This window comes from Mycolicibacterium frederiksbergense (assembly GCF_012223425.1).
Classification (GTDB): Bacteria; Actinomycetota; Actinomycetes; order Mycobacteriales; family Mycobacteriaceae; genus Mycobacterium; species Mycobacterium frederiksbergense.
Window position 1 is genome coordinate 3,710,252 of sequence record NZ_CP038799.1, and the last position, 228,363, is coordinate 3,938,614.

Below are 228,363 nucleotides of genomic sequence, written 5' to 3' on the forward strand. Positions count from 1 at the left end.
ATCGCCGAGAAGGGCCACCTGCCCGCCGAGGTGCTCGACGCCGCGGCCGTGACCATCCAGAAGCTCTGGGAGGTCTTCATCGGTGAGGACGCCACCCTGGTGGAGGTCAACCCGCTGGTGCGCACGCCCGACGATCAGATCCTGGCCCTGGACGGCAAGGTCACCCTGGACGCGAACGCCGACTTCCGGCAGCCCGGCCACGCCGAGTTCGAGGACAAGGACGCCACCGATCCCCTCGAGCTCAAGGCCAAGGAGAACGACCTCAACTACGTCAAGCTCGACGGCGAGGTGGGCATCATCGGTAACGGTGCCGGTCTGGTCATGTCGACGCTGGACGTCGTCGCCTACGCCGGTGAGCGTCACGGCAACGTGAAGCCCGCCAACTTCCTCGACATCGGCGGCGGCGCCTCGGCCGAGGTGATGGCCAACGGTCTCGACGTCATCCTGGGCGACAGCCAGGTCAAGAGCGTCTTCGTCAACGTGTTCGGCGGCATCACCGCCTGCGACGCGGTCGCCAACGGCATCGTCGGTGCGCTCAAGAAGCTCGGCGACAGTGCGAACAAGCCGCTGGTGGTCCGCCTGGACGGCAACAACGTCGAAGAGGGCCGTCGCATCCTCGACGAGGCCAACCACCCCCTGGTCATCCAGGCCGACACCATGGACGCCGGCGCCGACAAGGCCGCCGAGCTGGCCAACAAGTAAGGGAGCCACCAAAGATGTCTATCTTCCTGAACAAGGATTCCAAGGTCATCGTCCAGGGCATCACCGGCGGTGAAGGCACCAAGCACACCAAGCTGATGCTCAAGGCCGGCACCCAGGTCGTCGGTGGCGTCAATGCGCGCAAGGCCGGCACCACCGTGTCGCATGTCGACAAAGACGGCAACGACATCGAACTGCCGGTATTCGGCAGCGTCGCCGAAGCCATGAAGGAGACCGGCGCCGACGTGTCGATCGCCTTTGTGCCACCGGCCTTCTCGAAGGACGCGATCATCGAGGCCATCGATGCCGAGATCGGTCTGCTGGTCGTCATCACCGAGGGCATCCCGGTGCAGGACAGCGCGTACGCGTGGGCCTACAACGTGGAGAAGGGTGAGAAGACCCGGATCATCGGGCCGAACTGCCCCGGCATCATCACCCCCGGAGAGTCGTTGGTCGGCATCACGCCGAACAACATCACCGGCAAGGGACCGATCGGCTTGGTCTCCAAGTCCGGCACCCTGACCTACCAGATGATGTACGAGCTGCGCGATCTCGGCTTCTCCACCGCCATCGGCATCGGCGGCGACCCGGTCATCGGCACCACCCACATCGACGCCATCGAGGCATTCGAGAAGGATCCCGAGACCAAGCTGATCGTGATGATCGGCGAGATCGGTGGCGACGCCGAAGAGAAGGCCGCGGCCTACATCAAGGCCAATGTCACCAAGCCGGTTGTCGGCTACGTCGCGGGCTTCACCGCTCCCGAGGGCAAGACGATGGGCCACGCCGGCGCCATCGTGTCTGACGGTGCTGGCACCGCGGCCGGTAAGCAGGAGGCCCTGGAGGCCGCGGGCGTGAAGGTCGGCAAGACCCCGTCGGAGACCGCCGCCAAGGCGCGCGAGCTGCTGAAGTCTCTTTAGCTGCGAGCAGTCCCCCGCAAGTGGGAGGTACCCCCACCAAATGGCCCCAAATCCACTCGGATTTGGGGCCATTTGCGTCTTCTCATGAGCTACAGGTGCGTGGCCAGGAACTTCTCCACGGCGTGGTACATGTCGATGTTGTTGTCCGGGTTGAGGAACCCGTGCCCCTCGTCCTCCTTGACCATGTACTCGACCTCGACGCCGCGGGCGCGCAGGGCCGCGACCATGTTGTCGGACTCGGCCTGCACGACGCGAGAGTCGTTGGCGCCCTGCACCACCAACAGCGGGGTGCGGATCTGATCGACCCGGGTGATGGGGGAACGGGCCAGCATATCGGCCTCCTGCGCGGGATCCTTCGGGTCACCGACGTAGAGATTCCAGTTGTTGGCCAGGAACCTGCGGCCGACATCGGGCAGCGTGCGCATGAAGTTGGGCAGGCTGGAGATCCCGACGTAGTCGATGGCCGCGGCGAAGACGTCCGGGGTGAACGTGACACCGACCAGCGTGGCGTATCCGCCATAGGAGCCGCCGAAGATGGCCACCCGGTCCCGGTCGGCGAAGCCCTGCTTGACCGCCCAGTCCACCGCGTCGATCAGATCGTCGTGCATCTTGCCGGCGAATTCGCCGATGGCGGCCTGGGTGAACGCCTTGCCGTATCCGGTCGATCCGCGAAAGTTGACCTGCAGCACCGCATATCCTCGGTTGGCCAGCAGCTGCACGTCGGGCTGGTAACCCCAGCAGTCCCGTGACCACGGGCCACCATGCACCAGCAGCACCAGCGGCAGGTTCTCCGGCGGCCTGCCCACCGGCAGCGTCAGATACGAATGCAGTTCCAGCCCATCGCGTGAGGTGATGGTGACCGGTGTCATCTCGGCCAGCGCCGCGGGATCCAGGTGCGGGTAGGGCCGGAACAACAGTCGGCTCTCGCCGGTCGCATGGTCGTAGAAATAGGTGACATTCGGATCGCGGTCGTGGCTGAAGTTGACCACCCAGCGTTGCCCGCTGTCATCGCACGACATTCCGGCCAGGTCGCCATCGGAGAGTCTGGTGAGTGCGTCCAATACCTCGGCGAACTCGTCGTCGAGAGCGTGGATCACCTGTCGCTCACCGTAGTAGCGGGCGCCGATCAGTTCCCCGGTCCGCTCACTGATGATGAACGGTGACGGCAGCACCAGCTGCGCGCCGAGGTCGAGTGTCGGGTGACTGTGTACCTCGGTCTCCTCGCCGGTGGCCACGTCGACGCGGGCCAGCCGGAGCCGGTCGCTGCCCTGATAGGAGCCCAGCCAGATGCCGGCACCATCGGGAGAGACGGCGATCGGGTGGATGCCCAGGGGGTAGTCCCGACCCTCGTAGACCCTGATCGTCCGCAGTGACCGGGCGGCCGAATCCCATTGCGAGATCTCGACATCGCCCTCGGCGGTCAGGGTGTTGGTGAACAGCTCGCCACCGGGTCCGCCGATCCAGCTGACCACGGTGCCGGGATTCTCGGCGAGCAGGGTGAGCTCACCGGTGGCGATGTCGAGTTCGAAGGCGTCGACCAGTTCGGCATTGCGCGCGTTGTGCTGGACCAGGGCCTTGCCCGGACGTGCCTTGAGCAGTTCGTAGGAGGCGCGCACCCGGGGGAACGGGGTGAGGTCAACGGCCGGGGTGTCCGGCGCATCCGGGTCCACCCGGTACACGTGCCAGTGCTCGTCGCCACCGCTGTCCTGCATGTACAACAACCACCGCGAATCGTGGGTCCAGCTGTAGAAGTACACGCTGCGGGTTTCGTCGGCGGTGACGCAGCGGGGTTCCTCCTTGCCGTCCACGTCCTGCACCCACACGTTGAGGCGGTTCCGCCACGGGGCGAGGTAGGCGATGCGGGTGCCGTCCGGGGAGATGGTGGCCCCGGCCCGCTCGGGCGGGCTGAAGAAGTCCTCGACGGAAATGATCGCGGGCGATTGCGTCGTGTCGGTCACGAGGTCCTTTCTCGATGGAGTGTCACTTAGTGACAACTCCACAGTGTCACTAAGTGACAAGACCGTCAAGTGAGCTGGGTGCCCTCGCGGTACCGGACGATGTGACGGACCAGGCGATCGGTGAGGTCGTACCAGGTCGCGCGCCGGTCACCGGTATCTGATTTGGCGGCGTCGACCCAGCGTGCGGTGGCCAGTCGTCCCAGCGCCGCGGCCGCCGATTGGTTCGAAACACCGACCGCGGCAGCCAGGTCGGTGACCGTACGGGCTCCGGGGCCGCGTGCCAGCTCCACGACCAGGCGCTGCTCGCCGGCGGGGAGCGACCAGAGTTGCTGCTGATAGGCCGGTGACAACCGGTCCAAGAGCATCGCCTTGGCGGGCTCCAGCGCCGACAGTGCGGCGGCATCCGCCGTCTCGGCGAGGGTCTGCCACAACCGTGGCGCACCCCCGGCGAATTCGCGGATCGCCTCCAGCCGGTCCAGCCCTTCCGGGGTCCCGACGTAGTCGGCCAGGGCCGGGTTGCGGGCGAGGATCTGCGCCCCCTCGGCGGCGCTGAGATCGTCGAGTTCCTCGATGATGAAGGAGCCGTACCAGGGGTGGGTGCGGGATGCGACGCCAGGGAACAATGCCGGGGCGGTCCCGAGAATTGATACCGCAGTGCATGTTTCGACCCAGGCGCGCAGGCTGCCCTGACCGGATTCGCCGATCGCGTCGAACACCCGGTCCAGGTTCTCGATGACCAGCAGCACCATCCGGCCGTCGGCGATGTCCAGGATCACCCGTTCCAGCTCGATCACCTCGGTGCGCAGCTCCCCGGCCCGCGGCCGGTAGGGCCGGATTAGCTCGACGAGCAGGTCGCCGTAGTGACCGATCGACAGCGCATCCTCCGGAAGGCGCAGCACCAGCACCTGTTCGGCGGTCACGGCATCGGACAGTGCGCGGTGTACCACCACGGCCACGGTGTGCGTTTTGCCGCTGCCGCGCGGACCGAGCAGCAAGGTGTGCGGCCGGGATCCGTCACGGGCGGCCGAGATGACCCGGTCGGTGAGTCGCTCCAGCAAGGATGCGCGTCCGACGGTTCGGGCGTCCAGTTCGCCGGGGTCCACGGTGCCGGGGGAGAAGAGGATGTTCACCGTCACCTCCGCATGGCCAGCCAGGCGGACCGCACCAATCCCGATGCGAAGCAGTCCTCGTCGCCGATGCGGCGCAGATAGTGGTCCTGCTCCAGGCGTTCGACGAACGACACCAGCTGGTCGCGGTCGCGGATGGTGGAGCCCTCCGAACGCAGGAGCTGTGACACGGCGTCGATGCCGAGCGGTTCGCCCGCGTGGGCGTAGATGTCCAGTAGGCCGGCGATGGCCGTGGCGTCGTCGCCGTAGTAGTTGCGCAGTCGGTCGCGGTAGTGGCGCAGATCCCACGGGTCGTGCGGGTCGATCACCGCGGCCTGCAGCAGTGTCGGGATGTCGTCGGGGCTGACCGGACCGGTGCGCGCGGACGCCGCCACCAGATGCTGGATGTAGTACGGCACGTTCTCGGCGGTGGCCGCGATGGATTGGGCGACCAGGTGCGCATCGGTGCCGGCGACGCGCGCGCCCAGCATCAGGCATTCGGCCAAGTAGGTGGCGTGGTCATGGCGGATGGGGCCGACGGTGACCTTGCGGATGTCGTTGACCGAGCTGAGGGCGTCGCCGGAAACGTGGTGAAAGCCGATCGACCCGGACAGCACGGTGGCCAGCCGCCCGGCGTTGTCCTGGCGGAACCGGCGCAGGAGGTGCAGGAACGCGTCACCGCCGCCGGTCCGCTCCCGCTCCAGGTTGCGGGCCAGCACGGTCACCTCGTCGATGAAGAGCACCAGAGGACCGCCGCGGGCCCGGGCGACCGCGCGCTGCAGCAGATCGTCGAGGGCGGCCTCGGCCTGGGCGCGCTCGAAGCGCACCGGCCCGGTGCCGAAGGCGACCTTCCAACGCTCGACCTCCTGGCGGAGCGCGTTGTCGGTGCGGCCGAGTTCGCCGGCGAGGGCCGCGACGAACTCGGCATAGGTCTGACGCTCGGCGCTGACCGAGACCACGGTCAGCCCGCGCCGGCGCGCCGTGTGGGCGACCAGGCGGGCCAGCGAGGTCTTGCCGTGGCGGCGGTCGCCGACCAGGGCCGCGCCACCGTCGGCCAAGCCGGCCAGGATCTCCTGTTCCTCGCGGACCCGGCCCACCACGTTCTCCGGTGGCACCACGCCGCCCACCACCAGGGACATCGGCCGGACGGTCCAGTTCATCCGATAATCGTACGCCTGGTCTGATGTACGTCAAATATGTTGTACGCCTGACCCTGCGTATTTTTGCTGTCGCGGACTAGTCGGTTAGCCTGACGAACTAACACGTGTCAGGAGGCCTGTAATGGTGGATCCGCGTACGCCGGTGATCGTCGGTGTCGGACAGTTCACCGAGCGCGTCGACGCGCCGGACTACCGCGGGATGTCATCCGTCGACCTGGCCACCGCGGCCGTGCGGGCAGCGCTGGCCGACACCGGCGCCGACGCGACTGCGGTGGCTGCAGCGATCGAGGTCTTCGTCGCACTCCGGCAGTTCGAGATCTGCACGCCGTTCTCCGAGGCGCCGCTGGGGTGCTCGGACAACTACCCGCGATCGGTCGCGGCCCGTATCGGTGCCGATCCGGCTCGCGCGGTGCTCGAACCGCTGGGCGGGCACGGATCGCAGAAGGTCGTCACCGAGTTCTCCGGCGCCATCGCGGCCGGGGACGCCGAGGTGGTCCTGGTGCTCGGGTCCGAGAACGGGTCGACGCTGCGGTATTTCGCCGGCCGCGAGGACAAACCCGACCACTCCGAACAGGTCGGCGGGCAACTCGAGGACCGCGGATACGGGTTCGATCAGTACATGAACGAGTACACCGCCAAGCATGGATTGACCGGTGCTCCCGTGCAATACGGGTTGCTGGACAACGCGCGGCGGGCCCGCCTCGGCGCCACGGTGGACGAATACCGACGCGACATGGCCGAGTTGTTCGCGCCGTTCTCCGAAGTCGCCGCCAGGAACCCGCTGTCTTCGTCTCCGGTGCCACGCTCCGTCGACGAACTGCTCACCGTCACCGCGGAGAACCGGATGATCTGTGATCCCTACCCGCGGTTGATGGTGGCCCGTGACCAGGTGAACCAGGGCGCCGCCGTGCTGATCATGTCGGTGGCCGCGGCCCGCCGGCTGTCGGTGCCCGAAAGCAAATGGGTCTACCTGCACGGCCACGCCGACATGGTGGAGCAGCAGCTGCTCGACCGCGAGGACCTGAGCATGAGCTTGTCCGCGGAAAAGGCTGTGGCAGAGGCGCTCCGGGTAGCCGGTATCAGGTTGGCCGAAGTGTCCACCTTCGACCTGTACAGCTGCTTCCCGTTCCCGGTGTTCTCCGTCTGCGACTCGACCGGGCTGGCGACCGATGATCCGCGCGGTCTCACTCTGACCGGTGGACTGCCCTACTTCGGCGGGCCGGGCAACAGCTACTCCCTGCACGGTATCGCCGAGACGGTGAACGAAATGCGTTCCGAGCCAGGATCTTTCGGACTGGTCGGCGCCAACGGTGGGGTGATGAGCAAGTATTCGGTCGGGGTGTACTCGACGACGCCCGCCGAGTGGGCGGCCGATGACAGCAAGGCGCGGCAGGCCGAGATCGCCGCGCTTCCCACGGTGCCCGTCACCCGCGACGCCGACGGCACCGGCGTCATCGAGACGTACTCGGTGCGCTACGACTGGCCCGAGACCACCGGCGTCATCATCGGCCGGCTCGAGGCCGACGGCTCGCGGTTCATGGCACTGAGTACCGACGAAGCCCTGGTGGCGCTGATGTCCGACGGTGATCCGCTGGGTGCGCGCATCGAGGTGAAGTCCACCGAGGACGGCATCAACCTGGCGACCCTGGCATAGCGCCGACGGCCTCCAGCGTCGACTTGTCGGTGGGTTTCGGGCGGAAAACCACCCACAAGTCGACGTTGAGCGAAAGCCTCAGACCAGCTGGGCGAGCTTGCCCGCCAGCCGCTCCACGTAGGCGGCGACCTCGGCCTCGGGCTTGTCGGGCAACCCGAACAGCACCTCGGTGACACCGAGATCGCGCCAGCGGGCCAGCTTCTCGGGATCCGGCTTGAAGTCCAGTGCCACGATCTGCGGGGCGCCCTCGCGGCCGGCCGCCGCCCAGGTGTCCTGCAGCAGCTTCACCGGCTCGTCGATGTCGAAGTCACGAGGGGTGGTGATCCAGCCGTCCGCCGACTTCGCGATCCACTTGAAGTTCTTCTCGGTGCCCGCCGCGCCGACCAGCACCGGGATGTGTGACTGCACCGGCTTGGGCCACGCCCAGCTCGGGCCGAAGCTCACGAATTCGCCGTCGTAGGAGGCTTCTTCGTCGGTCCACAGCGAGCGCATGGCTTCCAGGTACTCGCGCAGCATGGTGCGGCGACGGCCCGGCGGCACCTTGTGGTCGGCCAATTCGTCGGTGTTCCAGCCGAATCCGACACCCAGGCTGACGCGGCCCCCGGACAGGTGGTCCAGCGTCGCGATCGACTTGGCCAGCGTGATCGGGTCATGCTCGACGGGCAGGGCCACCGCGGTGGACAGCCGGACCCGGCTGGTGACGGCGGCCGCGGTGCCCAGGCTGACCCAGGGATCGAGGGTGCGCATATAGCGGTCATCGGGCAGTGACTCGTCGCCGGTCGTCGGGTGCGCCGCTTCCCGCTTGATCGGGATGTGGGTGTGCTCGGGCACGTAGAAGGTGGTGAAACCGTGGTCATCGGCCAGCTTGGCCGCCGGTGCCGGAGCGATGCCGCGGTCACTGGTGAAAAGTACGAGCCCGTAGTCCATGCCCAGAATTAGAACGTGTTCTAGTCCGCGAGCGCAAGCCGTTCCGCTCAGCCCGATCGTTACTGGTGACTCCCGGGGCGCGCAGGTGCTCCCATGACATCCATGACGACCGAACGCATCGCCGACCAGATCACGTTCGCCTACTGGGTGCCCAACGTCAGCGGTGGCCTGGTGACCAGCGATATCGAGCAGCGCACGGACTGGAATTACGAATACAACAAGAAGCTGGCGCAGACCGCGGAGAACAACGGTTTCGAGTACGCGTTGTCCCAGGTGCGCTACGAGGCCAGCTACGGCGCGGAGTATCAGCACGAGTCGACGAGCTTCAGCCTGGCGCTGCTGCTGGCCACCGAACGGCTCAAGGTGATCGCCGCGGTGCACCCGGGCCTGTGGCAGCCCGCGGTGCTGGCCAAGCTGGGGGCCACCGCTGACCAGCTGTCGGGCGGCCGGTTCGCGGTCAACGTGGTGTCCGGCTGGTTCAAGGACGAGTTCACCCATCTGGGCGAGCCGTGGCTGGAGCACGATGAGCGCTACCGCCGCAGCGCGGAGTTCCTGCAGGTGCTACGCAAGATCTGGACCGAGGACGCGGTGGATTTCCGCGGGGATTTCTACCGGATTCACGATTTCACCCTGAAACCCAAGCCGCTGAACACCGCCGAGCGTCCCAACCCGGAACTGTTCCAGGGCGGCAACTCCACCGCCGCGCGCCGCAACGGCGGCCTGCACTCGGACTGGTACTTCTCCAACGGCAAGGACTTCGCCGGCATCACCGAGCAGGTGGTGGAGGTGCGCGACCACGCCCGCACCGTGGGCCGGGAGGTCAAGGTCGGGCTGAACGGGTTCATCATCGCCCGCGATACCGAGAAGGAAGCCCGTGACACCCTGCGCGAGATCATCGACAAGGCCAACAAGCCGGCCGTCGAGGGCTTCCGTGGGGCCGTGCAGCAGGCCGGCAGTTCGACCGGGGACAAGAAGGGCATGTGGGCGGACTCGTCCTTCGAGGATCTCGTCCAATACAACGACGGATTCCGCACCCAGCTCATCGGCACCCCGGAGCGGATCGCCGAGCGGATCGCGGCGTACCGCAAACGCGGGGTGGACCTCATCCTGGGCGGCTTCCTCCACTTCCAGGAGGAAATCGAGTACTTCGGGCAAAAAGTGTTGCCGCTCGTCCGGGAAATCGAGGCCGCCGATCAGAGCGCTCCGGACGCTCCGGTGCTCGTATCGGCCTGAGCCGCCGCCCAGCGGGGTGCGCTAGCGTGGGTTCGAAATCGCTCACACAGGAGAGTCATGACTTACCCGCCCGGTAACCCCGGATATCCGCCTGCCCAGCAGGGCAACCAGTACGCGCCCACCCAGCAGTACGGCGAGCCCGCAGAGGTAGGCCCCAGCAAGCTGCCTGTCTACCTGACCGCTGCCGTCGCAGTGTTCGGTCTTGCGACCTACGCGTTCAACTTCGGTCCACTGCTGACCATCAGCAACTCGGACTTCCCGCAGTTCGGTAGCGCCAGCGGCAGCACGCCCGGTCTCGGCCTGGCGGTCGCGGCCTCGGTGCTGGCCGCGCTGCTGGCCGGTGTCGGTCTGCTGCCCAAGCAGAAGGCCCGGACCGGTCTGGTGGCCGTTGCGTCCACGCTGTCGTTCCTGCTCGTGCTGGCCGAGGTCATCAACGCCCCGGCCGGGCTGTCCATCGGCTGGGGGCTGTACCTGGTCATCGCCACCACACTGCTGCAGACCGGCGCCGCCGTCGCCGCGCTGCTGTTCGACGCGGGTGTCCTCTCGCCCCCGGCGCCCAAGCCGCGCTACGACCAGCATCAGCCCTACGGCCAGTACGGCGCGCCGTACTACGGTCAGCCGGGTGGCCAGCAGCAGTACGGCGCACCGACGCATCAACCGCAGCAGCAGCGTCCCGGATACCCGTCGCAGTACGGCTACCAGGGAGCCCCGAAAACCGGCGGATTCCAGTCCGCCGCCGGCGCCCCCGGTTCGCACAACGGCCCGCCGACGCCGCCCACCGGGTTCCCGGCCTTCGGGCAGCCGCAACAGCCGCAGGGTTCCTCGGCGCCGACCGCCGCGGTTCCGGCGCAACCGTCCGCGACACCGCAGAGCCAGCCCGAGTCCTCACCGCAGTCCGGCACGCCCTCGTCGTAGTCTGGGCGTCGCGCACCCGGACGTCGGATGCGTCGACGCGCGCGAGGAGCGACCCAGCTAGTGGTGGACAACCGGTCAGTCGGTACCCGACAGGCTCGCGACCTGCTCAGGGTCGCGTTCGGGCCGTCGGTCGTCGCGCTCGGTGTGATCGCGGCGGTGACGCTGATTCAGCTGCTCATCGCCAACAGCGATATGACCGGCGCGTTCGGCGCGATCGCCAGCATGTGGCTGGGCGTGCACCAGGTTCCGGTCTCCATCGGTGGCGCCGAACTCGGTGTCATGCCGCTGCTGCCGGTGCTGCTGATGGTGTGGGGCACCGCACGTACCACCGCGGCCGCGTCCATACGGTCCTCGTGGTTCGTCATCCGCTGGGTGGTGGCCTCGGCCCTGGGCGGGCCGCTGCTCATCGCGGCCCTGTCGCTGGCCGTCATCCACGATGCGGCCTCGGTGATCACCGAATTGCAGACCCCCGAGGCCTCGCGGGCGTTCGCCGGGGTGCTGGTGGTGCACGCCATCGGTGCGCTGATCGGCGTCGCGATGGCCGGGCGGTTGCTCACGCTGCCGGGGGTGCCGCACTGGCTGCCCGAGTCGCTGCGGGCCGCCGCGGCCGGGGTGCTGGCGTTGCTCGGCCTGTCCGGTGTGGTGGCGGCCGGGTCGATCGTCGTGCACTGGGGGACCATGCACGACCTGTTCGGTATCACCGATTCGATGTTCGGCCAGTTCAGCCTGGCGCTGCTCTCGGTGCTCTACATCCCCAACGTGCTGGTCGGGACGGCCGCCGTCGCGGTGGGTTCCAGCGCGCACATCGGGCTGGCCAACTTCAGTTCCTTCACCGTGCTCGGCGGGGACATCCCGGCCGTACCGGTGCTCGCCGCGGTGCCGACACCGCCGCTGGGGCCGATCTGGGTGGCGCTGCTGATCGTGGCCGCGGTCTCGGCGGTCGCGCTGGGCCAGCAGTGCGCCCGCCGTGCGGCACCCTGGCCGATCGCCGCCGCGAAACTTGCGGTGGCCGCCCTGGTGGCCGCGCTGACCATGGCGCTGCTCGGGTACGCCGGTGGCGGCCGGCTCGGTAACTTCGGCGACGTCGGCGTCGACCAGGTCACCTTCGGGCCCGCGGTGTTCCTGTGGTTCGTGTCCATCGGTGGGCTGACGGTCGTCATGGCCGGCGGCCTGGTGCGCAGGCCGAAGAGGGTGAAACCGGTGCCGGCTCCCGCCCCCGAACCGGAACCCGAGGACGTGTTCGAGGACGAGGACACGATCACCGATATCGTCCTGCTGGACTCGCAGGCCGAGTTGCCCGAGCGCGCCGAGTCCCTCGAACTCGGCGCACCGCCGGCGCCCGCCGAGCCGCATGACGACCCGCTGCTCGACCCCGAGGAGCATTTCGTGGTCGACGGCGATCTTCCCGGCACGACCGCTGAAAAGCCCCGCGATCAGGACGACTAGGCTGCTGCGGGTGCAGCAGCGACCACTCCGCGTACCGGCGACCGCGCCGGCCCGGCTGGTGGTCCTGGCGTCGGGTACCGGTTCGCTGCTGTCCTCGCTGCTGGAGGCCGCCGCCGGGGACTACCCGGGGCGCGTGGTGGCCGTCGGCGCCGACCGGGCCTGCCCCGCGCTGGACGTCGCCGCCGAGGCGTCGATCCCGTCATTCCAGGTGCGTCTGCGTGACCATCCGGATCGCGCAGCCTGGGACAGCGCGCTCACCGAGGCCGTCGCGCAGCACGCGCCGGACCTGGTGGTCAGCGCGGGCTTCATGAAAATACTTGGACCACAATTTCTTTCGCACTTCGAAGGCCGGATCGTGAACACCCATCCGGCGCTACTGCCCGCCTTCCCCGGCGCCCACGCGGTACCGGACGCGATCGACTACGGCGTGCGCGTCACCGGGTGCACGGTGCATCTGGTCGACAGCGGGGTGGATACCGGGCCGATCCTGGCGCAGGAAGCCGTGGCGGTGTACGAGGATGACACCGCAGAGACATTGCACGAACGCATCAAGGACGTCGAACGACGACTGCTGGTGGACGTGCTGGCCGCGCTGGCGACGCGCGGTGTGACCTGGACCGGACGAAAGGCGATGTTCGGATGTTGAGGAGAGACAGCGATGAGTGACAAGCGGCCGATCCGGCGTGCGTTGATCAGTGTGTACGACAAGACGGGGTTGGTGGACCTTGCCCGCGGCCTGCATGAGGCGGGCGTCAGCATCGTCTCCACCGGTTCGACCGCGAAAACCATTGCCGGCGCCGGGGTCCCGGTGACGCCGGTGGAGGATGTCACCGGTTTCCCCGAGGTGCTCGACGGCCGCGTGAAGACACTGCACCCCAAGGTGCACGCCGGCGTGCTGGCCGACCTGCGCAAGTCCGAGCACGAGGCGGCACTGACCGACTTGGGCATCGCGCCGTTCGAACTCGTCGTGGTGAACCTGTACCCGTTCAGCGAGACGGTGGCCTCCGGCGCCGGGCCCGACGAGTGCGTCGAGCAGATCGACATCGGTGGCCCGTCCATGGTTCGGGCGGCCGCGAAGAACCATCCCAGCGTCGCCGTGGTCGTCGACCCGCTCGGGTATGACGGTGTGCTGGCCGCGGTGCGTTCCGGCGGATTCACCCTCACGGAGCGGAAGAAGCTGGCCGCGTTGGCTTTCCAGCACACCGCCGAGTACGACGTGGCGGTGGCGGCCTGGATGGTCTCGGTGCTCGCCCCGGAAGAGGGCTCGGAACTGCCGCGCTGGGTCGGGTCGACCTCGCGCCGCACCGCGGTGCTGCGCTACGGCGAGAACCCGCACCAGAAGGCGGCGCTGTACCGCGACGACTCCGGCTGGCCGGGACTGGCGCAGGCCGAGCAGCTGCACGGCAAGGAGATGTCCTACAACAACTACACCGACGCCGACGCCGCCTGGCGCGCCGCGTTCGACCACGAGCAGACCTGCGTGGCGATCATCAAGCACGCCAATCCGTGCGGTATCGCGGTGTCCTCGGTGTCGGTCGCCGATGCGCACGCCAAGGCGCACGCCTGTGACCCGTTGTCGGCCTTCGGCGGAGTGATCGCCACCAACAGCACCGTCAGCGTCGAGATGGCCGAGACGGTGGCCGATATCTTCACCGAGGTGATCATTGCGCCGGCCTATGAGCCCGGCGCGGTGGAGGCGCTGACCAAGAAGAAGAACATCCGCATCCTGGTGGCCGCCGAACCGGAGGGAGCGGCTGTCGATTTCCGGCCGATCAGCGGCGGTCTGCTGGTGCAGGAGCGCGATGCACTCGACGCCGAGGGCGATGATCCGAACAACTGGACGCTGGCGACCGGCGATCCCGCCGACCCGGCGACGCTGGCCGATCTGGTCTTCGCCTGGCGCGCGGGCCGGGCGGTGAAGTCCAATGCCATCGTGATCGCCAAGGACGGCGCCACCGTCGGCGTCGGCATGGGGCAGGTCAACCGGGTGGATGCCGCCCGGCTGGCGGTCGAGCGGGCGGGTGAACGCACCCGGGGCGCCGTGGCGTCCTCCGATGCGTTCTTCCCGTTCCCGGACGGCCTGCAGACGCTGACCGCCGCCGGGGTGACGGCGATCGTGCACCCGGGTGGATCGGTGCGCGACGACGAGGTGACGGCGGCGGCCGCCGAGGCCGGGATCACGCTGTACCTGACCGGGGCACGGCACTTCGCGCACTAGCGCAGACGCCGAGTGGCCAGTTGTCGCACGGGATCTCGCGAAATCTGTGTGATAAGTGGCCATTCGGCGCCCGCTGCGCGTAGGGCCTGACAGGTTCGCGCGATGACAACCTGGGGTCGGTAGCGCAGGATCTCGGCGCTGACGCGAATGATCCGCCACCCCAGCGCGGCCAGATCCGCCAATCGATCGATATCGCGAGCGTGCTGGCCAGGGTCTTTCCAGTGCTGTTCGCCGTCATACTCCACCCCGACATTGAATTCCTCGTAGCCCATGTCGAGGCGGTAGGGATGCACCCTGATCTGGGTGCGGGGCTTCGGTAAACCGGCCTTGATGAGTATCAGTCGAGTCCTGGTCTCCTGCGGGGATTCGGCGCCACCATCCATCAGTTCGACCACGTCGCGAAGCTGGACGAGCCCTCTGACACCGCGATGGCGGGGGATCAGCGTCCCTATCTCTTCGGCGGTCACGCCGGTCTGGTGTGCCAGCGCATCCACTTGGGTGACGGCGCGCAGTAGTCCCTTGCGTCGGCCCAGATCGAACGCCGTTCGCGCGGGTGTCGTCGCGGCGACGCCGGAGGCCATGCAGATTTCATCTGCGCGGAGTTCGTCACGGTGGATGACGATGCCGGGCACAGGCTTGCCGTTGACCCGGAACAGCTCAGCGGGAGTGTCGGCGTCAATCCATCGGGTGCCGAACAGCGCAGAGGCGGATAGGCCGCCCACGACGGCCTTGCGGTCCGACCACAGCCAGGCAGCCTGGGCGCGGACGGTCGCGGTCACTGGCGAGCCAGGCGGCAAAAATACGTTGCGGTGAAGACGCTGATGCTGCTCCAGGGATCGTCTTGTCACTGTGCCTGTACTGAGGGCCTCGGTGCCCAGGAAAGGGGTCATGCGAGGAGAATCGCGCCGGCCTATGACGGGTCAGCGGGCGCGTAGCCGTACCTGCCTCAGGTTGGGGATGGGCAGGCAATTGTGGACAAAGAACCTTCGAGTGGCCATTTATCGCACGGGATCTCGCGAAATCTGTGTGATAAGTGGCCAGTCGGCGACACCGGGGTCAGGCGGTGGCTTCGCGACTCCCGGCGGCCGTCACGTGGTCGACGAAGGACGCGATCTCGGCCACGGCGCGCCGGGCGTCGGGGTTGACGTCGAAGGTCAGCTGGAACATGTGCATCGCCTTGTCCCACACCTGAACCCACACCGGTACACCCGCGGCGGTGAGCTGATCGGCCAGCACGAAGGTGTCGTTGCGCAGCATCTCGTCGGTGCCGATCTGCAGCAGGAACGGGCCGAGGCCTGCCGCGTTGGACTCTGCGGGCATGACCGGCACGGGTCGTGTCCCGTTCACGGTGGCGAACACGTCGTAGATGAACTTCACCGTCATGAACGGGAACAGCACATCCTTGTGATCGCGCAGGGCACGGTATTTGAGGTCCATGTCGGCGGACGTCAACGCCGACAGCAACACCTGCCCGGCGGGCACCGTCAACCCGGCGTCCCGGATGGCCAGCGCGGTGTCGGCGGCGATCAGCCCGCCCGCCGAATCGCCGGCGAGCACGATGCGGCCGGGCTCAAAGCCCAGCGCCAGCGCGTGCCGGTAGGCGTCCAGCCCGTCCTCGACGGCCTCCTCGATGCTGGCCTGCGGTGCCAGTCGGTAGCCGACGTTCAGCACCTGGGCGCCGGTGGCGGCCGACAGCTTCGAGGCGAACCGGCGGTGTGAGTTCAGGCCGAGCGTCACCAGCGCCGATCCGTGGAAATAGATGATGACGCGATCGGAATCCGCCGAGGCGGGGGACACCACCCATTCGCCCGCGCAGTGCGGCAGCCGTTCGGGGGTGACGACGGTGCCCGGCAGCGCCCGGATGAGGCGCAGTGGCCGGTCGATGATGTCGAGGTGCGCACGCTGCAGGCCGGCCGGCCAGATCCGGTTGATGAGCAGCCCGATGCATGTGAGCAATCCCAGGACCGGCCGCAGCGTGAGTGCGGTCAGTACGCCCAGCGCGCGGGACTGCCAGGACGCCGGGCCGAAGCTCACTGTGCTGGGCCGATCACGCCACTCATGCAAGTTCACGGTACCCATGGTACTGGGTAGTTTTCTCATGGCGAAGCCCGTAACGGTCAGGTAAGCAAGCCCACAGTCGACAGCAGTCGTAGCGTGGACGTCGTGACGTCACCTAGTGATCTGCCCCGCACCGTCGGCGAGCTGCGCGCCTCTGGCCATCAGGAGCGCGGCATCAAACAGGAACTCCGGGAGAACCTGCTGGCCCGTCTCGCGGACGGTACCGAGATCTGGACCGGGCTGTTCGGCTTCGAGGACACGGTGCTGCCGCAGGTGGAACGGGCGTTGATCGCCGGCCACGACTTCGTGCTGCTCGGTGAGCGCGGCCAGGGCAAGACCCGGCTGCTGCGATCGCTGATCGGACTCCTCGACGAGTGGACACCGGTGATCGAGGGATCCGAACTGCGTGAGCACCCGTACTCCCCGATCACGCCGGAATCGATCCGGCAGGCGGCGGCCGCCGGGGACGGACTGCCGATCGGATGGATCCACCGCAGTGAGCGCTACACCGAGAAGCTCGCCACCCCGGACACCAGCGTCGCCGACCTGGTCGGTGACATCGACCCCATCAAGGTGGCCGAGGGCCGCAGCCTCGGTGACCCGGAAACCATCGCCTACGGCCTCATCCCGCGCTCGCACCGGGGCATCGTCGCCGTCAACGAGCTGCCCGACCTCGCCGAGCGCATCCAGGTCGCGATGCTCAACGTGATGGAGGAGCGCGATATCCAGGTGCGCGGTTACACGCTGCGGCTGCCGCTCGACGTGCTCGTGGTCGCCAGCGCCAACCCCGAGGACTACACCAACCGCGGCCGCATCATCACCCCGCTCAAGGACCGCTTCGGCGCCGAGATCCGCACCCACTACCCGCTGGAACTCGACGCCGAGGTCGGTGTCATCTCCCAGGAGGCGCACCTTTCCGCCGAGGTCCCCGAATACCTGCTGGCCGTCATCGCCCGGTTCGCCCGTGCCCTGCGCGAATCCACCGCGGTCGATCAGCGCTCGGGTGTCTCGGCGCGCTTCGCCATCGCCGCCGCCGAGACGGTGGCGGCCTCGGCCCGGCACCGCGGCGCCATCCTCGGCGAACAGGACCCGGTGGCCAGGGTGGTCGACCTGGGCACCGTGATCGAGGTGCTGCGCGGCAAGCTCGAGTTCGAGTCCGGCGAGGAGGGCCGCGAGCAGGCGGTGATGGAGCACCTGTTGCGCCGCGCCACCGCGGACACCGCGTCCCGTGCGCTCGGCGGTATCGACGTCGGTCCGCTGGTGGCCGCCGTGGAGGCCGGTTCGCCGGTGACGACCGGGGAGCGGGTATCGGCCAAGGACGTGCTGGCCGCGCTGCCGGAACTGCCGGTGCTCGACGAGATCGCCGAGCGTCTGGGCGCACAGACCGAGGGCCAGCGCGCGGCCGCGGTGGAACTGGTGCTGGAGGGTCTGTATCTGGCCAAGCGCATCGACAAGCAATCCGATGAGGGTGAAACCGTCTATGGCTAAACGCCTTTCCAGGTATTCGCGGTACTCCGGCGGGCCCGATCCGCTGGCGCCCCCGGTCGATCTGCGGGAGGCGCTCGACGCCATCGGTGAGGACGTCATGTCCGGTGCCTCACCGCGCCGGGCGCTGCAGGAGCTGATGCGCCGCGGCACCGAGAACATGCCGGGGGCCGATCGGCTGGCCGCCGAGGTCAACCGCCGACGGCGGGAACTGTTGCAGCGCAACAATCTGGACGGCACCCTGGCCGAGGTCAAGAAGCTGCTCGACGAGGCCGTGCTGGCCGAGCGCAAGGAACTCGCCCGGGCGCTGGACGATGATGCCCGCTTCGGCGAGATGCAGATCGACGCGCTGTCCCCGTCGCCTGCCAAGGCGGTCCAGGAGCTCGCCGAATATGACTGGCGCTCACCGGAAGCCCGGGAAAAGTACGACCAGATCAAGGATCTGCTCGGCAGGGAGATGCTCGACCAGCGGTTCGCCGGTATGAAGGAGGCGCTGCAGAACGCCACCGATGAGGACCGGCAGGCGATCAACAAGATGCTCGACGATCTCAACGACCTGCTGGAGAAGCACGCCAAGGGCGAAGACACCCAAGAGGACTTCGACAGGTTCATGGCCGAGCACGGCCAGCACTTCCCGGAGAACCCGCGCAATGTCGATGAGCTGATGGACTCGCTGGCCAAGCGCTCCGCCGCCGCGCAGCGTTTCCGCAACAGCCTGTCCGAATCCCAGCGTGCCGAACTGGATGCACTGGCGCAGCAGGCCTTCGGATCCCCGTCGCTGATGAATGCGCTGAACCGGCTGGACGGCAACCTGCAGGCCGCCCGGCCCGGTGAGGACTGGTCGGGCTCGGAGGAGTTCAGCGGCGACGACCCGATGGGCATGGGGCAGGGCACCCAGGCGCTGGCCGATATCAGCGAGCTCGAGCAGCTTGCCGAGCAGCTGTCGCAGAGCTACGCCGGCGCGACCATGGAGGACGTCGACCTGGACATGCTGGCCCGCCAGCTCGGTGACGAGGCCGCGGTCAACGCGCGCACGCTGGCCGACCTCGAGCGCGCCCTGACCGAACAGGGCTTCCTGGACCGCGGCTCCGACGGTCAGTTCCGGTTGTCACCCAAGGCGATGCGGCAGCTCGGGCAGACCGCGCTCCGTGATGTGGCGCAACAGCTTTCCGGCCGCCACGGTGAGCGTGAGACGCGTAGGGCCGGTGCGGCAGGCGAGCTGACCGGCGCCACCCGGCCGTGGGCGTTCGGAGACACCGAACCGTGGAACGTCACCCGAACCATCACCAATGCGGTGCTCCGGCAAGCCGGCTCCGGGGTGATCGACGGGCCGGTACGGTTCAGCGTCGAGGATGTCGAGATCTCCGAGACCGAGACCCGAACCCAGTCGGCCGTGGCGCTGCTGGTCGACACCAGCTTCTCCATGGTGATGGAGAACCGGTGGCTGCCGATGAAGCGCACCGCGCTGGCGCTCAACCATCTGGTGAGCACCCGGTTCCGTTCCGACGACCTGGAGATCATCGCGTTCGGCAGGCACGCGCGCACCGTCAGCGCCGCCGAGTTGACCGCGCTGGAGGGCGTGCGCGATCAGGGCACCAATCTGCACCACGCGTTGGCGCTGGCCGCCCGGCATCTGCGTCGGCACCCCAATGCGCAGCCGGTGGTGATGATCGTGACCGACGGCGAGCCGACCGCGCACCTGGAGGATTTCGGCGACGGCGCCGAGGCGTTCTTCTACTACCCACCGCACCCACGCACCATCGCGCTGACGGTGAAGGGATTCGACGAGCTGGCCGCGCTCGGGGCGCAGCTGACGATCTTCCGCCTCGGCAGCGATCCGGGATTGGCCCGGTTCATCGACCAGGTGGCGCGCCGCGTCGGGGGCCGGGTGGTGGTGCCGGATCTGGACGGGCTGGGCGCAGCGGTGGTCGGGGACTATCTACGGGCCCGCCGTCGCTGACTAATTCCACGCGTGCGCGTGAAATGAGAGCAAAGAAAAACGCCTCAGCTGTTCTTGCGCTTCTTACGCTTGATGCCGACGCTGCCCCACAGTGAGAACCCGCGGATGGTGATGCACGGTGCGCCGGGTGTGCCCTGCTCGCCGACGTGATCGAAGGACCCCATCACGCCGTGGCCGCGGACGGCGACGTTGACCTCCGGCGGCAGCAGGATGGTTTGCCCGCCGAAGATCGAGATCGAGTGGATGTCCACCTCGGGCGAGGTGAAATCGGCGTACCGCAGGTCGATCACACCGCCTCCGAACAGGGCGAACGCTGTCAGCCGCTTCGGGACGTTCCAGCGACCGCGCCGCTCGAAGCCGCTCAGGATGGCCAGCAGCAACGTCGACGGTGCGGGCTTGCGGGTGCCCCCACAATTGGCGGTGGTGGCGAAATCCGGCAGATCGGCGGACAGCCGGGCCAGGTCGCCGTGCGTGGTGGCGGCATAGGCCTTGGCCAATCGCTGCTCGTATTCCTCCATCGACAGCCTGCCCTGAGACGCGGCGTCGGTCAGCAACTGAGCTACCTGAATGCGTTCGGCGTCGCCGGCGCGGGTCGAGCCGTTCTGCCACGACGAAGTGCTCATCGCCATTGAGCCTACGACTCACGCCGGTAAACGCAAGCTCGTCGTCGAAACTGGCAAACCCGAGGCGTTCGCTCACGCCCAGTCGGGGCTGCGTTTCTGCAGGAAGGCCAGCATGCCCTCGCGGGCCTCGGCGGAGGTGAACAGCTCGGCGGACTGCGCGGTCAAGGCGTCGGCGTGCGCATCGAACCCGGCGAGGATCGCGGCCGTCGTGAGCGCCTTGGACGCCGCCAGACCCTGCGGGGAGGCCTTGGCGATATCGGCGGACAGGGTGGCGACCGTGCCGGCCACGTCGTCGGTGGCGATGGTGATCAATCCGATGTCGGCGGCCTCCGCCGGGCCGAACTTCTCGCCGGTGAGGAAGTAGCGGCCCGCCGCCCGCGCGGTCAGCTTCGGCAGCAGCGTCAGCGAGATGATCGACGGGGCGACACCGATGCGGGCCTCGGTGAGCGCGAACGTGCTCTGCGGCCCGGCCACCGCGATATCGCACGCGCCGACCAGTCCCATCCCGCCGGCGCGGACGTGACCGTCCACGGCGGCGATCACGGGCACCGGCGCCGCCAAGATCGCCTGCAGCAGCCGGGTCATCTCGCGGGCGCGGTCCACCGCGATGTCTCCAGGGTCCCGACCGGCGGCCTCGCTGAGGTCGGCGCCGGCGCAGAAGGTCCGCCCGGTGTGCCCGAGAACCACCACCCGGGCCCCGGCCGCGACGGCGTCGTCGAAACCGCGGTGCAGTTGTTCGACGAGCGCGGTGGACAGCGCGTTGTGGTTGTGCGGGGAGTCCAGCGTCAGCCGCGCGACCCGGCCCTGGAGCGTGTATTCGACGAGCATCAGTAGGACCGGGGCAGGCCCAGCGAGGTCTGCGCGACGAAATTCAGGATCATCTCCCGGCTCACCGGCGCGATGCGGGCCAGCCGGGAGGCGGTCAGCACCGACGCGATGCCGTACTCCTTGGTCAGCCCGTTGCCGCCCAGCGACTGCACGGCCTGGTCGACGGCGCGCACCGAAGCCTCGCCCGCGGCGTACTTGGCCATGTTCGCGGACTCGGCGGCGCCGAAATCGTCACCGCTGTCATAGAGCGCGGCAGCCTTCTGCATCATCAGCTTGGCCAACTCGATCTCGATGTGGTTCTGCGCCAATGGATGTGAGATGCCTTGATGCGCGCCGATGGGTGTCTTCCAGACCTGCCGGGTCTTGACGTAGTCGGTGGCCTTGCCGATGGCGAAGCGTCCCATGCCGACGGCGCTGGCCGCCCCCATGATGCGCTCGGGGTTCAGCCCGGCGAACAGCTGCGCGATCGCCGCGTCCTCGGAACCGACCAGCGCGTCCGACGGCAGCCGGACGTCGTCGAGGAAGACCTGGAACTGGTACTCGGGGCTGAGGATCTCCATCTCGATCTTCGTCCAGGACAGTCCCGGGGTGTCGGTGGGCACCACGAACAACGCGGGCTTCAGATTGCCGGTCTTGTGATCCTCGGTGCGGCCGACGACGAGCACGGCCTGGGCCTGGTCCACGCCGGAGATGTACACCTTGGCACCCGAAAGGATCCAGTCGCTGCCGTCGCGGCGCGCGGTGGTGGTGATGCGGTGGCTGTTGGAGCCGGCGTCCGGTTCGGTGATGGCGAAGGCCATGGTGATCGAGCCGTCGGCGATCCCCGGGATCCAGCGCTTCTTCTGCTCGTCGGTGCCGAACTTACTGATGATGGTGCCGTTGATGGCGGGGGAGACCACCATCATCAGCAGCGGACAGCCGCCCGCCGACATCTCCTCCATCACCATCGACAACTCGTACATGCCGGCGCCACCGCCGCCGTACTCCTCGGGGAGATTCACTCCGATGAAACCGAGCTTGCCTGCCTCCGACCACAGTTCGTCGGTGTGCGCGCCGGCGCGCGCCTTCTCCAGGTAGTAGTCCTGGCCGTAGTTGGCGGCCATCGCCGAGACGGCCTTGCGCAGCGCCTGCTGTTCCTCGGTCTCGATGAAGCTGGTCACGATTGATCTCCTTCGGGGTTTTCGATCCGGGCCAGGACGGCTCCGACCTCGACCTGTTGTCCGGGCTGCACATTCAGTTCGGCGAGCACGCCGTCGGCCGGGGCGGTGATGGTGTGCTCCATCTTCATGGCCTCCAGCCAGATCAGCGACTGCCCGGAGGTGACGGTGTCTCCCGCTGCGGCACCCACCCGCACCACCGAGCCCGGCATCGGGGCGAGCAGCGAACCGTGCGCCACCGCGGAGTCCGGATCCGGGAAACGCGGAAGGCTGGTCAGCGGGGCAGGCCCGATCGGCGAATCGACGAAGACGTCGTCTCCGTAGCGGGCCACGTCGAACGCCTGTTCGGCGCCGCCCACGGACAGCACCACCCGTGTCGGACTGCTCGACACCACGGTGACAGCCGGGAAGTCGGGTAACTCGACCGCACTGCGGCCGACGCGATACCGGATGAGCTGTTCCTCTCCGGCGGCGTCCCGGAACGCCCGGGTCTGGTAGCCCGAGAAGAGGTTGCGCCACCCGCTGGGAGCGGGGCCGAAAGCAGTTGCGGTGCTGCGGTTGTGTGCGGCATCGGCGAGCGCAGCGGCCAGCGCCGACAGCGCGGCGGTGTCCGGTGGGGCGGCCGATAGGTCGGCCAGTCCGTGGGTGTCGAAGAACGCGGTGTCGGTGTCACCGGCCAGGAACGCCGGGTGCCGCAACACATTGACCAGCAGATGACGGTTGGTCCCCACCCCGTGAATCCGGGCGTGGGCCAACGCATCCGCAAGGGTCGCCGCGGCCCGCTGCCGGGTGGGCGCGAACGAGATCACCTTCGCCAGCATCGGGTCATAGAACACCGACACCTGTGAGCCGTCCACGATGCCCGAATCCAGCCGGACCCCAACCCGTCCGAGCGTGCCGAACTCGGTACGTGCGGCGGGAACGGCGAAATGGTGCACGGCACCGGCCTGCGGCTGCCAGCCGCGGGCCGGGTCCTCGGCGTACAGCCGGGCCTCGATCGAATGCCCTTGCGCCGCGGGGGGTTGCGCGGGCAGTGCGGCCCCGTCGGCCACCTCGATCTGCAATTCGACGAGATCGAGACCGGTGGTTTCCTCGGTGACCGGATGCTCCACCTGCAGCCGGGTGTTCATCTCCAGGAAGAAGAATTCACCGCGGGCGTCGGCCATGAACTCGACGGTGCCCGCGCCGGTGTACCCGATGGCTCCCGCGGCCAGCCGCGCGGCCTCGAAGAGCTTGGCGCGCATCCCCGGCGTGCGTTCCACCAGGGGTGAGGGTGCCTCCTCGATGACTTTCTGGTGCCGGCGCTGAATCGAGCATTCACGCTCGCCGACGGCCCAGACGGTGCCGTGCTGATCGGCCATCACCTGGACCTCGATATGGTGGCCGGCGGCCAGATAGCGTTCGCAGAACACCGTCGGATCGCCGAACGCAGACTGGCTTTCCCGTTGCGCGGCAGCCACTTCGGTGGGCAGCGCCGCGAGGTCGCGAACCACCCGCATACCGCGTCCGCCACCGCCGGCGGACGCCTTGATCAGCACCGGCAGCTGCGCGGCGGTCACCGCGGCGGGATCCAGTTCGGCCAGCACCGGCACGCCGGCGGCGGCCATCATTTTCTTGGCTTCGATCTTGGAGCCCATCGACTGCACCGCCGATACCGGCGGGCCGATCCAGACCAACCCGGCCCGTTGCACGGCCTCGGCGAACTCCGCGTTCTCGGAGAGAAATCCGTATCCCGGATGGATGGCGTCGGCACCGGCCGTGTGCGCCGCGGCGATGAGCTGTCCGGCATCCAGGTAGCCGTTGCGGCCCTCCAGGCGCACCCGGACATCGGCCTCGGCGACGTGCGGGGACGCGGCATCGGGATCGGTGTACACCGCGACGGTACCGATGCCGAGGCGGCGGCATGTGGTGAACACCCGGCGGGCGATCTCGCCACGGTTGGCGACAAGGACTCGTGTGATCATGGCGCTCACATCCTGAAGACGCCGAAGTTCGACGTCCCCTCGATCGGTCCGCTGGCGATGGCGGACAGGCACATTCCCAGCACGGTGCGGGTATCGCGCGGGTCGATGACACCGTCGTCGTAGAGCCGGCCGGACAGGAACATAGGCAGGGATTCCGCCTCGATCTGTGCCTCGACCGCGGCGCGCAACGCGGCGTCGGCGGCCTCGTCGACCTGCTGGCCGCGGGCTTCGGCGGCGGCCCGGCTGACGATCGACAGCACGCCGGCCAGCTGCGTTCCGCCCATCACCGCAGATTTCGAACTGGGCCAAGCGAACAGGAAACGCGGGTCGTAGGCGCGCCCGCACATCCCGTAGTGGCCGGCCCCGTAGGACGCCCCGATGAGCAGGGAGATGTGCGGCACTGCTGAGTTGGAGACGGCGTTGATCATCATGGATCCGTGTTTGATCATGCCGCCCTCCTCGTACGCCTTGCCGACCATGTAGCCGGTGGTGTTGTGCAGGAACAGCAATGGCGTGTTCGCGCGGTTGGCCAGCTGGATGAATTGAGTGGCCTTCTGCGACTCCTCGGAGAACAGCACGCCGCGGGCGTTGGCGAGGATGCCGACCGGATAGCCGTAGAGGGTGGCCCATCCGGTGACCAGCGATGAACCGTAGAGCGGTTTGAACTCGTCGAAGTCCGAGCCGTCCACGATGCGGGCGATCACATCGCGCGGGTCGAACGGGATGCGCAGGTCGGCGCCGACGATACCGAGCAGCTCCTCGGCGTCGTACTCGGGCTCGACGACCGGCGCCGGTGCCGGTCCCTGTTTGCGCCAGTTCAGCCGCGCCACGACGCGCCGTCCGATGCGGATGGCATCGAGCTCGTCGTCGGCCAGGTAGTCGCCCAGACCGGATGTGCGGGCGTGCATCTCGGCGCCGCCGAGGGACTCGTCGTCGGATTCCTCGCCGGTGGCCATCTTGACCAGTGGGGGCCCGGCGAGGAACACCTTGGAGCGTTCCCTGATCATCACCACGTGATCGGACATGCCGGGCACGTAGGCGCCGCCGGCGGTGGAATTGCCGAAGACCAGTGCGATGGTGGGGATCCCGGCGGCCGACAGTCTGGTCAGGTCACGGAACATCTGCCCGCCCGGGATGAAGATCTCCTTCTGTGTGGGCAGGTCCGCGCCGCCGGATTCCACCAGGGAGATCACCGGAAGCCGGTTCTCCATCGCGATCTGGTTGGCGCGCAGGATCTTCTTCAGCGTCCACGGGTTGCTGGTGCCGCCCTTGACGGTGGGATCGTTGGCGACGATCAGGCACTCGACACCCTCGACCGCACCGATACCGGTGACCACACTGGCGCCGACGGTGAAGTCGCTGCCCCAGGCGGCCAGCGGGCTCAGCTCCAGGAACGGGGCATCCGGGTCCAGGAGCAGCTCAACCCGTTCGCGTGCCGTCAGCTTGCCCCGGGCATGGTGGCGGTCGACGTACTTGCTGCCGCCGCCGGCGAGGGCGCGTTCGTGTTCGGTGGCCAGCTCGGCCAGCTTGACCGTCATGGCGTCGGCGGCCTCGCCGTAGGCCGCCGCGCGCGGATCCAGGGTCGATGTCAGTCGGGTCATTGCAGGCCCATCGTCTTGGCCGCCAGCGAGGTGAGGATCTCGGTGGTGCCGCCGCCGATGCCGAGGATGCGCATATCGCGGTATTGCCGCTCCACCTCGGCCTCGGCCATATAGCCCATCCCGCCGAACAATTGGACGGCCGCATTCGCCACCCACTCACCGGCCTCCACGGCGGTGTTCTTGGCGAAGCAGACCTCGGTGATCAGGTTCGTCTCGCCCGCCATCTCGCGCTCCACCAGCCGGTGGGTGTACACCCGTGCCACATCGATGCGCCGCGCCATGTCGGCCAGTGTGTTCTGCACGGCCTGCCGGGAGATCAGCGGACGGCCGAAGGTCTCCCGGTCCCGGCACCACTGCACGGTCAGGTCCAGGCACCGTTGTGCGCTGGCATAGGCCTGCGCGGCCAGGCCCACCCGCTCGGAGACGAAGGCGCCGGCGATCTGCACGAAGCCGGTGTTCTCCGCTCCGACCAGGTTCGCGGCGGGCACCCGGACATCGGTGTACGACAGTTCCGCGGTATCGCTGGAACGCCAGCCCATCTTCTCCAGCTTGCGACTGACCTCGAAGCCCGCAGTGTTCTTGTCCACGACGAGCAGGGACACCCCGGCGGCGCCCGGTCCGCCGGTGCGCACCGCGGTGACCACGTAATCGGCGCGCACACCGGAGGTGATGTAGGTCTTGGCACCGTTGACGATGAAATCGTCGCCGTCGCGGACAGCTTTGGTGGTCAGGTGTCCGACATCGGAGCCGCCGCCGGGTTCGGTGATGGCCAGTGACCCGATGAGGTCACCGCGCAAGGTGGGCCGCACGTAGGTGTCGATGAGGCGCTGATCGCCGGAGGCGATCATGTGCGGCACCGCGATGCCGCAGGTGAACAGCGAGGCGAACGTGCCGCCCGGCACGCCGGCCTGATGCAGTTCTTCGCAGATGATCACCGCGTCCGCGCCGTCACCGCCTCCGCCGCCGACCGATTCCGGGTAGGGCGCACCGAGCAACCCGGCCGCGCCGGCCTTGGCGTGCAGCTCGCGGGGGATCTCGCCGGCGCGTTCCCACTCCTGCGCGTAGGGCAGGATCTCGCGCTCGGCGAACGCCCGCACCGTCTTTCGCAGATCTTCACGTTCGGGGGCGTGCCAGATGCTCTTGCTCATTGCTCGGCTCTCCCTCGCTCCGGTCCTCGCTCGTGCCTCGCTGCGATCCTCACGAGGGTTCGCCTTCGCATCACAACAGCCTTTCCGGGATGTCGACGTATCGGGATCTGAGCCATTCGCCCAGGCCTTTGGCTTGCGGATCGAATCGGGCCTGGTAGGCGACACCCTGTCCGAGGATGTCCTCGATGACGAAGTTGACCGCCCGCAGCCGCGGCAGCAGGTGCCGCGTCACGGGCAGGCCGGCGGTCTCGGGGAGCAGTTCGCGCAGCTTCTCGACGGTCAATGTATTTGCCAGCCAATGCCATTGGGCATCTGCCGTGTTTCCCGTCGCTTCGCTCGCCCCGGTGACATTTCCCGTCGCTTCGCTCGCCCCGGTGTTGTTTCCCGTCGCTTCGCTCGCCCCGGCTCGCACCCAGACCCCGACGTTGGCGGAGCCGCCCTTGTCCCCGCTGCGGGCGCCGGCGATGCGGCCCAGCGGTGCCCGGACGGTGGGGCCCGGTGTGATCGGTTCGGGAAGTTCGGGCGCCTCGGCGGGCTCGACGACCAGCGTCTCGGCCGCCGGGGCGACGGCCACCCGGGTGCCGTCGGCGTGCACGGCGACATGCGGCACCGCGGTGGCATCGACATATCCGGCGGTGAACACCCCGTACACCTGGCCGTCTCCGGGCGGGGCGGTCGAGGTGAAGCCCGGGTAGCTGGCCAACGCCAGTTCCACTGCGGCGGAGGAAAACTGGCGGCCCACGATCTTGGGGTCGGGGTCGCGGACGACGCAGTGCAGCAACGCGCTGGCGGTTTCCTCGGTGTCGGCGTCGGGATGATCGGTGCGGGCCAGCGTCCACTGCAGCTCGGCGGGCCGGGCCTTGAGGTGGCTTTCCAGCTGGGAGCGAAGCAGCGCGGCCTTGGCTTCGATGTCCAGGCCGGTCAGCACGAACGAGGTGGCGTTGCGGAAGCCGCCGATGCTGTTCAGCGAGACCTTCAGCGTCGGGGGCGGGGCCTCGCCGCGCACACCGCTGACCCGGACCCGGTCGGGACCGGCCGCGGAGACCGAGACCGAATCCATGCGCAGCGTCACGTCCGGGTTCGGGTAGCGCGCGCCGGCGATCTCGTAGAGCAGTTGGGCGGTGACGGTGTCGGTGCTGACCAGGCCACCGGTGCCGGGGTGCTTGGTGATGATCGAGGAACCGTCGGCGGCGATCTCGGCGATGGGGAAGCCGGGATGCCCGAGATCGGGGATCTCGGTGAAGAACGAGAAGTTGCCGCCGGTGGCCTGGGTGCCGCATTCGATGATGTGGCCGGCCGCGACCGCGCCGGCGAGGGCGTCGTAGTCCGTGCGGGTCCAGCCGAAGTGGGCGGCGGCCGGACCGACGATCACCGAGGCGTCGGTGACACGGCCGGTGACGACGACATCGGCTCCGGAGTTCAGGCACTCGACGATGCCCCAGGCGCCCAGGTAGGCGTTGGCGGCGAGCGGTGCCGTTCCCCCGAACCCGAGCTCGTCGGCCCGCGCGACGAGGTCATCACCCTCGACATGGGCGACGGCCGCGCGCACTCCGAGTCGATCGGCGAGGTCACGCACCGCGGTGGCCAGCGCGGCCGGATTGAGGCCGCCGGCGTTGGCGACGATCTTCACGCCCTTGTCCAGGGCGAGTCCGAGCGTGTCCTCCAGCTGGCGCAGGAAGGTCTTGGCGTAGCCGAGTTCGGGGCTCTTGGCCCGGTCGCGGGCCAGGATCAGCATGGTCAGTTCGGCCAGGTAGTCGCCGGTGAGGTAGTCGAGCTCACCACCTTCGAGCATCTCGCGCATCGCCGCGATGCGGTCACCGTAGAACCCCGAGCAGTTGCCGATTCGCACTGCTGCAGACTCCACTGAAAGCTCCCATCGCACTCCGACCAACCGGTAGGTAGATTAGTCGGTACCGACGGTACCGCGTCAAGGGGTGGGCCTTGATCCGTCCGCTGTTGCAGTCTTGCGCCACGGACATCGCCTCGAGGCCGAAACCGCGTACGTTCCTCCGCAGTTTGGAGGCATCCGGCGGTGCGGGCTATCCTGTGGTGCAACTTGCCGTCGCTGTTCGCTGCGCGGCGGAAACCCCGCAAGAGGAGATCTCCAACATGGCTGTGCCCAAGCGCCGGATGTCGCGCTCGAACACCCGTAGCCGCCGGTCGCAGTGGAAGACCGAGGCCGTCGGCCTGGTCAACGTCGCTGTGGGCGGCCAACAGCGCAAGGTGCCGCGTCGCCTGCTCAAGGCCGCTCGCCTCGGCCTGGTCGACCTCGACCGCAAGTAACCGCTCCAGCGGCGCGCCTCTCAGGTCGCTCTCAGATGGAGGGATGACACTGTGGCTGTGCGCATTCTTGTCGTTGATGACGATCGCGCGGTGCGCGAATCTCTGCGCCGGTCGCTTTCGTTCAATGGATACTCCGTCGAGCTCGCCCAAGATGGTGTCGAGGCCCTCGAGGCGATCTCCAGTGATCGGCCGGACGCCCTTGTCCTGGACGTGATGATGCCGAGGCTCGACGGCCTCGAAGTGTGTCGGCATCTCCGCAGTACCGGTGATGATCTGCCGATCCTTGTGCTCACCGCGCGGGATTCGGTCTCCGAGCGGGTGGCCGGCCTGGATGCGGGAGCCGATGACTACCTGCCCAAGCCCTTCGCGCTGGAGGAACTGCTGGCCCGGATGCGCGCCCTGCTGCGCCGGCGCACCCTTCCGGAGGAGAACGCCGATTCCCGGGCGTTGACCTTCTCCGATCTGAGCCTGGACCCGGTGACGCGTGAGGTGTCCCGCGGTGAACGGCAGATCAGCCTGACCCGCACCGAGTTCTCGCTGCTGGAAATGCTCATCGCCAACCCCCGGCGGGTACTGACCCGCAGCCGCATCCTGGAGGAAGTCTGGGGATTCGACTTCCCGACCTCGGGCAATGCGCTGGAGGTATACGTCGGTTACCTGCGTCGTAAGACGGAGGCCGAGGGTGAACCGCGGCTCATCCACACCGTGCGCGGGGTGGGTTATGTGCTGCGGGAAACCCCGCCCTGATGCGGCTGTTCAAGAAGCCGGTGTTCCGATCGGACAGCCAACGCCGGTACACCAGAAACGTCAGCGCGGTCTCGCTGCGCTGGCGGGTGATGTTGCTGGCGATGTCGATGGTCGCGATGGTCGTGGTGCTGATGGCGGTCGCCGTGTATGCCGTCGTGTCCCGCTCCGTCTACGACGACATCGACACCCAGCTGCACAGCCGCGCACAACTGCTCATCGAGAGCGGGTCGCTGGCCGCGGACCCCGGCAAGGCCATCGAGGGCACCGCCTACTCCGACGTGAACGCCATGTTGGTCAGCCCCGGACGCTACATCTACACCGCCAATCAGCAGGGCCAGACGTTGCCGCTCGGTGCGCCGGAAAAGGCCGTCGTCCAGGGCGAGCTGCTGATGTCCCTGCGCACCGTCAACAACCAGCGGGTGCTCGCGGTACATCTCGCCGACGGTAACTCCCTGCTGATTTCCAAGAGTCTGGCGCCCACAATCGCCCTGCTGAACAGACTGGGCACCGTGCTGGCCATCGTCGGCGCGTCGGGGATGGCGGTGGCCGCGATAGCCGGCGGGATGGTCGCGCGCGCCGGCCTGCGCCCGGTGGCGCGGTTGACCCAGGCCGCAGAGCGGGTCGCGCGGACCGACGATCTGCGGCCCATCCCGGTCGTCGGCACCGATGAGCTGGCCCGGCTGACCGACGCCTTCAACATGATGCTGCGCGCGCTCGCGGAATCCAGGGAGCGCCAGTCCCGGCTGGTGACCGACGCCGGTCACGAATTGCGGACCCCGCTCACCTCGTTGCGCACCAATGTCGAGCTGCTGATGGCCGCGATGGCGCCCGGCGCACCCCGGCTGCCCGAGGGCGAGATGGTCGAACTGCAGGCCGATGTGATCGCCCAGATCGAGGAATTGTCCACATTGGTGGGCGATCTGGTGGACCTCACCCGCGATGACGCCGGGGTGGTGATCCGGGAGAAGGTCGACCTGTCCGACGTGGTGGATCGCGCGCTGGAGCGAGTTCGTCGCCGCCGCAACGATATCGACTTCGACGTGAACCTGATCGACTGGCAGGTCGACGGCGATGTCGCCGGACTGTCCAGGGCGGTGCTCAACGTGCTCGACAATGCCGCCAAGTGGAGCCCGCCCGACAGCACCGTGCTGGTGCGGCTGTGGCAACGCGACGCACTACACGCCGAACTCGTCATCTCCGATATGGGCCCGGGCATTCCGCCGCAGGAACGTGACCTCGTGTTCGAGCGGTTCTACCGCTCCACATCGGCTCGCGCGATGCCCGGTTCGGGTCTGGGACTGGCGATCGTCAAACAGGTGGTCCTCAAACACGGTGGGACACTTCAGGTTGACGACACCGTGCCAGGAGGCGAGCCGTCGGGCGCCTCGGTGCGCATCGTGCTGCCGGGCCGTCGGGTGCTGCCCGAGAGCGCGGCGGCGACCGCGCCGTTCCAGGCGCCGACCGGGATATCGCCGACACGCGGGGACACATCGATGGACGCCACGTCCGCGGGCGCAGACAATAGGTAGCGTCCAGCGGGGGATGACGTGGGGAAATCTTCAGAAATTGATGGGTTCGGCCATGTCATTCTCTAAGTGGATTCTCAGCCCAGCTCGGCACTGTATGGCTGTCCGATGCGTTGAACAGATAACTGAACCGCTGAAAAGAAAGAGCGCCGAGCGATATGACGAACGACCCGAGGTATACACCGCCTCCGTCCCAGCCCGGCTATTCCACCCAGCGCAATAGCTATCAGCAGGGCTATCAGCAGCAGCCCTATGACTGGCGTTATGCCCAGCAGCCTCAGCAGCCGCGGCCGCAGTACGACCCGTATCGCACCACCGGAACCACCGGAAACGGGCCCCAGAAGCGTTCGCGTGCAGGTGCTTTGGTGGCCGGGGCGGCCGCGATCGCGGTGGTTTCCGCCGCTATCGGTGGCGGGGTGGCCGTGTTGGCTCAGCCCGACCAGCCCTCCACCAGCTTCTCCAGCAGCAGCGGTGCCACGCCGGGCATGCCGGCGGCGAGCGTGCCGGTGGGCTCAGTGGAGCAGGTCGCCGCGAAGGTGGTGCCCAGCGTCGTCAAGCTGGAGACCAACCTGGGCCGCGCCTCCGAAGAGGGGTCGGGCATCATCCTGTCCACCGACGGATTGATCCTCACCAACAACCACGTCGTGGCCACCGAGGGCGCCCCCGGGCGGTCGCAGACGAAGGTGACCTTCGCGGATGGCCGCACCGCGCCGTTCACGGTGGTCGGCACCGATCCCAGCAGCGATATCGCCGTGGTGCGGGCCGAAGGGGTGTCGGATCTGACGCCGATCGCGCTCGGCTCCTCGGGAGACCTGCGGGTCGGCCAGGACGTCGTCGCCATCGGATCGCCGCTCGGACTGGAGGGCACCGTCACCGTCGGCATCGTCAGCGCGCTGAACCGTCCGGTCGCCGCGGGCGGGAACAGCCGCGACCAGAACACAGTGCTGGACGCGATCCAGACCGACGCCGCGATCAACCCCGGCAACTCCGGTGGCGCGCTGGTCAACATGAACGGTGAGTTGGTCGGCGTGAACTCCGCGATCGCCACCCTGGGCGGTGCTTCCGCGGAGTCCCAGAGCGGTTCGATCGGCCTCGGCTTCGCCATCCCGGTGGACCAGGCCAAGCGGATCGCCGACGAACTGGTGCAGGGCGGGACCGCATCGCACGCCTCGCTGGGTGTCCAGGTCGGCAATGACGCATCGGTGGACGGCGCCAAGATCGTCGAGGTCACCGAGGGTGGCGCGGCGGCCGCGGCGGGACTGCCCAGCGGCGTGGTGGTGACCAAGGTCGACGGTCGTGTCATCAACAGCGCCGACGCCCTGGTCGCGGCGGTGCGGTCGAAGGCACCCGGGACGAAGGTGACGCTGACCTTTCAGGGATCCGGCGGACCGGAGACCCTGGACGTGACCTTGGGTAAGGCCCAGCAGTGACCCGCGGACTGGATGTGACCTTGCCTGGGTCCTTGTCGTCGGCCGGATATACGGTGACAGGCATGGAACAACCAGGGGAGTTGGTCGGGCGGGCGCTCGTCGTCGTCGTCGACGACCGGACAGCACACGGCGAAGAGGATCACAGTGGACCGTTGGTCACCGAGCTGCTCGGTGAGAGCGGTTTCCTGGTGGACGGGGTCGTGGTGGTCTCCGCCGACGAGGTGGAGATCCGCAATGCGCTCAACACCGCGGTCATCGGGGGCGTCGATCTGGTGATCTCGGTCGGCGGCACCGGCGTGAGCCCCCGCGACGTGACCCCGGAGGCCACCGTCGAACTGCTCGACCGTGAGTTGTTGGGCATCGCCGAGGCTCTGCGCGCGTCCGGGCTCTCCGCAGGCATCGTGGATGCCGGCGTATCGCGTGGCCTGGCCGGCATCTCGGGCAGCACCCTGGTGGTGAACATCGCCGGCTCCCGCGCCGCGGTGCGGGACGGCATGGCCACCCTCAACCCGTTGGCCGTCCAGGTGATCGGGCAGCTGTCGAGCCTCGATATCTGAGCGGGAAATGGGTGTCCAGATGGTAACCATGCAGGTCTGCGCACCCTTTTCAAGATCGGCAGGTTACGGACAGGTGAACGGCAGTCACGTGGTAAATGTGACGTTGGTCACAAGCGGTGCCTCATCGTGACCCGGCCGACGCGACCGTCGAAGGATGCAGTTAACGCGATCTTCGGCGAGGAAATGCCGAGCACCACTCGCGACGAGCGCGACGGCGACACCCCGGAAGAAAACTACGACCGCGACCGGTGGATCCGGGACAACGTCCCGCCGCACCACGGCTGAGCAGTAATTTCCCTCTGATCGGCTGGAATCTTCCGGATTCCAGCCGATCAGTTCTTTCTGCTCCACGTGCGGGGCAAACTGGCGCGCGCCAAGTTGTCGCGCTGGTCACGACACCGTGAATACGTCTGTATGGCCACCCCAGCAAACCTTTAGGGCCTTTCTGGGCAGGCTCGGCTGATCCGTCTTTCGCGTTGCCGGGTTGATGGCGCACCGTTATGTTCCTCGTGTCAACGATGAGCAAATCGTAAGAACAGCATGTGGAGTTTCTCATTCGCATCACATGGTGGTCTTGCAAGGTGTGAAGTCTCGGTTAGGGCCGGGATCCGCATCGACAAACACGGTTGACAGCACACCAACCGTCGGCAGCTAAGGGAGAACATGAAGGTAATCAGTCGGGTGCTGATCGCGATGATCGCGGCCATTGCGTCGCTGTTCGTGAGCACGGGCACCTCCAACGCGGGTCTGGACAACGAGCTGAGCCTCGTGGATGGCAAGGACCGGACCCTGACCATTCAGCAGTGGGACACCTTCCTCAATGGTGTGTTCCCGCTCGATCGCAACCGCCTCACCCGTGAGTGGTTCCACTCGGGCAAGGCCAAGTACATCGTCTCGGGTCCGGGCGCTGAGGACTTCGAGGGAGTGTTGGAGTTGGGCTACCAGGTCGGCTTCCCGTGGTCGCTGGGCGTTGGTATCAACTTCAGCTACACCACCCCGAACATCGCGCTCGACGCTCAGGACTACGGCTACGTGGGCCCCGGTGGCGTCGACTTCGATTTGATCCCGGGTATCTCGACTCCGCCGCTGTTCCCCGGCGCCTCGATCAGTGCCGACCTCGGCAACGGTCCCGGTATCCAGGAAGTGGCGACCTTCTCCGCCGATGTCGCAGGTGAGGGCGGCGCAATTGCCGTCTCCAACGCTCACGGCACCGTCACCGGTGCTGCCGGTGGCGTGCTGTTGCGCCCGTACGCACGCCTGATCGCCGCAGAGGGTGACAGCGTCACCACCTACGGCGAACCGTGGAACATGAACTGACAGGTGAGCGGAGACGAGAGCGGACGGCCAGTGGATTTCCATGCAGTCGCCTGCACTCGCGCCGTTGTACCGCGGGACGACGAATCTCGTTCTACGCTTATATCAGGAGGGCCCAGGTGGGTCATTCACTTATGACTTCAAGCAGAAAGGAAGTGTCGATGTCGACCGATTTAACTGGGCGAAGCCGGAACTTCAAGACAATGGGTGCACTCGGACTCGGCTCGGCCGCTCTCGCGACTGCGTTAGTCGGATTAGGTAGCGGCACCGCGAGTGCTGATGTGACGGAGACTGCACCCGCGCCGTACGTCACAAGCCGACAAGCGACGATTCTGTCAGAGGGCGCCTTGCGCTATGCCGATTACGGCCAGGCGCGTGGCTTTCTGGATACCAGGTCCGGTGACAGCGGAATTGTTCACGCGACCGGGGAGGTTGGAAGTCAGCCTACCGCCGTGGGCGGCGACCGAGTGGACACCGTGTTGGCGCGACCAGGCACAACGTCCGTTCCGTACAACATCTTCAACAATAGGACTGATGGCGTGGGCCCCGCCGGTCAGACTAGCTGGCCGTTCGTTTTTGGACCTCCGATCGGAAGTTACGGCGGCATGAACTAGGTCAACAGCACAAGCAATGCATCAGCAAACGCCCGGCTGGGATCTCCAGCCGGGCGTTGTGCGTGCGACGTGCCGGCCGGTTCAACCGTCGGGAGTGACTCGATCTGGATACTTGGCCATTGACACTGCGCCTTGTAGTCAGATCATTCAACTCTAACGGGTGTTGGTATAGGCCCCGCGCCTATCCTGATGTGCGATTACAGCGTCTTGCCCATTCCCACCGACGGGCGACCAGGGCGACCAGGCCGTCGACTTCAAGAAAGTCCCCACCCCGTGCGGTGCGCGAAGCCCAGTTAGTTCGTCGAGGATGATCAGATCGACCCGCAGCAGGGATTCGATGATCTTGCCGACGGTGTTGTCGGCAAGGCCGCGGTAGAGGGTTTCCATGAGGTCAGCGGCGGTGAAGTAGCGCACCTTGTGCCCGGCGTGGATCGCGGCGACTCCCAGGCCGATCAGGGTGTCGGATTTGCGGGTGCCGACGGGATTGAGTCGTTGAACTACCAGATGCGCAAGGTCATCAAGAATCGCGGCCAGTTCCCCAACGACGCCTCGGTCGTCAATCTGCTGTGGCTGGCGATCTGCAACATCGAGGACAAACGCGCCGCTGAACGGGCTAAGGAACGCGGCCAGAAACTCCTCCAGGCGAGCTTGATCAACCGGGTAAGCAGCCCTCCTTCACCGGTCAGGGCCACCTCGCCGGTGTCGACCTGAGCTAGCAGCTCATCAACAGCACCCGAGGTCCTAAGCGCCTCGGCCATCTCCACTGTGAACCCCGCCTCAACCAGCGATGAATCCACGTCCTTGCCTGTCGCCACGTCCTGCGATCCTTCCGTAACAGGACTTACACAGACCATTTGACACGCCCGCGGCGAACGCATCGGGATCTCCTACATCCCACCAGGCACGCCGGGGAACAACGGACACATCGGATCTTTCAACAACGAAAGGAGGGCCTGAACCGCAATCATTGGACGAGTCTCCTCGAAGCGAGGGCAGTGATCGAGGACTTCAAAGCCGACCACAACAACGGGTCTGCTGCACGATCAGGTGACAACTGTCACCTGATCGTGCAGCAGACCCGTTGTTGAAGGATGTTGGCCGATGGGCGCTGGCTGGTGCGGCGGGCCAAGTTGTTGTAGCGCTTGGAGCCTTGCTCTGTCGGCCGTTCGACGTACAGGTGGCAAGTTCGGTCAGTTTCGACGAGCCTGGGAGCTTCCTGTGTGGTAAAAAAAGCTGCTTGCTCTGCTTCGGGGGATAACTGGTGTAGTGCGGGCTAGCCCTGCTGACAGCTCGCCTGAGCACATCCCAATTTGGAGCACATATGGCCAACCGCTCTGCCTCGCGTCACGCGAACCGCAAGAAGGGCGGAGGTAAGCACCGGGTTAAGAAGCAGACGCCCGAGGTGGTGACCTGGCTTGGTGCTGGAGCGATCACGCTCGGTGTGGGTGCGGCAATGGCAAGCGGGACGGGTGTTGCCACTGCGGATACGGGCAGCGATTCTTCATCCTCTTCGTCGTCATCCAGCGCGTCGAGTAGTTCGAGTTCGGATTCGGGATCTGGTGGCACGTCTTCTGCTGGTGATGCGGCTTCTCGTCCTTCGGCGCGGTCGGTGGCCGACGCACAAGAGAAGAAGTCGTCGCTCATCACGCGCAAGAGCAGCGGCGAGGACGATGACACGAAATCCTCGGCAGACAGCGATATTCGAGACACGGAGGGGCCCGATGAGAAGCCAGAACCCGCAGTAGAGCTAGCCACGAAGGACGTGCTCGCGGTATCGCCGGCTCAGGTGGCGCCACCTGAGCCGGCGACCGTACAGAGCCCATCATCTAAGCTGCCAGATAACGGCGAGCCTGTCGTCGCGAGCCTGTTGGCACTGCCCGTAGTAGCCACGCGGAATGTTCCAGACACTGAACCGATTTCCATGCTCTCGTCGGTCGAGCCGTCTGAACCCGAGTCGCCTTCTGGGCAGGCGAAGGTTGTCCTCGTCAGCGGTGCGGAAGAGGCAGGCGCGGCTGCGAATAGCGGCTCACCGAGTCTTCAGACTGCCGTCTTGGCCGCCGCTAGTGCCACCAACACTCCAAAGGTCTCGGTCGTTGAGAACTATCTACTCAGCCACCCTGGATCGGCAACTGCAGTATCCGCCGATGGACGCTATGTCTACATCGGCGACAACAATGGGACAGTCTCGGTCGTCGACACGAGGACAAATAGAGTCACGACGCTTAACGTCCCGAATAAGTACGGCGATATTGCAGCGGCCGGAAACTATGTGGTTGTGACGTCTTCTCAGGGAACTGGGGTAGGCACCTTGACGGTTATTGATTCACGAAACAACCAGGTTCGCAACCGATTCACCATTAATCATGCAGGAAATACGCCAGTAGCGGTCGCTCTCAACTCTAGCGGCAGCCGTACCTACATCGTGAGCCATAATGGTTGGGTGACTCACGTAGACACTCGTTCCGGCGCGGTTTTAGGGACTAACCAAGTTGGCGGGTATCTTGGCGACGGTAGCCATGTAGCTGTGAGCAATAACAAGCTGCTCGTTGCACGCGATGACTCGAGTAATGGCTATACATTGTCGATCCTGAACTTGGGCACCGGGAACCTGAAGGAACTTGTTTTTAGTGCTTCCGCCCGTAGCGTCGCAGTAAGTCCTGACGGTTCCCGAGCTTACCTGGCAATTTCTTACGACCAGCAATTCCAGGACTCGGCCCTGATCGTTATTGACCTTACGACCGATACTGTTGTCGATAAGATTGTTGCGCCCACCGCATACGGTTCCTCTATTAGCGACCTGAAGCTCAGCACGGACGGGCAGCGCGCTTACTATCTTGACAACGACTACTACAGCGACGTCAGGGGCGGCAAGTTGGTCGTATTGGACCTAGAAACAGGCCAAAAGGTTGATGAAGTGCGGTTCGATGGATGGCGTTCCGAACTCTCGATTACTAGAGACGGAAAGTACATCTATCTAGCGACATCTGACCAGCGCCTATCAGCAGCCTCGCTCTACGCCATATCTACCACGGTCGGTAATAACTACACAGGACCGCAAGGCGCAATCGAAATCCTCAAGGCCGCGGCGAATGTACTCAGCTTTCTCGATGACATCACAAACGCTTTGGACAGGCTGCCAACCGTCTGGAACCTAGGCGCACTCTTCAGGCTCAATTCACTCGGCCAAGGTATTGACAACATTCTGGGTGGTATTGCTACCGGAAACGTGACTCGAATCCTTGATGGGGTCGTTGACGTATCCGTCGCGCTATTGCCGAAGCCAGCAGCATTCTTGATCGATCTTGCAAAGTCTGCGATCGCAGTGCTGATACCGATGAGCGCAGAGGATCAAGAGGAGTTTCTCAACTTCAGGGCTCAGTGCATGTTTCGAAAGAACAGTGATCAGCTCAGCCCAGCCGAGGCGCGGCGCTTTGTTGAGCGGTATTCGCTCCCAGCTTCTTTGGTCAACGTTCCTCTTGACCATGCTAAGTACAACGTTGGCGGTTGGTTTGGTACTCCGCAGTGCTGACTCCAATGTGAGGTGATTTTTCTTGCGTGGGGCCTGCTGCGTGACCGCAACTGTCACCTGATCGTGCAGCAGACCCAACCTATCCCCATGAGTTCAAACGGGACGCCGTCACGCTCTTGTATTGAGATGCCGATGGTGCGATGAGTGTGTCCGTGGCCATGGGCGTCAGCGGATTAACGCCCTCGGCGTATTGCAAACTGCAGGCGCGCTGATCCGGCTCCGCAGCCCAACCACGGTAGGTGAGCCAACGGGGCGTAGGGGTCCTTGACCACTGGCCCGGTCGCGGGCAGAGAATGAGAATAGGGTGTTGCGCGCCAGCGAGGGCTCGGTTGTCCACTGCACGCGACGTTCGCGCGGTCAGCGGACCAAATACTTCGCCGGGGAGGCGAACTGGTGAGCCGCTTCCGGTTCGTCGTCGACCACCTACACGCCTTCGACGCGAAGTGGCTCTGCGCGGCGGAAGTTTGGCGACCGCAACATCAGGGCTTGGCGTCGGGAGTGACGCGTTCTGACGCAGACGGACCGGGTCGCGTGGCCAGCAGATCGCGGATCTCGGTGAGCAGCACCACCTCGGCTTCGACGGTCTCCTCCTCCTTCTTCCGGAACTTGCTGTACGGCAGCACAATCAGGAAGTACACGACGGCGGCCACCAAGACGAAGTTGATCGTGGCGGTGAGCAGCACGTTGAGGTCGATGGTCTGATCGCCGCCGATGGGGATACGCAGGATGCCGTATTCGGCGTCGCCGCCGGCGCCGATGCGGTCGATCAACGGCTGGATGATGCTGTCGGTGAAGTTGGTGACCAGCGCGGTGAACGCGGTACCGATGACGACCGCGACCGAAAGGTCGATGATGTTGCCGCGTAGCAGGAACTCTTTGAAACCTTTGATCATGCGGGGACCCTTCCAGCAGTTAGGTGGCGCGTGGACACGCAAACACTAACCGAGCAGGTAGCGCGCCGGTATCAGTGAAAGGTGACGGTGATCTGTCGCGTCAATGCGGCACCGGCCACCGCATTGGCGGCGTGACGGGGCAACGCCACCAGCACCACCCGTTGCGCTGAACCCGCGGGCCCCGCAGGTTCGGCGGACACCAGCACCACGACGGCCTCGGTGGCGACGACCTCCGGCGGGGCGTCCGGTCCGATGTCGGTGCTGCCCGCCGCCAGCACGTCGACGACATCGCCGGGCCGGATGAGGTCGACGAGCGCGTCGTCGGCGAGATGTAGTGGCACGATCCGGGCGTCGGGGCCGGCGCTCGCCTCGGTCAGGCGTGTTCCGAGCAACCGCACATCGGTGAGGATCTCACCGCGGCGCGCCGGCCCAGTCAGCGTGGCTCCGAGCGCGACGCCGATATCGCCCGTCGCGCCATCGGGAACAGTTGTGGCCAAACGTGATTCGACGGTGACATCGCCGTCGCGCAGCGGTGTGCCCGGGGTCAGGTCGCGCAGCGCGATGACGACATCGGTCCGTTCGCCGGCCGGATCCGGGCGTAACGCGGCCACCGCGGCGAGCACCACGAGCAGCCCCGCGGCGGTACGGCGGGCGGTCACGGTGCGTGTCCAGTCCGGGCGAAGCGCCCGGCGCAGCCGGGACAGCACCGTCGGATTCAGTGATTCCCCCACCGGGAGAACGCTAGGCCGCCCGGGGAGATGACGGCAGCTTCAGGACGGCGTGCCTGTGGATAACTCGTCAGCTGGAGGCGGCGGCCGGCGTCGAACTGGTCGAACTCGTCGACGAAGAAGACGGTGTGCTCGACGAACTCGACGAGTCCGAAGAGCTGCCGGCCGTCGAGGTCGAGCTGTCGCTGCTCGTGGACGAGCTCGCGGTGCTGCTGGACTTCGAGGAGTCGCGGCTGTCGTTGCGGTAGAAACCGCTGCCCTTGAACACGACGCCCACCTTGCCGAACAGCTTGCGCAGCCGTCCGTTGCATTGGGGGCACACGGTCAGCGCATCGTCGCTGAACGCTTGGACCTCGTCGAACCGATTGTCACACTCGGTACACGCGTAGGAGTAGGTAGGCACGAAATCCTCCGAGACTGTCAAACCTTCTAGCACTCTAGCGGCTCAAGTGCTAGAACCGCTACGTGGGCTAGGTCATTCCCGCCGCCCCACCCGGTCATTCCCGGTCTTTCCCGAGCCGGATCAGGCCCCGGCCAGGGGTGAGGGCATGGGTCATGGGCACGTCGTGCGGTTCGGCTGGGATGGCGTCGAGAACCTCGTCGTCACGCACCACCGCGACCAGCCGCGCGTCGGCCGCGGCCAGCGGTAGCGCCCGGTCGTAGAAGCCTGCGCCGCGACCGAGCCGGTTGCCGTCGTGATCCACCGCCAGTGCGGGCACCAGCAGCACCGTCGCCTCGGCGATGGATTCCGGCGCCAGCCACGGCGGGGGCGGTTCACGCAATCCGAAGGGCGCCGCGACCAGCTCGCCGGCACGGTATTCGGCCCAGTGCATCGGCAGGCCGGTGCGGGCGATCGGCACCAGAATCCGTACCCCGGTGAGCACATCGAGCAGCGGGGCCGCGCCACGGGCCGCGCCGGGCTCGGATCCGACCGGAATGTAGGCGCCCACCGTGCCCGCACCGGCGGTGAGTTCGATTGTTTGCGTTTGCAGGGAACGTGTTTCCGCGGCCCGCTCGGCCTCGGTGAGCGCCCGCCGAGCCGCGAGGATCCTCGCCCTGAGCGCAGGTTTTGTCAGGATTGCCACCTTTGCGCCGACACCCTTCGCCTCAAGCACCATTGGGCATTAGTGTGTCAACGATGGCACAGGCACTTGTACCAATTCCGCGGACAGCTGTGGTCCCCGCGGCAGGTCTGGGAACCAGATTTCTCCCGGCGACCAAGACGGTCCCGAAGGAGCTGCTCCCGGTGGTCGACACTCCGGGCATCGAGCTGGTGGCGGCCGAGGCAGCCGAAGCCGGTGCCGAGCGGCTGATCATCATCACCTCCGAGGGCAAGGACGGCGTCGTCGCGCACTTCGTCGAGGACCTGGTGCTCGAGGGCACGCTGGAGGCACGCGGTAAGCATGTGATGCTCGAAAAGGTGCGTCGCGCACCCGCCCTGATCAAGGTGGAGGCCGTGGTGCAGGCCGAACCGCTCGGTCTGGGCCACGCGGTGGGCTGCGTCGAGGCCAGTCTGCTGCCCGACGAAGACGCCATCGCCGTGCTGCTGCCCGACGATCTGGTCTTGCCGACCGGCGTGTTGGAGACGATGTCGAAGGTCCGTGCCAAGCGCGGCGGAACGGTGCTGTGCGCCATCGAGGTTCCCGGTGACGAGATCAGTGCCTACGGCGTGTTCGACGTCGAGGTGGTGCCCGACGCGGCGAACCCGAATGTGCTCAAGGTCAAGGGCATGGTCGAGAAGCCCAAGGCCGAGGACGCGCCATCGCACTTCGCCGCGGCCGGCCGCTATGTGCTCGACCGTGCGATCTTCGACGCGCTGCGCCGTGTCGACAGAGGTGTCGGCGGCGAGATTCAGCTGACCGATGCCATCGCCCTGCTCATCGAGGAGGGGCATCCGGTGCACGTGGTGGTGCACCGCGGCTCCCGACACGACTTGGGAAATCCCGGCGGCTACCTCAAGGCTGCGGTTGACTTTGCGCTAGAACGCGACGACTACGGACCGGAACTGCGGCGCTGGTTGGTCGAGCGATTGGGCCTGGCTGCGGATTAACGACAGCACGGCGGGTCTTGGACAGGAGAAAGGCATGCGGTGCGGTCGGTTGAGGAGCAGCAGGCTCGAGTAGCGGCGGCTGCGGTGGCTCCCCGGCCGGTGCGGGTGGCCATCGCCGAATCCCAGGGTCTGATGTGCGCCGAAGAGGTGGTCACCGAAAGGCCGTTGCCGGGATTCGACCAGGCGGCGATCGACGGCTACGCGGTGCGCAGCGTCGATGTGCTCTCGGTGGGCGGCACCGATGACGATGGCCTCAACCGCGAGGTGAGCCTGCCGGTGGTCGGCGAGATCGATGCCGGTGCGCGGACACCGAGCCGGTTGCAGCCACGCCAGGCCGCGCGCGTGCAGACGGGTGCGCCGATGCCCACCCTCGCCGACGCCGTCCTGCCCCTGCGCTGGACCGATGGTGGCCAATCCCGGGTGCGGGTGCTGCGCGGCGTGCGCTCCGGTGCGTATGTGCGCCGCACCGGCGACGATGTGCAGCCCGGGGATGTCGCGGTGCGGGCCGGCACGATCATCGGCGCAGCCCAGGTGGGTCTGCTCGCCGCGGTGGGCCGCGACAAGGTGATGGTGCATCCGCGTCCCCGGATGACGGTGCTCTCGGTGGGCGGCGAACTCGTCGACGTGTCCCGGACCCCGGGCAACGGTCAGGTCTACGACGTCAACTCCTATGCGCTGGCCGCAGCGGGCCGGGACGCGGGTGCCGAGGTGAACCGCGTCGGCATCGTCGATACCGACCCCGCGAAGCTCCGCGAAGTCGTCGAGGGGCAGATCAGCCGCTCGGAGGTGTTGGTGATCGCCGGCGCCGTGGGCGGTGCCGCGGCCGAAGCGGTGCGTGCGGTGCTGTCCGAGCTCGGTGAGATGGAAGTGGTGCGGATCGCGATGCACCCCGGGTCGGTGCAGGGTTTCGGGCAGCTGGGTCGCGATGGTGTTCCGGTGTTCCTGCTGCCGGCCAACCCGGTCAGCGCGCTGGTGGTCTTCGAGGTGATGGTGCGTCCGCTCATCCGGATGTCGCTGGGTAAGCGTCAGCCGATGCGCCGGGTGATCCAGGCCCGCACGCTGGCCCCGATCACCTCGGTGGCAGGCCGCAAGGGATTCCTGCGCGGGCAGCTCATGCGCGATCAGGACACCGGCGAGTATCTGGTGCAGGCGCTCGGCGGCGCGCCCGGGGCGTCCTCGCATTTGTTGGCCACCCTGGCCGAGGCGAACTGCCTGGTCGTCGTGCCCAGCGAAGCCGAGCAGGTCCGTACCGGCGAGGTCGTCGACGTCGCCTTCCTGGCGCAACGCGGCTGACGCCGTGAGCGACGCTTGCGGAGCGAACCGACAGCCGGCACGCGGTAGCGGAGCCTGCGAGGCTGCCGCGTGAATCGCTGGCGTACCAGTCCGGCCCATCCCGGATGGCCGGTGCCGGTGGGGCCCATCCGGGTCCCGGCGGGCCTGGTGGGTCTGCGCCCGGTTCGGCTGCGAGACGGCGCCCAGTGGAGCAGATTACGGCTGGCCGACCGTGCGCATCTGGAACCCTGGGAGCCCAGCTCTGAGGTGAGTTGGGAACTGCGCCACGCACTTTCGTCGTGGCCGGCGGTGTGTTCGGGTCTGCGGGGGGAGGCGCGGCGGGGTCGGATGCTGCCGTTCGTCATCGAAGTCGACGGGCAGTTCGCCGGCCAGATCACCATCGGCAATGTGACACACGGCGCGCTGCGCTCGGGATGGATCGGCTACTGGGTCGCCAAGCATCTCACCGGCGCCGGCGTGGCCACCGCGGCGCTGGCGCTGGGGCTCGACCATGCCTTCGGTCCGGTGATGTTGCACCGCGTGGAGGCGACGGTGCGGCCGGAGAATACCGTCAGCCGGGCGGTGCTGGCCAGAGCAGGATTTCGGGAGGAAGGCCTGCTCAAGCGGTATCTCGATGTGGATGGCGCCTGGCGCGACCACCTGCTGGTGGCCATCACCGTCGAGGAGGTCGAAGGCTCGGTGGCCGCGAAGCTGGTGCGCTCGGGCCGGGCGAGCTGGACCTGAATTCGGGCGCGCCGTTTTTTGCATCAGGGTCGTTCGACGGCGTGAATCACGACCCGCACGCAGGAATCGACGGAATTTCCCCAGGCAATTTGTTACCCATGTGACTTATGTGGCTAATGGTGCTTGTGTCCGGCGAATTACAGGTGTGTAATTGACCTCGGCGCGCCGCCTACGGATGCGCTGGTCACGGACCTAGCCTGAAGGGGAAAGGAAAGGCGTCATGCCAAGCATCCCCCAATCTCTGTTGTGGATCTCCCTCGTCGTGCTGTGGCTCTTCGTGCTGGTGCCGATGCTGGTGAGCAAACGCGACAATGTCCGGCGCACAAGCGATGTCGCGCTGGCGACTCGCGTGCTCAATTCCGGGCGCAATGCCCGGCTCCGGCGTCCGCGTGCGTCGGCCGGCCACAACAGCGACCCGCACTGGCAGCCGGTCGACGAGTACGAAGGTGAGTACGCCGACGATCGCGACGACGAACCTGCCGACGAGTCGTCACGCCGGCGTGCCGTGGTGCTGGCCGCCGCCGCAGAAGAGTCGGCCGAATCGCCCTACCTCGATGTCGACATCGTCGACGAGGACTCCGGTGCCCTGCCCATCGGCGAATCGTTCCGTCAGGAACAGACCGGTCCGGTGACCGAAGAGCTGACCCTCGATTTCGACGCCCCGGAGCCCCAGATGGCGCCGCAGCCGGTCGCCGAGACCGCCGACGAGGTGGCCGACGCCGAGCAGTCGATCACCGAGGACGACCTTGCCGAGGATGACGTCACCGAGGACGACCTTGCCACCGACGACGACTACGAGTACGTCGAGGACTCGTCCGGCCTGGAAGCCGAGGCCGACAACGAGCCCGAACTGGCCGAGTCGATGGCCTCCGCGCGGCGCAATCGCTACGAATCCAAAACCGCGCAGGCGGTGAGCGCCCGCAAGTACGCCTTCCGCAAGAAGGTCCTGCTGACGATGGCTGTGCTGCTCGTGCTCTCCGCGGTGCTGGCCGCGGTGCTGTCGCCGGGGCTGTGGTGGGCGGTCGGGACGGTGGCCACGGTTACCGTGCTGTACCTGGGATACCTGCGGCGTCAGACCCGCATCGAGGAGCAGGTGCGCCGCCGGCGCGCGCAGCGGATGATGCGGTCGCGGCTCGGCGTCGAGAACACCGAAGACGGCGACTTCGACGTGGTGCCCGCGCGGCTGCGCCGCCCCGGTGCGGCCGTGCTGGAGATCGACGACGAGGACCCGGCCTTCGAGCATCTGGAGTACGCCCGCTTCGCCCGTGAGTACGACCTGCCGCGGGCGGCGGGGCAGTAGCCGCCGGTTTCGGTTGCCGCAGGTGTTCCTGGTAGCCTGCTATCGGTCAAGGGGCTATAGCGCAGTTGGTAGCGCGTCTCGTTCGCATCGAGAAGGTCAGGGGTTCGATTCCCCTTAGCTCCACAGAGTTTGAGCAGTTCAGGGCGGATGACGGCGTAGATGACAAGAGTCGTCGACGCTCCGGCATGGCCCAGCATCCGCTGCACCGCCCTCACGTTGGCCGACGACCAGCTAGACGACCGAGTCACCGGGGTCGACCGTGTAGGGCGGCCCGAGGAACCGCCGCACCATCTCGTCCTCGGCGTCGGCGTCTTTGAGCGGCCAGTACCACAGTGCCAGGAACGTACGGACCAACCATTGCGCGGCAAGGGGATCGGGCGTGCTGAGCCCGACCATTTCGGTCGCGAAACGGGAGACGATGGGTGAGTCGGTGAGCCACTCCTCTCCGGGAAGCGTGGCCATCGAACGCATGATCTTCGCAAGTGGATCGGCGCGCAGGCGCTGCAAGGCGACCGTCGTGGCGGTGACGACTCGTTCTGGACCTGTCAGCCCGGCGATGGCCTCACGAACCGAGTCCAGGATCCGCTCCGCTTGCAAGCTCAGCACGACGTCGCGGATTGCAGCCTTACCTCCGGTGTGGCGGTAGACGGTCGCCGGTGAACAGTGAACGGCGGCCGCCAGAGAGTCGATGCTGAAAGCGTCGTAGCCGTGCCGCGACATCAATTTCGCAGCCTCGGTGTAGATCCGTTCAGCCGCCTCGTCATGGCGAGCCCGCCCAACCAGCCAGTCGTTGGTCGCCATCGCTCAGTCGATCCAACGCCGCGAAGCCATGAAGAGTTTCTATCATTGTGAGAAAGAAATCGGTCGCCTTCTCATCAAAGGCCCAGGTTGGCTGACTCGCCTGAGAAGCCCGCGGCCGCACTCGTCTCGACGCTGTTTTCACGTTCGCCGAACACCATTGACGGACATCTACGCCCCGTTCACCCTGAGCGCATGACCCTCTTGGCAGACGCGACCGACTTCTTCGGGATGGACGCTCTACAGGACCCCTACCCGCTCTATGACCGGATGCGTGCCGAGTCGGCGGTGCACCCCATCGGTGACTCCGGCTTTTACGCGGTGTGTGGCTGGGATGCCGTCACTGAGGTCGTCAATCGTGCAGACGACTTTTCCTCCAACCTCACCGCAACCATGGTGTATCGGGACGGCATGGTCACCCCGCTCGACATGGGGCCGTTGGGTGGCCCGCAGCACGCGCTGGCCACCGCCGATGACCCGGTGCACGATGCACACCGCAAGATGCTGGTGCCTCACCTGACCGCCAGACGGATACGCGTCATCGAAGACTTCGCCGGAGCAACGGCGATCAAGCTGTGGTCCGACGGGATGGTCGACGGTCGGATCGAATGGATGAGTGCGATGGCCAACCGGCTTCCGATGATGGTCGTCGCCCGCCTGCTCGGACTACCCGAACAGGACGTCGACAAGCTCATCCGGCTGGGCTACGCCACAACGACTCTCCTGGACGGCGTCGTGAGTCCGGCTCAAGTCGAAGCCGCCGGCATGGCTGCAATGGAGCTCGCCGGGTACGTCATGGCTCACTTCGAGAAGGCTGGTGAACACCCCGCCCCCGGATTGATCGGCGACCTCGCCGCGCGGTACGCCTCGGGCGAATTGGAACAGCTTCCCGCGATGTCGATCATGTTGACGCTGTTCAGTGCCGCTGGTGAGTCCACTGCTTCCCTTCTGGGAAGCGCCGCCTGGATCTTGGTGACGCACAGCGACATTCAAGAACAGCTTCGCGCGGACCCCGACCTATTGGGTGCGTTCATCGAAGAGACGCTGCGCTATGAGTCGCCGTTTCGCGGTCACTACCGCCACGTAGTCAGAGACACCACGCTGGCCGGCGTCGATGTGCCCGCCGATTCCCGCCTGCTATTGATGTGGGGCGCCGCCAACCGCGATCCCCAACAGTTCGACAGACCCAACGAGTTCCGGCTCGACCGTAACGGCGCCAAGGGGCACATCACCTTCGGCAAGGGCGCACACTTCTGCGTCGGTGCCGCGCTGGCACGTCTGGAGGCCCAGATCGTCTTGCGCATGCTGCTGGAACAGACGAATTGGATTCACGCCGACGACATCGGCCAATGGCTTCCCAGCATCCTTGTCCGCCGACTCGACCATCTGACACTGGTCGTCACATGACCGAGCAAGCAGAATTGATCGCCTGCTACGAACTGACCCGAGCCAAGGCCAAGTACTGCCGGACACTCGACACACGCGACTGGAACGCCTTGGCGGCATTGATGACCCCAGACATCGAATTCGGCATGAGTGACGGGCAGTCCGAGCCGCACATGACCGTAGGACGCGACGAGACACTGGCGCTGCTGCAATCCCTTGTTGCCGGGGCAAGGACCGCTCACCAGGTTCACACACCCGAGATCGAGCTCAATGACGACGAGGCGTCGGTGATTTGGACGGTGCAGGACCGGGCCGTGTTCGACAACGGCATGTCGGTTACCGGCTACGGGCATTACACCGAGCGTTGGGTACGCCGAGAAGGCGCGTGGAGGCTGGCCTCGCTTCGGCTCAGCCATCTGCTGACAGACGTTCATCAGAACAACAGCGGGAGCGGGTTGCCCGCGCCCAAGTGCTGAGCGAATGCCCAGCAATCCCCGGACGTGGCGGTGAACCTCGGGTAGCTTGCGTTAGATGTCCCTCGAGCTGGCGGCGTTCCTACGCACGACTCTGCCGCTCGATCTGAGCGGCCTGGCGGCGCTCGATGACGGTCGCTACCACTCCATATGGATGCCCGATCACCTCGTGAGCTTCTGGCCGGACTCGATCTGGACACCCGAGTTCACCGACCTGGCGCTGGTGTCACCGTCGCCGCACCGCTACCTGGACGCGCTCACGCTTGCCGGGACCGTCGCGGCGCGCACCACGCACACCCGCCTGGCCACCAGCGTGCTCGACACCGTCCGCCGCCACCCGGTGATGCTGGCCCAGTCGGCACTGACCCTGAGTCACGTATCGGACGGCCGATTCATCCTCGGACTCGGCGCCGGGGAGCGGGAAAACCTGGCGCCCTACGGATTCGACGACCGAGCCAGGGTCAGCCGGTTCGGCGAGGCGCTCCGGCTGATCCGTCTGCTGTGGAACACCGACGGCCCGATCGACTTCGCCGGTGAGTACTTCACGCTGGAGCACGCTCGGCTGGACACCGAGGTGCACCGCACCGGCCTGCCACCGGTCTGGATCGGGGCCAACGGTCCGCGCATGCTGCGAATGGTCGGTCAGTTCGGCGACGGCTGGTGGCCGACGGGCAGCGCCGGACCCGAAACCTATGCCGCCCAGCTGGCCTGCATCCGGGAGGCGGCCGAACAGGCCGGACGCGATCCCCAGGCGATCACGCCGGCGAAGATGGTGGTCTGCCTCATCGGCGAACCCGACGAACTGAACGCGATCCTGCAACGCCCGCTGGTGAAGTCGCTGGTGCTGCAACTGACGGCCGACGCACTGGCCGCCGCCGGGCACCGCCATCCGATGGGGAGCGTTGGCGCGGGATCCAGGACATCGACCCCGCGTGCTGACCCGCGACAGACTGCTCCGGCTCTTCGACGAGGTCGACCCGGCCGCCATCCTGTCTGTCGTTCCGCACGGCACGCCCACGGAGGTCGCCGGGCAGATCGCCGACTTCGGGGAGGCGGGCGCCCGGGTGGTGTCCGTACTCGACTACAGCGGAATGGCCGGGCAGGCCTACGCCGCGGAGTCGGCCCGCAAGGTTCGTGAGGTCGAGGACGCATTGCTCCAGCGCACAGGAAGCACACCATGACACATCTGGACGCGGACGTCCTCATCGCCGACGCTCGGGACACGGCGGGGTTCACCGATTTCGGCGACGACACCCTGCCCGGGCGCGTGGCATCGGTGGTCGACAGACTGAACAGCACCGGCCTCGGTGACGCGGGTGCGCGGGCAGCCGCTTCCACGATCGGCGGACTGCTGACCAGCCGGCTGCAGTTCATCGCCGACCGCGCCCGCCTGCCGCTGGCGGCAGAGCGAATTACCGCCCCGCTCTTCGCCACCGGAGAGCCCAGGTCGGGGACGACGCTGCTGCACGCCCTGCTGGCCGAGGACGAGGATTCGCGCGCGCTGCGATTCTGGGAGGTGATGTATCCCTCCCCGCCGCCCGGCCCGGCTGTCGCCGACGACCCGCGCCGGGCGCAGGCTGACGCCGATTGGCGCGAGATCCTCGACCGGATCCCACCCTGGATCGTCAGCCACCCCTACAACGATCTGCTCGGTGCCGGGCTGCCCGAGTGTGAACGCACGTGGGCCTTCGACTTTCGCGCCATGAACCCCAGCGCCTGGTGGCGGGTTCCGTCGACGATCCAGAACTTCGACCAAGACCATCACGCGCAGTACGCCCTGCACCACATGATGCTGCAGCACATCCAATACACCCGCCCGCCGAAGCGTTGGGTGCTCAAGGGTTTTCACGGCCGACGCCTACGGGCGCTGTTCGACACCTATCCCGACGCCCGCGTCGTCTGGGTGCATCGCGACCCCGTGCAGGTGCTTGCCTCACAGATCGTGGCGTTCGGGCAGATCAACGAGAGCCTTGCCGGGAAGCTGGACTGGAATCAGTACGCCAAGAACACGATCGAGGGTTCGCGGGGCAACTTTCACGCCTACCTCACCGACCCACTCGTCGACGACCCGCGCATCCACCACGTCCGCTACCGCGACTTCGTCACCGACCCGGTCGCCACGATCGGCGGGTTCTACGACTTCGCCGGAGTGCCGTTGTCCGCCACCGCCGAGAAGGCGATGCGCGACTACCTGGTGACCAACCGCGGTGATCGGTACGGCAAGTTCACCTACTCCACCGACGTCCTACCGGTTCCCGTGCAGGACCTGCACCACGAATTCACCGCCTACCGAGAGCGGTTCGGCATCGACATCGAGACAAGGCGCTGATGGCGTTCGGGGACGGCGCGGACGACGAGGCGTTGCGCGCGGCGTGGCACGAGTTCTGCGACCGGCTCAAGGCCGCCGGAGATCTGGCCTTCAAGGCCACCTCACCCGCGGACGCCCTGCAGCGCGCCGACGCCTTCCGCTACCTGACGCAGAACCTGGGGCAGGCCTACGATCTCGCCCTGGAAACCAAGGACACCCGGTATCCGATGATCCACCCGTTCTGCGGGCCCACCCGCAAGCTCGGCGGCGACAATGCCGACTTCGTCTATCTGCAGGCGTGGATCGACGGCGCCTCGACGTACCGGATTGCCGGTAACCGGGGCAGCGCGCGTTTCATCAACTTCACCGTCCAGGGGGCGCGGCCCGAGAAGGACGTGTACTACGGCGCTGATCATCCGAACCTGCACGAGCCCTTCGGCGACACCCCGGAAGCGAACATCACCGGTGACGACCTGGTCACCGAACCCGACGGCAGCTTCGTCCTCTACGTCGGTGGTGCACGCCGAGAACCGAATTGGCTGCCGACCACACCGGGATCACGCAAGCTGTTCATGCGTCAGGGCTTCGACTCCTGGACCGAGCGTTCGGCACAATTCAGCATCGAGCGCACCGACATGGACGAGCCCCGCCCCGTGCCGACACCGCAGGATCTCATCGCGTCGATGCAGTGGGCCGGCGACTTCCTCACCGGAGCCATGACGGACTGGCCGGACCGCGAACTGGAGATCGGTTCGCTATTCGGCGAGCCGGAGCCCAACGTGTTCCCCGGTGCGCGCTTCGCCGGCACGGCGGAGCAACGCGATGCCCGGCGCGGGCGGCTCATCGTCACCATGCCGTGGCGCCTCGGGCCGGACGAGGCGTTGGTCGTCGAGTTTCCCGACGACGGACAGTTCTGGATGCTGACCAACATGGGCTCGTTCTGGAACAGCATGGACTACCTGTACCGCCCGGTGAGCTACACGCCGAGCAGAGCGGCGACCGACTCCGACGGCCGTGTACGAATGGTCATGGCCCACAACGACCCCGGCGTGCACAACTGGATCGACACCCAACACTTCAGTGAGGGTTATCTCACGATGCGGGTGATCGGAAGTCGACAATTGCCCGAGGTCAGCACTTCGGTCGTGCGCCTGGCCGAGCTCGACGCGGTGTTGCCGGCCGGCACCCGGCGTGTCACGCCGCAGGAGCGGGCCGCGCAACTGCACGCACGCTTCGACGCCATCCGCGCCAGATACCGGATCTGACATGGACCCGAGTCTCGAGGCGCTCGCCGCGTCGGCTTTCGACAACGTCTACCACGTGGGCCACCTCGTCCCTGATCTGTCGGCTGCGATGCAATCACTCACCGCGGCACTGCAGATCACGTGGGCGCCACCGTTCGAGATGCGTAGCGGCTTCGTCGGCCCGGACGGCTCCGCGGACGACCAGATCGTGCGCATCGCGTTCTCCATGTCCGGCCCGCCCTACTTGGAGCTGATCGAGGTCGTCGCCGCCGCCGACTCGATCTTCGCCGAACCGAAGCGTGGCGGCATGCACCACGTCGGCTACTACGCACAGCGCTGGCGCGACGATGTCGCGCGGCTGCGGGACGACGGTTGGGAGTTGGAGCGCACGGGTGCCGGCGTGGCATTTCTGCGCGACCCTCGCAGCGGGCTTCGTGTGGAGGTGGTGAGCTTCAAGGGCCGCGACTTCCTGACCCGGATACTCGACGGTGCGATGGCGCGGGAATACCCCCTGACCGAGCGCCCGTGACCGCCGTCGCGCACACCTCGTACGGAGCGCTCCGCGGCGATGTCCGTTCCCCCGTCGTCGTCTTCCGCGGTGTGCCGTACGCGGCCGCGCCGACGCACGAGCGGCGTTGGCGTCCCCCGCAACCCATGCAGGGTTGGACTGGAGTGCGTGCGGCGACCGACTTCGGATCGATTGCCCCGCAGAACATCTCGCCCGAGCGACTGGCCAAGCGTGGCCTCACCATGAGCGAGGACTGTCTCACGCTCAACATCTGGACGCCCGCGGTCGACGACAATCGCCGGCCCGTGCTGGTCTTCCTGCACGGCGGCGGGCAGACCCAGGGGTACGGATCCGCTCCGCTGCTCGACGGTGCGCGACTGGCCAGGCGCGGCGACATCGTGGTGGTGACGATGAACTTCCGGCTCGGCGTGCTGGGAACGCTCTACGCGCCCGATCGGCACGGGGCAGGCTCCACCAACCTGACACTGCGCGACCAGCGTCACGCGCTGCAGTGGGTCCGCGAGGAGATCGCCGCCTTCGGCGGCGACCCCGCCGCCATCACGGTGGCGGGGCAGTCCTCCGGCGCGGTCGCGATCTCCGCCCTGCTGGCCGGCGGATGCGACCTTTTCGACCGCGCGATCCTGCAGAGCGGTGGCTTGGAGCGCGTGCGTTCCACGGCGGCCGCCTCGGCCGTGGCCGAGCAGATCCTCTCGACCGGTGTCCGCACGTGCGACGGAGAACCGGGTGTCGAGGAGATCCTTGCCGCGCAACGCGGCATCGACACCGGATTCGTGCCGCCTCAGGGTCCGTTTCACCCCTGCATCGACGGCGATGTCATCGACGAACATCCGTTGGTGCGCGCGCAGACACGTGATCTGCCGCCCACCCCCATCCTCGCCGGGACGACGCGCGACGAGTGGCGGATCTTCGACGCCGCGCTGGATGACGACATCTTCAGCGAGCAGTACGTCCGGGACCGCGCGCAGGCACTCGCCGGGGCCGACCGGGACGCGGACGCGGTGGTGGCGACATACCGGGCCGTCCAGCCCACGATGCGCGGGGTCGCCGCGGCAATGGTCACCGACTACCACTTCACCGCACCGACCGAGCAGTTCGTCCGTGCACACGCCGAGCGCGGCAACACGGTGTTCCGATACGAACTGCAGTGGTCTTCTCCGCGTGCCGGATTGGGCGCATGCCACGACTCGTGCCTGGCCCTGGTCTTCGGCAACCTGGATGCCGCGCCCGCGCTGGCCGGCAACGACGGGGCGGCACGCCGGATGTCAGAAGCCGTTCAGGACCGTTGGCTGGAGTTTGTCCGGGGCGCAGAACCCTGGGAGCGTTATGACGGCGCCGGCGGGTCCACCATGCTGCTCGGCCCGGAAAGCGCAATCGCCCGGGGCCACCGCGCCGAGCAACTGGCCATCTGGGAGGGACGCTATCCCGCGTACGGATGAGTGCCTTTCATCCGAACCTGACACCGGTGAGTTCCTGCGACACCTCCCACACGCGGGCGGCGTTCTCGCTGTCGCGCAGCGGCTTCCAGAGCTGCTGGGGACCGGGCGGTCCGCCCGCGTTGCCGGGCCACTGGGGTCCGTAGAACACCCCGGGTTCGGTCGACGTCGCCGCCACGAGCGCGGGGAGCTTGGCGGTCTCGGGAGTCCCGGCCAACAGCCCCCGCTTCGAGAGCCACCGGATCATCCGGACCCCGGTGGTGTCCTTGGCGCGGCCGAGTTCGGGGCGCGCCGCGAGCAGGCTGGTCGGGGCGACACCGGGATGCGAGATATTGCTGGTGATGGCCCAGCCCGCGGCGGCGCTGCGGCGGGCGAGTTCCAGCCCGAACAGCCCGAACGCGATCTTGGACTGCCGGTAGGCGCGCATGCCGTCATACCCGCGCTCGCAGTTCAGGTCGTCCCAGTTGATCTTGCCGCTGCGCGCGGCGACGCTCGTCTGGGACGTCACCCGCGCACGTCCTGCTGCCAGCAGCGGCAGCAGGTGCCCGGTGAGCGCGAAGTGGCCCAGGTGATTGGTGCCGAACTGCAATTCGAACCCGTCGGCGGTGCGCTGCAGGTCCGGTGGCGTCATCACCCCGGCGTTGTTGATCAGGAGGTGGATCGGGGCGCCACCGGCGCGCAATTTCTCGCCGAGGGCGGAGATCGATGCCAATGACGAGAGATCCAGTGCCTCCAGCGACAGCTTCGCCTGCGGATACCGGGCGCGGATGGTGGCGACCGCCGCCTCGCCCTTGTCGGTATTGCGCACCGGCATGATGACCTCGGCGCCGGCCCGCGCCAGGCTGGCGGCGATACCGAGCCCTATCCCGTCGCTGGCCCCGGTCACCACCGCGCGTTGTCCGGTCAGGTCGGGGATGGCGATGTCGTACTGTCCGCTTGTCATGCGTTCGACATTGCCCGGCATCCAGGGCCGCATCCACGGTCTGACGATCCGTGGCTGCGCAGTCCGAGGCGGGGAACAATGGCAGCCATGATCGATCGAGCCGGACTGGCGGAATTCCTGGTCCGCCGGCGCAGTGCCCTGCAGCCGGAGGACGTCGGGCTCCCGCGCGGGCAGCGTCGCCGCACGAGTGGGTTGCGCCGTGAAGAGGTCGCCGCGCTGTGCCACATGTCGACGGACTACTACGCGCGCCTGGAACGCGAGCGCGGCCCGCAGCCCTCCGAACAGATGATCGCCTCGATCGCCCAGGGGTTGCATCTGTCCCGCGACGAGCGCGATCACCTGTACCGGTTGGCCGGACATCACCCGCCGGTGCGGGGTTCGGGCACCGACCACATCAGCCCCGGGATGTTGCGGATCTTCGACCGGCTCGCCGATACCCCGGCCGAGATCGTCACCGAACTGGGGGAGACGCTGCGCCAGACCTCACTGGGCGTCGCAATCTTCGGTGACCTGTGCCGATACACCGGGCCGTCACGCAGCATCGGCTACCGCTGGTTCACCGATCCCTCGGCGCGCGACTTGTGCCCGCCGGAGGATCACGAGTTCTATTCGCGGATGTACGTTTCCGGGCTCCGGGGAATATTGACGCTGCGCGGTCCGGAATCCAAGGCGGCTCGGCTCAAGGAACTGCTTTCCGCCGAGAGTGCGGAGTTCCGGGCCGTATGGGAGGACCACGAGGTCGGTATCAGGCCGCGAGAAGTCAAGCGCTACAGCCATCCCGAGGTCGGTCCGCTGGAGCTCAACTGCCAGATCCTGCTGGATCCCGACGAATCGCATACGCTGCTGGTCTTCACCGCGGCCCCCGGTAGCGAAAGCTACGAGAAGCTGCAACTGTTGTCGGTGGTCGGCGCGCCGACGGGGTGAGCGGCGGCGACGGTGTCATGCTGGGTGTCGATGACCGACCGGCCGCTGGACCCGAACACCCGGCTCGCCGCCGAACGGACCCGGCTGGCCATGGAACGCACCCTGATGGCCTGGACCAGGACGGCGACCTCGCTGATCGCGTTCGGGTTCACCATCTTTCAGATCTTCGAGCAGCTCGCCGAGGGTGAGCGCCTGGCCGATCCCTTCGTCAGCCCGCAGCTGGTCGGTACCGTCATGGTCGTCATCGGTGTGGTGGCGCTGATCCTGGCCTGGATACAGCACCGGCAGGAGTCGGCCGCGCTGCGTGCGGAGTTCGGTCCGATGCGCTATTCCATCGCCTCCGTCGTCGCGGCGATGATTGCCGGACTCGGGGTGCTGGCGCTGCTCGCGATCACGCTGCGGCTGTAGCCATCGGGTTAGAGCCGGTACATCTCCCGCGCCATGGCGGCGTCCTCCATGAAGGCCTCCCGCTGGACGGCCCGGTGGCTGCGCTTCTTGCGTGCTTCCTGCGCGGGAACCATGAACGTCGCGCGCAGCGCCGCCTTCATCCGGGCAATCCAGTGCCGAGAATTGATGCGCGGCAATGGTATCGCTGCCGCCGGCGATCCCCTGAGGGGTTGTGCCTGTGTCATGATTCGACGCTACGAAGATCGCGACGACCAGGCATCGTGCCCGGGGGCGATCTTGATCTGCGACCGTGGTAGGAGACGAACCCGACCACGGCATGAGAGCCGGGTCACACCGTCTGTCGGCCGCGGCCGCGACGATCACCTGCCGGTCAGGTGCGCCCGCACATCCTCGTCGAGCTCGACCCCGAAGGACCGTAACATCCACCCCAGCGTCTCGTAGGCGCCGACGGTGAAGATGACGTCCAGGATCTGCTGCGTGCTCAGATGTGCGTTCAGCGTGGCCCAGGTGTCATCACCGATGATGCCGTCGGCGACCAGCTCATCGGCGGTGCGCAGCAGCACGGCGTCGGCCTCCGACCACAGGGACGAGTCCGGGCCCCAGGCGATCTGGGCGACCTCGTCGCGGGAAATGCCCACATCGCCGGCGATCACCACATGCTGAGCCCATTCGTACTCGGATTGTCGCAGCACCGCGGTGCGCAGGATCAGTAGTTCGCGCTGCCGCGGCGTCAGCGAGGTCGCCGACAGCAGATGGCCGTTGAAGGTGAAGAAGGCCTTGGCCAGTTCCGGGTGGTACGCCAAGGCGCCCAGCACGTTGAGACCTTTCGGTCGTCCCTCGGTCGGCAACGGGGGATGACGGCGCACCGGCGGGTTCATGGCCGCCAGCGCCTCGCGCATCTGCGGGGGCCACTCCTTGGGAGCCAGCGGGTCGACACGGGTCATCTCGGAGGGTTCCTCTCGTCGCGCGAGGCCATATCGGTAATGGCGTTCTCACAAGATTGCACGACGATCTCGGAAATGACGAATGTGACGCTTCGCGCCGGAAACGGGCGAGTCGGGCCGACGTCAGCTGGCGGCGGACTCCTGCACGTTCCACAGATTGTTGGCCAACAACCGCTGCAATTTGTCGAGAACCGCGGCGACCTCGGCATCGGTGCCGACGAACCCGGCATAGAAGCCCATCCCGAACATCAACACCAGCAACATTTCCACGAGCGCGGCAGCGTCGGCGTCGGCGGCCAGCTGGCCGTTGTCGGCGGCGTCGCTGACAGCGGTGCTCAAGAACGCGCGGACATCTTCGCGTGGTGCGTATTCGTCGTTCTTGAGCTCGGGGTGCCGGTAGGCCTCCAGCATCGAGGTGACCAGGAACGCCGCCGCTGAGTCGAACTCCCGGTGCGCGGCCAGCATCCCGGTCATGAAGGCCGACAGCTTGCCGGTCAGGGTGGTCTCGGCGGCCGCGGCTCCCACACCGGCCTCGAACAGCGCGGTGTTGGTGCTTGCCAGCACCTGCCCGTACAGATCCTTCTTGTTGGTGAAGTAGTGATTGATCGCCGGACGGGTCAAATTGGCGCGTTCGGCGATCGCCTGGAATGTCGACGCGTCGTAGCCAAGTTCACTGAAAACCTGCCGCGCCGCGTGGATGATCCGTTCACGGGTTTCGGCACCATTGGCTGCTCGTGGACGCCCGCGAGTTCGGCGCAGCGCTTGTGTCATACGCGGAGTTTGCCACAGTTATCTGACTCATGCGTAGAAAACCTGCCGAACTGCTGGTTTGTGGGCTCTTATAGCAAATGCCCGCGCCGGGGTTGTTGCCGACCCCATCCTCGCCGCCGTAGCCTCGTGAGGTGTCCGGAGTGACCGCTGTCCGCGCCGACGAACTGGCCGCCCTGGAGTTCTTCGCCGGTTGCCCCGCGCCGACGCTGCGACCGTTGGCCGCGCAGCTACAACCGCTGGTCGCGGCGCCCGGCCAGGTGCTCATGCGCCAGGGTGAGACGGCCCTGACGTTCCTGCTCATCGGGTCGGGGCAGGCCGAGGTGACGCACGTCGGCAAGGACGGCGCGGTGACGGTGTCGCAGCTGGGGCCCGGTGTCGTCGTCGGCGAGATCGCGCTGCTGCGCGACAAGCCCCGCAACGCCACGGTGGTCGCGACCACCGAGCTGAGCGGCTGGGTCGGCAACCAGGACGCCTTCGCTCAGATGCTGGAACTGCCCGAGGCGATGACCCGCTTGGTGCGGACCGCCCGCCAGCGGCTGGCGGCCCACATCACCCCCATCGAGATCGCCCTGCGTGATCATCTGGTGCTGCATCTGCGCCCCGTGCTGCCCGGTGACAATGTGCGCACCGTGAGCGGGCCGATCGAGTTCTCCTCCGAGACGCTCTACCGCCGGTTCCAGAGCACCCGGGTGCCCACCCCGGCACTGATGGCGTACCTGTTCGAGGTCGACTATGTAGACCACTTCGTCTGGGTGATGACCGCCGGACCGGACGGGCCGGTGGTCGCCGACGCCCGCTTCGTGCGGGAGGGGCACGGGGTGAGCATCGCCGAGGTGGCGTTCATCGTGGCCGACGTCTATCAGGGCCACGGCGTCGGCACCTTCCTGATGGAGGCGCTTGCGGTGGCCGCACATGTCGGCGGTGTCACGCGGTTCACCGCGCGGGTGCTGACGGACAACTACGCCATGCGGGCCATCATGGACCGTGCCGGCGCGCACTGGGTGCGCGATGATCTGAACGTGGTCATCACGGAGGTGGACGTGCCGGCAGCCAAGTCGTTGTCCCTGCGGCCGGAGATGTACGAGGAGATCGCCGAGATGGCACGCCGCACGATGCGATCGGTGAGCTGAATGGGAGTCCGGCGGCCACCGTTGAACAAGGACACCCGGCTGTGCATCTCACTGGCCGCCCGCCCCAGCAACATCGGCACCCGATTTCACAACTATCTGTACGACGAACTCGGCCTCGACTTCATCTACAAGGCCTTCACCACAACCGATATCACCGCCGCCATCGGCGGGGTGCGCGCGCTGGGCATCCGCGGCTGCTCGGTGTCGATGCCGTTCAAATCCGATGTCATGGCTCTGGTCGACGAGATCGAGCCCTCGGCGCGGGCCATCGAGTCGGTCAACACGATCGTCAACGATGACGGCCATTTACGCGCCTCGAACACCGACTACCTTGCCGTGCAAGGCCTGATCGCCCGGCATGCGCTGAATCCGGATGAGGACGTCATCATCCGTGGCAGCGGCGGAATGGCCAACGCCGTGGCGGCGGCCTTCGCCGGGGCCGGCTTCGGCGGGGGCGTCATCGTGGCGCGTAACGCCGAGGCCGGGCGGGCGCTGGCCGACCGCGTGGGCTACCGGTACGCACCGGAGGTCGGGTCGCTGCGTGCGCCGATCCTGGTGAACGTCACCCCGATCGGTATGGCCGGGGCGGCCGAGGAAACTCAGCAGGCCTTCGACGACGACGTGATCGCCGCCGCCGGTGCCGTTTTCGATGTGGTGGCACTCCCGTCGGAGACTCCGCTGATCGTCGCCGCGCGCGCAGCGGGCACCACGGTGATCACCGGCGCGGAGGTCATCGCGCTGCAGGCGGCCGAGCAGTTCGAGCGTTACACCGGCGTCCGGCCGACCGAACAACAGATCGCCGCCGCGTCGGCGATCTCCCGTGCCTAAGGCGTGATGGTCGTTTCCTCGTCGATGGCCGACGTGGCATCCATCAGCGGGCCCATCTGCTCCTCGGTGCCCTCGGCGTTGATCTGCAGCACGAACACGCCGTCATCGGCGGGGATGATCGTCGTCTTCTGGGCGACGAGCAGGTTCTTACCGTCCTTGACGTAGGTGCCACCGACCTGGACGGCGTCGAACCCGCCGAGCTTGCCGGGCTGGCCCTCGGTGGGGCCGTCGAACTGGGGCAGGTTCCTGAGCTCACCCGCGGCGAACTCGAGGACCTTGGCGCCGTCGACGTCGCCGGTCAGCTTCGACATGATCGCGGTGATCGTGGGCGGCGGTGGCGGCATCGACGGGTCGGTGAAGACGATCTGGCTGTAGGCCCATTCTGGGGTGGCTGGCCCGGCGTCGATCCAGCCGGCCGGCGTGGGCAGGTTCACCGTGGGGGCGCCCGTGTCACCCCTTTTTACCGTGGCCTCTGTGATGCCGTTGTCCTGGATGTACTCAGAAATGGTGTAATTCTCGCCTGCCGGCTGGGCAGCGGTGCTGGTCTCGGCGGCTTCGGAAGAGGTGGCGCTGGTGCTCTCCTCGGCGCTGCTGGTGGATTCGGTCTTGGTGTCCGACCCGCAGCCGGCCAAGGCCAGGCCGAGCGCTGCGGCCGCCGCGGCCACGCCACGGGCGGTCGTCTGCTTGTTCATTGCGTCTCCTGTCGTGGGCACCCGAAGGCGATCTCGTGCGGGACGTTACCTGGCGGAGTGACCACGCGCGGGCGAGCGCGTCAATATCGGAGAACGGCCGTATGCGTGTGCCGATGTGGTACCACAGCTTCATGCGTGCCTACGCGATCTGTCTGGGCGCCGTACTCGCCGTCACCGGATGCGAAGCGCCCCCGCCACTCAGGCCCGCGCCGTCATCGGCCGGCCAGGCTTCCGGCGTGGTGAACCCGGCCGCGGTCGCGCGGGTGCGCAGCGAGCTGCCGCCCGGCTATGAGGTCGGCGATCTCGCGGATCATGCTGCGCCGGCGTCGTTCTGGGGGCTGAAACCGAATTGGACCGCCGATCCCGCGTGGTGTGGGGTGCTGGCCGATCCGGGTGCCGGAGCTCCGGTGCGGGGCTGGTCGGCGTCGGGGCCGGGCGGAATCGTCTACGCCCTCGTCGCGGGTCCGGGGGTCTCCGGTGCACCGCCGGACGGCTGCGCGGCCTGGATGCTGACCGGTGGGCGCACGAGCGCCGCCGTGAATGCGGTCGAACCGCCCGTCATCGCCGACACGCCGACGGTCGCCATGAGCACGGTGGCCACCACTGTCGTCGAAGGGGGCACCGAGACGCGCTCACACGCCGATACCGTCAGCGCCTATCTGGACTCGGGTTACGTCGCATCGGTGACGGTGGTGACCGACCCCGGTTCGGCCCTGCCGGTGCTCGGCCCCGATGTCGCCGCGCGATTGCTGACGCAGACGGTCAGCTCCGTCCGCGGCGCAGGCCGGTAGATTGGCGGCGATGTTCTCGCCACGGGTGTTCGCCCTCACCGCCTGCGCGGCCGCCCTCACCGCCTGCACGGCAGCCGAACCCGAGCAGGGCACCGGCATCGCCGGAGTCTTCGAGGTGAAGTCGACGTTCGACTCGCAGTTCCAGGTCACCACGACCGGACCCACCGGTATCGACCCCAAACTGCTCGCCCCCGCGGCGGTGCCGCCCGGGGTGCGGGTGGAGCCGCAGGCATGTGCGAAATTCGCCGCCGGCCTTGCCATCCCGGACGGCGCGCAGGGCAACATGGCCGCCACCACCGCTGAAGGCAAGGGCAACCGCTTCATCGCCATCGCCGTCGAGACATCGGAGCCGGTGCCGTTCAACGAGCCGGGCCCGGACTGCCAGAAGGTCGGCTACGGCGGGCCGGGCGTGCGTGGCCTGGTCGAGGTCGTCGAAACCCCGAAAATCGAGGGTGCGCGCGTCGTGGGCACCCATCGCGTGGTGCAGACGGTGGTGGACGGGAAGCCGCACAGCGGTGAGTTGTTCAACTACGTGGCAAGTTTCGACTCATACCTGGTGATCGTCACGGCCAATCCGCTGGTGGTGCCGAACACCCCCGTCGCTCCGGTGGACACCCAGAAGGCCAGGGACCTGCTCACCGCCGCGGTGGCCGCGGTGCGCGGCTAACGCACATCGCGGGGCCGGAACTGGATGCTGATCCGCGGACCCGTCGGGCGTGCCGTCTTCGGGACCGCGTGCTCCCAGGTCCGCTGGCAGGAACCGCCCATCACCAGCAGATCCCCGTGGCCCTGCGGTAACCGCAGCGAGCGCCCCCCGGTGCGCGGACGCATCGCGAAAGTCCTTCGCGCGCCCAGGCTCACGATCGCCACCATGGTGTCCTCGGTGCTGCTGCGCCCCACGGTGTCGCCATGCCACGCGACGCTGTCGGTGCCGTCGCGGTACAGGCACAGTCCGGCACTGGTGAACGGTTCGCCGAGTTCGCCCGCGTAGATGTCGTTGAGTCGCCTGCGCAAGCGTGCGATCGCCGGGTGCGGAGCGGGGCCGTCGGCGAGATCGTGGAAGCTGACCAGACGGGGCACATCGAGCACCCGTTCGTACATCTGACGGCGCTCGGCACGCCACGGAATGGCCTCCATCAGCTCGTCGAACAGGGACCCGTCACCGTCCAGCCAGCCGTTCAGCCAGCCGGCACGCACGTCGATCCAGGCGCCGGCGCCCAGGTTTCGACGTTCGTCGTGGTCGAAGAGCGACCCTTGAACGGCCAGAGACACGACCCCAGCGTATCGCACATGCGTTCGATATCAGAGGTTGACCGCGCCGGGCCCGTGATCGGCCAGCACGTCTTCGGGGTTGACCAGCTGACAGGCCTTCAGGCTCATGCACCCGCAGCCGATGCACCCGGTCAGATTGTCGCGCAGCCGCTCCAGATGCACGATCCGGTCTTCCAGGTCCTGTCGCCAGCCCGCCGAGAGCCGGGCCCAGTCCTTGCTCGTCGGAATCCGGTCATCGGGCAGGGTGGCCAGCGCCTCGCGGATGCGGGCCAGCGGGATGCCGAGGCGCTGCGACATCCGGATGAACGCGACCCGGCGCAGCGTCTCGCGGGGGTAGCGGCGTTGATTGCCCGAGGTGCGCCGGCAGCTGATCAGGCCTTCGCGCTCGTAGAAATGCAGCGCGGACACCGCCACTCCGCTGCGCAGGGACATCTCACCGGGCGTCAGTTCGTGGATTTCCACGACCTCAACAATAGTTGAGCTCGGCTCGCGGTGCCGCGTTCTGCTACCGCCAGGACGGCAGCCAGATCTGCATATGCCAGGTGGTCTGCGATATCGGCAGCCCGGTCAGAATCGGGTAGAGCCAGGCGAAGTTGGTGATCACCAGCGCCACGTAACAACTCACGGCGATCAGGCCCAGCGTTCTGCGCTCGGCGTTCTGCCGGGGCTGATACAGGATCTCGCCCAGTATCAGCGCTATCAGCATCACCAGGAACGGCGCCATCGTCGTGGCATAGAAGAAATACATCTGCCGGTCGATGTCGAGGAACCAGGGCAGGAAACCGGCCGAATATCCCACCAACACTGCGGCATAACGCCAGTCGCGGCGCACGAACGTCCGCCACACCGCGAACATCAGCACCGGCACCGCGATGAACCACATGGTCGGGGTGCCGACCAGCATCACCGCCTTGACGCAAGATTCCGCACCACAGCCCGGCACGTTCTGCTGATCGATGGCGTAGAGCACCGGCCGCAGCGACATCGGCCACGTCCATGGCTTGGATTCCCACGGATGGTGATTGCCCGCGGCGTTGGTCAGCCCGGAATGGAACTTGTAGACCGAGGACGTGTAGTACCAGAGCGAGCGGATCGCGTCGGGCAGCAGACCGCCCTCGCCGATGGTGCGGCCCACCTCATGCCGGTACACCCCGGTCTCGGAGGCGAACCAGCGCGCATACGACGCCAGGTACACCAACAGCGGGATCACGCCCAGCGCGTACACCGCGGGCACGGTGTCGCGGCGCAGCGTGCCCAGCCACGGTCGGGGCGCCCGGTATTGGCGGCGCGCGGCGACGTCGAAGGCCAGCGTCATCAGGCCGAAGAACGCGATGAAGTACAGCCCCGACCATTTGGTGGCGCAGGCCAGGCCCAGCAGCACGCCGGCGCCGAACCGCCACCAGCGCACCCCGAGCCGCGGGCCCCAGGGGGTGTCGCCGATCCGGCCCTCCAGCAGGGCGACGTGCATCCGCAGCCGCACCTGGTCGCGATCCACGATCAGCGCGCCGAAGGCCGCCACCACGAACACCACCAGGTAGACGTCCAGCAGCGCGGTGCGCGCCGAGACGAAGCTGACACCGTCAGCGATGATCAGCAAGCCGGCGAGCGCACCGACCAGTGTCGAGCGGCTGATCCGCCGCACGATCCGCGCCACCAGGATCACGATGATGACGCCGCACACCGCGCCGGAGAACCGCCAGCCCAGCCCGTTGTAGCCGAAGATCCACTCGCCGACGGCCATCAGCGCCTTGGACAGCGGCGGATGCACCACCAGCCCGTAGCCGGGGTTGTCCTCCAGGCCACCGTTGCCCAGCATCTGCCAGGCCTGCGGCGCGTAATGCTTCTCGTCGAAGATCGGGGTGCCCGCGTCGGTCGGCGACCCGAGGTTCAGGAACCGGGTCAGCGCGGCCAACGCCCCGATGATGGCCGTCATCACCCAGCCCTGCAGCCGGTCGACGGGCCCGAAGTCGGGCACCGGCACAAGCGGGCCCGGGCTGATCACGGGTGCGGCGCGCTCCGGAAGCACGGTGTCGGGAGCGGTCATCACCGACGATCGTAGGCTTTAGCGGTGGAACACGGCCGACTGCTCCTGGGTGCCACCCCGTTGGGCCAGCCCGGGGACGCCTCGGCGCGCCTTGTCGAGGCGCTGGCGTCCGCCGACGTGATCGCCGCCGAGGACACCCGGCGGGCCCGCACGCTGGTCGCCGCGCTCCAGGTGACTCCGGCCGGCCGGATACTGAGCCTGTTCGACCAGAACGAGGCCGCCCGGGTGCCGATGCTGCTCGAGGAGATCGCCGCGGGTGCGACGGTGTTGTTGATCAGTGACGCGGGGATGCCGTTGATCAACGATCCGGGCTACCGGTTGGTGACGGCGTGTGTGGGTGCGGGTCTGACGGTGAGCTGCCTTCCCGGTCCGTCGGCGGTGACGACGGCGTTGGCGGTGTCCGGGCTGGCCGCCGACCGGTTCTGCTTCGAGGGGTTCGCGCCGCGAAAGCAGGGGGCGCGCCGGACCTGGCTGGGGGAGCTCGCCGGCGAGCGGCGCACCTGTGTGTTCTTCGAGTCGCCGCGCCGGCTGGCCGACACGCTGGGCGACGCCGTCGACGTGCTCGGCCCGGATCGGCGGGCCGTGGTGTGCCGGGAGCTGACCAAGACGCACGAGGAGGTCAAACGCGGCACCCTCGGCGAGCTCGCGGACTGGGCCGCAGCCGGGGTCCTCGGGGAGATCACCGTGGTGCTGGCGGGCGCCGTCCCGCAGACCGACCTGCAGATACTGGTCGACGAGGTGGCCGAGCTCGTCGAGGACGGCGTCCGGGTCAAGGACGCGTGCGCGCAGGTGGTCGCGGCGAATCCCGGCTCGACATCGAAGCGGGAGCTCTACGATCTGATCTTGAAGTCACGCGAGTAGCGGCGACGGGGGACCGAGCCCGACGGTGGGCGCCGCCTTGTGCAGGCATTCCTCCCATTCGGCGGCCGGGTCGGAGTCCGCAGTGATCCCGCCGCCGACACCGAGCACCGCGGCACCGGCTGCGTCGAACTCCACTGTCCGGATGGCCACGTTCAATTCGGTGCCCGCGCTGGGTGAGGCCAAACCAACTGTGCCGCAGTAGATCCCGCGCCTCTCGGGCTCCCAGTCCAGGAGCAGTTCGCGGGCCCGGCCCTTCGGGGTTCCGGTCACCGACGCCGGCGGGAAGGTGGCCTCCAGCACCTCGGACATCGGCACATCGACCGGGATCCGGGCCGCGACCGTGGACACCAGATGCCACACGCCCGGGGCCGGCCGCACCCGCAGCAGTTCGGGAACCGTCACCGATCCGGTGATCGCCAGCCGGCTCAGATCGTTGCGCACCAGGTCGACGATCATGATGTTCTCGGCGACATCCTTGACCGACGTGCGCAGCAGCGCAGGCGACTTGTGCAGGGGCAGTGTGCCTTTGATCGGGCTGGAGATGACGGATTCGTCGCGGCGCCGCAGGAACAACTCCGGCGACAATGACGCCACCGCGCCCCAGCTGCCGGCGACGTAGGCGGCCCGCGCCGGGGCGGTGCGAGCGACGGCATCGACGAAGAAATCCAGTGGGTCACCGGTGATCCGGCCATGGAACTGGGTGCAGACACACGCCTGATACACCTCGCCGGCCGCGATCGCCTCCAGACAGGCCGCCACCGCGGTCAGATGCCGATCGCGGTCGGGCGCGGCCCAGTCCATCGCGTATGGCCGCGGCCCCGCTTCGGTGACCCCGGACAGCCATTCGGGACATGGTGCCCCGGTGAGGCTCTCGTACCACCAGCACCCGTCGGCAGCTTGGCGCAGCACCGAGTCGGACCAGCCGCCGGCGGCCACGGGGATGCGCGGCGCCGCAGGCCCGTCGGGGTAGGACAGGTACCCGAACCACCCCCCGCCGACGGCCTGCGAAGCCCCCGGGCTGACCGCGAACACCTCGGTGGCCGGCACCGCATCCAGCGATGGTGCGATGACGGCCTTGGACCCGAACCAGTCCCCGATGAGCGCGGCCGGCGGTGCCAGGCCCAGGCGTGCCGCGGCGTCGGCGACCCAGCGCAGCACGCCGGGCGCGTTGCCCAGGTGGCCGAGTCGGTCGATGCGCACCGACCCAGCCTGTCAGAAGCTAACGGCTGATGGCGCGCGGGATGGTGGCGGTGGTCAGCTTCTCCGGGTTGCGCATCGCATAGAAGTGCGAGATCCGGCCCTCGGTGATCTCGACGGTGATCACACCTTCGAAGCTGTCGCCCAGGTAGAGCTTGAGGGCCGGCGCGTTGTTGTAGGTGGCCAACTCGACGCGACCCTCCTCGCCGGCCATCCGCAGCAGCCCGATCACGAGCCGGGCCACCCGATCGGCGCCGTGCACCGGCCGTCTGGCGGCGCTGACCTTGCCCGCGCTGTCGGCCGTCCACACCACGTCCGGGGCGAGCAGTTCGATCAGGCTGCTCACGTCCCCGGTGGCGGCGGTCGCGAAGAACTGACACGTGATCTGTTCGCTGGTGGCCGGGTCGACGGGCTCGAAACGTTTGCGCCGGGCATGCACATGTTCGCGCGCGCGGTGCGCCATCTGGCGCACCGCGGCCGCGGATTTACCGACCGCTGCGGCGATTTCGTCGTGACCGAAGCCGAACACCTCGCGCAGCACGAACACCGCGCGTTCATCGGGGGTCAGCGATTCCAGCACCACCATCATCGCCATGGACACCGACTCGGCGAGCACCACATCCGCGCCGGCGTCCCGGGTGTCCACCAGCAGTGGTTCGGGCAACCAGGGGCCCACGTAGTCCTCGCGGCGGCGGGCCTGGGCGCGCAACGCGTTGAGAGACTGCCGGGTCACCAGCTGAGCCAGATAGGACTTGGTGTCGCGCACCGTGTCCAGGTCCACCTCCGCCCAGCGCAGGTAACTTTCCTGCAGGACATCATCGGATTCGGTTGCCGAACCGAGGATTTCGTAGGCGATGGTGAACAGCAGCGGCCGCAGCGCGGTGAACCGCTCGGCGTGCTCGCTCATCGGACGGCGGCGGCCTTCGCGTCAGCCACCCGTTGCGCCCGTTTGCCGCCCTTGAGCCAGAAGTACGAGCCCGGCTTGCGGGCCTCCTTGGCCAGGAAGGACACCGTGCCCTTGCAGACCGCCTCCTTGACCGTCGCCGCGACCCGCCCGCCGAGGTACAGCGGCATCACCCGGTCGTCGAGATGGGCGACCTGAATGGTGGCGGCGTCACGGCCCAGGCTGATGCACTGGCCGGTGAAGGCCTGGTTGATCACCGCGGGCTCGGTGCCCGCGATACGGCTCAGCACCGTGTTGGCGGCCTGGGCGCCCAGCGGGATCGCCGCCTGGCAGCTCATCCGCAGTGGCAGGTCCGACGGAGCAGAAGCGTCACCGGCCGCCACGATGTAGGGGTTGTCGACACTGGTCAGCGTTTCGTCGGTCAGTAGCCGTCCGAGGGCGTCGGTGGCCAGCCCGCTGCGGGCCGCCAGATCCGGCACCCCGAACCCCGCCGTCCAGATCGTCACGGCACTGCGCAGTTCGCGCCCGTCGGCCAGCAGCACGGAGCCGGCGCGGACCTCGGTCACCGTGGCCGCAGGCCCCTCGACGACGGTGACGTCGAGGGTGCGCATCACCTTGGCCACCGACGCGCGGCCCTTGGCATGCAGGTACGGGCCGAGCACCCCACCGCACACCAGCGTCACGGCATGCCCTGCTTCGGCGAGCTCGGCGGCCATCTCGATGCCGGTCGGTCCGGCGCCGACCACGGTCACCGGCTCACCGGGACGGATCCCCGCGATGGCGTCGCGCAGCGGCGCCCCGTGCTCGAATTCCGATATCGGATAAGCGAATTCGGTGGCGCCGGGCACGTTCAGCGCGGCGCCGGTGCTGCCGACGGCGTAGATGAGGTAGTCATAGCCGACCGTGTCGCCGGCGACGGTGACGGTGCGGGCGGCAGCGTCGATGCGCTCGGCGGTGCCGACGAGGAGCCGGACATCGGCGCCCAAGATCTCGGCGTAGTCCACCACGGCGTCATCGGAGCCGGTGACCAACTGGTGCAGCCGGATCCGCTCCACGAACTCGGCGCGCGGATTGATCAGGGTGACGGCGACATCGGGGTTGCACCGCAGATGGTTGGCCGCGATGACGCCCGCGTAGCCGCCGCCGATGACGACGACGTTGGTGCGCTGGTTGTTCATGAGGTTCTCCTTTTCTCGGATATGCCCTCAAGACACCGGTGCCTGCCGGAGTGTGACACCGCAGCTGTAATTGTGGCTCAGATCACTAGATCAAGCCCAGGGCCAGCATTGCGTCGGCGACCCTGATGAACCCGGCGATGTTGGCGCCCGCTGCATAATTGCCGGGCTGGCCGTAGGCATCTGCAGTGGTCAGACAGGTGTGGTGGATGCGGCGCATGATCTCGGCCAGCCGCGCCTCGGTGTCCTCGAACGTCCAGGAGTCGCGCGAGGCGTTCTGCTGCATCTCCAGTGCACTGGTTGCCACTCCGCCGGCGTTGACGGCCTTGCCGGGGGCGAAGATCACCCCGGCCGCGCCGAAGTACTTCACCGCCTCCGGGGTGCACGGCATGTTGGCGCCCTCGGCCACGATCCGGCAACCGGAATCGATGAGCGCGTTCGCGTCGGTACCGGACACCTCGTTCTGGGTGGCACACGGCAGCGCGATATCGCAGGGTACGTGCCACACGCTCCGGCCGGCCACGAAATCCGCTGCGCCGCCGCGGGCTGCTGCATAGTCGCTGATCCGGCCGCGGCGTACCACCTTGATCTCCTTGAGGAGGTCGAGGTCGACGCCCTTCTCGTCGACGATGTAGCCGCCGGAGTCCGAGCACGCGACCACGACGCCGCCGAGCGCGTGCACCTTCTCGATGGCGTAGATGGCCACATTGCCCGAGCCCGACACCACGACCCGCTTGCCGTCGAACGAGTCGGAGGTGGTCCGCAGGATCTCGTCGACGAAGAACACCGTCCCGTACCCGGTGGCCTCGGTGCGGACCTGAGAGCCGCCCCAGGTCAATCCCTTGCCGGTGACCACACCGGCCTCCCAGCGGTTGGTGATCCGCTTGTACTGGCCGAACAGGTAACCGATCTCGCGTGATCCGACGCCGATATCGCCGGCCGGGACGTCGGTGTGTTCGCCGATGTGGCGGTAGAGCTCGGTCATGAAGGACTGGCAGAACCGCATGATCTCGTTGTCGGAGCGGCCCTTCGGGTCGAAATCGGAGCCGCCCTTGCCGCCGCCGATGGGCAGGCCGGTCAGCGAGTTCTTGAAGATCTGCTCGAAGCCCAGGAACTTGACGATGCCCAGGTACACCGACGGGTGAAATCGCAACCCGCCCTTGAACGGTCCCAGGGCGGAGTTGAACTCGACCCGGAATCCGCGGTTGATCTGCACGGCGCCGGCATCATCCAGCCACGGCACCCGGAAGATGATCTGCCGTTCGGGCTCGCACAACCGGCGGATCACCGCGTTGTCGGTGTACTCCGGATGCCTGGCGACCACCGGTCCGAGGCTGTCGAGCACCTCGTAGACCGCTTGGTGGAACTCAACTTCACCCGGATTGCGCTGGGCCACTTCGTCATAGATGTCGTGCAGCTTTGCGTGCAGGCCGGTCATCTCACTCCGTTTGTTTCTCGGGGACCTGATACCGGGGAAACACCCCTTCGGGCGCCGGCAGCGCGGTGCCGGGCACCAACCGGGTCCCGATCGCGGTGAAGTCGCGCTGGTCGGCGGGCTGACCGAGCAGATCGAGCAGCTTGGCGGCCGAGGCCGGCATCACCGGCTGGATCAGCAGCGCGGCGATCCGCACGGTTTCCAGCGTCGTATAGAGCACGGTGGCGAAGCGCTGCTCGTCGGTCTTGCGCAGCACCCAGGGCTCCTGAGCCGAGAAATACCGGTTGGCTGCACCGAGCGCCGACCAGATCGCTTCCAGCCCGAGATGCATTGCCGGCTCGTCGAAGTGACCACGCACCCGCGGCAGCAGTGCGTCGGCCAGGGCGAGCAGCGCCGAGTCCTCGGCGGTGAACTCACCCGGTGAGGGCACCGTGCCGTCGAGGTTCTTGGCGACCATTGACAGCGAGCGTTGCGCCAGGTTCCCCAGCTCGTTGGCCAGGTCGGCGTTGATCCGGCCGATGATCGCTTCCTCGCTGTAGCTGCCGTCCTGACCGAACGGCACCTCCCGGAGCAGGAAGTAGCGCACCTGGTCCACGCCGAAGGCGTCCACGAGCGCGATGGGGTCGATGACGTTGCCCACCGACTTGCTCATCTTCTCGCCCTTGACGTTGATGAAGCCGTGCGCAAACACCCTGCGCGGCAGGGCGATACCTGCCGACAGCAGGAACGCCGGCCAGTAGACCGTGTGGAACCGGATGATGTCCTTGCCGATCACGTGCAGATCGGCCGGCCAGTACCGCCCAAACGACTCGGACGCGGTGTCGGGGAAGCCCACGCCGGTCAGATAGTTGGTCAGTGCGTCCACCCACACGTACATGACGTGATCGGGATGATCGGGTACCGGAACGCCCCAGTCGAACGTCGTCCGCGAGATCGACAGGTCGCGCAGCCCGCCGGAGACGAAGCTGACCACCTCATTGCGCCGGACATCGGGCCCGATGAATTCCGGGTGCTCCTCGTAGAGGGCGAGCAGCCGGTCGGCGTACGCGGACAGCTTGAAGAAGTAGGTCTGCTCCTCGGTCCAGGTGACCGGCGTGCCGGTCTCGGTGGCGATGCGGGACCCGTCGGGCAGCAGCTCGGTCTCGTCCTCGGCGAAGAAACGCTCATCGCGGATCGAGTACCAGCCGGCGTAGGTGCCCAGATAGATGTCGCCGGACTCGTTCATCGCACGCCAGATCGCCTTCGACGCCTCGTAATGGTCGGCATCGGAGGTACGGATGAACCTGTCGAAGGAGATGTTCAGCTTCTCCTGCATGCCCTGGAACACATCCGAATTGCGGCGCGCGAGATCGGCGGTGGGCAGGCCTTCGGCGGCTGCGGTCTCGGCCATCTTGAGGCCGTGCACGTCGGTGCCGGTGAGGAATCGGACATCGAAACCGTCGAGGCGCTTGAACCGCGCGATCGCATCGGTGGCCGTCTTCTCGTAGGCGTGCCCGATGTGCGGCGCACCGTTGGGGTAGTCGATGGCCGTCGTGATGTAGTACGTCGGCCGGGACGAAGATTCGCTGCTCATCGGCACTCACTTTATGGTGTTGCAGTGAGTTCCAAACGTTCAGCCAGGGACAAACCGCCCGCCCCGGAGCCGCTGACCCCACTGATCGACGCTCACACCCACCTCGACGCCTGCGGGGCCGAAACCGCCGACGACGTCCACGCGATTCTGGATCGGGCCGAGGCCGTGGGCGTGCGGGCCGTGGTCACCATCGCCGACGACCTGGACGCCGCGCGCTGGGCCGCCCGGGCCGCGGAGTGGGATCCACGCGTCTATGCCGCGGTCGCGCTGCACCCGACCCGGGCCAACGCCCTCGACGATGCCGCGAAGGCGGAACTGGAGACGCTGGCCGACGCGCCGCGGGTGGTGGCAGTGGGGGAGACCGGTATGGACATGTACTGGCCGGGCCGGTTGGAGGGTTGCGCCGATCCCGCGGAGCAGCGTGAGGGCTTCGCCTGGCATATCGAGCTGGCCAAGCGCACCGGCAAGCCACTGATGATCCACAACCGCGATGCCGATGCCGAGGTGCTCGACGTGCTGCGTGCGGAGGGGGCGCCGGAGACGGTGATCTTCCACTGCTTCTCGTCCGATGCCGCGATGGCGCGGATCTGCGCGGCCCACGGGTGGATGGTCAGCCTGTCGGGGACGGTCAGTTTCCGCAACGCCCACGCGCTGCGCGAAGCGGCCACCGTGGTCCCCGCCGAACTGCTGTTGGTGGAGACCGACGCCCCGTTTCTCACCCCGCACCCGTTCCGCGGTGCGCCCAACGAGTCGTACTGCCTGCCGTACACGGTGCGGGCGCTGGCCGATGTGCTCGATCGGCCGGCAGCCGAACTGGCCGAGATCACCGCCGCGAATGCGATGCGCGTTTATGGATTGGTGTGACGCGTTGGATACCGTGGTGAGTTGGCGCGGTTGACCGAACTTCGTTACCGTCCTGTTATCGAATGCGGATGGTCATCGTGGCTGCTCACGTGCCGCACTCATGAGTCGGGAATCGAAATCAGTGAATGTGTTGAACAAGCTCCACGAATCGCGCTCGCCTGCACTTCGTCTGTTGGTGGGCGCACTGCTGCTCACCTTGGTGTTTGCCGGTGGTGTCGCGGTGGCCTCACACAAGACGCTGTCGCTGACCGTCGACGGCACCCAGCTGACCGTGGCCACCATGAAGTCGCGGGTCATCGACGTGGTGGAGGAGAACGGTTACACCGTCGGTGAGCGTGACGATCTCTTCCCGGCCGCCGACGCATCCGTGGCCGACACCGATGCCATCGTGCTGCGCCGCAGCCGGCCCCTGCAGATCTCCATGGACGGCCAGGACAGCACCGAGGTGTGGACCACGGCGGCAACCGTGCAGGAGGCGCTCGCGCAGCTTTCGATGACCGACACCGCGCCCGCCGCCGCGTCGCGCGGCAGTCGTCTTCCGCTGGCCGGAATGTCATTGCCCGTGGTCAGCGCCAAAACCGTGCAACTGAACGACGGTGGCAAACTCAGCACCGTCCGGCTGGCGGCTCCGAACGTCGGCGGGCTGCTGGAGGCGGCCGGTGTGCCGCTGCAGCAGCGCGACACCGTGGTGCCGGCGGCGTCCGCACCGGTCGTCGACGGTATGCGCATCGACGTGACGCGTGTCCGCATCGAGAAGGTGACGGCGCAGGTGCCCTTGCCGCCGCCCAGCAACCGGATCGAGGATCCGACGCTGAATCAAAGTCGCCAGGTCGTCGAGGACCCGGGCGCCCCGGGTCTGCAGGACGTCACGTTTGCTGTCGCCGAGGTCAACGGGGTCGAGACGGGAAGATTGCCAGTAGCCAATGTCGTCCTCAATCCGGCGCGCCAAGCTGTGCTGAGGGTCGGCACCAAACCCGGTACCGAGGTGCCGCCGATATCGAACGGGCACGTCTGGGATGCGCTCGCCGGGTGTGAATCGGGTGGTAACTGGGCTATCAACACCGGCAACGGATATTACGGCGGCGTTCAATTTGACCAAAACACCTGGGAGCGACAGGGTGGTCTGCGCTATGCTCAGCGGGCAGATTTGGCAACGCGCGAAGAACAGATCGCGATTGCTGAAGTGACGAGGGCACGTCAGGGTTGGGGTGCCTGGCCAACATGTAGCGCCAGATTGGGGTCATCGTGACGATCCGACTGCTCGGGCGAACCGAGATACGGCATCTGGCCCGGGAGATCGACTTCCGGCCGAGGAAGGCGTTCGGACAGAACTTTGTCCACGACGCCAACACCGTGCGACGCATCGTGTCCGCGTCCGGTATCCACCGGCAGGACTCGGTGATCGAGGTCGGTCCGGGCCTCGGCTCGCTGCCCCTGGGCCTGCTCGACAGGGGCGCCCGGGTGACCGCGGTCGAGATCGACCCGGTACTGGCCCGTCAGCTACCCAAGACGATCGCCAACCATTCGCACAGCGAAATCGGCCGGCTGACCGTGCTGAACCGCGACATCCTCACGCTCAAGGCCGATGACGTCGACGAGCTGCCCACCGCGCTGGTCGCCAATCTGCCGTACAACATTGCCGTCCCGGCGCTGCTGCACCTGCTGGCCGAGTTCCCGTCCATCAAGACGGTGATGGTCATGGTGCAGGCCGAGGTCGCCGAGCGGCTCGCCGCCGAGCCCGGTGGCAAGGATTACGGCGTACCCAGTGCCAAGGTGCGTTTCTACGGTGAGGTCCGCCGCTACGGCATGGTCTCGCCGACGGTGTTCTGGCCCATCCCGCGGGTCTACTCCGGGCTGGTCCGCATCGACCGCTACGAGTCGTCCCCGTGGCCGACCGACGCCTCGTTCCGCGAGCAGGTCTTCGAGCTCATCGACATCGGTTTCGCGCAGCGCCGCAAGACGTCGCGCAATGCCTTCGCCGAGTGGGCGGGTTCCGGCAACGAGTCCGCCGAACGTCTGCTGGCGGCGAGTATCGACCCGGCTCGCCGCGGCGAGACCCTGGCGATCGCGGATTTCGTGCGGCTGCTGCAACGCTCCGGTGAGATGGCGCCGCCCGCGCCGGCACCGGCCCCCGAGCCGGCGGTCAGCGAATCCGAGCGGGCCACCGACTCGGCTCGCAGCTAGGCCTGGCAAATTTCTTCGCCGCCCGGGTCGCCCCGGGCGGGATCGCCGTCGCCCGGCATCACCCGTTCTCATCGCGCGGAGCGGTGGTCTCGCACGTCGAGTTTGTGATCCTTGACACACTGTGCGGGCAAACACTAGCCTGATCGACAGCGGCGGGATCTGACGAGGGGTATCTCAGCGCTTATCCGCTCGGCGTCCCAGGCGTGGCGGTAGTGTCGTGCGGTGTCTGCATCCGACGGCGATACCGCCACCGAGTGGGTGCCCACCGGTTCGGTCACGGTGCGCGTCCCCGGCAAGGTCAATCTGTATCTGGCGGTCGGGGATCGCCGTGACGACGGCTATCACGAGCTCACCACCGTCTTCCACGCCGTGTCGCTGTTCGACGATGTCACCGTGCGCGACGCCGACGTGTTGTCGCTGAAAATGTCGGGTGAGGGCTCCGAGGCGCTGCCGACCGATGAGCGCAACCTGGCCTGGAAGGCCGCCGAACTGCTGGCCGACCACGTCGGCCGCGCCCCCGATGTCGCGATCTCCATCTCCAAGTCGATCCCGGTCGCCGGCGGGATGGCAGGTGGCAGCGGCAACGCCGCCGCGGTCCTGGTGGCGATGAATCACCTCTGGCAGCTGGGTGTGCCGCGCCGCGATCTGCATGCGCTGGCCGCCAAGCTGGGCAGCGATGTGCCCTTCGCCCTGCACGGCGGTACGGCACTGGGCACCGGCCGCGGTGAGGAACTCGCGACCGTCCTGGCCCGCAGCACCTTCCACTGGGTGCTGGCCTTTGCCGACAAGGGGCTGTCCACACCCGCGGTGTTCGGTGAGATCGACCGGTTGCGCGAGACGCCGGATCGAGGCGGGCCACCGCGGCTCGACGATGCCGAACCGGTGCTGGCCGCGCTGGCCTCCGGAGACCCGCACGAGCTGGCCGCGCTGCTCGGTAACGATCTGCAGCCCGCCGCGCTGAGCCTGCGCTCGGACCTGCGCCGCACCCTGCGCGCCGGTGACGAGGCCGGGGCGCTGGCCGGGATCATCTCCGGATCGGGGCCTACCTGCGCTTTCCTGTGTGCGTCGGAGTCCGCCGCGGTCGACGTCGGGACTTCGCTCTCCGGCGCCGGGGTGTGCCGCACCGTGCGGGTGGCCAGCGGCCCCGTCCACGGTGCCCGGGTGGTGCCCGAAGCCGCGCGGTGAGCCAAACATTCTTGCGTTGTGACACATGTCTCGATCGGTCCGAGAGTTTGGCAGTTACTTAAGGGTTCTTTAAGATGGGCTCTGGTGGAAACCCGCAGGCGGAAACGAATGCGGGTTACCGGCTGGCCATCACCGTTTTGAGACACAACTGCTTCCCAATTGTGCGTGCGCGCCTCTCTCAAAGAGGGTGCTAGCAGGCGGAATATAGGGAAACGCGCAAGGAAACTGGCGCCGAGGTCGCAGCCGACCCGGCCCCAGACACCGAGGAGGTCGTCGTGAGCCGATTCACCGACAAGATGTACCGCAGCGCCCGTGAGAGCGAGCGGGGCATGGTCACCGGCGAACCGTACGAGCCGGTCCGCCACACCTGGGCCGAGGTGCATGAGCGCGCCCGCCGGGTTGCCGGTGGACTCGCCGCGGCCGGTATCGGGCCCGGTGACGCCGTCGGTGTGCTGGCCGGCTTCCCGGTGGAGATCGCGCCGACCGCCCAGGGCGTGTGGATGCGCGGCGGCAGCCTCACCATGCTGCACCAGCCGACCCCGCGGACCGACCTCGTCGTGTGGGCCGAAGACACCATGACCGTCATCGGCATGATCGAGCTCAAGGCCGTCATCGTCTCCGAACCGTTCATCGTGGCGATCCCCGTGCTGGAGGAAAAGGGCATCACGGTGCTCAAGGTGTCCGACCTGCTGGCCGCCGACCCGATCGATCCGGTCGAGACCGGGGAGGACGATCTGGCGCTGATGCAGCTGACGTCCGGCTCCACCGGGTCTCCCAAGGCCGTGCAGATCACGCACCGCAACATCTTCTCCAACGCCGAGGCCATGTTCATCGGCGCCGAATACGACGTCAACACCGACGTCATGGTCAGCTGGCTGCCCTGCTTCCACGACATGGGCATGGTCGGCTTCCTCACCATCCCGATGTACTTCGGCGCCGAACTGGTCAAGGTCACGCCGATGGACTTCCTGCGTGACACCCTGCTGTGGGCCAAGCTCATCGACAAGTACAAGGGCACCATGACCGCGGCCCCGAACTTCGCCTACGCGCTGTTCGCCAAGCGTCTGCGCCGTCAGGCCAAGCCGGGCGAGTTCGATCTGTCCACCCTGCGCTTCGCGCTGTCGGGCGCCGAGCCGGTCGAACCCGCCGATGTCGAGGACCTGATCGACGCGGGCAAGCCGTTCGGGCTGTCGGAGACGGCGATCCTGCCCGCCTACGGCATGGCCGAGACCTGTCTGGCGGTGTCCTTCTCGCCGTGCAACGCCGGCTTGGTGGTCGACGAGGTCGACGCCGACCTGCTGGCCGCGCTGCGCCGCGCGGTGCCGTCGGGCAAGGGCAACACCCGCCGGCTGGCGTCGCTGGGCCCGCTGCTCAACGACCTGGAGGCCCGCATCGTCGACGAGGACGGCGCCGTGCTGCCGACTCGCGGTGTCGGTGTCATCCAGCTGCGTGGCGAATCGGTCACCCCGGGCTACATCACGATGGCAGGCTTCCTGCCGACCCAGGACGAGAACGGCTGGTATGACACCGGCGACCTCGGTTACATCACCGACGAGGGCAATGTCGTCGTGTGTGGTCGCGTCAAGGACGTCATCATCATGGCCGGCCGCAACATCTATCCGACCGATATCGAGCGTGCCGCGGGCCGCGTCGAGGGTGTGCGCCCCGGTTGCGCCGTCGCGGTGCGCCTCGACGCCGGCCATTCGCGCGAAACCTTCGCCGTCGCAGTGGAATCCAATCACTACCAGGATCTGGCCGAGGTCCGCCGCATCGAGCACCAGGTCGCCCACGAAGTGGTGACCGAGGTCGACGTTCGTCCGCGCAACGTGGTCGTGCTCGGGCCGGGCACCATCCCGAAGACCCCGTCGGGCAAGCTGCGCCGGGCCAATTCGGTCGCGCTCGTCACCGGCTAGGCTCCTTTCCGCGAGCGTGCGTGTCCGCGGGCAACACACCGTGGCCCAGTCCGAGTTTGTGCACGCTCGCCACTGTCGGTCTGTCCGTACCCTGGTCTGATGGACCGTGCTACTCATGCGTTGTTCGGCTGGATCGCGGTGCTGGGCGCCGCCATTTCGGTGATCGCCATCCTGACCCTGGACGCGATCCTCGGCGGCGAATCTCATCGACCCGGTCGCACCCTGCGCATGTCCACCATCTCGGCGTACGTCTACACCGGGGGCGGTTGGGCTTTCCTCGTCGGCGTGCTGGCCCTGGCTGTCGGCTCGATCCTGTTGCTGGCCGGGCTGATTCGCGCCGGAGTGGTGGCTCCGATCTCGTTCGGCTCGATCCTCATGTCGCTGTGGGTGATCGGGCTTCTCGGGGTGGCCGTCTTCCCCAAACACAACTGGGAGATCGGGCCCAGCACCAGCGGATCGATCCACCGGGTGGCCACGCTGCTGGCCTTCGTGTCGCTGCCCGCCGCGGTGCTGGCGATCGCCCGCAGGCACCGGCAGGCCCGGCCGGCGGTCTGGCTGGCCTACGGTTCGATCGCCTGGCTGTCGGTGTTGTTCGGCGCCATCGCGGTCAGCATGGTGACCGACCTGCGCTGGTATCGCATCATCCCGCTCGGCATCGTCGAACGCGGGATCGTCGCATTCGAGGTGGGCGCGGTGATCGCGCTGGGGATCTGGCTGATTCGCGGGGAGTTCGCGACGGCAAAGCGGTTGGAATCGGTCTGAGCGGTCCGGCTACCAGGCGTGCACGGTGTTCTGCGCGGCCTCCAGGCCCTGCGCGAGAAGTAGCTCGGTCGCGTCGGCGGCTTGCTCACAGATGATCGGGACCTCCGGGCGTTCGACCGTCGAGAAGTTCTCCAACACATAGGCCGCCGGATCCTTGCGTCCGGGTGGACGCCCCACCCCGATGCGGACCCGCTGAAAGTCCTTGGTGCCCAACGCGGCCGCCACCGAGCGCAACCCGTTGTGGCCGCCCTCGCCGCCACCGAGCTTGAGCCGGATCCGGCCGAAATCGATATCGAGTTCGTCGTGCAACACCACGACATCGGCGGGCGAGACCGAATAGAACTTCGCCAACGGGCCGACCTGGCGTCCCGACTCGTTCATGTAGACCCGAGGTTTGGCGAGCACAACAGCCCGGTTGCCGAGGCGACCTGTGGTCACCTCGGCACCGGACTTCTTGTGCACCTTGAAACCTGAGCCGATGCGCCCGGCCAGCAGGTCGGCGACCATGAAACCGAGGTTGTGCCGGGTCTTGGCGTAGTTCGGCCCGGGATTTCCCAGGCCGACCACCAACAACGGTTCGGCCATGAGTCGCAGTGCTACCCGGAGCTATTCGGCAGCTTCGGCTTCGCCCTCGGCGGCTTCGCCGTCGGCGTCGTCCGCGGCCGGAGCAGCGTCGTCGGCATCGCCGGCGCCATCGCTCTCCAGATCCTCGGCGGTCGGGGCCGCGACGATGTTGACCACCAGGGTCTCGGGATCGACGGTCAGGCTGACGCCCTTGGGCAGCTCGAGCTGGCCGGCGGTGATCTGGGTGCCGACCTTGGCGCCCTCGACCGACACGGTGATCTGCTCGGGGATGGACATTGCCTCGGCCTCGACGGCGATGGTGTTGGCTTCCTGGGCTACCAGCGTGCCGGGCGCCGCTTCGCCTTCGACGAGCACGTTGATGTCCACGTGGACCTTCTCACCGCGCACCACCACGAGCAGGTCGACATGCTGGATGTTGCGGCGCACCGGGTGGATGTCCAGCGCCTTGGTCAGCGCGAGCGCCTCGGTGCCCTCGATGTCGAGGGTCAGGATGGCGTTGGTCCCGGAGTGACGCATCACCGCGGCGAAGTCGCGCGCGTTGAGCTCCAGGTGCTGGGGCTCGGTGCCGTGGCCGTACAGCACGGTGGGGATGTTGCCGTCGCGGCGGGCCTGGCGCGAGGCGCCCTTGCCGGTGCGGGTACGCACGGTCGCGGTCAGCTTGTTGGGGGCCGAGGTCTTGGCCATGTGTCGTTACTCCTGTGCCGGTGTGGTGAAAAGCACGGCCAGGGAGAACAGAGAAGTTCCCGTCGATAACGGTGGTCGGGCCACCCTCGCCGTGATGGGCCTCAGGCTATCCCAGAGCACCCTCAGATCCGAAATTCGGTCCCGGTGAGCTGCGCGGACAGCGCCCACAGCCCCGCAGCGGTCCGGGTATTCCGTGCCAGCGGGCTGCGCGGGCTCAGGCCGGTCGGCCCGCCCATACCGAACCGCGGGCCGATGAAACTGTCCCCGGGGATGTCGGCGGACACCGCGTACAACGTCTGCCGGGCCCCGAAGTCGGCGTCGGTGGCGATCCGGTTCGCGGCCTTCCAGAACTTGTCGCCGGTGACGTTGCCGGTCTGGCCCTGCAGGTTGGTCGCCGAATATCCGGGGTGCGCGGCGATGGCGAGCACCGGCGATCCGGCGGCGGTCAGCTTGCGTTGCAGCTCGCTGGTGAACAGCAGGTTGGCCAGTTTGGACTGCCCGTAGGCCAGCCATGCCGAGTACGGGCGTGAGCGCCAGTTCAGGTCCTTGAGGCTGATCACGCCGAGCAGATGCATCATCGAGGACACCGTGACCACCCGGTCGGTGATCTTGGGCAGCAGCAGGTTGGTCAGCGCGAAATGACCGAGATGGTTGGTGCCGATCTGGCTCTCGAAACCGTCGGCGGTCTGCGCGTACGGCACGGCCATGATGCCGGCGTTGTTGACCAGGACGTCCACCGCCTCGGTCTGATCGGCGAAGGCGCGCACCGAGGCCAGGTCCTGCAGATCGAGTGCGCGGACCGTGACGTCACCGGTCATCGTGGCGGCGGCGTCATCGCCCTTGGCGGTATTGCGGACGGCGAGCACCACCGAGGCCCCGACCCGGGCCAGTTCGCGGGCGGTGATCAGCCCGAGCCCGCTGTTGGCGCCGGTGACGATGACGCGGCGGCCGGCGAACGATGGCAGGTCTGCGGCGGTCCATGAACTCATGGTGGCCAGGGTAACTACTTGGCCGAGACGTTGAACCCGGAGATGATCTGCTCGATCGCCGCGCCCTTGGCCTCGGCGTCGTCGGCGAAGCTGGTGATGGTCAGCTGCACCAGGTATTTCTGCGCCTTGGGTTCCAGCTGGCCCGGGGCGGGTTTGTCGGGCATCTTCCCGGTGGCGAACACGATGCGGTTGTAGGCCTGCATGCGTTGCCCGCCGACGTCATAGGTGCCCTCGATCATCGAGGACGGGAACCCCTTGAAGTCATCGCGAGAACCGTTGAGCTTCTTGAAGTTCTCCGATATCTCCGCGTCGACGTCGGCATGCTTGAGTGCCTCGGCGGTGTCGAAATCGCCGTCGAGGGTGAACACCATCAGCATGGCCGTCGGATAGGTCTCGCCGTCGGCGATCACCCGGGTGCCGGGCGCCAGATTGGTGTTGGTGTAGTCCTGCCAGCCCTTCGGGCGCGGCACCGTCACGGCCAGATCGGTGAGTTTCTCCGGGGCAACCGGTTCCCCCTTGACCCCGACGCTCTCCAGGTACGCCGAGAGCGGGACCGTTTCCTCGGAGGTGGTGGGGGTGGGCCGGCTCGGGGTGGTCGCCAGCAGCGACTGGTAGTCCGGGGTGGCCGCACCGCAGCCGGTCAGCAGCGCCGCCGCTGCCGCCACCACCGCAAGTGCAGCTCTCACAAGATCTCGCGGACCTTGTCGATCGGACGTGCCAGCCGGGTGCCCTTGTCGGTGACGACGAACGGCCGTTCGATCAGGATCGGATGCTGGGCCATGGCATCGAGCAGCTCCTCATCGGAAGCGTCGGCCAAACCCAGCTCACCGTAGAGGGATTCACGTTTGCGGACGGCCGCACGCACGTCGATACCGGCGTCGGCGATCATCGTGGCCAGCTCGGCCCTGGTGGGCGGGGTCTTCAGGTACAGCACGACCTCGGGTTCGATACCGAACTCGCGCAACAGTTCCAGGGTCTTGCGTGAGGTCGAGCACTTCGGGTTGTGCAGGATTCGCGACACGCTAGGCGGATCCGTCGAACAGTCCGGTGACCGAACCGTTGTCGAACACCGCCCGGATGGTGTTGGCCAGCAGCGGCGCGATCGAGAGCACGGTGAGCTGCGGGAACCGCTTCTCCTCGTTGATCGGCAGGGTGTTGGTGACGATGACCTCGCGGGCGCCGCAGTCGGCCAGGCGCTGGGCCGCCGGGTCGGACAGCACGCCGTGCGTCGCGGCGATGATCACGTCCTTCGCCCCGTCCTGGCGCAGCAGGTTGACCGCGCCGGCGATGGTGCCGCCGGTGTCGATCATGTCGTCGGTCAGGATGCAGGTCTTGCCCTTGACCTCGCCGACGACCCGGTTGGACTTGACCTGGTTGGGCACCAGCGGATCACGGGTCTTGTGGATGAAGGCCAGTGGGACACCGCCGAGGGCGTCGGCCCACTTCTCGGCGACGCGCACCCGGCCGGAGTCGGGGGAGACGACGACCTTGTCGGCGTCGGCGTAGTTCTCCGCGATGTAGCCGGTGAGCAGCTTCTGGGCGCGCATGTGGTCCACGGGGCCGTCGAAGAAACCCTGGATCTGGTCGGTGTGCAGGTCGACGGTGATGATGCGGTCGGCGCCGGCGGTCTGGTACAGGTCGGCGACCAGCCGGGCGGAGATGGGCTCACGGCCGCGGTGCTTCTTGTCCTGGCGGGCGTACGGGTAGAACGGCAGGATCGCGGTGATCCGCTTGGCGCTGCCGCGCTTGAGCGCGTCGATCATGAGCAGTTGTTCCATCAGCCACTGGTTCAGCGGTGCGGGATGGCTCTGCAGCACGAAGGCGTCGCAGCCACGCACGGATTCGTCGAACCGGACGAAGATCTCGCCGTTGGCGAAGTCGCGCGCGGTCTGCGCGGTCACCGGGACGTCGAGTTCCTTGGCCACCTGCTCGGCCAGCTCGGGGTGGGCCCGACCCGAGAAGAGCATCAGGTTCTTACGGTTGTCGGTCCAGTCGTGGCTCATTTAGGTGCCTTCGCCAGTCGGGTCGATTACGCGCCAATCGTACGTAGCTTTCCTGGCCGGTCGTGGCCGGGTTACCAGAATGCCAACATCAGGCGTCGGGTTCGGGGGCCCCGGCCTTGCGTGCGGCGTCGGCGGAGGCACTTGCTGGGCGTTTGCGCAGCACCCAGCCCTCGATGGTGCGCTGAGTGTTGTCCGAGACGGCCAGCGCACCGGGCGGAACATCGTCGCGAAGCACGGTGCCCGCCCCGGTGTAGGCGCCGTCCCCGACGGTCACCGGCGCCACGAACATGGTGTCCGAACCGGTCCGGACATGGGAGCCGATCGTGGTGCGTCGCTTGGTCTCACCGTCGTAGTTGACGAAGACGCTGGAGGCGCCGATATTGCTGTGCTCGCCGATGTCGGCGTCCCCGACATAGGTCAGGTGCGGCACCTTGGTGCCGGCGCCGATCGTCGAATTCTTGGTCTCGACGAACGCGCCGAGCTTGCCGTCGGCGCCCAGCTCGGTACCCGGGCGCAGGTAGGTAAACGGTCCGACGGTGGCGCCCGCGCCGATGACCGACAGCTCGCCGTGGGTGCGGACGACCGACGCGCCGTCACCGACCTCCATGGAGCGCAGCGTGCTGTCCGGCCCGATGGTGCAGTCGGTGCCGATCGCGGTGGCGCCGAGCAGCTGGGTGCCTGGATGCACGACGGTGTCGGGCCCGATCTCCACGTCCACGTCGATCCAGGTGGTGGCAGGGTCGACGATCGTCACCCCGGCCCGCTGATGGCGTTCGATGGTGCGGCGGTTCAGTTCGGCGCCCAGCGCGGCGAGCTGGACGCGGTCGTTGACCCCGGAAACCTCGATGGTGTCGGCGACATGCTGGGCGCGCACGGTGTGGCCTTCGGCGCGCAGGATGGCCACCGCATCGGTGATGTACAGCTCACCCTGGGCGTTGTCGGTGCTCAGCCGGGTCAGCGCCGCCCGCAGCGCGGCGGCGTCGAACGCGTACACCCCGGAGTTGATCTCGGCGATGGCGCGCTGGGCGTCATCGGCGTCGGCCTGCTCGACGATGGCTGCCACCGCGCCGTCGGCATCGCGGATGATGCGCCCGTACCCGGTCGGGTCGTCCAGCGTGGTGGTCAGGATGGTCGCCCGGGCACCGGCATGCGCGGCGGTCAGGGTGGCCAGCGTGGCGCCGCCGAGCAACGGCACGTCGGCGGTGGTGACCACCACCGTGCCGGCGAAATCGTCGGGTAGGCCGGCCAGCCCGACGCCGACGGCGTGCCCGGTGCCGAGTTGTTCCTCCTGCACCACGGTGCTGATCCGGCTGTCGGTGTGGGCGGCGACCCGGGCCACCTCGTCGTTCACCTGGTCGCGGCCGTGCCCGACCACGACGACGATGTGGCTGGGCGTCAGTGTGGTGAGTGCATGCAGCACGTGGGCCAGCATGCTGCGCCCGCCCAGGGGGTGCAGCACCTTGGGGGTGGCCGAGCGCATCCGGGTGCCCGCGCCGGCGGCCAGCACGATCACGGCGGTTTCGGGGTGTGTGGTCACGTGGCCCTTCCAATCGCGACTGTGCGGTGCGGCGCGCGACGCGCCGCGGGAGGCGTTCGCCGTCGCACGTTCGCGGCCATTGTGCTCCGTCGCCAGGACTCGAACCTGAACTATCTGAACCAAAATCAGAGGTGCTGCCGATTACACCACGACGGACTGATCAACCCGAGACTCTAGTCGAAACCACTAGGCTTCCTCGTGTGGCCGCACCTGACAAAGAACCTCGTGCGCCTCGCGCCCGGATGACCGGCAGCGAACGTCGTCAACAGCTCATCGAGATCGCCAAGTCGCTGTTCGCCGAACGCGGCTACGACGGCACCTCCGTCGAGGAGATCGCCCAGCGCGCCAATGTGTCGAAACCGGTGGTCTACGAGCATTTCGGCGGCAAGGAAGGCCTCTACGCGGTCGTCGTCGACCGGGAGATGTCGACCCTGTTGGACATGATCACCGCCTCGTTGACCCAGAACCGCTCCCGGGTGCGCGTCGAACTGGTGGCCTTGGCGCTGCTGACCTACGTCGAGGAACGCACCGACGGGTTCCGCATCCTCATCCGGGATTCTCCGGCGGCCATCACCGAGGGCACCTACGCGACGCTGCTCAACGACGCGGTCAACCAGGTGGCCTCCATCCTGGCCGGTGACTTCTCCCGGCGCGGACTGGACCCCGACCTGGCGCCGCTGTACGCCCAGGCGCTGGTCGGATCGGTCTCGATGACCGCGCAGTGGTGGCTCGATGTCCGTGAGCCGCCCAAGGAGGTGGTGGCCGCGCACGTGGTCAACCTGTGCTGGAACGGGCTGACGCACCTGGAGTCGGATCCCAAGCTCGAGGATTAGCGTGCCCCCGGCGCGAGATTCGTCACTGCCGGGCGCCGCCTAGGATGGACTCATCATGACCGCACCGGGGCACACGCATGTCCAAAACTCGATCGCGGGGCTCGTCGACCTGGCGCTCAGCTCGCCCACCTTCACCGATCTGATCGCCCGCGCGCAGACCCGCCCGGACTCGCTGGCGATGGCCGGCCCGGCCAGTGCCCGGCTGTTCGCCGCGGCCGCGCTGGCCCGGACCGGCCCGCTGCTGGTGGTGACCGCCACCGGCCGCGAGGCCGACGACCTGACCGCCGAACTGCAGGCGGTCTTCGGCGACGCCGTCGCGCTGTTTCCGTCCTGGGAGACGCTCCCGCATGAGCGGCTCTCACCCGGTGTGGAGACGGTCGGGGCCCGGATGATGCTGCTGCGCAGGCTCGCGCATCCCGAGGACGAACACCTGGGCCCACCGTTGCGGGTCGTCGTCACCACCACCCGCTCACTGCTGCAGCCGATGGTGGTCGATCTCGGCGACATCGAGCCGGTGACGCTCACGGTCGGTGCCGACTCCGATTTCGATGCCACCATCGCCCGGCTGGTGGAGCTGGCCTACACCCGCGTGGACATGGTGGCCAAGCGTGGCGAGTTCGCGGTCCGCGGCGGCATCCTCGACATCTTCGCGCCGACCGCCGAACATCCGGTGCGCGTGGAGTTCTGGGGTGACGAGGTCTCCGAGATGCGGATGTTCTCGGTCGCCGATCAGCGGTCCATCACCGAGATCGAGATCGATCACCTGATTGCCGTCCCGTGCCGGGAGATCCTGCTCAGCGATGCGGTCAAGGAACGTGCCGGCCAGCTTGTCGACGCCGGCCCGCAGACCGACAACACCGTCGCCGGCGGTGTCGGCGACATGCTGGCCAAGCTCGCCGAGGGCATCCCGGTCGACGGGATGGAGGCGCTGCTGCCGGTGCTGCAACCCGACGCGCTGACCCTGCTCACCAGCCACCTGCCCGAGGGCACGCCGGTGCTGGTGTGCGACCCGGAGAAGGTGCGCTCGCGCGCCGCCGACCTGATCCGCACCGGCCGGGAATTCCTGGAGGCGTCCTGGTCGGTGGCCGCGATCGGCGGGGCGGCCCCCGTCGATATCGAATCCCTCGGTGGGTCCGGTTTCCGGGACCTCGACGAGGTGCGGGCCGCGGCCGGATACTGGTGGACGCTGAGCCAGCTCAACGACGGGTCGGCGGTCGAACTCGATGTCCGGCCCGCTCCGTCGGCGCGTAGTCAGAATGTGGTCGAGGAGATCTTCGCGATGCTGCGCGCGCACGTCGCCACGGGCGGGTTCGCCACCGTGGTGACGCCGGGCACCGGCACCGCACACCGGGTGGTCGAGCAGCTCGGCGAATCCGATACGCCGGCAGCGCTGCTGGAGCCCGGCGCGCAGCCCGCCGCCGGTGTGGTCGGCGTGCTCAAGGGCCCACTGCACGACGGACTGGTGATCCCGGGGGCCAACCTCGTCATCATCACCGAGACCGACCTCACCGGCAACAGAGTCGCCGCCACCGACGGGAAAAGGCTTGCCGCCAAACGACGTAACGTCGTCGACCCGCTGGCGCTGACGGCCGGCGACCTGGTGGTGCACGATCAGCACGGCATCGGCAAGTTCGTCGAGATGACCGAACGGGTGATCGGCGGTGCGCGCCGCGAATACCTGGTTCTCGAGTACGCGTCGTCCAAACGCGGCGGTGGTACCGACAAGCTGTACGTGCCGATGGATTCGCTGGACCAGCTGTCCCGCTACGTCGGCGGTCAGGCACCCACCCTGAGCCGGCTCGGCGGCAGTGACTGGACCAATACGAAAACCAAGGCGCGCAAGGCGGTTCGGGAGATCGCCGGTGAGCTGGTGTCGCTGTACGCCAAGCGCCAGGCGGCCCCCGGCCACGCGTTCGGGCCGGATACCCCGTGGCAGGCCGAGATGGAGGATGCGTTCGGCTTCACCGAGACCATGGACCAGCTGACCGCCATCACCGAGGTCAAGGCCGACATGGAGAAGCCGGTCCCGATGGACCGGGTGATCTGCGGTGACGTCGGTTACGGCAAGACCGAGATCGCGGTCCGCGCGGCGTTCAAGGCCGTGCAGGACGGTAAGCAGGTGGCGGTGCTGGTGCCGACCACGCTGCTGGCCGACCAGCATCTGCAGACGTTCACCGCTCGCACCGCGGGCTTCCCGGTCACCGTGAAAGGCCTGTCCCGCTTCACCGATACGGCCGACTCGAAGGCCACGCTGGACGGTATGGCCGACGGTTCGGTAGACATCGTCATCGGCACGCACCGGCTGCTGCAGACCGCGGTGCGCTGGAAGGATCTCGGCCTGGTGATCGTGGACGAGGAGCAGCGTTTCGGCGTCGAGCACAAGGAACACATCAAGAGCCTGCGCACCCACGTCGACGTCCTGACCATGAGCGCCACCCCGATCCCGCGGACCCTGGAGATGAGCCTGGCCGGCATCCGCGAGATGTCGACCATCCTCACCCCGCCCGAGGAACGATTCCCGGTGCTCACCTACGTCGGTCCGCACGACGACAAGCAGGTCGCCGCGGCACTGCGCCGCGAGTTGCTGCGCGACGGGCAGGCGTTCTACATCCACAACCGGGTCAAGTCGATCGATCAGGCCGCCGCGCGGGTGCAGGCCATGGTGCCGGAGGCGCGCGTGGTGGTGGCGCACGGTCAGATGGCCGAGGAGAACCTGGAGAAGACCGTCGAGGGCTTCTGGAACCGCGACTACGACATCCTGGTCTGCACCACCATCGTCGAGACCGGCCTGGACATCTCCAACGCCAACACCCTGATCGTGGAACGCGCCGATACCTTCGGTCTGTCACAGCTGCACCAGCTGCGTGGCCGGGTCGGCCGCAGCCGCGAGCGGGGGTATGCGTACTTCCTGTATCCGCCGGAGGTGCCGTTGACCGAGACCGCCCACGACCGGCTGGCCACCATCGCGCAGAACAACGAACTCGGCGCCGGCATGGCGGTTGCCATGAAGGACTTGGAGATTCGCGGTGCGGGCAACGTGCTGGGTATCGAACAGTCCGGCCACGTCGCCGGTGTCGGTTTCGACCTGTACGTGCGGCTGGTCGGTGAGGCCGTCGAGGCCTACCGCGCCGCCGTCGACGGGAAGACCGTCAGCACCGTGGAGGAACCCAAGGATGTGCGCATCGACCTCCCCGTCGACGCCCACTTCCCACCGGATTACATCGGCAGCGACCGGCTGCGGCTGGAGGCCTACCGCAGGCTGGCCGCGGCCTCCGATGGCGCCGGGGTGGATCGCGTCATCGAGGAACTCGTCGACCGCTACGGTCCGCTGCCCGAACCGGCGCAGCGGCTGATCGCGGTGGCGCGGCTGCGGCTGTTGTGCCGCGAGTATGGGGTCACCGAGGTGGCCACGATCTCCGATGCCACCATCAAGGTCGCACCGCTGACGCTGCTGGACTCCGGTCAGATGCGGCTCAAGCGGGTCTACCCGGGGTCGGCCTACCGGGCAACGACATCGACGGTGCAGATCCCGATTCCGCGGGCCGGCACCGGGGTGGGCGCGCCGCGTATCCGCGATCTCGAGCTGCTGCAAGCGGTTGCGGGTCTGCTGCTGGCCCTGGACGGTCGGCCGGCGGGCGAGGTCGACATCACCGCCATGGGAGACGGGGCCGCAACTACGCCTGGAGGTGCGCAATGACCATCGTCCTGGTGGACCCGCGCCGGCCCTCGCTGGTCCCGGTGGAAGCCGTCGGCCTGCTCGCCGGTGACGTGCAGTACACCGAGGAGATGCCGATCAAGGTGCCGTGGTCACTGCCCTCGGCGCGGCCGGATTACGACGGTGACCCGGCCCCGGTGCTGCTGTCCTCGGATCCCGAGCATCCCAGTGTGAAGGCCCGGCTGGCGGCGGGCGAACAGCTGATCGCCTCGCCCGCACCACAGGCCGGAGAGCGGCTTGTCGACGCGGTCGCGATCATGGACAAGCTGCGCACCGACGGCCCGTGGGAGAGCGAGCAGACCCACGATTCGCTGCGGCGCTACCTGCTGGAGGAGACCTACGAGCTGTTCGACGCCGTGCGGGGCGGGGACGCCGAGGAACTGCGCGAAGAACTCGGAGATGTGTTGCTGCAGGTGCTCTTTCACGCCCGCATCGCCGAGGACGCGCCGGCTCACCCGTTCGGTATCGACGATGTCGCCGACGCGTTGGTCCGCAAGCTGGGCAACCGCGCCGCCGGGGTGCTCGCCGGTCATGCGGTGTCACTGGAGGAGCAACTCGCCCAGTGGGAGGAACGCAAACGCCACGAGAAGGTGCGCGATTCCTGCATGGACGATGTGCCGACCGGCCAGCCCGCCCTGGCGCTGACGCAGAAGGTACTCGAACGCTGCGCCGGAGCGGGCATCCCCGATGAACTGGTCCCCGATTCGCTGCGCGAGGTGCGGATCGGCGTCGAATCCGATGCCGAGAACACCCTGCGCACCGCCACTCTGGAGTTCATCGACACGGTCCGCCGGGCCGAACAGGCCGTCAAGGCCGCCCGGGGCGGCGACGCCATCGGGGAAACCCCGGCGGAGCAGATCGGCGCCGACGAGTGGCGCGCGCACTGGCCCGCCTGACCCCACTCCGCCGAAACTGTATTCCAGACGACGGGCTCTCGAACTTTGCCGTCTGGAATACAGTTTCGGCGGTCATGAGAGCAGGGTCTGCCCCAACCAGCCGCCCTCGGCCACACCCGGCAGCATCGCGAACGTCGCCGATCCCACCGTGGTGATCCACTGGTTCATCGCATCGGCCTCGGCCAGGCGTTGCTGCACCGGGATGAACTGGCGCGCCGGATCTCTCAGATAGCTCGCGAAGATCAGCCCGCTGTCGGTGGTGATCCCGGCAGGCGGGGGATCGTCGTAGTTGTAGGGCCGCCGCAGGAAGCGCTCGTCGTCGTTGTGGTGACGGGCCAGCGCGATGTGCGAGTTGGGCGGAATGACCGGGATGCCGTTGACCTGCGCGCCCAGATCCGGGACGTCGTCCTCGCGGGTCCCGGTCAGTGGGGCACCGGTGTCCAGGCGCCGCCCGACCGCGAATTCCTTGCTGGCCCGGTCGAGTTCGTCCCAGGTGTCCATCTCGGAGCGGATCCGGCGCAACACCAGGATGGTGCCCCCGGCGAACCAGGGCTGGTCGGCGCCAGCGTCCCAGATGAATCGGTCGAACTCTGCCGCATCCCGCAGATTCGCGGTGCCGTCCACCTGACCCATCAGGTTGCGCATCGTGCGGCCCGACCCGTCGGCGCCGTGCGCATGCCGAAACCCGCTCTGGCGCCAACGTTGCCGCGTCATCGCCCGCACGTTCTTCAGCAGCACCCGGCTGGTGTGTGCGACGACCATCGGGTCGTCCGCGCAAATCTGCAGCAGCACATCGCCGCCGCAGAACGCCGGGTCGAGCCGGTCGGTCCGGAACGCGGGCATCTCGATGACGGTCGGCGGCCGACGGTGCGCCAGTCCGATGCGGTCGAACAACTCCGGCCCCAGCCCCACGCTGACCGTCAGCCGTGCCGGGCGCCCGGCCAACTCCGGTTCGGTATCGGCCAGGGCCGGACGGCCCTGGGTGAGCCGGCCCGCGTCCGTCGACCACAGCTTGAGCACCGCGGCCAGCGTCTCACGCGCGCTGCGTCCGGCGTCCGGTGCGAGATCGAGCGCCACGAACAGCGCATGTGCCTGCGGCGCCGTGGTGATGCCGCCCTGGTGTGAGCCGTGGAACGGCTCGGCGACACCGCCGAAACCGTCGGCGTCCGGTGTGGCCGATTGCGCTGCACCGCACTGCGTCAGCGCGGCCCCGGCGGCCAGCGCGGCGGCGCCCCCGGCCAGGAGGCGCCGCCGGTTCACATCAACCATGGCCGCCGTGCTCAGGCTGGTATTCCTCGTTGGCCCCGGCGAAGTCACGCACCTGCACGGTGACCGGCAGCGTGGAACCGTCCTCGAACTGCACCGTCAGCTCGATATCGGATCCCACCGCCAGCGGTGCGGTGAGATCCATCAGCATCAGGTGGTCACCGCCCGGTACCAGCTCGTGACTGCCGCCGGCCGGCAGAACGATTCCACCTTCCTTGGGGCGCATGGTTTTCGCCCCGGCATCACCGGCGACCTCGTGCACCTCGACGCGGCCGGCCGCCGGTGAGCTGCCGGATACGACGCGCGCCTCGTGATGCCCGTTGTTGACCAGCGTGCCGAACACCGCGGCCATCTCGCCGTCGCCGGCCGACGCCCACTGTTCCTCGAACACCACCTCGGAGGCCATCGCGTGGTCGGTGTGTTCGTCGGTGGTCGACGTGCACCCGGCGGACAGCAGTGCGACGGTCAGCAGGCCGAGCAGAGATTTACGCATCCGTGCGCTCCTTACGTTGTTTGGCCGCACCGAGAACCACATCGATGACCACGAAGGCGGCCAACGAGATTCCCAGCAGCGGCAGGAACCAGCCCACCGCGACGGCGGTCACCACCAGCACGCCGATCGTGACGGGGGACAACCGCCGCAGGCCACCGCGCACCGGCGGACGGCCGAGCGCCCACGCCGACCCGCGGGTCGGGCGACGTTGCCACCACATCCGGTACCCGCCGATGATCACCGCGACCAGCGCGACGGCCACACCGAGCAGCAACAGCTGGTTGAGCAGACCGAACAGCAGGCCCATGTGCCCGCGGATACCCCAGTCGGCCAACATGGCGACCACCGAATAGTCACGCCAGTAATCGATCTGGCTGGTCACGGTGTTCGTCACCGGATCCACCGACGCGGCGTTCGTGGTCAGCCGGTAGGGCTTGTCGATCTCGGCGACGCCGATGCCCTGTCCGGGCTCGGCGGGCAGCGTCACCTCCAGCGGCAGATGCACCCCGGCCCCGGACGCGGCGCGCAGCACCGCCTCGTAGTCGACCACCGACGGTGCGGCATCGGTGACCGGCCCCGTGTGCCCGGCGTGGCCGGCGTGCTCATCGGGCACCACGGCGTTCACCGGCGTCAGGGCGGTGTCCAGGGCCGGACGCTTCCAGTTCATGGCCGCGCGCAGGTCCGACACGTGTTCACCCGCGTACGTCGACCAGGTGATACCGGTCGCGGACAGGAACAACAGCGCCGCGAGCAGCCACACCCCGGTGGCGCCATGCCAGTTCATGGTGCGGGCGCGGCCCGTGCGGCTGCGGTCCAGCCGCAGCACGCGCCCGGGTCGTCCGCGGCGTCGTTCGGCGGCGGTCTTGGTCAGCCACAGCACCACACCGCCGAGGGCAACCACCCACAGCCAGGAGGCGGCGAGCTCGCTGTAGATGCGGCCCGGTTCCCCGAGGTTGAGGTGCCGGTGGAAGCCGTCGAGCCAGGTGCTGACCGGCAGGTAGCCCAGCCAGCTGGCCTCGTCGCCGAGCACCCGCCCGGTATACGGGTCGACGAAGACCGCCCGCTGCAATTCCTCGTCGAGGGTGGGGTCGGCGAAGTACACCCGGGTGGCTTCTTTCGCGTCGGCGGCTGGGCGCATACCGGTCATGGTCAGTGCCGGGAAGGCGTTCTGCGCGGCGGCGGCCTGATCGCCGAGTGGAATCGGCTGGCCGGACTCCGGCACGGTCAGGATGTCGCCGTAGATGACGCGCTCGATGGACGGGGCCATCGCGTACAGGCCGCCGGTGACGGCGGCGATCAGGATGAACGGGGCGATGAGTACACCCGCGTAGAAGTGCAGGCGCACCACGAACGGACGCCAACTGCGTCGCGGTGGTGCCGGGTCGGTGAGGGACGTGGAATCGACGGTGTCGCCGGTTTGGGTCATGACATGCCTTCGGCAGAAGCGATGGGTGGGGACGCAGCGCCCGATACGGCAGGCGTGCGGACGGCCGCGACCGGAAGGCCGCGGCATCGTGACAGCAGCGACCGCTAAGCGGTCGCGACGCCACCCATCGGCGGGGCGCGCATGCCCAGCCCGGTATGCCACAGAAGTGACTGTGCGACAACGTTGTTGGTGCGACGACGGGCGCGCGGAGGGCCCGGGCGCGGGGACACGGTGGCGAACAACCGCAGCCACCGCAGCACCGATGAACAGACGAGGTACAGGTGTTCGACGGCACCGATCGCGATACCGAGGACCACGGCCGCGGCGGTGTGGGCCGCGAGCATCGTCGGGGTCATGCCGAGACCGCCCCCGCCGTGATGCCCACCGGCCAGCGCCAGGGTCAGGTGGCCGAGCAGCTGTGCGGCGCCCAGGGCCGCGATGAGCCCGAACAGCTGGGCGTGGCGGTTGTGCAGCCGGATGCCCGCCGTGGCCGCACCCGAGGTGGCGCACACCAGCAGTGCCGCCACGAGTGCGGCTCCGTGCGGGAACATGCCCGACGCCGCGCCGTGCGCACCGGTGGTGCCGGCCGCCGCGCTGACGCCGACCAGCGCAGCGCGCAGCCAGTGCGCGCGTCTGGCCGGCGTGGTCACCAGCGGGACTCTACTACTACGAGCCCTAGTAGTAGAGCCCTAGTAGCGCCCTAGTAGTCGACGAGCCGGTCGCCGAGGAACCGGTCGTGGCCCGTCACCCCGGGCAGCACGAAGAAGAACCCACCGCCCACGGGCATGATGTATTCCTCCAGCGGTTCGCCGGTGAGCCGCTCCTGCACGGCGAGGAAGCCCCGCTGCAGGCTGCGCTGGTAGGCGACGAACGCCAGCCCCTGATCGAGGCGGCCGGCGCCGTCGAAACCGCGCGAGTAGTTGAAGCCGCGGCGCAGGATGAGGTTCTGCTCGGTCTCCGGGGTGCGCGGGTTGGCCAGCCGGATGTGCGCGTTCAGCTTGATCCGCACACCGTCCGGGTCCGCCGCGAAGTCCGGATCGTCGAACTCACCCGTCATCCCCAGCGGGGCGCCGCTGAGCTTGGACCGCCCGATCAGGGCCTCCTGCTCGACGAGCTGGGTACGGTCCCAGAACTCGACGAAGTTCCGGATGATGCGCACGGCCTGATAGGTCCCGCCGACGGCCCACTCCGGTTCGTCGTCCTCGGGGCCCACCCAGACGTGACGATCCATGACGGCGGCGTCGCTCACGTCCAGATTGGAGGTGCCGTCCTTGAATCCCAACAGGTTTCGCGGGGTGGCGGTCTCTGCGGCCGACGAGACGGCGGCGCTCGACGTGACGGCGGCGCGCCCGGCTCCTATGCCGCGCGCGTAGCCGTCGATCATCCAGCGCAACACCAGATCGCTGCGGGTGCGACGCATCAACTGCCGCAACGCGAACTGCATCGTGTCGTTGTGACCGGACTCGAAGATGATGCAGATGTCGCCGTGCGAGAGCTTGGGGTCGAGCCGGTCATTGGCCAGGAACGGCATGGTGACCAGCTCGCGGGGTTTGCGGTCCGCCAGCCCGAAGCGCTCGTCGAACAGGGATGCCCCGACGCCGACGACAATCGACAGATTGTCGGCGGGCGGCTTCTCGCCGAGGATCCCGGAGTCGACCGGCGGATAGGCGGGATCCCTTGTCTCCGGAGGCTTTCCGGCCATCAGGCCGCGGATCTCATCGGTGATCTCGCGCAGCGTGGACGCCAGCTCCGCGCGATTGCGGGCGTGCACGTTGAACGACGCGATCAACCCCTGTTCGGGGATGGGTAACGCGGTGATCCCGGCCTGGTGCGGGCCTTCGAAATCGATGAACCGTGCCGCGGTGCTGTCTGCGGCGGCCGAGCTGTCCGAGGAACAGCCCGCCAGCGCACCGGCTCCCACCGCGGCGCCGGTGCCCAGGGCGCCCGCGACGAACCCGCGGCGGGAGATCCCGCGACGTGGTGACCGCTGTGTCACTGCAGTTTCAGCACTCCCGAGACCTGCGAGAGGTTCTCCGAAAGCCCGGCCAGTTCGGCCTTCAGGGTGTCGATCACCTGCGGCGTCACGGTCACATCGGGGCAGCGCGCGGACGGGTACGGGTCGTTCTCGGTGCAGAACAGCACCCAGCCGGCACCGCGGCGCAGCGGCCCCAGCGTCTCGAACACCGAGTTGATGCCGGCCTCGATCTTGCCGAGCAGCGCCGGATCGGCCTCCACCAGTGCCGGGCTCAGCTTGCCGACGGCATCGCGGGCGCCCTGCACGTTCGCGTCGAAATCCCACAGGTCGGTCTTGGCGTAGCGGTCCTCTTCACCGGTGATCTTGCCCTCGGAGACCTCCTCGATCAGCTCGGCGGCACCCGTGGACACGTCCACCGGCTTCACCTCGACCGAGGGGAACTGCTCCTTGAGTGCGGCGACGTCGGCGTCGAGCTGATCGGCGAACGGGGCACCGCCATCGGTGGTGTTCTTCTCGAACAGCAGGAATTCGAGGCGGTGCCAGCCGGTGAATTCGGGGTCGTCGACGCCGGAGAAGTCGTCGACACGGGCGTCGATCTTGCCGTCGATCTCCTCGACGAGCCCGGCCAGCGGTTCGATGCGTTCCCACGGCGCGCGCGAGGGGGCGTAGGCGTCCTGGGCGGCCTTCAGGTCGCCGGCCCGTACCGCGTCGGTGAACACCTTGACGGCGGCGACGAGTTCGTCGATCTGGGCGGTGGCGTAGGCCTTGTACTCGGCGGCGGCCTTCTCGGTCAGCGGATTGGGTGCGGCCGCTGCAGAGCTGGTCGCCGACGCGCCCGACGCGGCGCTCGACGTCGTCGCATCCGAGCCGGATTCCGAGCCGTTGCTCGAACATCCGCTGAGAATCAGTGCTGCCGCGACAACCGGTATCTGCCAGGCGAAATGCCGTCCCATCGAACCTCCTCTAGTGAATGTCAGCACAGTACCTGTTCGACCGAGGTTGGATAGGCATACCTCAACAATCGGCGCCGAACCGCGCGTTCAGGGCTGTCCGTCGGTGCCACCGTTACTCTTGATCGGGGGATATCGGCCCCACATTGCCGGTGGTTGAGGGAGAGCCTTGTCCGACGTAGGGAGTGTGTCGCGCCCGGCGCCGACCGTTCCCGCGGCTGTCTCCGGACCGGCACCGGTGCCCGGCGCGGCGAGTCGACGGGCCCGTTGGTGGCGGGTGGCCGCGGTGCTGACCGCCGCGCTGCTGCTGCTGGCCTCCAGTTGCACATTCCAGACCGGTGACCCGATCCCCGAGGGCGTGCCGCCGCCGCGCGGTGCCCCGGTCCCCGAGATCGACACGAATGCCCCCGGGCGGCCCGCCGACCAGCTCAGCGACTGGGCCGCCGAACTGGCGCCCGCGATCGGTATCCCGGCCCGGGCGCTGGAGGCCTACGCCTACGCCGCGCGGGTGGCCCAGGTGGTGAATCCCAAGTGCAACCTGGCCTGGACGACGCTGGCCGGGATCGGGATGGTCGAGAGCCATCACGGCACCTATCAGGGTGCCACCGTCGCCCCGGGCGGGGACGTGCGCCCGCCGATCCGCGGGGTCCAGCTGGACGGCACGCTGGGCAACATGCAGATCCTGGACACCGACAACGGTGTGCTGGACGGGGATCCGCACCTGGACCGGGCCATGGGGCCCATGCAGTTCATCCCGGAGACCTGGCGGTTGTACGGGGTGGACGCCAACAACGACGGTGTCATCAGCCCGGACAACTTCGACGACGCCGCGCTGTCGGCGGCGGGTTATCTGTGCTGGCGTGGCAAGGACCTGTCCACCCCACGTGGCTGGATGGAGGCGCTGCGCGCCTACAACCTGTCCAACCAGTACGCGCGCAGCGTCCGGGACTGGGCCACCGCCTACGCCGACGCTCGTCCCAGCTGAGCACGCCGCGCCGGCCCGCAACCTCTAGGCTCTTATGAGCACAAGACCGAGCAAGAGAACTGTCTTCACCAAGGAGGAGCCCGTGCCCATCATCGAACAGGTCGGAGCCCGCGAGATCCTGGATTCGCGCGGTAACCCGACCGTTGAGGTCGAGGTGGCCCTGATCGACGGAACAGTCGCCCGGGCCGCGGTGCCCTCCGGTGCCTCTACCGGCGAGCACGAGGCTGTCGAGCTGCGTGATGGCGGCACCCGCTACGGGGGCAAGGGCGTGGAGAAGGCCGTGGAGGCGGTGCTCGACGAGATCGCCCCCGCGGTCATCGGGATGTCCGCCGACGACCAGCGGCTCATCGACCAGGCGCTGCTGGATCTGGACGGCACACCGGACAAGTCGCGGCTGGGCGCCAACGCGATCCTGGGCGTGTCGCTCGCGGTGGCCCGTGGCGCGGCGGAGTCGGCCGGCCTGCCGCTGTTCCGCTACCTCGGCGGACCCAACGCCCACATTCTGCCGGTCCCGATGATGAACATCATCAACGGCGGCGCGCACGCCGACACCGGGGTCGACGTCCAGGAATTCATGATCGCCCCCATCGGTGCGGCGACCTTCAAGGAATCCTTGCGCTGGGGCGCAGAGGTCTACCACTCGCTCAAGTCGGTGCTCAAGAAGCAGGGCCTGTCCACCGGTCTCGGCGACGAGGGTGGTTTCGCGCCCGATCTGCCCGGCACCAAGGCCGCGCTCGATCTGATCGGCACCGCCATCGAGGGCGCCGGCTTCAAGGTCGGCAGCGAGATCGCGCTGGCGCTGGACGTGGCGGCCACCGAGTTCCACACCAAGGGCACCGGTTACGCGTTCGAGAAGGAGACCCGCACCGCAGAGCAGATGGCGGAGTTCTACGCCGGCCTGCTGGATTCCTACCCCCTGGTCTCCATCGAGGACCCGCTGGACGAGGACGACTGGGACGGCTGGGTGGCGCTGACCGCCGCGATCGGTGATCGGGTGCAGCTGGTCGGCGACGATCTCTTCGTCACCAACCCCGAGCGCCTCGAAGAGGGCATCGAGAAGGGTGCGGCCAACGCACTGCTGGTGAAGGTCAACCAGATCGGCACGCTGACCGAGACCCTGGATGCGGTGTCGCTGGCGCACAACAGCGGCTACCGCACCATGATGAGCCACCGGTCCGGCGAGACCGAGGACACCACCATCGCCGATCTGGCGGTGGCGGTGGGCAGCGGACAGATCAAGACCGGTGCGCCGGCGCGCAGCGAGCGGGTGGCCAAGTACAACCAGCTGCTGCGCATCGAGGAAGCCCTCGGTGACGCCGCCCGCTACGCCGGTGACCTGGCCTTCCCGCGTTTCGCGCCTGCGAGCCAGTAGAAACGTTCCATGCCCGACGCGAAACGGCCCGATCCGCGCCGCCGCGGCCCTGCCCCCAGGCCGGGCAAGGCGGGCGGGGCGGGCCGTCCGCGTGCGGCGTCGCGGCGTGAACCGCGCGCCATCGAGAGCCGGGAAGGCCGTGAGGCCCGGGAAGCGGCGGCCGAGCCCCTGGAAACCGGCGCGGGATCCCCGGACGCCGGGCCGGACACCGTCGCCGAGGCGATCCGCAAATCGGTCGCCGAATCCGCCGAGCAGCAGTCCGATCAGCGCTTCGGGTCGGCGGCTCGGCGGGCGGCGATCCTGGCCGCGGTGGTGTGTGTGCTCACGCTGACCATCGCCGGCCCGGTGCGCACCTACTTCGCCCAGCGAACCGAGATGAATCAGTTGAAAACCGTTGAAGCGCAGCTCCGTTCGCAGATCGCGGATCTGGAGCAGCAGAAGATCAAGCTCGAAGACCCGGTGTTCATCGCGGCCCAGGCCCGCGAACGGCTGGGTTTTGTGATGCCCGGCGACATCCCCTACCAGGTGCAGCTGCCCCCGGGTGCCACCGCGGCCCCGGTGACCGGCCCGGACGCCCCGGAGGTGGCCTCCGGTGATCCGTGGTACACATCGCTGTGGCACACCATCGCCGATGCCCCGCATGGGGTTTCGCCGATGATCACCCCCGCTCCGGTGCCCGCGGAGCCGACCGACGTCCCTGCCGACCCCCCACCCGCCGGTGGTTGAGCAGGCCGACCTGGACGCCGTCGCGCAGCAACTCGGTCGTGAGCCGCGCGGCGTCCTGGAGATCGCGTACCGGTGTCCCAACGGGGAGCCCGCCGTGGTGAAGACGGCACCGAAACTTCCCGACGGCACACCGTTCCCGACGCTGTACTACCTGACCCACCCGGTGCTGACCGCCGCCGCGAGCCGGTTGGAGTCCTCGGGCCTGATGCGGGAGATGACCGAACGACTGGCGCAGGATCCCGAGCTGGCGGCGGCCTATCTGCGGGCCCACGAATCCTTCCTCGCCGAACGTGATGCCATCGAATCGCTGGGCACCACGTTCACCGGCGGCGGCATGCCCGACCGGGTCAAGTGCCTGCACGTGGTGATGGCGCACGCGTTGGCCAAGGGCCCGGGGGTCAACCCGTTCGGCGACGAGGCGCTCGCCCTGCTGGCCGTCGAACCCGGCATGGCCGGAATCCTGGACCGCGAGGTGTGGACATGACGGTCGGTGCCGTTGACTGCGGCACCAACTCGATCCGGCTGCTCATCGCCGAACCCGGCGAGGACGGGCGGCTGCGCGATGTGCACCGCGAGATGCGCATCGTGCGACTGGGCCAGGGGGTGGACGCCACCGGGGAGTTCGCCCCGGAAGCGTTGGCACGCACCGAGTCCGCGCTGTCCGACTACGCCGACCTGATGCGTGAGCACGGCGTGCGCAAGGTCCGCATGGTGGCGACGTCGGCGGCGCGCGACGCCGGCAACCGCGACGAGTTCTTCGCGATGACCGCGCGGCTGCTGGGTTCGGTATCGCCGGGCGCAGTCGCCGAGGTGATCACCGGGACCGAGGAGGCTGAGCTGTCCTTCCGCGGGGCCGTCGGCGAACTCGACGCCGGCGCAGCGCCTTTCATCGTCGTCGATCTGGGCGGTGGTTCCACCGAACTGGTGCTCGGCGACTCGGAGGTGACAGCGTCCTATTCCGCCGATATCGGCTGTGTGCGGATCAAGGAACGCTGCCTGCATACGGATCCGCCGACGGCAGCCGAGATCGGCGCCGCCCGGGCGGTGGTGCGTGAACGGCTGGCCGAAGCCCTGGCGGTGGTCCCGGTCGAGGGCGCCCACACCTGGGTGGGGGTGGCCGGCACCTTCACCACGCTGGCTGCGCTGGCGCACCGGCTGCCGGTGTACGACCCTGCGGCGATTCACCTGTCGCGGACGGCCTTCGGCGATCTGCTGCCGGTCTGCGCGCAGCTCATCGCGATGTCCGGCGAGCAGCGGCTGGCGCTCGGGCCCATGCACGAGGGCCGGGCCGATGTCATTCCGGGCGGCGCGATCATCGTCGAGGAACTGGCCCGGGTCCTGGCCGAACGGGCCGGCCTGAGCGAACTCGTGGTCAGCGAGCACGACATCCTGGACGGTATTGCGCTGTCCATCGCTTAGCGTGGTAGCGGTGAAACGTGAGGAGGAGCGGCGTTGAGCACATGGAATTCGGGTGGCACACCTCCGCCCGTCGTCCCGCGCCCACCGGCGAAGCGCGGACCGAATATCGGCGTCATCGTCGGGATCACCGCCGCCGTGCTGGCGATCGGTGCCGCAGCGACCTACCTGGTGTTGCGCCCGTCGGCACCGGACGATGCCGCGGTTGAGCAGTCGGCGGCACCGGAAACCTCAGCGGCGCCAACCACTTCGGCAGCTGCCGACGATCCCAACACGCGGCTGATGAAGGCGCTGCCGAAGGGGTACCCGGCCGGCGCGTGCAAGCCGGTGGCTCGGCTGCAAGGGGCGATGTCCACCATCGCGTGCACCGTGAACAGGGATCCGGGCGGCCCGATGTCGGCCACCTACTCGCTGCTGCTGGACACCGCCGCACTCGATGCTGCCATCGAGGACCTGGCGTCGACGTCAACCGTGGTGGACTGCCCGGGGCGAATCCAGTCACCCGGGCCGTGGCGGCACAACGCCTCGCTGCACGAGGTCAGCGGCACCCTTGTCTGCGGTATTCAGAACGACAATCCGATGCTGGCCTGGACCGATATCGATCAGCAGATGATCGCGGTGACCCAGGGCCGTCCGGCCGGGCCGACGCTCGATCACCTGTACAACTGGTGGACCACGCACTCCTGAGCGGGCCGACGAACGCGATCGGGGTGGCACCTGCAGCTTGGTCGGGCTTCGTCGCCGTCTGACCAACATGGCGAGTTTGGTTGCCCCCCGAGCGGGTAGCCGAAGTAAATGCCCGGAAAGCGCTCATCGATATTGCTGGTCGCCGACCCTGGCGCACCGGCCAAGATCGCCGAGCGTCTGTCTGGTTCGCTGCCGGAGATGCTCACTGACCTTGGCGCCGCCGGAGACAGCTGGGACGTGGCTGTGCGACCGCACGCTTTCCCGATCGACGAACATGCCGAGATGGCGGACGTCATCAGCGCGGTGGGTCCGGACGACGAGACAGAAGACATCGTCATCTATCTCACCGATCTGCCGCGGCGACGGGGCAAGACGCCGGTCATAGCCGATATCAGCGTGCGCGACCGATTCGGCGTCATCTGCATCCCCGGTTTGGGTGGTGCGTTCATCGATCGTCGAGTGAGATCGGTGGCGCGCACGGTCGTGGCCGAGGTGTCGCGGCAGTCGGGCCAACGGGAAACGCAGGTGAACGGGCTGGCGCGGATACAGGACGACGGCGTTGTCCGCTATGTCGCAGTCAGCCCTTCCGCGCCTGCGGCTGCTCGCGGGCATCGTGTACGCAAACCGCCCGTGGCGACTGGTTACCGGTATGTCGAAGGTGATGATGGCGGCGTTCGCGACCGGAGCTGTCAGCCTTGCCTATCCGACGATCTGGCAATTGTCGGTCACCATGGGCCCGTGGCGGATGGGCGCGGCAACGGTCTTGGCGAGCGCAGCGATGATCGGTTGGCTCATTGTCGAACACGGCTTGTGGGAACGGCCCTCATCGCCCGACGAGCGGGACCGTGCGGCGTTGTACAACGCGTCGACTGACATCACTTTGACCTTGGGAGTGATTGTCTTCCACATCGCGCTATTTCTCTTGCTGTTGGTGACCGCGTGGTGGACGTTGCCGCCGCAACTGGTGTCTCAGAACATCGGTCAGCCAGTCAGCTTTTCGTCATTGCTGTTGATCTCGTGGTTGGTGGCCGCCATCGCCACGTTGGGCGGCGCGTTGGGTTCGGGGATGGAGGACGACGAAGCCGTGAAGGCGGCGGCCTACGGGGTACGGCAACGTCGGCGATTCGAGGAATCGCACTGATGCGCGTGCGCCAGTAAGCATGGCGCGTCGCCTCGGAGAAAAGTTGAGTTATCCCAGGCCAACTGCTTCGGCCTGTGGCACCCGGTCTGAGACCCGAAGGCGCCCCGGTCCGATGGGACCGGGGCGCCGATTACGTTGTGAAGCAGGGTTTTACGCCGGCGGCGCGATGACCGGGGTGGTGACCGGTGCCGCGCCTGCGGGCAACGGGGTGCCCTGGCTGCCACCGTCGATGCGGGCTTCGTCTCCGGGCAAAGTGCCCTCCACGGCCGCCGGTGCCGGTGCGGCGCCCTCCGCCGGGGAACAGCCTCGGCTGGGGCACGGCCGCAGCCGCCGGGGCTTCCTGCACGCCGGCCGGGGTCAGTCCGGGTTCGCCCTCGGGCAACGGCGTGCCCTGGCTGCCGGCCGGGACCGCAGCGGTCTCCGCGGTGCCTTCGGGCAGCGGGGTGCCCTGGCGGCCGGCTTCGGCCGGGACCGTGGTGGGTGCTGGTGTGGTCGCCTCGGCGTCCGCGGGAGCGGCCGGGGTCTCCGTGGTGGAGGTCTCGGTGCTCGTCGCCTCGGTGGCCGGTGCCTGGTAGGTCCGGGTGCCGCTGGCCGCGGCGCCACCACCGGTGCTTGCGGCGGGCGGCGGGGTGACCCAGACGATCAGGTCGGTGGCGTTGGTGGCGTAGACGACGCTGTCCGGTGCGGAGCCGGTGACGTCGAAGTAGACCTTGCCGGAGGTCTGCTGGCCCTGCGCCAGCGTCGCCGGGTTGACGCCCTGAGCGGTCGCGACGCCGAACAGCGCGCGGTAGGTCTGGCCGTCCCGGGCGCGGGCGTTGAAGTTGGACACGATCGGGATCGCACTGCCCTGGATGGCATGGTCGGTGGCCGTGGCCTCCCAGAGGGTGCCGTGGGGCTGGTAGGGGATCGTGTCGGTGCTGACCTTCAGGCCGGTGACCGTCCAGCCCTGCACGACGTTGCCGTCGACGAGTTCGGCCTGGCTCCCGAGGTGGGTGGTGTTCACGGCGTTGTGGTCGTCGGCAATCGCGTTCGGCGCGCTGAATGCTGTGATCGCCCCTGCGGCGGCAATGGCCGCAGCCGCAAACGCGGCCGCGATGCTGGTGGTCTTCACGGTGTTTCACTCCTGAGTCGTCCGAATATCGGCGTTCCCCCCGATGGGGTGCACACAATCAGCGAAGTTAGCAGGTGAGCAGGGTCGACGGAACCGTCGCCGGGCCGCCGGACGGTACCGGACGCCGCTGTGAAATACCCGGATGAAATCGCGGCAGCCGAGTTCAGCAAATATTGCAGGCGCGATCAGTATCTTTGCTGCGCCGGTCAGCGGCTTCCGCGCCAGCCGAGTGCTAATTCGACGGAATTTGCTCCATACAGCTGTATTGCCGGGGCCGCCGATCCGGAAAGCGGTGCGGCGAAACGCCGGTGTCCTGGCCTATGCGGTGTCGTCGCGGGCGCCGAGGCGCAGATGCTCGATGTGGAAAACCGCTTCGTCCAGCAGCTGCGCGACGTGGTTGTCGAAGAGTCGGTAGACGATGTTGCGGCCCGCGCGATCGCCGGTCACCAGGCCCAGCGCGCGCAGCAGCCGGAGCTGATTGGACACCGCGGATTGCTCCATCCCGACAGCGGACGACAGGTCGGTCACCGTGCACGGGGCCTGGCGCAGCCGGGTGAGGATCAGCAGTCGATTCGGCGAGGCGAGGGCCTGCAGCGTTTCGGCGACCTTGACCGCCGAGGCGGGGTCCAGGGACGTCACCGGAGGGGTGCGTCCGTCCACGCCGTGTCCCATCTTTCAATTGAACCACGGCGTACGGCTTCTCTTTAGACATGTAGAACTTTACATGTTTTGATGTGAACATGGTGACGGACGTTCGGCAGCCGGAAGCGCGCACGACCCGGTCCATCCGCAGTGCGGCGTGGTCCCTGTCCTCGGTGCGGTGGGCGGCCGTGGCGTTGATGTTCTTCGCGCTGGGGTTGGTCGCCCAACTCCTCGGTGCGCCCGAAATCATCTGGTGGGCTTTGTATCTCGTGTGTTACGCCGCGGGAGGGTGGCGGCCCGGACTCGACGGGTTGCGGGAGCTCGCCGTGCGACGCCTCGATGTCGACCTGCTCATGGTGCTGGCCGCGGTCGGCGCCGCTTCGATCGGTCAGGTTTTCGACGGCGCTTTGTTGATCGTCATCTTCGCGACATCGGGTGCCCTGGAGGACGTGGCGACCACCCGCACCGCCGATTCGGTGCGTGCGCTGCTGGACCTGGCGCCCGACCGCGCCACCCTCATCGACGACGGTGGCGAACGCGTGGTGGCGGCAACCGAGTTGCGGGTCGGTGACCGTATCCAGGTGCGGCCGGGCGAGCGCATTCCGGCCGACGCCGCGGTGCTGGCCGGTACATCGGACGTCGACCAGTCCTCGATCACCGGCGAGCCGCTACCGGTCCCGGTCGGTCCCGGCGACGAGATCTTCGCAGGCACCCTGAACGGGGCCGGAGCATTGCAGGCCGGCGTGATCCGCGACCCGGCCGACAGCGTGGTGGCGCGCATCGTCACCCTGGTGGCGGAGGCCTCGGCCACCAAGGCGCGCACCCAGCTGTTCATCGAGAAGCTCGAGCAGCGCTACTCGGTGGTCATGGTGGCCGCGACGCTGGCCCTGTTCGTCGTGCCGCAGCTGTTCGGTGAAGATCTGCGCTCGGCACTGCTGCGGGCGATGACGTTCATGATCGTCGCTTCCCCGTGTGCTCTGGTGCTGGCCACCATGCCGCCGCTGCTGTCGGCCATCGCCACGGCCGGGCGGCACGGGGTGCTGGTCAAATCGGCTGTCGCCATGGAACATCTGGCCACCGTGGACACCGTCGCCTTCGACAAGACGGGGACCCTCACCACGGGCACGCCCCGGGTGGTGACCGCCCCGTCGCGGGACATCCTGCGGTCGGCCGCGGCGGCCGAACGCTACAGCGAACATCCACTCGGGCGGGCGATCGTCGCGCATGCCCGCGACAGCGGGATCGACATCCCGCCGGCGCTCGACTTCCAGGCGGTACCGGGGCGCGGGGTGCGGGCGACGGTGCAGTCGCGCCACGTCGAGGTGGTCAATCCCGGTGCGGTACCGGGTCCGGCGATCCCGGAGGTCGCCGAACTGGAGCGATCCGGTGTGACCGTCGTCGTCGTCATCATCGACGGAGTGCCGGCCGGGGCGATCGGGCTGCGTGACACCGCGCGCCCCGCCGCGGCGGATGCGGTGCGCGCGGTGTCCCGCCTCACCACGCATCCGCCGGTGCTGCTGACCGGGGACAATCCCGGAGCCGCGGCGCATCTGGCGGACGAGGTGGGTATCGGTGCGGTGCGCGCAGAACTGCTGCCGGACCAGAAGGTGGCCGCGGTGCGGGAACTGCCCGGCCGGGTGCTGGTGATCGGCGACGGTGTCAACGACGCCCCGGCGATGGCGGCGGCGCACGCGTCGATCGCGATGGGGCGCTCCGGCGCGGACCTGACCCTGCAGACGGCGGATGCGGTCACCGTCCGCGATGACCTGACCGCCATCCCGGCGGTGCTGGCCCTGGCCCGGCGCGCACGCCGGATGGTGCTGGCCAACCTGGCCATCGCCGGGACCTTCATCGTGGTACTGGTGGTGTGGGACCTGTTCTGGTACTTACCCTTACCGCTGGGCGTCGCCGGCCACGAAGGGTCGACCATCATCGTGGCGCTCAACGGACTGCGGCTGCTGCGCCGCGGGGCCTGGCCTGCCGACTGATGCGACGCGTACCTTGCCAGGCGATGACGTCCCATCCCGACCGCACCGTGGACCGGCGCCGTCTTCGTCGGCGTGGCGTGGGGACGGCCGTGATCACCATGGCGAATGCCGCGACGCTGCGGGGGCAGGGCACCGTGGGCATCGGGGTGGCCAGAGAGTTGGCCGTGCGGCCGGAATTGCTGCTCGCCGATGATGTTCCACTGCACGTGGTGACCGAGGTTGCGCTGTGGGTCGGGCCGCGAGCCCGTGGGATCACCGTGCTTGAGGTGTCGTCCAAGTGTGAGGGGCTGGCCCAGGCCGACCGGGTGGTCGTGCTTGTCGACAGCGAGGAAGCGGTCATCGGTCCGGGGACGGAGCTGAGCCTGGCATTAGGGACACCTCGCGGCCCGAGTCTGTTGAGTTAGCGTGTATCCACATGAGCTTTTCGCAGGCGACCGTCATCGAGGCGATACCGTTGAACCCGCGATTACGCCGGATCGCTCGGCAGGTTGAGGACCCCGAGACCCTCGGCGTCAAACAGGCCGGGGTCTCGGCCGCCCCACCTATTTCCCGGACTCGGGCGGGGAGGGTCGTAACTACTCGGTTCGGTCCTCGGACGGCGCCCGCATCGCGGTCAAGATCGTTCTGCACGCCTGCGGGATCGCTACTGCGTGGGCTGCCGGCGAGAGGACAGCGTGATCGCGCCAGCCTCGACCATGCCCGGACGCCGGGCTTTCGGCCGGTCTGTCGGGCAGCCGCGGTCGCCGTGGCGAACGAGCTCAAGCCCGACTCCTGTCATGGTCGGTGGCCACACCTTGGCGGATGGAAGTCGTTCCGCGCACCCATCTAGCTAGTAGCACTAATAGTTAGTGCTCGATCTGTTTTCCGATCCACGACCTGCCTCTAGGTTTCGCAACAGTGCCCAATGGGGCCCATTGAAACCGAGGAGATACCCGTGCAACCAGCACTTCCGGCCGCAGCCCTGGTCTGCGACTATCGTTCGCGTCGTTCTCAGTCAGCATCCACGCGGGTCAAGGTGATGGTGGCCGGTGTCGCCGTGGCCAGTGCGGGTGCGCTGGCCGTCAATCCCGTAGTGGCCACCCCCACATTGCCCAATTTGTCGGATGTCCGCTCGGCAACGGTTGAACTGACCGCCTTCGACAATCCACTCGAGGTGCTGAACGAGCACGCAGCCAAGACGATCAACCGACTTCTCACCTCGGGCGCCGATGGCGCGACCGCCGCTGGCGCAGTGCTTAGTTCGCTGGCCAACCCTGGCTTCCAGGAGGAGCTCGCCAGCTTCATCCGTACTAATGTCGCGAATCCGCTGTTGATCGTCACCCAACTGCTGCAGGCACCTGGTCAGTACGGCGGACGGATTATCGAAGCACTCAGGGATGCGGGCGCCGGTGGCGGCCTCAACGCGAACCAGCTGCCGGAGCTGCTGAAGACAATTGTCGGCTACGTGGCACAGGGTGAGTTTGTCGAGGCATTCAGCGCGTTCAACAACTGGTTCCTCATCGACGTGCTGTCGCCCGGTCGCACGGCCCTGCTGGATGCGTTGCTGATCCCGGGTGACTTCGCTGAGTCCATTGGGGCAGCTCCACTCGGGCGGGTGCTCGACGCCACGTTCAGCCGAGCCATGCTCGGTGACTTCGCGCGTGCGCTGCTGGGGCCTGCGGTAACGACGACGTTCCAGACTGCGGAGGTTATGGATGGCATCGTTGCCGCGGTGCGCGCCGGCGATCTCCTGAGTTTGGTCAGCCACGTGATCAACGCGCCGATTCGGATCATCAGTGCCTTCGTCAACGGCTACGTCCCAGGCTTCGCCATCGATCCCACCACGCCCAATCCCACTGGTCAGGTTTTCCCGGGTCTGTTCGGCCCGCGTGGCACGTTCGACTTCTTCTTCCGAAACCTGCCCACAGCGATTGCCAACGCGATCAAACCGCCAGCCCCCGTGGTGGTACCTGTCACCGCTGAGTTCGCGCCGACATCGGTTGCCGACGTCAGCTTCGGTGACAGCACGATCACGCTGGCTACCGAGCCCGCCGACGACACCGCCTTTGCCTCTCTGGACACCGCTAGAGAATCCCCGGCCGCGCCTGCGGAGGAAATTGTCGGGGATGTCGCCGGAACCGCACCGGCTCCGGCTGATGACAACGCCGTCGCGGACAACGAGGAGACAGAGACTTCGGACGACAGCACCGATGCGACCGAGACGTCGGACGACAGCACCGATGCGACCGAGACTTCGGACGACAGCACCGATGCGACCGAGACATCGGACGACAGCACCGATGCAGACAGCACCCCGGAGGCGTCGGCCCCGTCCGGTCTGAATGCAGCCAGCAGCAAATCAGGTGCGAAGTCCCCACGTAGTGTGAAGACCAGCCGCAGCGCCGGTTCCGGTAGCGCTCGCTAGCCGGCGCCGAACGTCTAGCAGAGGTCCTTGGGGATCACCTCACCGGTGACCCTCAAGGACCTCCGTTATTCGTCGCGGATGCTGTCACTCAGTGAGGTTGGGCCCGGCGTCGACTGGTTGGCCGGTGGACAGTCGCTTCAGCGATTCCAGCAGGTCGGTCAGAGCAGAAATCTCTGTCAGACTCAGTGTCGTGAGGATCGTTTCGCGTACTTCGGTGACCGCGTCACGTTGGGCCGCGTCACCTTCCTCGGTGATCTCGATCCAGACATTGCGGTGATCCGAGGGGTCGCGCCGCCGCCTGACCAAGCCGAGTTCATGAAGCCTGCGCACAGCTCTGGTCATCGTCGGCAAGGCCACGTGTTCGGCACGGGCCAGGTCGGACATCCGGGCTCGTCGTTGGTCCCGTAAGAAGTAGAGCACCGAGCACTGGGTCATCGTCAGGTTGCCGCCGGCGGTCCGGTCGTACTCCTGGCGACGCAGAGTTGTCATGAGCCGGAACAGATGCCAGTGCAGTTGCTCAGCGAGTTCATCGGTGGAACGGCCGTGCTCGTGCTCGTGCGGCGCGGTCAGCATGCTACATACGCGCTCTGGTCCTGTATCACCGGTTGATGGATCTCTCTGTCGGGTCTCACAAAGAAATCAGTATCCATTTTCCTGGCCGAACCGTAAAGGTGCTTTGCTTAGAGCCTTCTCAGGTACGAAATCGCTGATCCCGTCTCAGGCCCGGAGGGAACGCAGCGTCTCTTTGAGTGCGTCCAGCACCGAGGGATCCTCGATCGTCGACGGCACCGGCTCGTCGCGGCCGTCGGCGATACCGCGCATGGTCTTGCGCAGGATCTTGCCGGATCGAGTCTTCGGCAGGGCGGCAACCACATCCACGAGTTTGAAGCTCGCCACGGCGCCGATGTCGTTGCGTACCGCGTCGATCAGCTCATCGGCCACCCCGTCGGGCGAGAAGCCTGATTTGAGCACCACCAGCCCGCGGGGCACCTGCCCCTTCAGCTCGTCGGCCACCCCGATCACCGCACATTCGGCGACCGCGGGATGGCCGGCCAGCACCGCCTCGATGGAACCGGTGGACATCCGGTGCCCGGCCACGTTGATGACATCATCGGTGCGCCCGACGACGAAGAGGTACCCGTCGTCGTCGATGTGCCCACCGTCCCCGGTCAGGTAGTAACCCTTGAACGCCGTCAGGTACGAGGAGATGTAGCGGTCATCCTCCCCCCACAGCGTGGGCAGCGTGCCCGGGGGCAGCGGCAGCTTGATACAGATCGAACCCTCTTCGCCCGGTGCGCATTCCGAGCCGTCCAGGCGCAGCACCCGGACGTCGTAGCCGGGCATCGGGACCGTGGCCGAGCCCGGTTTCACCGGCAGCTTCTCCACGCCCATCGGGTCCGCGGCAATCGCCCAGCCGGTCTCGGTCTGCCACCAGTGATCGATGATCGGGATGCCGAGCTTCTCCGAGGCCCATTCGTAGGTGCCGGGGTCCAGCCGCTCGCCGGCCTGGAACAGGTACTTCAGGTTCGACAGGTCGTAGTCGGCCAGCAGCGTGGCGTCGGGATCCTCTTTCTTGATGGCCCGGATCGCGGTTGGTGCGGTGAACAGGGCCTTGACGTTGTGCTCGGCGGCGACCCGCCAGAACGCGCCGGCATCCGGGGTACCGACCGGCTTGCCTTCGTAGAGCACGGTCGTCGCACCCAGCATCAGCGGTGCGTACACGATGTAGGAGTGCCCGACCACCCAGCCGACATCTGAAGCGGCCCAGAACACTTCGCCGGGCTCGATGTCGTAGAGGTGGCGCATCGTCCACATCAGCGCCACCGCATGCCCGCCGTTGTCGCGGACGATCCCCTTGGGTTTGCCGGTGGTACCGGAGGTGTAGAGGACATAGAGCGGGTCGGTGGCGGCCACCGGCACCGGCGCGACGGGTTGCACGGCGGCCATCGCCTGCGCCCAGTCCACGTCGCGGCCCTCGACCAGTTCACACGGGTGCTGTTCGCGCTGCAGGATCACGCATTTGGGTGTGGAGTGCTCGGCCAGGCGCAGCGCCGCATCCAGCATCGGCTTGTACTCGACGATGCGGGTCGGCTCGATACCGCAGGACGCCGAGACCACCACGGTCGGCCGGGCGTCGTCGATGCGGGTGGCGAGTTCGTGGCCGGCGAATCCGCCGAACACCACCGAATGCACCGCGCCGAGCCGTGCGCAGGCGAGCATCGCGATGACGGCCTCGGGCACCATCGGCATGTAGATGACGACGCGGTCACCCTTCGTGACGCCGAGCCCCTGCAGGACGCCGGCGAACCGGGCGGTCTGGTCCAGCAGCTCGCGGTAGGTGTAGACGCGCTTGCTCCCGGTGACCGGGGAGTCGTAGATGAGCGCGGCCTGGTCGCCGCGCTCGGCGATATGCCGGTCGAGCGCGTTTTCGCAGGTGTTGAGCTCCCCGTCGGGGAACCACCGGTAGAACGGCGGGTTGCTGTCGTCGAGCACCCGCTGGGGTTCCCTGGTCCAGGTGACGCCCTTGGCGGCGTCGGCCCAGAACGCCGACGGGTCGGTGACACTGGCGTCGAAAAGTTCGCGATAGCCGGACATAGGGCAAACCGTAATCTGCGTCACGTTGCAATGCGGTTGCAACCACCCAGAAGGTTCAGCCGGTGCGGCCGAGGGCGGCCAGCACCCGGGTCTGGCGGTCGGTGGCGTCGCCGGCGTCGGCGCGTGTGCAGATGCCTTCCATGTAGAGCGCCTCACCCCAGCCGGCGATGCTGCGTTCCAGGCTGTCCAGCTCCGGTTCGGTGAAACGGTAGGGCGTCTCGGTGACCGCGGCGAGGTCCCAGCGGTGCGCGATCAGGTCGAACCCGTAGAACTGCAGCAGCGCGTCCCCGATGGTGGTCGGGCCGAAGTGGCCGTCGAAGGTGCGGGCGGGGACCTCGGGATCGGCGAGCAATTCCCGCACCGCGTCGGCGTGTGCGGACCAGGCCGCGCACGGATCGAACAGATCGGGCCGTGCGGGCAGGGGAAGGCCGTGCCCGCTCAGGTAGTCGCGTTCGGTGTCGATCAGGTGGGCGAGCACATCGCGTGCGGTCCAGCCTTCACACGGGCTGGGCCTGTCCCATTCTTCGGCGCGCAGGCTCGCGATCACCGCGGCCATACCCGCGGCCAGTTCGTCATACGTTTCTGCGACACTCGACTCGGTCATGAGCCGACGATAGGCAGCGAGACGGTGGGTGCATTGGACAAACCCGACAACTCCGTCGCGGCCGAGCCCGCCCACCTGCTCGACCCGGCGCACCGGGCCGCCATCCACATGTCACGGCCGGCCGCGAGTCCGGAATTCGCCGGGTTGATCCGGCGGTTCTGGATGCCGGTCTGGCGGGTGCCGACCGGGGAGGTCTACACCCAGCGGGTGCTGCAGTACCCGGTCTGTCTGCTGGTCGTCACCGGGGCCTACGCCCGGTTCTACGGTCCGTCGACGGGCTTGTCCGGCACCCCGCTGAGCGGTGACGGGTGGGCGGCCGGAGTGATGTTCGAGCCGGCGGCCGGGGCCCTGCTCACCGGCGGGGAGGTGGCCCGGTGGACCGATTCCCATGTCGAGTTGGCCGATCTGTTCGGGCCGGTGGGCGAGTCCCTGACCGCGCAGATCCGGGCGGCCATGGCGGGTGATCCCGTTTCGCCGCAGGCCCAGTCGGCCGCGGTCGACCGGTATCACGACTTCCTGCGCCATTATCTGCCGGTCGATGAGCAGGGCCTGCTGGTCAACGAGGTGGTCTCCTATGTGGAGGACAACCCGGAGGTGAACCGCGTCGCCGATGTCTGCGCACATTTCGCCATCGGTGAGCGGTTCCTGCAGCGGCTGACCCGGCACCGGGTGGGCCTGACGCCGAAGTGGCTGGTGCGCCGCCGCCGCATCCAGGACGCGACGTGGCGGCTGCGCACCGGGGTGACGACGATCGCCGCGGTGGCTGCCGACCTCGGCTACGCCGACGAGGCCCATCTGAGCCGCGACTTCCGCCGGGTCACCGGAATGACGCCGGGAGCCTTCGCCGCCCACTATGCCGACTGAATCAGTGCCGCTGGGTGAGCATCGCCACCGCCTGTTCGGCGACCGCGCCGAGCACCCGCCGGTCCCGGGCGGTCAGGGTGCGCCCCGCCATCAACATCCAGAACTCGTGATCGCCGACCTCGATCGCGGTGTCGGCGGCGTCCACGTCGGCGCACGGGTCCTGACCGGCGGAGGCCAACAGCGTGCCCTCGGCCGCCAGGATGCTCACCGCGCGTTGGGCGTACGTCTCCCGGAGCCGGTCGAGCAGCAGGGTCAGGTCGGCGTCGCGTAACGCCGAGTCGGCGAACAGCGCGAGCAACTCGGCCTCCTGCGCGGCGCGGCGCGCCTCGGCCGCGCGGCGGGCGGCCCGGTCCACCAGTGCGGCGACGGCCACCGCGACCAGCAGCAGCACCAGCACGGTGACGACGCTGTCGGAGTCGTAGACCGTGAAGCTGTGCACCGGACTCACCAGGAAGTAGGTGAGCAGCAGCCCCGAGATCACCGCGCTCAGGACGGCCGGACCCAGGCCGCCGAGCAGCGCCACCGCCAGCACGCCGGTGAAGAACAGCGCGCTCTGCCCCCCGATGCCCAGCAGGCCGGCGGGCAGCCAGGTCGTCAACGCACAGATCGACGCCGGAATGACCAGTGCGACAAGCCATGACAGGACCCGCCGCCGCGCCGTCGACTGCCGCGACCACGAGATACCGGTGTGCGCTTCGGGGTGGGTGACCATGTGCACGTCGACATTGCCGGACTGCTGGATGACCTGCGCGCCGATACCTTCGTCGAACATCCGGGCCCACCGCGACCGGCGTGATGTGCCGAGCACCACCTGGGTGGCGTTGTTGCTGCGCGCGAAGTCGAGCAGGGTGGCGGCGACGTCATCGCCGACGACGGTGTGCATCGTCGCGCCGAGACTGGCCGCGAGCTCACGCACGACCTTCTTCTGCTGCGGTGGGATCGCGGTCAGCCCGTCGCCCTGAATGACGTGCAGCACCTTGAGGTCCGCGCCGGACCGCGACGCGATCCGCGAGGCACGCCGCACCAGGGTCTCGGACTCGGGTCCACCGGACACCGCGACCACCACGCGTTCGCGGGCCTCCCAGGTGTCGGTGATGTTCTTGTCGGTGCGGTACTTGGCCAGCGCGGTGTCGACCTGATCGGCCAGCCACAGCAGCGCCAGTTGCCGCAGTGCGGTCAGGTTGCCGGGCCGGAAATAGTCGTCCATCGCTGCCGCGGCCTGTTCGGGTGGGTATACGTTGCCGTGAGCCATCCTGCGCCGCAACGCTTCCGGGGTGATATCGACCAGTTCGATCTGGTCGGCGGCGCGGACGAACTCGTCGGGGACGCGTTCGGCCTGGGCGGTGCCGGTGATGTGGCTGACCACGTCGTTGAGGCTTTCCAGGTGCTGGACGTTGACGGTGGTGATCACCGTGATACCGGCGTTGAGGAAGTCGTCCACGTCCTGCCAGCGATGGGCGTTGCGGCTGCCCGGGGTGTTGGTATGGGCCAGATCGTCGACCAGGACGACCTGGGGACGCCGGGCCAGCACCGCGTCGACGTCGATTTCGGGGGATCGGATGCCCTCGTGCTCGATGTGGGTCGGCGGGATCACCTCGATGCCCGCGAGCTGCTGGGCGGTCTTGCGGCGGCCGTGCGTGTCGATCACGGCGGCGACCACATCGGTGCCGCGCTCCAACCTGCGGTGCGCCTCACCGAGCATCGAATAGGTCTTGCCCACACCGGGAGCCGCACCCAGGTAGATGCGCAGGTCTGCGCGTTTGCGGCCGAGGATGCTCACCTGTCCATCATCCCTCGCGGGGCTACTCCTGGAAGCGGTATCCCATCCCGGCTTCGGTGATCAGATGCTTGGGGTGCGACGGATCGACCTCGAGCTTGCGCCGCAGCTGCGCCAGGTACACCCGCAGGTAGTGGGTCTCCTTGGCGTAGGAGGGGCCCCACACCTCCTTGAGCAGTTCCTCACGGCCCACCAGCTTGCCGCGGTGGCGCACCAGCATCTCCAGCATGCCCCACTCGGTGGGGGTCAGATGCACCTCGACGCCGCTCTTGGTGACCTTCTTGGCGGCCAGATCGACGGTGAACGACGAGGTTTCGATGACGGGCTGATCATCCTCGGTCGTGCTGCTGGCACGCCGCACCGCCGCCCGCAGGCGGGCCAGGAACTCGTCCATGCCGAAGGGTTTGGTGACGTAGTCGTCCGCGCCGGCGTCGAGCGCCTCCACCTTGTCCGAGGAATCGGTGCGCGCCGAGAGCACGATCACCGGCACGGTCAGCCAGCCGCGCAGCCCGGCCAGCACCTCGATACCGGACATATCGGGCAGCCCGAGGTCCAGGATCACCACATCGGGCCGGTGATCGGCGGCCGCGCGCAGCGCCTCGGCGCCGGTGGCCGCCGTGGTCACCTCGTAGCCGCGCACCGACAGGTTGATCCGCAGTGCGCGCAGGATCTGCGGTTCGTCGTCGATCACCAGGACCCTTGTCATTGCGGTGCCGCCAGATCGATCACGACGGTCAGCCCGCCGCCGGGGGTGTCATTGGCCGCGATCGTCCCGCCCATGGCGGCGACGAAGCCGCTGGCCACCGACAGGCCCAGTCCGACCCCGGTGGTGTTGTCCTGATCGCCGAGGCGCTGAAACGGCGCGAACAGCTGCTCCTCGGCGCCGCGCGGGATACCCGGACCCTCGTCGACGATATTGATCAGCACCCGGTCGCCCACCCGTCCCGCATTGACCCGCACCAGGCTGGCCGGTGCGTAGCGCAGCGCATTGTCGATGACGTTGACCAGCACCCGCTCCAACAGTCCGGCGTCGGCCAGCGCCACCGCGTCACCGACGTCGACCTTCACCCTGTCCACCAACTCCGTTGTCCGCCTGCTGATTCCCAGCAACGCCCGCTGGACCGCCTCTTCCAGGTACACCCGGCGCAGCGCCGGTCGCACCACTCCGGCCGCCAACCTCGATGAGTCCAGCAGATTGCCCACCAGCGCGGTCAACTGGTCGACGGATTCCTCGACGGTGGCCAGCAGTTCGGCGGTGTCCTCGGCGGAGAAGCCGACATCCTCACTGCGCAGACTGGACACCGCGGCCTTGGCGGCTGCCAGCGGGGTGCGCAGATCATGGCTGACCGCCGAGAGCAGCGAGCGGCGCAGTTCGTCTGCCCGCGCGATCGCCTCGGCCTGGCCGGCCTCTTCGATCAGTTCGCGCTGCCGCACCAGTCCGGCGGCCTGCCTGGCCACGGCGCCGAGGACCCGGCGGTCGCGGGCGGCCAGCCGGCGCCCCGAAAGGAGCAGCCAGAACTCGTCATCGCCGGCTTCGATGGCGGTGTCGGCGCTGTCGACGGTCACACACGGGTCCGTGCCGGCACACGCGACCACCTCGGCATCCCCGGCGTGTTCGCGCAGCAGGCTTACCGAGCCCTGGGAATACACCTCTCGCACCCGTTCCAGCAGGGCGGCCGGGTCGGCGCCGCGCAGCACCGAACCCGCGAAGTGCGCCAGCAATTCGGCCTCCTGGGAGGCCCGCCGGGCCTCGCGGGCGCGTTTGGCCGCGCCGTCGACCAGGGCCGCCACGGCAACGGCGATCATGCCCAGCACGGCGATGGTGATCGCGCTGTCCGGTTCGGAGATGGTGAAGGTGTACCGCGGCTCGACCAGGAAGTAGTTGAGCAGCAGGCCCGAGAGCACCGCCGACAGCGCCGCCGGCGCCATACCGCCGAGCAGCGCGACGGCGAGCACGCCGATGAAGAACAGCGCGCTCTCGCCGCTGAGGCCGAGGTACGGGTCCAACAGCAGCGCGGTCAGCGCGCACAGCGCGGTCGGCACCAGCACCGCGGCCAGCCACGAAAGTGCCGAGCGTTGCCACGGTTTGGGGGTTCGTCGCGCCGATCCGCGACCCGCCTCGTCGTGGGTGACCATGTGCACATCGATGCTCGACGAGTTCTGCACGACGGTCGCGCCGATACCCTCGTCGAAGATGCGTGCCCACCGGGACCTGCGTGACGTGCCGACCACGAGTTGGGTGGCGTTCATATCGCGGGCGAAGTCGAGCAGTGCGGCCGGCACGTTGTCGCCGACGACGGTGTGCAGCGTCGCGCCGAGACTGGCGGCGAGGTCGCGCACGTTGCCCATCATCGGTGCCGAGACACCGGCCAGCCCATCGCCGCGCACCACGTGCACGATCATCAGTTCCGCACTGGATTTCGAGGCGATCCGCGAGGCGCGGCGCACCAGGGTCTCGGATTCCCGGCCCCCGGTGACCGCGACGACGACCCGCTCGCGGGCCTCCCAGGTCGCGGTGATCTGGTTGTCGGAGCGGTACTTTGCCAACGCGGCGTCGACCTGATCGGCCAGCCACAACAACGCCAGTTCGCGCAGCGCGGTCAGGTTTCCGCGCCGGAAGTAGTTCGACAGGGCGGCGTCGATGCGCTCGGGGGAGTACACGTTGCCGTGGGAGAGTCTGCGCCGCAATGCCTCCGGCGTGATGTCGACCAGTTCGACCTGGTCGGCGGCGCGCACCACCTCATCGGGCACCTTCTCCTGCTGCTCGACTCCGGTGATCTGCGCGACCACGTCGTTGAGGCTCTCCAGGTGCTGGACATTGACGGTGGTGATCACCGTGATGCCCGCGGCCAGCAGCTGCTCGATGTCCTGCCAGCGCTTCGTGTTCGCGCTGCCCGGGGTGTTGGTGTGCGCCAGTTCGTCGACCAGCACGACCTCTGGGCGCCGGGCCAGCACCGCGTCGACGTCGAGTTCGGGGAACCTGGCGCCGCGGTACTCGATGTACCGCGGCGGGACGATCTCGATGCCCTCGAGCAACTCGGCCGTCTTGGCCCGGCCGTGGGTCTCGACGACGGCGGCCACCAGGTCGGTGCCCCGTTCCAGCCGGCGGTGGGCCTCGCCGAGCATGGCGAAGGTTTTGCCGACGCCGGGAGCCGCGCCCAGGTAGATGCGCAGCTCCCCGCGTTTCGGTCGGTCGGTCACCTGCCCATCATCCACCTAGGCCGTCGAGTGCGAGGTTGAGCTGCAACACGTTGACTCGCGGTGCGCCCATGAAGCCCAGCGCGCGGCCGTCGGTGTGCTCGGCGACCAGGGTCTGCACCTGCGCGGGGGTCAGACCGCGGGCCGCCGCGACCCGGTTCACCTGCAGGGCCGCGTACTCCGGCGAGATGTGCGGGTCCAGGCCGCTGCCGCTGGCGGTGACGGCGTCGGCGGGCACCGCCGCGACGGGGACGTCACCGTGGATCGGGACGATCTGGCCGCTCGCGTAGTCGGCGCCGGGTTCGGCGCATTCCACGGCCACCCCTTCGTAGTTGGCGATGAACGGTGCCGCGGGGCAGAGCTCGTTGACGCTGATGACCCGGGTCGGGTCGGCCACGATGCCGCGGACGTCGCGAGTACCCAGCACCGACAGCACGGCACCCACCCCGGAATCCGTGCAGAACGGCCGGGCCCCGCTGACGCCGTCGAGTTCACCGGCGGCCACGCTGCGGCTGCACACATCGGTCAGCAAGCTGGTGCGATCGGCGGTGTCGACGATGTCCTCCGGACCGAGGTTGGATGCGCCGCTGGACATCGGGTCGTAGCCGTCCCCGGCCGCCGACGGCCGGGACTGGAAGTACTGCGGCAGCGGACTCCCGTCGGCGTCGGTGTAGAGCTGCCCGATCAGGCTGCTGCCGACCGGCGCTCCATTGAGCTCGATGAGCGACCCGTCGGCCTTGTCCTTCAGGCCGGGCAGCTGGGCCAGCAGCCAGATGAACACCGGGTAGGCGATGCCGAGGATCAGGGTGAGCACCAGCAGCGCGCGCAGCGCGGCGGTGTGCTGGCGGAGGGTATTGGCGAAGTTCATGTCACATTCCCGGGAAGAGTTGGACGATCAGGTCGATCAGCTTGATGCCGATGAACGGTGCGATGATGCCGCCGAGGCCGTAGATGTAGAGGTTGCGGCTCAACAGTTTCGACGCACTGGCCGGCGTATAGCGCACACCCTTGAGCGACAACGGGATCAACGCGATGATGACCAGCGCGTTGAAGATCACCGCGGACAGGATCGCCGACTGTGGGCTGTGCAGCCGCATCACGTTCAGCAGGTCCAGGCCGGGGAACAGCGCGACGAACAGCGCCGGGATGATGGCGAAGTACTTCGCGATGTCGTTGGCGATCGAGAATGTGGTCAGTGCCCCGCGGGTGATCAGCAGTTGCTTGCCGATCTCGACGATCTCGATCAACTTGGTGGGGTCGGAGTCCAGATCCACCATGTTGCCGGCCTCTTTGGCCGCCGAGGTCCCGGTGTTCATGGCCACTCCGACATCGGCCTGCGCCAACGCGGGTGCGTCGTTGGTGCCGTCGCCGGTCATCGCGACGAGCTTTCCGCCGGCCTGCTCCTTCTTGATCAGGGCCATCTTGTCTTCGGGGGTGGCTTCGGCCAGGAAGTCGTCCACACCGGCCTCGTCCGCGATCGCCTTGGCGGTCATCGGGTTGTCGCCGGTGATCATGACGGTGCGAATACCCATGCGGCGCATCTCGTCGAAGCGTTCCCGCATGCCCTGCTTCACCACATCCTTGAGGTGGATGACGCCCAACACCGACGCGGTGCCATCCCGGACCTCACCGACGGCCAGCGGTGTACCGCCGGCGGAGGAGACGGCCTCGACGATCTCGCCGAGCTCATCGGGCACGGTGCCGCCCTCGGCGCGAATCCACTCGGCCACCGAGCTGGATGCACCCTTGCGCAGCTTGTGTCCGGTGACATCAACACCGGACATCCGTGTGGTAGCGCTGAATTCGACCCAGATCGCGTGGTCGAGCTCGCCCGGTGTGCGGGCGCGTAGCCCGTACTCCTGCTTGGCGAACACCACGATGGAACGGCCCTCGGGGGTTTCGTCGGCCAGGCTGGACAGTTGGGCCGCGTCGGCCAGCGCCTCAGGGGTGACGCCGGACAGCGGCACGAATGCCGATGCCTGCCGGTTGCCCAACGTGATGGTGCCGGTCTTGTCCAGCAGCAGCGTGTTCACGTCGCCGGCGGCCTCGACTGCCCGCCCCGACATGGCCAGCACATTGCGTTGCACCAACCGGTCCATCCCGGCGATGCCGATCGCGGAGAGCAGCGCACCGATGGTGGTCGGGATCAGGCAGACCAACAGGGCGACCATCACGATGCCGGTGATGCCGTCGCCGTTGAGGGACAACGAGTCCGGGACGCCGGGGTTGTTGGCCTTGGAGAAGATGGCCAGCGGCTGCAGCGTGGCGACGGCGAAGACGAAGATGATGCTCAGCGAGGCCAGCAGGATGTTCAGCGCGATCTCGTTGGGGGTCTTCTGCCGGTTCGCGCCCTCGACGAGGCCGATCATCCGGTCGATGAAGCTCTCACCGGGTTTCTGGGTGATCTTCACGACGATGCGGTCGCTGAGCACGGTGGTGCCCCCTGTCACCGCGGACCGGTCGCCGCCGGATTCGCGGACGACGGGCGCGGATTCGCCGGTGATCGCCGACTCATCCACCGAGGCAATGCCCTCGATGACGTCACCGTCGCCGGGAATCGTCTGCCCGGCCTCGACCACCACGACGTCACCCTGCTGGAGCAGGGGCGCGGCCACCTGTTCCTCGGCACCGGAGGCGGTGAGTCGCCGCGCCAGGGTGTCGGTCTTCGCCTTGCGCAGACTGTCGGCCTGCGCCTTGCCACGGCCTTCGGCCACTGCTTCGGCCAGGTTGGCGAAAACAACTGTCAGCCAGAGCCATCCGACGATCAGCCAGGCGAACCATGATGGGTCGGTGATGGCCAGGACGGTGCTCCATACCGCACCGATCTCGACGATGAACATGACCGGGTTGCGCCACAGGGTGCGCGGGTCGAGCTTGCGCAGCGCGTCCGGCAGCGATTTCCACAGCATGCGGGGGTCGAGCAGACCACCCTGCACGGACTTCTTCGTTGCCTTCGGGGCCGGTGTGGCGGCCGGATTGATGGTGGCGGTGGACATCAGTGAATTCCTTCAGCGAGGGGCCCGAGCGCGAGCATGGGCAGGAAGGTCAGAGCGACCAGGATCATCGTGACGCCGACGACCAGCCCGACGAACTGCGGGCGGTGGGTGGGCAGCGTGCCGACCGAATCGGGCGTTCTGGCTTGGGCGGCAAACGATCCGGCCAAGGCCAGCACCAGGATGATGGGCAGGAACCGGCCGAACACCATCGCCAGACCGAGCGCGGTGTTGTACCACTCGGTGTTGACCGACAGGCCCGCGAACGCGGAGCCATTGTTGTTCGAGGCCGACGTGAAGGCGTACAACACCTCCGAGAGCCCGTGCGGCCCGGTGTTCAGCATGCCGTCGCGCTGCCCGGGTGTGGCCATGGCCAGCGCGGTGCCGGTCAGCACCAGCAACGGCGTGATGAGGAAATAGGCTGCGGCGAACTTGATCTCACGTGGGGTGATCTTCTTGCCGAGGTATTCCGGTGTCCGCCCGACCATCAGGCCGGCGATGAAGACGGTGATGATGGCCAGGATCAACATGCCGTAGAGACCGGAGCCGACGCCGCCGGGCGCGATCTCACCGAGTTGCATGTTGAACATCGTGACCATGCCGCCGAGGCTGGTGTACGAGTCGTGGAACGAGTTGACCGCGCCGGTGGAGGTGAGCGTCGTGGATGCGGCGAAGACCGCCGAGTTGGCGACACCGAAGCGCTGTTCCACACCTTCCATCGCGGAGCCGACCGCGGTGGGCACCGTGCCGTGCGCCTGCAGCTGGAAGAACATCAGCAGGCTGACGCTCAGCGTCGCGATGATGCTCATGACCGCGACGATGGAGTACCCCTGCTTCTTGCTGCCGACCATCCGGCCGAAGGTGCGCGGAAGCGCGAACGGGATCAACAGGAGCAACAGGTTTTCGATCCAGTTCGTCCAGGTGGTCGGGTTCTCGAACGGATGCGATGAGTTTGCGTTGTAGAAGCCCCCACCGTTGGTGCCGAGTTCCTTGATGACCTCCTGGCTGGCGACCGGGCCACCGGGGATGGTCTGCTGACCGCCGGCGAGGGTGTTGATCACCCGATCGTGCACGGTGAAGTTCTGGATGACGCCACCGGCGATCAGCACGATGGCACCGATGATCGAGAGCGGCAACAGGATTCGTAGACTTCCGCGCACCAGGTCGACCCAGAAGTTGCCGAGGTTGCTGGTGCTGCGCCGGACCAGACCGCGCACGAAGGTGATGGCGACCGCCATGCCCACCGACGCGGAGACGAAGTTTTGCACGGCCAGACCCGCCATCTGCACCAGATGCCCCTGGGTGGATTCCCCGGAGTAGGCCTGCCAGTTGGTGTTCGTGACGAAGCTGACGGCGGTGTTCCAGGCCAGCGCCGGTGTCATCTCGGTGCCGGGGTCGTTCAGGTGCAGCGGCAGCGAGCCCTGCAGGAGTTGCAGGACGAACAGGAACGTGATGCCGACGGCCGAGAAGGCGAGCACGCTGCGGGCGTAGGCGCCCCAGGTCTGCTCGCCCTTGGGGTCGGCGCCGATCAGGCGGTAGATGCCGCGCTCCACCCGAGAGTGCGTGTCGCTGTTGTAGACCCGATACATGTAGTCGCCGAGCGGTACATGCGTGATCGCCAGCGCGACGATGAGTGCGACGAGGAACAGGATCCCCGCGGTGGTCGTGGACACTAGAACCTCTCGGGGAAGAGCAGGGCGGCGACCAGGAACAGGGCGATGGCGATCGCCAGCACGAGGCCGATGGCGTTGGCGTAGTTCACAGCCGTTCGACCAATCGCTGCACCAGGCCGAGCAAGGCGAAGACCGCCACCGTCAGCGTGAGGTAGATGACGGTGGATAGGGCAGTTGTCACGATGGAATCAGCTCTCCTGCGCTTGTTGACGCAGCCTCCGGAAGTGGGGGCCGCGGATGCCAACGTATGCCCGCGGATGGGGGTGTGACCTGGGCGTTGACGGTTCTTTTACACCTGGCGCGGGCTTCTTTACGGTCTCCATGCGCCGCCCTTGGCTGTGTGGGGTTTGCGTAACCGCACAGGGACTGTGCAGCCGGCGCACGTAGACCGGTGTGATGACAGATATCGACATGCCCGCGACGCCCCGGCGGCATCGCCTGCCGGTGTCGATGCGGGCCATCAGGCGCTTGTTACCGCTGGCCGGGTGCGGGTTGCCCGCGATGGTGCTGACCGATCCGTCGGTCGCGGCCTGGGTGCGGGCGCATGGTGTGACGGTCTACGCCGGTGGCGATGATGAACTCGACCTGGCAGGTCAGTGCGGGGTGCGGCCGGCGCAGCTGGTGCTGCGCTGCGGTGCGACCGACGAACCCATCGTCGGGGCGCTGGATCTCGGCGTGACCCGGTTCGTGGTGTCGTGTGAGCAGCATGTCGACGTGCTCATGGCGTGCGCTCACCACGACACATACGTGCATGTCGACGGCGAATGCCCTGCGGTGCAGGGGAGGGGCTGCCTGGACGTGATCGGTTTGCATTGCGATGTCGAGGCTTCCGGACCACTGGGCTGGGGTGCGGCGGCCGAGGTGCTGCTGGGTCGGATTGCGCAGCTGCGCTGTGGCGGGTCGGCGCTGACCCGGATCAGCCTGACCGGCGGGCCGATGGGCATCTGGATCGACGGGGACAAGGCGGAGCTGAAGGCGATAGCGGCCGCGGTCGACGATGCCATCGACGAGGGTTGTGCGCGGTGGCGGTTACCGCGCCCGTCGGTGACGTTCGCCCCGTCGGTGGAGTGAGCTGGTGTGCTGTCGTTGAATGGCGCAACGGACCGCGAAAAGTGCCAGTGCGGGTGTGCCGAGCAGGGTGAGCACGGCCAGTAGGTCGTTCATCGAACTCCTCCGTGCCACGGGAGGTGCGTTGCGCCGCAGGTGTTGTCACCGTCGAGCAGCTGTCTGATGGTGTTGGTCATGGATCCACGATGCGCCGCGATCGGGCGGGTGGCGTTGTCCGCTACGAAATATTGACGGTTGTTGCCGACTTCCTGACGATGTTCCGCTCTGGGTCATTGGTGGCGGCTTCTTGTCGGACCCCTCTGTGACAATGGGGTCATGTACACGGCCGCAGCTGCTTTCGACGGAAACGCACGAGCTGTGAACCGGCTGAATGTGTCGTTGGGGATTTGTCGGAGCTGTGCGGGCAGCACAATGCGATCGATGCTGGGGCGGTGGGGATTATGAATTCCGAACGGACTCGGGCTTTCGGTGTCATAGGCGTGCGCAACACTGGCAACAGCGCGAGATTTCGAGCCACTGCGGACCGCCAGATATAAGGGCCCAGACTAGATTCGGAGAACTCATGCCCTACATCAAGCCGGAAGATGAACGCGAGTATCAGCGCCTCCATTACGAACGACATAAGGAGTTGTATAAGGCAAGGGCCGTCGCATCTCGCGCGAAACAGCGCATTGAACAGCGCGCGTTGATCAGGCAATATTTGGAGAGTCATCCCTGCGTGGATTGCGGCATTGCAGACATACGAGTCTTGGAATTCGATCACATTGAGCGAGGACCCGAAGTCCGAAGAATTTCCAGATTGATAGGAACCCGCAATAAGTTGCTCGCTGAGCTCGAGAAGTGTGAGGTGAGGTGCGCCAACTGCCATATGATTAGGACAGGCGAGCAGCTTGGTTGGAGGACGAGGACGTAGACTCCACGGTCGAGCCCCAGTAGCCCAACGGCAGAGGCGAAGGACTTAAAATCCTTGAGTTGCGAGTTCGACTCTCGCCTGGGGCACAACTAGGCCGTGTCTGATAAATGCGGTAGCCAAAGTGTGATGGCCCTTAGGACTGCTCCGCCGCGGTAAACGATGGCGAGTTTGTCGTAGCGGGTGGCCAGACCGCGCCATTGCTTGACGACGTTGAAGTTGCGTTCGATGACGTTGCGGCCCTTGTAGTCTTCGGCATCGAAGGCTGGTGGTCGCCCGCCTTGGGTGCCACGACGTTTGCGGTGGCCGATCTGATCGGACGGTTCGGGAATGACTGCGACGATCCCTCGTCGTCGCAGCCGCTGTCGAGTCGCTCGGCTGGAATAGGCCTTGTCGCCACGCAGGCGATCAGGCCGCGTGCGTGGCCGCCCCCGACCGCAGCGCTCGACTTTCAGGTGGGCGAGCAAATGCTCCAGAACCGGTCCGTCGTTGGCTTGGCCAGCGCCCACGAGCACGACCAACGGTCGTCCGTGGCCGTCGACGAGGTGATGGATCTTGCTGGTCAGTCCGCCGCGGGAGCGGCCAATGCCGTGGTCAGGCGGCTCGCTGGCCAGATTTGTGTAATTCGACCCAGCCCCCTGTGTCACGGGTGATGTTCGTGGCATGTTGATGAGCACGGGCGATCGTGGAATCCACCGACACCGACCAATCGATGATCCCGGCTTCGTCGGCGGCAGCCAGCAACCGCGCCAACACCGCATCCCAGGTGCCCTCTGCGCTCATCCTTCGATGCCAGGTCCAGATCGTCTGCCACGGCCCAAACGCCTCGGGAACGTCGCGCCAGGCGATGCCGCACCGGTACCGGTAGATGATCCCCTCGAGCATCTGGCGGGCATCCCGAAAAGGCCTGCCCTTCTTACCTGTCCGAACAGGAAGAAGCTCTTCAATCAACGACCATTGAGCATCGGTGAGCAGCTGGAACCGTGACATGGCCTAAGTCTCAGCCGAAACACCCGAAACATTTGTCAGACACGCCCTAGTAGCCGCGAGGCGGCTCCGTGGTCGGGCTATGGCGAGACCCGTCACGGGTAGTCCGAAGGTCGGCCACGGATGGCATAGGGTCCGTGCATGCAAAACGCGAATGATTCTGTGAGTCGCGGTTTTGCACGTGTCAGCACTGCGCTATCGACGACGCAGCCCTGTCGGGACGGTCGGTGCCCGGTATTCAGTCGTGGCTAAGCACATTGCTCGCACTCTGCCCACAGTTACAGACAAATCCTGTCAACTCTGGTGAAGTGTTTTCGTAGGAAATCCCGGTGATCAATAGTCAATCTGGACCGCCAAGCGTCGGTTCGAGTCTCACTGGGGGCACCTAGTGGTCTGTCTGTGAATTAATCTGGTAGTTTGTAGTATGCCTGTTATGACAGCTGTCGCGTTGCCGGTCAGTGATGCGCAGCGTGCGGAGTTGGAGCGGATGGCGGCCTCGACGTCGTTGCCGCATCGGCAAGTGGTGCAGGCGCAGGCGCTGCTGTGGGCTGCTGACGGGGTGGCTAACGAGCAGATCGCGCGGCGCAGCGGTGTGGACTCGGACACGGTGCGGCGCTGGCGTTCCAGGTTCGCCCAGGAGGGGATCGAGGGGGTGGGCCGGATCGCCAAAGGGCGTGGACGTAAGTCGAGTCTGCCGGCGGGCACGGTCGAAGAAGTATTGAGGCTGACCCATCAGGGGCGACCTGCCGACGGCTCGACGCATTGGAGTACCCGCACGTTGGCTGCCCGGGTCGGGATCGGCAAGGACTCGGTGGCCAAGATCTGGGCCGATCACAAGCTCAAGCCGTGGAAGGTCGAAACCTTCAAGGTCAGCAACGATCCGCGGTTTGAGGAGAAGCTGGTCGATGTCGTTGGGCTGTACATGAATCCACCCGCGCGGGCGGTGGTGTTCAGCTTCGATGAGAAAACCCAGTGCCAGGCGTTGGACCGTACTCAACCATCGTTACCGATGAAGGCCGGCCGCGCCGGAACCATGACCCATGACTACAAGCGCAACGGCACCATCGACTTGTTCGCCGCGATGAACGTCGCTACCGGCGAGGTCCTGACCGACCTGCGCAAAGGCCACACCGGTGCGGACGTGTTGCGGTTCTTCAAGCAGATCGACGCCAGCGTCGCGCGTGGACTCTCTGTACACGTCGTTCTGGATAACCTGTCAGCGCATTCCACGCCTGAGATCGCGAAGTGGTTGGCGCACAAGGATCGTCGCCGCTGGCACATGCATCCCACCCCGACCTCGAGCTCGTGGCTGAACCTGATCGAGCGATGGTTCAAAGAACTCACCGACAAACGTTTGCGCCGCGGAACCTTCACCAGCGTCGCCGAACTCTCCGAAGCCATCATCGCCTGGGCCACCCATTGGAACGCCGATCCCAAACCCTTCATCTGGAAAGCCCCCGCCGAGGACATCATCACCAAAGTCCGACGCGGCAGAGCCTCTCTCCACCAGGTCAATACGCAGACGGACCACTAGGCCTTGTGCGCGACGGACGCATCAATGTATCGATGCTCAGACCGTACTCGGCAGCTCGGGCCAACCGACCGTCAGGCCGAGGTCGCATGCTCCTGGTCGTCGTGCGCGGCAGCCAGCACCCACCGAATGCCGCCAACCAACACCCGCCCGGACATCCTCACCACCGTCGCTTCGAGCGGTGGAAAGTACGGCAGCCGCAGCGGCTTTCGCGCCCATTCCGGCAGCATCGCCACGGAGGTGGCGGCCAGCGCACCATAGGGAGCGCGGGCCGGCAACGGCAAGGGCGGCGTCAACAACAAGAAGCGGGCGGCGTCGCGCGCCGCGGCCGTACTGCGCAGCTCCGGCCTGTACGCCTCGATGCGCTCCCGGAGCTCGCGCTCCGTGCGCGGCGGGTTCTGCACGCCGAGCGCTTCGGCGACGCGCGCGGTGTCGGCGACGTACCCGTCGCGACCGGACTGGTCCAGCGGTCGGGCCCCGTAGAGCTGATGTGCCATCAGGAAGCTGTCGATCTCGGCGATGTGCACCCATTCGAGTAGGTGCGGATTCGACGCGTCGTACGGTGTGCCGTCGGGCGCCACCCCGTTGACGCGGCGGTGGATGCCCCGGACCTTGTCGACGGCGCGCTGCGCGTCGGCCGCTGGACCGAACGTTGTCACCGCGAGGAATGTGCTGGTGCGCTGGAGGCGCCCCCACGGGTCGCCCCGGTAGTCGGAGTGCTCGGCGACGCCGGCCATCGCCAGCGGATGTAGCGACTGCAACAGCAGTGCGCGTAACCCACCCACGAACATCGATGCGTCGCCGTGTACGCGGCGGATCGGCCGGTCCTCGGCGAACCAACGCGGTCCCGGCGTCCCGTGGATACGGGCCCGGTTGTTCGGTCCCTCGGGTCCGGCGACCAACCCGAACAGCGCCCGACCCAGGCCGTTCCTGATCGCACCGAGTTCCCGTGCCAACACCATGACTACGACGTTACGTGCCGGCGGGACGGATCTGCCGACCGCGACGCCACGTCGTCTTGTCCGACCGGAGCACGACTACCTCAACCGGGTGGGGTGGTCGACTGGGCGGCTGTCAGCGGTAGCGCACCGCACTGTCGAGCGCCCCACCGGCCTCCTGGTCCTGTTGGTCATAGACGTCGGCCGCCGCGCGCAGCGCATCTCCCAGTGCAGTCAGGTCAGTGCGCAGCCGTTCGGCCTGTGCTTCGAGCACGTCGATGAACGTCCCGAAGCCCGGCGTACCCTTCTCCTTCCAGCCCGCGCCCTGGGTGGACACGCTGTCGGCCACCGCCGCCCGACTGGAGGAGGCCTCGCCGGCGACCACGGACATCTGGTCGGCCGAGAGCCGGACCTCGGCGGTCACCACGCTCACGTCACCCTGGGTCATGGCGCGCTCTCCCCGGCAGGCAGGCGGCAGGCAATGGTCCCGGTGATCAGCGACGCCTCAAGCGACCCGAACCTCAGCTCGCGCCCGTCATCGCTGGTGATCGACACATCGTGGGCCCCCGACGAGTTCTGCATGGCGGAGCCGTTGGTGAGCCCGGCGGCAGCGGCCAGCCGTTCCACCGCAGGCAGCACCAGGTTCCATTCATCGTCGGTGAACGAATGCGACGAGGTGAGCTTCGCGAAGTACAGGGTCACCCCCCGAACTCCGTTCCGCTCGCACCCATCGCGAGTCTCGGTGTGCCGCCAGGTCCACGGTGCGCTGGCAGGCACCAGCCGTGCGACCTCGGCGTGCACCTGCTCGATGAGCGCGAGCATGTCGGCGCGGGTGGCGTCGATGTCCGGCAGTGTCGAGATGTCCATCTTCGGGATGTCCTCGTTGATGATCGGGGAGTCGTACTGGGCTTCGGATCCGGTGCCGGCACCGCCGCTGTCGCAACCGGCCAGGACGAGCGTTCCGGTGGCGAGCACGCCCACCAGGAAACGGCCGGCGAAACGTGCTGTGTTCATCGCACCAACCTCTCATCGCCGTTCTTCAACGGTACGTCGGCCAGATCTCCGGCAATGATGGCCAGGTTGTACCCGGTGGTCCTGAGTGCGCCGTTGTCCGACCGTGGATAGTCGGAGTGCGTCTCGGCGCCGGTCCGCGAGATGTTGTCGGTGGGGCTCACGGCCGCGTTCGAGGACAGCTGTTCGAGAGGCAGCGTTGTCGGGTTTGGCCCGAACTGGCCGAGGTCCCCTGCCGAAGGCAGCTCGAAAGGTCCCAGTCTCGGGTCCCCGGAGATCCAGTCACCGGGCGCTGTCATCACGTAAGCGTGGCCGTCGGCGAGGTTCAAATCCACCTCGTCGCCGATCGGCCGCATCACTTCGATGGGCACACCGTGCGTTCCGAAACGGGTCATTGCCTCGTCGGTGTGGCCCAGTCCCGGCGAACCGTAGAACGCCGCGTCGTCAACGACACCCGTCGCGCCGAGTTCATGCAGCGCCTGGGCGGTGGTCAAGGACCCGTAGGAGTGGCCGAATGCCGACAGGTGGACATCGGAACCGTGTTCATTGGTGGCGTTGATGCCCCGATAGAAGTCGGCGAGATCCGGCGCGGCCTCATTGGCGCGGCTCTCGAAACCTGCCTCCACGACGGAGATGTCCTTACCCGGAGGCTCGTAGCCGAGCCACGCGATCGTCGACACCTGCTGATCGCCACGATCGGCCAGGATGAGTTGGTTGAGGGTCTCGTCACGCAGGGCACTTGCCTCACTGACCATGCCGGGCAGACTGGTCGCCCTCGTATCGACCCCCGGCGCGGTCACGCTGACGTGTTCGGCGGTGTCGGGGTTGCCGACCGCGATCGCCGCGCGGGTCTCGCGGCCGTCCGGATACTCCAGCAGCATCAGGTACTTGTTCGGGTCGTAGTCCTTGTCGGCGTTGCCTTCCAGCGACATCGCCCCCTTGAGCGCCCGCGCCTCGTCCAGCCGGGAATGCCGATCCGCCACCATCCGGTCGTACTCGCCGCGCTTGGCCGCGGATCCGGGACCACCCGCTCCGGCGCCGGCGTATTCGGCGAAGGTGGGGATGTCGTCGACGGCGCGTTGCGCGTCGGCGAGTTCGCGGTCGAGCTGAGCTTTGTTGACCTCACTGCGGACCGGGGTGGGGACACCGTCGCGGTCACCGATCCAGTCTGGATGCTCGGCCTTGACCATGTCCTGCTCCTGCGCCGACAAGGCGTCCCACCACGCCGTGACGTCCTGCGGTGTGACACCCTCGCCCTCCGGCGGATACGGGGCCGACAGCCCCGATTGCTCGCGGCCCATCTCCTGGGCCGCGGGCACGTCGGTCGCGCCGCGCGCGGTGATGTCACCGTTCTCGACGTGCCCGAAGACCTCGGCGCAGTCGGCATCGATGTCCTCGGCCTGATGAATCAGGGCTTTGGCCCGGGATTCGAGGTTGTCGGCGATCGGCCGCAGCTCATCGCGCATATCCGGGGGCGCGTTGATGGTGACGTCGCCGTTGTCGGACAGGGTCAGATAGCCGCCCTGGGCGGACACATCGGCGCGCACCGATTCCAGCTCGGTCTGCAGCTTCGCGACGGCCCCAGCGGTCTCCGAGGCCAGCTGCTGCACCGCGCCGATGACCGCGGCGTCGTCGAGCACCTTGCCGGTGGTCTCGTGGATCTTGCCGCGCGCGGCATCCGCGGCGGGGGAGTCCCAACCCGGCAATCGCGAGATCAACTCCAGGTCCGACGCGACCCCCTCGATCGTGGTGAGCTCACCACCGAGTTCGTGAGCGATCGACTGCAACGCACCGACATTCCACGTGTCGATATCGCTGAGCAGCATCGGGCCGACCTGTCCTCCTTCCGATCACCACGCTATCGTCCGGAGGGGTGTGCTCAGCACACTGATTTCGCACGCTGCCGGCGCAGGAACACGAACCCGACGAGCGCGAGAGCCGACGTCATGTCCATGGGTGCGAGGGTGTATCCGAGGTCCTGCATGATGGCGCGTTCCACATCGCTCAAGGTGCGCACCCCGGGTCCGGCCGGCACCTGTGGGTTCATCAACTGTCGGTCCGAACCGGTGAACACCGTGCCATCCAGATGCGATATCGAACTGCCCGCGACCCACGACGACGGTGCGTACAGCGGAACCAGCGTGCCGTAGGCATCCACGGCACCGGCGCCGCCGAAGTACACCCCACCGCCGGCGCCCGTCAGTGCGGCCACCAGGGTCGGGTCGAAACGGAAGTCGGCACCGATCAGATCGGCGCCGCCGGAGTTCTGCAGGAAGCCGTCGTAGAGCGTCCATGCGCGTTGCGTCGCTGTCGTGGACGGCTGCACGTAGGACATGAACCCGAACGAATGCAGGAGCTCGTGCATCGCGACGGTGGTGAAGTCATATTGCAGGCCGGATACGAAGTCACCAAAAGCCCAGGGGTAGGAGAAGTTCCAATTGATCTCGCCGTCGGGCGCCACTCCGTTGGCATCGACGCCGGTGAGCAGCTTGTGCTGCACCACGGTGGGGAAGAAACCGGCTCCGGACCCGATGAGTGGGCTGTCCACCGACGCCAACGTGTTCGTGCCCGACGAGTTCTCTCCGGTGATGTCGTAGGTGACGACCACCGGTGTCGACACGATGAACTGGCCCATCAGGTTGGTGGCGGCCCGCTGCAAGGCACTGCGCGCTTCGGGACTCCAGTACTGCGACCCGGTGGTGTAGTTGAAGACAAAAGTGACCGCGCTCTGGTTGACCAGCAATGCGGCCCGGGTGCTGGCGCTGCGGAACGGGTCGAGCAGGTTGATGTGCGTGCCGAGGTCGGTCGCGGAGACCGTGAAGTTGTCGACGCCGGTGAACCCGGAATTCGGTGTGTAGGTGAATGTTCCGTCGTCCTCGATGACAACGGTTCCCGAGACGGGTCCGGTGACGATCGCAAAGCGGATCCGGTCACCCTCGAGGTCCACCGCACCCAGCGTTCCGACGATCGGAAGGTCGCCCTCCGCGGTGATCTGGGTGGGGCTGAGCCACGGCGCCTGGTTGAACAGCGTGCGGCGGGTGCCGCTGAGCGAACCGTAGAGCCAGCTCTTGAACGGATCGGCCACCGGCAGTATCGAGATCAGGGTTCGGCCGGTGCCCATCAGCGCCGATATCTGGCTGGCCACCAACTGTCGCCCGAAGCTGGGGCGGTCGAGTGAGACGACCGCCGACTGTGCCGGGGTCAGTATTTCGACATCGCTGGCGGGCGTTTCGGCTTCGGCCGATGCGGCGGTGACCACGGGGGCGGCCGGCGCTTCCGGCGGTTCGACGGCCGGATCGCTTGCCGCAGTGGCGAATTTCTGCGCGACGCCGTCCGCCTCGGACCGGTCAGCCGATCTGGCCGAGGACCGCGCCGATGCCGGCGCAGCCGATGTGGCAGATGCGCGCGACACGATTTCCGACGTGGGGTCGGCGTCCTCGGCTGCTGAGACCGAGTCCTCGTCATCGTCGGGGTCTGCGGCTTCCGCCGTCTCGGTATCGCGGTCCTGCTCTTCGTCCTTCTCCGCGTCGCGACCACTGTCCACCGGGTTCGGCCGGGTGGTGGCTGCCCGGCCGTCGTCCGCGGCATCGCCGTCCGGGCCCGGGGGGCGGGCCCCGGTGGTGGCACCGCTGCGATCTGTACTGGATTCGTTGGCGCCGCCGGCGCTATCGGAACTGGACGAGACACCATCGTCGGCGCCGGCCACCGCCATCTCGGGACCGGCCAGCGACAGCCCCCACAGTGTCGCGGTCAGCCCTGCCGAGGCGGCACCCACCGCCAGCCAGTGCCGCACCGGAAGGCTCTCCGATCGGCGACGAGCCCGTCGTTGGTGCCGCCCTGCACGGATCCGCTGTGTCGCCGCCACGATATGTCCCCCTCGTCAATATAGGCGGACCATATCGCTTCTCGGGCGTTCACTCACGAGTTTTGCGACGGCAATGGGCAGGCGCTCGGCCTACCGTGCGGCGATTCCGGTTACCAGCGCGTCGATCAGGCCGTCGACGTGATCCAGCGTTCCGCCGACCGGTGCGGTGTATGACAACAGCCGGTACAGATAAGCGCCGATGATGGCGTCGGCCACCGCCTCGATGTTGACGCCGTCTCGTACCTGCCGGCTTGCCACACCCTGGCGCAATCGTCGGACAACGGCATCGTGCTGGGGTTCGGTGAGCTGGCGGTACAGCGCTTCGCCATCGCCCGGGTTGTCGGCGGCCGCCGCCGCCAACGCCCGTAGCAGCGCGGCATTCTCCGGCGCGACGACGAACTTCGCTATCAGCCGCACGAGGCTGCTCAGGTCGGTGGCGATGTCTCCGGTATCGGGAATCTCCAGCGCGCGAGTGTCGCCGTACGCGTCCATGACGGATTCGGCAACGAGCGGAGCCTTCGAGCGCCAACGCCGGTACACCGTCTGTTTGCCCACGCCGGCACGCTCGGCCACCCGATCCATGGTGACGTCCGCATAGCCGCTCTCGACCAGCAGTGCGCGGGTGGCGTCGAGTATCGACTGATGCGCCTCCTGGCTGCGTGGGCGGCCTCGGCGTGATTCGGACATGGGAAGAGCTTAGGTCCGCGTGGTATGAATAACGAGACAAATCGTCTCGTTAAAGATGGAGAAGGCCGTGTCGGTAGAAGTTTTGGTCGTCATCGGCGTCGGTGGGATGGGGCGTGCCATCGCCCGCCGGATCGGACCGGGCAAAACCGTCATCCTCGCGGATCACCACGCCGAGACCCTGCAGGCGGCTACCGAGGTGCTCGCCTCCGAAGGGCATCAGGTTGTCGCACGTCAGGTGGACTTGGCATCTGCCGAGTCCGTCGCCGGACTCGCGCGGCACGCCGCGGAGTGGGGCGCCGTCACCCACATTGCGCACACGGCCGGGCTCTCGCCATCGCAAGCGCCGGCGGAAGCGATTCTCGCTGTCGATCTGCTCGGGGTGGCCCTGGTGCTCGAAGAGTTCGCGAAGGTCGTCGCACCCGGTGGGGCCGGAGTGATCGTTGCCAGCATGGCGGGGCACATGCTCCCGCCCCTGGCTGTCGAACAGGAACATGCGATGGCGCACGCGCCTGCTCGGGACCTGCTGCGACTACCCTTCGTGAGTCCGGATGAGCTGTCCGACCCTGGATTGGCCTATGGAATTGCCAAGCAGGCCAACCACATTCGCGTCCGCGCAGCGAGCAGGTCCTGGGGCGCGCGCGGCGCTCGTATCAACGCCATCAGCCCGGGGGTCATCTCCACTCCGATGGGCCAGGCCGAACTGGCCTCACCGCTCGGCGACGGCATGCGGGCCATGGTCGATGCCTCACCGGCAGGTCGGTTGGGAACGCCCGATGACATCGCAGCGGCTGCCGCGTTTCTGCTCGGTCCCGAGGCCGCTTTCATCACCGGCACCGATCTACTCGTCGACGGCGGTGTAACTGGGGCCATGCGTCATGGCTGAGCGCCGAGGCCGCGTCCGTGCGAATCGTCAAGGAACGACGAGCGATGGGCCTCACCGACTGCGCGCGCTCTCCCGGCGATTCGCCTTCTTGATGGCCGACACCAGTTCGTCCTTGTTCATTTTCGAACGGCGCGGAATGTCGAGCCTGCGGGCCACGTCGGCGAGGTGCTTTTTGGTCGCGTTCGCGTTCACGCCCTCGGCGGTCTTCCCCTTGGCGTTCGGGCCCCCACTGCGGGCTCGCTCATCCGAGGCACCCTTCTTGTCCTTCTTCTCCCAGCGGTCGCCGATCTTCTCGTACTTGCGCTTCAGCGCCGAATAGGCGACCCGGTGCGCCCGTTTGCCGTCGCCGTACTCCTCGGCCGCGGCATCGTGGGCCTTGGCGAACGTGCGCTGCGCCTTCTTTCCCGATCTCTGCAGCGTGCTGGGCAACTCGTTCTTCTTGGGCTTGCCGCTCTTTTTCGTCATCGGCATGACATCGGTCCTTTCGGAGAATCAACCATGCTTGGCGCGTTCCCCGGGACCGCCGATGCTAAACGAGCACGGCGACGCGAAGGCGTCAGTGCCGGACGGTGCCGCGGATATGGCGGAACGGTTCCTCCGGATCCCAGTTCGTATAGGTGTAGCGCTGTTCGGGCCGGTCGGCACCACCGAGCAGGAATGCGCGGTGGTAGCGGCCGCGACGCGCAATCGAGGCCAGCCAGGTGGACACGGTGCTGACCCGGTTCTTCACGCCGGTGAGGAAGGCGATGTGGATCAGACCCCACGCCAGCCATCCCAGGGAGCCGGCCACCCGCAGCGGCCCGACCTGAAGCAGCGCGTTGCGGTGGCTGATGTAAGCCGCCGAGCCCAGGTCGCGGTAGCGGTACGGACGGCGTGGCCGCCCCGAGAGGTCGCGGCGCACGCACGCGGCCGCATACAGGCCGCCCTGCATGGCGTTCTCCGCGACGCCGGGCAGCTTGTCCCGGCCCGCGAGGTCGCCGATGACGAAGATCTCGGGGTGCCCGGTGACGGTCAGGTCCGGTCCGACCTGGACGCGGCCGGCGCGGTCGGTCGTCGCGCCCAGCGTCGATGCCACGTGGCGGGCGAAGGGCACCGCCTCGACGCCGGCGGTCCACAGCGCGGTGCGGGTGGCGAAATCTCTCGCAGGGCCACCGTCTTTCGGGGTGACGGTCACCTCGTCGCGGCGCACATCGGTGACGTGCACACCGAAGTGCATCTCGACGCCCAGTTCGCGAAGGGTGTCAGTGGCCTTCTGTGCCAGTTTCGGCGCGAAACTCTTCAGTACGCGTTGGCCGCCGTCGAAGAGCAGCACGCGGGCTTCCTGAGGCTGGATGCTGTGGAACTCGTTGGCCAGGGTCCGGGTGGCCATCTCGCGGATCTGGCCGGCCAGTTCCACCCCGGTCGGCCCGCCGCCGGCAACTGCGAACGTCAGCCAGCTGGTGCGCTCGGGTCCAGGCGGCAGCGATTCGGCGATCTCGAATGCGGTGAGCACCCGTTGTCTGATCTCGAGCGCGTCGTCAAGGGTCTTCATCCCGGGCGCCCACTGGGCGAAGTGCTCGTTGCCGAAGTAGGACTGCCGCATTCCGGCGGCCAGAACCAACACGTCGTACTCGATGGTGAATGCCGTCTCATCGGGGCGCAGCGCGGTGACGGTGTGGGCGTCAGGGTCCAGTTCCACCGCCTCACCCAACAGTGTCCGGATGTTGGGGCGGCGTGCGAACTCCTCCCGCAACGGTCGGCTGATGTGCCCGATGCTGAGTTTCCCGGTGGCGCACTGATAGAGCAGTGGCTGGAACAGATGGCTGGCGGAGCGATCGAGGATGGTGACATCGACGTCGGTCCGGGCCAGCCGTCGGGCGCAGAACAGCCCGCCGAACCCGCCGCCGATGATCAGTACCTTGGGTCGTTGTCGGGTCATCATCGGATGGTTATGCCCCGTGACGGCGCGTCTCATACGTGCGGTCGCCACGATGCCGGAGCCGACGCATCAGCTGCCAGGGATGTTCTGGTGCGGCCACATTCTCTCGATCTCGGCGTTGAACTCCGCGCCCAGCAGCACCGCAAAGGCCGTGATGTAGAGCCATAGGACAACCGCGATCGGCACCGCGAGTTGGCCGAAGACGGCGTCGTTCTGCACGGTCAGAGCCAGATATCCGCGAAGGGCGGCGGACGCCATCAGCCACAGCGCCATCGCCAGCACAGCGCCGGGAAGGTCGCGGCGCCAGGGTGTCCGCCAGGGGACGCCGACGTGATAAATGGTTGCCAGACCGGCCAGGGCCAGCAGCGCCACCGCGGGCCAGAACAGTGCATTGAGCATCCGCAGTGTGGTGTCGGCGGCGGTGTCCGGCATCAGCCATCTCACCAGGTCGGGCCCCAGAACCAGCGGCGGCAGCACGGCGACCGCGCCGAGCAGCGCACCGACGGTCAGGCACAAAGCCAGCAGTCGCCGTCGCCAGGCGGGGCGCGGCGCCAACCCGTAAGCGATCGTCATCGTCTCCAGGTATCGGTTCACCGCGCGGGAGCCGGTCCACACGCTCACGACGACACCGAGGGAAACCACGCCGCCGTGTGTGCCGGCGAGCACGGCGTCCACTGACTGTTCGTATGAGTCGTACGTGCGATCAGACAAGAAAGAGCCGGGGATGCCGAGCACCAGTGTGCGTAACTCTGCGGTTCCCTCGGGACCGAGCGCGGCGGCGACGAATCCCAGCGATCCGATGATCGCCAACAGAAGTGCCGGCAACGAGATCAAGGTGAACAACGCCGCCTCGGCCGCCAACCCGGGAACCCGATCCGCAAGGGAGTTACGTCCGGTGCGGACGATCAGCGTGCAGGCCTGCCGTGCCGGGCGGGGCAGCCGGGCGAAGCGCGCCATGCCGCGCTGTCGCAGCGCGCCACGGGCGGCGAGAACGCGTTCCTGCAGGCGCGACCACCGATCCTGCCAAGCGCTCGGCGGTGCCATCGCGCCGAGTCTAAGGGGATCCTCAGCGTGGTTGGCGCCCGCAGGCCCGGGGTGCCACGATGACCACGATGGCCGACAACAGCACCGACGAATCCGCGAACATCGCACAGGCGAGGCTGCTGCTCGGGGCGCTCTGGGAACAGGTCGAGGACACCTCGCGCAAGATCGAGGACGAAGAGGCCCGGGTCGCGCGCAGGCCCACGGGCGCACCTGCCCGTCCGCACCGCGTGAACACCGTGCAATTGCGTAAGGAGTTGTATCAGTTGCACGGCATGATCGACGGGATCAACCGCAGATTCCCGCAGATCGCCACGGGCGTGTGACCATTGGCGTCGGGAGTCCCGGCGGGGTACGAGGGGGATCGGCTGTGCGGACATTTCCGATGGCTCTGATGGGGTCGTTCATCCTGTTGTCCACGGCCGGCTGCGCCGATGAGAACTTCACCCGTGACGTGGAAGCCCGATGGTGTGAACTGGTCGGCGTCGACTGCGCGCCACCGCCTCCGCTTCAGCCGCCCCTGCTGAACCCGCCCGCCGGCGGCGATAGCCCGGCCGGGCCGGGTTATCTGCTCCCCGGTGCTGAAGGTCGATAGCGATCAATAGGTCTGTTGCCGAACGTATTTCGTTCTGTCATCGGATGCACAGCGGGCGCCTAACCTCGCCACAGTGGCGACCCAACCGGCGGCCATAGCGTCATTGTCGTGTGGCGGTGAGGTGCCGCGTGAACACACAGGAATGAATGGAGTCGACCATGTCGCTCGCTCGTCGGACTGCTGTGCCTGTCCTTGCCGGCGGTATCGCCCTTGCCGGCCTGCTCGGGGTCGGCCTCGGGACCGCCACCGCTGACCCCGGCCGCCCCTGCGGGCAGCCGAACGCCCAGGCGTGCGCTCCCGGCCCGCAGAACAACAACGGCCCGCAGAACAACAACTGGCAGGGCCGAAACATCGACCAGGCCCGCAACGACCACCAGCCGTTCATGCACAACGGCCAGCGGGTGGAGCCGATGCGCGCGGGCAACGGGGACGGCTGGGGATTCTGGTTCCTCGGCCAGTGGATTCGTCTCTGAGGCGGCGCGTCACGGACCGATCAGGCGCTCGGCGGGGGATGATGCGGGTGTGGTTGCTGATGCAAATGTGATCAATGTGAACTCTCCGGTCGAGCCTGCGGACCCGCAATCGGACGCCCCGACCGCTGCTGAGGCCGCGGGCCCTGCTCCCGAGCGGCCCGCAGCCCAGCAGCGTGCGTGGTCGATGCCCAAGGCCCCGGTGAACCGCCGGCAGGTCGACGAGTTCGGGCGCGCCGCCGCCAAGGCCTCGGTCGGGGCCGCATCGGCCGTCACCAAGGCTGTCGCAGATCTCGCGCGCTACGTCGCCCGCGGCACCGCTCAAATCTGGCGTGCCATCGGATCGGTGCCCGCCACCCTGCGGTTGTTGGGCGTCCTGGCCGTCCTCATGCTGCTGGGCATCGTCGGGTCGATCGCCGCGGCAGGCACGCTCGCGATGATCTGCAGCGTCGTGGTGGTTCCGGTCTGTGCGATCACTCTCGGCGCCGTCGGGCACCGCTGGTTCAGCCGAAGCCCCGCCGCGCCTGCGGCACTCGAGTCCGACCTGTCGCGCTCGGTTGTCTACGTGGATCGGAAGCTGACGCTCGCGCTCAACTCGCTGGGCTCCGAACGGCACCAGCAGGCGGTCATCGCACTCTTTCAGGCGAAGACGGCCGTCGAACTCGCGTTGGGCACCGAACAGGACGAGGCCGACCGCGACGATGCGCCCGTCCCGGTCGACGCCTACCGCCTGCGGCCCCGTATCCAGGCCGGGCCCGGTGCGAAAACGGCCATGTCAGAGAGCAATTCCCTGGCGGCCTCGTGAGTGCGCAGCCGATCACCGGGCAGGTCGCACTGATCGAGGACGACTACACGCTCGTCATCAACCGAGGGGCAGAATCCGGCCTTGCCGTAGGCATGATCTTCGCCGTCCACTCCGGTGCTGGTCAGGTGATCACCGATCCCGAATCGGGCAGGGAGCTCGGCAGACTCGGCAGGGAGAAACTCCGGGTACGGGTGTTCGACGTGCAGCCGTTGTTCGCCCGCGCGCACACCTTCGTCGACACCGCAGACTTCCAGGGTCTGCTCGAGCTCCCGTTCTTCGCATCACCGCACGAGGATGTCGTCACCGTCGATGTCGGGGACCGGGTGGAGCTCGTCGGTGGGCAGCGCAACGCAGACCAGATCACCGGGACGGATAGCGCTCTGTAACGCTTCGCCACCGAGACCACACTCCCTGTGCGTAACCGTTCAACGGATCGCAAGGGAGTCAGACATGACCGTCACGCAGGACGCACGATTCATCCGCGCCGAGTCGGCCCTCGCCGATATCGGCGGCAACGCCGCACGGTACGGACTGGTGGTCGTGCTGGGCTGGATCGGTGCGCTGAAATTCACCTCGTATGAGGCCTACGGCATCGAACCGTTGGTCGCCAACAGCCCGTTGATGAGCTGGGTGTACGACATCTTCTCGGTGACCGCTTTCTCATCGATGCTCGGTGTTCTGGAACTGGCGACCGCCGCGTTGCTCGCGGTCAAGCCCTGGCTGCCGCGGCTTTCGGCGCTCGGCAGCGTGGTGGCAATCGGCCTGTTCGCCGCGACCTTGAGCTTCCTGTTCACCACACCGGGTGTCGGGGAGGCCTCCGCGGGAGGATTCCCGGTGCTGTCGTCGACAGGTCAGTTCCTGATCAAAGATGTTGCTCTGATCGGCATCTCGTTGTGGACCCTGGCCGATGCGCTGGCCGCGGCACGTCGGCGAACCGGGCACGCAGGCCTGCGTTGAGTCCTACGATGGTGCCGAGATGACAGTGTCGGCACCAGGCGAGGCCGCCCTCGTCGACGCGTTACGTCGCGGCGACGAGGCGGCTTTCGCCGCGCTGGTGGAGCGGCACACGCCGTCGATGCTGCGGGTCGCCGCCGGGTATGTGCCCAATCATGAGATCGCCGAAGAGGTCGTGCAGGAGACCTGGATCGCGCTGCTCAAGGGCCTCGACCGATTCGAGGGCCGATCATCCTTGCGCACATGGCTGTTCACCGTCATGGTGAACATCGCGAAGACGCGTGGCGGGCGGGAGCGCCGGGATGCCGAGGTGCAGGTGCTGGCGTTCACCGGGGGCACGGTCGATCCTGCTCGGTTCCGTGCGGCGGGCCAGGAGTGGGCCGGGCACTGGAAGGAGCACCGGGCGCCGGTGCCCTTTCCGGACACCCCGGAGGACACGGTCCTACGCGAGGAGCTGATTGCGGTGACCCGCCGCGAATTGGACAAACTTCCTGTGCGGCAACGAGAAGTGGTGACCATGCGCGATGTGCTGGGGATGGAGTCCGCGGAGGTGAGTGCGCTGTTGGAGATCAGCGCCGCCAACCAGCGCGTGTTGTTGCATCGTGGTCGCGCCGCGGTTCGGCAGGCGCTCGAAGACTATCTGAAGGAGTCGGCGTGAGCGATACGGAACCGATGAACTGCAATGAGTTGGTCGAGCTGGTGACCGCCTACCTCGACGGTGCGCTGGACCTGGACACCAGGGCGCGTTTCGATGTCCACGTGGCCGGGTGCGACGGCTGCGAGCACTATCTGCAGCAGCTGCGGACGACCGTGGACACGCTCGGCCAGGTACGCGGCGACGAACTCGACCCGGCGTTTCGGGATCGGCTGTTGACCGCATTCCGTGACTGGCGATGACGCGCAGGTGAAATTAACGGGCGGCGGCATCACCGAGGGCGTTTGGTGCAACGGCCAGCGACGTCGCGGCTGTCAGAACAACTCGTGGCCAACACCGGAGGCCCGATTGTCGCCGTCGGCGTGGCGGCGGGTTTAAGGTCCCGCGCAGAGCGGCGGTCAGCCATGCGTTCGATACGCGGTCGGGGTGACACCGATGCGCTGTTTGAAGGTGGTGGCGAAGTGGCTCGGGGAGGAGAAGCCGAGGGTCGCGCTGATATCGGTGACGCTGTCCTGCGTCGCAGACAGCAGCATCTTGGCCCGCTCGATGCGTTGCTCGATCAGGTACTGGTGCGGGGTGGTCCCGAATGCCGCCGAGAAGGCGGGCAGGAAATTGGTGGCGGTCATGCCCACAGTGGCGGCCAGCGCGTCGAGATCGATGCGGTTGTCCAGTTCCGAGTGCAGGTAGTCGATGACGATCTGCTGGTCACGTCGATCGAGACCACGACCGCGCTGCGGGCGGTGAGCAGGTCTTGGCTGGGCGGGGTAGTGATCAGCGATGTGAAGTTGGAGCGTCTGCGCCAATGACTGGCGAAACAACGTAGCTGCGGCTCCGTCTTGGTGGATTTGACCGGCGAGTCGCTCGACGAGTCGGTGCAGCAGTGTGTCTTGATAGCCCACTCGGGGCGTCAAGCCACGGTCGCCGAATACCGATACAGGCACGGTGATTTCACAGAATCCGACCATTGCGCCCTGAGCGAGGGCGGCGTAGCGGTGCTCGGCGGGGATGACCCATACATCGCCGACGCGGGGAAGTGCACGCCCTGATGGGCCGTTCTGAAACTCGATTTCCAGGGAGTTGAGATCACCGCGTCGGTGGATCACGAACACGTGATGGGGCTCTTGGAAGCACCAATCGGTGGGAGTGCTCACCGCTTCGGCCACGAAGCGAAGGTCCAGGCCCTGCAGCTGAAGGCCTCGCGCGGCGACGACATCGCGCGCGCTGCGTTCGCGTTGTCCGTCCCATACCTGCATCCGGCCCCCTGCCGCGCGCTTTTTCGAAAGTCGCTGATTCTTCGAAGGTATCCAGCAATTGCGCCACGATATCGTGCCGACCGCAAATCAAAAGAGGAGCGTCAATGTCCGATAACACCATCACCAGCAAAAACATCCTCGTAGCCGGCGGGGCGAAGAATCTCGGTGGAATGATCTCTCGAGACGTTGCAGCACACGGCGCGCGAGCTGTGGCGGTGCATTACAACAGTGAATCCACTCGCGCGGCCGCCGAGGAAACTGCCGCCGCGATCGAAGAGGCCGGCGCCAGCGCACATCTGTTGCAAGCCGATCTGACCAGTGCCGCAGCGGTGAAGACGTTGTTTGCGGACGCTATCGGTGCGATGGGTTCGATCGACATCGCCATCAACACGACCGGGATGGTGATCAAGAAGCCCATCGCCGAGATCACCGAAGCGGATTACGACAAGATCTTCGCGATCAACGCCAAGACCGCACTGTTCTTCATCCAGCAGGCCGGCGCGCATCTGTCCGAGCGCGGGAAGCTGGTCACGCTGGTGACCTCGTTGCTGTCGGCCTACACCGGCCTGTATTCGATCTACGCGGGATCCAAGGCGCCAGTGGAGCACTTCACCCGCGCGGCGGCCAAGGAGTTCGGGGCGAGGGGAATCTCGGTCACCGCGGTGGCACCCGGGCCGATGGAGACACCGTTCTTCTACGGCCAAGAGTCCAAGGAGTCCGCGGAGTACAACCAGAACGCCGCCGACCTGTCGAAGTTCACCGATACCGGGTTGACCGACCCGAAAGATATCGTGCCGCTGGTTCGTTTCCTGGTCAGCGATGGATGGTGGATCACCGGCCAGACCATTCTTGCCAACGGCGGCTACACCACCCGCTAGCGATGACCCCAGCACGTGTATTGCGACCGATGAAGCGGTGTGCCGGCCGGGTCGTGTGTCATCAGCATCACGAGGGGGATGGTGATGATGGCGCGGCGCGGTAGTGACTCTTTGCGTGATCGAGGTGAGCGCGCCGAGGTCAGCGTGGTCGAGTTGTTCTTCGACCACGTCGTGCTGGTCGGCGGCATCATCGTGTGCGCCGTGGCCAACGCACTCGTCTTGGCCGACCCGGCCGCCGAAATGACGGTGCAGACCGTCGCAGTCCTGGTCGGCGGGCCCGCGATCTACCTGCTGGGCAGTCTGACCTACCACCACGTTGTCTACCAGCGGATCGCGTACAGCCATGTCGGCGGCCTGGTGGCCCTCGCGGCACTCGCCGTCCTCGCGCCGCTTACCGACCGCTTGATGATCGCCGGCCTGACCCTGGCCGTTCTTGCCACCGTTGCCGTGGCGCAGACGCTGATGCGACGCCATCACCGCAGTCCCACCGATTCGGGCACCCGAAAGCAGTCACCAGGGGCCGGTACGACCCTCTACCGCCCTCACACCTGAGCATCAGGTCCGACGTGCACCCACCGAGGCCGCCGAACAGGAGAAATCGTGAAAAGCCGCATTGCCGTTGTGTTTATCGTCGGCATCTGCGCCCTGGCCACCGCCTGCAGCCAGACGCCGGAGCAGACACCCTCCACCACAGTCATCTCAACGAGCAGAGCCCCGGTTACAGCACCAGCGCCGCCGGCGAGCCCCACCCCGGGCATATCGGTAGCCCCGGCGGCGCCGGGCGTGAACGGAGCCGACGGGTCTACCGGCAACGACCTTTCGCCGCAATACTGCGCACAGAATGAAGACCCCGGCTGCCCGGTGGGAACCTATGTTGGTCCTGACGCCATCCCCAACCCCAACGGGGACGGGTCCTATGTGCCGTGCGAAGGAACGATCTGCACCAACCCCGATTACGGCGCAGGCCCCGACCCCGAACAGGTTGACCCAGGCGGCCCGGTCGACGATATCCCCGAACCCGGTCAGGACATGGAGTCTCCGTGACCGCGCACGACGTCGACGCGCGATTCGGCGATGCCGTAAAAGATCCTGTGAGCGAGTACGACACACCGACAACCCCACGAGGAACGACCATGGCCTCCCCGCTGTGCCCGGAAGTACGCGCCCTTATCGACGCCGTCAACCTCGGCGACACCGACGCCTTCCTCGCCGCCTTCACCCCACACCTGAGTGTCGTCGACGACTGGGGGCGAAAGTTCCACGGAGCCCAGGACATCCGGAGTTGGAGTGATGCCGAGTTCATCGGAAAAGAGGTGAGGCTGAAGGTGATTCACTTCTACTCCACCGCGGACGCCGAAGTCACCGTCATCGCGGAGGTCGGCGGCAACGGTTTCAACGGCCCCAGCACCTTCGCATTCCGGGTGTCCGACGACAAGGTCGCCGAAATGCAGATCACTGCCTGACATTCGATCTGACGGCGGCCACGGCCGCACCCCGGCTTACCCGGCCGGGACAGGCTCACCGCTGCGGGCCGATTCAGTCGAGGGTCTGCGGGAGTTCTTCTCACACTCCTCGATAGGTCCGCAGTCCCGACTGCGCCGTCGCGGTCGCTCGCTACGAAGACATGCTGCGCCCTGTCGCCGGGGTTCAGCCCGTCACGGTGAGGGGCAGGCTCACGAAACCACCGCGGCCGGTGACCGCCAGCAGGTAGCGACCGTTCACGGGCACGGGCAGTTTCAGCGGGTAGAACACGAAACCGACCTCACCGCCCAGGCTGGACTCGGGGGCCTCGAACTGCACGTCGAGCGCCCCGCCGACCGGATCGGTGAAGCGGACGTCGATCGTCGCGGACCGATCGGAGGGCTCGGGCTGGATCAGCACCACCAGGACCGGCTCGACGAGGCGTTGCGGTCCCGCCTGACATGACGTGATGACGCCGCCCTGCACGTTGAGTTTGTTGTCGACGACCGAGGCGGATTCGGCGAGCAGGGCGCCGGTGACGATCATCGCTCAACGGTAACCGTGATCGCAGGTCCGTGTCTGCTCGTCCCGGGGCAGCATCGCAATAGTACAGAAAACGATGTACTATCCCGGGATGCGAACACTGGTGCATACCGACGCCCTGGCCCGATTCGGTCATGCGCTCTCCGACTCCACCCGCGCACAGATACTGCTCTCCCTGAACGAGGCGCCCGGCTACCCCTCGGAGCTTGCCGAGCGGCTGGGGGTGTCGCGTCAGATCCTGTCCAACCACCTGGCCTGCCTGCGTGGCTGCGGGCTGGTGGTCGCCGTACCGGAGGGGCGGCGCACCCGATATGAATTGGCCGACAGTCGTATCGGCGATGCACTCACCGATCTGATGGGTCTGGTGCTCGCCGTCGACCCGAACTGCTGCTGCGCCGGGGTGGACGGCACCGGCTGCGGGTGCTGCTGATGGCCCGGGAGCCCGTCCTCGCGCCGGGACGTCGGGCGGTGTTGGCGAGGCGGATCCGCTGGTTCGTCGCGGCGACCATCGGCTACAACGTGATCGAAGCGGTCGTGGCGCTGACCGAGGGTGCGCGGGTGTCCTCCAGTGCGCTCATCGGTTTCGGGCTGGACTCCGTGATCGAGGTGTCCTCGGCGGCGGCCGTCGCGTGGCAGTTCTCCGGCCGGGACCCCGAGGTCCGGGAGCGGACCGCGCTGCGGCTCATCGCCTTCTCGTTCTTCGGCCTGGCGAGCTTCGTGGCGGTCGACGCGGTGCGCTCGCTGCTCGGTGGGCAGGAGGCGCGGCACAGCACCATCGGTATCGCGCTTGCGGCAGTGAGCCTGGCCGTCATGCCGGTGCTGTCATGGGCGCAGCGCCGCGCCGGCCGCGAACTGGGTTCTCTTTCTGCGGTGGCCGATTCCAAGCAGACGCTGTTGTGCACCTATCTGTCGGGTGTGCTCCTGCTCGGTTTGGTACTCAACAGTGCGTTCGGTTGGTCATGGGCGGATCCGGTGGCGGCCCTGGTGATTGCCGCCGTCGCGGTCAAGGAGGGCCGTGACGCGTGGCGTGGCGACACCTGCTGTGCGCCGATTCCCGAGACCCGGTGCTGCGACTGAGTCAATGGCCTTAACGTTGCGCCATGAGCTTCTACGAGGTCATCGAAACGGTCGGCAAGGTGATCGACGGGATCGGGGTGGCGGTGATCGCGCTGGGCGCGATCTTCGCCGGCGTCGTGACGGTCCGCAAGATGCTGGGCCGCTCCGGCGATGCCTACCGGTTCTTCCGGGAGCAGCTGGGCCGCTCCATTCTGCTCGGCCTGGAATTCCTGGTGGCCGCCGACATCATCCGCACGGTCGCGCTGACACCCACCTGGCAGAGCGTGGTGGTGCTGGCCGGGATCGTGTTGATCCGGACCTTCCTCAGCTTCTCCCTCGAGGTGGAGATCAGCGGCCGGTGGCCGTGGCAACAGAAGGTCAAGCCGACAGATAATGTTGTCCCACAACGGGACTAACTCATGTGGGTGACAGCGCGCGGTAGCCGCACACCGTCGACCACGATGTCCACCTTCTCGTTGTAGAACGCGATCAGCCCGGCGATCCTGGAGACCGCGCCGAGCGGATACTGGTACATCCACGCGAGGTCAGCGTGGACCGCCTCGCCCACGTGCACCGACCAGTACGCCGAGGTGACGCCCTTGTACGGGCAGGTCGTCTGTGTAGGGCTGGGTTGCAGATGCTGCATCGAGACATCGGTGGGATCGATGTAATACCGTGTCGGCAGGCCGGTTTCGAAGAGCAGGACCGGGCTGCGGGTGTCGGCCAGCACAGCACCATCGAGTTCCACCCGCACGTGACGGTGCGAGCGCAGGGCATCCAGGCGCGCGTACGGGCTGCGGGGATGGCCGTATATCCGCTCGTCCTCCTCGAACCACTCCAGGCTGTCCCATTCGAAACGCACATACCCGGGTAGCAGCCCGTCACCCTCGTCGAAGACGCGGGCCGCCGACGCGTATACCTGGCCACCGGCATGCAGCGAATGCGACCGGAACGCTCCGAACTGGGCGCGCTGGGGGTGCTGGTCATCGATGAGCAACTGGGTGTTCACATCGCCGAGTGGGACGTAATAGTGCGGGTAATAGGGGATTTCCCACACGTAGCGCGCACCGAGGGTGTCGAAGACCAACTCGGCGCCGGCGTAGCCGCGAATCCGGCGGGGGACAGGTTCGACCCGCCCGCGCTCGGTGGCCGGCTGCGGGTAGTCCCGTTCCGGTGTCTTCATCTCTTGTTCCTTTCTGAGATCGGCGCCCGCGTCCAGCGGTGCAACAACCAGGCCGCCGGTACCGTCATCGCCATGGTGACCAGGAACAGTCCCGGCATCGACCCGGTGAACGTGGGCCAGCGCAGCACCTCGGCCATCGCGAACTCCATCGCGATCACGTGCAACAGGAAGATCTCGTACGAGATCTCACCCAGCCACACCACCGGCCGGGCACTGAGCAGTCCTGCGTAGGTGCTTCCCGGATCCAGCACCAGCGGCGCCAGCAGCCCGACCGCGACCACCGCGTAGAGGACTGTCCTGAGTACCCGCTGCCACGGCTCGACCTCGATCACGGTGACGTCGCCGGCGATCGGCAGCGCCACCACCAGCAGCGCGGCCACCGCTATCGGTACCGCGAGATAGGCGCGACAGCGCGTGCCGAGCACCTGCAGCACCACCAGCGCCATGCCGCCCACGAAGTAGATGAGGTGCGCAGGCAGCCAGATGGTCGCCGACGGCGGTAGCACGTCGGTGATGGTCGGCAGCAGCAGCCACACCGGCGTCACGGCACCCAGTACGGCCAGACCTGCCAGCAACAGACCCGGTCGCCACGCTCTGCGGCACAGCACTGTCAGCAACAGCCCGGCCAGCAGTGGCAGCGCCGCATAGAACGCGACTTCGACTGCCAGGCTCCACATCTGGGTCAGACCCTGGTGCATCTCGGCGTAGTACAGCGGGGGGTAGATCTGGGTCAGTGTGAGGTGCTTGAGCAGTCCGAGCCAGCTGTGACCGGGGTTGGGGCCGGCGTAGCGGAACTCATAGATCGCGAAGGCGATGAGCACCGTGATGACGTACGCCGGTGCGATGCGACGCACCCGCCGACGGGCATAGCGGCGCACCGAGGGGTCGGGTGTTCCCTGCGCGGTGGCCAGCACCCAGGGCCGGAACAACAGGTAGCCCGACAACACGAAGAAGATCGGGACGCCGACTTCCAGGCGCGCGTAGAGCTGGCCGAGGTAACCGTCGTCGAGGTGGCCGGTCCCGAAGGCGGCGTGGGTGGCGACGATCAGCAGGGCGGCCAGTGCGCGCAAACCGGTCAGCGATGCCACCCGACTCGTGGCGGCACGGTCGGTCACCGGCACATCGCCTGTCGCGCGCATCAGGTCCTCAGCGTGCAGATGGCACCCGCACCCTCCGCAGGATTCATGACGCCGGCAACCCCGCGGACAACCGGGACAGCACATCGAGATGCGCGTCGACGGTGGCGAGCCCCGCGCCCATGGTGTTGATGGACAGATGTGAAGCGCCGGCCTGCGCCCAGGCGATGACCTCGCGTCGCGTCGCATCATCGTCGCCGCGCCACGCGACTCGGCCCTCCATGCCGATCGCGGATGGATCGCGGCCCGCGCCCGCGGCGGCCTCGGCGAGCACCGCGCGGGCGTGGTCGAGCCCCGGCCCGGGCGACATCATCGGGAACCAGCCATCGGCCACGCGGCCCGCGCGCCGGTAGCCCGCATCGGACGCCGAGCCGATCCAGACCGGGATCGGTCGTTGCACCGGCAACGGTGCCAGGCCCGCGCCGGTGATGCGGTGGAAGCGGCCGTCCACCGTCACCGATGGTTCGGTCCACAGCCGGCGCAGCACAGCTATCTGCTCCTCTGAGCGCCTCCCGCGGTTGCCGAAGTCTTCACCGAGCGCCTCGTATTCCACCGCGTTCCAGCCGATTCCGATGCCGAGCCGCAGGCGGCCGGCGCTGAGCAGGTCGACCTCGGCGGCCTGCTTGGCGACCAGTGCGGTCTGGCGCTGGGGAAGGATGATCACCCCGGTGACCAGTTCGATCGTCGTGGTGACGGCAGCCAGGTAGCCAAACATCACCAGCGGTTCGTGGAACGTGGTGTGCACGTCATAGGGCCCGGCCCAGCCGGCGTGCACGTGCGGGTCGGCGCCGACCACATGGTCGTAGGCGAGGATGTGGGTGAAGCCCAGCTCCTCGACCCGTTGGCCGTAGGCGCGCACCGCACCGGCATCGCCGCCCAGTTCTGTCTGGGGAAAAACCACACCGATCCGCATATCCACACCGTATCCGGACCGTGACCGGGGGTTTTCGACACGCCGAATTGGGTGCGGTGCTTCGGTCGGCACTTCCGTTAGAAATAACGTCATATTTGAGAAGGGTCGGGTGAATGTGAGTACGGTGCGCGGCGGAAGAATATTCCAACGCCGCAAATTAATGCGCGCGGCGCTGGCCGCCATTGTCTCCGGACTCTGCGTCGTCGCTCTGATCTCCACTCCGACCTCGCAACGGCACCGTCAGGTGTTCACCGACAACGTCGCCGTCCTCAGCAATACAGCCACCACACTCGGCTTCGCTGACTCCCAGATCTTCTTCTACAACGACGCCGAAGTCGCCGCCACGGTGCAGCGCTGGGTGCAGAACAATATCCGCACCGTGCGTATCGGCATTCCGTGGGCCGGCGTCGAGGCGCTCCAAGGCCGCTACGACTGGTCGAAGTCCGACCGGGTTGTCGCTGCTGCGGCGGCGGCAAACATCTCCATCATCTGTGCGATCACCTCCAGCCCGTGGTGGGCCAAGGCGTGGAACGCCCTCCCGCCGCACGGTCGTCCCGCCTCGCCGGACCAGTACGGGAAATTCACCGCGAAAGTCGCGGAACGGTACAAGGGCAAAATTGCGGCATACGAGATATGGAACGAACCCAATGGCGTATTCGGATATCACCCGGCACCGGATCCGTCCGGATACACCGATCTGTTGAAGGCTGCCTATCCGCGGATCAAAGCCGTCGATCCGGCCGCCATTGTCGTCGGCGGGGTGCTGGGGTCCGGAAAGAGCTGGGGCTCGTGGACGATTGATCCGGTGACGTTTCTGACCCGCATGTACGCCGCGGGTGCGCAACCGTTCTTCGACGCGTTGTCCTATCACCCGTACAGCTACACCATGAAATTCTCCCAAGGCATGTTGCAGGCGGATTCCCCGGTGGATCAACTGGTTCGGATGCGCAGGGTGATGCTGGACCAGGGTGACGGTCCCAAGAAGATCTGGGTGTCCGAATACGGTGCTCCCACCAACCGGGTGAACGAGGCGACGCAGGCGGCCTTCATCTCGGACATGATCAGCACCTGGCAGGAACTCCCGTACGCCGGTCCGCTGATGCTCTACACCACACGGGATCTCAACAGCTCCAGCCGATCCGATGACGACCGGTTCGGTCTCTACCGGTCGGACTGGGTGCCCAAGGCCGCACAGCAGGTCGTGGCATCCCCACCCGGCGTCGGCGTGAACTATCAGCGGTTCGCGGCCTTCACCGATCCGAGCTTCGGGGAGGTGCTGAGCCCCGTCTACACGGGTCCCTTCAAGGTGCCGACACAACTGCGTACCCTGGGCACGCTGTGGGAGGTTTCGCCCGGCACGATCGTGGCGTCCCCGACGCCGGTTGCCGACCTGGTGCGCAAGAAGAAGATCCTGCCGAAGGCGACGTTCAGGGACGGCTATCAGGATTTCGGTGGCTGGCAGCCGTTCCGGGTCTGGTACTCGCCGGAGACCGGCCTGCACACCGCAAGTGTGGAGTTCGCCAAGAAATGGGTGCCGGAACTGGGACTGGCGACGTCCTCGGAGAAATGGGTCAACGGCGCCACCAGGGTGACGTTCCAGCGCGGAGTCATGACCTGGCGGCCGTTTGTGGGCGTGAAGGTGTACCGCTCCCAGTAGCCCAGCCGTCAGCAACGCCGGGATCAGTCGGGCCTCGGCGGGTTTCCTGTTGTCCGCGGGATGCTGCCGCGGCACGGGCGGGTTCACGCTGCGGCAACTGGACAGCATTTGCGCAGATCTGATGTTTAGTTTGCTGCATACCGGAAACTGATGATCTTGATCAGCGTGAGGCAAACGGCAAAGAGAAGCTGTGGCGCGGCAGCCAAATTCACCGTTGGCTATCTACGGGCAAGCGGTCAGACCGTCGGGGCTTCAGCACCCTGGCCGATGGTTCGCTGCATCGAAAGTGCCTATCAAATGGCGTTTTATCGAATTCCGACGCAGCGGCACGGGGGAGTGTGCAGGGTACTCGCGGCGGACCGCTCCCGGCCCTGCGGCAAATTAATTGTCACATCCGTCAATCACAAAAATGAGAAAAGTTAGCCGAGGGTCTGGTTTGCTGGGCAACGGTCGTGCTAACTTCTGGACGTTGGTTGGGGAATTTGCTGAAAGGGAGATCAACATGTGGGGACGTCAGGGAACGTCGGTTCGGATGATCGCTGCGACGGCCGTCGCCGGGGGCGGGATCGCCTTGGCCATGGGAGTGGCCACAGCAGGTGCAGGGGCCGCGTACGCGGAGACGGGGCAAACCGCCTCCAGCTCGAGTTCGAGCCCGAGCGCGAGTTCAAGCTCGAGCAGCAGCAGGTCGCCGCTGCAGCGCATCGGCCGGTTCGGCAGCAATCTGCAGCGCAACCTCGGGACCGTCGGAAGCAATCTGCAGCGCAACCTGGGGCAGGTCGGCAGCGATGCCCAGCAAGGCCTCGGCACTGTCGGGACCAATCTGCTCATCAACGGTGGAACCTCGGCCAGTGACGCGCAGCAGGGTCTGGGGCAGGTCGGCAGTGACGCGCAGCAAGGCCTCGGCCAGGTCGGCACCGACGTGTTGGTCAACGGCGGCACCGCGGCCAGCAACGCCCAGCAGAACCTCGGCGAGTTCGTCGGCAATATTCTGGGCGACTAGTCCGACGTCGAGTGCGGCCGGGCAGCGGGTGCGTTTCTCCCGCTGCCCGCCGTCATGTCCGGGCCATCACCTTTCGCGTGCGCGCTCGCTGTGGCATTCGCCGGATGCGCGGACCCCGCCGGCGGCCCAAGCCGGGGCGTCACCATTGCGTGCTGTTTGCCAGCCGGTCAGGAAAGGGTGCGTCGGCGTAAGTGCCGTGACCGCCACCGCGGGCGAGGCGGTAGCGCCAGCGAGTGCGGACGGCACCCAAGTGCCTGGTAATCGCCAAATTATCGTTCTCGTAAATACTTGCTGTGTTTCATGATCACTGTAATGCCAGTTCCAGGCCCTCTCTGCGGGGGCCGCCCGTGGCTGATAGCCAGCATGTGATCATTCGTCCAGCAAAGGCTGGCGAGGGTGAAATCGTGACCATATGTGCGTGATTTGTCCCGCCTCGGTGTGATCTACGGCACACTTTCTGTGTTAACTTCAGCCTGTTCGTTTGAAATTTGCTGGAGGGAGACGAATCATGGATCGCAACGGGTCTGGGAAGCCCGCAATGATCAAGGCAATGGTGCTCGCCGGCGCCACCACGACAATGTGTCTCGGAATTGCGCTCGCGGGGGCGGGGACGGCATCGGCAGACACGAGCGCCGCCGATGCGCACGTCGCTGCGCAGCAACGCGGCACCGCGGCGTCGACCGCCAGGCTGACACCCGAGGATGTCGGAGAGTTCGGTGACAACCTCGTGCGCAACCTGGGCCGCTTCGGCAGCAATCTGCAGCGCAATGCCGGGCAGGTGGGCAGCGATGCGCAGCAGGGTCTCGGCCGTGTCGGGACGAACCTGTTGATCAACGGCGGCACCTTCACCGACAACGTGGTGCAGAACGCGAACCGGGCCGGCAACGACCTGGCCCGTAACGCCGGGACCGCGGGCCGCAACCTGGTACGCAATATCGGCAGCTTGTTCCGTTAGCCGACATCGGGAGGGTGGCGCAGCGATGCCGCTGCCCTCCCGATCGCACTAGTGGCCCAGCACCTCGTCGATCATGGCGGCCACGGCGCCGATATGCGGCTCGCGCACGATCGACATATGGGTGCACTCCAGGTGGCGGATGGTCAAGTCGCCGGTGATGATCCGCGGCCACAGCCGGGGATCATCCTTGTTGAGGTGGCTCAGCACCACCAGTGCGCGTCCCCGCCACGGTTGCGGGACGAACCGCAAGCCGCTCATGATGCCGACTTCCTCGATCGCAGCAGTCTTTCGCTGATGGTCGCCGACGAACAGTCCGGCCAACGGCATCTTCTTTTGATGCTCCCACCAGGACCTGATATCGGTCGGCATCGTCTCCTGGATCGTGACCCTGACATCGGGTAACCCGGCGCCCGCCTGCTTGGCTGCCTGTGGGGACAGCCACGGGTCGAGCATCACGAGCAATTCGACTGTCTCGCCGGCATGTTCCAGCAGACGAGCCGCTTCCAGAGCTATATGGGACCCCAACGAATGACCGACCAGGATGTACGGGTCGCGCGGCTGGACAAGGCGCAGGTTGCCGACATGGCGGCGTGCTGCGGTTTCCACCGACAGATCCGGGATTGCGCGCTTCTCCAGTCCTTTGGGCTCCAGGGCGTACACCGCCGTCTTGTCGCCGACCCGCTCGGCGAATGGCACGAAACACAGCGAGGAGGCGCCGGCCCCGGAGAAGCAGAACACCGGCGTGCCCACGGTGTCGGCAGATATCGGCCGCAATGCCACGGTGGTCGGCGGTAGCGCGGGTCCGCTGGAACGCGTGAGCTTCTGCGCGAACTCGGCCACGGTCGGTGCGCCGGCCAGATCCGACGGATTGAGTTTGGCGCCGTGCACTTCGGTGACGCGCGCCAGCATCTGTGTCACGCTCAGCGAGTCCCCACCGAGTGCATAGAAGCCGTCGGTGCGCCCGACCCTGTCGATGTGCAGCACCTCCGACCACAGCCGCGCGATCGATGATTCCTGTTCCCCGCGAGGAGGATCGAACTCAGGCCTGCCCACCGCTGGCAGTGCCATTCGGTCGATCTTGCCGCGATCGCCTCGCGGCAGCGCGCCGAGCACCGTGATGTGGACGGGCACCATATAGGGGGGCAGGTCCCGGTGCAGGAGGGTACGCAGTTCAGCCACTGCCGGTGTGCGGGCATCGGGTTCGGCGGATACGTAGGCGGCCAGAGTGGGCGTTCCGGTGGTGTCGGCCACCACGATGGCCTCCCGGACGTCGTCATAGCTCAACAGCGTGGATTCGATCTCCGAGGGCTCCACGAGGTAGCCCCGGATCTTGACGGTGGCATCCGCCCGGCCGGACAGCACCAGGTTGCCGTGCTCATCCCAGCGCCCGACGTCGCCGCCGGCATAGGTCCGCGCGCCATCCGGATGCACCGAGAACACCGCGGCCGAAGTCTCCGGATCCAGGTAGCCCAGCGCGAGATGACGTGAGGTGATGGATACCGCGCCGTTCTCATCGATGTCGATCTGCTTGTGCGGGGCGGGAACTCCCACCGGTATGACGCCGTGTGGCAGCGCGGCGTTCGGCGGAATGTCATAGCTCGCGATGGCGAGCGTCTCGGTCGAGCCTGCCCAGTTCGTGAAGACCGCGTTCGGGGCGAGTTCGCGCGCCAGCCGCACGTGGCGCGCATGCGCCGCCTCGCCGGTGGTCACGATCCGTTCCACCGCGGGCAGTGTCGCGCCCCGTGCGGCGGTGTGCAAGGCATCCACGAAGGCCGGTGTACAGGTGATGGCCTGAGCGCCCGAATCGGCGATGAGCTCGAATGCCTCTCGCGCGGATTGCTTCGCAGGGTCGACCGCGATCACCTCGGCCCCGCCCAGCAGAGCGGCGATCAGCACGTTGAGCCCGGCCGCGAAGCTGATCGGCATGCAGAGCGCGACCTTGCGGCCGTCACCGAGGCCGAAGCGGTCGTTGAGCAGTTGAGCATCGGCGAGCCACAGTCCATTCGGGTGCAGCACCGCTTTGGGGGTGCCGGTGGAACCCGACGTGAACTGGATGCTCGTCACATCGTCGGTGTCGGTATCGGCGCCCAGTTCCGTATCGAGGTCGGCGCCGCCGGGCAGTCGGTCGGGGACCTGAACCGGCCAGGGCCGGTAACCGTGCTCGACGAGGATCGACGTAATCTTCTGTGCCCGGTTGCCCGGCATCGCCGGGTCCAGGGCCACGACGGGAGTCCCGGATGCGAACAGACCGAGCACGGTCGCGACGGTCTGGGGCGTCGTTGGTGCGGGGAGCACAGCGGCGCAGGGTTCGTCGGTGTCGGGGCGCGTCTGCGACGCCAGCGCCGCGCCCAGCAGTTCGCGATAGGTGACCGATTCCGAGGTGGTGCGCAGGGCCACCTGTTCCGGTCTGCTGCGTGCGGTCGCCGCGAAATGCGCGGGTACCGAACGATGTTCGAGGGGATTGTCGTCCTGTGCCGGGGCCTGTGCGATCGGGTGTGCTGGGGTGGTCGCGCCGGTGGGGTCGGCCGGCCGCGTCGTGGTGCCGGGGCGCCGGAACCGGGTGTGGAGGACGACGGCGGCGAGCGTGACGCTGGTCACTGCCGCGAGGATCGCGGTACGTCGGATTCGGGTATCGGTGCTGGGCGGCAGGGCGTGCAGGGGACTCCTGCCGGAGCTGTCGAGCGGATTGCCGACGCGCCACGGAATCCGTTTGACCTGCGGCATCCGTTCCGCAGCAGGTGTGCTGGAATGTTTGCTGAACTGGCGCATTCGGTACCAGTTGACGCTGTCGAACATGCCGACCCTCCGACCGTGCCCATCGACTTACTTAGGTATGGAAACTTCGGGCAGGCTAGCCTAATGGGAACTGATCAGCGAGTCTTCGACCGGATATTCAAGAGTTGAGGGAAGGCTGGTCACCGAGCCGCTGGCCGGTGAGCACTGTTTCAGCCTGGAGCGTAGGTCGACTCCTAGGGTTAGATCGTTGCCCCGGCTGGTTGGTGAGGTCACCTATAGCGCTGATGGGGTGTCGTGCCACTGAGCACTGATCCATTAGGTCGCCGCGGGGTGCCCTTCGGCTCGAACAGGTTCGACCCACATCGAGCAGGGAGGCGAGTTGACGCTATTCGTAGGAGACGACTGGGCTGAAGACCACCACGACATTCACCTGATGGACACCGACGGGACCAAGCTGGCCTCCCGTCGACTACCAGAAGGACTGGCCGGCATCCGCGGGTTCCACGAGCTGGTCGCCGACCACGCCGCCGAACGAGATATTGTCAAGACCTGTGGATGAGGTTGTTTCAGGCGACCTCGGTTTCGGTTGATTCGTCGCTCTCGGCGGGTGTGATGCCAACGGGCCGTTCGAGTAGCTTGCCTTTGTGGAACACCGCGCCGGCACGGACCAGCGCGACCAGGTGTGGTGCGTTCACGGCCCGCCAGCGGGCTTGGGCAGCGTCGATCAGCTTGTGGGCCATGGCAATTCCCGCCGCGCGGGATCCGGGGCCCTTGGTGACCTTGGTCCGCAACCGCACGGTGGCGAAAGTCGACTCGATCGGATTGGTAGTTCGCAGGTGGATCCAATGCTCGGCCGGATATTTGTAGAACTCCAGGAGCACATCGGCATCATCGACGATCTTGGCGACCGCTTTGGGGTACTTGGCGCCGTAGTCGACCTTGAAGGCCTTGATCGCGACCTGGGCCTTGTCGATATCCTCGGCGTTGTAGATCTCCTTGATCGCGGCCAACGCAGCTGGGTGCGCTGATTTCGGCAACGCAGCAAGCACATTGGCCTGCTTGTGGAACCAGCAGCGTTGCTCCCGGGTGGCCGGGAACACCTCCCGGATGGCCTTCCAGAACCCCAACGCGCCGTCACCGACGGCCAGCACCGGCGCGGTCATCCCACGACGACGGCAGCCCCGCAGCAGATCCGCCCACGACTCGGTCGACTCCCGGTATCCGTCGGCCAGGGCGACGAGTTCCTTGCGGCCATCGGAGCGCACGCCGATCATCACCAACAGGCAGAGCTTCTCCTGCTCGAGGCGGACCTTGAGGTGGATGCCGTCGACCCACAGGTAGACGTAATCGGTGCCCGAGAGGTCACGCTCGCCGAAAGTCTTCGCCTCGTCCTGCCATTGGCTGGTGAGCCGGGTGATCGTCGTGGCCGACAGTCCGGCGCTCGAGCCGAGAAACTGCTCCAGCGCCGGACCGAAGTCACTCGTCGAGAGCCCGTGCAGGTACAGCAGTGGCAGCACCTCGGTCATCTGCGGGGACTTGCGTGCCCACGCCGGCAGGATCGCCGAGGAAAACCGTTGCCGCTCACCGGTAACGGCGTCGATGCGCTTGTCGTTGACCCGCGGGGCGGTCACCGTGACCGCACCCGCGGCGGTGAGGATGTCACGTTCGTGGTGATAGCCGTTGCGGACCACCAGACGCCGACCGTTGTCGTCGACCTCACCGGCATGGGCGTCGACGTAGGCGGCTACTTCAGCCTGCAGTGCCGCCGCCAACATCTGCCGCGCACCGTCGCGGACGATCTCATCCAACAGCGACCGACCAGCACCGCTGCCGTTCTCGTTGGCTGATTCCGCGTCGTGAACTACCGTGAGCATGGGCGTACCTTCCCAACCAGCGCGCCAACGCCGGTCTTGATCGAGATCCTGTTTCCGTGATGATCATCCTCGGGAAGGTGCGCCCACTTTCACGCCACCTCGCCGAGGCTCATCCACAGGTTCTGATCATTGCTCGGTGGCGACTGCGCATGCTGCCCAACGTGACTGGGCACTCCGGACGCCGCGGCAGCGCGGCACCATGCTGCGAGCTTTGGCGACACTCATGCGAGAGCATACCGAAGAACTCGCGCTGCTCGACGCGATTGACGGTGGCTTTCCACTGCCTGCGATGCGCGACGATGTGAACTGGGCGGCCGAAGTGCTCGAGCTGATGGCAGACGCCGCATTTGATATCGGCGGACGTACTATTCCACTCTCGGCGAACCTCCACTACACGCTGCAGCAGCCCTATGGCGTGGTCGCCCGAATCGTACCCTTCAATCATCCTGTCCTGTTCGCAGGATCTAAGATCGCTGCTCCACTCATGGCGGGAAACGCCGTGGTTTTGAAAGCTCCCGATCAAACACCGCTCTCGGCCATCCGCCTCGCCCAGTTGGCGAGGGAAGTTTTGCCAGAGGGCCTGTTTGGGGTCGTAACTGGGCATGGCGCAACTGCGGGCGCCGCGCTGGTCGCTCATCCATTGGTCCGGCGAATCGGCTTCATCGGCTCCCCTGGCACGGGTAGGCATATCCAGCGGTTGGCTGCAGAGCACGGCGTCAAATACGTCACACTCGAACTCGGCGGCAAGAACCCGATGATCGTCATGCCGGACGCCGATCTGGAGGCGGCGGCGAAAAGCGCCGTCGCAGGGATGAACTTCACCACCACCGCGGGCCAATCTTGTGGATCAACAAGCAGACTGCTGCTGCACGAAGCGATCGCTGACGAGGTGATTGATCTGGTCGTCGATCAGGTCGCTGCCATCAAGGTAGGCGACCCGCTCGTTGACGGCACGGACATGGGACCCGTCATCGACCAAGCGCAATACTCAAAGTCGTTGCGGGCCATCGAGTCAGGACGGGCGGGCGGCGCCAGCGTGCTTACCGGTGGAGGACGCGCGCAGGGTGTTGGTAGCAAAGGCTGGTATGTCGCCCCGACCGTATTGGCTGGAGTGGCACCACAAGCCGATGTCGCCCGCGACGAGATCTTCGGGCCCGTTCTTTCGGTGCTGACCGTCCGTGACGAAGCCGAGGCTGTCGAAGTTGCCAACAGCGTCGAGTTCGGGTTGACCGCCGCGGTGTGGACCAACGACGTAAGCCAAGCCCACCGCATGGCTGCGGGACTTGATGCTGGCTACGTCTGGATAAACGGCAGTGCACGCCACTACTGGGGGTTGCCCTTCGGCGGTCGGAAATCGTCAGGTGTTGGATCCGAAGAGTCCACGGAGGAACTGCTGTCCTACACCCAAGTCAAGGCAGTAACCGTCACCTTGGACTGAACTGCGTCGATGCGCTGGAAGGCGCCTACAGCGGACGGTGACCCTTTTCGCAGTCGAAATCCTCTGGGAGAAATGCTATTTGACGTAGGGCGTCAGTCGGCCGTGCATCGGCGCCTCAGACGATAAGCGACCGATTAGAAAATCGACTCGGGACACGGCATCGCTCCGTTGCGGGTATGTGACACGCGGCTGTGCCCCCGGAACCCCTCCGATGCCCGCGGCGGCGGCTATGTCCGGCGTCGGGTCGGGCAGCACGCAATCGACTGGTACCCGCCGACTTGCGCTAGCATCAGTTGTAGTTTCAAAATAGTTGTGTGAATGAAACTGTTGTCGAACGACTGAGCCGCCGGCACAAGGCCTTCGTCCTGGCGTCCTGCTGCCTGAGCGTGCTCATTGTGTCGATCGACGTGACCATCGCCAACGTTGCAATCCCGAGCATCCGCGCCGACCTTTCGGCGTCGCCTTCGCAAATGCAGTGGGTCATTGACATCTACACCTTGATGGTGGCCTCGCTATTGCTGCTCTCAGGTGCCATGGCCGACCGATTCGGTCGGCGGCGTACGTTGCAGATCGGGTTGACAATCTTTGCGTCGGCCTCCCTACTGTGCAGCGTGGCTCCCAACGTCGAAACGCTGATCGGCGCCCGCTTCCTGCAGGCGATCGGCGGTTCGATGCTCACTCCTGCTGGGTTGTCGATCGTCACGCAGGTGTTCACCGGCAGAGTGGAGCGCGCGCGCGTCATCGGCATATGGGGGGGCGTCGTAGGCATCTCGATGGCCTTGGGTCCGATCATGGGCGGAATACTTCTCGAGTATGTTGACTGGCGAGCAGTGTTCTGGATCAACGTGCCGATCTGCGCGCTTGCGGTGCTGTTGACCGCGATCTTCGTTCCCGAATCCAAGTCGGTCACCATGCGCCACGTCGACCTGATCGGCTTGGTCCTGGGCATGGCCTTCCTGTTCGGACTGGTGTTCGTGCTCATCGAAGGGCCAGGGATGGGCTGGACCGACACCCGCGTCGTCGTTAGCTGTTGCCTCGCAGCGCTGGCCTTCGCGACATTCCTGCGCTACGAGTCACGCCGCCTCGACCCGTTCGTCGAGCTCCGATTCTTCCGCAGCATCCCGTTTGCTTCGGCGACGGCCATCGCGGTGTGCGCATTCGCTGCATGGGGCGCGTTCCTGTTCATGATGTCAATCTATTTGCAAGGGGAGCGCGGGCTTTCAGCGGTGAACACCGGGCTGATGTTTCTGCCCGTGGCCGTCGGCGCATTCATCTTCTCGCCCTTGTCTGGCCGGCTGGTGGGGCGATTTGGTGCCAGACCGTCGCTGATGATCGCCGGCGCATTGATCGTCGCCGCGACTCTCATGTTCGCGCAGATGAGCGACGCTACCCCGCAATGGCAAATGCTGGTCGCCTTTGCGGTTTTCGGCGTCGGTACTTCGATGGTGAACGCACCGGTCACAACCGCGGCCGTCAGCGGTATGCCGACCGACCGCGCCGGTGCGGCGGCGGCTATCACATCCACGAGCCGACAGGTGGGCGTCGCCATCGGTGTGGCCATATGCGGCCCGGTCGCTGGTGCGGCATTGGGCGACACCAACGTCGATTTCGCGGTCTCCGCCCAGCCCCTATGGCTAGTGTTCGCTGGAGTTGGTGTGCTGATCTTCACGCTCGGTGTCTACTCGACGTCGAAGCGCGCGCTGCGCTCAGCAGAGCATCTGGCGCCGCTGATCGCAGGAACCGATCCGCGACGGGAGGCTGCCGATGTCGCGTAATCCGGAAGCGGACGAGGTCTGGCGCGCGATGACCGCACTGGTCACCGACAACCGCGACAGTTGGAGGCGAGCGACCGTCGACCAGACGGGCCTACCTTTCAGTCGCATCCGGATACTGCTCCGGCTGTCCCGCGGGTCGATGACCGTCAAAGAGGTCGCGCACGCCGTGACAATCGATCCCCCGGCGGCCACGGTGGCCGTCAACGATCTGGAGGACCGCGGCCTAGTCATGCGTCAGACTATTCCCACCAACCGGCGGTACAAAGTGGTATCACTGACCGACGCCGGCTGGTCGATGGTGGCCACCATCAATGCGGTCGACGACCCGGCTCCCGAAGCGCTTGCGGCACTTGACGGTAATGAACTGAGGGCGCTGCGCGATGCGATAGCAAGAGTCAGCGCCGCCCGCCAAACACTGAATGAAAGCCGCGGCCGGATCGCTCAACGAACGACTCTCAGTCCGGCCTAGCGAACGGCAACATGCCAGGGTCGCTGTGGGGTCTGCAGAAGTCGGGTCAGATGGCGGGATTGGTGGACCAAGGGCCGCGACTGTCGAGAAGAACCCTGTTCGGTTGGAGTCCTGGGTGGCAGACGTCGGTCTGCGAGGGGATGCCGGCTGATACCGCCGTTACCGCGGTGGCCTAAATAATAGCTTGCAAACAGTTATCATCCTATGTAAGCTTCCGTGTGGTGTAGCCCACATGAGTGCTCACGTTCTAGGGGCACAAATCGATAGGAAGGTGCGCCCGGTGGATTCGATGGCGCCTGATGCGACGACAATGCGAACATTAGAGAATGCGCGCGGCTCCATCCTAAAGGGTCGCCTCCCTGCGTCTCTCATCGCTAATGCAGCGCTTTACGAGCTTGAATTGAAGCGAGTATTTGGTAGGACCTGGCAGTTTCTCTGCCACGAAGACGAGATCCCCAATGCGGGTGACTATGTAGTGCGCTACATCGCTGATAACTCAATTATTGTCGCGCGGCAGCAGGATATGACGATTCGGGCGATGTCGAACTCGTGTCGGCACCGCGGCACGCTGCTTTGCCGAACCGAGTCTGGGAATGAGTCGGCGTTCCAGTGTCCGTACCACGGTTGGACCTATCGAAACAACGGTGATCTCATCGCGATACCTGCGCAGCAGGCAGTGTACGGTGCTGCGTTCGACAAGAGTCGGCTAGGGTTGCGCGCTCTGCCGATGCTGGACTCGTACGCGGGCCTTGTCTTCGGGTGTGTGTCGGATGAGGCGCCGGGACTGGATGAGTACCTCGGGGACATGCGCTGGTATCTCGACTTGATGATGAAGAAGAGCCCGGCCGGCCTTGAGGCGTGGGGTGCCCCGCAGCGTTGGGTGATTGACGCGAACTGGAAGACCGGCGCCGATAACTTTGTTGGGGACGGCTATCACACGGTCATGACGCACCGTTCGATGTGTGAGCTGGGGTTGTTACCGCCCGATAATGTGGCCGTTTCGCCGGCCCACGTCAGCCTATCGGGCGGGCACGGGGCGGGCGTTCTAGGCGCACCACCCGGCATACCCGCACCGCCGTACATGGGCTATCCCGAGGAAGTCGTCTCCGGTCTCAGCGAGGGTTACGGCGATGACGTCCATGGCGAGTTGCTGAAACGGACGATGTTCATTCATGGCAATGTGTTCCCGAACTTGTCCTTCTTGAACGCCTTCATCGCCAAGGACGGGGAGTCTATGCCGGTGCCCATTCTGACCTTGCGGCAATGGCGTCCCTTGGACGCAGCGCGTATGGAGGTGTGGTCGTGGTTCTTCGTGGAGCGCAACGCGCCCGAAGAGTTCAAGCAGCAGTCGTTTGAGACTTATGTTCGGACGTTCGGGGTCGGGGGTGTCTTCGAGCAGGATGACGCCGAGATATTCCAGGCTATTACCAAGGGAACACGCGGCGAGTTGGCTGGTGGTGTGGAGCTGAACCTGGAGATGGGACTGGACAATCTGGCTCCTGATCCAACGTGGCTGGGCCCGGGACGACCGTTGGCCAGTGGCTACGCCGAACAGAATCAGCGCGAGTACTGGAAGCAGTACTTCGACTATCTGGCCACACCGAGAAGGGATGAGAACGTATGACGACAACGGTGCCGCAGGATCCACCTCAGGCTGCGAGGGTTTCGCGCGACGTGCGCGAGGAAATCGAAGACTTCCTTTTCGACGAGGCCGATCTGTTGGATCGCGATGAGTTCGAAGAGTGGCTGGAATTGCTGGCACCGAATGTGCACTATTTCGCGCGCGTCCGTCAGACGCTTCGCAGAGCAGGTGGCCCGGGGTTCTCTGAGCGCTCTATGCACCTGAGTGATAACTACACGAGTCTGAAGATGCGTATTCAGCGGCACCGAACGTCGTCGGATTGGGCTGAGGATCCTCCGTCGCGGATCCGGCACTACATCACCAATGTCAGGGTCAGGTCTGGTGAGGACGGCGATGAGTACCGTGTGACGTCGAATGCGTTGCTGGTGCGCACGCGCGGGGACGAAGCCAAGGCGGAGACAGTTTCTGCCGAGCGCCGAGACATTATTCGTCGCGACGAGACGGGTTTGAAACTGGTCCAGCGCGAGATCCTGCTGGATCACACCACGTTGCCCACGCACAACCTGTCATTCTGGATCTAAGGTGCCGGTGAGCTTGACATCATTACGGCGGCGCCTCCGCCGAAACTCCGGCCCACGAACGTTGTGGCCGAGCGAATTTGGGTCTGTCCTTAAGGTAGGCCGGTAGGTGCGCGCAGCTATTTATCACGGTCGCGAAGACGTGCGGATTGAAGAGCTTCCCGACCCGAGTCCACGTGCGGGCGAAGTGGTCATCGAGGTGGCCCGAGCGGGGATCTGCGGCACAGACCTGCATGAGTACATCGCCGGTCCGATGCATGCTGCGCCAGGGGTCGTCATTGGCCACGAATATTCCGGGACGGTGGTCGGCGTCGGGTCCGGCGTGCGCGAGTTCACCGAAGGTGACCGAGTCTGCGGCGTCGGCGTTTTCGGCTGCGGTGAATGCGGCTTCTGCAAACAGGGCGCTGAAGCACTCTGCGGAGCAGTCGGTTTCATCGGCTTCGCTGTCAACGGAGCGCTTGCCCGCTACGCGTCGTTGCCGACGAAGGCGTTGTTTCGCATCCCGGATGAGATCAGTCTCGCCGAGGCTGCCGTCGTTGAACCGATCGCGTCGGCGTACCACGCTGTCCGCCGTAGCGGGTTGGCAGCGGGTGGGACCGTCTTCATCGCCGGCGCTGGCCCGATCGGCCTCGCCCTGGTGCAATTCTCACTTGCCCAAGGTGCGACTCAGGTCATCGTCAGTGAGGTTTCGGCGACGCGCCGCGTTGCCGCCCACCGGGTCGGGGCTACGCGCGTAATCGATCCTCTGGCGGAGGATGCAGTTGAGGTGGTTCGGACGTTGACGAACGGAAACGGCGTCGACATCTCCTTCGACGCTGCGGGCGTACAACCCGCGCTTGATGCGGCGTTGGGCGTGCTGCGCCCCGCGGTCGATTGATGGTCGTGGCGATTTGGGAGGCCCCGGCCGGTATCGACATCAATCGAAGCGTCATGCGCGAAGCCAATATCGGCTTTTCATTTTGTTACGAAGCGCAAAGGCAGGTCCCGGCGATTCTTGACTTACTAGCTACGGGGGCGATCAGCCTCGGTGAACTGATCACCGACGAGATCCCGTTGGATGCCGTGGTCAGTCAGGGTCTCGAGGAACTGCGCGTCAACCGCGATGCACACGTAAAAATTCTGATCGACCCATCGGCATAGCACGACCGGTATCGCGCCGTCGATTGTCACGCCGCCCCACCAAAGGAGTTAAGTGTCCGCGAATATGGAGAGTCTGTTCGACGGTCTGACAGTCCTCGAGCTGGGGCACGTGATCGCGGCGCCTTTCGCTGCCTCGCTGATCGGCGACTTCGGAGCACAGGTCATCAAGATCGAAGACCCCGGCTCAGGCGACATGTTGCGTAGGTCCGGTCCGAGGAAAGACGGAGTGCCCCTCTGGTGGAAGTCCGCGGCCCGGAACAAGTCAAGCGTCGCTATCGATCTGCGTCTCCCCGAGGGGCAAGCGCTCGTGCGCAAAATGGTCGAACGCGCAGACGTGGTGATCGAAAACTTCCGCCCGGGAACGCTTGAGCGCTGGGGACTGGGATGGGAGGAACTGCACGCAGCGAACCCGCGGCTGATCATGTTGCGGATTTCTGGGTACGGCCAAATCGGCCCGGAGAGCGCAAAGCCGGGATACGGACGGGTCGGCGAGGCCATGAGCGGAGCGGTACACATCACCGGGCATCCTGACCGGCCACCGACGCATTTCGGTTTCTCCCTCGGCGATGTCACGACAGGAATCATGGGTGCATTCGCTGTTGCCGGAGCACTGTTCAAACGCGAAGCGATCGGGGATCGCTTCGATGGGGAATGTATCGACCTGGCTCTCTACGAATCACTGTTCCGTGGTATCGACTGGCAGGTCATCCTCTACGACCAGTTGAACTTTGTTGCCGAGCGTCAGGGCAATCAGTTCCAGGTCAGCCCGTCACCGGTGTCAGACACGTATCTCAGTGGCGATGGGGTGTGGTACACCGTGGCGACCGGCACAGTTCGGTCAGTGCAGAGCCTGCTCGAACTGCTGGGCGGCACGACTCTGCGCAACGATCCGAAGTACGCGACTCAGGAACTGCAGATGTTGCACCGCGAGGAGCTCGGCGAGATGGTTCGCCAGTGGTTCGCCGAAAACAACTCCGATATCGTCGAAAAGGCCTGCGCGAGCTCCGGTGTCGTGGCTGCGCGGATCTTCACGCCGGCAGAGATGTTCTCCAGTCCCACGTTCGCGGCTCGCCAGAGCCTGGTCGAGGTCGCTGACCAGGAATTGGGTCCGGTCCGCGTCACCGGGGTGGTGCCGAGGTTGACGAACTTTCCCGGATCCGTGCGCAGCACTGGGCCCGGTCTCGGGATCCACGGCAAAGGGGTGCTGACCGAGTGGCTCGGCATGGCCGACTCGGAGTACGAGGCGCTGGTATCGAGTGGTGTCGTCGGGGCGGTCGACGTTGACGGAGAGGTTCCCGGGCATTGAGTTCGCTGCGCGACAAGGCTTGCATCGTCGGCGTTGGTCATACGGCCTACCGTCGTGATGGCACTGAGTCGGCAACGGACCTTGGCCTGCAACTCGAAGCGGCCCATGCCGCGATCGTGGATGCCGGGTTGTCGGCTGGCGAGATCGATGGGCTCATCTGCCCGATCAACGGTGGCACGGCCGAAGATTTTATCGCGAATCTCGGCCTGACGCATGTTCGTTACGCGGTGACTTCCCATACCGGAGGCGCGGCAAGTGTGGCGGGTCTGGCAACTGCGGCGATGGCGGTTTGGTCGGGCGTCGCGCGGCATGTCCTCATTCCCGCGGGCTGGTGTGGGTACTCAGGTCCGCGTGCCCGCGGGATGGCATCGAGCGCGGACATGGCGATAGGCAAGGTTGTCCGGGATTATTACGCGCCACAGGGCGCGGTGTCGGCCGTGCACCAGTATGCGCTCGTGGCCGACCGATACGTCCGCAAGTATGACGTGCCGCCTGAAGCGATGGGGGCGGTGGCAGTCGCGTTTCGTGCTAACGCGCAGCTCAACTCGAATGCGGTGATGTGCGGCCGTGAGCTGACGATGCAGGAGTATCTCGACGCTCCACCGATCAGTACGCCGTTTCGTTTGTTCGATTGCAGTCTGGAGACCGACGGCGCAGCGGCGGTGGTGGTATCAGCGGCCGATCGTGCGGCTGACAGCCCGCACCGGCCGGTGTTTGTGATGAGTGTGGCCGAAGGTCGCCCATTTCCCGTCGATGAGTTCGCCAACAGGGCCGACCCATTGGAGATTGGGCTTGCCGAGGCGGCGCCGCGCGCATTTGCCGACGCTGGTGTCACCCCGTCTGACATCGATCTGCTCGAGGTTTACGACAGTTTCACTGTCAACGTGTTGCGGCAGATCGAAGCGGCCGGGTTCTGTAAGCCAGGCGAAGCAGCGGATTTCGTTCTCGACGGATGTATCGCCGCTGACGGTTCGTTGCCCACGAATCTCAACGGCGGTTTGTTATCCGAAGCCCACGTGCAAGGCATGAACAATCTGGTCGAGGCGGTGCGGCAGCTGCGCGGTGGTTTACCGCAGCGGCAGGTCCACAATGCGGAGTTGGCGGTAGTGACCGGTATGGGCGGCGGATGGGGTTCAGGTGCTCTCGCGATATTGCGTCGGTGACAGCGTTGTGACTGGCCGGTTCACAAGGGGACCGATGTGACACGAACGGGACCGGATGTCGCAGCACCGCCGTTGCCATCCCTGGAGGGTCTCACGGCCCAGTTCTATGAGCATTGCCGACGTGAAGAGCTGTCGTTTCAGCGTTGTTCAGGGTGCGGCCGTTGGCGTCACGTTCCTCGCCTGACGTGCGCGCGCTGCGGCAGTGACGCTTGGTCTTGGCAGAGGTCGTCGGGCAGGGGAGTGGTATTCAGCCACACGGTTATTCACCGCGCGCTGCATCCCGGGTTCGACCAGGCCGTCCCGTTCGTGTGCGCCGTCGTCGAAATGGATGAGGGTGTGCGGATGGTGGCACGGATGGTGGGCGTAGTTGCCGACCGGACGGCGATGCTGGTTGATGCGGCCGTCGAGGTTGTCTATGTGCACGTCGCCGATGATGTTGTGCTGCCGGCATTTCGGCTGCCCGCTGCGGAAGTGCGGGGCGATGACCGCCGCTGACGAGTTACGCGATCGTGTCGGTGAGAAGATCGGATTCCGGGGCGCCGACTCGGTGACGCAGAACGACATCCGCCGCAAACTGGAGGTTTTCACCTTTTCCTGTCCGCTGCATGACGACGAGGCGGCAGCGAAGGCGAACGGGTACCTCGGCGTTGTGGCCCCGGTGACGATGACCCCGCTGTGGGGGCTGCCGCCGTATTGGGCACCCGGACAGCCCAGTCCCTATCTGGTCGACGGGCAGGAGATGACGGGCAACATCACCGACACGCTGGCTCTGCCGTTCAGCCGATCGGTCAACGTCAGCAGCGAGTGGCAGTACCACGCACCGCTGTACTTGGGGGACAGGTTGCAGGGGACTACGACGATCATCTCGGTAGAGCAGAAGCGCACCCGGGTGGGTACCGGAGTCTTCCTGCAATACGAGTCGGAGTACGTGAAGGTTTCGGGAGAACTGGTCGCGCGCAACCGAAATACCGTCTTCAACTACGTCCCAGACGACGCCTCCAGGCCTGAGCCCGGCACTTCGGCCCGCGCCCAGCAGGGCGACCGAGGTCGGAGCCCACGCCCCGTCGACGATGCCGATACCGGTGTCGATTGGAACACGCCACTCGAGTTCGACGACGTTACGGTCGGTGCGCAAGTGCGCGGGCCGGCCTTGGCCCTGACTTACCAGCGCATGGTGATGAACATTGCCGCGGATCGCATGTTTTCCGGGATACACCACAGCGCCGCGGCCGCTCATGCCGCGGGGCTTGCCGACATCATCTTCAATACTCGTGGCCTGGAAGCCCTTTTCGAGACCGGGCTTCGTCGATGGATGGGCCTTCGCGGCAGGTTGGTGCAGCTGGGTCCGTTTAAGATGAGTGCCTCGGTTCACCCGGGCGACGTGGTGCAGGCGCGATGGACGGTGACCGGCAAGCATGCGCAGGCCGGCGCAGACGTCGTAGATCTCCAATTCGGTGTCTTCGCCGGGGATCGGCAAGCGGCGCAAGGGGTTGCCGCCATTCATCTCAACGGCAAAAAGCAATGCTGATCAGAGTTCTGTAGGAGAAGGAGGGTTCCGATGAGTGTTATCAAGGCGGACGTGGAGGTCTGCCAGGGCTACGCGAACTGTGTCGTTGCAGCGGCCGACGTCTTTGACATCGGTGATACGGGAACTGTTGTCATTCTTGATGACACGGTAGCCGAGAGCGATGAGGCGCGGATTGTCACTGCGATTCGCAGTTGCCCCGTCTCGGCTCTACGCCTCGAAACGGCCTGAGTGAGACGGCCGTGAACGGCGCAAGTATCAGGGGGTCGGATGCATGGTGGAGACGAGTCGGATCGTCGAATGTCCTTGAGTCTCAACCGACATGAGTTCTCGTGTATTGCATCCTCAATCAGGATCTGGCTCCACTTCCACTTCGACGCGTGAGATCGGTGCCCGGCAGACGCGGTGACGGTTTGTGGTGATTTGAGTTACGGCTGTCTCGGGGTGATTCGGGCATTACAGCAAGGGAAAGGTACCGATGACGTTAAAAATGAGTACTTCAGGCGGTTCGGACACGACCGCTCGTAGTCTCGTCGATGTCGATCGCGGGGAGATCAGTCGGGAAATCTTCACCGATGCTTCGATTTTCAACCGTGAGTTGGAGTATTTGTTTCCGCGGAGCTGGTTGTTTGTGGGTCATGCCACGCAGGTGTCTGCGCCGGGTCAGTTCTTCTCGTCGAGGATGGGCTCGGATCCGGTGCTGTTGACCCGTGACGCTCAGGGTGGTGTGAATGTCTTGCTCAATTCGTGCCGACATCGGGGTATGGCGGTGTGTCGCTACGACGAGGGTCGCGCGCTCCAGTTCACCTGTCCCTATCATGGCTGGTCGTACTCGATGGACGGTTCGCTGGTGTCCACCCCGGGGGATTTGCACGGTGTGCCGCAGCAGGGCATGGCCTACGGCAACGGCCTTGACAAAGCGGCCTGGGGACTTGTCAGGGCTGCCAAGGTGCACAATTACAAGGGCCTGGTATTCGCGTGCTGGGATCCAGCGGCCCCGGATTTCGATGAGTACGTCGGGGGCTTTCATCATTGGCTGGATAACCTGTCTGATGCTTTTGATGGCACCGAAGGTGGTACCGAGGTGTTCCGTGGGGTGCAGAAGTGGCGCATCAAATCGAACTGGAAATTCGTGTCAGAGAATTTCTTGGGCGATACCTATCACGGGGCGACGACCCATGCCTCGGTTGAACAGGTGGGCATCGGGCCGGGTGGCAGAAATTCACGACGTCACGGTGAACGACAGGATCAGGGTGGTTTTTCGAAGGGCCGTGTGAAGACGTCGTTTCGGATGGGCCATGGCGCGTCGGACAATCTGGCGTATGAGATTCCCTATCCTGAGTTCGCCGAAGAACCGGCCTTGAGTGAGTACTTCTCCCAGGCGTGGGCGGTCCGCAAGGAGCGACTGCAGGCGCAGGGCAGACAGCTCGGTGGTCGTGGCCCAGCGACGATGTTCCCCAATATGTCGTTCTCCGCCGGTTTTCCGCGGACGATCCTGGTGTCACACCCGATCAGCCCCACCGAAACCGAAGTGTGGCGGTGGTACCTCATCGACAAGAACGCACCCGATGATGTACGTGACTGGCTGCGCCGCTATTACATGCGCTACTCGGGTCCTGGAGGGATGACGGAGCAAGACGATATGGAGAACTGGAATTACGCGACGCAGGCCAGCCAGGGCGTGATAGCCCGGCGCTATCCCTACAACTATCAGCAGGGTCTCGATATGGAAACTCCCAGTGCGCTCGACCAGGCTGTGCATTCTCACCACCCCATCGCAGGCGAGGTGAATGCACGCGCCTTTTACCGGCGATGGGCCGAGTTCACCGACAACCTCTCGTGGCCTCAACTCATCGAACTTGCCAAATCCGACGAGAGAGCCGCACGGTCGTGAGTGCAACGGGCGGTGAAATTTCCACGAGGCAGGATGCGGTAGAGAAGTTGCTGCTTCAGGCCGAAATCGCCGATTTCCTCTATCGGGAAGCCGACCTGCTCGACGAACGACGTTACTCCGAATGGCTCGGTCTGCTCACCGAGGACTACGAGTATTCCGTTCCCCTGCGGGCGAACGTCGCCTACGACGACCTCGCGCAGCTGGAGCAGACTCAGGAAGGTCACGACATCTGCTGGTTCGACGAGAAAAAGGAGACCGTCGCTTTGCGGGTGGAGCAGCTGATGACTGGCCTGCACTGGGCCGAAGAACCCGTCTCGCGAGTGTCACACCTGGTTACCAACGTGCGTATTGAAGGAGTAGACGGCGCGGAAGTCGATGTGAGTTGCCGGTTCCTGGTGTATCGAAACCGGGTCGCCGATGAGACTGATTTGCTGGTCGGCCGGCGCAAGGACCGGTTGCGCCGCGTCGCCGGTGACTGGCAACTGTGCCGTCGCCGGCTACTCCTCGACCAAACAGTCTTACTCGCTAAGAACCTGTCGATCATTCTATGAAGCCGGACCGTGTCCTTGAACCCTTGACCTTCAGCACGGCAAAATATATTCTTCTCTAAACATATTTGATGGGTCGCGACCGATGAGGGGGCAGCTGGATTGTCTACTTCGCTCCAACCGAAGCGGCGTGCCGATGACGTGACCGCCCTGAAAGTGATGACAGAGGAAATGCGCCCGCTTCTCGTCGGCGACGGCTACCAGATGTTCGATGTGCGCGCACCTGAATCATCTGGACCGCCTCCGCACCAGCATCCCTGGGATGAAAGCTATGTGGTGCTCGAGGGCGTGCTGTGGGTAAGCCGCGGCGGCGAAGAAGCGACCCTGCAGGTGGGTGAGGCGATTCGAGTGCCGGCCGGCGTCGTGCACGCCTATCGCGTTCTCTCTGACGGCGCCCGGTGGATCACGACCTCGTCTACCCCGGGCGGCGCGCTGGATTTCTTCTCCGATGTGGATGCCGCGTCCAACGGCCCCGGCGACGTGAGAGCCCTCATCGAGGCCGCGAAGCGAAACAGGGTCGAATTCGCCGATCCGGCATTGCAATAGCCGTCATTTTGATTTCTCAGCACGCACACGGCGCCGTGGTATGCCAAAAGTGTTGACAGCCGGCGCAGAAGGTGGCGTTGGGCCGGCTGCTGTCATGAGGCGGGTCGGCGTGATCGGTCTGGGCGGCATGGGTTCCGCGCTGGCGGCGTCGCTTCTCGCGACGGACCATTCGGTGGTTTGTTTCGACATTCGGCCCGACGTGTTACGCCCACTTGTGGAGCTAGGCGCCGAGGCTGCTGCGGACGCGCGTGAGTTGGCCGGCGCATGTGATGTCGTTTTGACGTTCCTCCCGGGGCCGAGTCAGGTGCTGGAGGTGGCGCTCGGGTCGGAGCGAGGTGTCCTGGCCGGCCTTGCCGACGGGGCCGCCCTGCTGGATATGTCGACCTGTAATCCCGAGGTTGCAGCGATCATCGGTCAGGCCTACGACGCGGCTGGGAGGCGTTTTGTCGATTGCCCCGTCAGCCGAAAGGCGCCGAACATGACCGTTCTGGTCGGAGGGCCAAGCGGGGTGCTCGGCCCTGATGCCGATGTCCTCGCCGCCGTCTCGCGCACCTTGGTGTACTGCGGCCATCGAGGTGCGGGATATGCCACCAAGCTTCTCAACCAGCACGTCAAGTACAGCTGGTATCTCGCTTCGGCGGAAGCCCTCTTAATCGCTGAGGCGATGGGATTGAATGCCGGCGAGGTAGCCGACGCGATCGCGGAGTGCAGCGGGGGGGACTCGGGTCTCAGGACGGCGGCGGCGTACTTCCGCCACGACACCGAGTCAGTTAGGAACCGCGCCCCCGCTAGCACCATCGAAAAAGATTCCGCGCTGGCTGAGAAAATGGCGACGACCGCCGGTATCCGCAGCAGAACGCTCGCCGTCGTGGTGGACTTCTTCCAAACCGTCGGCGTGACGCCCTTTCGAAAACGCCCCTACCCCGAGAGTGCAGAACTCCTTCAACAAATCCGTTCGATGGCTCCCATGGCCGGACCTACGTCGTGACGGTACGACGCAGCCTGCTGTATTGACAGTGATTTATAGGCGGCAGAATGTTCACATGCGGAAAGTAAGACAACCGTTCATCTGCCGGTACGATCACCATCGGTAAAGCTGCCTGCTCAGCCGGCGACTCAAACAGCTAAGGGACTCATGAGTACCGAGAATTTGACGATGGCCGCACAGGTCGCGGCCAAGACCCGCGAAGCCGGACCGGATTACGACCCCTTGTCGCTGGCGCTTCCGCTCGCGCTCTACCGTGCCGTAACGGCGTTCGGTCGGGTCGCCGCCGAGGAGTTGGCCCCGGTCGACCTTTCGATGAGCCAGTTCAACGTCCTCACCGTCCTCAAGCGGGCCGAGAGGCCGATCACGATGGGCGCACTAGCGGACTCTATTTCCGTACGCCAAGCCAGCCTGACGAGTGTCGTCGACAGCCTGACCAAGGCAGGCTTTGTCACACGCAAGGTAAATCCCCGCGATCGCCGTTCGGTGGTGGTCACCATATCGAAGAAGGGCAATCAGTTCTTGACCGAGTTTCTGCCCGGTCACTACGACTTCCTGCAGACAGTATTTGCCGGTATCAAACCGCGGCACAGACAGCAGTTGCTTGCACGACTGGATGAACTCATCGATTGTTTGGAGGCATATCCGACCGACACGCAAAAGGCGATCCGCAGCTCGTTATCGCAGGCCGCCGCAGGCCAGACCAGGCCATAGCCGAGTTGCCTGACTCCTTACCGTCGCACCGCGATATCGGCACCAGCGTTACCTCCGCCATCAGCTCGGCCAGCATGGCCGCGCCAGTTGTCCCGCAGAACTCTCTAGGACCGATGGTTTTCCAGGCGCCCCAGCTCATGACGCCATGCGATGGTGTCGTTTAGTGCGTTACCGAGATCTGGAAGCTCTGCAGCGTCATCGTCTGTCAGTTCAGCCAGAGCGCCACCCGCAGAAGCGATCTGAAGCGACAAACGCGAGATGGTGTCGACGCTGATCGCCTGTATCACCGCCCGCTCGACAGTTTCGGCAACGCTAGTGAGCCCGTGCGCGCGGAGAATAACCACCGGTCGATCGCCCATGGCAGCAACCATTTCCTGGGCGAGTTGCCGATTCCGCAACAACACTCCCCGCGGATACACGGGCACGCCACCCGCGGCAAGCCGAAAACCAGGGATGTCGAACGCTCCGACGATCGGTCGGACAGCCAGACCGGCGAGATCGGCGGCAACTACCGCTGCGGGATGCGCATGCACCACAGCATTGACATCGCCTCGGGCGCGAAGCACCTCGGTGTGCAGCGGCAACTCGTTCGGGGGCTGGTAACCGTCATCGAATTCTCCCGCGGCACCCTCGGTGCCGTCCAACGTGACCAAACGGATGTCCTCTGCGGTGGTGAACGCTAGCCCGCGCTCCCGGGGACCGCGGCATCGGATCAGCAGCCGATCCCCGTCGACGCGCAGGCTGATGTGGCCGAGGATGCCTGGCGCCAAGTCGCGCGCCGCGAGGACGCGGCAAGCAAGCGCGATCGCCTGTCGTTCAGGGTCGAAACCCGTCCCCGAAGTGGTGGAGCTCATCGGCAGCTCAGGGTTTCGGTATCGGCGCACTCCGTGGAGGCGATAACGACGTCCGCAGATGCTCCGCGCAAAGCGCGATGAGCGCTGCCGGGCACGATTATTACCATCGGTCTCACTTCCGTCTCGTCCGTCTCCGTTGGGCGGCGGTTGCCGGGGGGCAACGAAGCTGAAGCGGCGCCAGGATGAACCTGGTGGCGACGCCAGTGCAGGAATCATCGGCGCTCATTACCCAACACCGCACTACGAAGCGATCACCGGCTGCACAGCGATCCAGTGCCGGGACTCAAGCGCCCGGGCATCTTTTTGGTAGAAATCAACTCTGTTATACAGAGATTATGGTTCATGTGCCGTCGAGTCAACGGGTAAGATCGTCGGCGACTTGCCGATAAGCCGCCAGCAACATCGTGTGGGTGCCAATGTCGGTGTGGGTCGTCTCCTGAAGGCCATTCTGGCTTCTGGTTTCGTCGATGAATCGATCGCCGTAGGCAGCGACGCGCCACCTGAACAAGCGTCCGCCGAGCGATCGGGCGGCGGATGAGTGACCCCGCCATGTCAGCACATCTGCGCCCCGCTTCAATTCGCCGTGGGGAGTGCGTGTTTCAACCCTGAGAGGATACATCGTCCGGGTCACTATTAGTCCAGGCGACGGCCATTCCCATCAGGGCGCGGGGAATGGGCTCATAGACGCTGGCCCACGGGGTGTTGCCGCCGACGGCGCCGACAGCACATATCCACGATCTCAGCTCGATGTTGCCACTGTTGAGCAGGTCTTCGCTGGTCAGTTTGCTCAGCTCGTAGCCGTTTCCGGTAGCAAGGCACTTCAGGGTGCGGCGATCGAACTCGTCGTCGATTGAACCGTGAACGTGCGGCCCATGGTAGGCAGCCCACGGATAGCCGGCAGTGAAGTGTGACAGCCCACCGGACGCGTAGAGACCTATCCTCTCGTCTGCAGGGCGGCGTGACCGCACGGCGTCGGCGATTGCGCGGCCGAGCGCGAAGCACCGTTTGGGCGATAACGACGGCGTGTGCACGGCATTGAGGAATACCAACACCACTGGGATTGGGTGGTCTCCAAGGATATTGGCCACAATCTCGCCATGGGCGTGTGAGTGCAAGGTGGTCTCACGAAAATCGGTGACTGCGGTGACGTCGAATCCGGCCTCGACAGTGTGCTCACTCAAGTCCTTACTGAGCTCGGGCGAACTTTTCCAAAACCGCGCGTCTGGCAAGAAGCGGTCAGACACTGTGAACCCCTCTCCGGTGTGGATGGCTATCTGGGGCAGTGCCGATCCGTCGAAGTTTTCGTTTTGGTCGTCACCGATGATGATCAGGCAATCCAGTCGGTCTTGTCTGATGCTGTCACGCAGCCTTTGAAGCCCGTTCTCGATGTGCGCGTAACGCGCCGCAGCGTCGTCGAATGGTTCTTCGTCTTTCCTCAGGCGAGGTGGGGTCTTACCGCGTCGCAATGTGTAGCTTTGCCTGTTCTTTATGCGGAAGCCTTCCCACCTGGGAGGCGGGATGAAAGTGAAGGCATGGGACGACGCGTAACCGGCTACAATCTCACCCACGATTTCTCCTCATCTGAAGTCACAGCGATACCTGGTGGGAGAGAACGACTTCGCGTGCTTCGTGGGCTGACTGCAGGATGGCGAAACATACTTCTAGCGTCGCGCGCCCCCAGCGACCGTCGTGCTGAACAGGGCGGTCCTCAGTGATCGCCCGATGTAGTTCAGCCAACTCTGCGGCCCTGCCCCGCATGGTGCGCGCGACCGGTATTTCCTGCAATCCGTTCTGCCCGTACACCACCAGCCCGTCGGGCGACTGCCTGATCGCGCCGCGTTCGCAGGAAACCACGGTCAGGCCGAAGTAGGGGTGGTGCACAATCTCTCCGGGGGCGGAGTAACCCCAGAGCTCCTGTGACTCTTCGGTCGTCGTCGCAGCACCGTAGCGGCCCTGCTCCTTCTGAGCTTCCAGTGCGACTTCAAGTTGGTCAGGGTTCTGACTGAGCGCAGCGAAGTTATTGGCTACTCGCTGGTTGGCTTGGGGGCTGCGGCGGCCGCCGTCCTCTGCCACCCACGAGTGCAACTCCGCGACATCGAAAAACGCCCTCGCGTCATAGACGAGCGTGGCGGAAGCTCCTGATTCGAATCCGAGATGACAGGTGTATCCCCCGACGCATTCCCGGACGTCGTCCCAAAGTGTCGACGCACGCACTGTTCTGGCCACACCGCCGACTATCTGCCGCACGATATCGACCTGGTGGGGCCCCTGGTTGAGAACTGGCCCGCTGGTCGAGCGCAACTCCGAAGTCGGCCACGGTCGCCGATTGAAGTCATTGAAATTCCAGGTGTTCACCATGAGCAACTCGCCGAGATCGCCACTGCGTACAAGTTCGGCCATCGCTCGCACCGGCGCGTCGAAGCTGTGTGTGTGGCCGGCCATCAGCTGCACGCCCGCCGCCTGGGCCGCCTCAACCATTGCAGTGCAATCGTCGACCGACATGGCCAACGGCTTTTCGACGATCATGTGTTTTCCGTGACGTGCGGCCATCAGGGCATGCTCCCGATGCAGCTCGGGAGGGGTGGCGATGTAGACGACGTCCACGCTTGGATCGGCACACAGTTGCTCTGCGTCGGTATAGGTGTGGCCTGCGAACTCGGTGGCGAAGCGGGCGAGCGAGTGTGATCGGGTATCCGCAGCCGCCACAACCCGATACGGCAGCGTCGACATGTCCGGGTACTGCTGGAAGATTCTGGCGACTGCCTGACCGATTCCGAGAAATCCCAGGCCGAGCTCGCGTGAAGCGACATCTGTCATGTGTGCGACCTAACTGAGAGCTAGTGAACGACTGGGCATTAGAAGAAGATCGAAATCGCTCGTGGCAGAACGCTATGAGCCAGGGTGATGACCCGGGCGGCCAGCAGCAGGCCCGAGTGCTTGTCTCGGCGTAGAACGTCTTGTCGTTTGCCGATAAAGAAGCTTTCGTGGCGTTCATGGCGTACGAGAAACACCATGACGCTGGATCGGACGCTGAACTCTTGATCGGACACATCGGTGACCAGGATGTCGCTGACAATGCGCTGAGTGATCGTGCGTGGAGTTTCCCCGGGAGCGAGCCCAGTAGCCAGCCGGGCAATTCTCAGCTTCAGCGATTCGTAGTCGTCGTTGAACAACAGAAACGGCGGTAGGCCGTCATCATCGTCGACCGGATGCGTGCTGGACTCTGGGAATGGCATCGTGTATCTGACATCCGGCGCCAATAAGCCCAGCCACTCGTCCAGCCGCCCATCATCGAGAAGCATGGTCTCCCGCGCATAGAATTCGTTTATTCGCAGCCGCAGTTCCACGTCCAACTGGCTGGTCTCCATGGCTAGGCCGGCTCCGTCATAGTTCGGTGCCAGTGCCGATAGAACTCGCGCTGATAGGCTTCGCTGATCTGCGGCCTGACATTGCCGGGTAACTCCGCAACCAGCGACTCCATTGGTTCGACGTCCTCGCCGAGTGAGTAGTTGAACGGCACATCCCGGGCGACTCCGGTGTCAAGGGCGTCAGACAATCGTTCGAAGTTTTCGTGATCATCGGGCGTCACGAGACCGGCCGCCGATTGCCGCTGACTCAAGACGAAGACCATACGTTCCTTGACAGCACGGGGCGCGGAGCTTTCCACCAAACACCACTCCCAAACCTCGGTCAACCGCGGTCCCGAGGCTGCCACATGATGAATCCCCGACCGTAAAAAGCCGTGCCCATGCCAATCATGCTGAAGTTTGGGAAGATATTGGCTACGTGAAAGCTGTAGGGCTGCACGGGGGATGTCGCCAACCGCTCGTCTTGCAGGCGCTGCCGCTCGGTTAGCCAGTCGACTGCTTCGGTACCCAGCGTTTCGGCTTGGGCGAGATCGTCCTGATAGAAATTCTTACCGACTGCCAGTTGCAGCAACCCATGGGGCGCGCAGCCGTCGAGAACCACGCTGTAGTGCTGCCCTCGTCTATCGAAAAGTTGATGCGGGCAGTCTGCCCAGCTTTCGACAGTGCGGAAACCGATCCGTGAGTGGCAGCGAAGTGATACTGGTCGCCGCCGAAGTTCTCGGCCAACAACTTCCAGTTGACGGGCATGAGGTAGCGGTGCAGGCCGGGAACGACCTGCAGGCCGTTGGGGTCACAATCGAGTAGAAAGTTGTCGAGGTACCACAGCAGGCCCTCCCCCAGATATTCTTCCAGCGGCGGCGCCGACTGATCCCAGCAAGCAAAGATAAGTCCTTTGTAGGTAGCTACCCGGGGGGAGACGAGGCCCATGCTGGCCTTATCAAACTGCGGCCCGTAGGCGCTCTCGGCTAGCGGAACACTGCGCAGCCGTCCGGCAGTGTCGTAACTCCAGCCGTGATAGCTGCAGTGAAAGATGTTCGCGTTGCCCATGTCGAACTGACAGACTTTATTGCCCCGGTGCCGACATTTGTTCAGCAGCACACGAACACGAGATTCCTTGTCCCGGCATACGATCACGGCGTCGTCGGCCATATAGGTTGTGCGGAAGTCACCGGGCTTGGGGATCATGGACTCGTGGCCGACGAAAAGCCACGACCGCTTGAAGATGGAGTCGAGTTCCCGCTGGTACACCGCCTCGTCGTAGAAGGCCGAGGAGTCTATCGGCAGCGCCGAGCCGGTTTTGGAACCGATTGTCTCCATCAACGTTGCCCTCGGGACTCGCGATCACCTTGAAGATAATTGGTGAGGATTTGGTTGAACTCTTCCGGCCGTTCCCACTGCGGCCAATGGCCACAATCCTCCATCAATGCGAATTCAGCGCCGGGAATTAGCTCGGCTGCCCGCCGTCCGAATTCCACCGTCGCCGAGGGATTGTGACTCGTCCACAGCACGAGCGTGGGCCTGGTCAAGCTGGTCAATCGCTCAGCCGTGAGATTGTCCTCAGCAGTCGCCGCTGAGGGCGGCGCCGTCGCGTTCGTCAGTGCCGACCGCGATTCTTCGCTCTGGTAAAGCGCCCACCGCAGCGCCACCAGTTCATCGGTCAGGTCGCGGTCAGGGTGGTGGAAAAGCCACGCCATCCTCTCCCGCACATTCGCCGGACTCGGGTCAGCCAGGAATTGCCGGGTGACCCGGGCAAGCTCTGCGCGCCCGGCAGCGGTGCGAGCCTCGGCATCGGCGCCGACCTCTAGCGTCAACCGCGCGCCGCACACGTAGATCAACCGGTCGACACGGTCGGGATGTTCCAACGCAGTCCACGCCGCGATCCAACCTCCTAACGACTCGCCCACCAGGTGGGCTCGGTCGATGCCTTCCTGGTCCATGTATCCGAGTAGGTGACTGACATAGTCCTTACGCTTCGGGGCGACCTCACAACCACTGGTGAGACCGTGACCCAACAGGTCCAGCGCATGCACTCGGAAATGACGCGACAGCGCCGTCACATTGCGGGCGAAGGCTTCGGCGTGACCGCCTCCCCCGTGCATGAGAATGAGGTCCGGACCTTCCCCTGCCTGAATTGTCCTGGTACGGACGCCGTCGACATCTACGAAGCGTGTTTCCGCTCCAAGCAAGCTCACCCAGATTGAATCATGTTGGAGCAATTTCGAGCTTCCTCTCGGCGAGCGGACAATATAGCCATGTGTATCATACATTCCTAGAATGTCCAAAGATGGAAATTTAGGGTTCTGTGTAAATGCCCTCATCCCATCGACGGAACCGTGCACACGTCGACCCGCCCCAGGCCAACTCCACGCGGGGTGTAAGTGGTCGCTCGATCGCGCCCGAGGCTGCCTGGTCGGACTGGAAAATGACCTGTGAGCCTGCGGGGGGCCGAGGAGTACTACGGAGGGGATGTCGGTACGGCACTGTGCGTTTCGGGTCAGACGGCGGCTTCGAGGGGACCCGGATGCCGTAGCGGCGGGTTGGGCGATGGGATTGCGTCGCTTGCGTTCCCTGTGTTGCACATGCAGGGAATTCTCGTCCCCGCCGCCGCCGGCGGCGTCGGCCTGGTTATCTCTGCCTACGAACAGCGAACGCACCTAGGACAATTACGTCTGACCCGCAGCGACGACCTGACACCCGCGCTCTACACTCAATGTCGGTGCAGCTAGCCGCGGCGGCGCGCACGCCTCTCGTGTTCACACACACCGGGCCGTCAGATCATGATGAGAAGCACACGCATGCCTCGCGGCCTTACTCACACGCGACTCGGAGACACATCCTCTGTGCCCGGTCCGCCAAGCGTCGTAATCGGCTCGACGGATGTGACTGACATCTGATTCACGAAGTCTGCTGCGCAGCAGCCTCTTCGGCAAAGGAGATGCCTCGCGCCCAAATCACGACATGCTATCGGCGTAAGTTCTGTTGTAGATCGAGCGCGATGTCGGGGATGAGGTCTTCCTGTCCTCCGACTAGTCCGCGTTCGCCGACCGCGAGCAGGATCGCACGAGTGTCGAGGCCGTACTGTTTCGCGGCGGCTTCGGCATGACGCAGGAAGCTCGAGTACACGCCTGCGTATCCCAGGGTGAGGGTCTCCCGGTCGACTTGGACCGGCCGATCCTGCAGCGGTCGGACGATGTCGTCGGCGGCGTCCTGCAGCCCGAAGAGATCACAGTTGTGCTTCCAGCCATGGAGATCGGCCACGGCGATGAACGGCTCGATCGGGCAATTGCCCGCCCCGGCGCCGTGACCGGCCAGCGAGGCGTCAACCCGGGTGACACCTTCCTCAACGGCCACCACGGTATTGGCCACCGACAACGACAGATTTTGGTGCGCGTGAATGCCGATCTGCGTACCGGCATCGAGCACGTCGCGATACGCACGCACCCGGTCCCGGACACTGCCCATCGTCAACCGCCCACCGGAATCGGTGACATAAACGCAATGCGCGCCATAGGATTCCATCAGCTTGGCCTGGGCAGCCAGATGTGAGGGTTCGGCGAGGTGCGACATCATCAGAAACCCGGAAACATCCATGCCCAGTTCGCGGGCCGTTCCGATGTGCTGTGCCGAGACATCGGCCTCGGTGCAGTGCGTTGCGACCCGGACCGAGGTCACCCCCAGTTTGTAGGCGTGCTCGAGTTCGCGGACCGTCCCGACCCCAGGCAACAGCAGAGTCGTGAGTTTGGCGCGGTGTACGACGTCTGCGGCCGCTTCGATCCATTCCCAGTCGGTGTTGCTCCCGGGACCGTAGGTCAGGCTGTGCCCGGCCAGGCCGTCACCGTGGGTGACTTCGATGGCGTCGACTCCGGCAGTGTCGAGTGCGCCTGCGATCGCCGCGACCTTCTCCGGACTGATCCGGTGGCGCATGGCATGCATACCATCGCGCAGTGTGACGTCCTGAATGTAGAGCGCCGCACCCTCAGTCGCATGGGGCCGGCTAACCGTCTCAGTCATCGCGTGGCCTCCTGCACAGTGTTCGCCGCGATCCGCTCGGCCACCTGTAGTGCCGCCGAGGTCATGATGTCGAGATTGCCGGCGTAGGCCGGCAAGTAGTGCGCGGCACCCTCGACTTCTAGGAAGACCGCCACCTTCCACAGCCCGGGCCCCTTGTCGACTCCTCCGGTCAGGGTCGCGACGGACTCGGCGTCGTCGAGCTGGGTGAACTGCACTTCCTGTTTGAGTCGGTAGCCCGGCACGTAGGCCGACACCTTCTCCACCATGTCTATAACCGACTGCCTGATGCGGTTCTGATCGGGATCCGTCACGAGAGCCAAGACGGTATCGCGCATGATCAACGGTGGCTCCGCGGGATTGAGAACGATGATCGCCTTGCCGTGTGCTGCTCCGCCTACCTTTTCGATTGCCGCTGAGGTGGTTTGGGTGAATTCATCGATATTCGACCGTGTTCCCGGACCCGCCGATTTCGACGCGATCGAGGCGACGATCTCGGCGTAGTGCACCGCCGTGACCGATGAGATCGCCGCGACGATAGGGATCGTCGCCTGACCGCCGCAGGTGACCATGTTGACGTTCGGCGCACCCAAGTGGTCGTCGAGATTCACGGCAGGCACGACGTAGGGACCGACTGCAGCGGGAGTCAGGTCGATCAGCCGCTTGCCAAAGGTACGCAACGCTTCCTCGTTGACGAGATGCGCTTTCGCCGACGTGGAATCGAAGATGATGTCGATCTCATCGAATTCGGCGTGCTCGATCAAACCCTGCACACCGGTGTCGACTGTGCCGATACCCATCCGGCGGGCACGAGCCAGACCATCCGACGACGGGTCGATGCCGACCAACACAGCGATCTCGACGTTGGTCGCCAACTTCTTCAATTTGACGACTAGGTCGGTACCGATGTTGCCCGAACCGATGACTGCGACCTTGGAGTGACTCATGGCTTACCGGCCTCGCTCGAAATGGTCGTGAATCTGGCAGTGACACTGCCGATTCCGGATATCGTTGCCGTATACGTCGATCCGGCAGTGACAGGAACCATCGGTCCGAGCGCACCGGAGAGGATCACGTCGCCTGACCGCAACGGCGCCCCATACTCCAAGCTGGTCGCCGCCAGCCACGCCAATGCTTCCCACGGACTACCCAGGCAGTCCGCCCCCTTGCCTCGCGAGACCTCTGCTCCGTCTGCGCTAACGGTCATCGTGACCTCGGCGAGGTCGGGAGCATCGACTCGGTCCACTCGCTCCCCCAGCACGTAGAGTCCCGCCGACGCATTGTCAGCGACGGTGTCTGCGAGGCTGATGTCCCAGTTCGCCACTCTGCTGTCGACGATCTCGAATGCCGCGAAGACCCCGTCCACGAACTCCGGCGCCTGCTCAGCAGTGATCCGCTCGGCAATGTCGGCTCGAAGAACGAAGGCGATCTCGGCCTCGATCTTGGGTTGCAGCAAACGCGTGATGTCCACCGCGGTGTCGTTCGTACAATCCATGTCGTCGAGCAGCACCCCAAAGTCGGGCTGATCGACCCCGAGTTGGTGCTGCACCGCCGGCGACGTTAACCCAATCTTGCGTCCGATGATGCGCCTTCCCGACGCCAGCAGTACCTCAATGTTGCGAGACTGCACCCGATACGCGGCGTCGATGTCCTCCCGTCCGATCAGATCACGAATTGGCGCACACGTTTCGCCCGTCTTCGATGCCTGAGCGAGCCGATCGGCCGCTTCGCTGATCGCCTGGGAACACACCGATGTCATGACAACCACGCTATGGACGCCTCGCGACCGTGGCTAGGATAAATCCCATGTCACGGGATGGGTTGTTGTCGCAGCTGGAGAAGTCCGCGCTGGTGCTCGACGCATTCCCTGGCGGATCCGCGCTGACATTGGCCCAAGTGTGCACCAGGACCGGACTTGCTCGCTCGACAGTCCACCGCCTCCTCGTTGACCTGGCCACGCTTGGATGGATCGGCCGCTCCGGCAACACCTTCGAACTCGGAATCGGCCTGTTCGAACTCGGCGAACGCGTCGCCGTGAAGCACCGTCTGCGCACGGCGGCGATGCCGTTCATGCAAGACCTGTACGCCGTGACCGGCCAAACGGTGCACCTGGCCGTGCGCAATCGATTCGATGCGGTGTATATCGAGAAGCTGTCCGGCCACATTCCGCTACCGCTGCCCTCACAGATCGGCGGACGGCTCCCCCTTACCTGCACTGCGGTGGGCAAGGCGTTACTCGCATCCGAGACCGCGGAGTTGCGCATCGAGGTCCTCGCCCAACCCTTGCGTCGTTACACCGTGAACTCCATCACCGACCCCAAGAAACTTGCCCGCGAACTCGACGACATTTGCCGTACCGGAGTTGCGGTCGAACGCGAGGAATCTGCACTCGGCGGATGCTGTGTCGCCGTCCCAGTTCTGCTGGACGGCCAGCCAATCGCGGCCCTATCGGTGTCCGTTCCGACCGAACAGTTCAGACCTGAACTCCTCGCCCCAGCCGTGCGCACGGGAGCATTGGCCTTAGGGCGCGTTCTCGCCAGAGCCGCAGCACCATGACCCCCTGGACAACGCATTGGCCGAGACCACCGTCGGATCGTTCAGAACGAAATCGTCCGCCGACAGGGCCCGTGGCGTGAACCAGGCCGAGCTGGCGACCGCGGAATGGGTCGTGTGCTTCAACACCGAACGCCCGCACAAGTATCTCGACGACTTCACCCCGAAGCCGTCGAGAAGCTCTACTACGATCACAGACGCACCTCACCAAAGGCGGGGACAACGAGAACAGTCTCCTGAAACGCCGGGACGGGTCAATCAGCAAAAGCACCGTGAAGTTCCACATCGCCAAATACTGCGCAAGCTCGGTGTGAACTCGCGTGCTGAAGCCGCAGCAGCGGTGCTCGAGATCAGAGGTCCGACGCAGCGTCCCAAATAAGCAGCTACACAACGGCCAACACGACTATCTCATTCGCCGCGGCTATTAGGACTAGTCGGCGGCGATGGTGCGCATACCGACGCCGATACTTTGTCGTCGGCTTGGAAAAGCAGGTGAAGTCACGCTGGCCGCTACGGCGACGATGTGGAGGCGTACCTCCGATAAGTCTGTGCTACTTGAACGCGTTGGCTTTGCCTTTGCGGCAAGTTCTGGCACAAGAGAACCGCCGCCAGCCAACACCTGATTGTGCCTGTACCACGCCTAAATATGTGGGGCTGCAATTATTCTGGGTGTCACCGAAGTACGGCCCCACACGTCGTGGATAACGGCGGCTCCGTTGGGCTAATGGTCAGTCCTAGCACCAGTGACTTTCAAGCGTTGCGCCTTCACTTGCGTGCAACGCACCAAAGCCTTCTCGACGCACCAGATCCGTTGACGGCGCTCATCGAAAATCCCCGGCTGTGCTCGCCGAAATTCCTCACCTGTGAGCAGCGGTCAGTGTAGTTGTTGGCGGGTGCCGGTGGTTGTTCGGCGCAGGGTTTCCGCGGCGGCATGATGGTCGCGTAGCCGGTAGGACTCGCCGTCGAGGTTGATGACGACCGAGCGGTGCAGCAGGCGGTCGAGCATGGCGGCGGCGACGGTGGTGTCGCCGAGGATCTCACCCCAGGATCCCACCCCGCGGTTGGTGGTGATCACGATCGATGTTTTCAAATATCGTTGGGACACGACCTGAAACAACGCCGATGCGGCTTCGGCGGGCAACGGCAGGTACCCCAGCTCATCGATCACCAGCAGCGTCGGGCCGGCGAAGAACCGCATGGTAGTCGCCCAGCGTCCCTCGATCGCAGCGCGATGACAGCGTGCGGCCAGGTCCGCGGCGGTGGTGAAGTAGGTCCGGTAGCCGGCATGTGCGGCAGCTCTTGCCAATCCGACGGACAGGTGGGTCTTCCCGGTTCCACCCGTTATCGAAGGTTCGAACGCAGAATGACCGTGTTATGCCTGTTCAGGACGTTGTTGCGATCGATACGACGTTAGGCGAGGGCTGGATGCCGCGGCGGGCCAGTTCGCGCCGTAGGTCGAGGTTCTCTCCGTGTGCTCGTTCGAGTGCGTCGCGGAGTGCTTTGAGTTGCTGGTGGTGCTGTTTCTTGAGTTCGGCGATCTGGCGGGTCAGCGTGATGACGAGCGTGCTGTCGGTGTCCACGGATTGGTCGGCGGGGGCCTTGGGGCGGGTGCCGCGCAGATGTTCGATTCGTTTGCGCAGTTCGGGATGGTTGTAGAGGAAGGCGTGAGAGACGGCCGCTTCGCGTTGCACGGCCTGGAAAGTGATCGGGTCGCCACGTTTGACCAGTCGGCGGATGGCCTGCTCAGCGTCTCGGGTCTTGTTCTGAGACTTGGCTTTCGCTGCTTGGGTGAGTGCGGTGATGCGGCGTTCTCGGGAGTCGGTCATGGGGTGCTCCTGCGGTGGGCGGTGAGATCGAGAGTCAGCGGGACTGGTCCAGCGCTGGCTCGATGACACTGGGTTGTCGCGCCGTGGGCTGCGGAGCCGGGCGCATCGTCGAGGGCGGCCAGGAGTCGGGTAAGCGCGTGGTGTTCAGCTCGGCGGCGGATCAGCCAGACGTTGTCCTCGGGCATGGGATGGCCGTGTCGCTGTTCGAATTCCGTTGTGGCCCGGTCGATCAGGTCGGTGGTCTCGCGGAGTTGACGTTGCAGTACGTCGTGGTGGGTGTGGTCGGTGACGAAAACTGAGCAGGTCAGGCAGGCGTTGCCTTTGTCGCAGGATTGCAGCGGTGGCAGCATGCACCACCCGTTGGGCAGGAACCGGTCTGCGCGGCGGAACAGGTGCAGACTGTCGTGGTCGTCGCTGGAGAGTTGGATGCGGGTGCCGTCGGATCGCAGCTTGGCCGTGGCCAGGAATGCCTGCTCGGCGTGTTCGTCGCGGGCGGCGATGTAGTGCATCGTCATGGTGGGGGTGGCGTGCCCTGCATAGCGCTGTAGGACGTGAATCGGCAGACCGAGTTCGGCCAGTCGGGTCAGCCGGGTGTGGCGGAAGCGGTGAGTGTGGCTTAACCGCACGGCGTGGCCCTTGGCGTCGGTGATCTGAACGAGGTCGCTGAGGCTGCGCAGCACCCAGTTGTAGGTACCTGCCGGATAGGGTTTGTCACCGCGGCGGTTGCCCAGACGCCGCGCGAACAGATACCGCCTGCTGCCTTCTGGATGCTGGATTTGGAGCCAACGGTGTTGTTCGGCAATGACTTCGGTGACCTCGCGGTCGACGAGGATGATGTCGGGTGCGACATCGATCTTGCTCTGCGCGTAGCGGAACCTGGTCAGCATTTGGCCATCGCCCTCGGCCGCTGCGGTAGTGGCGGGCGCAGCCGAAAGGCAGTCGAAGTCGCAGGTGCGGATCTCGCTGGCCCGCCGGCCGGTGAGGATCTGCAGCAGGATCATCCGCATCGCTTGCGGGTCGTCAAGTCCGTTGGCGGTGAGGGTGGTGCCGTCGCCGCGGGTGATGGTCATCTGCTCGGTGCGCGGCAACCCGATCAGCGGCAGCGCCGCAGTGATCTGCGCGAGTGCGTGATCATCGATGTAGTTCGCATCGTTGAAACCGCGTTGATGCGGTATCCGGGTGACCCGGCCGAACCAGCTGGAGGCGTGTGCTGCGCTCACTCGTTGCCAGGGCTCGGCACCGAGAACGCTGCGAGCCTCCCCGGGATTGGCGGCAATGAAGTCCAAGAGGCCGGCCACCGCTCGCAGGTCGTCGTTGATTCCCCGGATCGGCACTGTTCTTCCGAGGTGGCGTGTGTCGGATTGGCGGGTGACGCGGTTGGCTGCCACGGCGGTCCACCGCGCGAACGCCGCCGCCTGTTCGACCGCGCTCGTTGGGTCGCCCAGGATGCCAGTCGGGTCGTCGAAGCTGGCGGTCAGCCAGTTGTCGAACCGGCGGAAGCTGCGCATGCGTTCCTGGCTGACCGTGGTCCAGCGCAGCGCCCCGGATTCGAGCATCGTGCCCAGGTGCCACTTCACCGCGGCCCGCAACCACGGAAGCTGTATATCTCCGGGTGCGCAGCCGTAGTTGGCGACCGGTTCACGATCGGTCAGTGGTATCCGCGGATCGCAGCGCGGGTGCCAGAAGTCCAGGTGCCACCACGGGCCGTCGTGGCAGGCGGCGATCAGGGCGTGCCGGGCGAACCCGAACAGAGCGTGCACCCGGCCCCGACCTCGGGGTGAGGGCAGTCGCTTGCCCCTGCTGAGATAGAACCAGCTCTGCAACACCGCGGCGGCGTCGTAATCCATCGCCCGGATCGACGAGGGGAAATCACGGCCCTCGGTAACTGCCCGCCGAATCATGTTGGCCAACTGCGCCATCGCCAACACCGAGACACGGGTGCCATCACCGGCCTGCCAGTGCGCCATCCACGCCAGCTCCGCGGCGAACGGATCGGGTAATTCGCTCAGATCCAAATGCGGCCAATCATTCTCGGTAATCGACGCCCAGTTCTCGATACCGGGCCCGAGCACGGGGCCACGCCACTGTGCTGGCAGCTCGTCAAAGAGTCGCCAGATCGGATCGAGGTGTTCGGCACTACGCAGGCGCAGGTGGCCATGCTCGTCGATCACTCGGCCACCCGCCAGCTGCTGGCATAGGACGCCCAGTTGGCTGCTGCTCGCAGGGCTTCGTCATCGCGAACCCAGCCGTAGAGGTCAAGGGTGGTCTGCACGTGGGCGTGCCCGAGGCGTCGGGAGACCACCCACTCCGGCGTCCCCGCCAGCAGCAGTGCAGTGGCATGGGTGTGGCGGAACCAATGCGGCGTCCACCCGGGTGGCCCGATGCAGCGCCGACGCAGCGTGGCCACCTTCTCCCGGACCGTCGTCTCTCGCAATGCGGCCAACAACGGTGGTCGGAACACATTCACCAGTAGCGGCGACGTGTCCGTAAGAGCAATGCCGCCTTCGGTTGCCCGGCAGGCGATATCGGTGAGATAGTCGGCGAACAGCCGCTCGAGGTCGGCCCCGACATAGACCCGTCGCGGTCGCATCATCTTCACCCGCGCCCCGTTGGGATTATCCGAGCGGGGCACGATCTGCACATACGCGGTGCCGCCGCGGCCAAGCACGAACTCGCCGATCCGCAGACCCAGCGCCTCCCCGAGACGCATCCCGGTCTCGGCCAACAGGGCGAACACGAACCGATCGCGCAGGTTGCCTCGCCACGATCCGGACTCGGCGTCGAAGACCGCGCAGCCATCCAGGATCGCCTGAATCTGCTCGGGCAGGAGCACGGGCGGTCTGTCGCGGCGGCGGTCGCGGCGCACGCGCACCAGCGATGACGCGACCGGGGCCGAACGCGCATCCAGATGCGCAAGCAAGCCTCGCGCCGGTCGGTGCCGCGGTGCTCCACGAAGGAGCCGTCCCGCTACCGCCACCCCGGACACGGCCTGATGCCAACGGTAGAACGAAATCACCGCTGCCAGGCGGACTTCCAACGTTGCAGCGGTCGGCGTCGGGCCAGACCCGGTCAGCCGATGTTCAACCGTGCGGCCATTGCGCTGCCAGGACAGGAACGCCGTGAACGCGGGGACACCGACATCACGCCAACCGTCGGTCTGTCCGCGTTGCTCCAGGAAGCTCCACCACTGCGCCAACGACGTCGCATAACCACGCACCGTGTTCGGTGACCACAGGTGCCGGTGAGCTTCGATCCACTCCTCGATCGGACCGACCGTTGCGAAGTCCTCGCCAAGCACAGTCCACGTCCGCTGCCCACCCGCAGGACACACAGCCACCGGATACGCCATCGTTGCCGTTCCTTCACGTTGAAGAACACCCGCCGATAAACCGGCAACAACGATGACTTGCCCCGCATCAACCCCCTTGTCACATACATAGATTCGAGCGTGTTGCTACCCGTTGATAACCGGTGGCCCGATGAGCAGGATGTTGGTCGCTGACTCCAGGTAACGGCAGGTGCCCAGCTCGTCGATGAGCTTGCGGTCGATCCCCGCGGCGGAGTCGACGTCGAAATCGGCCAGGGTGGCCGGGGTGGGCAGGCAGGCGAACCGCAGCCGGCCCGCCAATCGGCGGGCGGTGCTGGCATTCACCTCGACGGCCAGCAGCCGCTCCAGGGCGACCGTCAGCGACAGGCCTTCGGTGGTGGCCTGATCGAGCACCGCGGGCAGCGCTTCGGCGGCCGCGGCCAGTTTCAGCTCGGCCAGGTGCGAGCGCAGCTGCTGATAGCGACTCGCCGCCGCTGACGGCGACTCCTCGGCGGTGGTCGTGGTGGTGGTCTTCGGGGTGCGTGGGGTGGAGGTCATTGGATGGTCCTGTTCTGGGCGGCCCGCTCATAGGCGGACAGATCGATGACGGTGGAAGCGGTTGACGGAGTGTGAGATTGATGAGCGGAACTTTCGGCCTGTTCGATCCGGAGTAGTTGTGCGGCAGCGGCTTTGGCGGCCGGTCCCGGTGGGATGCGTTCCTTGCGGCGATGCGGCCGCCCGGTCGCTGCGGTGGCCATCGCCGCGGTGTCCAAGGCGATGACATGCCCGCTGTCACGCACCATCACCCCAAGCCCGTCGGCGGCCATCCGGTGGCGAGCGACGATGATCCCGCTCGTGGTGGCGATGTCGCAGAACTCGCCACCGACCGGATGGGACACCACGACCTGGGCGGCGGCCAGTTCCGGGGGCACCGAGTAACGGTTGCCGCGGTAGGGCACCAATGCCTGCCGTGACGCGGTCCGACGCTCGGAGACGATGACCGGATACGGGGTCGCCGGCACGGGCTGCAGCGATTCGGCCTTGGCCACGACGGCAACCGAGGAGCGGCCGTCAGCGGTGGCCCGCAGTCGGGTGTCACCACGGACCCGGGCGAAGCGATCCAGGTTGGCCTGGGCCGCCTCGACGGTGGTCTCGTCGGCCAGGGTGCGCCACCAACGTTGCGCAGCGGTGTGATTGACCTTCTCCACCACACCCTTGCGGTTACCGCGCCGCGGCGGGCAGATCGCCACCGACACCCCGTAGTGCTTGGCCACCCCGGCGAACGACGCGGTCACCCGACCGCTACCGGGGTCACACACCGTAGCCATCCGGTCGAAGCGCCACACCCGGGTGCATCCGCCCAGGCCGCGGGCGACGCCATCCAGGCCGGCGACAAGATGCGGCTGATCCTCCGAGGGCGCCAGATAGCCGCGCCACTTCCCGGAATGCGACAGTGAGCCGACCAGCAGGTGCGCGGTCTTGCCCCAGCCCCACGACTCGGGCGGGTCGGGCAATTCCAGCCAGTCCCACTGAGTTTCCTCACCCGGCGGGTGCGGGATCACCGCGTTCGGCCGCTGCGTGGCCGTCCGGCACGCTTCACACACCGGGCGTAGATCGCGGGCGCGGATATTGCGGGTCAGGCTCTGATACGACAACCCGAACCCCAGGCCCTCCAGTTCATCGAACAGGGTGCGGGCCCACAAATGTGGGTCCTCGGTCAACCTCGCGGTGACGTAGTCGACGAACGGATCGAACGGATCAGGATCAGGCCGGGCGCGGACCCCGGGCGTGCCGTCACCGGCCAGATACTTGCGGACCGTCTTGCGGTCGAAGCCGGTGTGGCGGGCGATCGCCGAGATCGTCCAACCACGTTTGTGCAGGGCATGCACTTCCACATCGTCCTCCCATGTGAGCATGAGAAAGCGGGCCTCCTTCGATGGAGCAACTGGCGTCAGACACCAGCAGCTTCGAGGGAGGCCCGCCCTTCTCGGCGGAGCCACACGGGTGGGGAATTTCGATGAGCGTCAGTGGGGAAATTCAGTGAGCGCGGTCACCGTCGCATCAAACGGCGTCGATCGCCGCGGTGCTCGCGCTCGGAGTCGGCAGCACCGGTCTCGGAGTTCGAGCGTCAGACGGGTTAACTCCGAGATGAGCCAGCGGTCACCGATCTCTCCATCGTCACGCGGACGCTGGATGCGTTGTCGGGCGGGGGATCCTGTCCGACGACCACGGTTTGGTTGACGAAGACCAGCACCACGGCGTGCTTCGGGTCGGCCGATACCGACGCCGCGGCAGGCACCGAGGCGACGGCGGAGATCTGCTGCTGCTGGGCGCCGGGAATCACCACGTCGTTAATCAGCGACGTGTACGAATCGCGGAAGTCACCGGTCAACAGGTCGCGGGCAGCGTTGAGTTGCTGTTCAACTGTGTACGGCGTGTACGCCAACATCTTGATGGTGCAGTCCTTGGCCGCATTCATCGATTCGGTTGCCGGAGTGGGGTTCTGTCCTGTCGCGACAGGAGGCAACGCCCCGTAGCGGCTCGTCACGTCCTCCCACGCTCCTGCAGGCCGCCGCGTACGTCGTCATCGCCTTCCTCTCCGGTATGCGTGACGGCGAGATCAAAGAACTGCGCCGTGGCTGCCTCCATGTACAACGAGACGACACCGGACGCATCTACCGCTACAAGGTCTCCAGCCGCGCCTTCGAGGGCGAGAACGACCCGCGCGGGATCGAGGCAACGTGGGTCGTCGGGGCACCAGCCGCCCGCGCCATTAGCGTGCTCGAACGGATGCAGCCTGCCGCGACGGAACTCTTGTTCGCCTACCATCCGTTGATTCAGTCTGAGTCCTCGCGCGGCGGCCAGATCAGGGCAACGACCTCAAGTTGGGCGGTGACCAATCTCAACGCATTCATCACCTGGGTCAACGATTACTGCGGTGAGCGCGGCCGCAACGACGGTATCCCTAACGTCAACGGGCGGGCGTGGTGGCTCACGACACCACAGTTTCGCCGCACGCTGGCCTGGTTCATCGCTCGCCGCCCCGACGGCTCCATCGCCGGAGCAATCGCCTACCGTCACTTAAGCATTTAAATGTTCGAAGGCTACGCAGGCACCTCGGACTCCGGGTTTCGCGGCGAGGTCGAGTCCGAGCAGGCCATCGCCCGCAGCGAAACCCTCCTCGCGATGATCGACCAACACGAACACACCAACCTCGCCGGGCCCGCTACGGCCGAAGCGCAGCGACGCCTGACAGAGTTCGGTCAGCACGCCCGGTACTCCGGCACGGTGATCACCGATGAGCGCCGGCTCCGCAAGCTGATGGCCAGTAGCGACCCAGCGATTTACCCAGACAAGTACGTGACCTGCGTACACAACCACGCCACAGCGCTATGAATCGCCCTGGAAATGTTGGAGGCTCCTGACCTTGGAAACGAGGATGCAGGTATGCCGAAGGAACAGTCAGCTGGGAAGCCCACGACGCGTCGTTATAGCGCGGAGGAGAAGGCGCGGACAGCGCCGTCACCGGACTGACCCAGATGGGCGCCGAGGGCAGTCAGTGGATCGGCCAGGCACCGTTCACCGATGTGCCGCACCTGTTCCAGAACATCGGCGACGGGACTTTCTTCCACTCCGGTCAACTCGCGGTGCAGGCCTGTGTCGCCGCCGGGGTCAACATCACCTACAAGCTGCTGTGGAACGAAGTTGTGGCGATGACGGGCGCCCAGCACGCAGAGGGCGCGGTCACCGTCGCGCAGTTGACGCGCAAACTGACCGCCGAAGGCGTGCGGCAGATCATCATCTGCGCCGACGAACCCGAGCGCCACCACAGGCGCGCACTGGCCAAAGGCACGCTCGTCTGGCACCGCGACCGCCTCGACGAAGCCCAGAAGCGCTTGCGCGACATCGAGGGCGTCACCGTCCTCATTTACGACCAGCATTGCGCTGCCGACGCGCGCAGGCAACGCAAGCGCGGCACCCTGCCCGCTCGCACCACCCGGGTGCTGATCAACGAAGCGGTCTGCGAAGGGTGCGGAGACTGCGGCGTGAAATCGAATTGTCTGTCCGTCCAACCGGTGGACACCGAGTACGGCCGCAAGACCCGGATCGACCAGACCTCGTGCAACACCGACTACAGCTGCCTCGACGGGGACTGCCCCTCGTTCGTCACCGTCGAGGTGCGGCCCGACGCGATGCGTCGTCATCGCACCACCCCGACACCGCCCGCATTGCCCGACGTCGATACCGGGGCCGTAACAGATACGCACAACGTCTTTTTCGCCGGAATCGGCGGCACCGGCATCGTCACGGTCAACCAGGTGCTCGCCACCGCGGCGTTGCGCGCCGGCTATGACGTGGAAAGCCTGGACCAGATCGGGCTCAGCCAGAAGGCGGGCCCCGTCGTGTCGCACCTGCGGTTCGCGGCAGGCAAACTCGACCCGGCCAACCGGCTGACTCCCGGCAGCGCGGACTGCATCATAGCCTTTGATCTCCTCGTCGCCGCCAGATCTCCGTGACCTCCTCGTAGCTCATCGTCTGGGGCAGCACGTCCATTCGATACACGTACTTCCGGATACCCCGGAGCTTGGCAAGCCGCTGGTCGTATTTCGTGTAGCGGGGGTCACCGAAACTTTCCACGCCGGCACGCTCCAAGAACGGCCCATTCGAGTCGGTACGAAACACGTCCGAAACCCGCACCCACTGCGGCATACGCTCGATCTGCTTGGTCCCGACGACGAACGTCATCCGGTTCATCCGGCTGCGTAGATCGTCGGCGGTCGAGTCCGCCTCATCCTCCTCAAGGTCCTCGTTGTCGGAACTCTCATTCACTTCCGTGACGACCGCGAGGTGGTCGGGGTGATCCAGGTTGAACCAGATGTCGATCGGTTTCACTCGGCCGCGCACCTTGACCGGTTCTCCACGAATCACTGCCGATAAGGAGGTTAGGCGCTGCTGACCATCCAGGAGCAGACGGAGCGTGGAGAACGGGTTCTTCTCCTGCTCGACCGCGAAGTCTTGAAGTGGGACGTCATCGGCCGCAGTATCCCACAGCAGGATCGCCCCCGACGGATAGTCGCGATACAGCGAATCAAGGAGATATTGTCAAGACCTGTGGATGAGGTTGTTTCAGGCGACCTCGGTTTCGGTTGATTCGTCGCTCTCGGCGGGTGTGATGCCAACGGGCCGTTCGAGTAGCTTGCCTTTGTGGAACACCGCGCCGGCACGGACCAGCGCGACCAGGTGTGGTGCGTTCACGGCCCGCCAGCGGGCTTGGGCAGCGTCGATCAGCTTGTGGGCCATGGCAATTCCCGCCGCGCGGGATCCGGGGCCCTTGGTGACCTTGGTCCGCAACCGCACGGTGGCGAAAGTCGACTCGATCGGATTGGTAGTTCGCAGGTGGATCCAATGCTCGGCCGGATATTTGTAGAACTCCAGGAGCACATCGGCATCATCGACGATCTTGGCGACCGCTTTGGGGTACTTGGCGCCGTAGTCGACCTTGAAGGCCTTGATCGCGACCTGGGCCTTGTCGATATCCTCGGCGTTGTAGATCTCCTTGATCGCGGCCAACGCAGCTGGGTGCGCTGATTTCGGCAACGCAGCAAGCACATTGGCCTGCTTGTGGAACCAGCAGCGTTGCTCCCGGGTGGCCGGGAACACCTCCCGGATGGCCTTCCAGAACCCCAACGCGCCGTCACCGACGGCCAGCACCGGCGCGGTCATCCCACGACGACGGCAGCCCCGCAGCAGATCCGCCCACGACTCGGTCGACTCCCGGTATCCGTCGGCCAGGGCGACGAGTTCCTTGCGGCCATCGGAGCGCACGCCGATCATCACCAACAGGCAGAGCTTCTCCTGCTCGAGGCGGACCTTGAGGTGGATGCCGTCGACCCACAGGTAGACGTAATCGGTGCCCGAGAGGTCACGCTCGCCGAAAGTCTTCGCCTCGTCCTGCCATTGGCTGGTGAGCCGGGTGATCGTCGTGGCCGACAGTCCGGCGCTCGAGCCGAGAAACTGCTCCAGCGCCGGACCGAAGTCACTCGTCGAGAGCCCGTGCAGGTACAGCAGTGGCAGCACCTCGGTCATCTGCGGGGACTTGCGTGCCCACGCCGGCAGGATCGCCGAGGAAAACCGTTGCCGCTCACCGGTAACGGCGTCGATGCGCTTGTCGTTGACCCGCGGGGCGGTCACCGTGACCGCACCCGCGGCGGTGAGGATGTCACGTTCGTGGTGATAGCCGTTGCGGACCACCAGACGCCGACCGTTGTCGTCGACCTCACCGGCATGGGCGTCGACGTAGGCGGCTACTTCAGCCTGCAGTGCCGCCGCCAACATCTGCCGCGCACCGTCGCGGACGATCTCATCCAACAGCGACCGACCAGCACCGCTGCCGTTCTCGTTGGCTGATTCCGCGTCGTGAACTACCGTGAGCATGGGCGTACCTTCCCAACCAGCGCGCCAACGCCGGTCTTGATCGAGATCCTGTTTCCGTGATGATCATCCTCGGGAAGGTGCGCCCACTTTCACGCCACCTCGCCGAGGCTCATCCACAGGTTCTGATCATTGCTCCCGCCGAACCCCACCAAGTGGTGATCGGCATCGAAACCGATCGCGGCCTATGGGTCGAAGCCCTCGCCTCGGCCGGCTACCAGGTGTACGCGGTCAATCCGCTGGCTGTGGCCCGCTACCGCGACCGCCACCAGGTGTCCGGCGCAAAGTCCGATGCCGGCGACGCCAAGCTGCTCGCCGATCTGGTGCGCACCGACCGACACAATCACCGCCCGATCGCCGGGGACACTGCTGAGGTGGAAGCGATCAAGGTGTTGACGCGGGCGCATCAAAATCTGATCTGGAGCTGCAACCGCAACACCAACGCGCTGCGCAGTGCGCTCCGGGAGTACTACCCCGGGGCGTTGGAGGCCTTCGACTCTCTGGCCGACCGTGACGCGCTGGCCATCTTGGGCCGGGCGCCCACCCCGACTGATGCCGCGCGGCTGAGCATGGCGAAAATCCGATCGGCACTCAAAGCTGCTGGGCGACAACGCAACCTCGATGCCAGAGCACTGGAGATCCAGACCGCTCTGCGCACCGAGCAGCTCGCCGCCCCGCCCGCGGTCGCCACCGCATTCGGGGCCACCACCCGCGCCGCGATCGCGATCATCGCTGAGTTGAACCACCAGATCGCAGACCTCGAAGCTGAACTCGCGACACATTTTGACGCACACCCGGACGCCGACATCTACCGCTCCCTGCCAGGACTTGGTGTCATCCTCGGCGCCCGGGTGCTCGGTGAGTTCGGGGACGACCCGAACCGCTACACCACCGCCAAGTCTCGCAAGAATTACGCCGGAACCTCACCATTGACCGTCGCGTCGGGCCGCAAACGTGCCGTGCTGGCCCGTCACATCCGCAATCGGCGTCTCTACGACGCAATCGACCAATGGGCGTTCTGCGCCTTGACCAGCAGTCCTGGCGCTCGCGCTTTCTACGACCAGCACCGCGCCGCCGGCGACCTGCACCACCAAGCGCTACGCGCCCTCGGCAACCGACTCGTCGGCATCCTGCACGGCTGCCTACGCCACCACACCGCATACGACGAACACAAAGCCTGGGCACACCGCCACACCACCCCAAAAACACAAGCCGCTTGACAACTTACGGCCCTGGGATGTCTAACTGCGTTTGAACTGGTAATTGTGGGAGCCGTCGCCGCCCCATCGGCCTTGGTCTGGGCCGTTGGCACCGTCTGGACGGTCCCGTCCACGGCGGTCGGCAGGTTGTTCTCGCGTGCGACGACGAGCGGTTCGGGCTCCGCGTCGCGTGCGGCAGGTAAGCGAAGCGCCATTGTCTCAGTCGTATGACCGCGTCGATGCTGTTGCGCGCCACAAACCGGGAAGGCCCCCGGCGTGTGGGACAAGGGCACCAAGGTAGGGATCGGGTTGATCGCCGCACGAGAGTTCGGCCCCGAGTACGTCATGCAGGTGGACGCCGACGATTTCGTGCACCGCGACCTGGTCTCGTTCGTCAATAGCCATCACGGTCATCCGGGCTGGGTGCTCAAACGCGGCGTCATGTATTCGCCTCCCGCAACTGCTACACGCTGCAGCGCAAACTGTTCCGCATCTGCGGTAGCTAGTTCATCGCTTCTCTGAGTGCCTACGAGGTGCCCGACGACCTCGCGGTTGCCCTCCTTCATATCCCCACGGCCGAGAACGCCCTATCTGCATGGGTACTCGCCACCAGGCTGATACTCGTCAGCGTGGGTGGGAGCCGCGGTGCCGGCCAACACGCCGAGAGCGGCGCGGGCGACGTCGACGCAGAGCGCGATGCGCAGAGGCGTTCCTTGCTGGTGGTGATCGGTTTCGATGTGTCGATCGTGCTCACTGGGACGGTGGCGCCGCGTGTAGCTAGCGTGGAGATTGTCTGGAGATCCCCCGCAGGGCGCATCGCAGCGTTAGCGTGAATCCGTCACGGTACTTTGAACGGGAGACCAACATGCGAGCCGAAACCTCGTCGGGCTGTAGACCCGAACCACCCACCAGACCCTCCCGGCGGCTCACGGTGCTGCTGACGGGTCTGCTCATCGGGCTGTTCGGCGCCGCGATGCTGGCGCCGGCGACCGCCTCCGCGGAGGGCGAGACCTACACCGTCGCCACCGACACGACGTTTGCGCCGTTCGAATTCCAGGACGCCGGCGGCAATTTCGTCGGTATCGACATGGATCTGATCCGGGCGATCGGCGAGGACCAGAACTTCAACGTCGACATCAAGCCGCTCGGTTTCGACGCGGCTCTGCAGGCGGTGCAGGCCAACCAGGTCGACGGTGTCATCGCGGGCATGTCGATCACCGACGAACGCCGGAAGGTGTTCGATTTCTCCGAACCCTATTTCGAGTCCGGCATCCAGATGGCCGTGCTCGAGGACAACGAGGAAATCACGTCCTACGAGGATCTTCGCGGTAAGCGGGTCTCGGTCAAGAACGGTACCCAGGGCGCGGATTTCGCGAACTCGATCAAGGACCAGTACGGCTTCGAGGTGGTCTCGTTCGCCGACTCGTCCACCATGTTCGACGAGGTGCGCACCGGCAACTCGGTGGCGGCCTTCGAGGACTACCCCGTGTTGCTCTACGCCATACAACAGGGCAATGGCTTCAAAACCGTGACACCGAAGGAGGATCCGACCGGCTACGGATTCGCCGTCAACAAGGGGCAGAACGCCGAGCTGCTGCAGAAGTTCAACGCCGGGCTGGAGAACCTCAAGGCTTCGGGCCGCTACGACGAGATCCTGGCGACCTACCTCGGTGAGGGCGCGGCCGCGAGCGACAGTTCGTTCTTCGGGCTGATCAAGAGCACCGCGCCGATGCTGCTGGCCGGCCTGAAGATGACCATCATCCTGACGGTCTCGTCGATCTTCTTCGCGCTCATCCTGGGCATCATCTTCGGCTTGGCCCGGGTGTCCCGGTCGATCTGGTTGCGGGCCATCGGCACCACGTTCGTCGACATCTTCCGTGGCACACCGCTGATCGTGCAGGCGTTCTTCATCTATTTCGGTATTCCCACCGCGCTCGGCTTCCAGATGTCGGCGGTGACCGCGGGCATCATCACGCTCTCGCTCAACGCCGGTGCCTACATGACCGAGATCGTGCGCGGCGGCATCCTCTCGGTGGACAAGGGGCAGATGGAGGCTGCCCGCAGCCTCGGCATCGGGTACCTGCCGACGATGCGAAAAGTGATTCTGCCGCAGGCGATCCGGACGATGATTCCGTCCTATATCAACCAGTTCGTGATCACCCTGAAGGACACCTCGATCCTGTCGGTGCTCGGCATCGCCGAGCTCACGCAGAGCGGCCGGATCATCATCGCGGGTAACTACAAGGCCTTCGAGATGTGGTTGATCGTCGGCATCATCTACTTCGTGGTCATCATGGCGCTGACCAAACTCTCGGATCGACTGGAAAGGAGGCTCGTGAAATGAGTGAACTGGTAACAGAATCCGCGGCTTCCGAGCCGGTAGGCACCGTCAAGATCCGCATCGAGGGGCTGAAGAAGTCCTTTGGTGAACTCGACGTGCTCAACGGTATCGACACCACCATCAGCCAGGGCGAGGTGGTCTGCGTCATCGGACCCTCGGGTTCGGGCAAGTCCACCTTTCTGCGGTGCCTCAACAAACTGGAGGACATCACCGGGGGCAGGGTGACCGTCGATGACTACGACCTGACCGATCCGAAGGTCGACCTGGACAAGGTGCGCCAGCACATCGGCATGGTGTTTCAGCATTTCAATCTGTTCCCGCACATGACCGTGCTCGACAACGTCACGCTGGCGCCGCTGCAGACCAAGAAGATGGACAAGGCCGCGGCCGAGAAGAAGGCCCGCGAACTGCTCGAGCAGGTCGGGCTTGCGGAGAAGGCAGACGTGAAGCCGTCGACGCTGTCAGGTGGACAGAAGCAGCGCGTCGCCATCGCGCGGGCGCTGGCGATGAACCCGTCCATCATGCTGTTCGACGAGGCCACCAGTGCGCTGGACCCGGAGATGGTGGGCGATGTGCTGGAGGTGCTGCGCGCGCTGGCTTCCGGTGGCATGACGATGGTCGTGGTCACCCATGAAATGGGCTTCGCCCGAGAGGTGGCATCCCGGGTGCTGTTCATGGACGGCGGCAAGATCGTCGAGGATGCCCCACCCGCCGAACTCTTCGACAACCCCAAACACCCACGGTTGCAGGAGTTCCTGTCGAAGGTACTCTGACGGGCAGTGCCTCAGAGAAAGCCGCCTGCCGGTAACCCGACCTGGCTGGCCGCGGCTTTGCGCGCCGAAGGGTTGGACGTCAAAGAGTTCCCGGGTTGGCGTGACCGCGGGCACGGTGCCTTCAAGGACATCCGCGGGGTGATGGTGCACCATACCGGCTCGGATCGGGCGAGTGCGGCATCCATCGCGGTGGGGCGCCCTGATCTGGCCGGCCCGCTGTCGCAGGTGCACATCGCCCGGGACGGGACGGTCACCGTGGTGGCCGCGGGGGTCGCCTGGCATGCCGGTGTCGGGATGTATCCGTGGGTGCCGGCCAACATGGGCAACTGGCATCTGATCGGCATCGAGTGCGCCAACAGTGGCACCAGTGCGTCCGCCCCGCATCGCCGGAACTGGCCGGACGCACAGTATTTCGCGCTGGTGCGTAGTTGCGCGGCAATCAACAGGCGGCTGAAACAGACGTCGGCGCGCACCATCGGGCACAAGGAGTACGCGGGTCGCGCTCAAGGCAAGTGGGATCCCGGTGCCATCGACATGGACAACCTGCGCCGAGATATCGCCGAGCGGATGGCCGCGGACTTCGCCAAGGGGCGCGCGCCGCGGCCGCCCGTGCCGGTCGGCGAGTACACCGAGATCCTGCTGCACCATGGCAGCGCGGGTCCACAGGTGGCCGAACTACAGCGCAGACTCAAGGCGGCCTACGCGGCCTACGCGGGGGATCTCGTCATCGACGGAGTGTTCGGCGTGGAGACCGAACGGGCGGTGCGCGAATTTCAGCGCCGCTTCGGCGGACTCAAGGTGGACGGGATCGTCGGCCCGGCGACCGCCGCCGCGTTGCGGCTGCGGATCGTCTGATCAGGGTTGGCTGGTGAGGTACCCGCCGCGGCGGAAGAACTTGTCGCCGGAGTGCTCGGTACCGTCGGCCGACCGCACCCGGGTGATCACCAGTCCGAGGTTGCCGCCGCGGTAGGCCGCCGGCCCGGACACCACCGCGCCGCCACCCTCCTGCACGACCACGCGTCCCGGCGTTCCGCCGTAACGGATTTCGGAGACCTTCGCCTCCAGGATCTCGATCCGTTCGCCGCGGTAATGGGTGAACGCGGCGGGGTAGGGGTCCGACAGCGCCCGAACCAGCCGCTCCAGATCTCCGGCGGGCCAGGTCCAGTCGATCAGGCTGTCGCGCTCGGAACGCTTGTGGAAGTAGGTGCGGGTCGCCTTGTCCTGCGGGCGCCACTGCGGGTTGCCGGACTCCAGTGCGCTCAGTGCTTCCTTCAGCACGCCCGGAATCAAGTCGATGCCCCGCTCGACCAGTTGGGTACCGGTGTCGTTCGGTCCGATCGGCAGCGAGTGCTGAACCAGGACATCTCCGGTGTCAAGGCTCTCGTCCATCCGGTGCACCGTCAGGCCGATCTGAGATTCGCCGCTGATCAGCGACCAGATCACCGGAGAGAATCCGGTGCCCTTGGGCAGGAGGGAGTCGTGCAGGTTCAGGGTGCCGTGCGGCGGCAGGTTGTAGAGCTCCGGAGGCATCCAGGTGTACCAGCTGTTGACGACGATCACGTCGGGTTCGGCGCGCTTGACCAGGTCGATGGTGTCGTGGTCGACCCGCTCGGTGAGATGGACGGGAATGCCGTAGCTGCGCGCGAGTTCTTCGACCGAATCGGAGAAGATGGGTCTGCTGCACGAATAGGTGACATCTGAGTTGGCTTCCCCAGACGGGCGAGCTGGAAGGATGTCCTTGTGCCCAGGCCCTACCCCCGTGAGTTCCGCGACGATGTTGTGCGGGTCGCTCGCAACCGCGATGACGGTGTGACGATCGAGCAGATCGCCAACGATTTCGGTGTACACCCGATGACGTTGCATAAGTGGATGCGCCAAGCCGATATCGACGAAGGCGCCAAGCCCGGCAAGAGCACTGGCGAGTCCGGTGAACTGCGTGAGGCGCGGCGTCGGATCAAGTTGTTGGAGCAGGAGAATGAAGTCCTGCGCAGGGCCACGGCGTATCTGTCGCAGGCCAATCTGCCGGGAAAAGGCTCTACCCGCTCGTAAGTGAGCTCGCCGCCGACGGGATCCCCGTCGCGGTGACGTGCCGGGTACTCAAGCTCGCCCGCCAGCCCTACTACCGCTGGCGGGCCAATCCCATCACCGACGCGGAGGTTATCGAGGCCTATCGCGCCAACGCCCTGTTCGACGCGCACAACGACGACCCGGAGTTCGGCTATCGCTATCTGGTCGAAGAGGCCCGCGAGGCCGGCGAATCGATGGCTGAGCGCACCGCCTGGCGGATCTGCTCGCAGAATCAATTGTGGAGTGTGTTCGGCAAGAAGCGGGGTAAGAACGGCAAGGTCGGCCCGCCGGTACATGATGATCTTGTCGAGCGCGACTTCACCGCCAGCGGCCCAAATCAGCTGTGGCTCAGCGATATCACTGAGCACCGCACCGATGAAGGCAAGCTCTATCTCTGTGCAATCAAGGACGTGTTCTCCAACCGCATCGTCGGGTACTCGATCGACTCCCGGATGAAGTCCCGGCTGGCCACTACAGCGCTCAGTAGTGCGGTGGCACGCCGCGGTGAGGTGGCCGGTTGCATTCTGCACTCCGACCGCGGATCTCAGTTCAGGTCAAGACGATTCGTCCACGCCCTCAGCCGTTACGAAATGGTCGGATCGATGGGCCGCGTCGGAGCGGCCGGCGACAACGCGGCCATGGAGAGCTTCTTCGCGCTACTGCAGAAGAACGTGCTCGATCGCCGCCGCTGGAGCACCCGAGAAGAGCTGCGGATCGCGATCGTCACCTGGATCGAACGGACCTACCATCGACGCCGGCGCCAAGCCGGACTCGGGCGGTTGACCCCGATCGAATTCGAAGCGATTATGACCACACCGGCCAGTCAGGCCGCGTGACCGAAACTGTCACCTGATCGTGCAGCAGACCCGATCCCCTTGTAGGAATCATCGCTGGCCGGATGCGTCACGGACAGTGCGACGTCGTGCCCGAGGTCGACGAGTGCCTGGAGGGTTCGGACTCCCCATGTCTGGAAGCCGAATGAAACGATACGCATAACCCCACCGACCTTGCTGAATGTGACTGTGTCTCGTCCGTGGGACGGATGTCCCTCGCGGAATGTCAAAGACAAGTTAACAGATTATCTAAGGCTTAGCTAAGTTGAATCTGTGCTTCAGCTGTGGCCGGTGGTGGTCCGGCGAACGTATCAAGATCGTTTTTGCTGGATGTGCACCGTCGCGACACGAAAAGACGGTGAAGCCGGCCCGCGGCGCCCTACCCCGCAGTGATGGAGTTGCCGCTTCCGGACTCGCTCACCTCGGGCTCCCCGGTGCGGTAGGTGATCGTGTTGTCGAAACCCGACACGGCGATCGCCCGGGTGGACTCGGCGGTGACGACGTTCTCGAATCCCGACACCGTGACGGCGGTGCAATGACCGGTGATATCCACCGTGTTGTTCGCACCGGAAATGATCACGATGTTGTCGTTGCAGGTGACCGACTTGTTCGTGCCGATGCCGCTGATCGTCAGGGTGGTGCCCGGCTCCGGCGCCGAGCCCGACGGGGGCTCGGCGATGTCGGTCGGGATGGTGATGATCGTCGGCAATGAGGGCAATGAGGGCAACACCGGCGTCTCGGGCCCGTCGGTCAGCACATCACCGCCGCCGGCGATGCCGGGCGCCTCGGGTGCCGAGGTGTTGGAGAACATGAAGTACGCCGCCGCGCCGCCGGCGAGCAGGAGGAACACGAGTAGGACGGGGACGGCCGCCATCCACGGTCGGAAGCCGGAGCCCGAGGGTTCGGGCGGGTAGGGCAAGGCGTACCCGGTGCCGTAAGGCTGTGCACCATAAGGGGTTTGACCGTACTGAGGCTGGGCGTAGGGCGACTGGTCCGGCCAGGGCTGGGTCGGCGGCGGAGCGCCGTATCCGTATGTTGTCCGACTGGCGTTCTCGGAGCCGAGTTCGGTGGGCTCCAGCGCACGGATCCGGGCTTCCGGGTCGTCCTGCGGATTCATGGGCAGATGGTCGCATATCCGGAGCCGATCCACCCCGGCTCTGGCCGCACACGCCTGCGGCGCCGGACCCACCCAGAGGTGGTTCCGACGCCGCAGGTTCTTACGCCGGGCCTTATGCCGATACCGGGACTTTCTCCGATGCCGGTTCTGTGGCCCTTGCGGGGTGATCGTCGACCATGGTGATCTCGTCGAACGGATCGGATCCGCCCAGGACGGCGTCCACCTTGTCTCGATCGATCGTCTTCGTCCACGACCCGACCAGCAGGGTGGCGACCGCGTTGCCGGAGAAGTTGGTCAGCGCCCGGGCCTCGGACATGAACCGGTCGATACCGACGATCAGGCCGACACCGTCGAGCAGGTCGGGACGGTGTGCCTGCAGACCGCCGGCCAGCGTCGCCAGCCCGGCACCGGTGACACCGGCGGCACCCTTGGAGGCGACGATCATGAACACCAGCAGGCCGATCTGCTCGGACACGCTCAGCGGATCGCCGAGGGCGCCGGCGATGAACAGCGAGGCCATCGTCAGGTAGATCGCGGTGCCGTCCAGGTTGAACGAGTACCCGGTGGGGACGACCACGCCGACGGTGGAGCGCTCGACGCCCAGGTGCTCCATCTTCGCGATGAGGCGCGGCAGCGCCGACTCCGAGGAGGACGTCGAGACGATGAGCAGGTATTCGCGGGCCAGATAGCGGACCAGCTTGAAGATGGACACCCCGGACACCACCCGCAGCAGCGTGCCGAGCACGCCGAACACGAAGATCGCGCAGGTCAGGTAGAAGCCGGCCATCAGGGTCATCAGCTGACCTACGGCGGCCCAGCCGGTCTGCCCGACGACGTTGGCGATGGCACCGAACGCGCCGATCGGGGCCAGCCACAGGATCATCGCCAGCACCTTGAAGACCAGCTTCTGCAGGTGCTCGATACCGCGCAGGATGGGATCGCCGACCGAGCCGAGACCCTGGATCGCGAACCCGACCAGCAGCGCGACGAACAGCGCCTGCAGCACACTTCCTTCGGTCAGCGCCGAGAACAACGAGGTCGGAATGATGCCCTGGACGAAGTCCAGCAGACCGCCGGCCTCATGGGCCTTGTCGGCGAGTTCGGCGCCCTTGCCCGCGTTGGCGGTGACGTTGAGTCCTTCGCCCGGGTGCAGCAGGTTGCCGACGACGAGGCCGATCCCGAGCGCGAACGTGGACATCGCGAGGAAGTAGACGAAGGCCAGCCCGCCGACCTTGCCGACGGTCGCCGCCTTGCGCACCGACCCGATGCCCAAGACGATGGTGCAGAAGATGACCGGGGCGATCATCATCTTGATCAGCGCGACGAACATGGTGCCGAGCACGCCGACGCTCTTGCCCACATCCGGGGCGAGAATGCCGACTGCGACACCGGCGACGACCGCGATGATCACGGCGATGTAGAGCCAGTGGGTACGGTCCCGTTTGGTTTTAGGGGCGCCCTGCGCCGGCGTCGCCGGAGACGGTTGCTGGGAAGTTGTCATGTAAGGATGGTCGAGTACGGCGTGAGCCAGGTCACGTTTTAGTTCATTTCGTTCACGGGAGGTGCGCCGGGTGGTGGCCGACCGAATATCGCGGTGGTCGCTGGCGGGCCAGGCGATCGCGCTGCAGATCCTGGTCATCGCGCTGATCGTGGTGGCGGGCAGTGGGTTGGCGTTGCTCGACGCCCGCCAGGACGGTGATGCCGCCGCCGAGGCACAGGTACTGGGCATCGCGACCTCGCTGGCTGATTCACCGTCGACCGCACAGGCGATCGTGGACGGCAACGCGACCGCGACCCTGCAACCGGTCACCGAGTTGGTGCGCAGGCACACCGACATCGCGTTCATCACCATCATGGCGCCCGACCGCACCCGCTACACCCACACCGACCCGACCCAGATCGGCGGTGACTACCTGGGCAACATCGAACCGGCCCTGCACGGTGAATCCTTCACCGAGGTGTACACCGGCACGCTGGGGCCCTCGATCCGCGCGGTGGCCCCCGTGCACGACGGCGACGGCCGGATCATCGGCCTGGTCGCCGCCGGCATCCTGCAGCAGAGCCTGGCCGAGCGTTGGCGCGAGCAGTGGTTGGTGATCGCATCGGTAGGCCTTGTCGCCCTTGCTGTTTCGCTTGTCGGGGTGTGGGGTATCCGGCGCCGGTTGCTGCGTCAGACCCGTGGGCTGCGTCCCGACGAACTACGGGTGATGTATGACCACCACGACGCGATCCTGCACGCGGTGTCGGAGGGGCTGATCGTGCTGGACCGCGACGGTGTGGTGCTGGTCAACGACGAGGCCCGTCGACTGCTGGCGCTGCCGCCCGGACCGGTGTCGCGTGCCGATCTGCCGGAGTTCCTACAGGTCGCCGATCCCGGGGTTCGCGACGAACTGCACGTGACCGACGAGCGGGTGCTGGTGGTCAACCGGGCGAAGGTGCCCGATTCGGGCAGCGAGGTGGTGACCGTCCGGGACCGCACCGAATTGCAGGGCGCTCTGGGCGAACTCAGCTCGCTGCAGGTACTGGCCGACTCGCTGCGGGCGCAGGCTCATGAGTCGGCCAACAAGCTGCACACCGTGATCACCATGGTGGAGATGGGCCGCCCGCAGGACGCCGTCGCGGTGGCGACCAGGGAACTGGAGTTGTCCCAGCGGCTGGTGGACCGATTGTCGGAGGCGGTCGGTGAACCGGCCCTGGTGGCGCTGCTGCTCGGCAAGACCGCGCAGGCCGATGAACGCGGTATCTCGCTGACCGTCACCGAGGACACCCAATTGCCCTCGGATGTCGCCCTGACCGGGCAGGAGCTGGTGACCGTGCTGGGTAATCTCATCGACAATGCGATGGATGCGTGCGACCGCGACGACCCGTGGGTCGAGGTGACGGTGGCCCAGGATGCAGACGCCTTGCGAATCATCGTCGCCGACAGCGGTTCCGGGATGGATGCCGAGGTGTTCGCCCAGGCGCAGCGCCGCGGGTACTCGACCAAGAATGCCGACGGGCACGGCATCGGGCTGGCGCTGGTGGCTCAGGTGGTGCACCGCCACGGCGGCACGCTGAGCACCGATGTGACCTACGGATCGGTGGTCTCGGTGGTGATCGGCCGGTGATCAGTGTCCTGATCGTCGAGGACGATGTGCTGATCGCCGAGGCGCATCGCACCTATCTCGATCGCCTGGAAGGCTTTTCGCCGGCTGCGGTGGTGCACACGGCGCGCGATGCCATGCGGGCGGCGGCCACCGCGGCGGCGGCGGGGGAGCCGATCAACCTGGTGCTGCTGGACCTCGGACTGCCCGATGCCAGCGGCATCTCGCTGGCCTCCGGGCTGTCCGGGTTGGTCCCCGCCCCGGACATCATCGCCATCACCTCCGAGCGCGATCTGGAGATGGTGCGCGCCGCGGTCTCGCACGGGGCGCTGGCCTATCTGCTCAAGCCGTTCACCTTCGCGGCCTTCCGGGACCGCCTGGAGCGGTATCGGCGCTACCGCACCGCGTTGCCCGCCGGCACCGAGGCCGCCAGCCAGGCCGAGGTGGACCGGGCGATGGCCGAGTTGCGCATCGGCGCCGACCGGGCGGTGGCCCCGAAGGGCGCGGCCCCGCAGACCACCGACGAGATCGCCAGGGCGGTCCGTGACTGCCCGGGCGGCATGACCGCCGATGAGGCCGCCGCGCAGGTCGGCGTGTCCCGGGTGACTGCATGGCGCTACCTGGAGCGACTGGCCGATGAGGGCACGGTCACCCGCAACACCGATTACGGCAAGGCCGGGCGGCCCAAGACGCGTTATCAGTGGCGCTGAGACCGCCACCAGGGCAGAAGCGCGGGCGGGCCGGCGGTCAGATATCGACTCGGCAAATACTTCGTGTGCTGTCAGCAAATTGATCGGGCCCGATTTATGATTTTTCGGACCGGTGTCCGAAAGGCTTGCTGTGCACACGACTGGGATCTATCGACGGTGGCCTCTGCTGGCTGCGGCGGTATTGCTGGTGCCCGCCGCGCCCGCGCTGGCGGCACCGGAATCGGCGGAGAGCTCGGCCACGGTCACAGTGAACACCGGTAGCCGAGACCTGAACGTGCGGTCGGCGCCGTCCACGGCGAGCCAGCGGGTCGGCCGTATCCCGGATGGCGCCCGGATCACCATCACCTGCTTCGCGCGCGGGACGGTGTTCACCGGGGGGCCCTACGACATGTCCACCGATCTGTGGAACAAGCTGGCCGACGGTGGCTATGTCACCGACGCGATGCTCGACACCGGGTCCAATGACCCTGTTGTGCCACCGTGTGCCACCGAATCGATGCGGCCGGCCGAGCCCCGGGCGAGCGGTGAGACCGTGGACAGCAACCCCGGGGAAGAGGGATCCGCGCTGTGGGGCGCCATGGAGAAGTGGTACTTCGCCTCCGGTAAACGCTCCTACCCGGCGGTCGAGGGCGCACCACGCGATCTGGCGACATCGGCGCGGGCGGCGGGCTGGACCGTCGTCGACGAACCCCGGGACCGCGCCGTGGTGGTGATACCGCCCGGTGTGCTCGACGCCCCGAGTACCGGGCACGTCGCGTGGGTGGATGCCACCTCCAGTCGCGGGGACGGGACGTACCTGCGGATCACCGAAATGGCGGCGATGGACAAGGCGCCGCATATCTGGTCGGGGCGCACCATCCAGGCGGTTCCGGAGCTGTCCTTCATTCTGTTGCCCTGACGCACCGCTAATTTTTCAGCTACGTCACATGCGCGGCTCGGGCCATGGGCTGCCGCCGTGAGAAGTTTGCTGACGTGTCGGCTGTGATCTGTCTTGCATTTTCGCGGCGAGGTCTGAGAATCCTGTGTGTGACGGGTGGGGTTTCGGCCCCGAGACCGGTTAGCTGCATCCGCAAAAATCGCTGTTGAACACCACATTTCCTGTTGCTCCGGGCAGGTCACAACTAGATAACGATATTTTCCTGAGGGATGTCTGAGAGGTGTAACGTCGGTGAACTCGGCAAGCGGCCAACGGCCGCTTTGGGTAGGTTTTTTCGTCGCTAGACTCGTCCCAAACGCGTTCAACTCGGGCGCTGGCGACTGAATCAAGTGCCGGGATAGTCATCCGGCGGAGGTGTCGAAGAGATGGCAAGTGTTTTCGTGCGCGCCAATGCGGCAGCGCTGAACGACTCGCAAACCGCTTTCGCGGGCTCGGTCGCGATCGACCGCGGGCCGATCGCCGACCTGACGGCCAATGCCGACACGATCGTGGTGGCCAACTACGGCGACGACAGCGTCACGGTGGTCCGGCCCGACAGCGCCGGGGCGCCGGCCGTGGTGCCCGTCGAGGGTGAGCCCTTCGCGGTCGCACTGACCGATGACCGCGCCTTCGTGGTGACCAGCGATCTCGACGCCGACGCCGTCCAGGTCATCGATACCCGTACCAACTCGGTGGTGGGCCACTACCCGCTGGCGTTCTCGGTCACCGCGGTGGCGGCCAGCCCCGACGGTAAGCGTGCCTACGCCGCCCGCGCCGGACACGACCACGTGGACGTGGCCGTCATCGACATCACCGCCGACCGCGTCGGCACCGTCGACATCGGCGCAGGTGCCGGATCCACCATCGACGCCCTCGCCGCGGATCCGTCCGGCCGGCGGCTCTATGTGGCCGTGACCACCAGCCGTGGCAGCCGCGTGGTGGTCGTCGACACCGAGACCGCCAAGGCGCGTAAGTCGATCGCCTTCGGCGCACCGATCCGTGACCTGGCCGTCGCGGCCGACGGCACCGTCTACGCACTGACCTCCGATCTGCAGGCCCGTGGTGTCATCGAGGTCGTCGATCCGAAGACCTTCGCCGTCACCGCGAGCATCGGTGCAGGCACCCTGCCGATCCAGATGGCGCTGTCGGCCGACGGTGCGCGCGCCTACGTCGTCGACTACGACCAGGTCGCGGTGCTGTGCACGGTCACCCACGAGGTCGTGGAGACCATCACCGTCGGCGCCCGCCCGGCGGCTGCCGCGCTGAACACCGAGGGTGACCGGCTCTATGTCGCCGATGTCGAGGGCAATGTCACCGCATTCCGGGTGGCCGCACCGGCACCGATGTACTCGCCGTTCGACGCCGCGGCATTTGACGCGGTGCGTGAGCTGGCACCGGCCGGGGTCTGAACTCACCCGGCTCAGCGGTTACAGTCCAGCGATACCGAAATCGACTGGCTGACCACAATTTCCACCAGGTCGGTGTCGTCGTCGCCGTGCTTGCCCCAGCCGTCGTCCTCGACGCTCACCCACCGGGTGACCTGCTGAGGGTTGCGGATCCCGGTGACGGTGCACTGCTCCAGCGGCGCGCTGCCGATCCGGTCGACGTTCACGGTGTAGCCCTGGGCCTCCAGCATCCCGATGGTCTCCAGGGCGGTCTGTTCGGCCGAGGCCGGCGGCGCCACCGCCAGTACCGCGGCGGCGAGCAGTCCGGTGGTCACTGCGATCGGACGCATGGCACGCCCCCTGTCTGAGGTGCTGAAACTGTTCTGCCCTGTACATCGCCGCCAGATCGCGAATCGTGACAAACCGGGTCGTGGAGAGCACTAACATCGCCCGCGTGCAGTCCACCATGCAGAGCTGGCCCCTGACCATCGCCGCCATCCTGCGGCACGCCTGCGCAGTGAACGGCGACCGCGTCGTCACCACCGCCACCGGGCAGGGCGGATATCGCAGCACCACCTACCGCGAACTCGGGGAACAGGCCGCCCGACTGGCGCACGGACTGCGCGGTCTCGGCATCAGCGGAGATCAGCGGGTCGGCACCTTCATGTGGAACAACGCCGAGCACCTGGCGGTGTACCTGGCCGCCCCGGCGATGGGCGCGGTGCTGCACACGCTGAACATCCGGCTGGCTGCCGAACAGATCGCCTTCATCGCCGACGAGGCCGAGGACCAGATCATCGTCGCCGACGCCTCGCTGATACCGCTGCTGGCTCCCGTCCTGCCGCTGCTGAGCACGGTGCACACCGTCATCATCGCCGGTGACGGGGATACCGGACCGCTCGACGATGCCGGTTTGACGGTGCTGCGCTACGCCGATGTGCTGGCCGGGCACCCGGGGCAGTTCGACTGGCCCGATGTCGACGAGAACTCCGCGGCGGCGATGTGCTACACCAGCGGCACCACCGGGAACCCCAAAGGTGTTGTCTACAGCCATCGCTCGACCTACCTGCATTCACTGAACACCTGCACCGCCAACGCCCTCGACGTCGGCAGTGACGATGTCGTGCTGCCGATCGTGCCGATGTTCCATGCCAATGCCTGGGGGCTGGCCTACGCGGCCTTGATGGCCGGTGCCGATCTGGTGATGCCGGACCGCTTCCTCGACGGTGCGTCCTTGATCGAACTGATCGAGTCGCGCAGGCCCACCGTGGCCGGTGCGGTGCCGACGATCTGGAACGATGTGATGCACTGCCTGGAAAGAAGCCCGGGACATGATGTTTCGTCACTGCGACTGGTCGCCTGCGGCGGATCGGCGGTGCCGCTGTCGCTGATGCAGACGTTCGAGCAGCAACACGGGGTGTACATCCAGCAGGCCTGGGGCATGACGGAGACCTCGCCGCTGGCGACAGTGGCCAAACCGCTGCCCGGCGTCGACGAGGACAGGCACTGGGCGATGCGTACCACCCAGGGCCGGCCGATGTGCGGTGTCGAGGTCCGCGTCGTCGACGACGCCGGTGACCCGGTACCCGCCGACGGAGAGTCGGTGGGCGAGTTGGAGGTTCGGGGACCCTGGATCACCGGCGGCTATTACCTGGGCCGGGACGCGGAGAAGTTCGACGGCGGGTGGCTGCGCACCGGTGATGTCGGTCGCATCGATGCCGACGGATTCGTGACGCTGACCGACCGGGCCAAAGACGTCATCAAATCCGGCGGTGAGTGGATCTCCTCGGTGGAACTGGAGAACCATCTGATCGGTCACCCGGGCGTCCTGGAGGCCGCCGTCGTCGGGGTGCCCGACGAGAAGTGGCAGGAACGCCCGCTGGCCGTGGTGGTGCTGCAGGAGGGCGCCAGCCACACGCCCGACGAGCTGCGGGAGTTCCTGGCCGACAAGGTGGTTCGTTGGTGGCTACCAGAGCGGTGGACCTTCGTCGACCAGGTGCCACGCACCAGTGTCGGCAAGTACGACAAGAAGACCATCCGCGCCCGGCACGCCGACGGCGACTACCACGTGATCACCCTCTAGCGGTTTGTGGAGTTCTCGTCGGAACCGACGAGAACTCCACAAACCGCAAGGAAAGTCAGCGCTCGGCGCGCTGGTAGGCCGTCACGACGGCGGCGCCACCGAGCCCGATGTTGTGCTGCAGGGCGGCAGTCACACCGTCGACCTGACGCTTGTCGGCGGTACCGCGCAACTGCCAGGTCAGCTCCGCGCACTGCGCCAGGCCGGTCGCGCCGAGCGGATGTCCCTTGGAGATCAGGCCACCGGACGGGTTGACCACCCAGCGGCCGCCGTAGGTGGTGTCGTTGTCGTCGATCAGCCTCGGCGCCTCACCGGGGCCGCACAGGCCCAGTGCTTCGTACAGCAGCAGCTCGTTGGCGGAGAAGCAGTCGTGCAGCTCGATGACCTGGAAGTCCTGCGGTCCGAGCCCGGACTGCGAGTAGACCTGCTGTGCGGCTTGGACATTCATGTCATAGCCGATGATGTTCGCGGCGCTGCCGTCGAAGGTGGAGGCGAAGTCGGTGGTCATCGCCTGACCGACGATCTCGACGGCCTGCTCGGCAAGTCCGTGCTTGGCCACGAAGTCCTCACTGACCACGATCGCGGCACCGGAACCGTCCGAGGTCGGTGAACACTGCAGTTTGGTCAGCGGGTCTGAGATCATCTTGGCGCCCAGGATGTCGTCGAGGGTGTACTCGTCCTGGAACTGGGCGTACGGGTTGTTCACCGAGTGCTTGTGGTTCTTGTAGCCGATCTTGGCGAAATGCTCGGCGGTGGAGCCGTACTTCTTCATGTGTTCGCGACCGGCCGCACCGAACATCCATGGTGCGACCGGGAAGGCGAACTCGTCGATCTCGGCCAGCGCCTTCACATGCCTGCCCAGCGGTGACTCGCGGTCATCGGCGCCACCGCCGAGCGAGCCGGGCTGCATCTTCTCGAAACCCAGTGCGATCACGCAGTCGGCCAGACCGCCCCGGATCGACTGCGCGGCAAGGTAGAGCGCTGTGGAACCGGTGGAGCAGTTGTTGTTGACGTTGACGATCGGGATACCCGTCATACCGAGTTCGTACAGCGCGCGCTGGCCCGAGGTGGAATCGCCGGAACAGTAGCCGACGTAGCCTTGCTGCACCTGGCTGTAGTCGATCCCGGCGTCGGCGAGTGCCTTGGTGCCCGACTCGTTGGCCATCTGGGGGTAGTCCCAGCCCTCGCGCCGGCCCGGCTTCTCGAACTTGGTCATCCCGACACCGACGACAAACACCCGATTGGCCATCCGTGGCCCCTTTCGCTCCGTTGCGTTGGGCCTCAACATAACCGTTAGGCGAATGCGCCGGTGTGCTGCGGGCAGTAGTAGCCGATCGACATGACGATGAACGCCGCGGCCTGCCGGGTGTTCAGGTCGGTGTACTCCAGGATGTCCAGGCCGATATCGGTGGCCTGGACCCCGGAGTCCAGCTCGGCACACACCTCATGAGCGTTCGAGATGACCTCGACCGCGGACTCGTAGGAGATGCCCTCATAACGGATATCGGACAGGAATGCCGCATCGTCGGCGGAGGTGATGGCGCTCGCGGTGCCGGCGGTGGCGAGGCCGGACAGGCCGGCCACCAGTGCGAGGCCGGCGGACTGGATCAGGCGCTGAACTGCGAACATCGTCTCTCCCCTGGATGTCTGAGCCCCGGCGTGATCCGGGGGTGACATCAGCGTCCAACGACGTTCTTGAAGAATTCTTGGGGTGCGGCCTCAGCCGTAGGCCAGCCACCACTGATGCAACTCGTCGAGGTTCGGGCCCTGGGCGTTGCCGAGCAGCAGACCGTCGTTCTTGGTCCAGGTGAGGTCCGGGCTGTCGTTGTAGGTGCCGCAGGCGATGGAGCCCTCGGCCTTCTGCGGGGTGTCGGTGTAGTGCCAGGTGGCGGGGGAGTCCATGGTGCTGTTCGGGCACGGCATCAGTTCGGCGGTCTCGCCGATCGCCTCGTCGAAGTTGGCCCGCAGGGCGCCCTGGTCGGGGAACGTCGAGTATCGCGAGGCGAGGGGACCGCCCGCCATGCTCGACGGCCCGCAGTCCACGGTCGCCAGCGCGCCGGGCACGGGCGGATCGACCGCCTGGCATACGCCAGGGTCATACCCCTGCGGGAGCATGCCGAACAGGCGATCCTGCAAGATCGCCGGGTCGGGGGCCCGGGTGCGGGTGGTCCGCTCGGCGGTGGTGGGGGCCGCCGAGGTTGTGGTGGGCGGGGCGGCCTTGGTGTCCTCGGGTTTCACCATGAAGTAGACGCCCACGGCGGCGAGCACCAGGAACAACACCGTGGCGGCGGCCGCGATGGGCAGCCACGGCGTCGTCTTCTTGGGCTGCGGCGGGCGGCCGGGTGGCGGGGTGTGCCAGTTCGGTGGCGGTGGCCCAGGCGTGCCGAAGGGCGGTGGGGTCACCCCGAACGGTGGCGGCGTGCCGAACTGCGGGCCGGGCATGGTCGCCGCCGCGCCGCGTTGCACGATGTGCGCCGCCTGGTCCTGGTCACGCACGCTCAGGGCGTCGGTGGCGGCCGCGGCCAGATCTCCGGCGCTGGCGAACCGGTCGGCGGGTTTCTTGGCCATCCCGCGGGAGACGACGCGGTCGAATGCGGCCGGGATACCGGGCCGGGCTTGGCTCGGGGCCGGGATCGGCTGCATCAGATGCGCGGTGATCACCATGCTGACGCTGTCGCCGGGATAGGGCTGCGATCCGGTCAGGCATTCGTGCAGCACGCAGGTCAGGGCGTACACGTCGGCGCGGTAGGTCACCTGGTCGCTGGTGAACCGCTCCGGTGCCATGTATGCGTAAGTGCCTACCGCGGTGCCCAATTCGGTCAGCTTCTCATCGCTGGCGGCGTTGGCGATGCCGAAGTCCACCAGATAGGCGAAGTCATCCCGGGTGATGAGGATGTTCTCCGGTTTGACGTCGCGGTGCATGATGCCGCTCTCGTGCGCGGCGTCCAGCGCCGAGGCGATCTGGCGCACGATGGCGACCGCGCGGGCCGGCGTCATCGGGCCGTAGCTCTTCAGGATTTTGCGCAGGTCGGCCCCGTTGATCATCCGCATGTCGACGTAGAGGACGCCGTCGATCTCGCCGTAATCATGGATCGGCACCACATGCGGTTCCTGCAACCGGCCCGCCGAATGTGCTTCGCGCTGTAGCCGTTTGCGGAACACCGGGTCGTGGGACACACCTTCGGGCAGCAGTTTCAGCGCGACGATGCGGTCCTTCTCGGTGTCCTCGGCTTCATAGACTTCGCCCATGCCGCCGCGTCCGATGAGTCTGCGCAGTCGATAACGGCCGAAATCGGTACCCTCACGCGATGTCGGCCCGGTCATTTCCCCTGCTTCTCCTGGAGTGTGTCGGCCCATCACATTAACGGTTCGGCGCAGCGCTCACCGGGGAAGCTCAGCGGGCGGCGCGATCTCGAACACGAATTCGTGGTCGCACACCCGCACACGGTCGCCGCTGGTGAGGGTGGCGGTGCCACGGATGCGGTGCCCGGCCACCTCGACGCCGTTGGCCGATCGTAGGTCGGTGATGACGTAGCTGGTGCCGGTGTCGATGATGACCGCGTGGTGGCGGCTGACGCTGACGTCGTCGAGCACGATGTCGTTGTCGGGCAGCCGGCCGATCCGTGTCGCCGCCGACAGCAGCGGATACACCCGCCCCGAGGCAGCCCGCATCTGCGCGGGTGCGGACTGCGCGCCGGTCGCGGTGCGGATGTCGATGCCGATCTTGTGCACGGCCGTGGTGCGGGCGGCCCGACGGGTGTTGATGGGTTCCTGGCGCAGAATACGTTCGGACAGTGCACGCACCGTGGGGCCCGGGTCGATACCGAGATCCTCGGCCAACGTGCTACGCAGCCGCCGATAGGCGTCCAGCGCGTCGGATTGCCGCTCGCTGACGTAGTACGCGGTGATCAGCTGTGTCCACAGCGGTTCACGGTAGGGGTGCTCGGCCACCAGGGATTCCAGCGTTCCGATCACGGCATAGCCTCGGTTGCAGGCGATTTCGGCCTCGGCGTGCGCGGTGTGCGCGACAACCTTGTCCTCTATGAGCGCGGTGGCGAACGGGCCGACGAATTCGAAATCGCGGAGGTCATCGAGCACCGGTCCGCGCCACTGCGCCAGCGCCTCGGACAGATGAGTGCTGGCCTGCTCGAACTGGCTGGCCGCGGCGGCCTGCACGCCGGCGTTCTTGGCCGACACGAAACGCCCGAGGTCGCATCCGTCGTCGGTGACGGTCAGCCGGTAGCCCGGCGGCGCGCTGGCCAGGATCATCCGGCCGTCCGAACCGCCGCCGCTGATCAGCTTGCGCAGGTTGGAGATGTAGGAATGCAGGCTGGCCTTGGGCTCCGGCGGTGGGAACTGTTCCCAGGCCGCACCGACCAGCGCGTCGCTACTGATCGGGCGGTTGCGGCTCATCACCAGCATGGCCAGCACCGCGCGTTGCTTCGGCGTGCCCAGCGCGACCGGCGATCCGTTCACGGACAGCTGCAGCGGGCCGAGCACCCCGAAGTCCACGCCGCCGCTCATGAATCAGTATTGTGCCCGGATCCCCGCGAACCACGCCCGCAAAGTGGTAGAACGTGTTCTAGTTTTGTGTGGAAGGGCGGGTTATGACATTGCGGGTTGTGCAGTGGGCCACGGGTGGCGTCGGCGTCGCCGCCATCAGAGCAGTGCTGGAGCACCCTGACCTGGAACTGGTCGGATGCTGGGTGCATTCGGAGGCCAAGCACGGCCGCGACGTCGGCGAACTCATCGGTGGCGAACCGCTCGGGATCACCGCGACCAGCAGTGTCGAGGAGATCCTGGCGCTGGACGCGGACGCGGTCGTCTACGCACCGCTGATGCCCAACGCCGACGAGGTGGCCGCGCTGCTGCGGTCGGGCAAGAACGTCGTCACCCCGGTCGGCTGGGTCTATCCGAGCGACAAGCAGGCCGCACCGTTGCGCGAAGCCGGCATCGCCGGTGGGGCGACGCTGCACGGCACCGGAATCGCCCCCGGCGGCATCAGTGAGAAGTTCCCGCTGTTGTTCTCGGTGATGTCCACCGGCGTGACCTTCGTGCGGGCCGAGGAATTCTCCGACCTGCGCACCTATGACGCCCCCGATGTGGTGCGCCATGTCATGGGGTTCGGCGACACCCCCGACAAGGCGCTGTCGGGCCCCATGCAGAAGCTGCTCGACGGCGGTTTCATCCAGGCCGTGCGGATGTGCGTCGACGCGTTCGGATTCAAGGCCGACCCGAAAATTGTTGCTCGCCAGGAGATCGCCGTGGCCACGGCGCCGATCGATTCCCCGATCGGGGTCATCGAACCCGGGCAGGTCGCGGCCCGCAAGTTCCACTGGGAAGCCGTGGTCGGTGACCAGGTCGTGGTGCGGGTGACGGTCAACTGGCTGATGGGCGAGGAGAATCTGGCTCCGGCATGGGATTTCGGGCCCGAAGGGCAGCGCTACGAGATGGAGGTGCGCGGTAACCCCGATTTCACGGTCTCCATCAAGGGTTTCCAGGGCGAGGTGGGGGAGGACGGTCCGGAGCCCGGCGTCGTGGCGACCGCCGCGCACTGTGTCAACTCCATACCGGCGGTCTGTGCCGCACCGCCCGGGGTCGCGACCTATCTGGATCTGCCGCTGTTCAGCGCCAAGGCCGCACCCGGGCTGAGGTAGTCAGGGCTGGACCAGAATCCGGATCGGGTCGCCGTCGGCGCGCTCCAGCTTCTCGATCCCGGCGGCCACATCCTCCAGCGACACGATCTCGCTGATGGACCGGCTGACGTCGAGGCGCCCCAGTGACAGCAGGTTGGCCAGCGTCGCGATGTCGGCGTTCTGGTAACCCAGGTGGCCCAAGACCTGTTTGCGGGTCAGGTTGAACAACGAGGTCGGCCCGATGCTCGGTGCGTCGGCGCTCATGCCCACCCCCACCAGTCGCCCGCCCATCGTCAGACTGGCCAGCGCCTGGTCGAAGGTGGAACCGAGACCGACTGCGTCGAAGGCGATGTCGAGGCCGCGGCCCCCGGTGAGTGCGACGATCTTCTCGCCCAGCGCCTCATCGCGGGCGTCAAAGGCGTAGTCCGCGCCCAGTGCGAGCGCCCGGTCCAGCACTGCCGGTTTGATATCGACGGCGATGATGGGCGCCGCCCCGACCAGTCGCGCCAACTGCACGATGTGGGTCCCGACCCCGCCGACACCCCACACGCCCACCGACTCGCCGATGCCCACCTTCGCGGTGCGCACCACGGCGCCGTACGGGGTCGACACCGCGTCGGCCAGGATCGCCGCCTGCTCAAGCGGCACATTGTCAGGCACCCGGGTCAGCCCGAAGGCCTGCGCGACGGTGTACTGCGCCCAGGCGCCGTCATAGGCGAAGGCCATCAGCCGGATCCGCAGGCAGTTGCCGAAGTCCCCGCGGGCGCAGTTGGGGCAGCTTTGGCAGGGTCGGCCGGCAGCCACCACCACCCGGTCACCCTCGGCCCAGCCCGTCACGCCGGGGCCGAGCTCGGCGATGGTGCCCGATGCCTCGTGGCCCTGGGTGACCACCGGCAGCTGGGACGGGAAGGTGCCGTTGATGAGGCTGAGGTCCGAGTGGCAGATACCGCAGAACGCCACCTTCACCAGGACTTCACCGGGACCCGGCTTCGGTATCGGAACATCCTCGACCACAATGGTTTTCGTGTCGGCGTAGAACCGCTGGGCGCGCATCGTCTGAGTGTGGGTACTCATCTTGCTCCCGTCGCTAGTATGGCCATCATGGCGCAACCTCTGGTGGTCGAGCAATCACGGGCGATTCCGCTCGCGCCCGCGGACCTGTTCGCGGGCATGGTGCCGATGCCGCTGCCCCAGCTGTTCCGTCGCTGGTACGGACCCATCCCGCCGATCAAGGAGACCCGCGATCAAACCGGGGACTGGGATGCCGTCGGGCAGAGCCGCACCGTGGTGCTCACCGGTGGCGGCAGCATGCGGGAGGAGCTGACCTCCTATGACCCGCCGCGGTCGTTCGGGTACACGCTCACCCACGTGAAGGGCCCGCTGGCGCCGCTGGTCGGGCACGTCGAAGGGATGTGGATCTTCGACCCGATCGGCACCGGCACCACACTGACCTGGCGGTGGACCATCCATCCGCGCTCGGCCCTGACGGCGGTGGCGCTGCCGGTGTTCGGCAGGCTGTGGAAGGGCTACGCCCGGCAGTCGCTGGAGACACTGTCTGATCAGCTGGTGCGCTGAGCGGTGGCACGCGCACTCATCCTCGCCGGTGGCGGGCTGGCGGGTATCGCCTGGGAGACAGGTGTACTGACCGGGATCGCCGACGAGTCAGCACAGACCGCCGACACGCTGCTGAATTCCGATGTGCTGCTGGGTACCTCGGCCGGATCGGCAGTGTCGGCCCAGCTCGGCAGTGGCACATCCCTGGGCGAGCTGTATGCGCGCCAGATCGCCGAGGAATCCCACGAGATCGACTCCGGGGTCACCATCGACGACCTCACCGAGGTGTTTGTCAGCGCGCTGGGCGAGGGCGGCAGCACCCTGGAGCGGCTGCGTCGCATCGGCGGGATCGCGCTGGCCGCCGACACCGTTCCCGAGCAGGTCCGTCGCGAGGTCATCGCGCACCGGTTGCCGTCCCACGACTGGCCGCACCGGGATCTGCGCATCACCGCGATCGACACCGCGACAGGTGAACTGGTGGTCTTCACCCGCGATTCCGGCGTCGCGCTGGTCGACGCCGTCGCCGCCAGTTGCGCGGTGCCCGGCGCGTGGCCGACGGTCACCATCGGGGCCCGCAGGTTCATGGACGGCGGGGTGGGCAGCGCGGTCAACATGGCCGCCGCGGCCGACTGCGCCGCGGCGGTGGTGTTGGTGCCCGCCGGTGCGAACGCACCGTCCCCGTTCGGCGACGGTGCCGGAGCCGAGATCGCCGCCTTTCCCGGCGCGACCTTCACGGTGTTCGCCGATGACGATGCGCTTGTCGCATTCGGGACCAACCCGCTGGATCCGCGGTGCCGTCGGCCGTCCGCGATCGCCGGACGTGCGCAGGGCCGTCGGGTGGCGGCCGCCGTCGGGGCATTTCTGGCCGGTTATCCCAGCGCGTCCAGGGCGGCCGCGGCCAACTCCTGGCCGATCTCGATGACCTCCTCGGCGCGGTGGTACTCCAGGCTGCGGCAGGCGTTGCGCGGCACCTCGATCAGCAGATCGGGCGGATAGGTGGCCAGCGTGTGCCGGGCCAGCGCCGACTGGGCGATATCGATGGTGCGATTCATGATCTCGAAGCTGCCCAGCCGGGGTAGTTCGGGGATCCCGCTGTCGCTCAACGCCTCGGCGGTGTCGGCGCCGTCTTCCAGGGAGCTGCTGAACCGGCTGAGCACCGACTTGGCGGCCGGGCTGTCCATCACCCGCTGCGCCGTGGACGTGTCCAGCAGAGCCGTTGTGCTACGCCACATCCGGCCCAACCACTCGGTGGTCACCCGGGGTTCGGGTTCGCTCAACCGAACGGCCGGATCGCCCCCGGACAGGCTCACCGCGATGGTCATATCGGCGTTGACCGCGGAGAGCGGCGCCATCGGCAGCGGATCCAGGATGCCGCCGTCGGCCAGTAGCCGTCCGTCGAGCACGTGCGGTGTGAAGATGCCCGGGATCGCGATCGACGCCCGGATCGCGTCATCGAGCGGACCGCGCTGCAGCCACACCGACTTCCCGGCAATCAGGTCGGTGGCCACCGACGTGTACGGGATGGGCAGCGATTCGATGGTGACATCACCGAGGATGTCGCGCACCGCGTCGAGGATCTTCTCGGCCCGCAACACCCCGGGCGACGTCAGCGACGGATCCAGCAGCCGCAAGACCGCCCGTTGTGTCAATGACCCCGCCCACTGCGCGAATTCGTCGAGTTTGTCGGCGGCGTGTAATCCGCCGACAAGGGCGCCCATCGAGGACCCGGCGACACCGACGATGTCGTAGCCACGCTCGGTCAGTTCGTTGATGACCCCGATGTGCGCGTAACCGCGCGCACCTCCGCTGCCCAGCGCCAGCGCAATTCGCATGGCTCCATTGTGGTGCACCCGCCGGCCGCCATCGACACCACTGTGGCCATTAAGCTCGCCGTGATTCGAACCTCAGCCGCACTCCGCGTTGGCGGCGGCATTGGCGGCCATGATGACCGCGGCCTGCTGCCCGGGTGTCAGCGCCGACCACGCCATGTTGAAGCTGCCCGGACCGGACGCGCCGGGGGTCTGCACCGTCTGCAGGTAGGCCTCGACCGTGCCGTTCTGCGCGTCGAACCAGGCCCGTGCGGCGAGGCAGGCCTGGCCATAGCCGGATTCGGTGGCATCGGCCGGGGCGCCGACCCCCGTCGTGACACCGCCCGGTGACACCTGGACGGCGCCCTCGGGCACCTGCGCCTCCGGAGACGGCGAGGCCTCCGAGGTCGTGATGCTCGGTGCGGAGGTGTCGCCCGCCGGCTCCTCGGTGCTCGGGGAGCACCCGCTCAGGAGGGCTGCGGCGGCTGCTGTCACGAGGATCGGGTAGCGGCGCATACCGCCAATCTATGCAACACTCGCGGCCATGACGGACGGGACCACGAATCGGGGCTGTTGTCGCGCTGCGTGAGCGCCGACCACCCGTCCGTTTTCGTTTTCTGGAGTTCCCTCATGGTTGCCCCACTTCTGGCCCCCACCCTTTCGCCCGCCGTCTCGGCGCCGACCCGGCTGCGCGTACCCGATCTGTTGCAGGCCACCGACCGCTGCGCCGACGACGTGCTGTCCGGACGCTACGACCGGCTGCTCGCCGGTGCCCGGCTGCCCACCGACGAGCGTTGGTACAACCGGCTCTACGGCGATGACGAGCTCGACATCTGGTTGATCAGTTGGGTGCCGGACAAGTCGACCGAACTGCACGACCACGGCGGCTCGCTGGGCGCGCTGACGGTGGTCTCCGGTGCGTTGCAGGAAACCCGCTGGGACGGGCAGCGTCTGCGCAGTCGCGAGCTGACGGCCGGTGATCAGGCGGGCTTCCCGCTGGGCTGGGTGCACGATGTGGTGTGGGCGCCCGCCCCGACCCCTGTTCCGGTGACGCTCAGCGTGCACGCCTACTCGCCGCCGCTGACGGCCATGTCCTACTACGGTGTAACCGAGCGGAACGCGTTGCGCCGCAGACGCACCGAGCTCACCGACGCTCCGGAGGGATAGTCCTATGCCCAGTCGTATCGACGCGGTGCTCGACGCCGCCCGCGCCCGGTTGCAGCGGATCGAGGCAGTCGATGTACCCGCCGCAGTGCAACGAGGGGCGCTGCTGGTCGACATCCGGCCGGGATGGCAGCGGGCCGCCGAGGGCGATGTTCCGGGCGCACTTGTGATCGAGCGCAATCATCTGGAGTGGCGCTGCGATCCGACCAGCGAGGCCCGCATCCCCGAGGCAGTCGGCGATGACGTCGAATGGATCGTGCTGTGCTCGCAGGGCTACACCTCCAGCCTCGCCGCCGCCGCCTTGCAGGATCTCGGGCTGCACCGGGCGACCGACGTCATCGGCGGCTATCAGGCGCTGAAGTCAGCTGCTCTCGTCGGAACGTAGCGTCGGGCGCAGTCGCTCGGTCTTCTCCGGTGTCCAGCCCGGGGGCTGCAGGATCGCCGCCCAGGCATTGGCGACATCGCGCACGTAGACGTGGCCGTGTCCGTCGGGGACGTCGACGGCGACCGCCATATCGGCGGACACCTGCAGGAAGGTCACCACCGGGATCCACTCCATCCGCGGTGACACGTCGTACCCGCGCGGCTCGCGCAGCCAATCAGGTTTGGCGAACAGCAGATCGGGGTTCCACCACGCGATCGGATCCGAGGCGTGTTGTAGATACACCACCCGGGGTTGTCCCCACGGATCGTCGGGGCGGCCCAGGTCCTTGGACGCGACGGCCGAGAACCGGACGTTCTCACCCTTATCGAAGATGGGCAGCCACTGCGGGGAACCCTCGTCGCGGTTGATGGTCAGGTTGGTCCAGATGGTGTTCTTGAACGTGGGCCCGGAGAACAGCGCGCCGTCGGTGCGGGCGATGAGATTGTTCAACGCCAGGAACGGGGTTTCGCCGCCGAACGAGCCCAGACTCTCGCCGAACACCACCAGCTTCGGGCGATCGGCCTCGGGCAGTTCGCGTACCAGGGCGTCGACCGCTTCGAACAACGCCTGACCGGCTTGGCGGGCGTTCTCCTGGTCGACCAGGAAGGAGATCCAGCTGGGCAGGAACGAGTACTGCATCGACACGATCGCGGTGTTGCCGTTGTACATGTACTCCAGCGAGGAGGCCTCGGCCTCGTTGATCCAGCCGGTACCGGTGGTGGTGGCCACGGCGATCACATCGCGGTCGAGCCCACCCGTGCGCTGGAGCTCCTCGGCGGCCAGCTTGGCGGTGGCCTTGATGCCGTCGGCGGAGTTGAGCCCGGCGTAGGCACGGATCGGTTCGGTGGCGGGGGAGCCGTTGAATTCGGTGAGCTCGGCCACCGACGGTCCGCCGGCCACGAAGTTGCGCCCCTGATGCCCAAGCGACTCCCAGCTCACCAGCGACTGCGGCCCGCCGGAACGCAAAGCGGTTGTGGGAGCAGGATTGTCGGGATCATCTTCGTTGTTGACGTTCTCGAACGTGCTGTTGATGGTGCTCATCGCGAAACGCACCACGATCCCGTTGAGCAACGCGATGGCGAGTGCGAGGACGAGCGCCACCGCGATCACGCCGGACACCCTCGGGGGTGCGACGCGTTCCAGCTGGCGCACCAGGTAGCGGACCAATCTGCCTACCAGCTGCCCGATCTCGACGAACATGAACAGGAACACGATGGCCAGCACCGCCGTCAACGGATGGTCCCAGAACGCCAGCCGGGGAACGCCCATCAGGTCGCGGATATCGTCCTGCCAGACGTGGAAGTAGACGATCGCCGCGATCTGCCCGATGACGCCGACCACGAGCAGGATCAGCCAGGCCCACTTCGGCGGTTTCGGGGTGGTGTCCCGCGAGAGCATGTACCGGAACAGCCAGACGCCGAAAACCCCGAGGCCGTAGCCGATACCGCCGGCCGCGCCGCTCACCAGACCCTGGAACAGCGGGCCGCGCGGCAACAGCGACGGGGTCAGCGACAGCCAGATGAACACCAGGCCGACAGCGGTGCCGGTGAAGGTGTAATGCCTGGTCCACCAATCGCGTCTGGCGGGCGCTTCGGTGGCTTCCGGTTCAGCGGCGACGACATTCACCGCTCGACTTTAGCGATGGGTGAAGTTCGCCGCGCGCTTCTCGGTGAACGCGGCCATGCCTTCCTTCTGATCCTCGGTCGCGAAGGCCGAGTGGAAGATCCGCCGCTCGTAGAGCAGACCTTCGGCCAGCGTCGACTCGAAGGCGCGGTTGACGGCCTCCTTGGCCATCCGCGCCGCCGACAGCGACATCCCGGCGATCGTCACTGCGGTGGCGTTCGCCTCGTCGAGCAGGGTGTCGGCCGGGACCACCCGGGAGACCAGGCCGCTGCGCTCGGCCTCGGCGGCATCGATGGTGCGGCCGGTGAGAATCAGGTCCATCGCCTTGGCCTTGCCGATGGCGCGGGTCAGTCGCTGGCTGCCACCCATGCCGGGCAGCACGCCGAGCTTGATCTCGGGCTGGCCGAACTTCGCGGTGTCCGCGGCGATCAGCAGGTCGCACATCATGGCCAGCTCGCATCCGCCGCCGAGGGCGTAGCCGGCGACCGCGGCGATGGTGGGGGTGCGGGTGGCGGCGAACGTGCCCCAGTGCGCGAAGAAATCCTGGCTGAACACATCCGCGAAGGACAGGTCGGCCATCTCCTTGATGTCGGCGCCGGCGGCGAACGCCTTCGCGCTGCCGGTCAGGATGATGGCGCCGATGCCGGGGTCGGCGTCGAGTTCCGCTGCGGCAGCGGTGACCTCGTGCATGACCTGGCTGTTGAGCGCGTTGAGCGCCTTGGGCCGGTTCAGCGTGATGGTGGCCACCCGGCCGTCGCGGGTCACCAGAATGGTCTCGAAGTCTTGTGTGGTCATGGCAACCTCTCAGAACGTCAGATCGGGGTGGGCGGAAGCGAAATAGGCGTCGACGGCCGCGTCGTCGCAGAGGTCGAGCGTGGCCGGTGACCACTGGGGGTTGCGGTCCTTGTCCACCAACTGCGCGCGGATGCCCTCGACGAAATCGTGCGACTTCGCCGAGGCCACCGACACCCGGAACTCCTGCTGCAGAACCTCTTCCAGGGTGTGCAGGTGCGCCGCGCGGCGCACCGCGGTGAGCGTGACGGCCAGCGCGATCGGTGAGCGGGTGCCGATCAGGTGGGCGGCGGCGTCGGCCGCTTCGGTTTCCTGGCGGCGCAGGTCGTCGACGATATCGGCGACGGTCTCGCGGGCATAGCAGGTGTCGATCCACTCGCGCTGGGCGAGCAGCTCGCTGGCCGGCGGCTCCTCGGCGTAGGAATTCAAGGCGTCCTCGTGTCCGTCGGTGACGACGGCTTCGGCGAAGTCGGCCAGCCGCTCGTGCGGGACGAAGTGGTCGGCGAAGCCGAGGGCGATGGCGTCCGCACCGGAGAACGGGGCCCCGGTCAATGCGGCGTGCAGGCCCAGCAGGCCCGGGGTGCGCGAGAGCAGATAGGTGCCGCCGACGTCGGGGATGAAGCCGATACCGACCTCGGGCATGCCCATCTTGGTCTTGTCGGTGACCACCCGGACGTTGCCGTGCGCCGCGACGCCGACGCCGCCGCCCATGACGATGCCGTCCATCAGCGCGATGTAGGGCTTCCGGTAGCGGCCGATGTGGGCGTTGAGCCGGTACTCGTCCCACCAGAACTTGCGTGCGTAGGAGCCGTCGCCCTTGGCGCTGTGATAGAGCGCGACGACGTCACCGCCGGCGCACAGCCCGCGCTCGCCCGCGCCGGTGAGGAGCACCGAGCGCACCGCGTCGTCGTTCTCCCAGGTCGTGAGGGCCGTCTGCAGGCCGTCGACCATCACGTCGTTGAGCGAGTTGATCGCCTTCGGACGATTGAGCGTGACGACCCCGACGCCGTTGCGGACACTTACTAGGATGTCCTCGTTTTCTGCCACGTTTGCAATCTAGTTCGTAGCCTCCGTGTGACACGCGACGGGTAGGGTTTGCACCGATCAACCTGGACGTTTCCTGAGAACATTCTCAGTCGTGACCGGCTGGGCATGGGAACCTGATCGGACCGTTGATCGTTGAACGTGTGTTCGTCAATCGAACCACCAGTACTGATGGAGAGGACCTACGGTGCGCGAAAGCAGCAACCCGGTATTCCGATCACTGCCCAAGGGGCAGGGCGGATACGCGCAGTTCGGTACCGGAGCCGCAAGCTTCGGTGCGCAGCAGGTGCAGGCGGAGCCCTACGCGACGCAGTACCCGGATCAGCAGCAGGCCGGCGTTTCCCGGCCGATGACCATCGACGACGTCGTGACGAAGACGGGCATCACCCTCGCGGTGGTGACGGCTCTCGGCGTTCTGTCGTACTTCATGGTGTCCATGAGCCCCGGCCTGATGATGCCGTTCGTGCTCGTCGGCGGTCTCGGTGGCTTCGCACTGATCATGATCGCGACCTTCGGTCGCAAGCAGGACAACCCGGCCATCGTGCTGAGCTACGCGGCGCTGGAGGGTGTGTTCCTCGGTGCCGCCTCGTTCCTCTTCGCGAACCTGGTCTCCACCGGTGGCCCGGGGATGATCGCGCAGGCCATCTTCGGCACCGTCGGCGTCTTCGTCGGCATGCTGGTGGTCTACCGGACCGGAGCCATCCGGGTCACCCCCAAGTTCACCCGGATGATGGTGGCGGCGCTCTTCGGCGTCGTCGCGATCGCGTTGCTCAACATGGTGCTCGCGCTGTTCGGCGTCGGCGGCGGCGAGGGCTTCGGCCTGCGCAGCGGCGGCCCGCTGGCGATCATCTTCTCGCTGGTCTGCATCGGTCTGGCGGCGTTCATGTTCCTGATCGACTTCGACTCGGCTGACCAGATGATCCGCGCCGGTGCTCCGGAGAAGGCCGCCTGGGGCGTCGCCCTCGGGCTGACGGTCACCCTGGTGTGGCTGTACCTGGAGATCCTGCGCCTGCTGAGCTACTTCAACAACGACTAGTACGTCGGCGAGAGAAAGGGCGTCCACCATGTGGGCGCCCTTTTTCATGCGCGCATATCGTCTTGACTCTGCGGTGGTGGGGAGGTCTACTCGCACTTTTGCGCCGTGACCGCATAGTCAATACAGCGCGGGTATCCCCAGCGGCCGATTGATCCACAGATTGCTGCGGGCAGGTGGTCTCACCAGGTCCGATCCCGAATGCTTGACTCATGGAAGAGCCGTTCATCGGCAGTGAGGCACTGTCGGCAGGAAGGCTCACCCGCCACGAGTTGCGCAAGTACTACCGCACCGTTCTGCCCGATGTGTACATGGGCAAGTGGGCCAACCCATCTCGGCAACAGCGCCTTCGCGCGGCGTGGCTGTGGTCGCATCGGCAGGCGGTGATCGCGGGCAGTTCGGCTGCGGCGCTATACGGAGCCAAGTGGATCAGCCAAGCCGCTCCCGTCGAACTGATCTGGCCTAACGCCAGACCGCCGAGCGGCGTCATCACCCGCCATGATCTCCTACTCGCTGACGAGGCCCGGACGATGCACGACATGGCGGTCACCACCGTGGAGCGCACTGCGTTCGACCTGGGACGCAGAGGTCAATTCGGAGACGCCGTCGCCCGCCTGGATGCACTCGGCGCGGCGACCGGTTTCAAAGCCGACGATGTGCGCACGCTTGCTGAGCGACACCCTCACACCCGAGGCCTGCCGCAACTGAAGAATGCGTTGGATCTGTATGACCCCGGGAGCCAATCTCCCAAGGAGACGTGGCTGCGGTTGTTGCTGATGAAGTCAGGGTTTCCGCGGCCACGGACCCAGATCCCGGTACTCGACTGGGACGGCTACCCGGTGTACTTCCTCGACATGGGATGGGAAGATCTCTTGCTCGCAGTCGAATACGACGGTGAACAGCACACGGGGACGCTCGGCTACGACATCGACCGCCACGACTACATCGCCGGCGTGGGTTGGACGCTCGTCCGGGTCGCGGCGGGGCAGCGGAGTGCCGGAATCATCAGGCGGGTACAGCGTGAATGGAACAGGCTGGCGCCCAACACCAACTTGACTCTGCGTTGAGGGCGCGGCCCACTCGCACTTTCGCGCCCTGGGCGCAAAGTCAAGCCAACGCGGCGTAAACCTAGGGCACCCGGGGCGATACCCGGCTCGCCGCCTCGACGGCGTTGGCCCGCGCGATGTCGACATCGGCGTCGTAGGCCAGCGCCACACCCATCCGCCGCTTCACGAAGCTCTCCGGCTTCCCGAACAGCCGG

General features: G+C 66.4%; 218 protein-coding genes, 3 tRNA genes and 14 pseudogenes (2 of these 235 only partly in view). 122 read left to right on the plus strand and 113 right to left on the minus strand.

Annotated features, from left to right (window positions below):
- On the plus strand, positions 1-702 hold the 3' portion of the coding sequence (sucC, locus tag EXE63_RS21060) for an ADP-forming succinate--CoA ligase subunit beta (protein ID WP_105362490.1). The gene continues 462 nt to the left of window position 1, outside the view; 702 of the gene's 1,164 nt are visible here — the last part of the coding sequence; its start codon lies off the left edge, out of view; it ends in the stop codon at positions 700-702.
- 14 nt (positions 703-716) lie between these two features.
- A complete protein-coding gene (gene sucD, locus EXE63_RS21065; RefSeq protein ID WP_168143541.1) occupies positions 717-1,619 on the plus strand; it encodes a succinate--CoA ligase subunit alpha in 903 nt (300 codons plus the stop codon).
- Between the two features lie 89 nt (positions 1,620-1,708).
- Here sucD and EXE63_RS21070 read toward each other — a convergent pair whose 3' ends face one another.
- From EXE63_RS21070 to EXE63_RS21080, 3 genes are all read right to left on the minus strand, one after another.
- Positions 1,709-3,577 (minus strand): S9 family peptidase, encoded by a 1,869-nt coding sequence (locus EXE63_RS21070; RefSeq protein WP_209999831.1) that lies wholly within the window; start codon positions 3,575-3,577, stop codon positions 1,709-1,711.
- A 65-nt stretch (positions 3,578-3,642) separates the two neighbouring features.
- Positions 3,643-4,707 (minus strand): MarR family transcriptional regulator, encoded by a 1,065-nt coding sequence (locus EXE63_RS21075; protein WP_308205496.1) that lies wholly within the window; start codon positions 4,705-4,707, stop codon positions 3,643-3,645.
- A gap of 2 nt (positions 4,708-4,709) precedes the next feature.
- Entirely contained in the window at positions 4,710-5,822 is a 1,113-nt protein-coding gene (locus EXE63_RS21080; protein WP_168145691.1) for an ATP-binding protein, read from the minus strand.
- A 142-nt stretch (positions 5,823-5,964) separates the two neighbouring features.
- Here EXE63_RS21080 and EXE63_RS21085 point away from each other — a divergent pair, with 142 nt between their 5' ends.
- On the plus strand, positions 5,965-7,497 hold the full coding sequence (locus EXE63_RS21085) for an acetyl-CoA acetyltransferase (protein WP_168143542.1): 1,533 nt from the start codon (positions 5,965-5,967) through the stop codon (positions 7,495-7,497).
- A gap of 78 nt (positions 7,498-7,575) precedes the next feature.
- Here the strand turns inward: EXE63_RS21085 and EXE63_RS21090 are convergent, their stop codons facing one another.
- Entirely contained in the window at positions 7,576-8,424 is an 849-nt protein-coding gene (locus tag EXE63_RS21090) for an LLM class F420-dependent oxidoreductase (RefSeq protein WP_105362775.1), read from the minus strand.
- A gap of 102 nt (positions 8,425-8,526) precedes the next feature.
- Between EXE63_RS21090 and sfnG the strand changes: the two genes are divergently transcribed.
- From sfnG to purH, 5 genes are all read left to right on the plus strand, one after another.
- Positions 8,527-9,657 (plus strand): dimethylsulfone monooxygenase SfnG, encoded by a 1,131-nt coding sequence (gene sfnG / locus EXE63_RS21095; RefSeq protein ID WP_168145693.1) that lies wholly within the window; start codon positions 8,527-8,529, stop codon positions 9,655-9,657.
- Positions 9,658-9,714: 57 nt separating this feature from the next.
- A complete protein-coding gene (locus tag EXE63_RS21100; protein WP_168143543.1) occupies positions 9,715-10,572 on the plus strand; it encodes a DUF5336 domain-containing protein in 858 nt (285 codons plus the stop codon).
- Positions 10,573-10,635: 63 nt separating this feature from the next.
- Positions 10,636-12,018, plus strand: a complete 1,383-nt coding sequence (locus EXE63_RS21105; RefSeq protein ID WP_168143544.1) for a cell division protein PerM — start codon at positions 10,636-10,638, stop codon at positions 12,016-12,018.
- Complete coding sequence (gene purN, locus EXE63_RS21110; protein WP_436277758.1) at positions 11,990-12,664, plus strand: phosphoribosylglycinamide formyltransferase; 675 nt, start codon at positions 11,990-11,992, stop codon at positions 12,662-12,664. The genes EXE63_RS21105 and purN overlap by 29 nt, the downstream gene beginning before the upstream one ends.
- A gap of 12 nt (positions 12,665-12,676) precedes the next feature.
- Positions 12,677-14,236 carry a bifunctional phosphoribosylaminoimidazolecarboxamide formyltransferase/IMP cyclohydrolase gene (gene purH, locus EXE63_RS21115; RefSeq protein WP_168143546.1) on the plus strand — a complete coding sequence of 520 codons (1,560 nt, stop codon included), beginning with the start codon at positions 12,677-12,679 and terminating at the stop codon, positions 14,234-14,236.
- Here purH and EXE63_RS21120 read toward each other — a convergent pair.
- Together EXE63_RS21120 and EXE63_RS21125 are read right to left on the minus strand one after the other, a co-directional pair.
- Entirely contained in the window at positions 14,233-15,126 is an 894-nt protein-coding gene (locus EXE63_RS21120; RefSeq protein WP_168143547.1) for an endonuclease domain-containing protein, read from the minus strand. The genes purH and EXE63_RS21120 overlap by 4 nt on opposite strands.
- Positions 15,127-15,292: 166 nt before the next feature.
- Positions 15,293-16,306, minus strand: coding sequence for an alpha/beta hydrolase (locus EXE63_RS21125; protein ID WP_168143548.1), 1,014 nt, complete (start codon positions 16,304-16,306; stop codon positions 15,293-15,295).
- Positions 16,307-16,399: 93 nt separating this feature from the next.
- On the opposite strand from EXE63_RS21125, the gene EXE63_RS21130 reads away from it, so the two are divergent.
- Together EXE63_RS21130 and EXE63_RS21135 are read left to right on the plus strand one after the other, a co-directional pair.
- Positions 16,400-17,782 carry a sigma 54-interacting transcriptional regulator gene (locus EXE63_RS21130; RefSeq protein WP_168143549.1) on the plus strand — a complete coding sequence of 461 codons (1,383 nt, stop codon included), beginning with the start codon at positions 16,400-16,402 and terminating at the stop codon, positions 17,780-17,782.
- Positions 17,775-19,739, plus strand: a complete 1,965-nt coding sequence (locus EXE63_RS21135; RefSeq protein ID WP_168143550.1) for a vWA domain-containing protein — start codon at positions 17,775-17,777, stop codon at positions 19,737-19,739. Before EXE63_RS21130 ends, EXE63_RS21135 begins: the two co-directional genes overlap by 8 nt.
- A gap of 44 nt (positions 19,740-19,783) precedes the next feature.
- Here EXE63_RS21135 and EXE63_RS21140 read toward each other — a convergent pair whose 3' ends face one another.
- From EXE63_RS21140 to EXE63_RS21170, 7 genes are all read right to left on the minus strand, one after another.
- Positions 19,784-20,362 carry a DUF1707 SHOCT-like domain-containing protein gene (locus tag EXE63_RS21140; RefSeq protein WP_168143551.1) on the minus strand — a complete coding sequence of 193 codons (579 nt, stop codon included), beginning with the start codon at positions 20,360-20,362 and terminating at the stop codon, positions 19,784-19,786.
- 72 nt (positions 20,363-20,434) lie between these two features.
- The gene (locus EXE63_RS21145) at positions 20,435-21,190 is read right to left on the minus strand and encodes an enoyl-CoA hydratase family protein (protein WP_168143552.1); all 756 of its coding nucleotides are present in this window, start codon (positions 21,188-21,190) and stop codon (positions 20,435-20,437) included.
- A complete protein-coding gene (locus EXE63_RS21150; RefSeq protein WP_168143553.1) occupies positions 21,190-22,350 on the minus strand; it encodes an acyl-CoA dehydrogenase family protein in 1,161 nt (386 codons plus the stop codon). Before EXE63_RS21150 ends, EXE63_RS21145 begins: the two co-directional genes overlap by 1 nt.
- A complete protein-coding gene (locus EXE63_RS21155) occupies positions 22,347-24,311 on the minus strand; it encodes an ATP-binding protein (RefSeq protein WP_168143554.1) in 1,965 nt (654 codons plus the stop codon). The genes EXE63_RS21150 and EXE63_RS21155 overlap by 4 nt, the downstream gene beginning before the upstream one ends.
- A 5-nt stretch (positions 24,312-24,316) precedes the next feature.
- On the minus strand, positions 24,317-25,912 hold the full coding sequence (locus EXE63_RS21160) for an acyl-CoA carboxylase subunit beta (protein ID WP_168143555.1): 1,596 nt from the start codon (positions 25,910-25,912) through the stop codon (positions 24,317-24,319).
- Entirely contained in the window at positions 25,909-27,060 is a 1,152-nt protein-coding gene (locus EXE63_RS21165; RefSeq protein ID WP_168143556.1) for an acyl-CoA dehydrogenase family protein, read from the minus strand. Before EXE63_RS21165 ends, EXE63_RS21160 begins: the two co-directional genes overlap by 4 nt.
- Positions 27,061-27,130: 70 nt before the next feature.
- Positions 27,131-28,861 (minus strand): acyclic terpene utilization AtuA family protein, encoded by a 1,731-nt coding sequence (locus EXE63_RS21170; protein WP_301335184.1) that lies wholly within the window; start codon positions 28,859-28,861, stop codon positions 27,131-27,133.
- Between the two features lie 308 nt (positions 28,862-29,169).
- Here EXE63_RS21170 and rpmF point away from each other — a divergent pair, with 308 nt between their 5' ends.
- The 7 genes from rpmF (at position 29,170) to mspA (ending at position 34,920) form a co-directional block, all read left to right on the plus strand.
- Positions 29,170-29,343 (plus strand): 50S ribosomal protein L32, encoded by a 174-nt coding sequence (gene rpmF / locus EXE63_RS21175; protein ID WP_057168308.1) that lies wholly within the window; start codon positions 29,170-29,172, stop codon positions 29,341-29,343.
- Positions 29,344-29,400: 57 nt separating this feature from the next.
- Positions 29,401-30,090, plus strand: a complete 690-nt coding sequence (locus EXE63_RS21180; protein WP_105362257.1) for a response regulator transcription factor — start codon at positions 29,401-29,403, stop codon at positions 30,088-30,090.
- Positions 30,090-31,619 carry a HAMP domain-containing sensor histidine kinase gene (locus EXE63_RS21185; protein WP_436277639.1) on the plus strand — a complete coding sequence of 510 codons (1,530 nt, stop codon included), beginning with the start codon at positions 30,090-30,092 and terminating at the stop codon, positions 31,617-31,619. Before EXE63_RS21180 ends, EXE63_RS21185 begins: the two co-directional genes overlap by 1 nt.
- 155 nt (positions 31,620-31,774) lie before the next feature.
- Positions 31,775-33,046: a S1C family serine protease gene (locus EXE63_RS21190; protein WP_168143558.1), complete on the plus strand. Its 1,272-nt coding sequence runs from the start codon at positions 31,775-31,777 to the stop codon at positions 33,044-33,046.
- A gap of 62 nt (positions 33,047-33,108) precedes the next feature.
- Complete coding sequence (locus tag EXE63_RS21195; protein ID WP_168143559.1) at positions 33,109-33,603, plus strand: MogA/MoaB family molybdenum cofactor biosynthesis protein; 495 nt, start codon at positions 33,109-33,111, stop codon at positions 33,601-33,603.
- Positions 33,604-33,729: 126 nt separating this feature from the next.
- Positions 33,730-33,888 carry a hypothetical protein gene (locus EXE63_RS21200; RefSeq protein WP_168143560.1) on the plus strand — a complete coding sequence of 53 codons (159 nt, stop codon included), beginning with the start codon at positions 33,730-33,732 and terminating at the stop codon, positions 33,886-33,888.
- A 378-nt stretch (positions 33,889-34,266) separates the two neighbouring features.
- Positions 34,267-34,920 (plus strand): porin MspA, encoded by a 654-nt coding sequence (gene mspA, locus EXE63_RS21205; RefSeq protein ID WP_168143561.1) that lies wholly within the window; start codon positions 34,267-34,269, stop codon positions 34,918-34,920.
- A gap of 905 nt (positions 34,921-35,825) precedes the next feature.
- Here mspA and EXE63_RS21210 read toward each other — a convergent pair.
- A pseudogene (locus EXE63_RS21210) lies at positions 35,826-36,020 on the minus strand (ATP-binding protein); the annotation flags it as partial.
- On the opposite strand from EXE63_RS21210, the pseudogene EXE63_RS33040 reads away from it, so the two are divergent.
- A pseudogene (locus tag EXE63_RS33040) lies at positions 36,009-36,242 on the plus strand (hypothetical protein); the annotation flags it as partial. The pseudogenes EXE63_RS21210 and EXE63_RS33040 overlap by 12 nt on opposite strands.
- Here the strand turns inward: EXE63_RS33040 and EXE63_RS21220 are convergent.
- Positions 36,173-36,346, minus strand: a pseudogene (locus tag EXE63_RS21220) (IS256 family transposase); the annotation flags it as partial. The pseudogenes EXE63_RS33040 and EXE63_RS21220 overlap by 70 nt on opposite strands.
- Positions 36,347-36,852: 506 nt before the next feature.
- Between EXE63_RS21220 and EXE63_RS21225 the strand changes: the two are divergent.
- A complete protein-coding gene (locus tag EXE63_RS21225) occupies positions 36,853-39,060 on the plus strand; it encodes a YncE family protein (protein ID WP_168143562.1) in 2,208 nt (735 codons plus the stop codon).
- A 479-nt stretch (positions 39,061-39,539) separates the two neighbouring features.
- Here EXE63_RS21225 and mscL read toward each other — a convergent pair whose 3' ends face one another.
- The 4 genes from mscL to EXE63_RS21245 form a co-directional block, all read right to left on the minus strand.
- Complete coding sequence (mscL, locus tag EXE63_RS21230; protein WP_168143563.1) at positions 39,540-39,953, minus strand: large-conductance mechanosensitive channel protein MscL; 414 nt, start codon at positions 39,951-39,953, stop codon at positions 39,540-39,542.
- 71 nt (positions 39,954-40,024) lie between these two features.
- The gene (locus tag EXE63_RS21235; protein ID WP_168143564.1) at positions 40,025-40,684 is read right to left on the minus strand and encodes an SAF domain-containing protein; all 660 of its coding nucleotides are present in this window, start codon (positions 40,682-40,684) and stop codon (positions 40,025-40,027) included.
- Between the two features lie 67 nt (positions 40,685-40,751).
- Positions 40,752-41,084, minus strand: coding sequence for an FmdB family zinc ribbon protein (locus tag EXE63_RS21240; RefSeq protein ID WP_168143565.1), 333 nt, complete (start codon positions 41,082-41,084; stop codon positions 40,752-40,754).
- 94 nt (positions 41,085-41,178) lie between these two features.
- On the minus strand, positions 41,179-41,766 hold the full coding sequence (locus EXE63_RS21245; protein ID WP_168143566.1) for a 5-formyltetrahydrofolate cyclo-ligase: 588 nt from the start codon (positions 41,764-41,766) through the stop codon (positions 41,179-41,181).
- A gap of 53 nt (positions 41,767-41,819) precedes the next feature.
- Here EXE63_RS21245 and EXE63_RS21250 point away from each other — a divergent pair, with 53 nt between their 5' ends.
- From EXE63_RS21250 to EXE63_RS21270, 5 genes are all read left to right on the plus strand, one after another.
- Entirely contained in the window at positions 41,820-42,731 is a 912-nt protein-coding gene (locus EXE63_RS21250; protein ID WP_168143567.1) for a UTP--glucose-1-phosphate uridylyltransferase, read from the plus strand.
- A 39-nt stretch (positions 42,732-42,770) separates the two neighbouring features.
- Positions 42,771-44,024 carry a molybdotransferase-like divisome protein Glp gene (gene glp / locus EXE63_RS21255; protein WP_168143568.1) on the plus strand — a complete coding sequence of 418 codons (1,254 nt, stop codon included), beginning with the start codon at positions 42,771-42,773 and terminating at the stop codon, positions 44,022-44,024.
- A gap of 69 nt (positions 44,025-44,093) precedes the next feature.
- The gene (locus tag EXE63_RS21260; RefSeq protein ID WP_168143569.1) at positions 44,094-44,747 is read left to right on the plus strand and encodes a GNAT family N-acetyltransferase; all 654 of its coding nucleotides are present in this window, start codon (positions 44,094-44,096) and stop codon (positions 44,745-44,747) included.
- 220 nt (positions 44,748-44,967) lie between these two features.
- Positions 44,968-46,047, plus strand: a complete 1,080-nt coding sequence (gene sepX / locus EXE63_RS21265) for a divisome protein SepX/GlpR (protein ID WP_168143570.1) — start codon at positions 44,968-44,970, stop codon at positions 46,045-46,047.
- 50 nt (positions 46,048-46,097) lie between these two features.
- Positions 46,098-46,170: transfer RNA gene (locus EXE63_RS21270), tRNA-Ala, on the plus strand.
- Positions 46,171-46,278: 108 nt separating this feature from the next.
- Here EXE63_RS21270 and EXE63_RS21275 read toward each other — a convergent pair.
- A complete protein-coding gene (locus EXE63_RS21275) occupies positions 46,279-46,848 on the minus strand; it encodes a TetR/AcrR family transcriptional regulator (RefSeq protein WP_168143571.1) in 570 nt (189 codons plus the stop codon).
- Between the two features lie 192 nt (positions 46,849-47,040).
- Here EXE63_RS21275 and EXE63_RS21280 point away from each other — a divergent pair, with 192 nt between their 5' ends.
- The 7 genes and pseudogenes from EXE63_RS21280 (at position 47,041) to EXE63_RS21310 (ending at position 54,221) form a co-directional block, all read left to right on the plus strand.
- Positions 47,041-48,252 carry a cytochrome P450 gene (locus EXE63_RS21280; RefSeq protein ID WP_168143572.1) on the plus strand — a complete coding sequence of 404 codons (1,212 nt, stop codon included), beginning with the start codon at positions 47,041-47,043 and terminating at the stop codon, positions 48,250-48,252.
- Positions 48,249-48,707 (plus strand): nuclear transport factor 2 family protein, encoded by a 459-nt coding sequence (locus EXE63_RS21285; protein WP_168143573.1) that lies wholly within the window; start codon positions 48,249-48,251, stop codon positions 48,705-48,707. The genes EXE63_RS21280 and EXE63_RS21285 overlap by 4 nt, the downstream gene beginning before the upstream one ends.
- A gap of 55 nt (positions 48,708-48,762) precedes the next feature.
- Positions 48,763-49,885: pseudogene (locus tag EXE63_RS21290) on the plus strand (LLM class flavin-dependent oxidoreductase).
- A complete protein-coding gene (locus EXE63_RS21295; protein WP_168143574.1) occupies positions 49,882-51,033 on the plus strand; it encodes a sulfotransferase family protein in 1,152 nt (383 codons plus the stop codon). Before EXE63_RS21290 ends, EXE63_RS21295 begins: the two are co-directional and overlap by 4 nt.
- Positions 51,033-52,277: a DUF1214 domain-containing protein gene (locus tag EXE63_RS21300; RefSeq protein WP_168143575.1), complete on the plus strand. Its 1,245-nt coding sequence runs from the start codon at positions 51,033-51,035 to the stop codon at positions 52,275-52,277. The genes EXE63_RS21295 and EXE63_RS21300 overlap by 1 nt, the downstream gene beginning before the upstream one ends.
- A gap of 1 nt (position 52,278) precedes the next feature.
- A complete protein-coding gene (locus EXE63_RS21305; protein WP_168143576.1) occupies positions 52,279-52,785 on the plus strand; it encodes a VOC family protein in 507 nt (168 codons plus the stop codon).
- Positions 52,782-54,221: a carboxylesterase/lipase family protein gene (locus EXE63_RS21310; RefSeq protein ID WP_168143577.1), complete on the plus strand. Its 1,440-nt coding sequence runs from the start codon at positions 52,782-52,784 to the stop codon at positions 54,219-54,221. The genes EXE63_RS21305 and EXE63_RS21310 overlap by 4 nt, the downstream gene beginning before the upstream one ends.
- A 7-nt stretch (positions 54,222-54,228) precedes the next feature.
- On the opposite strand, the gene EXE63_RS21315 is transcribed toward EXE63_RS21310, so the two are convergent.
- Entirely contained in the window at positions 54,229-55,161 is a 933-nt protein-coding gene (locus EXE63_RS21315) for an SDR family oxidoreductase (protein ID WP_168143578.1), read from the minus strand.
- Positions 55,162-55,248: 87 nt separating this feature from the next.
- Here EXE63_RS21315 and EXE63_RS21320 point away from each other — a divergent pair, with 87 nt between their 5' ends.
- Both EXE63_RS21320 and EXE63_RS21325 read left to right on the plus strand, forming a co-directional pair.
- Positions 55,249-56,085 carry a helix-turn-helix transcriptional regulator gene (locus EXE63_RS21320; RefSeq protein WP_168143579.1) on the plus strand — a complete coding sequence of 279 codons (837 nt, stop codon included), beginning with the start codon at positions 55,249-55,251 and terminating at the stop codon, positions 56,083-56,085.
- 30 nt (positions 56,086-56,115) lie between these two features.
- The gene (locus tag EXE63_RS21325; RefSeq protein WP_168143580.1) at positions 56,116-56,493 is read left to right on the plus strand and encodes a YidH family protein; all 378 of its coding nucleotides are present in this window, start codon (positions 56,116-56,118) and stop codon (positions 56,491-56,493) included.
- Between the two features lie 8 nt (positions 56,494-56,501).
- On the opposite strand, the gene EXE63_RS21330 is transcribed toward EXE63_RS21325, so the two are convergent.
- The 3 genes from EXE63_RS21330 to EXE63_RS21340 form a co-directional block, all read right to left on the minus strand.
- The gene (locus EXE63_RS21330) at positions 56,502-56,717 is read right to left on the minus strand and encodes a hypothetical protein (RefSeq protein WP_168143581.1); all 216 of its coding nucleotides are present in this window, start codon (positions 56,715-56,717) and stop codon (positions 56,502-56,504) included.
- Positions 56,718-56,852: 135 nt separating this feature from the next.
- Positions 56,853-57,437 carry a carboxymuconolactone decarboxylase family protein gene (locus tag EXE63_RS21335; protein WP_168143582.1) on the minus strand — a complete coding sequence of 195 codons (585 nt, stop codon included), beginning with the start codon at positions 57,435-57,437 and terminating at the stop codon, positions 56,853-56,855.
- Positions 57,438-57,560: 123 nt separating this feature from the next.
- Positions 57,561-58,208: a TetR/AcrR family transcriptional regulator gene (locus EXE63_RS21340; RefSeq protein WP_168143583.1), complete on the minus strand. Its 648-nt coding sequence runs from the start codon at positions 58,206-58,208 to the stop codon at positions 57,561-57,563.
- Between the two features lie 131 nt (positions 58,209-58,339).
- Here EXE63_RS21340 and pat point away from each other — a divergent pair, with 131 nt between their 5' ends.
- A complete protein-coding gene (gene pat, locus EXE63_RS21345; protein ID WP_168143584.1) occupies positions 58,340-59,338 on the plus strand; it encodes an acetyltransferase Pat in 999 nt (332 codons plus the stop codon).
- Positions 59,339-60,166, plus strand: coding sequence for a shikimate 5-dehydrogenase (locus EXE63_RS21350; RefSeq protein ID WP_168143585.1), 828 nt, complete (start codon positions 59,339-59,341; stop codon positions 60,164-60,166).
- Here EXE63_RS21350 and lpqN read toward each other — a convergent pair.
- Entirely contained in the window at positions 60,163-60,858 is a 696-nt protein-coding gene (lpqN, locus tag EXE63_RS21355; RefSeq protein WP_168143586.1) for an envelope biogenesis lipoprotein LpqN, read from the minus strand. The genes EXE63_RS21350 and lpqN overlap by 4 nt on opposite strands.
- Positions 60,859-60,959: 101 nt before the next feature.
- On the opposite strand from lpqN, the gene EXE63_RS21360 reads away from it, so the two are divergent.
- Both EXE63_RS21360 and EXE63_RS21365 read left to right on the plus strand, forming a co-directional pair.
- The gene (locus EXE63_RS21360) at positions 60,960-61,649 is read left to right on the plus strand and encodes a DUF5642 family protein (protein WP_234904210.1); all 690 of its coding nucleotides are present in this window, start codon (positions 60,960-60,962) and stop codon (positions 61,647-61,649) included.
- 10 nt (positions 61,650-61,659) lie between these two features.
- On the plus strand, positions 61,660-62,316 hold the full coding sequence (locus tag EXE63_RS21365; RefSeq protein WP_168143587.1) for a DUF5642 family protein: 657 nt from the start codon (positions 61,660-61,662) through the stop codon (positions 62,314-62,316).
- Here EXE63_RS21365 and EXE63_RS21370 read toward each other — a convergent pair.
- The 3 genes from EXE63_RS21370 to EXE63_RS21380 form a co-directional block, all read right to left on the minus strand.
- A complete protein-coding gene (locus EXE63_RS21370) occupies positions 62,313-62,921 on the minus strand; it encodes an alpha-ketoglutarate-dependent dioxygenase AlkB (RefSeq protein ID WP_168143588.1) in 609 nt (202 codons plus the stop codon). The two genes, EXE63_RS21365 and EXE63_RS21370, sit on opposite strands and share 4 nt — an antisense overlap.
- Positions 62,922-62,951: 30 nt before the next feature.
- Positions 62,952-63,353 (minus strand): redox-sensitive transcriptional activator SoxR, encoded by a 402-nt coding sequence (soxR, locus tag EXE63_RS21375; RefSeq protein ID WP_234904620.1) that lies wholly within the window; start codon positions 63,351-63,353, stop codon positions 62,952-62,954.
- A gap of 73 nt (positions 63,354-63,426) precedes the next feature.
- Complete coding sequence (locus EXE63_RS21380; RefSeq protein WP_168143590.1) at positions 63,427-64,965, minus strand: dolichyl-phosphate-mannose--protein mannosyltransferase; 1,539 nt, start codon at positions 64,963-64,965, stop codon at positions 63,427-63,429.
- Between the two features lie 24 nt (positions 64,966-64,989).
- Between EXE63_RS21380 and rsmI the strand changes: the two genes are divergently transcribed.
- Positions 64,990-65,826 (plus strand): 16S rRNA (cytidine(1402)-2'-O)-methyltransferase, encoded by an 837-nt coding sequence (gene rsmI / locus EXE63_RS21385; RefSeq protein WP_168143591.1) that lies wholly within the window; start codon positions 64,990-64,992, stop codon positions 65,824-65,826.
- On the opposite strand, the gene EXE63_RS21390 is transcribed toward rsmI, so the two are convergent.
- The 5 genes from EXE63_RS21390 to metG form a co-directional block, all read right to left on the minus strand.
- Entirely contained in the window at positions 65,815-67,026 is a 1,212-nt protein-coding gene (locus tag EXE63_RS21390; RefSeq protein ID WP_168143592.1) for an aminodeoxychorismate synthase component I, read from the minus strand. The two genes, rsmI and EXE63_RS21390, sit on opposite strands and share 12 nt — an antisense overlap.
- Before the next feature lie 19 nt (positions 67,027-67,045).
- Positions 67,046-67,930: an RNA polymerase sigma-70 factor gene (locus EXE63_RS21395; RefSeq protein WP_168143593.1), complete on the minus strand. Its 885-nt coding sequence runs from the start codon at positions 67,928-67,930 to the stop codon at positions 67,046-67,048.
- Entirely contained in the window at positions 67,927-69,105 is a 1,179-nt protein-coding gene (locus EXE63_RS21400; protein ID WP_168143594.1) for an NAD(P)/FAD-dependent oxidoreductase, read from the minus strand. Before EXE63_RS21400 ends, EXE63_RS21395 begins: the two co-directional genes overlap by 4 nt.
- Positions 69,106-69,190: 85 nt before the next feature.
- Complete coding sequence (gdhA, locus tag EXE63_RS21405; protein WP_168143595.1) at positions 69,191-70,540, minus strand: NADP-specific glutamate dehydrogenase; 1,350 nt, start codon at positions 70,538-70,540, stop codon at positions 69,191-69,193.
- A gap of 1 nt (position 70,541) precedes the next feature.
- Entirely contained in the window at positions 70,542-72,110 is a 1,569-nt protein-coding gene (metG, locus tag EXE63_RS21410; RefSeq protein WP_168143596.1) for a methionine--tRNA ligase, read from the minus strand.
- Between the two features lie 24 nt (positions 72,111-72,134).
- Between metG and EXE63_RS21415 the strand changes: the two genes are divergently transcribed.
- The 6 genes from EXE63_RS21415 to EXE63_RS21440 all read left to right on the plus strand — a co-directional run bounded on the left by EXE63_RS21415 (position 72,135) and on the right by EXE63_RS21440 (position 79,018).
- A complete protein-coding gene (locus EXE63_RS21415) occupies positions 72,135-72,974 on the plus strand; it encodes a TatD family hydrolase (protein WP_168143597.1) in 840 nt (279 codons plus the stop codon).
- 121 nt (positions 72,975-73,095) lie between these two features.
- On the plus strand, positions 73,096-74,223 hold the full coding sequence (locus tag EXE63_RS21420; protein WP_168143598.1) for a resuscitation-promoting factor: 1,128 nt from the start codon (positions 73,096-73,098) through the stop codon (positions 74,221-74,223).
- Entirely contained in the window at positions 74,220-75,158 is a 939-nt protein-coding gene (gene rsmA / locus EXE63_RS21425; protein WP_168143599.1) for a 16S rRNA (adenine(1518)-N(6)/adenine(1519)-N(6))-dimethyltransferase RsmA, read from the plus strand. The genes EXE63_RS21420 and rsmA overlap by 4 nt, the downstream gene beginning before the upstream one ends.
- A 222-nt stretch (positions 75,159-75,380) precedes the next feature.
- Complete coding sequence (locus EXE63_RS21430) at positions 75,381-76,343, plus strand: 4-(cytidine 5'-diphospho)-2-C-methyl-D-erythritol kinase (protein WP_168143600.1); 963 nt, start codon at positions 75,381-75,383, stop codon at positions 76,341-76,343.
- Positions 76,344-76,618: 275 nt separating this feature from the next.
- Positions 76,619-78,256 (plus strand): fatty acyl-AMP ligase, encoded by a 1,638-nt coding sequence (locus EXE63_RS21435; RefSeq protein WP_168143601.1) that lies wholly within the window; start codon positions 76,619-76,621, stop codon positions 78,254-78,256.
- 99 nt (positions 78,257-78,355) lie between these two features.
- On the plus strand, positions 78,356-79,018 hold the full coding sequence (locus EXE63_RS21440; RefSeq protein ID WP_168143602.1) for a DUF998 domain-containing protein: 663 nt from the start codon (positions 78,356-78,358) through the stop codon (positions 79,016-79,018).
- Positions 79,019-79,027: 9 nt separating this feature from the next.
- Here EXE63_RS21440 and pth read toward each other — a convergent pair whose 3' ends face one another.
- The 8 genes from pth to EXE63_RS21480 all read right to left on the minus strand — a co-directional run bounded on the left by pth (position 79,028) and on the right by EXE63_RS21480 (position 84,972).
- Positions 79,028-79,603, minus strand: coding sequence for an aminoacyl-tRNA hydrolase (gene pth, locus EXE63_RS21445; RefSeq protein WP_168143603.1), 576 nt, complete (start codon positions 79,601-79,603; stop codon positions 79,028-79,030).
- 21 nt (positions 79,604-79,624) lie between these two features.
- Positions 79,625-80,287, minus strand: a complete 663-nt coding sequence (locus EXE63_RS21450) for a 50S ribosomal protein L25/general stress protein Ctc (RefSeq protein ID WP_168143604.1) — start codon at positions 80,285-80,287, stop codon at positions 79,625-79,627.
- 122 nt (positions 80,288-80,409) lie between these two features.
- Positions 80,410-81,276 carry an oxidoreductase gene (locus EXE63_RS21455; RefSeq protein ID WP_168143605.1) on the minus strand — a complete coding sequence of 289 codons (867 nt, stop codon included), beginning with the start codon at positions 81,274-81,276 and terminating at the stop codon, positions 80,410-80,412.
- A 14-nt stretch (positions 81,277-81,290) separates the two neighbouring features.
- Positions 81,291-81,962 carry an LpqN/LpqT family lipoprotein gene (locus EXE63_RS21460; RefSeq protein WP_168143606.1) on the minus strand — a complete coding sequence of 224 codons (672 nt, stop codon included), beginning with the start codon at positions 81,960-81,962 and terminating at the stop codon, positions 81,291-81,293.
- Entirely contained in the window at positions 81,959-82,297 is a 339-nt protein-coding gene (gene arsC / locus EXE63_RS21465; protein ID WP_168143607.1) for an arsenate reductase (glutaredoxin), read from the minus strand. Before arsC ends, EXE63_RS21460 begins: the two co-directional genes overlap by 4 nt.
- Position 82,298: 1 nt before the next feature.
- Positions 82,299-83,279 carry a ribose-phosphate diphosphokinase gene (locus EXE63_RS21470; RefSeq protein ID WP_105361837.1) on the minus strand — a complete coding sequence of 327 codons (981 nt, stop codon included), beginning with the start codon at positions 83,277-83,279 and terminating at the stop codon, positions 82,299-82,301.
- An 88-nt stretch (positions 83,280-83,367) separates the two neighbouring features.
- On the minus strand, positions 83,368-84,759 hold the full coding sequence (glmU, locus tag EXE63_RS21475) for a bifunctional UDP-N-acetylglucosamine diphosphorylase/glucosamine-1-phosphate N-acetyltransferase GlmU (protein WP_234904621.1): 1,392 nt from the start codon (positions 84,757-84,759) through the stop codon (positions 83,368-83,370).
- Between the two features lie 141 nt (positions 84,760-84,900).
- Positions 84,901-84,972 (minus strand) — tRNA-Gln (locus EXE63_RS21480).
- Between the two features lie 86 nt (positions 84,973-85,058).
- Between EXE63_RS21480 and EXE63_RS21485 the strand changes: the two genes are divergently transcribed.
- From EXE63_RS21485 to EXE63_RS21495, 3 genes are read left to right on the plus strand one after another with little or no spacing between them, the layout of a single operon-like run.
- Positions 85,059-85,649: a TetR/AcrR family transcriptional regulator gene (locus EXE63_RS21485; protein WP_234904622.1), complete on the plus strand. Its 591-nt coding sequence runs from the start codon at positions 85,059-85,061 to the stop codon at positions 85,647-85,649.
- 55 nt (positions 85,650-85,704) lie between these two features.
- Positions 85,705-89,346, plus strand: coding sequence for a transcription-repair coupling factor (gene mfd / locus EXE63_RS21490; RefSeq protein WP_168143610.1), 3,642 nt, complete (start codon positions 85,705-85,707; stop codon positions 89,344-89,346).
- A complete protein-coding gene (locus EXE63_RS21495; protein WP_168143611.1) occupies positions 89,343-90,260 on the plus strand; it encodes a nucleoside triphosphate pyrophosphohydrolase in 918 nt (305 codons plus the stop codon). The genes mfd and EXE63_RS21495 overlap by 4 nt, the downstream gene beginning before the upstream one ends.
- A gap of 72 nt (positions 90,261-90,332) precedes the next feature.
- On the opposite strand, the gene EXE63_RS21500 is transcribed toward EXE63_RS21495, so the two are convergent.
- The 6 genes from EXE63_RS21500 to EXE63_RS21525 form a co-directional block, all read right to left on the minus strand.
- Positions 90,333-91,529: a Dyp-type peroxidase gene (locus tag EXE63_RS21500; RefSeq protein WP_168143612.1), complete on the minus strand. Its 1,197-nt coding sequence runs from the start codon at positions 91,527-91,529 to the stop codon at positions 90,333-90,335.
- Positions 91,522-92,019, minus strand: coding sequence for a copper chaperone PCu(A)C (locus EXE63_RS21505; protein WP_168143613.1), 498 nt, complete (start codon positions 92,017-92,019; stop codon positions 91,522-91,524). Before EXE63_RS21505 ends, EXE63_RS21500 begins: the two co-directional genes overlap by 8 nt.
- Positions 92,012-93,445, minus strand: coding sequence for a PepSY-associated TM helix domain-containing protein (locus tag EXE63_RS21510; protein WP_168143614.1), 1,434 nt, complete (start codon positions 93,443-93,445; stop codon positions 92,012-92,014). Before EXE63_RS21510 ends, EXE63_RS21505 begins: the two co-directional genes overlap by 8 nt.
- A gap of 104 nt (positions 93,446-93,549) precedes the next feature.
- On the minus strand, positions 93,550-94,095 hold the full coding sequence (locus tag EXE63_RS21515; protein ID WP_168143615.1) for a hypothetical protein: 546 nt from the start codon (positions 94,093-94,095) through the stop codon (positions 93,550-93,552).
- A 50-nt stretch (positions 94,096-94,145) separates the two neighbouring features.
- Positions 94,146-95,441 carry a Dyp-type peroxidase gene (locus tag EXE63_RS21520; RefSeq protein WP_168143616.1) on the minus strand — a complete coding sequence of 432 codons (1,296 nt, stop codon included), beginning with the start codon at positions 95,439-95,441 and terminating at the stop codon, positions 94,146-94,148.
- Entirely contained in the window at positions 95,438-96,373 is a 936-nt protein-coding gene (locus EXE63_RS21525) for an EfeM/EfeO family lipoprotein (RefSeq protein ID WP_168143617.1), read from the minus strand. The genes EXE63_RS21520 and EXE63_RS21525 overlap by 4 nt, the downstream gene beginning before the upstream one ends.
- 235 nt (positions 96,374-96,608) lie before the next feature.
- Here EXE63_RS21525 and EXE63_RS21530 point away from each other — a divergent pair, with 235 nt between their 5' ends.
- The 6 genes from EXE63_RS21530 (at position 96,609) to EXE63_RS21555 (ending at position 101,556) form a co-directional block, all read left to right on the plus strand.
- Entirely contained in the window at positions 96,609-97,355 is a 747-nt protein-coding gene (locus EXE63_RS21530; protein WP_168145696.1) for a lytic transglycosylase domain-containing protein, read from the plus strand.
- Positions 97,356-97,437: 82 nt separating this feature from the next.
- Positions 97,438-98,727 (plus strand): phosphopyruvate hydratase, encoded by a 1,290-nt coding sequence (gene eno / locus EXE63_RS21535; RefSeq protein ID WP_168143618.1) that lies wholly within the window; start codon positions 97,438-97,440, stop codon positions 98,725-98,727.
- Positions 98,728-98,736: 9 nt separating this feature from the next.
- Entirely contained in the window at positions 98,737-99,453 is a 717-nt protein-coding gene (locus EXE63_RS21540) for an FtsB family cell division protein (RefSeq protein ID WP_168143619.1), read from the plus strand.
- On the plus strand, positions 99,446-99,937 hold the full coding sequence (locus EXE63_RS21545; protein WP_168143620.1) for a DUF501 domain-containing protein: 492 nt from the start codon (positions 99,446-99,448) through the stop codon (positions 99,935-99,937). Before EXE63_RS21540 ends, EXE63_RS21545 begins: the two co-directional genes overlap by 8 nt.
- The gene (locus EXE63_RS21550) at positions 99,934-100,872 is read left to right on the plus strand and encodes a Ppx/GppA phosphatase family protein (protein WP_168143621.1); all 939 of its coding nucleotides are present in this window, start codon (positions 99,934-99,936) and stop codon (positions 100,870-100,872) included. Before EXE63_RS21545 ends, EXE63_RS21550 begins: the two co-directional genes overlap by 4 nt.
- Positions 100,873-100,905: 33 nt before the next feature.
- A complete protein-coding gene (locus EXE63_RS21555) occupies positions 100,906-101,556 on the plus strand; it encodes a hypothetical protein (RefSeq protein WP_168143622.1) in 651 nt (216 codons plus the stop codon).
- A gap of 123 nt (positions 101,557-101,679) precedes the next feature.
- Here EXE63_RS21555 and EXE63_RS33510 read toward each other — a convergent pair whose 3' ends face one another.
- Entirely contained in the window at positions 101,680-102,069 is a 390-nt protein-coding gene (locus EXE63_RS33510; protein WP_366515289.1) for a hypothetical protein, read from the minus strand.
- Positions 102,070-102,124: 55 nt separating this feature from the next.
- Between EXE63_RS33510 and EXE63_RS33515 the strand changes: the two genes are divergently transcribed.
- Positions 102,125-102,697 carry a hypothetical protein gene (locus tag EXE63_RS33515; protein ID WP_366515291.1) on the plus strand — a complete coding sequence of 191 codons (573 nt, stop codon included), beginning with the start codon at positions 102,125-102,127 and terminating at the stop codon, positions 102,695-102,697.
- 130 nt (positions 102,698-102,827) lie between these two features.
- Here EXE63_RS33515 and EXE63_RS21565 read toward each other — a convergent pair whose 3' ends face one another.
- Entirely contained in the window at positions 102,828-103,808 is a 981-nt protein-coding gene (locus EXE63_RS21565) for an MPT63 family protein (protein WP_168143623.1), read from the minus strand.
- A gap of 318 nt (positions 103,809-104,126) precedes the next feature.
- Complete coding sequence (locus EXE63_RS21570) at positions 104,127-104,480, minus strand: ArsR/SmtB family transcription factor (protein WP_168143624.1); 354 nt, start codon at positions 104,478-104,480, stop codon at positions 104,127-104,129.
- 68 nt (positions 104,481-104,548) lie between these two features.
- Here EXE63_RS21570 and EXE63_RS21575 point away from each other — a divergent pair, with 68 nt between their 5' ends.
- The 3 genes from EXE63_RS21575 (at position 104,549) to EXE63_RS21585 (ending at position 108,842) form a co-directional block, all read left to right on the plus strand.
- Positions 104,549-106,438 carry a heavy metal translocating P-type ATPase gene (locus tag EXE63_RS21575; RefSeq protein ID WP_168143625.1) on the plus strand — a complete coding sequence of 630 codons (1,890 nt, stop codon included), beginning with the start codon at positions 104,549-104,551 and terminating at the stop codon, positions 106,436-106,438.
- A 23-nt stretch (positions 106,439-106,461) separates the two neighbouring features.
- Complete coding sequence (locus tag EXE63_RS21580; RefSeq protein WP_168143626.1) at positions 106,462-106,842, plus strand: hypothetical protein; 381 nt, start codon at positions 106,462-106,464, stop codon at positions 106,840-106,842.
- A 530-nt stretch (positions 106,843-107,372) separates the two neighbouring features.
- On the plus strand, positions 107,373-108,842 hold the full coding sequence (locus EXE63_RS21585) for a hypothetical protein (RefSeq protein WP_168143627.1): 1,470 nt from the start codon (positions 107,373-107,375) through the stop codon (positions 108,840-108,842).
- An 84-nt stretch (positions 108,843-108,926) separates the two neighbouring features.
- On the opposite strand, the gene EXE63_RS21590 is transcribed toward EXE63_RS21585, so the two are convergent.
- The 3 genes from EXE63_RS21590 to EXE63_RS21600 all read right to left on the minus strand — a co-directional run bounded on the left by EXE63_RS21590 (position 108,927) and on the right by EXE63_RS21600 (position 112,041).
- A complete protein-coding gene (locus tag EXE63_RS21590) occupies positions 108,927-109,415 on the minus strand; it encodes a MarR family winged helix-turn-helix transcriptional regulator (RefSeq protein WP_168143628.1) in 489 nt (162 codons plus the stop codon).
- Between the two features lie 144 nt (positions 109,416-109,559).
- Positions 109,560-111,437: a propionyl-CoA synthetase gene (locus tag EXE63_RS21595; RefSeq protein WP_168143629.1), complete on the minus strand. Its 1,878-nt coding sequence runs from the start codon at positions 111,435-111,437 to the stop codon at positions 109,560-109,562.
- A 55-nt stretch (positions 111,438-111,492) separates the two neighbouring features.
- Positions 111,493-112,041, minus strand: coding sequence for a maleylpyruvate isomerase family mycothiol-dependent enzyme (locus tag EXE63_RS21600; RefSeq protein WP_168143630.1), 549 nt, complete (start codon positions 112,039-112,041; stop codon positions 111,493-111,495).
- 24 nt (positions 112,042-112,065) lie between these two features.
- Between EXE63_RS21600 and EXE63_RS21605 the strand changes: the two genes are divergently transcribed.
- A complete protein-coding gene (locus EXE63_RS21605) occupies positions 112,066-112,905 on the plus strand; it encodes a helix-turn-helix domain-containing protein (RefSeq protein ID WP_234904211.1) in 840 nt (279 codons plus the stop codon).
- Between the two features lie 7 nt (positions 112,906-112,912).
- Here EXE63_RS21605 and EXE63_RS21610 read toward each other — a convergent pair.
- The 8 genes and pseudogenes from EXE63_RS21610 to EXE63_RS33050 form a co-directional block, all read right to left on the minus strand.
- Positions 112,913-114,685, minus strand: a pseudogene (locus EXE63_RS21610) (sensor histidine kinase); the annotation flags it as partial.
- Between the two features lie 22 nt (positions 114,686-114,707).
- A complete protein-coding gene (locus EXE63_RS21615; protein WP_168143632.1) occupies positions 114,708-115,388 on the minus strand; it encodes a response regulator in 681 nt (226 codons plus the stop codon).
- Positions 115,385-117,898, minus strand: coding sequence for a DUF4118 domain-containing protein (locus EXE63_RS21620; RefSeq protein WP_168143633.1), 2,514 nt, complete (start codon positions 117,896-117,898; stop codon positions 115,385-115,387). The genes EXE63_RS21615 and EXE63_RS21620 overlap by 4 nt, the downstream gene beginning before the upstream one ends.
- Positions 117,891-118,748 carry a potassium-transporting ATPase subunit C gene (locus EXE63_RS21625; RefSeq protein WP_168143634.1) on the minus strand — a complete coding sequence of 286 codons (858 nt, stop codon included), beginning with the start codon at positions 118,746-118,748 and terminating at the stop codon, positions 117,891-117,893. Before EXE63_RS21625 ends, EXE63_RS21620 begins: the two co-directional genes overlap by 8 nt.
- A 1-nt stretch (position 118,749) precedes the next feature.
- Positions 118,750-120,876: a potassium-transporting ATPase subunit KdpB gene (gene kdpB, locus EXE63_RS21630; protein ID WP_168143635.1), complete on the minus strand. Its 2,127-nt coding sequence runs from the start codon at positions 120,874-120,876 to the stop codon at positions 118,750-118,752.
- Positions 120,876-122,546, minus strand: coding sequence for a potassium-transporting ATPase subunit KdpA (gene kdpA, locus EXE63_RS21635; RefSeq protein WP_168143636.1), 1,671 nt, complete (start codon positions 122,544-122,546; stop codon positions 120,876-120,878). Before kdpA ends, kdpB begins: the two co-directional genes overlap by 1 nt.
- A complete protein-coding gene (locus EXE63_RS33045) occupies positions 122,546-122,635 on the minus strand; it encodes a potassium-transporting ATPase subunit F (RefSeq protein WP_149447175.1) in 90 nt (29 codons plus the stop codon). The genes kdpA and EXE63_RS33045 overlap by 1 nt, the downstream gene beginning before the upstream one ends.
- Entirely contained in the window at positions 122,632-122,727 is a 96-nt protein-coding gene (locus tag EXE63_RS33050) for a potassium-transporting ATPase (RefSeq protein ID WP_168143637.1), read from the minus strand. The genes EXE63_RS33045 and EXE63_RS33050 overlap by 4 nt, the downstream gene beginning before the upstream one ends.
- Positions 122,728-122,942: 215 nt before the next feature.
- Between EXE63_RS33050 and EXE63_RS21650 the strand changes: the two genes are divergently transcribed.
- Together EXE63_RS21650 and EXE63_RS21655 are read left to right on the plus strand one after the other, a co-directional pair.
- Positions 122,943-123,617 (plus strand): type III PLP-dependent enzyme domain-containing protein, encoded by a 675-nt coding sequence (locus tag EXE63_RS21650; protein WP_168143638.1) that lies wholly within the window; start codon positions 122,943-122,945, stop codon positions 123,615-123,617.
- Positions 123,618-124,540: 923 nt separating this feature from the next.
- Positions 124,541-124,613 (plus strand) — tRNA-Leu (locus EXE63_RS21655).
- Positions 124,614-124,616: 3 nt separating this feature from the next.
- Here the strand turns inward: EXE63_RS21655 and EXE63_RS21660 are convergent.
- Positions 124,617-125,514 (minus strand): IS5 family transposase gene (locus tag EXE63_RS21660; protein ID WP_372451606.1). Its coding sequence is split into 2 segments (ribosomal slippage): positions 124,617-125,129 and positions 125,131-125,514, totalling 897 coding nucleotides; the frame shifts between segments, so codons are not numbered across the junction.
- A gap of 430 nt (positions 125,515-125,944) precedes the next feature.
- Between EXE63_RS21660 and EXE63_RS21665 the strand changes: the two genes are divergently transcribed.
- Positions 125,945-127,045: an IS630 family transposase gene (locus EXE63_RS21665; protein WP_168140352.1), complete on the plus strand. Its 1,101-nt coding sequence runs from the start codon at positions 125,945-125,947 to the stop codon at positions 127,043-127,045.
- A 71-nt stretch (positions 127,046-127,116) separates the two neighbouring features.
- On the opposite strand, the gene EXE63_RS21670 is transcribed toward EXE63_RS21665, so the two are convergent.
- From EXE63_RS21670 to EXE63_RS21695, 6 genes are all read right to left on the minus strand, one after another.
- Positions 127,117-128,004 carry an oxygenase MpaB family protein gene (locus EXE63_RS21670; protein ID WP_209999846.1) on the minus strand — a complete coding sequence of 296 codons (888 nt, stop codon included), beginning with the start codon at positions 128,002-128,004 and terminating at the stop codon, positions 127,117-127,119.
- Positions 128,005-128,116: 112 nt separating this feature from the next.
- Entirely contained in the window at positions 128,117-128,428 is a 312-nt protein-coding gene (locus EXE63_RS21675) for a type VII secretion target (protein ID WP_168143639.1), read from the minus strand.
- Complete coding sequence (locus tag EXE63_RS21680; protein ID WP_168143640.1) at positions 128,425-128,994, minus strand: LppA family lipoprotein; 570 nt, start codon at positions 128,992-128,994, stop codon at positions 128,425-128,427. Before EXE63_RS21680 ends, EXE63_RS21675 begins: the two co-directional genes overlap by 4 nt.
- Positions 128,991-130,817: an alpha/beta hydrolase gene (locus EXE63_RS21685; protein ID WP_168143641.1), complete on the minus strand. Its 1,827-nt coding sequence runs from the start codon at positions 130,815-130,817 to the stop codon at positions 128,991-128,993. Before EXE63_RS21685 ends, EXE63_RS21680 begins: the two co-directional genes overlap by 4 nt.
- 53 nt (positions 130,818-130,870) lie before the next feature.
- Positions 130,871-132,784 (minus strand): Ig-like domain-containing protein, encoded by a 1,914-nt coding sequence (locus EXE63_RS21690; RefSeq protein ID WP_168143642.1) that lies wholly within the window; start codon positions 132,782-132,784, stop codon positions 130,871-130,873.
- A 162-nt stretch (positions 132,785-132,946) separates the two neighbouring features.
- Positions 132,947-133,543 carry a TetR/AcrR family transcriptional regulator gene (locus EXE63_RS21695; protein WP_168143643.1) on the minus strand — a complete coding sequence of 199 codons (597 nt, stop codon included), beginning with the start codon at positions 133,541-133,543 and terminating at the stop codon, positions 132,947-132,949.
- Between the two features lie 67 nt (positions 133,544-133,610).
- Between EXE63_RS21695 and EXE63_RS21700 the strand changes: the two genes are divergently transcribed.
- On the plus strand, positions 133,611-134,426 hold the full coding sequence (locus tag EXE63_RS21700; protein ID WP_168143644.1) for an SDR family oxidoreductase: 816 nt from the start codon (positions 133,611-133,613) through the stop codon (positions 134,424-134,426).
- Between the two features lie 51 nt (positions 134,427-134,477).
- Here EXE63_RS21700 and EXE63_RS21705 read toward each other — a convergent pair whose 3' ends face one another.
- The 3 genes from EXE63_RS21705 to EXE63_RS21715 form a co-directional block, all read right to left on the minus strand.
- Positions 134,478-134,897 (minus strand): ChaB family protein, encoded by a 420-nt coding sequence (locus EXE63_RS21705; RefSeq protein ID WP_168143645.1) that lies wholly within the window; start codon positions 134,895-134,897, stop codon positions 134,478-134,480.
- Positions 134,898-134,982: 85 nt separating this feature from the next.
- Positions 134,983-136,344 carry an NAD(P)/FAD-dependent oxidoreductase gene (locus EXE63_RS21710; protein ID WP_168143646.1) on the minus strand — a complete coding sequence of 454 codons (1,362 nt, stop codon included), beginning with the start codon at positions 136,342-136,344 and terminating at the stop codon, positions 134,983-134,985.
- Between the two features lie 69 nt (positions 136,345-136,413).
- Entirely contained in the window at positions 136,414-137,388 is a 975-nt protein-coding gene (locus EXE63_RS21715; protein ID WP_234904212.1) for a YihY/virulence factor BrkB family protein, read from the minus strand.
- Positions 137,389-137,447: 59 nt separating this feature from the next.
- On the opposite strand from EXE63_RS21715, the gene EXE63_RS21720 reads away from it, so the two are divergent.
- From EXE63_RS21720 to EXE63_RS21755, 8 genes are all read left to right on the plus strand, one after another.
- Positions 137,448-137,711, plus strand: a complete 264-nt coding sequence (locus tag EXE63_RS21720; RefSeq protein ID WP_168143647.1) for a hypothetical protein — start codon at positions 137,448-137,450, stop codon at positions 137,709-137,711.
- Positions 137,712-137,770: 59 nt separating this feature from the next.
- Positions 137,771-137,980 (plus strand): hypothetical protein, encoded by a 210-nt coding sequence (locus EXE63_RS21725; RefSeq protein ID WP_168143648.1) that lies wholly within the window; start codon positions 137,771-137,773, stop codon positions 137,978-137,980.
- Positions 137,981-138,138: 158 nt separating this feature from the next.
- Positions 138,139-138,453, plus strand: a complete 315-nt coding sequence (locus EXE63_RS21730) for a hypothetical protein (protein WP_168143649.1) — start codon at positions 138,139-138,141, stop codon at positions 138,451-138,453.
- Between the two features lie 49 nt (positions 138,454-138,502).
- Positions 138,503-139,255: a hypothetical protein gene (locus EXE63_RS21735; protein WP_234904213.1), complete on the plus strand. Its 753-nt coding sequence runs from the start codon at positions 138,503-138,505 to the stop codon at positions 139,253-139,255.
- Positions 139,252-139,641: a hypothetical protein gene (locus tag EXE63_RS21740; RefSeq protein ID WP_209999849.1), complete on the plus strand. Its 390-nt coding sequence runs from the start codon at positions 139,252-139,254 to the stop codon at positions 139,639-139,641. Before EXE63_RS21735 ends, EXE63_RS21740 begins: the two co-directional genes overlap by 4 nt.
- A 64-nt stretch (positions 139,642-139,705) precedes the next feature.
- Complete coding sequence (locus EXE63_RS21745; protein ID WP_168143650.1) at positions 139,706-140,212, plus strand: YkgB family protein; 507 nt, start codon at positions 139,706-139,708, stop codon at positions 140,210-140,212.
- A gap of 19 nt (positions 140,213-140,231) precedes the next feature.
- Positions 140,232-140,867, plus strand: a complete 636-nt coding sequence (locus EXE63_RS21750; RefSeq protein WP_168143651.1) for an RNA polymerase sigma factor — start codon at positions 140,232-140,234, stop codon at positions 140,865-140,867.
- A gap of 14 nt (positions 140,868-140,881) precedes the next feature.
- The gene (locus EXE63_RS21755) at positions 140,882-141,106 is read left to right on the plus strand and encodes an anti-sigma factor family protein (protein ID WP_168145701.1); all 225 of its coding nucleotides are present in this window, start codon (positions 140,882-140,884) and stop codon (positions 141,104-141,106) included.
- Positions 141,107-141,262: 156 nt separating this feature from the next.
- On the opposite strand, the gene EXE63_RS21760 is transcribed toward EXE63_RS21755, so the two are convergent.
- The gene (locus EXE63_RS21760) at positions 141,263-142,027 is read right to left on the minus strand and encodes a helix-turn-helix transcriptional regulator (protein ID WP_168143652.1); all 765 of its coding nucleotides are present in this window, start codon (positions 142,025-142,027) and stop codon (positions 141,263-141,265) included.
- Between the two features lie 194 nt (positions 142,028-142,221).
- Between EXE63_RS21760 and EXE63_RS21765 the strand changes: the two genes are divergently transcribed.
- The 4 genes and pseudogenes from EXE63_RS21765 (at position 142,222) to EXE63_RS21780 (ending at position 144,458) form a co-directional block, all read left to right on the plus strand.
- On the plus strand, positions 142,222-142,995 hold the full coding sequence (locus tag EXE63_RS21765) for an SDR family oxidoreductase (RefSeq protein WP_168143653.1): 774 nt from the start codon (positions 142,222-142,224) through the stop codon (positions 142,993-142,995).
- Positions 142,996-143,106: 111 nt separating this feature from the next.
- A complete protein-coding gene (locus EXE63_RS21770; protein WP_168143654.1) occupies positions 143,107-143,547 on the plus strand; it encodes a low temperature requirement protein A in 441 nt (146 codons plus the stop codon).
- A 216-nt stretch (positions 143,548-143,763) separates the two neighbouring features.
- Positions 143,764-144,039, plus strand: a pseudogene (locus EXE63_RS21775) (hypothetical protein); the annotation flags it as partial.
- A complete protein-coding gene (locus EXE63_RS21780) occupies positions 144,036-144,458 on the plus strand; it encodes a nuclear transport factor 2 family protein (RefSeq protein ID WP_366515292.1) in 423 nt (140 codons plus the stop codon). The pseudogene EXE63_RS21775 and the gene EXE63_RS21780, both read left to right, overlap by 4 nt.
- 184 nt (positions 144,459-144,642) lie before the next feature.
- Here EXE63_RS21780 and EXE63_RS21785 read toward each other — a convergent pair whose 3' ends face one another.
- Entirely contained in the window at positions 144,643-145,002 is a 360-nt protein-coding gene (locus tag EXE63_RS21785) for a hypothetical protein (RefSeq protein ID WP_168143655.1), read from the minus strand.
- An 88-nt stretch (positions 145,003-145,090) separates the two neighbouring features.
- Here EXE63_RS21785 and EXE63_RS21790 point away from each other — a divergent pair, with 88 nt between their 5' ends.
- Genes EXE63_RS21790 through EXE63_RS21800 form a run of 3 tightly spaced genes read left to right on the plus strand, consistent with a single transcriptional unit; the run spans position 145,091 to position 146,471 of the window.
- Positions 145,091-145,429, plus strand: coding sequence for an ArsR/SmtB family transcription factor (locus EXE63_RS21790; RefSeq protein WP_168143656.1), 339 nt, complete (start codon positions 145,091-145,093; stop codon positions 145,427-145,429).
- Positions 145,429-146,076 carry a cation efflux transmembrane domain-containing protein gene (locus EXE63_RS21795; protein WP_168143657.1) on the plus strand — a complete coding sequence of 216 codons (648 nt, stop codon included), beginning with the start codon at positions 145,429-145,431 and terminating at the stop codon, positions 146,074-146,076. Before EXE63_RS21790 ends, EXE63_RS21795 begins: the two co-directional genes overlap by 1 nt.
- A gap of 23 nt (positions 146,077-146,099) precedes the next feature.
- Positions 146,100-146,471 carry a DUF1622 domain-containing protein gene (locus EXE63_RS21800; RefSeq protein ID WP_168143658.1) on the plus strand — a complete coding sequence of 124 codons (372 nt, stop codon included), beginning with the start codon at positions 146,100-146,102 and terminating at the stop codon, positions 146,469-146,471.
- Here the strand turns inward: EXE63_RS21800 and EXE63_RS21805 are convergent.
- Genes EXE63_RS21805 through EXE63_RS21815 form a run of 3 tightly spaced genes read right to left on the minus strand, consistent with a single transcriptional unit; the run spans position 146,468 to position 149,287 of the window.
- Positions 146,468-147,238 carry a DUF427 domain-containing protein gene (locus EXE63_RS21805; protein WP_168143659.1) on the minus strand — a complete coding sequence of 257 codons (771 nt, stop codon included), beginning with the start codon at positions 147,236-147,238 and terminating at the stop codon, positions 146,468-146,470. The two genes, EXE63_RS21800 and EXE63_RS21805, sit on opposite strands and share 4 nt — an antisense overlap.
- Positions 147,235-148,377, minus strand: a complete 1,143-nt coding sequence (locus EXE63_RS21810; protein ID WP_168143660.1) for an acyltransferase family protein — start codon at positions 148,375-148,377, stop codon at positions 147,235-147,237. Before EXE63_RS21810 ends, EXE63_RS21805 begins: the two co-directional genes overlap by 4 nt.
- A 43-nt stretch (positions 148,378-148,420) precedes the next feature.
- Positions 148,421-149,287: an LLM class F420-dependent oxidoreductase gene (locus EXE63_RS21815; protein WP_168143661.1), complete on the minus strand. Its 867-nt coding sequence runs from the start codon at positions 149,285-149,287 to the stop codon at positions 148,421-148,423.
- A gap of 109 nt (positions 149,288-149,396) precedes the next feature.
- Here EXE63_RS21815 and EXE63_RS21820 point away from each other — a divergent pair, with 109 nt between their 5' ends.
- The 3 genes from EXE63_RS21820 (at position 149,397) to EXE63_RS21830 (ending at position 152,899) form a co-directional block, all read left to right on the plus strand.
- Complete coding sequence (locus EXE63_RS21820; RefSeq protein ID WP_234904214.1) at positions 149,397-150,944, plus strand: cellulase family glycosylhydrolase; 1,548 nt, start codon at positions 149,397-149,399, stop codon at positions 150,942-150,944.
- A gap of 436 nt (positions 150,945-151,380) precedes the next feature.
- Complete coding sequence (locus EXE63_RS21825; RefSeq protein WP_168143662.1) at positions 151,381-151,944, plus strand: hypothetical protein; 564 nt, start codon at positions 151,381-151,383, stop codon at positions 151,942-151,944.
- Positions 151,945-152,482: 538 nt separating this feature from the next.
- Positions 152,483-152,899, plus strand: coding sequence for a hypothetical protein (locus EXE63_RS21830; RefSeq protein ID WP_168143663.1), 417 nt, complete (start codon positions 152,483-152,485; stop codon positions 152,897-152,899).
- Between the two features lie 48 nt (positions 152,900-152,947).
- Here the strand turns inward: EXE63_RS21830 and EXE63_RS21835 are convergent, their stop codons facing one another.
- On the minus strand, positions 152,948-155,695 hold the full coding sequence (locus tag EXE63_RS21835; RefSeq protein WP_168143664.1) for an alpha/beta fold hydrolase: 2,748 nt from the start codon (positions 155,693-155,695) through the stop codon (positions 152,948-152,950).
- A gap of 319 nt (positions 155,696-156,014) precedes the next feature.
- Here EXE63_RS21835 and EXE63_RS32530 point away from each other — a divergent pair, with 319 nt between their 5' ends.
- Complete coding sequence (locus tag EXE63_RS32530) at positions 156,015-156,194, plus strand: IS110 family transposase (RefSeq protein WP_372513171.1); 180 nt, start codon at positions 156,015-156,017, stop codon at positions 156,192-156,194.
- A 7-nt stretch (positions 156,195-156,201) separates the two neighbouring features.
- Here EXE63_RS32530 and EXE63_RS21845 read toward each other — a convergent pair whose 3' ends face one another.
- Positions 156,202-157,509 carry an IS256 family transposase gene (locus tag EXE63_RS21845; protein ID WP_168141789.1) on the minus strand — a complete coding sequence of 436 codons (1,308 nt, stop codon included), beginning with the start codon at positions 157,507-157,509 and terminating at the stop codon, positions 156,202-156,204.
- 136 nt (positions 157,510-157,645) lie between these two features.
- Here EXE63_RS21845 and EXE63_RS21850 point away from each other — a divergent pair, with 136 nt between their 5' ends.
- From EXE63_RS21850 to EXE63_RS21925, 17 genes are all read left to right on the plus strand, one after another.
- Entirely contained in the window at positions 157,646-158,947 is a 1,302-nt protein-coding gene (locus tag EXE63_RS21850) for an aldehyde dehydrogenase family protein (RefSeq protein WP_234904215.1), read from the plus strand.
- 314 nt (positions 158,948-159,261) lie between these two features.
- Positions 159,262-160,722, plus strand: coding sequence for an MFS transporter (locus tag EXE63_RS21855; protein WP_011767840.1), 1,461 nt, complete (start codon positions 159,262-159,264; stop codon positions 160,720-160,722).
- The gene (locus tag EXE63_RS21860) at positions 160,712-161,191 is read left to right on the plus strand and encodes a MarR family winged helix-turn-helix transcriptional regulator (protein ID WP_011767841.1); all 480 of its coding nucleotides are present in this window, start codon (positions 160,712-160,714) and stop codon (positions 161,189-161,191) included. The genes EXE63_RS21855 and EXE63_RS21860 overlap by 11 nt, the downstream gene beginning before the upstream one ends.
- Positions 161,192-161,423: 232 nt before the next feature.
- Positions 161,424-162,815 (plus strand): Rieske 2Fe-2S domain-containing protein, encoded by a 1,392-nt coding sequence (locus tag EXE63_RS21865; RefSeq protein WP_011891538.1) that lies wholly within the window; start codon positions 161,424-161,426, stop codon positions 162,813-162,815.
- Positions 162,812-163,354 (plus strand): aromatic-ring-hydroxylating dioxygenase subunit beta, encoded by a 543-nt coding sequence (locus EXE63_RS21870; protein WP_011559073.1) that lies wholly within the window; start codon positions 162,812-162,814, stop codon positions 163,352-163,354. Before EXE63_RS21865 ends, EXE63_RS21870 begins: the two co-directional genes overlap by 4 nt.
- A gap of 106 nt (positions 163,355-163,460) precedes the next feature.
- On the plus strand, positions 163,461-164,228 hold the full coding sequence (locus tag EXE63_RS21875) for an alcohol dehydrogenase catalytic domain-containing protein (protein WP_234904216.1): 768 nt from the start codon (positions 163,461-163,463) through the stop codon (positions 164,226-164,228).
- Positions 164,228-164,491 (plus strand): MDR/zinc-dependent alcohol dehydrogenase-like family protein, encoded by a 264-nt coding sequence (locus EXE63_RS33055; protein WP_234904217.1) that lies wholly within the window; start codon positions 164,228-164,230, stop codon positions 164,489-164,491. The genes EXE63_RS21875 and EXE63_RS33055 overlap by 1 nt, the downstream gene beginning before the upstream one ends.
- Positions 164,492-164,543: 52 nt before the next feature.
- Positions 164,544-165,797, plus strand: a complete 1,254-nt coding sequence (locus tag EXE63_RS21880; protein WP_168143665.1) for a CaiB/BaiF CoA transferase family protein — start codon at positions 164,544-164,546, stop codon at positions 165,795-165,797.
- Complete coding sequence (locus EXE63_RS21885; protein WP_168143666.1) at positions 165,794-166,960, plus strand: thiolase C-terminal domain-containing protein; 1,167 nt, start codon at positions 165,794-165,796, stop codon at positions 166,958-166,960. The genes EXE63_RS21880 and EXE63_RS21885 overlap by 4 nt, the downstream gene beginning before the upstream one ends.
- Before the next feature lie 36 nt (positions 166,961-166,996).
- Positions 166,997-167,455: a Zn-ribbon domain-containing OB-fold protein gene (locus tag EXE63_RS21890; protein ID WP_168143667.1), complete on the plus strand. Its 459-nt coding sequence runs from the start codon at positions 166,997-166,999 to the stop codon at positions 167,453-167,455.
- Positions 167,442-168,488, plus strand: a complete 1,047-nt coding sequence (locus tag EXE63_RS21895) for an FAS1-like dehydratase domain-containing protein (protein WP_168143668.1) — start codon at positions 167,442-167,444, stop codon at positions 168,486-168,488. Before EXE63_RS21890 ends, EXE63_RS21895 begins: the two co-directional genes overlap by 14 nt.
- Before the next feature lie 30 nt (positions 168,489-168,518).
- Positions 168,519-168,716, plus strand: coding sequence for a ferredoxin (locus EXE63_RS21900; RefSeq protein WP_036348106.1), 198 nt, complete (start codon positions 168,519-168,521; stop codon positions 168,714-168,716).
- A gap of 247 nt (positions 168,717-168,963) precedes the next feature.
- On the plus strand, positions 168,964-170,379 hold the full coding sequence (locus tag EXE63_RS21905) for an aromatic ring-hydroxylating oxygenase subunit alpha (RefSeq protein ID WP_168143669.1): 1,416 nt from the start codon (positions 168,964-168,966) through the stop codon (positions 170,377-170,379).
- Positions 170,376-170,930: a 3-phenylpropionate/cinnamic acid dioxygenase subunit beta gene (locus EXE63_RS21910; RefSeq protein WP_011767849.1), complete on the plus strand. Its 555-nt coding sequence runs from the start codon at positions 170,376-170,378 to the stop codon at positions 170,928-170,930. The genes EXE63_RS21905 and EXE63_RS21910 overlap by 4 nt, the downstream gene beginning before the upstream one ends.
- A gap of 99 nt (positions 170,931-171,029) precedes the next feature.
- Positions 171,030-171,473 (plus strand): cupin domain-containing protein, encoded by a 444-nt coding sequence (locus tag EXE63_RS21915; protein WP_168143670.1) that lies wholly within the window; start codon positions 171,030-171,032, stop codon positions 171,471-171,473.
- Between the two features lie 94 nt (positions 171,474-171,567).
- Positions 171,568-172,461, plus strand: coding sequence for an NAD(P)-dependent oxidoreductase (locus EXE63_RS21920; RefSeq protein WP_168143671.1), 894 nt, complete (start codon positions 171,568-171,570; stop codon positions 172,459-172,461).
- 147 nt (positions 172,462-172,608) lie between these two features.
- Positions 172,609-173,172, plus strand: coding sequence for a MarR family winged helix-turn-helix transcriptional regulator (locus EXE63_RS21925; RefSeq protein ID WP_168143672.1), 564 nt, complete (start codon positions 172,609-172,611; stop codon positions 173,170-173,172).
- A gap of 104 nt (positions 173,173-173,276) precedes the next feature.
- On the opposite strand, the gene phtC is transcribed toward EXE63_RS21925, so the two are convergent.
- From phtC to EXE63_RS21955, 7 genes are all read right to left on the minus strand, one after another.
- Positions 173,277-174,026, minus strand: coding sequence for a 3,4-dihydroxyphthalate decarboxylase (gene phtC / locus EXE63_RS21930; RefSeq protein WP_011767986.1), 750 nt, complete (start codon positions 174,024-174,026; stop codon positions 173,277-173,279).
- A 599-nt stretch (positions 174,027-174,625) separates the two neighbouring features.
- Entirely contained in the window at positions 174,626-175,594 is a 969-nt protein-coding gene (locus EXE63_RS21935) for a DODA-type extradiol aromatic ring-opening family dioxygenase (protein WP_168143673.1), read from the minus strand.
- 19 nt (positions 175,595-175,613) lie between these two features.
- Positions 175,614-176,843, minus strand: a complete 1,230-nt coding sequence (locus tag EXE63_RS21940; RefSeq protein WP_168143674.1) for a Gfo/Idh/MocA family protein — start codon at positions 176,841-176,843, stop codon at positions 175,614-175,616.
- A 38-nt stretch (positions 176,844-176,881) separates the two neighbouring features.
- Positions 176,882-177,394, minus strand: coding sequence for an aromatic-ring-hydroxylating dioxygenase subunit beta (locus tag EXE63_RS21945; protein ID WP_168143675.1), 513 nt, complete (start codon positions 177,392-177,394; stop codon positions 176,882-176,884).
- A 2-nt stretch (positions 177,395-177,396) separates the two neighbouring features.
- Complete coding sequence (locus EXE63_RS33060; protein WP_234904221.1) at positions 177,397-177,657, minus strand: SRPBCC family protein; 261 nt, start codon at positions 177,655-177,657, stop codon at positions 177,397-177,399.
- A 220-nt stretch (positions 177,658-177,877) separates the two neighbouring features.
- Positions 177,878-178,711: an aromatic ring-hydroxylating oxygenase subunit alpha gene (locus EXE63_RS33065; RefSeq protein ID WP_234904222.1), complete on the minus strand. Its 834-nt coding sequence runs from the start codon at positions 178,709-178,711 to the stop codon at positions 177,878-177,880.
- Positions 178,711-179,610: an alpha/beta fold hydrolase gene (locus EXE63_RS21955; protein WP_168145704.1), complete on the minus strand. Its 900-nt coding sequence runs from the start codon at positions 179,608-179,610 to the stop codon at positions 178,711-178,713. Before EXE63_RS21955 ends, EXE63_RS33065 begins: the two co-directional genes overlap by 1 nt.
- Positions 179,611-179,967: 357 nt before the next feature.
- Between EXE63_RS21955 and EXE63_RS33070 the strand changes: the two are divergent.
- Positions 179,968-180,120, plus strand: a pseudogene (locus tag EXE63_RS33070) (hypothetical protein); the annotation flags it as partial.
- Positions 180,121-180,355: 235 nt separating this feature from the next.
- Here EXE63_RS33070 and dmpG read toward each other — a convergent pair.
- Genes dmpG through EXE63_RS21970 form a run of 3 tightly spaced genes read right to left on the minus strand, consistent with a single transcriptional unit; the run spans position 180,356 to position 183,161 of the window.
- The gene (dmpG, locus tag EXE63_RS21960; protein WP_011562978.1) at positions 180,356-181,405 is read right to left on the minus strand and encodes a 4-hydroxy-2-oxovalerate aldolase; all 1,050 of its coding nucleotides are present in this window, start codon (positions 181,403-181,405) and stop codon (positions 180,356-180,358) included.
- Complete coding sequence (locus tag EXE63_RS21965) at positions 181,402-182,349, minus strand: acetaldehyde dehydrogenase (acetylating) (protein ID WP_011562979.1); 948 nt, start codon at positions 182,347-182,349, stop codon at positions 181,402-181,404. Before EXE63_RS21965 ends, dmpG begins: the two co-directional genes overlap by 4 nt.
- Positions 182,346-183,161 carry a 2-keto-4-pentenoate hydratase gene (locus EXE63_RS21970; protein ID WP_041310550.1) on the minus strand — a complete coding sequence of 272 codons (816 nt, stop codon included), beginning with the start codon at positions 183,159-183,161 and terminating at the stop codon, positions 182,346-182,348. The genes EXE63_RS21965 and EXE63_RS21970 overlap by 4 nt, the downstream gene beginning before the upstream one ends.
- Before the next feature lie 65 nt (positions 183,162-183,226).
- Here EXE63_RS21970 and EXE63_RS21975 point away from each other — a divergent pair, with 65 nt between their 5' ends.
- Together EXE63_RS21975 and EXE63_RS21980 are read left to right on the plus strand one after the other, a co-directional pair.
- Positions 183,227-183,958, plus strand: a complete 732-nt coding sequence (locus tag EXE63_RS21975) for an IclR family transcriptional regulator (protein WP_234904224.1) — start codon at positions 183,227-183,229, stop codon at positions 183,956-183,958.
- Positions 183,959-183,974: 16 nt separating this feature from the next.
- Complete coding sequence (locus tag EXE63_RS21980; protein WP_011562982.1) at positions 183,975-184,334, plus strand: integrase core domain-containing protein; 360 nt, start codon at positions 183,975-183,977, stop codon at positions 184,332-184,334.
- 495 nt (positions 184,335-184,829) lie between these two features.
- Here the strand turns inward: EXE63_RS21980 and EXE63_RS21985 are convergent.
- From EXE63_RS21985 to EXE63_RS22015, 7 genes and pseudogenes are all read right to left on the minus strand, one after another.
- Positions 184,830-185,291, minus strand: a pseudogene (locus EXE63_RS21985) (ATP-binding protein); the annotation flags it as partial.
- A gap of 46 nt (positions 185,292-185,337) precedes the next feature.
- On the minus strand, positions 185,338-185,781 hold the full coding sequence (locus EXE63_RS21990; RefSeq protein ID WP_168140339.1) for a DUF6262 family protein: 444 nt from the start codon (positions 185,779-185,781) through the stop codon (positions 185,338-185,340).
- Entirely contained in the window at positions 185,778-187,952 is a 2,175-nt protein-coding gene (locus EXE63_RS21995; protein ID WP_168140340.1) for a tyrosine-type recombinase/integrase, read from the minus strand. The genes EXE63_RS21990 and EXE63_RS21995 overlap by 4 nt, the downstream gene beginning before the upstream one ends.
- Positions 187,949-189,130, minus strand: a complete 1,182-nt coding sequence (locus EXE63_RS22000; protein WP_168140271.1) for a tyrosine-type recombinase/integrase — start codon at positions 189,128-189,130, stop codon at positions 187,949-187,951. The genes EXE63_RS21995 and EXE63_RS22000 overlap by 4 nt, the downstream gene beginning before the upstream one ends.
- Before the next feature lie 120 nt (positions 189,131-189,250).
- Positions 189,251-189,646 (minus strand): annotated as a pseudogene (locus EXE63_RS22005) (ATP-binding protein); the annotation flags it as partial.
- Positions 189,643-191,004 carry a Mu transposase domain-containing protein gene (locus EXE63_RS22010; protein WP_168143676.1) on the minus strand — a complete coding sequence of 454 codons (1,362 nt, stop codon included), beginning with the start codon at positions 191,002-191,004 and terminating at the stop codon, positions 189,643-189,645. The pseudogene EXE63_RS22005 and the gene EXE63_RS22010, both read right to left, overlap by 4 nt.
- Positions 191,005-191,229: 225 nt before the next feature.
- Positions 191,230-191,546: pseudogene (locus EXE63_RS22015) on the minus strand (hypothetical protein); the annotation flags it as partial.
- A 146-nt stretch (positions 191,547-191,692) separates the two neighbouring features.
- Between EXE63_RS22015 and EXE63_RS33075 the strand changes: the two are divergent.
- The 3 genes and pseudogenes from EXE63_RS33075 to EXE63_RS22030 form a co-directional block, all read left to right on the plus strand.
- Positions 191,693-192,181 carry a hypothetical protein gene (locus EXE63_RS33075; RefSeq protein ID WP_234904225.1) on the plus strand — a complete coding sequence of 163 codons (489 nt, stop codon included), beginning with the start codon at positions 191,693-191,695 and terminating at the stop codon, positions 192,179-192,181.
- The gene (locus EXE63_RS22025) at positions 192,182-192,484 is read left to right on the plus strand and encodes a hypothetical protein (protein WP_011562987.1); all 303 of its coding nucleotides are present in this window, start codon (positions 192,182-192,184) and stop codon (positions 192,482-192,484) included. It begins immediately after the preceding gene.
- A gap of 113 nt (positions 192,485-192,597) precedes the next feature.
- Positions 192,598-193,593: pseudogene (locus EXE63_RS22030) on the plus strand (2-oxoacid:acceptor oxidoreductase family protein); the annotation flags it as partial.
- Here EXE63_RS22030 and EXE63_RS22035 read toward each other — a convergent pair.
- Together EXE63_RS22035 and EXE63_RS22040 are read right to left on the minus strand one after the other, a co-directional pair.
- On the minus strand, positions 193,565-194,173 hold the full coding sequence (locus EXE63_RS22035) for a GmrSD restriction endonuclease domain-containing protein (protein WP_168145705.1): 609 nt from the start codon (positions 194,171-194,173) through the stop codon (positions 193,565-193,567). The pseudogene EXE63_RS22030 and the gene EXE63_RS22035 sit on opposite strands and share 29 nt — an antisense overlap.
- Positions 194,174-194,215: 42 nt before the next feature.
- Complete coding sequence (locus EXE63_RS22040) at positions 194,216-195,523, minus strand: IS256 family transposase (protein ID WP_168141789.1); 1,308 nt, start codon at positions 195,521-195,523, stop codon at positions 194,216-194,218.
- Between the two features lie 98 nt (positions 195,524-195,621).
- On the opposite strand from EXE63_RS22040, the pseudogene EXE63_RS22045 reads away from it, so the two are divergent.
- The 5 genes and pseudogenes from EXE63_RS22045 to EXE63_RS22065 form a co-directional block, all read left to right on the plus strand.
- Positions 195,622-196,740: pseudogene (locus EXE63_RS22045) on the plus strand (IS110 family RNA-guided transposase); the annotation flags it as partial.
- A 255-nt stretch (positions 196,741-196,995) separates the two neighbouring features.
- Complete coding sequence (locus EXE63_RS22050; protein WP_168143677.1) at positions 196,996-197,241, plus strand: hypothetical protein; 246 nt, start codon at positions 196,996-196,998, stop codon at positions 197,239-197,241.
- 343 nt (positions 197,242-197,584) lie between these two features.
- Positions 197,585-199,063, plus strand: coding sequence for an amino acid ABC transporter substrate-binding protein/permease (locus EXE63_RS22055; protein ID WP_168143678.1), 1,479 nt, complete (start codon positions 197,585-197,587; stop codon positions 199,061-199,063).
- Positions 199,060-199,833, plus strand: a complete 774-nt coding sequence (locus EXE63_RS22060) for an amino acid ABC transporter ATP-binding protein (RefSeq protein WP_168143679.1) — start codon at positions 199,060-199,062, stop codon at positions 199,831-199,833. The genes EXE63_RS22055 and EXE63_RS22060 overlap by 4 nt, the downstream gene beginning before the upstream one ends.
- A gap of 6 nt (positions 199,834-199,839) precedes the next feature.
- Complete coding sequence (locus EXE63_RS22065; protein WP_168143680.1) at positions 199,840-200,688, plus strand: peptidoglycan recognition protein family protein; 849 nt, start codon at positions 199,840-199,842, stop codon at positions 200,686-200,688.
- On the opposite strand, the gene EXE63_RS22070 is transcribed toward EXE63_RS22065, so the two are convergent.
- Complete coding sequence (locus tag EXE63_RS22070; protein ID WP_234904624.1) at positions 200,689-201,567, minus strand: methionyl-tRNA formyltransferase; 879 nt, start codon at positions 201,565-201,567, stop codon at positions 200,689-200,691.
- 6 nt (positions 201,568-201,573) lie between these two features.
- On the opposite strand from EXE63_RS22070, the gene EXE63_RS22075 reads away from it, so the two are divergent.
- Positions 201,574-202,736, plus strand: a protein-coding gene (locus tag EXE63_RS22075; protein WP_168143681.1) for an IS3 family transposase whose coding sequence is annotated in 2 segments (ribosomal slippage) — positions 201,574-201,858 and positions 201,861-202,736 — 1,161 coding nt in all. Because the reading frame shifts where the segments join, the coding sequence is not laid out codon by codon here.
- 23 nt (positions 202,737-202,759) lie between these two features.
- Here the strand turns inward: EXE63_RS22075 and EXE63_RS33080 are convergent.
- The 3 genes and pseudogenes from EXE63_RS33080 to EXE63_RS22085 form a co-directional block, all read right to left on the minus strand.
- Positions 202,760-202,894 (minus strand): annotated as a pseudogene (locus EXE63_RS33080) (methionyl-tRNA formyltransferase); the annotation flags it as partial.
- Between the two features lie 218 nt (positions 202,895-203,112).
- Positions 203,113-203,850 (minus strand): DUF3060 domain-containing protein, encoded by a 738-nt coding sequence (locus EXE63_RS22080; protein ID WP_168143682.1) that lies wholly within the window; start codon positions 203,848-203,850, stop codon positions 203,113-203,115.
- Between the two features lie 112 nt (positions 203,851-203,962).
- On the minus strand, positions 203,963-205,351 hold the full coding sequence (locus EXE63_RS22085; RefSeq protein ID WP_168143683.1) for a cation:dicarboxylate symporter family transporter: 1,389 nt from the start codon (positions 205,349-205,351) through the stop codon (positions 203,963-203,965).
- 70 nt (positions 205,352-205,421) lie between these two features.
- Here EXE63_RS22085 and EXE63_RS22090 point away from each other — a divergent pair, with 70 nt between their 5' ends.
- From EXE63_RS22090 to EXE63_RS22105, 4 genes are all read left to right on the plus strand, one after another.
- Positions 205,422-206,957, plus strand: coding sequence for a sensor histidine kinase (locus EXE63_RS22090; protein WP_234904226.1), 1,536 nt, complete (start codon positions 205,422-205,424; stop codon positions 206,955-206,957).
- Complete coding sequence (locus tag EXE63_RS22095; protein ID WP_168143684.1) at positions 206,954-207,643, plus strand: response regulator; 690 nt, start codon at positions 206,954-206,956, stop codon at positions 207,641-207,643. The genes EXE63_RS22090 and EXE63_RS22095 overlap by 4 nt, the downstream gene beginning before the upstream one ends.
- 187 nt (positions 207,644-207,830) lie before the next feature.
- Positions 207,831-208,541, plus strand: coding sequence for an amidase (locus EXE63_RS22100; RefSeq protein WP_234904227.1), 711 nt, complete (start codon positions 207,831-207,833; stop codon positions 208,539-208,541).
- Between the two features lie 404 nt (positions 208,542-208,945).
- Positions 208,946-209,968, plus strand: coding sequence for an MmpL3/TtfA transport complex stabilizer (locus tag EXE63_RS22105; protein WP_168143685.1), 1,023 nt, complete (start codon positions 208,946-208,948; stop codon positions 209,966-209,968).
- A gap of 11 nt (positions 209,969-209,979) precedes the next feature.
- On the opposite strand, the gene EXE63_RS22110 is transcribed toward EXE63_RS22105, so the two are convergent.
- Complete coding sequence (locus tag EXE63_RS22110) at positions 209,980-210,294, minus strand: hypothetical protein (protein WP_168143686.1); 315 nt, start codon at positions 210,292-210,294, stop codon at positions 209,980-209,982.
- A gap of 104 nt (positions 210,295-210,398) precedes the next feature.
- Here EXE63_RS22110 and EXE63_RS22115 point away from each other — a divergent pair, with 104 nt between their 5' ends.
- Complete coding sequence (locus tag EXE63_RS22115) at positions 210,399-212,027, plus strand: fatty acid--CoA ligase (RefSeq protein ID WP_168145709.1); 1,629 nt, start codon at positions 210,399-210,401, stop codon at positions 212,025-212,027.
- 55 nt (positions 212,028-212,082) lie between these two features.
- Here the strand turns inward: EXE63_RS22115 and EXE63_RS22120 are convergent, their stop codons facing one another.
- The 4 genes from EXE63_RS22120 to EXE63_RS22135 all read right to left on the minus strand — a co-directional run bounded on the left by EXE63_RS22120 (position 212,083) and on the right by EXE63_RS22135 (position 216,548).
- Positions 212,083-213,273: a lipid-transfer protein gene (locus tag EXE63_RS22120; protein ID WP_168143687.1), complete on the minus strand. Its 1,191-nt coding sequence runs from the start codon at positions 213,271-213,273 to the stop codon at positions 212,083-212,085.
- Between the two features lie 44 nt (positions 213,274-213,317).
- A complete protein-coding gene (locus EXE63_RS22125) occupies positions 213,318-213,653 on the minus strand; it encodes a DUF732 domain-containing protein (RefSeq protein WP_168143688.1) in 336 nt (111 codons plus the stop codon).
- A gap of 90 nt (positions 213,654-213,743) precedes the next feature.
- Positions 213,744-215,348, minus strand: coding sequence for a serine/threonine-protein kinase (locus tag EXE63_RS22130; protein ID WP_168143689.1), 1,605 nt, complete (start codon positions 215,346-215,348; stop codon positions 213,744-213,746).
- 57 nt (positions 215,349-215,405) lie between these two features.
- Positions 215,406-216,548: a BTAD domain-containing putative transcriptional regulator gene (locus EXE63_RS22135; RefSeq protein WP_168143690.1), complete on the minus strand. Its 1,143-nt coding sequence runs from the start codon at positions 216,546-216,548 to the stop codon at positions 215,406-215,408.
- Between the two features lie 83 nt (positions 216,549-216,631).
- Between EXE63_RS22135 and EXE63_RS22140 the strand changes: the two genes are divergently transcribed.
- Complete coding sequence (locus EXE63_RS22140) at positions 216,632-217,681, plus strand: NAD(P)H-dependent amine dehydrogenase family protein (RefSeq protein ID WP_168143691.1); 1,050 nt, start codon at positions 216,632-216,634, stop codon at positions 217,679-217,681.
- Here the strand turns inward: EXE63_RS22140 and EXE63_RS22145 are convergent, their stop codons facing one another.
- Entirely contained in the window at positions 217,682-218,734 is a 1,053-nt protein-coding gene (locus EXE63_RS22145) for a zinc-binding dehydrogenase (RefSeq protein ID WP_168143692.1), read from the minus strand.
- Between the two features lie 27 nt (positions 218,735-218,761).
- On the opposite strand from EXE63_RS22145, the gene EXE63_RS22150 reads away from it, so the two are divergent.
- Together EXE63_RS22150 and EXE63_RS22155 are read left to right on the plus strand one after the other, a co-directional pair.
- Positions 218,762-219,235, plus strand: a complete 474-nt coding sequence (locus EXE63_RS22150) for an SRPBCC family protein (RefSeq protein WP_168143693.1) — start codon at positions 218,762-218,764, stop codon at positions 219,233-219,235.
- Between the two features lie 3 nt (positions 219,236-219,238).
- A pseudogene (locus tag EXE63_RS22155) lies at positions 219,239-220,078 on the plus strand (patatin-like phospholipase family protein); the annotation flags it as partial.
- A gap of 5 nt (positions 220,079-220,083) precedes the next feature.
- Here EXE63_RS22155 and EXE63_RS33085 read toward each other — a convergent pair.
- Positions 220,084-221,046 (minus strand): patatin-like phospholipase family protein, encoded by a 963-nt coding sequence (locus EXE63_RS33085; protein ID WP_234904228.1) that lies wholly within the window; start codon positions 221,044-221,046, stop codon positions 220,084-220,086.
- A gap of 72 nt (positions 221,047-221,118) precedes the next feature.
- Positions 221,119-221,538, minus strand: coding sequence for a lipoprotein LpqV (gene lpqV / locus EXE63_RS22160; protein WP_168143695.1), 420 nt, complete (start codon positions 221,536-221,538; stop codon positions 221,119-221,121).
- Positions 221,539-221,652: 114 nt separating this feature from the next.
- Between lpqV and EXE63_RS22165 the strand changes: the two genes are divergently transcribed.
- Both EXE63_RS22165 and EXE63_RS22170 read left to right on the plus strand, forming a co-directional pair.
- Complete coding sequence (locus EXE63_RS22165; RefSeq protein ID WP_168143696.1) at positions 221,653-222,189, plus strand: cysteine dioxygenase; 537 nt, start codon at positions 221,653-221,655, stop codon at positions 222,187-222,189.
- A gap of 4 nt (positions 222,190-222,193) precedes the next feature.
- Positions 222,194-222,571 carry a rhodanese-like domain-containing protein gene (locus EXE63_RS22170; protein ID WP_168143697.1) on the plus strand — a complete coding sequence of 126 codons (378 nt, stop codon included), beginning with the start codon at positions 222,194-222,196 and terminating at the stop codon, positions 222,569-222,571.
- Here the strand turns inward: EXE63_RS22170 and EXE63_RS22175 are convergent.
- From EXE63_RS22175 to EXE63_RS22185, 3 genes are read right to left on the minus strand one after another with little or no spacing between them, the layout of a single operon-like run.
- Positions 222,548-224,236 (minus strand): alpha/beta hydrolase, encoded by a 1,689-nt coding sequence (locus tag EXE63_RS22175; protein ID WP_168143698.1) that lies wholly within the window; start codon positions 224,234-224,236, stop codon positions 222,548-222,550. The genes EXE63_RS22170 and EXE63_RS22175 overlap by 24 nt on opposite strands.
- A 9-nt stretch (positions 224,237-224,245) precedes the next feature.
- Complete coding sequence (locus EXE63_RS22180) at positions 224,246-225,028, minus strand: enoyl-CoA hydratase (RefSeq protein WP_168143699.1); 783 nt, start codon at positions 225,026-225,028, stop codon at positions 224,246-224,248.
- A gap of 9 nt (positions 225,029-225,037) precedes the next feature.
- Positions 225,038-226,072 carry an enoyl-CoA hydratase/isomerase family protein gene (locus tag EXE63_RS22185; RefSeq protein ID WP_168143700.1) on the minus strand — a complete coding sequence of 345 codons (1,035 nt, stop codon included), beginning with the start codon at positions 226,070-226,072 and terminating at the stop codon, positions 225,038-225,040.
- A 184-nt stretch (positions 226,073-226,256) separates the two neighbouring features.
- Between EXE63_RS22185 and EXE63_RS22190 the strand changes: the two genes are divergently transcribed.
- Together EXE63_RS22190 and EXE63_RS22195 are read left to right on the plus strand one after the other, a co-directional pair.
- A complete protein-coding gene (locus tag EXE63_RS22190; protein ID WP_105361484.1) occupies positions 226,257-227,105 on the plus strand; it encodes a Bax inhibitor-1/YccA family protein in 849 nt (282 codons plus the stop codon).
- 209 nt (positions 227,106-227,314) lie between these two features.
- The gene (locus tag EXE63_RS22195; protein ID WP_168143701.1) at positions 227,315-228,169 is read left to right on the plus strand and encodes a DUF559 domain-containing protein; all 855 of its coding nucleotides are present in this window, start codon (positions 227,315-227,317) and stop codon (positions 228,167-228,169) included.
- A 61-nt stretch (positions 228,170-228,230) separates the two neighbouring features.
- Here the strand turns inward: EXE63_RS22195 and purT are convergent, their stop codons facing one another.
- Positions 228,231-228,363, minus strand: partial view of a formate-dependent phosphoribosylglycinamide formyltransferase gene (purT, locus tag EXE63_RS22200; protein ID WP_168143702.1) — the 3' end only. It continues 1,055 nt past the right edge of the window; only the last 133 of its 1,188 coding nucleotides appear in the window; the start codon falls outside the window, past its right edge; the stop codon is at positions 228,231-228,233.

Bases quoted from the DNA above. Each gene is read 5' to 3' on its own strand.
- glmU (WP_234904621.1), bottom strand. From the start codon at position 84,759: ATGCGCTCGGCCACCCCCAAGGTGCTGCACCCCCTGGGCGGGCGCAGC.
- EXE63_RS21135 (WP_168143550.1), top strand. From the start codon at position 17,775: ATGGCTAAACGCCTTTCCAGGTATTCGCGGTACTCCGGCGGGCCCGAT.
- EXE63_RS21785 (WP_168143655.1), bottom strand. From the start codon at position 145,002: ATGATCGTCACCGGCGCCCTGCTCGCCGAATCCGCCTCGGTCGTCGAC.
- EXE63_RS21400 (WP_168143594.1), bottom strand. From the start codon at position 69,105: ATGAACAACCAGCGCACCAACGTCGTCGTCATCGGCGGCGGCTACGCG.
- EXE63_RS21970 (WP_041310550.1), bottom strand. From the start codon at position 183,161: ATGACATCGGTGTGTTCCCAGGCGATCAGCGAAGCGGCCGATCGGCTC.
- kdpB (WP_168143635.1), bottom strand. From the start codon at position 120,876: ATGTCCACCGCCACCATCAATCCGGCCGCCACACCGGCCCCGAAGGCA.
- EXE63_RS22060 (WP_168143679.1), top strand. From the start codon at position 199,060: ATGAGTGAACTGGTAACAGAATCCGCGGCTTCCGAGCCGGTAGGCACC.
- EXE63_RS22130 (WP_168143689.1), bottom strand. From the start codon at position 215,348: ATGACCGGGCCGACATCGCGTGAGGGTACCGATTTCGGCCGTTATCGA.
- EXE63_RS21280 (WP_168143572.1), top strand. From the start codon at position 47,041: ATGACCCTCTTGGCAGACGCGACCGACTTCTTCGGGATGGACGCTCTA.
- EXE63_RS21550 (WP_168143621.1), top strand. From the start codon at position 99,934: ATGACGGTCGGTGCCGTTGACTGCGGCACCAACTCGATCCGGCTGCTC.
- mfd (WP_168143610.1), top strand. From the start codon at position 85,705: ATGACCGCACCGGGGCACACGCATGTCCAAAACTCGATCGCGGGGCTC.
- EXE63_RS21320 (WP_168143579.1), top strand. From the start codon at position 55,249: ATGATCGATCGAGCCGGACTGGCGGAATTCCTGGTCCGCCGGCGCAGT.
- EXE63_RS21720 (WP_168143647.1), top strand. From the start codon at position 137,448: ATGACCACGATGGCCGACAACAGCACCGACGAATCCGCGAACATCGCA.
- EXE63_RS21160 (WP_168143555.1), bottom strand. From the start codon at position 25,912: ATGACCCGACTGACATCGACCCTGGATCCGCGCGCGGCGGCCTACGGC.
- EXE63_RS21965 (WP_011562979.1), bottom strand. From the start codon at position 182,349: ATGAGTCACTCCAAGGTCGCAGTCATCGGTTCGGGCAACATCGGTACC.
- EXE63_RS21710 (WP_168143646.1), bottom strand. From the start codon at position 136,344: ATGACCCGACAACGACCCAAGGTACTGATCATCGGCGGCGGGTTCGGC.
- EXE63_RS21755 (WP_168145701.1), top strand. From the start codon at position 140,882: ATGAACTGCAATGAGTTGGTCGAGCTGGTGACCGCCTACCTCGACGGT.
- EXE63_RS21145 (WP_168143552.1), bottom strand. From the start codon at position 21,190: ATGCTCGTCGAATACACGCTCCAGGGCCGGGTCGCGCGGCTGACGCTG.
- EXE63_RS22165 (WP_168143696.1), top strand. From the start codon at position 221,653: ATGGTTGCCCCACTTCTGGCCCCCACCCTTTCGCCCGCCGTCTCGGCG.
- EXE63_RS22040 (WP_168141789.1), bottom strand. From the start codon at position 195,523: ATGCTCACGGTAGTTCACGACGCGGAATCAGCCAACGAGAACGGCAGC.
- EXE63_RS21500 (WP_168143612.1), bottom strand. From the start codon at position 91,529: ATGGTTGATGTGAACCGGCGGCGCCTCCTGGCCGGGGGCGCCGCCGCG.
- soxR (WP_234904620.1), bottom strand. From the start codon at position 63,353: ATGTCCCTGCGCAGCGGAGTGGCGGTGTCCGCGCTGCATTTCTACGAG.
- EXE63_RS21765 (WP_168143653.1), top strand. From the start codon at position 142,222: ATGTCCGATAACACCATCACCAGCAAAAACATCCTCGTAGCCGGCGGG.
- EXE63_RS33055 (WP_234904217.1), top strand. From the start codon at position 164,228: ATGGTCGTGGCGATTTGGGAGGCCCCGGCCGGTATCGACATCAATCGA.
- EXE63_RS21810 (WP_168143660.1), bottom strand. From the start codon at position 148,377: ATGCGCGCGACAGGCGATGTGCCGGTGACCGACCGTGCCGCCACGAGT.
- EXE63_RS21285 (WP_168143573.1), top strand. From the start codon at position 48,249: ATGACCGAGCAAGCAGAATTGATCGCCTGCTACGAACTGACCCGAGCC.
- EXE63_RS21715 (WP_234904212.1), bottom strand. From the start codon at position 137,388: ATGGCACCGCCGAGCGCTTGGCAGGATCGGTGGTCGCGCCTGCAGGAA.
- EXE63_RS22140 (WP_168143691.1), top strand. From the start codon at position 216,632: ATGACATTGCGGGTTGTGCAGTGGGCCACGGGTGGCGTCGGCGTCGCC.
- EXE63_RS21580 (WP_168143626.1), top strand. From the start codon at position 106,462: ATGACGTCCCATCCCGACCGCACCGTGGACCGGCGCCGTCTTCGTCGG.
- EXE63_RS21865 (WP_011891538.1), top strand. From the start codon at position 161,424: ATGAGTGCTCACGTTCTAGGGGCACAAATCGATAGGAAGGTGCGCCCG.
- EXE63_RS22080 (WP_168143682.1), bottom strand. From the start codon at position 203,850: ATGAATCCGCAGGACGACCCGGAAGCCCGGATCCGTGCGCTGGAGCCC.
- EXE63_RS33075 (WP_234904225.1), top strand. From the start codon at position 191,693: ATGCGTGACGGCGAGATCAAAGAACTGCGCCGTGGCTGCCTCCATGTA.
- pth (WP_168143603.1), bottom strand. From the start codon at position 79,603: ATGGCCGAACCGTTGTTGGTGGTCGGCCTGGGAAATCCCGGGCCGAAC.
- EXE63_RS22150 (WP_168143693.1), top strand. From the start codon at position 218,762: ATGGCGCAACCTCTGGTGGTCGAGCAATCACGGGCGATTCCGCTCGCG.
- EXE63_RS22010 (WP_168143676.1), bottom strand. From the start codon at position 191,004: ATGCTCACATGGGAGGACGATGTGGAAGTGCATGCCCTGCACAAACGT.
- purH (WP_168143546.1), top strand. From the start codon at position 12,677: ATGAGTGACAAGCGGCCGATCCGGCGTGCGTTGATCAGTGTGTACGAC.
- EXE63_RS21300 (WP_168143575.1), top strand. From the start codon at position 51,033: ATGGCGTTCGGGGACGGCGCGGACGACGAGGCGTTGCGCGCGGCGTGG.
- dmpG (WP_011562978.1), bottom strand. From the start codon at position 181,405: ATGACTGAGACGGTTAGCCGGCCCCATGCGACTGAGGGTGCGGCGCTC.
- EXE63_RS21725 (WP_168143648.1), top strand. From the start codon at position 137,771: ATGGCTCTGATGGGGTCGTTCATCCTGTTGTCCACGGCCGGCTGCGCC.
- EXE63_RS22085 (WP_168143683.1), bottom strand. From the start codon at position 205,351: ATGACAACTTCCCAGCAACCGTCTCCGGCGACGCCGGCGCAGGGCGCC.
- EXE63_RS21525 (WP_168143617.1), bottom strand. From the start codon at position 96,373: ATGGGACGGCATTTCGCCTGGCAGATACCGGTTGTCGCGGCAGCACTG.
- EXE63_RS21340 (WP_168143583.1), bottom strand. From the start codon at position 58,208: ATGACACAAGCGCTGCGCCGAACTCGCGGGCGTCCACGAGCAGCCAAT.
- EXE63_RS21615 (WP_168143632.1), bottom strand. From the start codon at position 115,388: ATGACAAGGGTCCTGGTGATCGACGACGAACCGCAGATCCTGCGCGCA.
- EXE63_RS21815 (WP_168143661.1), bottom strand. From the start codon at position 149,287: ATGCGGATCGGTGTGGTTTTTCCCCAGACAGAACTGGGCGGCGATGCC.
- EXE63_RS21705 (WP_168143645.1), bottom strand. From the start codon at position 134,897: ATGCCGATGACGAAAAAGAGCGGCAAGCCCAAGAAGAACGAGTTGCCC.
- rpmF (WP_057168308.1), top strand. From the start codon at position 29,170: ATGGCTGTGCCCAAGCGCCGGATGTCGCGCTCGAACACCCGTAGCCGC.
- EXE63_RS21730 (WP_168143649.1), top strand. From the start codon at position 138,139: ATGTCGCTCGCTCGTCGGACTGCTGTGCCTGTCCTTGCCGGCGGTATC.
- EXE63_RS21925 (WP_168143672.1), top strand. From the start codon at position 172,609: ATGAGTACCGAGAATTTGACGATGGCCGCACAGGTCGCGGCCAAGACC.
- EXE63_RS21595 (WP_168143629.1), bottom strand. From the start codon at position 111,437: ATGTCCGGCTATCGCGAACTTTTCGACGCCAGTGTCACCGACCCGTCG.
- EXE63_RS21155 (WP_168143554.1), bottom strand. From the start codon at position 24,311: ATGATCACACGAGTCCTTGTCGCCAACCGTGGCGAGATCGCCCGCCGG.
- EXE63_RS21140 (WP_168143551.1), bottom strand. From the start codon at position 20,362: ATGAGCACTTCGTCGTGGCAGAACGGCTCGACCCGCGCCGGCGACGCC.
- EXE63_RS21590 (WP_168143628.1), bottom strand. From the start codon at position 109,415: ATGCTGACCGCGCCGCACGAGCACGAGCACGGCCGTTCCACCGATGAA.
- lpqN (WP_168143586.1), bottom strand. From the start codon at position 60,858: ATGAACAAGCAGACGACCGCCCGTGGCGTGGCCGCGGCGGCCGCAGCG.
- EXE63_RS21920 (WP_168143671.1), top strand. From the start codon at position 171,568: ATGAGGCGGGTCGGCGTGATCGGTCTGGGCGGCATGGGTTCCGCGCTG.
- EXE63_RS21510 (WP_168143614.1), bottom strand. From the start codon at position 93,445: ATGACCCAAACCGGCGACACCGTCGATTCCACGTCCCTCACCGACCCG.
- EXE63_RS21250 (WP_168143567.1), top strand. From the start codon at position 41,820: ATGGCACAGGCACTTGTACCAATTCCGCGGACAGCTGTGGTCCCCGCG.
- gdhA (WP_168143595.1), bottom strand. From the start codon at position 70,540: ATGACCGGCCTGCACGCAAAGCTGCACGACATCTATGACGAAGTGGCC.
- EXE63_RS21830 (WP_168143663.1), top strand. From the start codon at position 152,483: ATGATCAAGGCAATGGTGCTCGCCGGCGCCACCACGACAATGTGTCTC.
- EXE63_RS21335 (WP_168143582.1), bottom strand. From the start codon at position 57,437: ATGACCCGTGTCGACCCGCTGGCTCCCAAGGAGTGGCCCCCGCAGATG.
- EXE63_RS21380 (WP_168143590.1), bottom strand. From the start codon at position 64,965: ATGACCGCTCCCGACACCGTGCTTCCGGAGCGCGCCGCACCCGTGATC.
- EXE63_RS21845 (WP_168141789.1), bottom strand. From the start codon at position 157,509: ATGCTCACGGTAGTTCACGACGCGGAATCAGCCAACGAGAACGGCAGC.
- EXE63_RS21330 (WP_168143581.1), bottom strand. From the start codon at position 56,717: ATGACACAGGCACAACCCCTCAGGGGATCGCCGGCGGCAGCGATACCA.
- EXE63_RS21190 (WP_168143558.1), top strand. From the start codon at position 31,775: ATGACGAACGACCCGAGGTATACACCGCCTCCGTCCCAGCCCGGCTAT.
- EXE63_RS21100 (WP_168143543.1), top strand. From the start codon at position 9,715: ATGACTTACCCGCCCGGTAACCCCGGATATCCGCCTGCCCAGCAGGGC.
- EXE63_RS21625 (WP_168143634.1), bottom strand. From the start codon at position 118,748: ATGAACTTCGCCAATACCCTCCGCCAGCACACCGCCGCGCTGCGCGCG.
- EXE63_RS21940 (WP_168143674.1), bottom strand. From the start codon at position 176,843: ATGACAGATGTCGCTTCACGCGAGCTCGGCCTGGGATTTCTCGGAATC.
- EXE63_RS22195 (WP_168143701.1), top strand. From the start codon at position 227,315: ATGGAAGAGCCGTTCATCGGCAGTGAGGCACTGTCGGCAGGAAGGCTC.
- EXE63_RS21495 (WP_168143611.1), top strand. From the start codon at position 89,343: ATGACCATCGTCCTGGTGGACCCGCGCCGGCCCTCGCTGGTCCCGGTG.
- EXE63_RS22055 (WP_168143678.1), top strand. From the start codon at position 197,585: ATGCGAGCCGAAACCTCGTCGGGCTGTAGACCCGAACCACCCACCAGA.
- EXE63_RS21990 (WP_168140339.1), bottom strand. From the start codon at position 185,781: ATGACCGACTCCCGAGAACGCCGCATCACCGCACTCACCCAAGCAGCG.
- EXE63_RS21195 (WP_168143559.1), top strand. From the start codon at position 33,109: ATGGAACAACCAGGGGAGTTGGTCGGGCGGGCGCTCGTCGTCGTCGTC.
- EXE63_RS21350 (WP_168143585.1), top strand. From the start codon at position 59,339: ATGGGAGTCCGGCGGCCACCGTTGAACAAGGACACCCGGCTGTGCATC.
- EXE63_RS21665 (WP_168140352.1), top strand. From the start codon at position 125,945: ATGACAGCTGTCGCGTTGCCGGTCAGTGATGCGCAGCGTGCGGAGTTG.
- EXE63_RS21120 (WP_168143547.1), bottom strand. From the start codon at position 15,126: ATGACCCCTTTCCTGGGCACCGAGGCCCTCAGTACAGGCACAGTGACA.
- EXE63_RS21800 (WP_168143658.1), top strand. From the start codon at position 146,100: ATGAGCTTCTACGAGGTCATCGAAACGGTCGGCAAGGTGATCGACGGG.
- EXE63_RS21945 (WP_168143675.1), bottom strand. From the start codon at position 177,394: ATGGAGACCAGCCAGTTGGACGTGGAACTGCGGCTGCGAATAAACGAA.
- EXE63_RS33085 (WP_234904228.1), bottom strand. From the start codon at position 221,046: ATGCGAATTGCGCTGGCGCTGGGCAGCGGAGGTGCGCGCGGTTACGCG.
- EXE63_RS21485 (WP_234904622.1), top strand. From the start codon at position 85,059: ATGACCGGCAGCGAACGTCGTCAACAGCTCATCGAGATCGCCAAGTCG.
- EXE63_RS22120 (WP_168143687.1), bottom strand. From the start codon at position 213,273: ATGGCCAATCGGGTGTTTGTCGTCGGTGTCGGGATGACCAAGTTCGAG.
- EXE63_RS21600 (WP_168143630.1), bottom strand. From the start codon at position 112,041: ATGACCGAGTCGAGTGTCGCAGAAACGTATGACGAACTGGCCGCGGGT.
- EXE63_RS21685 (WP_168143641.1), bottom strand. From the start codon at position 130,817: ATGCTGCTCAGCGATATCGACACGTGGAATGTCGGTGCGTTGCAGTCG.
- EXE63_RS21315 (WP_168143578.1), bottom strand. From the start codon at position 55,161: ATGACAAGCGGACAGTACGACATCGCCATCCCCGACCTGACCGGACAA.
- EXE63_RS21090 (WP_105362775.1), bottom strand. From the start codon at position 8,424: ATGGACTACGGGCTCGTACTTTTCACCAGTGACCGCGGCATCGCTCCG.
- metG (WP_168143596.1), bottom strand. From the start codon at position 72,110: ATGAGCAGCGAATCTTCGTCCCGGCCGACGTACTACATCACGACGGCC.
- EXE63_RS21795 (WP_168143657.1), top strand. From the start codon at position 145,429: ATGGCCCGGGAGCCCGTCCTCGCGCCGGGACGTCGGGCGGTGTTGGCG.
- EXE63_RS21540 (WP_168143619.1), top strand. From the start codon at position 98,737: ATGCCCGACGCGAAACGGCCCGATCCGCGCCGCCGCGGCCCTGCCCCC.
- EXE63_RS22110 (WP_168143686.1), bottom strand. From the start codon at position 210,294: ATGCGTCCGATCGCAGTGACCACCGGACTGCTCGCCGCCGCGGTACTG.
- EXE63_RS21905 (WP_168143669.1), top strand. From the start codon at position 168,964: ATGACGTTAAAAATGAGTACTTCAGGCGGTTCGGACACGACCGCTCGT.
- EXE63_RS21750 (WP_168143651.1), top strand. From the start codon at position 140,232: ATGACAGTGTCGGCACCAGGCGAGGCCGCCCTCGTCGACGCGTTACGT.
- EXE63_RS21570 (WP_168143624.1), bottom strand. From the start codon at position 104,480: ATGGGACACGGCGTGGACGGACGCACCCCTCCGGTGACGTCCCTGGAC.
- EXE63_RS22170 (WP_168143697.1), top strand. From the start codon at position 222,194: ATGCCCAGTCGTATCGACGCGGTGCTCGACGCCGCCCGCGCCCGGTTG.
- EXE63_RS22105 (WP_168143685.1), top strand. From the start codon at position 208,946: ATGGCAAGTGTTTTCGTGCGCGCCAATGCGGCAGCGCTGAACGACTCG.
- EXE63_RS21670 (WP_209999846.1), bottom strand. From the start codon at position 128,004: ATGGTGTTGGCACGGGAACTCGGTGCGATCAGGAACGGCCTGGGTCGG.
- sucD (WP_168143541.1), top strand. From the start codon at position 717: ATGTCTATCTTCCTGAACAAGGATTCCAAGGTCATCGTCCAGGGCATC.
- EXE63_RS22025 (WP_011562987.1), top strand. From the start codon at position 192,182: ATGTTCGAAGGCTACGCAGGCACCTCGGACTCCGGGTTTCGCGGCGAG.
- sfnG (WP_168145693.1), top strand. From the start codon at position 8,527: ATGACGACCGAACGCATCGCCGACCAGATCACGTTCGCCTACTGGGTG.
- EXE63_RS21325 (WP_168143580.1), top strand. From the start codon at position 56,116: ATGACCGACCGGCCGCTGGACCCGAACACCCGGCTCGCCGCCGAACGG.
- EXE63_RS21185 (WP_436277639.1), top strand. From the start codon at position 30,090: ATGCGGCTGTTCAAGAAGCCGGTGTTCCGATCGGACAGCCAACGCCGG.
- EXE63_RS21895 (WP_168143668.1), top strand. From the start codon at position 167,442: ATGACCGCCGCTGACGAGTTACGCGATCGTGTCGGTGAGAAGATCGGA.
- EXE63_RS21505 (WP_168143613.1), bottom strand. From the start codon at position 92,019: ATGCGTAAATCTCTGCTCGGCCTGCTGACCGTCGCACTGCTGTCCGCC.
- EXE63_RS33065 (WP_234904222.1), bottom strand. From the start codon at position 178,711: ATGGAGACAATCGGTTCCAAAACCGGCTCGGCGCTGCCGATAGACTCC.
- EXE63_RS21455 (WP_168143605.1), bottom strand. From the start codon at position 81,276: ATGAGTTCATGGACCGCCGCAGACCTGCCATCGTTCGCCGGCCGCCGC.
- EXE63_RS21085 (WP_168143542.1), top strand. From the start codon at position 5,965: ATGGTGGATCCGCGTACGCCGGTGATCGTCGGTGTCGGACAGTTCACC.
- EXE63_RS21395 (WP_168143593.1), bottom strand. From the start codon at position 67,930: ATGAGCGAGCACGCCGAGCGGTTCACCGCGCTGCGGCCGCTGCTGTTC.
- EXE63_RS21835 (WP_168143664.1), bottom strand. From the start codon at position 155,695: ATGTTCGACAGCGTCAACTGGTACCGAATGCGCCAGTTCAGCAAACAT.
- EXE63_RS21695 (WP_168143643.1), bottom strand. From the start codon at position 133,543: ATGTCCGAATCACGCCGAGGCCGCCCACGCAGCCAGGAGGCGCATCAG.
- EXE63_RS21450 (WP_168143604.1), bottom strand. From the start codon at position 80,287: ATGGCCAAGACCTCGGCCCCCAACAAGCTGACCGCGACCGTGCGTACC.
- EXE63_RS21225 (WP_168143562.1), top strand. From the start codon at position 36,853: ATGGCCAACCGCTCTGCCTCGCGTCACGCGAACCGCAAGAAGGGCGGA.
- EXE63_RS21170 (WP_301335184.1), bottom strand. From the start codon at position 28,861: ATGCGCGAGATGCTCGAAGGTGGTGAGCTCGACTACCTCACCGGCGAC.
- EXE63_RS22180 (WP_168143699.1), bottom strand. From the start codon at position 225,028: ATGACCACACAAGACTTCGAGACCATTCTGGTGACCCGCGACGGCCGG.
- EXE63_RS33060 (WP_234904221.1), bottom strand. From the start codon at position 177,657: ATGGTCTTCGTCTTGAGTCAGCGGCAATCGGCGGCCGGTCTCGTGACG.
- EXE63_RS21680 (WP_168143640.1), bottom strand. From the start codon at position 128,994: ATGAACACAGCACGTTTCGCCGGCCGTTTCCTGGTGGGCGTGCTCGCC.
- EXE63_RS21805 (WP_168143659.1), bottom strand. From the start codon at position 147,238: ATGAAGACACCGGAACGGGACTACCCGCAGCCGGCCACCGAGCGCGGG.
- EXE63_RS21365 (WP_168143587.1), top strand. From the start codon at position 61,660: ATGTTCTCGCCACGGGTGTTCGCCCTCACCGCCTGCGCGGCCGCCCTC.
- EXE63_RS21860 (WP_011767841.1), top strand. From the start codon at position 160,712: ATGTCGCGTAATCCGGAAGCGGACGAGGTCTGGCGCGCGATGACCGCA.
- phtC (WP_011767986.1), bottom strand. From the start codon at position 174,026: ATGAGCTCCACCACTTCGGGGACGGGTTTCGACCCTGAACGACAGGCG.
- EXE63_RS21745 (WP_168143650.1), top strand. From the start codon at position 139,706: ATGACCGTCACGCAGGACGCACGATTCATCCGCGCCGAGTCGGCCCTC.
- mspA (WP_168143561.1), top strand. From the start codon at position 34,267: ATGAAGGTAATCAGTCGGGTGCTGATCGCGATGATCGCGGCCATTGCG.
- EXE63_RS21440 (WP_168143602.1), top strand. From the start codon at position 78,356: ATGGACCGTGCTACTCATGCGTTGTTCGGCTGGATCGCGGTGCTGGGC.
- EXE63_RS21165 (WP_168143556.1), bottom strand. From the start codon at position 27,060: ATGAGCAAGAGCATCTGGCACGCCCCCGAACGTGAAGATCTGCGAAAG.
- EXE63_RS21575 (WP_168143625.1), top strand. From the start codon at position 104,549: ATGGTGACGGACGTTCGGCAGCCGGAAGCGCGCACGACCCGGTCCATC.
- EXE63_RS21295 (WP_168143574.1), top strand. From the start codon at position 49,882: ATGACACATCTGGACGCGGACGTCCTCATCGCCGACGCTCGGGACACG.
- EXE63_RS21470 (WP_105361837.1), bottom strand. From the start codon at position 83,279: ATGAGCCACGACTGGACCGACAACCGTAAGAACCTGATGCTCTTCTCG.
- EXE63_RS21360 (WP_234904210.1), top strand. From the start codon at position 60,960: ATGCGTGTGCCGATGTGGTACCACAGCTTCATGCGTGCCTACGCGATC.
- EXE63_RS21900 (WP_036348106.1), top strand. From the start codon at position 168,519: ATGAGTGTTATCAAGGCGGACGTGGAGGTCTGCCAGGGCTACGCGAAC.
- EXE63_RS22135 (WP_168143690.1), bottom strand. From the start codon at position 216,548: ATGAGCGGCGGCGTGGACTTCGGGGTGCTCGGCCCGCTGCAGCTGTCC.
- EXE63_RS21870 (WP_011559073.1), top strand. From the start codon at position 162,812: ATGACGACAACGGTGCCGCAGGATCCACCTCAGGCTGCGAGGGTTTCG.
- EXE63_RS21275 (WP_168143571.1), bottom strand. From the start codon at position 46,848: ATGGCGACCAACGACTGGCTGGTTGGGCGGGCTCGCCATGACGAGGCG.
- lpqV (WP_168143695.1), bottom strand. From the start codon at position 221,538: ATGCGCCGCTACCCGATCCTCGTGACAGCAGCCGCCGCAGCCCTCCTG.
- EXE63_RS22125 (WP_168143688.1), bottom strand. From the start codon at position 213,653: ATGTTCGCAGTTCAGCGCCTGATCCAGTCCGCCGGCCTCGCACTGGTG.
- EXE63_RS22000 (WP_168140271.1), bottom strand. From the start codon at position 189,130: ATGGCGTATCCGGTGGCTGTGTGTCCTGCGGGTGGGCAGCGGACGTGG.
- EXE63_RS33515 (WP_366515291.1), top strand. From the start codon at position 102,125: ATGTCGCAGTCAGCCCTTCCGCGCCTGCGGCTGCTCGCGGGCATCGTG.
- mscL (WP_168143563.1), bottom strand. From the start codon at position 39,953: ATGATCAAAGGTTTCAAAGAGTTCCTGCTACGCGGCAACATCATCGAC.
- EXE63_RS21650 (WP_168143638.1), top strand. From the start codon at position 122,943: ATGACAGATATCGACATGCCCGCGACGCCCCGGCGGCATCGCCTGCCG.
- EXE63_RS21675 (WP_168143639.1), bottom strand. From the start codon at position 128,428: ATGACCCAGGGTGACGTGAGCGTGGTGACCGCCGAGGTCCGGCTCTCG.
- sepX (WP_168143570.1), top strand. From the start codon at position 44,968: ATGCCAAGCATCCCCCAATCTCTGTTGTGGATCTCCCTCGTCGTGCTG.
- EXE63_RS21305 (WP_168143576.1), top strand. From the start codon at position 52,279: ATGGACCCGAGTCTCGAGGCGCTCGCCGCGTCGGCTTTCGACAACGTC.
- EXE63_RS21080 (WP_168145691.1), bottom strand. From the start codon at position 5,822: ATGTCCCTGGTGGTGGGCGGCGTGGTGCCACCGGAGAACGTGGTGGGC.
- EXE63_RS22145 (WP_168143692.1), bottom strand. From the start codon at position 218,734: ATGAGTACCCACACTCAGACGATGCGCGCCCAGCGGTTCTACGCCGAC.
- EXE63_RS21790 (WP_168143656.1), top strand. From the start codon at position 145,091: ATGCGAACACTGGTGCATACCGACGCCCTGGCCCGATTCGGTCATGCG.